Origin of the sequence: Rhodococcus sp. NPDC059968, from assembly GCF_042738615.1 — a bacterium.
Taxonomy (GTDB): Bacteria; Actinomycetota; Actinomycetes; order Mycobacteriales; family Mycobacteriaceae; genus Rhodococcus_F.
The window spans coordinates 1-224508 of sequence record NZ_JBHWUE010000003.1 but is presented as its reverse complement, the minus strand read 5'-3'; the positions used below and the strand labels follow the sequence as shown (position 1 = coordinate 224508).

General features: G+C 67.6%; 213 protein-coding genes and 1 pseudogene. 107 read left to right on the top strand and 107 right to left on the bottom strand.

Annotated elements, in window-relative coordinates; translation table 11 throughout:
• The first annotated feature begins 241 nt into the window (after window positions 1–241).
• The 3 genes from ACFWAY_RS05180 to ACFWAY_RS05170 all read left to right on the top strand — a co-directional run bounded on the left by ACFWAY_RS05180 (window position 242) and on the right by ACFWAY_RS05170 (window position 5233).
• On the top strand, window positions 242–2566 hold the full coding sequence (locus tag ACFWAY_RS05180) for an ATP-binding protein (protein WP_378510001.1): 2325 nt from the start codon (window positions 242–244) through the stop codon (window positions 2564–2566).
• A 146-nt stretch (window positions 2567–2712) separates the two neighbouring features.
• Entirely contained in the window at window positions 2713–3411 is a 699-nt protein-coding gene (locus ACFWAY_RS05175) for a GntR family transcriptional regulator (RefSeq protein WP_378510000.1), read from the top strand.
• A gap of 1060 nt (window positions 3412–4471) precedes the next feature.
• Window positions 4472–5233, top strand: a complete 762-nt coding sequence (locus tag ACFWAY_RS05170; RefSeq protein ID WP_378452992.1) for an alpha/beta hydrolase — start codon at window positions 4472–4474, stop codon at window positions 5231–5233.
• 401 nt (window positions 5234–5634) lie between these two features.
• On the opposite strand, the gene ACFWAY_RS05165 is transcribed toward ACFWAY_RS05170, so the two are convergent.
• On the bottom strand, window positions 5635–6654 hold the full coding sequence (locus tag ACFWAY_RS05165; RefSeq protein ID WP_378509999.1) for a glutamate ABC transporter substrate-binding protein: 1020 nt from the start codon (window positions 6652–6654) through the stop codon (window positions 5635–5637).
• Window positions 6654–8102 (bottom strand): hypothetical protein, encoded by a 1449-nt coding sequence (locus tag ACFWAY_RS05160; protein ID WP_378509998.1) that lies wholly within the window; start codon window positions 8100–8102, stop codon window positions 6654–6656. Before ACFWAY_RS05160 ends, ACFWAY_RS05165 begins: the two co-directional genes overlap by 1 nt.
• A gap of 84 nt (window positions 8103–8186) precedes the next feature.
• Between ACFWAY_RS05160 and ACFWAY_RS05155 the strand changes: the two genes are divergently transcribed.
• The 3 genes from ACFWAY_RS05155 (at window position 8187) to ACFWAY_RS05145 (ending at window position 11385) form a co-directional block, all read left to right on the top strand.
• Complete coding sequence (locus ACFWAY_RS05155; protein WP_378452995.1) at window positions 8187–9038, top strand: hypothetical protein; 852 nt, start codon at window positions 8187–8189, stop codon at window positions 9036–9038.
• Window positions 9039–9667: 629 nt separating this feature from the next.
• The gene (locus tag ACFWAY_RS05150; RefSeq protein WP_378509997.1) at window positions 9668–10831 is read left to right on the top strand and encodes a Gfo/Idh/MocA family protein; all 1164 of its coding nucleotides are present in this window, start codon (window positions 9668–9670) and stop codon (window positions 10829–10831) included.
• Window positions 10832–10917: 86 nt separating this feature from the next.
• Window positions 10918–11385, top strand: coding sequence for a DUF4440 domain-containing protein (locus ACFWAY_RS05145; RefSeq protein ID WP_378452997.1), 468 nt, complete (start codon window positions 10918–10920; stop codon window positions 11383–11385).
• A gap of 122 nt (window positions 11386–11507) precedes the next feature.
• Here the strand turns inward: ACFWAY_RS05145 and ACFWAY_RS05140 are convergent, their stop codons facing one another.
• Both ACFWAY_RS05140 and ACFWAY_RS05135 read right to left on the bottom strand, forming a co-directional pair.
• A complete protein-coding gene (locus ACFWAY_RS05140) occupies window positions 11508–12914 on the bottom strand; it encodes a guanine deaminase (RefSeq protein WP_378509996.1) in 1407 nt (468 codons plus the stop codon).
• Window positions 12915–13115: 201 nt separating this feature from the next.
• The gene (locus ACFWAY_RS05135; protein ID WP_378509995.1) at window positions 13116–13895 is read right to left on the bottom strand and encodes a hypothetical protein; all 780 of its coding nucleotides are present in this window, start codon (window positions 13893–13895) and stop codon (window positions 13116–13118) included.
• A 144-nt stretch (window positions 13896–14039) separates the two neighbouring features.
• Between ACFWAY_RS05135 and ACFWAY_RS05130 the strand changes: the two genes are divergently transcribed.
• Window positions 14040–15269: a cytochrome P450 gene (locus tag ACFWAY_RS05130; RefSeq protein WP_378453000.1), complete on the top strand. Its 1230-nt coding sequence runs from the start codon at window positions 14040–14042 to the stop codon at window positions 15267–15269.
• A 3-nt stretch (window positions 15270–15272) separates the two neighbouring features.
• Here the strand turns inward: ACFWAY_RS05130 and ACFWAY_RS05125 are convergent, their stop codons facing one another.
• Window positions 15273–15953: a class I SAM-dependent methyltransferase gene (locus ACFWAY_RS05125; protein WP_378453001.1), complete on the bottom strand. Its 681-nt coding sequence runs from the start codon at window positions 15951–15953 to the stop codon at window positions 15273–15275.
• A 331-nt stretch (window positions 15954–16284) separates the two neighbouring features.
• Between ACFWAY_RS05125 and ACFWAY_RS05120 the strand changes: the two genes are divergently transcribed.
• Window positions 16285–17631, top strand: a complete 1347-nt coding sequence (locus tag ACFWAY_RS05120; RefSeq protein ID WP_378453002.1) for an MFS transporter — start codon at window positions 16285–16287, stop codon at window positions 17629–17631.
• Here the strand turns inward: ACFWAY_RS05120 and ACFWAY_RS05115 are convergent.
• Complete coding sequence (locus tag ACFWAY_RS05115; RefSeq protein WP_378453003.1) at window positions 17595–18197, bottom strand: TetR/AcrR family transcriptional regulator; 603 nt, start codon at window positions 18195–18197, stop codon at window positions 17595–17597. The genes ACFWAY_RS05120 and ACFWAY_RS05115 overlap by 37 nt on opposite strands.
• 119 nt (window positions 18198–18316) lie before the next feature.
• Between ACFWAY_RS05115 and ACFWAY_RS05110 the strand changes: the two genes are divergently transcribed.
• The 5 genes from ACFWAY_RS05110 to ACFWAY_RS05090 all read left to right on the top strand — a co-directional run bounded on the left by ACFWAY_RS05110 (window position 18317) and on the right by ACFWAY_RS05090 (window position 23033).
• Complete coding sequence (locus tag ACFWAY_RS05110; protein ID WP_378453004.1) at window positions 18317–19867, top strand: long-chain fatty acid--CoA ligase; 1551 nt, start codon at window positions 18317–18319, stop codon at window positions 19865–19867.
• A gap of 14 nt (window positions 19868–19881) precedes the next feature.
• On the top strand, window positions 19882–21066 hold the full coding sequence (locus tag ACFWAY_RS05105; protein ID WP_378509994.1) for an acyl-CoA dehydrogenase family protein: 1185 nt from the start codon (window positions 19882–19884) through the stop codon (window positions 21064–21066).
• Window positions 21063–21401, top strand: a complete 339-nt coding sequence (locus ACFWAY_RS05100) for a YidH family protein (protein ID WP_378453006.1) — start codon at window positions 21063–21065, stop codon at window positions 21399–21401. Before ACFWAY_RS05105 ends, ACFWAY_RS05100 begins: the two co-directional genes overlap by 4 nt.
• A complete protein-coding gene (locus ACFWAY_RS05095; protein WP_378509993.1) occupies window positions 21398–21706 on the top strand; it encodes a DUF202 domain-containing protein in 309 nt (102 codons plus the stop codon). Before ACFWAY_RS05100 ends, ACFWAY_RS05095 begins: the two co-directional genes overlap by 4 nt.
• A 61-nt stretch (window positions 21707–21767) precedes the next feature.
• Window positions 21768–23033: a serine hydrolase domain-containing protein gene (locus tag ACFWAY_RS05090; RefSeq protein WP_378509992.1), complete on the top strand. Its 1266-nt coding sequence runs from the start codon at window positions 21768–21770 to the stop codon at window positions 23031–23033.
• Here ACFWAY_RS05090 and ACFWAY_RS05085 read toward each other — a convergent pair.
• The 6 genes from ACFWAY_RS05085 to ACFWAY_RS05060 all read right to left on the bottom strand — a co-directional run bounded on the left by ACFWAY_RS05085 (window position 22944) and on the right by ACFWAY_RS05060 (window position 31393).
• Window positions 22944–24284 (bottom strand): amidase family protein, encoded by a 1341-nt coding sequence (locus ACFWAY_RS05085; RefSeq protein WP_378509991.1) that lies wholly within the window; start codon window positions 24282–24284, stop codon window positions 22944–22946. The genes ACFWAY_RS05090 and ACFWAY_RS05085 overlap by 90 nt on opposite strands.
• Before the next feature lie 39 nt (window positions 24285–24323).
• On the bottom strand, window positions 24324–25685 hold the full coding sequence (locus tag ACFWAY_RS05080; protein WP_378509990.1) for an FAD-binding oxidoreductase: 1362 nt from the start codon (window positions 25683–25685) through the stop codon (window positions 24324–24326).
• A gap of 20 nt (window positions 25686–25705) precedes the next feature.
• Window positions 25706–27292, bottom strand: a complete 1587-nt coding sequence (gene mdlC / locus ACFWAY_RS05075) for a benzoylformate decarboxylase (RefSeq protein ID WP_378509989.1) — start codon at window positions 27290–27292, stop codon at window positions 25706–25708.
• A 188-nt stretch (window positions 27293–27480) separates the two neighbouring features.
• Complete coding sequence (locus ACFWAY_RS05070) at window positions 27481–28944, bottom strand: benzaldehyde dehydrogenase (RefSeq protein ID WP_378509988.1); 1464 nt, start codon at window positions 28942–28944, stop codon at window positions 27481–27483.
• Window positions 28945–29064: 120 nt separating this feature from the next.
• Window positions 29065–29952: an AraC family transcriptional regulator gene (locus ACFWAY_RS05065; protein ID WP_378509987.1), complete on the bottom strand. Its 888-nt coding sequence runs from the start codon at window positions 29950–29952 to the stop codon at window positions 29065–29067.
• Between the two features lie 103 nt (window positions 29953–30055).
• Window positions 30056–31393 (bottom strand): MFS transporter, encoded by a 1338-nt coding sequence (locus tag ACFWAY_RS05060; protein ID WP_378509986.1) that lies wholly within the window; start codon window positions 31391–31393, stop codon window positions 30056–30058.
• A gap of 222 nt (window positions 31394–31615) precedes the next feature.
• Here ACFWAY_RS05060 and ACFWAY_RS05055 point away from each other — a divergent pair, with 222 nt between their 5' ends.
• Window positions 31616–32545, top strand: coding sequence for a LysR family transcriptional regulator (locus tag ACFWAY_RS05055; RefSeq protein ID WP_378509985.1), 930 nt, complete (start codon window positions 31616–31618; stop codon window positions 32543–32545).
• On the opposite strand, the gene ACFWAY_RS05050 is transcribed toward ACFWAY_RS05055, so the two are convergent.
• From ACFWAY_RS05050 to ACFWAY_RS05035, 4 genes are all read right to left on the bottom strand, one after another.
• Entirely contained in the window at window positions 32532–32996 is a 465-nt protein-coding gene (locus ACFWAY_RS05050) for a nitroreductase family deazaflavin-dependent oxidoreductase (protein WP_378453020.1), read from the bottom strand. The genes ACFWAY_RS05055 and ACFWAY_RS05050 overlap by 14 nt on opposite strands.
• Window positions 32997–33255: 259 nt before the next feature.
• The gene (locus tag ACFWAY_RS05045; protein WP_378453021.1) at window positions 33256–34662 is read right to left on the bottom strand and encodes a M20 family metallopeptidase; all 1407 of its coding nucleotides are present in this window, start codon (window positions 34660–34662) and stop codon (window positions 33256–33258) included.
• Window positions 34663–34700: 38 nt separating this feature from the next.
• Window positions 34701–36101, bottom strand: a complete 1401-nt coding sequence (locus ACFWAY_RS05040; RefSeq protein ID WP_378509984.1) for an amidase — start codon at window positions 36099–36101, stop codon at window positions 34701–34703.
• Window positions 36102–36130: 29 nt separating this feature from the next.
• A complete protein-coding gene (locus tag ACFWAY_RS05035) occupies window positions 36131–37609 on the bottom strand; it encodes an MFS transporter (protein ID WP_378509983.1) in 1479 nt (492 codons plus the stop codon).
• A gap of 85 nt (window positions 37610–37694) precedes the next feature.
• Here ACFWAY_RS05035 and ACFWAY_RS05030 point away from each other — a divergent pair, with 85 nt between their 5' ends.
• Window positions 37695–38780 (top strand): Lrp/AsnC family transcriptional regulator, encoded by a 1086-nt coding sequence (locus ACFWAY_RS05030; RefSeq protein WP_378453024.1) that lies wholly within the window; start codon window positions 37695–37697, stop codon window positions 38778–38780.
• Window positions 38781–38795: 15 nt separating this feature from the next.
• On the opposite strand, the gene ACFWAY_RS05025 is transcribed toward ACFWAY_RS05030, so the two are convergent.
• The 10 genes from ACFWAY_RS05025 to ACFWAY_RS04980 all read right to left on the bottom strand — a co-directional run bounded on the left by ACFWAY_RS05025 (window position 38796) and on the right by ACFWAY_RS04980 (window position 48049).
• Window positions 38796–39638 carry a metallophosphoesterase family protein gene (locus ACFWAY_RS05025; protein ID WP_378509982.1) on the bottom strand — a complete coding sequence of 281 codons (843 nt, stop codon included), beginning with the start codon at window positions 39636–39638 and terminating at the stop codon, window positions 38796–38798.
• Window positions 39639–39670: 32 nt separating this feature from the next.
• The gene (locus tag ACFWAY_RS05020) at window positions 39671–40564 is read right to left on the bottom strand and encodes a carbohydrate ABC transporter permease (RefSeq protein ID WP_378509981.1); all 894 of its coding nucleotides are present in this window, start codon (window positions 40562–40564) and stop codon (window positions 39671–39673) included.
• Window positions 40565–40572: 8 nt separating this feature from the next.
• Window positions 40573–41526 carry a carbohydrate ABC transporter permease gene (locus ACFWAY_RS05015; RefSeq protein ID WP_378453027.1) on the bottom strand — a complete coding sequence of 318 codons (954 nt, stop codon included), beginning with the start codon at window positions 41524–41526 and terminating at the stop codon, window positions 40573–40575.
• Window positions 41526–42389, bottom strand: a complete 864-nt coding sequence (locus ACFWAY_RS05010; RefSeq protein ID WP_378509980.1) for a phosphodiesterase — start codon at window positions 42387–42389, stop codon at window positions 41526–41528. The genes ACFWAY_RS05015 and ACFWAY_RS05010 overlap by 1 nt, the downstream gene beginning before the upstream one ends.
• A gap of 26 nt (window positions 42390–42415) precedes the next feature.
• The gene (locus tag ACFWAY_RS05005; RefSeq protein WP_378453029.1) at window positions 42416–43165 is read right to left on the bottom strand and encodes a tyrosine-protein phosphatase; all 750 of its coding nucleotides are present in this window, start codon (window positions 43163–43165) and stop codon (window positions 42416–42418) included.
• A 31-nt stretch (window positions 43166–43196) separates the two neighbouring features.
• Window positions 43197–44555 (bottom strand): extracellular solute-binding protein, encoded by a 1359-nt coding sequence (locus ACFWAY_RS05000; RefSeq protein ID WP_378453030.1) that lies wholly within the window; start codon window positions 44553–44555, stop codon window positions 43197–43199.
• Window positions 44555–45724: an ABC transporter ATP-binding protein gene (locus tag ACFWAY_RS04995; protein ID WP_378509979.1), complete on the bottom strand. Its 1170-nt coding sequence runs from the start codon at window positions 45722–45724 to the stop codon at window positions 44555–44557. The genes ACFWAY_RS05000 and ACFWAY_RS04995 overlap by 1 nt, the downstream gene beginning before the upstream one ends.
• A 148-nt stretch (window positions 45725–45872) precedes the next feature.
• Entirely contained in the window at window positions 45873–46742 is an 870-nt protein-coding gene (locus ACFWAY_RS04990) for a MurR/RpiR family transcriptional regulator (protein ID WP_378453032.1), read from the bottom strand.
• A 368-nt stretch (window positions 46743–47110) separates the two neighbouring features.
• Window positions 47111–47335 carry an anti-sigma factor family protein gene (locus ACFWAY_RS04985; protein ID WP_378453092.1) on the bottom strand — a complete coding sequence of 75 codons (225 nt, stop codon included), beginning with the start codon at window positions 47333–47335 and terminating at the stop codon, window positions 47111–47113.
• 12 nt (window positions 47336–47347) lie between these two features.
• Window positions 47348–48049 carry an RNA polymerase sigma factor gene (locus ACFWAY_RS04980; RefSeq protein WP_378509978.1) on the bottom strand — a complete coding sequence of 234 codons (702 nt, stop codon included), beginning with the start codon at window positions 48047–48049 and terminating at the stop codon, window positions 47348–47350.
• A gap of 203 nt (window positions 48050–48252) precedes the next feature.
• On the opposite strand from ACFWAY_RS04980, the gene ACFWAY_RS04975 reads away from it, so the two are divergent.
• From ACFWAY_RS04975 to ACFWAY_RS04960, 4 genes are all read left to right on the top strand, one after another.
• Complete coding sequence (locus ACFWAY_RS04975) at window positions 48253–48420, top strand: hypothetical protein (protein WP_378453034.1); 168 nt, start codon at window positions 48253–48255, stop codon at window positions 48418–48420.
• Between the two features lie 62 nt (window positions 48421–48482).
• Window positions 48483–48923, top strand: a complete 441-nt coding sequence (locus ACFWAY_RS04970; RefSeq protein ID WP_378453035.1) for a helix-turn-helix transcriptional regulator — start codon at window positions 48483–48485, stop codon at window positions 48921–48923.
• A 14-nt stretch (window positions 48924–48937) separates the two neighbouring features.
• The gene (locus ACFWAY_RS04965; RefSeq protein ID WP_378509977.1) at window positions 48938–49351 is read left to right on the top strand and encodes a VOC family protein; all 414 of its coding nucleotides are present in this window, start codon (window positions 48938–48940) and stop codon (window positions 49349–49351) included.
• A 52-nt stretch (window positions 49352–49403) separates the two neighbouring features.
• The gene (locus tag ACFWAY_RS04960) at window positions 49404–51851 is read left to right on the top strand and encodes an ATP-binding cassette domain-containing protein (protein ID WP_378509976.1); all 2448 of its coding nucleotides are present in this window, start codon (window positions 49404–49406) and stop codon (window positions 51849–51851) included.
• Here ACFWAY_RS04960 and ACFWAY_RS04955 read toward each other — a convergent pair.
• From ACFWAY_RS04955 to ACFWAY_RS04935, 5 genes are read right to left on the bottom strand one after another with little or no spacing between them, the layout of a single operon-like run.
• Window positions 51836–52156 (bottom strand): DUF2218 domain-containing protein, encoded by a 321-nt coding sequence (locus tag ACFWAY_RS04955; RefSeq protein ID WP_378453038.1) that lies wholly within the window; start codon window positions 52154–52156, stop codon window positions 51836–51838. The two genes, ACFWAY_RS04960 and ACFWAY_RS04955, sit on opposite strands and share 16 nt — an antisense overlap.
• Before the next feature lie 31 nt (window positions 52157–52187).
• On the bottom strand, window positions 52188–53153 hold the full coding sequence (locus tag ACFWAY_RS04950; protein ID WP_378453039.1) for a VOC family protein: 966 nt from the start codon (window positions 53151–53153) through the stop codon (window positions 52188–52190).
• A complete protein-coding gene (locus tag ACFWAY_RS04945) occupies window positions 53150–54241 on the bottom strand; it encodes a 4-oxalomesaconate tautomerase (protein ID WP_378509975.1) in 1092 nt (363 codons plus the stop codon). The genes ACFWAY_RS04950 and ACFWAY_RS04945 overlap by 4 nt, the downstream gene beginning before the upstream one ends.
• Complete coding sequence (locus ACFWAY_RS04940) at window positions 54241–54957, bottom strand: 4-carboxy-4-hydroxy-2-oxoadipate aldolase/oxaloacetate decarboxylase (RefSeq protein ID WP_378509974.1); 717 nt, start codon at window positions 54955–54957, stop codon at window positions 54241–54243. The genes ACFWAY_RS04945 and ACFWAY_RS04940 overlap by 1 nt, the downstream gene beginning before the upstream one ends.
• Window positions 54954–55691, bottom strand: a complete 738-nt coding sequence (locus ACFWAY_RS04935; protein WP_378453042.1) for a PIG-L deacetylase family protein — start codon at window positions 55689–55691, stop codon at window positions 54954–54956. Before ACFWAY_RS04935 ends, ACFWAY_RS04940 begins: the two co-directional genes overlap by 4 nt.
• 357 nt (window positions 55692–56048) lie before the next feature.
• On the opposite strand from ACFWAY_RS04935, the gene ACFWAY_RS04930 reads away from it, so the two are divergent.
• The 4 genes from ACFWAY_RS04930 (at window position 56049) to ACFWAY_RS04915 (ending at window position 61257) form a co-directional block, all read left to right on the top strand.
• Window positions 56049–57023, top strand: coding sequence for an amidohydrolase family protein (locus ACFWAY_RS04930; RefSeq protein ID WP_378509973.1), 975 nt, complete (start codon window positions 56049–56051; stop codon window positions 57021–57023).
• 40 nt (window positions 57024–57063) lie between these two features.
• A complete protein-coding gene (locus ACFWAY_RS04925) occupies window positions 57064–58431 on the top strand; it encodes an MFS transporter (protein ID WP_378509972.1) in 1368 nt (455 codons plus the stop codon).
• A gap of 67 nt (window positions 58432–58498) precedes the next feature.
• Complete coding sequence (locus ACFWAY_RS04920) at window positions 58499–59875, top strand: MFS transporter (RefSeq protein ID WP_378509971.1); 1377 nt, start codon at window positions 58499–58501, stop codon at window positions 59873–59875.
• A gap of 35 nt (window positions 59876–59910) precedes the next feature.
• Entirely contained in the window at window positions 59911–61257 is a 1347-nt protein-coding gene (locus ACFWAY_RS04915) for an MFS transporter (protein WP_378509970.1), read from the top strand.
• Window positions 61258–61271: 14 nt separating this feature from the next.
• Here the strand turns inward: ACFWAY_RS04915 and ACFWAY_RS04910 are convergent, their stop codons facing one another.
• The gene (locus tag ACFWAY_RS04910; protein ID WP_378509969.1) at window positions 61272–61940 is read right to left on the bottom strand and encodes a GntR family transcriptional regulator; all 669 of its coding nucleotides are present in this window, start codon (window positions 61938–61940) and stop codon (window positions 61272–61274) included.
• A 107-nt stretch (window positions 61941–62047) separates the two neighbouring features.
• Between ACFWAY_RS04910 and ACFWAY_RS04905 the strand changes: the two genes are divergently transcribed.
• Both ACFWAY_RS04905 and ACFWAY_RS04900 read left to right on the top strand, forming a co-directional pair.
• Window positions 62048–62857, top strand: a complete 810-nt coding sequence (locus ACFWAY_RS04905; protein WP_378509968.1) for a DUF1932 domain-containing protein — start codon at window positions 62048–62050, stop codon at window positions 62855–62857.
• A 71-nt stretch (window positions 62858–62928) separates the two neighbouring features.
• Window positions 62929–64122, top strand: coding sequence for a serine hydrolase domain-containing protein (locus tag ACFWAY_RS04900; RefSeq protein WP_378509967.1), 1194 nt, complete (start codon window positions 62929–62931; stop codon window positions 64120–64122).
• Here ACFWAY_RS04900 and ACFWAY_RS04895 read toward each other — a convergent pair.
• The 4 genes from ACFWAY_RS04895 to ACFWAY_RS04880 form a co-directional block, all read right to left on the bottom strand.
• A complete protein-coding gene (locus ACFWAY_RS04895; RefSeq protein WP_378509966.1) occupies window positions 64111–65439 on the bottom strand; it encodes an RNA polymerase sigma factor in 1329 nt (442 codons plus the stop codon). The two genes, ACFWAY_RS04900 and ACFWAY_RS04895, sit on opposite strands and share 12 nt — an antisense overlap.
• Window positions 65412–65834 carry a YciI family protein gene (locus ACFWAY_RS04890; protein ID WP_378509965.1) on the bottom strand — a complete coding sequence of 141 codons (423 nt, stop codon included), beginning with the start codon at window positions 65832–65834 and terminating at the stop codon, window positions 65412–65414. The genes ACFWAY_RS04895 and ACFWAY_RS04890 overlap by 28 nt, the downstream gene beginning before the upstream one ends.
• A 107-nt stretch (window positions 65835–65941) precedes the next feature.
• Window positions 65942–67042, bottom strand: coding sequence for a C45 family autoproteolytic acyltransferase/hydolase (locus ACFWAY_RS04885; RefSeq protein WP_378509964.1), 1101 nt, complete (start codon window positions 67040–67042; stop codon window positions 65942–65944).
• 59 nt (window positions 67043–67101) lie between these two features.
• On the bottom strand, window positions 67102–68529 hold the full coding sequence (locus ACFWAY_RS04880) for a purine-cytosine permease family protein (RefSeq protein ID WP_378509963.1): 1428 nt from the start codon (window positions 68527–68529) through the stop codon (window positions 67102–67104).
• A 166-nt stretch (window positions 68530–68695) separates the two neighbouring features.
• Between ACFWAY_RS04880 and ACFWAY_RS04875 the strand changes: the two genes are divergently transcribed.
• Window positions 68696–69727, top strand: coding sequence for a LacI family DNA-binding transcriptional regulator (locus tag ACFWAY_RS04875; protein WP_378453054.1), 1032 nt, complete (start codon window positions 68696–68698; stop codon window positions 69725–69727).
• Window positions 69728–69918: 191 nt separating this feature from the next.
• Window positions 69919–73182, top strand: coding sequence for a protein kinase (locus ACFWAY_RS04870; protein WP_378509962.1), 3264 nt, complete (start codon window positions 69919–69921; stop codon window positions 73180–73182).
• 18 nt (window positions 73183–73200) lie between these two features.
• Here ACFWAY_RS04870 and ACFWAY_RS04865 read toward each other — a convergent pair whose 3' ends face one another.
• The 8 genes from ACFWAY_RS04865 to ACFWAY_RS04830 all read right to left on the bottom strand — a co-directional run bounded on the left by ACFWAY_RS04865 (window position 73201) and on the right by ACFWAY_RS04830 (window position 81552).
• Window positions 73201–74415: an MFS transporter gene (locus ACFWAY_RS04865; RefSeq protein WP_378509961.1), complete on the bottom strand. Its 1215-nt coding sequence runs from the start codon at window positions 74413–74415 to the stop codon at window positions 73201–73203.
• 163 nt (window positions 74416–74578) lie between these two features.
• On the bottom strand, window positions 74579–75430 hold the full coding sequence (locus ACFWAY_RS04860; protein ID WP_378453057.1) for an amidohydrolase family protein: 852 nt from the start codon (window positions 75428–75430) through the stop codon (window positions 74579–74581).
• Window positions 75431–75461: 31 nt separating this feature from the next.
• A complete protein-coding gene (locus ACFWAY_RS04855) occupies window positions 75462–76442 on the bottom strand; it encodes a 4,5-dihydroxyphthalate decarboxylase (RefSeq protein ID WP_378453058.1) in 981 nt (326 codons plus the stop codon).
• A 34-nt stretch (window positions 76443–76476) separates the two neighbouring features.
• Window positions 76477–77358 carry a hypothetical protein gene (locus ACFWAY_RS04850; protein WP_378509960.1) on the bottom strand — a complete coding sequence of 294 codons (882 nt, stop codon included), beginning with the start codon at window positions 77356–77358 and terminating at the stop codon, window positions 76477–76479.
• 41 nt (window positions 77359–77399) lie between these two features.
• A complete protein-coding gene (locus tag ACFWAY_RS04845) occupies window positions 77400–79052 on the bottom strand; it encodes a thiamine pyrophosphate-binding protein (protein WP_378453060.1) in 1653 nt (550 codons plus the stop codon).
• Window positions 79049–80107, bottom strand: a complete 1059-nt coding sequence (locus ACFWAY_RS04840) for an amidohydrolase family protein (RefSeq protein ID WP_378509959.1) — start codon at window positions 80105–80107, stop codon at window positions 79049–79051. The genes ACFWAY_RS04845 and ACFWAY_RS04840 overlap by 4 nt, the downstream gene beginning before the upstream one ends.
• 31 nt (window positions 80108–80138) lie before the next feature.
• Window positions 80139–80993, bottom strand: coding sequence for an HpcH/HpaI aldolase/citrate lyase family protein (locus ACFWAY_RS04835; RefSeq protein WP_378509958.1), 855 nt, complete (start codon window positions 80991–80993; stop codon window positions 80139–80141).
• Window positions 80977–81552, bottom strand: a complete 576-nt coding sequence (locus tag ACFWAY_RS04830) for an SRPBCC family protein (RefSeq protein WP_378453063.1) — start codon at window positions 81550–81552, stop codon at window positions 80977–80979. Before ACFWAY_RS04830 ends, ACFWAY_RS04835 begins: the two co-directional genes overlap by 17 nt.
• 572 nt (window positions 81553–82124) lie before the next feature.
• Here ACFWAY_RS04830 and ACFWAY_RS04825 point away from each other — a divergent pair.
• From ACFWAY_RS04825 to ACFWAY_RS04805, 5 genes are all read left to right on the top strand, one after another.
• A complete protein-coding gene (locus tag ACFWAY_RS04825; protein ID WP_378453064.1) occupies window positions 82125–83030 on the top strand; it encodes a hypothetical protein in 906 nt (301 codons plus the stop codon).
• Between the two features lie 51 nt (window positions 83031–83081).
• Window positions 83082–83969, top strand: coding sequence for an amidohydrolase family protein (locus ACFWAY_RS04820; RefSeq protein ID WP_378509957.1), 888 nt, complete (start codon window positions 83082–83084; stop codon window positions 83967–83969).
• A gap of 5 nt (window positions 83970–83974) precedes the next feature.
• Window positions 83975–85039 carry an extracellular solute-binding protein gene (locus tag ACFWAY_RS04815; protein ID WP_378453066.1) on the top strand — a complete coding sequence of 355 codons (1065 nt, stop codon included), beginning with the start codon at window positions 83975–83977 and terminating at the stop codon, window positions 85037–85039.
• Between the two features lie 73 nt (window positions 85040–85112).
• Entirely contained in the window at window positions 85113–86918 is a 1806-nt protein-coding gene (locus ACFWAY_RS04810; RefSeq protein ID WP_378453067.1) for an ABC transporter permease, read from the top strand.
• 12 nt (window positions 86919–86930) lie between these two features.
• Window positions 86931–88079, top strand: coding sequence for an ABC transporter ATP-binding protein (locus tag ACFWAY_RS04805; protein ID WP_378509956.1), 1149 nt, complete (start codon window positions 86931–86933; stop codon window positions 88077–88079).
• A 115-nt stretch (window positions 88080–88194) separates the two neighbouring features.
• Here ACFWAY_RS04805 and ACFWAY_RS04800 read toward each other — a convergent pair whose 3' ends face one another.
• The 8 genes from ACFWAY_RS04800 to ACFWAY_RS04765 all read right to left on the bottom strand — a co-directional run bounded on the left by ACFWAY_RS04800 (window position 88195) and on the right by ACFWAY_RS04765 (window position 95047).
• Window positions 88195–88887 (bottom strand): GntR family transcriptional regulator, encoded by a 693-nt coding sequence (locus ACFWAY_RS04800; protein ID WP_378453069.1) that lies wholly within the window; start codon window positions 88885–88887, stop codon window positions 88195–88197.
• Between the two features lie 277 nt (window positions 88888–89164).
• The gene (locus tag ACFWAY_RS04795) at window positions 89165–89689 is read right to left on the bottom strand and encodes a flavin reductase family protein (protein WP_378453070.1); all 525 of its coding nucleotides are present in this window, start codon (window positions 89687–89689) and stop codon (window positions 89165–89167) included.
• Window positions 89690–89696: 7 nt separating this feature from the next.
• The gene (locus tag ACFWAY_RS04790; RefSeq protein WP_378453071.1) at window positions 89697–90044 is read right to left on the bottom strand and encodes a cupin domain-containing protein; all 348 of its coding nucleotides are present in this window, start codon (window positions 90042–90044) and stop codon (window positions 89697–89699) included.
• Window positions 90045–90050: 6 nt separating this feature from the next.
• Window positions 90051–91508, bottom strand: coding sequence for a pyrrole-2-carboxylate monooxygenase subunit (locus ACFWAY_RS04785; protein WP_378509955.1), 1458 nt, complete (start codon window positions 91506–91508; stop codon window positions 90051–90053).
• A gap of 1 nt (window position 91509) precedes the next feature.
• Window positions 91510–92187, bottom strand: coding sequence for a DUF2848 domain-containing protein (locus ACFWAY_RS04780; protein ID WP_378509954.1), 678 nt, complete (start codon window positions 92185–92187; stop codon window positions 91510–91512).
• A complete protein-coding gene (locus tag ACFWAY_RS04775) occupies window positions 92184–92996 on the bottom strand; it encodes a carbon-nitrogen family hydrolase (protein WP_378453074.1) in 813 nt (270 codons plus the stop codon). Before ACFWAY_RS04775 ends, ACFWAY_RS04780 begins: the two co-directional genes overlap by 4 nt.
• A 17-nt stretch (window positions 92997–93013) precedes the next feature.
• Window positions 93014–93658 carry a GntR family transcriptional regulator gene (locus tag ACFWAY_RS04770; protein ID WP_378453075.1) on the bottom strand — a complete coding sequence of 215 codons (645 nt, stop codon included), beginning with the start codon at window positions 93656–93658 and terminating at the stop codon, window positions 93014–93016.
• A 21-nt stretch (window positions 93659–93679) separates the two neighbouring features.
• Window positions 93680–95047 carry an MFS transporter gene (locus tag ACFWAY_RS04765; protein ID WP_378453076.1) on the bottom strand — a complete coding sequence of 456 codons (1368 nt, stop codon included), beginning with the start codon at window positions 95045–95047 and terminating at the stop codon, window positions 93680–93682.
• A 327-nt stretch (window positions 95048–95374) separates the two neighbouring features.
• Here ACFWAY_RS04765 and ACFWAY_RS04760 point away from each other — a divergent pair, with 327 nt between their 5' ends.
• Window positions 95375–96988 (top strand): amidohydrolase, encoded by a 1614-nt coding sequence (locus tag ACFWAY_RS04760; RefSeq protein WP_378509953.1) that lies wholly within the window; start codon window positions 95375–95377, stop codon window positions 96986–96988.
• 9 nt (window positions 96989–96997) lie between these two features.
• Here ACFWAY_RS04760 and ACFWAY_RS04755 read toward each other — a convergent pair whose 3' ends face one another.
• Window positions 96998–97627 (bottom strand): TetR/AcrR family transcriptional regulator, encoded by a 630-nt coding sequence (locus ACFWAY_RS04755; protein WP_378453078.1) that lies wholly within the window; start codon window positions 97625–97627, stop codon window positions 96998–97000.
• Between the two features lie 162 nt (window positions 97628–97789).
• Here ACFWAY_RS04755 and ACFWAY_RS04750 point away from each other — a divergent pair, with 162 nt between their 5' ends.
• From ACFWAY_RS04750 to ACFWAY_RS04740, 3 genes are all read left to right on the top strand, one after another.
• Window positions 97790–99295 (top strand): APC family permease, encoded by a 1506-nt coding sequence (locus tag ACFWAY_RS04750; protein WP_378509952.1) that lies wholly within the window; start codon window positions 97790–97792, stop codon window positions 99293–99295.
• A 249-nt stretch (window positions 99296–99544) separates the two neighbouring features.
• On the top strand, window positions 99545–100171 hold the full coding sequence (locus tag ACFWAY_RS04745; RefSeq protein ID WP_378509951.1) for a hypothetical protein: 627 nt from the start codon (window positions 99545–99547) through the stop codon (window positions 100169–100171).
• A gap of 62 nt (window positions 100172–100233) precedes the next feature.
• Entirely contained in the window at window positions 100234–100863 is a 630-nt protein-coding gene (locus ACFWAY_RS04740; RefSeq protein WP_378509950.1) for a nucleoside/nucleotide kinase family protein, read from the top strand.
• A 6-nt stretch (window positions 100864–100869) separates the two neighbouring features.
• Here the strand turns inward: ACFWAY_RS04740 and ACFWAY_RS04735 are convergent, their stop codons facing one another.
• From ACFWAY_RS04735 to ACFWAY_RS04720, 4 genes are read right to left on the bottom strand one after another with little or no spacing between them, the layout of a single operon-like run.
• Window positions 100870–101871 (bottom strand): Gfo/Idh/MocA family oxidoreductase, encoded by a 1002-nt coding sequence (locus tag ACFWAY_RS04735; RefSeq protein ID WP_378509949.1) that lies wholly within the window; start codon window positions 101869–101871, stop codon window positions 100870–100872.
• A gap of 1 nt (window position 101872) precedes the next feature.
• On the bottom strand, window positions 101873–103057 hold the full coding sequence (locus tag ACFWAY_RS04730) for a Gfo/Idh/MocA family protein (RefSeq protein ID WP_378509948.1): 1185 nt from the start codon (window positions 103055–103057) through the stop codon (window positions 101873–101875).
• Between the two features lie 8 nt (window positions 103058–103065).
• Window positions 103066–103425, bottom strand: a complete 360-nt coding sequence (locus ACFWAY_RS04725; protein ID WP_378509947.1) for a universal stress protein — start codon at window positions 103423–103425, stop codon at window positions 103066–103068.
• Between the two features lie 36 nt (window positions 103426–103461).
• Window positions 103462–104904 carry a sugar porter family MFS transporter gene (locus ACFWAY_RS04720; RefSeq protein WP_378509946.1) on the bottom strand — a complete coding sequence of 481 codons (1443 nt, stop codon included), beginning with the start codon at window positions 104902–104904 and terminating at the stop codon, window positions 103462–103464.
• Between the two features lie 153 nt (window positions 104905–105057).
• Here ACFWAY_RS04720 and ACFWAY_RS04715 point away from each other — a divergent pair, with 153 nt between their 5' ends.
• Together ACFWAY_RS04715 and ACFWAY_RS04710 are read left to right on the top strand one after the other, a co-directional pair.
• On the top strand, window positions 105058–105693 hold the full coding sequence (locus ACFWAY_RS04715) for a TetR family transcriptional regulator (RefSeq protein ID WP_378509945.1): 636 nt from the start codon (window positions 105058–105060) through the stop codon (window positions 105691–105693).
• Window positions 105693–106355 (top strand): enoyl-CoA hydratase-related protein, encoded by a 663-nt coding sequence (locus ACFWAY_RS04710; protein ID WP_378453087.1) that lies wholly within the window; start codon window positions 105693–105695, stop codon window positions 106353–106355. Before ACFWAY_RS04715 ends, ACFWAY_RS04710 begins: the two co-directional genes overlap by 1 nt.
• Window positions 106356–106391: 36 nt before the next feature.
• Here ACFWAY_RS04710 and ACFWAY_RS04705 read toward each other — a convergent pair whose 3' ends face one another.
• Genes ACFWAY_RS04705 through ACFWAY_RS04695 form a run of 3 tightly spaced genes read right to left on the bottom strand, consistent with a single transcriptional unit; the run spans window position 106392 to window position 109050 of the window.
• On the bottom strand, window positions 106392–107591 hold the full coding sequence (locus ACFWAY_RS04705; RefSeq protein WP_378453088.1) for an acetyl-CoA C-acetyltransferase: 1200 nt from the start codon (window positions 107589–107591) through the stop codon (window positions 106392–106394).
• A gap of 32 nt (window positions 107592–107623) precedes the next feature.
• Complete coding sequence (locus ACFWAY_RS04700; protein WP_378453089.1) at window positions 107624–108286, bottom strand: 3-oxoacid CoA-transferase subunit B; 663 nt, start codon at window positions 108284–108286, stop codon at window positions 107624–107626.
• Window positions 108283–109050, bottom strand: a complete 768-nt coding sequence (locus ACFWAY_RS04695) for a CoA transferase subunit A (RefSeq protein ID WP_378453090.1) — start codon at window positions 109048–109050, stop codon at window positions 108283–108285. The genes ACFWAY_RS04700 and ACFWAY_RS04695 overlap by 4 nt, the downstream gene beginning before the upstream one ends.
• A 197-nt stretch (window positions 109051–109247) precedes the next feature.
• On the opposite strand from ACFWAY_RS04695, the gene ACFWAY_RS04690 reads away from it, so the two are divergent.
• Window positions 109248–110030, top strand: coding sequence for an IclR family transcriptional regulator (locus ACFWAY_RS04690; RefSeq protein ID WP_378453091.1), 783 nt, complete (start codon window positions 109248–109250; stop codon window positions 110028–110030).
• A gap of 242 nt (window positions 110031–110272) precedes the next feature.
• Here ACFWAY_RS04690 and ACFWAY_RS04685 read toward each other — a convergent pair whose 3' ends face one another.
• The 4 genes from ACFWAY_RS04685 to ACFWAY_RS04670 form a co-directional block, all read right to left on the bottom strand.
• On the bottom strand, window positions 110273–110512 hold the full coding sequence (locus ACFWAY_RS04685) for a DUF6400 family protein (RefSeq protein ID WP_005237803.1): 240 nt from the start codon (window positions 110510–110512) through the stop codon (window positions 110273–110275).
• A gap of 161 nt (window positions 110513–110673) precedes the next feature.
• Window positions 110674–111228 (bottom strand): YceI family protein, encoded by a 555-nt coding sequence (locus ACFWAY_RS04680; protein ID WP_037232919.1) that lies wholly within the window; start codon window positions 111226–111228, stop codon window positions 110674–110676.
• A 122-nt stretch (window positions 111229–111350) separates the two neighbouring features.
• Window positions 111351–111827: a carboxymuconolactone decarboxylase family protein gene (locus tag ACFWAY_RS04675; RefSeq protein WP_378457178.1), complete on the bottom strand. Its 477-nt coding sequence runs from the start codon at window positions 111825–111827 to the stop codon at window positions 111351–111353.
• A 17-nt stretch (window positions 111828–111844) separates the two neighbouring features.
• Window positions 111845–112306 carry a MarR family winged helix-turn-helix transcriptional regulator gene (locus tag ACFWAY_RS04670; RefSeq protein ID WP_378509944.1) on the bottom strand — a complete coding sequence of 154 codons (462 nt, stop codon included), beginning with the start codon at window positions 112304–112306 and terminating at the stop codon, window positions 111845–111847.
• 100 nt (window positions 112307–112406) lie between these two features.
• Between ACFWAY_RS04670 and ACFWAY_RS04665 the strand changes: the two genes are divergently transcribed.
• Window positions 112407–112916, top strand: coding sequence for a VOC family protein (locus ACFWAY_RS04665; RefSeq protein WP_378457180.1), 510 nt, complete (start codon window positions 112407–112409; stop codon window positions 112914–112916).
• A 52-nt stretch (window positions 112917–112968) separates the two neighbouring features.
• Window positions 112969–113757 (top strand): pirin family protein, encoded by a 789-nt coding sequence (locus tag ACFWAY_RS04660; protein ID WP_378457181.1) that lies wholly within the window; start codon window positions 112969–112971, stop codon window positions 113755–113757.
• Here the strand turns inward: ACFWAY_RS04660 and ACFWAY_RS04655 are convergent.
• Both ACFWAY_RS04655 and ACFWAY_RS04650 read right to left on the bottom strand, forming a co-directional pair.
• Window positions 113720–116422, bottom strand: coding sequence for a family 78 glycoside hydrolase catalytic domain (locus tag ACFWAY_RS04655; protein WP_378509943.1), 2703 nt, complete (start codon window positions 116420–116422; stop codon window positions 113720–113722). The genes ACFWAY_RS04660 and ACFWAY_RS04655 overlap by 38 nt on opposite strands.
• The gene (locus ACFWAY_RS04650) at window positions 116419–117702 is read right to left on the bottom strand and encodes an MFS transporter (protein WP_378509942.1); all 1284 of its coding nucleotides are present in this window, start codon (window positions 117700–117702) and stop codon (window positions 116419–116421) included. Before ACFWAY_RS04650 ends, ACFWAY_RS04655 begins: the two co-directional genes overlap by 4 nt.
• 143 nt (window positions 117703–117845) lie before the next feature.
• On the opposite strand from ACFWAY_RS04650, the gene ACFWAY_RS04645 reads away from it, so the two are divergent.
• The 11 genes from ACFWAY_RS04645 to ACFWAY_RS04595 all read left to right on the top strand — a co-directional run bounded on the left by ACFWAY_RS04645 (window position 117846) and on the right by ACFWAY_RS04595 (window position 128584).
• A complete protein-coding gene (locus ACFWAY_RS04645) occupies window positions 117846–118520 on the top strand; it encodes a TetR/AcrR family transcriptional regulator (RefSeq protein WP_378509941.1) in 675 nt (224 codons plus the stop codon).
• 73 nt (window positions 118521–118593) lie between these two features.
• Window positions 118594–119538, top strand: coding sequence for an alpha/beta hydrolase fold domain-containing protein (locus tag ACFWAY_RS04640; RefSeq protein WP_378509940.1), 945 nt, complete (start codon window positions 118594–118596; stop codon window positions 119536–119538).
• Window positions 119535–120605 carry a quercetin 2,3-dioxygenase gene (locus tag ACFWAY_RS04635; protein ID WP_378509939.1) on the top strand — a complete coding sequence of 357 codons (1071 nt, stop codon included), beginning with the start codon at window positions 119535–119537 and terminating at the stop codon, window positions 120603–120605. Before ACFWAY_RS04640 ends, ACFWAY_RS04635 begins: the two co-directional genes overlap by 4 nt.
• Window positions 120606–120656: 51 nt before the next feature.
• Window positions 120657–121334: a FadR/GntR family transcriptional regulator gene (locus ACFWAY_RS04630; RefSeq protein ID WP_378509938.1), complete on the top strand. Its 678-nt coding sequence runs from the start codon at window positions 120657–120659 to the stop codon at window positions 121332–121334.
• A gap of 136 nt (window positions 121335–121470) precedes the next feature.
• Window positions 121471–122745, top strand: coding sequence for an MFS transporter (locus tag ACFWAY_RS04625; RefSeq protein WP_378509937.1), 1275 nt, complete (start codon window positions 121471–121473; stop codon window positions 122743–122745).
• Window positions 122746–122786: 41 nt separating this feature from the next.
• Window positions 122787–123632: a fumarylacetoacetate hydrolase family protein gene (locus tag ACFWAY_RS04620; RefSeq protein WP_378509936.1), complete on the top strand. Its 846-nt coding sequence runs from the start codon at window positions 122787–122789 to the stop codon at window positions 123630–123632.
• On the top strand, window positions 123629–125263 hold the full coding sequence (locus ACFWAY_RS04615; protein WP_378509935.1) for an FAD-dependent oxidoreductase: 1635 nt from the start codon (window positions 123629–123631) through the stop codon (window positions 125261–125263). Before ACFWAY_RS04620 ends, ACFWAY_RS04615 begins: the two co-directional genes overlap by 4 nt.
• A gap of 54 nt (window positions 125264–125317) precedes the next feature.
• Entirely contained in the window at window positions 125318–126451 is a 1134-nt protein-coding gene (locus ACFWAY_RS04610; RefSeq protein WP_378457190.1) for a DUF3500 domain-containing protein, read from the top strand.
• Between the two features lie 158 nt (window positions 126452–126609).
• The gene (locus ACFWAY_RS04605) at window positions 126610–127194 is read left to right on the top strand and encodes a hypothetical protein (protein ID WP_378510046.1); all 585 of its coding nucleotides are present in this window, start codon (window positions 126610–126612) and stop codon (window positions 127192–127194) included.
• A 155-nt stretch (window positions 127195–127349) separates the two neighbouring features.
• Window positions 127350–127550: a hypothetical protein gene (locus ACFWAY_RS04600; protein WP_378457191.1), complete on the top strand. Its 201-nt coding sequence runs from the start codon at window positions 127350–127352 to the stop codon at window positions 127548–127550.
• 95 nt (window positions 127551–127645) lie between these two features.
• Window positions 127646–128584, top strand: a complete 939-nt coding sequence (locus ACFWAY_RS04595; protein ID WP_378509934.1) for a dioxygenase — start codon at window positions 127646–127648, stop codon at window positions 128582–128584.
• Between the two features lie 26 nt (window positions 128585–128610).
• Here ACFWAY_RS04595 and ACFWAY_RS04590 read toward each other — a convergent pair whose 3' ends face one another.
• Both ACFWAY_RS04590 and ACFWAY_RS04585 read right to left on the bottom strand, forming a co-directional pair.
• The gene (locus ACFWAY_RS04590; protein ID WP_378457229.1) at window positions 128611–129120 is read right to left on the bottom strand and encodes a hypothetical protein; all 510 of its coding nucleotides are present in this window, start codon (window positions 129118–129120) and stop codon (window positions 128611–128613) included.
• 229 nt (window positions 129121–129349) lie between these two features.
• Complete coding sequence (locus ACFWAY_RS04585) at window positions 129350–130252, bottom strand: LysR family transcriptional regulator (protein WP_378509933.1); 903 nt, start codon at window positions 130250–130252, stop codon at window positions 129350–129352.
• 74 nt (window positions 130253–130326) lie between these two features.
• On the opposite strand from ACFWAY_RS04585, the gene ACFWAY_RS04580 reads away from it, so the two are divergent.
• Window positions 130327–131295 (top strand): DMT family transporter, encoded by a 969-nt coding sequence (locus tag ACFWAY_RS04580; protein WP_378509932.1) that lies wholly within the window; start codon window positions 130327–130329, stop codon window positions 131293–131295.
• On the opposite strand, the gene ACFWAY_RS04575 is transcribed toward ACFWAY_RS04580, so the two are convergent.
• Together ACFWAY_RS04575 and ACFWAY_RS04570 are read right to left on the bottom strand one after the other, a co-directional pair.
• Window positions 131228–132445 carry a M20 family metallopeptidase gene (locus tag ACFWAY_RS04575; RefSeq protein WP_378509931.1) on the bottom strand — a complete coding sequence of 406 codons (1218 nt, stop codon included), beginning with the start codon at window positions 132443–132445 and terminating at the stop codon, window positions 131228–131230. The genes ACFWAY_RS04580 and ACFWAY_RS04575 overlap by 68 nt on opposite strands.
• Window positions 132446–132480: 35 nt before the next feature.
• Complete coding sequence (locus ACFWAY_RS04570; RefSeq protein ID WP_378509930.1) at window positions 132481–133917, bottom strand: MFS transporter; 1437 nt, start codon at window positions 133915–133917, stop codon at window positions 132481–132483.
• 153 nt (window positions 133918–134070) lie between these two features.
• Between ACFWAY_RS04570 and ACFWAY_RS04565 the strand changes: the two genes are divergently transcribed.
• A complete protein-coding gene (locus tag ACFWAY_RS04565) occupies window positions 134071–135045 on the top strand; it encodes an Lrp/AsnC family transcriptional regulator (RefSeq protein ID WP_378509929.1) in 975 nt (324 codons plus the stop codon).
• A 33-nt stretch (window positions 135046–135078) separates the two neighbouring features.
• On the opposite strand, the gene ACFWAY_RS04560 is transcribed toward ACFWAY_RS04565, so the two are convergent.
• The 3 genes from ACFWAY_RS04560 to ACFWAY_RS04550 form a co-directional block, all read right to left on the bottom strand.
• Window positions 135079–136125: a diguanylate cyclase domain-containing protein gene (locus ACFWAY_RS04560; RefSeq protein WP_378509928.1), complete on the bottom strand. Its 1047-nt coding sequence runs from the start codon at window positions 136123–136125 to the stop codon at window positions 135079–135081.
• Between the two features lie 71 nt (window positions 136126–136196).
• Complete coding sequence (locus ACFWAY_RS04555; protein WP_378509927.1) at window positions 136197–137096, bottom strand: carbon-nitrogen hydrolase family protein; 900 nt, start codon at window positions 137094–137096, stop codon at window positions 136197–136199.
• A 4-nt stretch (window positions 137097–137100) separates the two neighbouring features.
• Entirely contained in the window at window positions 137101–138606 is a 1506-nt protein-coding gene (locus ACFWAY_RS04550) for an APC family permease (protein WP_378509926.1), read from the bottom strand.
• A gap of 127 nt (window positions 138607–138733) precedes the next feature.
• Here ACFWAY_RS04550 and ACFWAY_RS04545 point away from each other — a divergent pair, with 127 nt between their 5' ends.
• Together ACFWAY_RS04545 and ACFWAY_RS04540 are read left to right on the top strand one after the other, a co-directional pair.
• A complete protein-coding gene (locus ACFWAY_RS04545) occupies window positions 138734–139330 on the top strand; it encodes a TetR/AcrR family transcriptional regulator (protein WP_378509925.1) in 597 nt (198 codons plus the stop codon).
• A gap of 152 nt (window positions 139331–139482) precedes the next feature.
• Window positions 139483–139746, top strand: a complete 264-nt coding sequence (locus ACFWAY_RS04540; protein ID WP_378457202.1) for a hypothetical protein — start codon at window positions 139483–139485, stop codon at window positions 139744–139746.
• A 28-nt stretch (window positions 139747–139774) separates the two neighbouring features.
• Here ACFWAY_RS04540 and ACFWAY_RS04535 read toward each other — a convergent pair whose 3' ends face one another.
• From ACFWAY_RS04535 to ACFWAY_RS04510, 6 genes are all read right to left on the bottom strand, one after another.
• Window positions 139775–140164, bottom strand: a complete 390-nt coding sequence (locus ACFWAY_RS04535; protein WP_378457203.1) for a hypothetical protein — start codon at window positions 140162–140164, stop codon at window positions 139775–139777.
• A 366-nt stretch (window positions 140165–140530) separates the two neighbouring features.
• Complete coding sequence (locus tag ACFWAY_RS04530) at window positions 140531–141604, bottom strand: alkene reductase (RefSeq protein WP_378509924.1); 1074 nt, start codon at window positions 141602–141604, stop codon at window positions 140531–140533.
• A 168-nt stretch (window positions 141605–141772) separates the two neighbouring features.
• On the bottom strand, window positions 141773–142228 hold the full coding sequence (locus ACFWAY_RS04525) for a hypothetical protein (protein WP_378457205.1): 456 nt from the start codon (window positions 142226–142228) through the stop codon (window positions 141773–141775).
• 50 nt (window positions 142229–142278) lie between these two features.
• Window positions 142279–143175: a hypothetical protein gene (locus tag ACFWAY_RS04520; RefSeq protein ID WP_378509923.1), complete on the bottom strand. Its 897-nt coding sequence runs from the start codon at window positions 143173–143175 to the stop codon at window positions 142279–142281.
• A gap of 85 nt (window positions 143176–143260) precedes the next feature.
• Window positions 143261–143656 (bottom strand): universal stress protein, encoded by a 396-nt coding sequence (locus ACFWAY_RS04515; protein WP_378509922.1) that lies wholly within the window; start codon window positions 143654–143656, stop codon window positions 143261–143263.
• Window positions 143653–144657, bottom strand: coding sequence for a 2-hydroxyacid dehydrogenase (locus ACFWAY_RS04510; protein ID WP_378509921.1), 1005 nt, complete (start codon window positions 144655–144657; stop codon window positions 143653–143655). Before ACFWAY_RS04510 ends, ACFWAY_RS04515 begins: the two co-directional genes overlap by 4 nt.
• A 353-nt stretch (window positions 144658–145010) precedes the next feature.
• Here ACFWAY_RS04510 and ACFWAY_RS04505 point away from each other — a divergent pair, with 353 nt between their 5' ends.
• The 8 genes from ACFWAY_RS04505 to ACFWAY_RS04470 all read left to right on the top strand — a co-directional run bounded on the left by ACFWAY_RS04505 (window position 145011) and on the right by ACFWAY_RS04470 (window position 153814).
• Window positions 145011–146594, top strand: coding sequence for an ABC transporter substrate-binding protein (locus ACFWAY_RS04505; protein ID WP_378457209.1), 1584 nt, complete (start codon window positions 145011–145013; stop codon window positions 146592–146594).
• Between the two features lie 67 nt (window positions 146595–146661).
• Window positions 146662–147588, top strand: a complete 927-nt coding sequence (locus ACFWAY_RS04500) for an ABC transporter permease (RefSeq protein ID WP_378509920.1) — start codon at window positions 146662–146664, stop codon at window positions 147586–147588.
• A gap of 12 nt (window positions 147589–147600) precedes the next feature.
• A complete protein-coding gene (locus ACFWAY_RS04495) occupies window positions 147601–148629 on the top strand; it encodes an ABC transporter permease (RefSeq protein WP_378509919.1) in 1029 nt (342 codons plus the stop codon).
• Window positions 148626–149654: an ABC transporter ATP-binding protein gene (locus ACFWAY_RS04490; protein ID WP_378509918.1), complete on the top strand. Its 1029-nt coding sequence runs from the start codon at window positions 148626–148628 to the stop codon at window positions 149652–149654. Before ACFWAY_RS04495 ends, ACFWAY_RS04490 begins: the two co-directional genes overlap by 4 nt.
• Entirely contained in the window at window positions 149647–150663 is a 1017-nt protein-coding gene (locus ACFWAY_RS04485) for an ABC transporter ATP-binding protein (protein ID WP_378509917.1), read from the top strand. Before ACFWAY_RS04490 ends, ACFWAY_RS04485 begins: the two co-directional genes overlap by 8 nt.
• Window positions 150660–151376: a sulfite exporter TauE/SafE family protein gene (locus tag ACFWAY_RS04480; RefSeq protein ID WP_378509916.1), complete on the top strand. Its 717-nt coding sequence runs from the start codon at window positions 150660–150662 to the stop codon at window positions 151374–151376. Before ACFWAY_RS04485 ends, ACFWAY_RS04480 begins: the two co-directional genes overlap by 4 nt.
• Before the next feature lie 120 nt (window positions 151377–151496).
• A complete protein-coding gene (gudD, locus tag ACFWAY_RS04475) occupies window positions 151497–152834 on the top strand; it encodes a glucarate dehydratase (protein ID WP_378509915.1) in 1338 nt (445 codons plus the stop codon).
• The gene (locus ACFWAY_RS04470) at window positions 152834–153814 is read left to right on the top strand and encodes a 2-hydroxyacid dehydrogenase (RefSeq protein WP_378509914.1); all 981 of its coding nucleotides are present in this window, start codon (window positions 152834–152836) and stop codon (window positions 153812–153814) included. Before gudD ends, ACFWAY_RS04470 begins: the two co-directional genes overlap by 1 nt.
• Window positions 153815–153820: 6 nt before the next feature.
• Here the strand turns inward: ACFWAY_RS04470 and ACFWAY_RS04465 are convergent, their stop codons facing one another.
• Both ACFWAY_RS04465 and ACFWAY_RS04460 read right to left on the bottom strand, forming a co-directional pair.
• Window positions 153821–154201, bottom strand: coding sequence for a hemophore-related protein (locus tag ACFWAY_RS04465; RefSeq protein WP_378457215.1), 381 nt, complete (start codon window positions 154199–154201; stop codon window positions 153821–153823).
• A gap of 92 nt (window positions 154202–154293) precedes the next feature.
• On the bottom strand, window positions 154294–155307 hold the full coding sequence (locus ACFWAY_RS04460) for an Lrp/AsnC family transcriptional regulator (protein WP_378457216.1): 1014 nt from the start codon (window positions 155305–155307) through the stop codon (window positions 154294–154296).
• Window positions 155308–155409: 102 nt separating this feature from the next.
• On the opposite strand from ACFWAY_RS04460, the gene ACFWAY_RS04455 reads away from it, so the two are divergent.
• The 8 genes from ACFWAY_RS04455 to ACFWAY_RS04420 all read left to right on the top strand — a co-directional run bounded on the left by ACFWAY_RS04455 (window position 155410) and on the right by ACFWAY_RS04420 (window position 164536).
• Window positions 155410–156876 carry an MFS transporter gene (locus tag ACFWAY_RS04455; protein WP_378509913.1) on the top strand — a complete coding sequence of 489 codons (1467 nt, stop codon included), beginning with the start codon at window positions 155410–155412 and terminating at the stop codon, window positions 156874–156876.
• 34 nt (window positions 156877–156910) lie between these two features.
• Window positions 156911–158338: an amidohydrolase gene (locus tag ACFWAY_RS04450; protein WP_378509912.1), complete on the top strand. Its 1428-nt coding sequence runs from the start codon at window positions 156911–156913 to the stop codon at window positions 158336–158338.
• Window positions 158339–158373: 35 nt separating this feature from the next.
• Window positions 158374–159615: an amidohydrolase gene (locus ACFWAY_RS04445; RefSeq protein WP_378509911.1), complete on the top strand. Its 1242-nt coding sequence runs from the start codon at window positions 158374–158376 to the stop codon at window positions 159613–159615.
• Complete coding sequence (locus tag ACFWAY_RS04440) at window positions 159612–160973, top strand: L-serine ammonia-lyase (RefSeq protein ID WP_378509910.1); 1362 nt, start codon at window positions 159612–159614, stop codon at window positions 160971–160973. The genes ACFWAY_RS04445 and ACFWAY_RS04440 overlap by 4 nt, the downstream gene beginning before the upstream one ends.
• Window positions 160974–161015: 42 nt before the next feature.
• A complete protein-coding gene (locus tag ACFWAY_RS04435) occupies window positions 161016–161411 on the top strand; it encodes a low affinity iron permease family protein (RefSeq protein WP_378457221.1) in 396 nt (131 codons plus the stop codon).
• A 79-nt stretch (window positions 161412–161490) separates the two neighbouring features.
• On the top strand, window positions 161491–163044 hold the full coding sequence (locus tag ACFWAY_RS04430) for a succinic semialdehyde dehydrogenase (RefSeq protein WP_378457222.1): 1554 nt from the start codon (window positions 161491–161493) through the stop codon (window positions 163042–163044).
• A 2-nt stretch (window positions 163045–163046) separates the two neighbouring features.
• On the top strand, window positions 163047–163490 hold the full coding sequence (locus ACFWAY_RS04425; RefSeq protein ID WP_378457230.1) for an SRPBCC family protein: 444 nt from the start codon (window positions 163047–163049) through the stop codon (window positions 163488–163490).
• A gap of 104 nt (window positions 163491–163594) precedes the next feature.
• Window positions 163595–164536: an alpha/beta hydrolase gene (locus tag ACFWAY_RS04420; RefSeq protein WP_378509909.1), complete on the top strand. Its 942-nt coding sequence runs from the start codon at window positions 163595–163597 to the stop codon at window positions 164534–164536.
• Here the strand turns inward: ACFWAY_RS04420 and ACFWAY_RS04415 are convergent.
• Genes ACFWAY_RS04415 through ACFWAY_RS04405 form a run of 3 tightly spaced genes read right to left on the bottom strand, consistent with a single transcriptional unit; the run spans window position 164533 to window position 167868 of the window.
• Entirely contained in the window at window positions 164533–166092 is a 1560-nt protein-coding gene (locus ACFWAY_RS04415) for a long-chain-fatty-acid--CoA ligase (protein WP_378509908.1), read from the bottom strand. The two genes, ACFWAY_RS04420 and ACFWAY_RS04415, sit on opposite strands and share 4 nt — an antisense overlap.
• A 9-nt stretch (window positions 166093–166101) precedes the next feature.
• Complete coding sequence (locus ACFWAY_RS04410; protein WP_378509907.1) at window positions 166102–166884, bottom strand: enoyl-CoA hydratase; 783 nt, start codon at window positions 166882–166884, stop codon at window positions 166102–166104.
• A 12-nt stretch (window positions 166885–166896) separates the two neighbouring features.
• Window positions 166897–167868, bottom strand: a complete 972-nt coding sequence (locus tag ACFWAY_RS04405) for an NADPH:quinone oxidoreductase family protein (RefSeq protein WP_378457226.1) — start codon at window positions 167866–167868, stop codon at window positions 166897–166899.
• 148 nt (window positions 167869–168016) lie between these two features.
• Between ACFWAY_RS04405 and ACFWAY_RS04400 the strand changes: the two genes are divergently transcribed.
• The 5 genes from ACFWAY_RS04400 to ACFWAY_RS04380 all read left to right on the top strand — a co-directional run bounded on the left by ACFWAY_RS04400 (window position 168017) and on the right by ACFWAY_RS04380 (window position 172796).
• Window positions 168017–168817 (top strand): crotonase/enoyl-CoA hydratase family protein, encoded by an 801-nt coding sequence (locus ACFWAY_RS04400; RefSeq protein ID WP_378457227.1) that lies wholly within the window; start codon window positions 168017–168019, stop codon window positions 168815–168817.
• A gap of 124 nt (window positions 168818–168941) precedes the next feature.
• Entirely contained in the window at window positions 168942–170135 is a 1194-nt protein-coding gene (locus ACFWAY_RS04395; protein ID WP_378509906.1) for a thiolase family protein, read from the top strand.
• Window positions 170136–170175: 40 nt separating this feature from the next.
• The gene (locus ACFWAY_RS04390; protein ID WP_378454518.1) at window positions 170176–170937 is read left to right on the top strand and encodes a 3-hydroxyacyl-CoA dehydrogenase; all 762 of its coding nucleotides are present in this window, start codon (window positions 170176–170178) and stop codon (window positions 170935–170937) included.
• A gap of 37 nt (window positions 170938–170974) precedes the next feature.
• Complete coding sequence (locus ACFWAY_RS04385; protein ID WP_378454517.1) at window positions 170975–171589, top strand: TetR/AcrR family transcriptional regulator; 615 nt, start codon at window positions 170975–170977, stop codon at window positions 171587–171589.
• A 55-nt stretch (window positions 171590–171644) separates the two neighbouring features.
• Window positions 171645–172796: an acyl-CoA dehydrogenase family protein gene (locus tag ACFWAY_RS04380; RefSeq protein ID WP_378509905.1), complete on the top strand. Its 1152-nt coding sequence runs from the start codon at window positions 171645–171647 to the stop codon at window positions 172794–172796.
• A gap of 68 nt (window positions 172797–172864) precedes the next feature.
• Here ACFWAY_RS04380 and ACFWAY_RS04375 read toward each other — a convergent pair whose 3' ends face one another.
• From ACFWAY_RS04375 to ACFWAY_RS04365, 3 genes are read right to left on the bottom strand one after another with little or no spacing between them, the layout of a single operon-like run.
• Window positions 172865–173842, bottom strand: coding sequence for an NAD(P)H-dependent flavin oxidoreductase (locus tag ACFWAY_RS04375; RefSeq protein ID WP_378509904.1), 978 nt, complete (start codon window positions 173840–173842; stop codon window positions 172865–172867).
• 23 nt (window positions 173843–173865) lie between these two features.
• A complete protein-coding gene (locus ACFWAY_RS04370; RefSeq protein ID WP_378509903.1) occupies window positions 173866–174270 on the bottom strand; it encodes a nuclear transport factor 2 family protein in 405 nt (134 codons plus the stop codon).
• Complete coding sequence (locus ACFWAY_RS04365; RefSeq protein WP_378509902.1) at window positions 174267–175124, bottom strand: crotonase/enoyl-CoA hydratase family protein; 858 nt, start codon at window positions 175122–175124, stop codon at window positions 174267–174269. Before ACFWAY_RS04365 ends, ACFWAY_RS04370 begins: the two co-directional genes overlap by 4 nt.
• Before the next feature lie 109 nt (window positions 175125–175233).
• Here ACFWAY_RS04365 and ACFWAY_RS04360 point away from each other — a divergent pair, with 109 nt between their 5' ends.
• The 4 genes from ACFWAY_RS04360 to ACFWAY_RS04345 all read left to right on the top strand — a co-directional run bounded on the left by ACFWAY_RS04360 (window position 175234) and on the right by ACFWAY_RS04345 (window position 178735).
• Window positions 175234–175839 (top strand): TetR/AcrR family transcriptional regulator, encoded by a 606-nt coding sequence (locus ACFWAY_RS04360; protein WP_378454512.1) that lies wholly within the window; start codon window positions 175234–175236, stop codon window positions 175837–175839.
• A 61-nt stretch (window positions 175840–175900) separates the two neighbouring features.
• Window positions 175901–176902 carry a YihY/virulence factor BrkB family protein gene (locus ACFWAY_RS04355; RefSeq protein WP_378509901.1) on the top strand — a complete coding sequence of 334 codons (1002 nt, stop codon included), beginning with the start codon at window positions 175901–175903 and terminating at the stop codon, window positions 176900–176902.
• A complete protein-coding gene (locus ACFWAY_RS04350; protein WP_378454510.1) occupies window positions 176899–177261 on the top strand; it encodes a PH domain-containing protein in 363 nt (120 codons plus the stop codon). Before ACFWAY_RS04355 ends, ACFWAY_RS04350 begins: the two co-directional genes overlap by 4 nt.
• A 223-nt stretch (window positions 177262–177484) precedes the next feature.
• Window positions 177485–178735, top strand: coding sequence for an MFS transporter (locus ACFWAY_RS04345; protein WP_378454509.1), 1251 nt, complete (start codon window positions 177485–177487; stop codon window positions 178733–178735).
• A 4-nt stretch (window positions 178736–178739) separates the two neighbouring features.
• Here the strand turns inward: ACFWAY_RS04345 and ACFWAY_RS04340 are convergent, their stop codons facing one another.
• Both ACFWAY_RS04340 and ACFWAY_RS04335 read right to left on the bottom strand, forming a co-directional pair.
• The gene (locus ACFWAY_RS04340; protein ID WP_378454508.1) at window positions 178740–180284 is read right to left on the bottom strand and encodes an acyl-CoA synthetase; all 1545 of its coding nucleotides are present in this window, start codon (window positions 180282–180284) and stop codon (window positions 178740–178742) included.
• 47 nt (window positions 180285–180331) lie between these two features.
• Window positions 180332–181645: an MFS transporter gene (locus ACFWAY_RS04335; RefSeq protein ID WP_378509900.1), complete on the bottom strand. Its 1314-nt coding sequence runs from the start codon at window positions 181643–181645 to the stop codon at window positions 180332–180334.
• Window positions 181646–181873: 228 nt separating this feature from the next.
• Between ACFWAY_RS04335 and ACFWAY_RS04330 the strand changes: the two genes are divergently transcribed.
• Genes ACFWAY_RS04330 through ACFWAY_RS04315 form a run of 4 tightly spaced genes read left to right on the top strand, consistent with a single transcriptional unit; the run spans window position 181874 to window position 187160 of the window.
• Window positions 181874–182959 carry a phosphotransferase family protein gene (locus ACFWAY_RS04330; RefSeq protein ID WP_378454506.1) on the top strand — a complete coding sequence of 362 codons (1086 nt, stop codon included), beginning with the start codon at window positions 181874–181876 and terminating at the stop codon, window positions 182957–182959.
• A gap of 34 nt (window positions 182960–182993) precedes the next feature.
• Complete coding sequence (locus ACFWAY_RS04325; RefSeq protein ID WP_378509899.1) at window positions 182994–184223, top strand: acyl-CoA dehydrogenase family protein; 1230 nt, start codon at window positions 182994–182996, stop codon at window positions 184221–184223.
• Window positions 184220–185794 (top strand): acyl-CoA synthetase, encoded by a 1575-nt coding sequence (locus tag ACFWAY_RS04320; RefSeq protein ID WP_378509898.1) that lies wholly within the window; start codon window positions 184220–184222, stop codon window positions 185792–185794. Before ACFWAY_RS04325 ends, ACFWAY_RS04320 begins: the two co-directional genes overlap by 4 nt.
• Before the next feature lie 13 nt (window positions 185795–185807).
• The gene (locus ACFWAY_RS04315) at window positions 185808–187160 is read left to right on the top strand and encodes an MFS transporter (protein WP_378509897.1); all 1353 of its coding nucleotides are present in this window, start codon (window positions 185808–185810) and stop codon (window positions 187158–187160) included.
• Window positions 187161–187212: 52 nt separating this feature from the next.
• Here ACFWAY_RS04315 and ACFWAY_RS04310 read toward each other — a convergent pair whose 3' ends face one another.
• Complete coding sequence (locus ACFWAY_RS04310; RefSeq protein ID WP_378509896.1) at window positions 187213–188694, bottom strand: adenylate/guanylate cyclase domain-containing protein; 1482 nt, start codon at window positions 188692–188694, stop codon at window positions 187213–187215.
• Window positions 188695–188909: 215 nt separating this feature from the next.
• Between ACFWAY_RS04310 and ACFWAY_RS04305 the strand changes: the two genes are divergently transcribed.
• The 14 genes from ACFWAY_RS04305 (at window position 188910) to ACFWAY_RS04240 (ending at window position 202476) form a co-directional block, all read left to right on the top strand.
• Entirely contained in the window at window positions 188910–190292 is a 1383-nt protein-coding gene (locus ACFWAY_RS04305; RefSeq protein WP_378454501.1) for an MFS transporter, read from the top strand.
• Window positions 190289–191797: an aldehyde dehydrogenase gene (locus ACFWAY_RS04300; protein WP_378509895.1), complete on the top strand. Its 1509-nt coding sequence runs from the start codon at window positions 190289–190291 to the stop codon at window positions 191795–191797. The genes ACFWAY_RS04305 and ACFWAY_RS04300 overlap by 4 nt, the downstream gene beginning before the upstream one ends.
• A 166-nt stretch (window positions 191798–191963) precedes the next feature.
• Window positions 191964–192893, top strand: coding sequence for a VOC family protein (locus ACFWAY_RS04295; RefSeq protein WP_378454499.1), 930 nt, complete (start codon window positions 191964–191966; stop codon window positions 192891–192893).
• Window positions 192890–193672 (top strand): alpha/beta fold hydrolase, encoded by a 783-nt coding sequence (locus ACFWAY_RS04290; protein ID WP_378509894.1) that lies wholly within the window; start codon window positions 192890–192892, stop codon window positions 193670–193672. The genes ACFWAY_RS04295 and ACFWAY_RS04290 overlap by 4 nt, the downstream gene beginning before the upstream one ends.
• Before the next feature lie 14 nt (window positions 193673–193686).
• Window positions 193687–194193: a cupin domain-containing protein gene (locus ACFWAY_RS04285; RefSeq protein WP_378454497.1), complete on the top strand. Its 507-nt coding sequence runs from the start codon at window positions 193687–193689 to the stop codon at window positions 194191–194193.
• A gap of 2 nt (window positions 194194–194195) precedes the next feature.
• On the top strand, window positions 194196–194945 hold the full coding sequence (locus ACFWAY_RS04280; RefSeq protein ID WP_378509893.1) for a 3-oxoacyl-ACP reductase family protein: 750 nt from the start codon (window positions 194196–194198) through the stop codon (window positions 194943–194945).
• A gap of 16 nt (window positions 194946–194961) precedes the next feature.
• Window positions 194962–195744: an SDR family oxidoreductase gene (locus tag ACFWAY_RS04275; RefSeq protein ID WP_378509892.1), complete on the top strand. Its 783-nt coding sequence runs from the start codon at window positions 194962–194964 to the stop codon at window positions 195742–195744.
• Window positions 195737–197404, top strand: coding sequence for a thiamine pyrophosphate-binding protein (locus tag ACFWAY_RS04270; protein ID WP_378509891.1), 1668 nt, complete (start codon window positions 195737–195739; stop codon window positions 197402–197404). Before ACFWAY_RS04275 ends, ACFWAY_RS04270 begins: the two co-directional genes overlap by 8 nt.
• Window positions 197401–198519 carry an FAD-dependent monooxygenase gene (locus ACFWAY_RS04265; RefSeq protein WP_378509890.1) on the top strand — a complete coding sequence of 373 codons (1119 nt, stop codon included), beginning with the start codon at window positions 197401–197403 and terminating at the stop codon, window positions 198517–198519. Before ACFWAY_RS04270 ends, ACFWAY_RS04265 begins: the two co-directional genes overlap by 4 nt.
• Window positions 198520–198702: 183 nt before the next feature.
• Window positions 198703–199437 carry an MBL fold metallo-hydrolase gene (locus tag ACFWAY_RS04260; RefSeq protein WP_378454492.1) on the top strand — a complete coding sequence of 245 codons (735 nt, stop codon included), beginning with the start codon at window positions 198703–198705 and terminating at the stop codon, window positions 199435–199437.
• A 111-nt stretch (window positions 199438–199548) separates the two neighbouring features.
• The gene (locus tag ACFWAY_RS04255; RefSeq protein ID WP_378509889.1) at window positions 199549–200508 is read left to right on the top strand and encodes a PDR/VanB family oxidoreductase; all 960 of its coding nucleotides are present in this window, start codon (window positions 199549–199551) and stop codon (window positions 200506–200508) included.
• An 11-nt stretch (window positions 200509–200519) separates the two neighbouring features.
• On the top strand, window positions 200520–200732 hold the full coding sequence (locus ACFWAY_RS04250; protein WP_005248918.1) for a recombinase-like helix-turn-helix domain-containing protein: 213 nt from the start codon (window positions 200520–200522) through the stop codon (window positions 200730–200732).
• Between the two features lie 2 nt (window positions 200733–200734).
• Complete coding sequence (locus ACFWAY_RS04245) at window positions 200735–201766, top strand: Rieske 2Fe-2S domain-containing protein (protein ID WP_378454490.1); 1032 nt, start codon at window positions 200735–200737, stop codon at window positions 201764–201766.
• 20 nt (window positions 201767–201786) lie between these two features.
• On the top strand, window positions 201787–202476 hold the full coding sequence (locus ACFWAY_RS04240) for a TetR/AcrR family transcriptional regulator (RefSeq protein ID WP_378509888.1): 690 nt from the start codon (window positions 201787–201789) through the stop codon (window positions 202474–202476).
• A gap of 9 nt (window positions 202477–202485) precedes the next feature.
• Here the strand turns inward: ACFWAY_RS04240 and ACFWAY_RS04235 are convergent, their stop codons facing one another.
• Together ACFWAY_RS04235 and ACFWAY_RS04230 are read right to left on the bottom strand one after the other, a co-directional pair.
• Window positions 202486–203046 carry a MarR family winged helix-turn-helix transcriptional regulator gene (locus ACFWAY_RS04235; RefSeq protein WP_378454488.1) on the bottom strand — a complete coding sequence of 187 codons (561 nt, stop codon included), beginning with the start codon at window positions 203044–203046 and terminating at the stop codon, window positions 202486–202488.
• Window positions 203047–203152: 106 nt separating this feature from the next.
• Window positions 203153–203518, bottom strand: coding sequence for a RidA family protein (locus tag ACFWAY_RS04230; protein ID WP_009477076.1), 366 nt, complete (start codon window positions 203516–203518; stop codon window positions 203153–203155).
• A gap of 105 nt (window positions 203519–203623) precedes the next feature.
• Here ACFWAY_RS04230 and ACFWAY_RS04225 point away from each other — a divergent pair, with 105 nt between their 5' ends.
• Both ACFWAY_RS04225 and ACFWAY_RS04220 read left to right on the top strand, forming a co-directional pair.
• Window positions 203624–204274 (top strand): UdgX family uracil-DNA binding protein, encoded by a 651-nt coding sequence (locus ACFWAY_RS04225; protein ID WP_378509887.1) that lies wholly within the window; start codon window positions 203624–203626, stop codon window positions 204272–204274.
• A gap of 52 nt (window positions 204275–204326) precedes the next feature.
• Window positions 204327–205256 carry an NADP-dependent oxidoreductase gene (locus ACFWAY_RS04220; protein WP_378454486.1) on the top strand — a complete coding sequence of 310 codons (930 nt, stop codon included), beginning with the start codon at window positions 204327–204329 and terminating at the stop codon, window positions 205254–205256.
• Window positions 205257–205306: 50 nt separating this feature from the next.
• Here the strand turns inward: ACFWAY_RS04220 and ACFWAY_RS04215 are convergent, their stop codons facing one another.
• The 5 genes from ACFWAY_RS04215 to ACFWAY_RS04195 are packed head-to-tail and all read right to left on the bottom strand — an operon-like array spanning window position 205307 to window position 208680.
• Window positions 205307–206245 carry a CopD family protein gene (locus ACFWAY_RS04215; RefSeq protein ID WP_378454485.1) on the bottom strand — a complete coding sequence of 313 codons (939 nt, stop codon included), beginning with the start codon at window positions 206243–206245 and terminating at the stop codon, window positions 205307–205309.
• A gap of 5 nt (window positions 206246–206250) precedes the next feature.
• On the bottom strand, window positions 206251–206784 hold the full coding sequence (locus ACFWAY_RS04210) for a copper resistance protein CopC (RefSeq protein ID WP_378509886.1): 534 nt from the start codon (window positions 206782–206784) through the stop codon (window positions 206251–206253).
• Window positions 206781–207449: a YcnI family protein gene (locus ACFWAY_RS04205; protein ID WP_378454483.1), complete on the bottom strand. Its 669-nt coding sequence runs from the start codon at window positions 207447–207449 to the stop codon at window positions 206781–206783. The genes ACFWAY_RS04210 and ACFWAY_RS04205 overlap by 4 nt, the downstream gene beginning before the upstream one ends.
• Before the next feature lie 40 nt (window positions 207450–207489).
• The gene (locus ACFWAY_RS04200) at window positions 207490–208008 is read right to left on the bottom strand and encodes a hypothetical protein (protein ID WP_378454482.1); all 519 of its coding nucleotides are present in this window, start codon (window positions 208006–208008) and stop codon (window positions 207490–207492) included.
• 18 nt (window positions 208009–208026) lie between these two features.
• Window positions 208027–208680, bottom strand: coding sequence for a DUF6474 family protein (locus ACFWAY_RS04195; RefSeq protein ID WP_378454481.1), 654 nt, complete (start codon window positions 208678–208680; stop codon window positions 208027–208029).
• Between the two features lie 162 nt (window positions 208681–208842).
• On the opposite strand from ACFWAY_RS04195, the gene ACFWAY_RS04190 reads away from it, so the two are divergent.
• Both ACFWAY_RS04190 and ACFWAY_RS04185 read left to right on the top strand, forming a co-directional pair.
• Window positions 208843–210399, top strand: coding sequence for a TM0106 family RecB-like putative nuclease (locus ACFWAY_RS04190; protein WP_378454480.1), 1557 nt, complete (start codon window positions 208843–208845; stop codon window positions 210397–210399).
• A gap of 36 nt (window positions 210400–210435) precedes the next feature.
• Window positions 210436–211110 carry a YoaK family protein gene (locus ACFWAY_RS04185; RefSeq protein ID WP_378509885.1) on the top strand — a complete coding sequence of 225 codons (675 nt, stop codon included), beginning with the start codon at window positions 210436–210438 and terminating at the stop codon, window positions 211108–211110.
• Window positions 211111–211161: 51 nt separating this feature from the next.
• On the opposite strand, the gene ACFWAY_RS04180 is transcribed toward ACFWAY_RS04185, so the two are convergent.
• From ACFWAY_RS04180 to ACFWAY_RS04160, 5 genes are all read right to left on the bottom strand, one after another.
• Window positions 211162–211794, bottom strand: a complete 633-nt coding sequence (locus ACFWAY_RS04180) for a hypothetical protein (protein ID WP_378509884.1) — start codon at window positions 211792–211794, stop codon at window positions 211162–211164.
• A gap of 154 nt (window positions 211795–211948) precedes the next feature.
• Window positions 211949–214234 (bottom strand): hypothetical protein, encoded by a 2286-nt coding sequence (locus tag ACFWAY_RS04175; RefSeq protein WP_378509883.1) that lies wholly within the window; start codon window positions 214232–214234, stop codon window positions 211949–211951.
• Window positions 214231–214437 (bottom strand): hypothetical protein, encoded by a 207-nt coding sequence (locus tag ACFWAY_RS04170; RefSeq protein WP_378509882.1) that lies wholly within the window; start codon window positions 214435–214437, stop codon window positions 214231–214233. Before ACFWAY_RS04170 ends, ACFWAY_RS04175 begins: the two co-directional genes overlap by 4 nt.
• Before the next feature lie 203 nt (window positions 214438–214640).
• On the bottom strand, window positions 214641–215270 hold the full coding sequence (locus tag ACFWAY_RS04165) for a class I SAM-dependent methyltransferase (RefSeq protein WP_378509881.1): 630 nt from the start codon (window positions 215268–215270) through the stop codon (window positions 214641–214643).
• Window positions 215271–215354: 84 nt separating this feature from the next.
• Window positions 215355–216122, bottom strand: coding sequence for an SDR family NAD(P)-dependent oxidoreductase (locus ACFWAY_RS04160; protein WP_005562584.1), 768 nt, complete (start codon window positions 216120–216122; stop codon window positions 215355–215357).
• A gap of 167 nt (window positions 216123–216289) precedes the next feature.
• Here ACFWAY_RS04160 and ACFWAY_RS04155 point away from each other — a divergent pair, with 167 nt between their 5' ends.
• A complete protein-coding gene (locus ACFWAY_RS04155; protein ID WP_378454473.1) occupies window positions 216290–216637 on the top strand; it encodes a hypothetical protein in 348 nt (115 codons plus the stop codon).
• Between the two features lie 65 nt (window positions 216638–216702).
• On the opposite strand, the gene ACFWAY_RS04150 is transcribed toward ACFWAY_RS04155, so the two are convergent.
• The 5 genes from ACFWAY_RS04150 to ACFWAY_RS04130 all read right to left on the bottom strand — a co-directional run bounded on the left by ACFWAY_RS04150 (window position 216703) and on the right by ACFWAY_RS04130 (window position 221775).
• Complete coding sequence (locus tag ACFWAY_RS04150) at window positions 216703–217050, bottom strand: UBP-type zinc finger domain-containing protein (RefSeq protein WP_378454472.1); 348 nt, start codon at window positions 217048–217050, stop codon at window positions 216703–216705.
• Window positions 217043–218488 carry an ATP-binding protein gene (locus ACFWAY_RS04145; RefSeq protein WP_378454471.1) on the bottom strand — a complete coding sequence of 482 codons (1446 nt, stop codon included), beginning with the start codon at window positions 218486–218488 and terminating at the stop codon, window positions 217043–217045. The genes ACFWAY_RS04150 and ACFWAY_RS04145 overlap by 8 nt, the downstream gene beginning before the upstream one ends.
• Window positions 218489–218501: 13 nt before the next feature.
• On the bottom strand, window positions 218502–220178 hold the full coding sequence (locus tag ACFWAY_RS04140) for an FAD-dependent oxidoreductase (RefSeq protein WP_378509880.1): 1677 nt from the start codon (window positions 220176–220178) through the stop codon (window positions 218502–218504).
• 82 nt (window positions 220179–220260) lie between these two features.
• On the bottom strand, window positions 220261–220971 hold the full coding sequence (locus ACFWAY_RS04135) for a TMEM165/GDT1 family protein (RefSeq protein ID WP_005248898.1): 711 nt from the start codon (window positions 220969–220971) through the stop codon (window positions 220261–220263).
• A 276-nt stretch (window positions 220972–221247) separates the two neighbouring features.
• Entirely contained in the window at window positions 221248–221775 is a 528-nt protein-coding gene (locus ACFWAY_RS04130) for a peptidase (protein WP_378454468.1), read from the bottom strand.
• A 255-nt stretch (window positions 221776–222030) separates the two neighbouring features.
• Here ACFWAY_RS04130 and ACFWAY_RS04125 point away from each other — a divergent pair, with 255 nt between their 5' ends.
• The 3 genes and pseudogenes from ACFWAY_RS04125 to ACFWAY_RS04115 form a co-directional block, all read left to right on the top strand.
• A complete protein-coding gene (locus ACFWAY_RS04125; protein ID WP_378509879.1) occupies window positions 222031–222885 on the top strand; it encodes a polyphosphate polymerase domain-containing protein in 855 nt (284 codons plus the stop codon).
• Window positions 222882–223559, top strand: coding sequence for a DUF4956 domain-containing protein (locus ACFWAY_RS04120; protein ID WP_378509878.1), 678 nt, complete (start codon window positions 222882–222884; stop codon window positions 223557–223559). Before ACFWAY_RS04125 ends, ACFWAY_RS04120 begins: the two co-directional genes overlap by 4 nt.
• Window positions 223559–224413 (top strand): annotated as a pseudogene (locus ACFWAY_RS04115) (CotH kinase family protein); the annotation flags it as partial. The gene ACFWAY_RS04120 and the pseudogene ACFWAY_RS04115, both read left to right, overlap by 1 nt.
• Window positions 224414–224508: the final 95 nt, after the last annotated feature.

The window sequence follows — 224508 nt, the reverse complement described above, 5'->3', positions numbered from 1 at the left end:
GTGCCCGAGGAAGCGCGTGAACCCTATCACGAAGTAAACCTAACCTAAGTTGTCTCGGGTGCGCCGGGAGAGCTGACCGCCGCGAGCGGCAAGAGACCGCATGGTGAGGTCGAGGGGTGAAGCTAGCATCCGCGATGCCTCGTGACGCTGGAGATACTGCTTGCCTGTCGCGCGACGACGGGAAGTGTTGACGGAAGGTACCGTGGTCGCAGGGGAATTGTGAGATGAAGGTGGCGGTTTCATGCCTTCAGGTATCAAGGCGACCGTGGGAAACCTTCCCCACGAACTGACGAGCTTCGTCGGCCGCCGCCGTGAGATCGCCGTGGTTCGCCGGCTGCTCTCCGTGTCGCGGCTCGTGACATTGACTGGTGTCGGGGGTGTGGGAAAGACCAGGCTCGCACTGCGGGTCGCCGCCGAGTCCAGTCGCGCGTTCGATGACGGTGTGTGGTCGGTCGGGTTGGGCGAACTGAACGACCCGGGCGCGGTCGTCGACGCAGTGCTGTCGGCGTTGAGACTGAGCGAGGGCCGCAGCGCCGCACCCGAGTCACTGCTCGTCGAATACCTCGCGGCGCGGAAGCTTTTACTCGTACTGGACAACTGCGAGCACCTCGTGGAACCAGTCGCCGACCTCGCCGTAGCCCTTCTCCGCGCCTGCCCGGAACTCCGGATTCTGGCGACCAGCCGGGAACCGCTCGGCATCGGAGGAGAAGCCGTGCACCGGGTCCCGCCCCTCACGATGCCGGACCCGGACCAGGTGTCGCTGGTCGGCGGGGGGCTGGGCCACTACGAGGCGGTGAACCTCTTCGCCGAACGCGCGACGATGGCGGTCCCGGACTTCGAGATCACCGAGAACAATAATGACGTCATCGCGGCGATCTGCCGCCGCCTGGACGGTCTGCCGCTTGCAATCGAACTGGCGGCCGTGCGGCTGCGGGTGATGTCGGTGGAGCAGATCCTGCAACGGCTGACCGACCGGTACGCCCTTCTGACGACGGGCAGCAGGGGGGCGCCGGCACGGCAGCAAACTCTGCAGTGGTGTATCGACTGGAGCCACGAGTTGTGCTCCCCGACCGAGCGGGAATTGTGGGCGCGGCTGACAGTGTTCTCGGGCGGCTTCGAGCTCGACGCGGTGGAAGGCATCTGCGCTGACACCATGACGTCATCCCAGGTTGTCGACGTGGTGGCGTCGCTGATCGACAAGTCGATCCTGATTCGGGAAGAGGTCGCGGGAGCGGTGCGGTACCGGCTGTTGGAGACACTGCGCGACTACGGTATGGAACGGTTACAGGAGACCTCTGAGTTCGCATCGCTGTTGCGTCGGCACCGGGACTGGTACGAACACTTGGTGCTGCGGGCGGAGTCCGACTGGATCAGTTCACGGCAGGTGTCCTGGGTTGCGCGCCTCGACGCCGAGCAACCCAACATCCGTGCGGCGCTGCAGTTCTGCCTGACCGGTCCGGGTGAGGCGAACGCGGGGAGTCGCATGGCGGCGGCGCTCTACCCGTATTGGCGGGCGCGTGGGAGGCTGCGCGAGGGCATGCGGTGGCTCGCGCAACTTCTGGCGGTGGGCGGTGAGCCCGGCCCGGCGCAGGTCAAGGCGCTATACGTGCTGAGTGTGCTCTCTGGGCTGTACGGCGACCCAGAGGCGTCGGCACTTTACGTCGAACGCGGAGGCGACCTTGCGGCGCAGCTCGGCGATCGCACTGCCAAAGCGCTCATGGCCGATGCCGCCGGCCATCACGCGCTGCTCACCCCGGACGCCGCCACCGCGTGTGAACACTTCGAATCCTCGCTCACGGTCTTTCGCGAGGACGGCAACCTCTTGTACATGATCTGGTCGCTGAACGGGCTCGCGCTGGCCAGCGACGCGTCCGGCGACTGGTCACGGAGCGACGAGTGCCGGCAGGAGATTCTCGAGCTGACCGGGGCACGAGGTGAGTCCGTCTACCGGGGATGGGTGTCGTGGAGTGCGGGGATGAGGGCCCGGCAGCGTGGCGAGTACTCCCGTGCGAAAGCCCTCGCCACGCGGGGGCTTCAACTCGCTCGATCGGTAGACGACCGCATCAGCGCTGCAGGGTGCATCGAGGTCCTCTCGTGGATCGCTGTGGATGAGGGAGTTCCCCGGCGCGCCGCCAAGCTGATGGGTGCTGCCGAGGCGCTCGCCCAGAGGGTCGGGAATCCGAGCATCATCTACCCGAACCTGCACCTCCAGCATGCGCGGATCGAGCAATCGGTTCGCTGGGCGATCGGTGACCGTGCGTTCGAGACGGAGTTCCGGCACGGTTTCGAGGCGCGGTTCGAAGATGCGGCAGCGTACGCCGTCGACGAGACGAGCGGATCCGATATCTCGGTCGAGCCGGGAGCGACGAGTCTCACGCGCCGGGAACAGCAGGTAGCCGAACTTGTCGCCGGGGGTCTCACGAACCGGGCGATCGCGGGCAAGCTCGTCATTTCCCAACGCACCGCCCAGGGGCATGTCGAGCACATCCTCTCCAAACTGGGCTTCTCTTCCCGTGCCCAGATCGCAGCATGGATCATCGAGCAGAGACACAGCGAGCAGGGCTGAGGGCCGGTCTCGGAAGTCCCCGATCGGTGCGTGGCGAGGCCACTGAAGCGCCATGGGTGCGAAGGTGTAGGCTTGCCAACTGTCAACAGGTCGACAAACACGGCAACAACTATCAGTTGACGGTGCATCGGAAAGGCAGCAGCAAGATGACCGGCATCGACAACATGGTCCCCATGTCTCTTCGGGTCACCTCTGCGGTGATCGCGGAGCAGCTGCGGGAACGGATCCTGGACGGCAGCTTCGCACCGGGTGAACAGATCAGCGAGTTACAACTGGCCGCACGGCTGAAGATGAGCCGCGGTCCCGTGCGAGAGGCCGTGCAACGCCTCGCCCAGGAAGGGCTCCTGGTCAGCCACCGCAACCGAGGCGTGTTCGTCGTCGAGCTCGACATCGGCGACATCGAGGACGTCTACCGCGGCCGGCGCGCCATCGAGAAGGAAGCGGCGAGCACCGTGTACGAACGCGGGATTCCACCCGGACTCGTGGCTCGTCTCGAAGAAATCCTGCGAAACATCGCGCAATACATGGACGCCGGCGACTGGCCGAAACTGGCCCGCGAGGACCTCCAATTCCACGAAACAATGGTCGAGGCCGCCCAAAGCCCACGGCTGAGCCGCATGTTCTCCACCCTGGCCGCCGAGACCATGCTGTGCATGTCGGCATTCGACGACCGGTACATCCGGCCGCCTACAGCCGTCGAGGAACACCAGCGGTTGCTCGACCGGCTACTCGGGGACGATCTCGCCGAGATGCTGGCGGAGATCGACCGGCACATGACCCACGCGGTCGACTCGCTGACTACTGCACGCCGGGAACGGGACGGCGACGGGTCGTCGTACGCGTAGCCGCCGCCGATCCGCCAGTGGATCTCCTCATCGGCTGTGATGAACGGCGGGCTGATCTGAACGGCGTTGCCGCAAACGTGGTCAAGAAAGTGCGGTGCTGACTCGTGGTGCGCCCAGGGCCCCAGCAGCGGTTGCGCACGATCGCCCACGCTACGGATGAAAGCACGACGAGGCGCCGGGTACATGAAGGCCGCGCAAGCCGCGGCGAGTCAGCAGCGGAGCGACCGTGTCGAGGCCCGCGATTACACGCTGATCGGCGCGGTTATGGAGGCGGTACGACAACGGTTTCGATGAACCTCTCGGCAGCTCTGGCCGTGTTACTCATGGTTTGCGCGCACTCAGCGACGATAATTTCAGTTATCGCAGTTATCCTCCCAAAAACCGACGTCAGCACGGTTTTGCTCCGCGGGATGTCGGGGCATCCGGATATCCTGCGCCGGTGACGATCGAACCGGTGAACGAGGCCCTGCGCGGCCCGGTAACAGTGACAGGCACAATCACGCCCGACACGGCCTCATCTGCCCAGACCACGCCTTGGTGATGTGATCACGCCAACCCGGCGTCATGCCGGGATCGGCTCGAACGTGTCTCACGCCCGGAAAGTGGAATAGCGCAGGGAAATTCGAGACAAACTACGGTGAGACATGTCTCATGTCGGGCTAACGCGCGTAGCCGATTCGCATCGTGTCTCGCGGCGCCGTAGGTACCACCGGCGCCCGGAACTGACACGGCAACCGTTTCAGACTCGGTGGATACCGACCCGCGGGAATCCGCAGCACCCCACAGTGTCTCACCAACCAACGTTTCCGGCCCTCCTTGATCCGAGTGGTCGGTGGCAGATGAGCGTGTCGACAGCCGGTCGGGTCGGTGGGCAGGAAATAGGTTGGACGGGATTCGGTTGAGGTTGATAGCGTGTGCGAAACAGTGACATAACGCGAGGAGGTGAGACCCATGAACGCAATAACCATGTGGGTGCTCCCACTCGTGTTCACGGTTGCGCGATTGACGTAGGTGTCGCGGGGAGCGCCTGTACAACAAGGCAATCCCGAAAGGCAACACCATGCATTTCACCTCTGAGACATCGTCTAACGGTGTCATCGAACGTAATTTCACTCTCGATGAGATCACCGGCGTGCTCTGGTCGCCCACATCAGGAACCGTTGGCGCACCGCTGCTGCTGTCGGGGCACTCCGGCGGCATGCACAAGAAGGCGCCGGGGCTGGTAGCCGGTGCACTCCACATCGTGACCACCTATGGGTTCGCCGTCGCCGCCATCGACGCGCCCGGACATGGTGACCGGCCGCGAAACCTTCAGGATCAGCGGTGGGCCGAGGCGATCCATCAGGCCAGGGCGGCGGGCGAGCCGATCGCCCCGATCGTCATCGACTACAACATGTCGCTGGCGGAGCGTGCGGTGCCGGAATGGCAGGCGACCCTGGACGCCTTGCAGGCGCTGCCCGAGTTTGGCGCCGAAGCGCCGATCGGCTACGGCGGCATGACGTTGGGTGTCGTGACCGGGCTGATGTTGACGGCTGTCGAATCCCGGATCGCTGCCGTGAGCTTCGGTGGGGTTTTCGTGTGCGACGCTCTGATCGAGGCGGCAAGGAAGATCACCGTCCCGGTCGAGTACCGGATTCCGTGGGACGACGAGGAATTCGACCGCACCTCTGGGGTCGCGTTGTTCGACGCCTTCGCCTCGAAGGAAAAGACACTGCACGCCCACCCGGGCAGGCACAACCAGGTGCCCGAATACGAGCGCGACAGCTCGGCCCGGTTCTTCGCCCGCCACCTCGGCCGGGGCGCCGACACGGCTTCGGACTGACGGGACCGGTATCGGCGTCCGGCCCCGCGCCGGACGCCGATACCGCCATTGCCACGAACCCAGCCCTCCGGCACCCCGACCAACCTCATCGGTAGCCAAGCCAAGCACCAACGACCCCACCCGCAAGCCCAGCACTTCGATGCGCCGCGATCTCCGGGTCAGTGAATTCGCGGTCGAGCTGCCACCCGAATTCGAGTTCGAGGGGCTTTGGGCCGCGTTCGAGACTTCCGATGGTCGGGTCCGGTATTGGGAGGCGGTTGACGATCCTGCTGGGCTGCGGTGGCCTCTCTGCGCAGTACTGCCACGACGTATACACAGCGTCCCGGTCTCCACCGTGGCCTCACACAGACGGGCCGGAAGCGGCAGCACCACCATCGGCGGTTGGCGCGATAGTTTCCCCCTCAATCGCGATAGGTTGCCGGGGGTGGGCCCGCGCTCGGCCCGAGCGGAGTGGCCAGCCACCGGTCGTACAGGCGCATCCAGGTTCCGTCGGCGCGTATGCGGTCGAGGGTGCCGTTGATGAACCGCACCAGGTCCTCCTTGCCTTTGTTGACACCGATTCCCCAGTGCTCCGCCTCGAGCTGTGGCCCCACGATCTGAAAATTCCGGTCCTGGGAGGCGAGCCCGGCGAGGAGCGAGTCGGAGGTGCTGACCGCGTCGGCCTGCTTCTTCTGCATGGTGACGAGGCAGTCGTCCCAGTCGGGGACTGCGATGATCGTGGCGTCCGGCGCGACCCGTTGGACGGTGGAAAGCGAGGTGGTATCGACGAAGGTGCAGACCCGTTTTCCCGCCAGGTCCGCCGGTCCGATGATGTCGGAACCCAGCGGGACCAGAATGCGTTGAAAGGCGCGGAAGTACTCGGTGGAGAAGCTGACGCGTCGTGCGCGTTCACACGTGATCGAGGTGGCGTGGACGACGACGTCGACGTCATTGTTCTCGAGTGCGGAGAACCGGCCGGCGGAGGTGAGCAGCCGGAACTCGACTTTCGTCGGATCGCCGAAGATGTCCCGGGCGACCTCCTTCGCCAAGTCGATGTCGAACCCCTGCAGGGTGCCCGTGGTCGGGTCTCGGAAGCTGAACAGATTGGTGTTCTGGTCGACGCCGACGATCAATCGGCCCCGCCCCGCGATCTCGGCGAGTGATCCACCGGGCGGCATCTTCCCGGGCGGGGGCTGCGGGCCGGGACGCAGGCTCGCGAGCGCCCCACACGACTCGGGGAGCGGTGGTTCCGGCGGAGGACTGTTCGTGGGCGGGATGATCTGTGCGCCGTCCGTCATCGGACGTGCGGTGTACGTGGCCGCGATGGTCGGGGTGAGAGGGTCGGGTGCCGCGCAGCCGGCGAGGACGGCGACGGCGAGTACGCCGACGAGGTGCCGGGCGCACCGTCTTGCCCCCGGTCTCGAAAGCCTCACCTGTGTCATCAGTGGTACTCGTTCAGTCGCGGCCAGATACCCCCGCCGACGGCGAATCCGCAGGACACGCCGATAACCATGCTACCCACGGCCAGTGACGACATTGATCGGTAGGCGTCCGTCACAGCGTTGGCCTCGTCGTCGCGGAGTCGGTCGATCGCGTTCCGGAGGGACTCGTCCAGGGCGGCGAACTGCGCCGACGACGTGCGGGAGCCGGATCCGGCGGCGATCGCCGCGGCGGTCGGGTAGTCACCGCGCTCGAGGGCGATCTCGATATCCCGGTGCGCGGCCAGCCAGCCGTCGCGGGCAGTCACGGCGTCGCGGAGGTTCTGCTCGGCGGCGCGACCATGCGAGCTGTCCAGCTGTCGGGTGAGTTCGTCGGACAACGCCTGGGCGTGCCGCGCGTAGTCGATTTCCGACTGGGTGTCGGACCCGCGTTTCAGGATGGCGAGGGTTTCGTCGGCGCGGGCCTGCTGCGCCAGGATGCGAGCGCGGGCAACAGCGTTGATCGGTTGCGTTCCTTCGGTTCTCGCGTGTTCGCTTGCGGACGTCGACACCAGGCTTCCGCCGATCAGCCAGAACAGGAGTCCGGCCATGAGCAGGGTGGCGACAGCGAGGCCGGGGTTGAACCGGCGCTTGCTCTTCCGGATGAGGTACAGCTGGGCGAGGACGAGGGCGACGAGGGCGGCCGCGGTCACCGTGAAGGCGGCCGCGGGCAGTTGGGCGGTGTGCGTCTGGGTCTCGGCGACCGCCTCGGCCTGGTGGACGTAGAGTCGCTCCGCCAACGGGAGGATGGTGTCCTGCATGAGCGCGGACGCGTCGGACAGATACGCCACCCCGACCGGGTTGCCGGCCCGGTCGTTCGCCTGAGCCGTGGCGACGAGGTTGAAGTACTCGGCGAGGTTGCGCACGACGTCCGACAGCAGCGCCAGCGATTCGGCGTCCTGCGACGACACCCCATTGGTCGCCGTGACCAGCGCGTTCGATGCGTCTCCGATCGCCTGGGTGAACTGCTCCGCGCCGGCAGTCGACTCGACACCACCGCCACCGGAGACGAAGGACGTGGTAGCCGCGGCATCGGCGATCGACAGCGAGCTGTGAAGGGCCTGGGCGGCGTTTGCCAGGGGCTCGGTGTGGGTGCGCAGCGTCTCGACGCGCTGTTGCCGCGCGCCGACCGCCGCCGAGGTGATCGCGCCCGCGGCGATGACCGCGGCGATGAGCGCGATCCCCAGCACGGTCAGCCGTCCGGGCGTGGACGCGAAGAATTCGACCCACGGACGGCGGCGGGCTTCGGGCTCGACGAGCAGGTCCTCGTCGAGCGTGGGGGCTTCGGTGACGGCGTGATCGCCGCGGTGGAACATCCGGTCCTCCTGCACCGCCTCCGCGGTTCCGGTAAGAGCACCGATCCGGGCCGCGGGGCTGAGTTCAGTGTGCACCGACGGTGCCGACCGGCGCACCGACTCGGGAAACAGACACCGTAGGAACCAGATTTCCGGTGATCGGGACGGCTGAGCCCGGGTGGAACCGGGTACTCGCACGGTATGGAGAGCTGGGTGTGCCGCTCCGCGCTGTCGCTGTTGGTGGCGGGGCTCGTCGCGTCCGCGTCCGGATGGACGGCCCACTCGGCACCGACGCCCGACAGGATCGACGAGGTGCCCGGGCGGACGGCACTGTCGTTCATGCACACCCCGAGCGGAACCCGCGTCGGGACGGCGAATCAGGGGGAAGCCAGGCCGGGGTTGTCGATCGTGAAACTGTATGTAGCGGACTACATGCTCCGGCACGGCGACGGCTCGCCCGAGGACCTCGCGCTCGGACAGCGGATGATCCGCGACAGCGACGACAACGCCGCCTCGCAGGCGTACGCCAAGTACCCGCAGTCGATCGATGTGATCGCCGCCGAGTATCGGCTCACCAGTACCCGTGGCTCCGGCGTCTGGGGCGATGCGGTTACCAGCACCGCGGACACCGTGACTTTCCTCGAGGCGAAGAAGACCACCGATCCGGACAGCCGCATTCTGGAGTGGATGGCCACCGCCGCCCCCGTCGCCGCCGATGGAACCCATCAGAACTGGGGCACCGGGCGGTTGCCGTCGGTGACCGGAACCAAATGGGGCTGGTCGGACTACGGGCCCGGCATTGTCGCTTCCGCGTCCTTCGGGCCCGATTTCTCGGTATCGGCCAACACGTACGGCACCACCGAGCAGCACACCAGTGACGTTCTCGGTGCCTTCGCGGAGGACCCGGCGTCACCCCCACCGCAGGTGGCGCAGGATCCCATCCAGGAGTTGATCGACCGCTACAACACCATGAACGATCCCCGCATCGACCAGCTTGCCGGACTCATCCCGTCCGACTGGTCTCTGCCTGCAGGTGTCGCACCTCCACCGTGAGCATCGATGCGTCGACCGGTCAGGCCCTCGAGCAAGGGATTCGAGTAGCCGACTACTCGGTTCAACTGTCGGATCCCTCGTACGGTCGGTCCTGTGTCGCATCCGTGATTCGACGAGGGGACACCGAAATAGCTTGGTCGACAACCCCTCAGGGCTTTTTCTCGCCACTGGGCAGGCGAATCAATTCTCCTTCTCGTTTGGAGACATCTGGAAGGGGCCGCAGTTCGCGACGCGAGACTCGATGCCAGCCAGGGCGGTGGTGGCACGAAGATCCTGATGACGCAGTGGCAGGGCACCGCCAACGAACCGGTGTTCGGCGGCCCCAGCAAGCAGTCCGCCTCAGGTTTCGCTGGTTCCTTCGGACGGTCAAGCGTTGCATGAACTCTCCGTTCCCGGTGGAGCCTCTGGGGACGAGATGTTCGAGTCGCTGGATCAGTGGGCGGTTCAGGTCGACGCCGGCGTACCGGCATTGGTTCGACGCGCGGGCGCGTAGTCGCTGATGGAATGGGTCGGAAAGCCATCAAAATCACCTCGAGGGCCAGTTTGTCAGCACAAACGATTGACTTCGCTCTCGGCGCGCAGCACTGTCGTAGAGACACACGCCGCACCGACCAGTTCCGGAGTCGATCTTGACCAACATCAACCCCACCGAAATCGCAGTAGCAGTCGCCGGATTCGGCTGGATGGGCCGAGTGCACACGAACGCGTATCTGCGTCAGCGCCACCACTTCCCGGAAGCGCCGTCGATCCGTCTGGGCGCCGTCGCCGACGAGGTACCCGGCCGCGCCGAGGAGGCTGCCGCCCAGTTCGGGTTCGGCGCAGCGCTGACCGACTGGCGTGACATCGCCGCCGACGAGAACATCGACGCGGTCAGCATCACCGCACCCAACTTCCTGCACCGCGAGATCGGCGTCGCGATGGCCGAGGCGGGCAAGCACATCTGGATCGAGAAGCCGGTCGGCCTGTCGTCCGAGGATGCGAAGGCGGTCGCCGCCGCTGTCGAGAAGGCAGGCGTCCAGTCGACCGTCGGATTCAACTACCGAAACGCACCGGCCGTTGCGATGGCGCACGACCTCATCGCGTCGGGCGAACTGGGCACCATCACGCACTCGCGGTTCCGCTTCCTCAGCGACTACGCCGCGCATCCGGACGGCGCGCTGAGCTGGCGTTGCGAGAACGCGCGCGGTGGGTCGGGCGTTCTGGGCGACCTTGCCTCGCACGGTGTCGACCTGGTCCGGTACCTGCTCGGCGACATCGACGCAGTCGTGGCCGACACTGCGATCTTCATCCCCCAGCGCGCCATCCCGACGGGTGCCACCAGCGGGCATGCGCGCGCGACGGGCGGCAAGTTGGGGCCGGTGGAGAACGACGACTTCGTCAGCGCGCTGGTTCGCCTGTCATCGGGCGGACGAGTAACGCTGGACGCCAGCCGCGTGGCCGTCGGCGAGCAGAACAACTACGGGTTCGAGATCCACGGCACCAGGGGTGCGGTCTACTGGGACTTCCGCCGGATGAACGAACTCGGAACGAGCCTCGGGAGCAAGTACCAGGACCAGTCGATCACCACGGTATGGGTGGGTCCCGACGCCGGAGCGTACGCCCGCTTCCAGCCGGGTTCCGCGTCCTCGATGAGCTACGACGACCTCAAGGTCATCGAGGGAAACAACTTCATCACCTCGATCGTCGACGGAAAGCCCCAGGGCGCAACGATCGCCGACGCCGTGGCCGCGGCCGAAACCCTCGACGCCATCACGGCATCGATCGGATCTCGTGCATGGGTCGACGTGCGCTGATCCGATCCGCACAGCCTGGCCCCGGGGTTACGCTTTATCGGTTATCGGGTCAATTCCCGTAGGCGCCTTTCTCCGCGGAGGTTGGTATGAATGCCAAACCGTTCGGCTTGGGCTTTGCAATTCTCGCGTTGGCAATTTCGGCGGTCGCCTGTTCGTCGGACAGTTCCTCTGACTCCGAAGACAATTGCGTCCGCGCTACAGACAGTGAACTGGATGCGCTCTTCACCAGTTGGAATGATGCACTGGTAAGCGGCGACGCGAGCAGGGTAGCCGCGTTGTACCGGCCGGACGCGGTGCTGCTGCCGACTCTGTCGGTGCCAATCGCCGACACTCCGGAGGAGATAACGGAGTATTTCGTCAACCTGATCAAGGCCGATCCGACAGCCCGAATGGAAGAAAGTTTCAAATATTCGGACTGCAACCTCGCATACAACGTGGGCCGCTGGGTCATCAATGCCAACGGTCAAGATGTGGCGGCCAGGGTGACATGGGTCTATCGGTACGAAGACGGAAAGTGGTTGATCGCCAACCACCATTCCTCGGTCAACCCGTAGAGCCGAGTCACGGGTCGACGGCCGCTGACAAATTTCGGTGTGTTCGCCGGGACCGCCTGAGCTTTCATCACTTTTCACCTCTCGGTGTTCAGTGCAGGCGGTCACGGCGCGCACCGTCGTCTCTAGGACGCCTTGGCTCGTCGGCCCGCGACGTAGACCTCGGAGATGGACGTATCGCGAATCCCCATCAGCAGCGCGAACAGGGTCTGATCGCGGGCCAGGTCGGGGTCGGCGGCGCGAACGGCGTTGCGCAGCAGCCCGTCGAGCGTCGGTGTGCCGGACGGGTCGACGACGACGAAGTCGGCTTCCTTCCCGACGTCGAAGTTGCCGAACCGGTTCTCCATGTCCAGGGCCCGGGCACCGCCGAGGGTGCCGACGAACAGCATCTCGGCCGGATGCATCGACACCCCGTCGTCGCCCGCCTCGGTGATGTGCACCTTGAACGCGTCGCCGAGCACCCGGGGAATCAGCCATTCGTCGCCGCCGCCGAAATCGGTTCCCACCGAGATGTTCACGCCAGAGGCGACGGTGCGCTTCCACGGCATCGTTCCGGATCCCAGGAACAGCTGCGAGATCGGGCAGTGCGAGACGGACGTACCGGTCTCGGCCATCCGTTCGAGCTCGACATCCTGACAGTGCACACAGTGCGCGAGGATGGTGCGTCGGCCCAGCAGGCTCTTGCCGCCCACTTCCGAGCCGGGCAGGAACTTCCCGTCATAGGTGTCCAGGTATGAATCCACCTGATAGGTCTCTTTGGTCGAGTCGACCTCGCCAGTGCCCGGGCGATTGTTCTCGTTGAGGTGCGAGTGCACGTACACGCCGCGGTCCCGCACCTCTTCGTAGAGCTCCCCGAGGTTCTTCAGGGTTTCGGGCGTCACCGACAACGAGAACCGCGGGATGATCGCGACGTGCAGCAACGCGGTGGCGACATCGCCGGTGTCGGCGCCGTGCCATTTCTCGATCTCCTCACGGGTGAGCCGGATTGCGTCCTCTTCGGAGGTCATCAGCGGCTGAGCGGTTTCGCCGCCGACGGTCTGAATTCCGCGGCCGCTGACGATGCGCAGACCGGCCTTCTGCGTCTCGGTGAACAACGCGTCCTGCGCATGCGGGAACGCCGACCCGAACACCATGGCGGCCGTGGTGCCCGCCGAGATGCGCCGGTTGGTGAATTCGACTGCCGCCTGCTGCGCGAACTCCGGGTCCGAGAACTTCGTCTCCGACGGGAACATGCACAGGGTCAGCCATTCCAGCAGCTGGCCGCCGCCGTAGGAGTCGCCGGCGTAGGTCTGCGGAAAGTGGATGTGGGTGTCGACGAACCCCGGCAGCAGAAAACCGGGCCTGTGGTCGTGCACGGTGCCGGACTCGTACTCCGACGGGATCTCGGCTCTGTCACCGCAGAACGCGATTCGCCCGCCGTCGTCCAGCACCAGGGCGCCGTCGGGAATCGATACCAGGGCAGCCGCGGCTTCGGTCACTTTCGGCGCGCCGGCGATGTGGAAGATGTGCCCGAGATGAGTATGCGTGGCCATGCGATGAACTCCCGTCGAGTGGTAACGGATCATGCCTTCTGCAATGAACTTCGGCGGCTGGACGAAACCCAGCCGAGTAGCACCAGTGCGGCCATGCCGCACCCACGATGAGATAACAGCCCGTACTTACAATGCCACCGATCAGACCCTGGTCGCGGCCGAACAGTCCAAGCGCCCGCGGCAATCACTGCCGGCCGGGTGCTACTGCAAGGGTGTGCGGTTGTCGACGAATCGGCGGATGACCTTGTCCCAGCCCAATGACTCGAGGAGTTCCGCGGCGGCGGCCCGCGACGTGAGTGGCCGAAGCATGTCGATGTCGAGGTCGCCGGTGGTGCCCAGGACGTCGTCGAGGCGCAGGCAATCGACGTATCCGTAATCTGTCCAGGGTTCGACGTGACTGTCCCAGTCTGCGGTGTCGGCGTACGGCCCACCGAGACGCAGCTTTCCGCTGCGGTGGATCATCACGTACCGGGGCACCACCTGCATCGTTTCATTGGCAGTGGCCAGGATCATCGCGGGGCCGGCGGCGGGATCTGCTGCGGCGATCCGGCGGTCGAAGGAAGCCGTCTTGACCGTTGCGACCTCGACCAGCGCCCGCACGTAGACCCATCGAGCCCGCTCGACCGAGCCCGCCCACGCCGATTCCTCGTCCGCGCAGGAGAACACGTTCTCGGCCTGGGTCCTGATGAGCAGCCTCGTCCCCACCCGCTCGTGATCGACGACCAGGTCTCCATCGACGATGAGTCCGTCGTCGTACTCGCGGACTCCGGTGATCGTCGCCACCGCGAGCACCTCGTCGTCCGGCGCGGTGACGAACAGTTCACGCTCGGAGCGGACGCTGTCGGCATCACCGGGAAAGGGGCCGCGACCTCGGATGAAGGCTTCGTGCTGAGTCGATTCGGCCCGAAATCCTGCCTCGGTCATCCCCAACGGATGATCGCGCACCTCTCGCAGGTTGCCGAGCCGAATCCTCGACGCCACAGGTCGATCCTCCCCGTTTCATCTCCGGCGCACCGCCGGGCGACCCTATGATCATAGCCGTTGACCTGCGGTGATGCCTCATCAGCGTAACCACTGCTTCCCCAGTAGGGTCGCAGTATCTGTACGACCGACCGAGGGGGACCGGTGACGGGTTCTGCGTCCGAAAAAATCATCTCGCCCGCATCACGCGCGTTCTGGGACCGCAGTTTCGCGGGTCGTCGCGCCCTGTTCGAGGAGCTTCGTCAGCGGTCGCCGATCGAGTTCCACACGGAAACAGCCGGTCCGGGCTTCTGGTCGGTCGTCGGATACGACGACGTGGTGGCGGTGAGCCGGAACCCGGAGGTCTTCTCCTCGGCCAAGGGCTTCACCATCGACGATGTCCCGGTCGAGATCCTCGAGTTCGCCATGTCGATGATCGCCATGGACAACCCCCGTCACCAGCGTCTGCGGGGCATCGTGCAATCGGCATTCACCGCCACCTCGGTGCGGGGCATCACCGAGCGGATGCGCGGCGACGCTGCGCAGATCGCCGCGGACCTTCCCCGCGATGCCGAGTTCGACTTCCTCCCCGACGTCGCGACCCGGTTGCCGGTGCAGGTGATCTGCGAGCTGCTCGGGATCCCGGAGAGCGATCGGCCGATGATCCTGGCCGCGGCGGCCGACGTCATTGCCGGAGGTGGTGATCAGGAGTTCGTCACCGCACCCGGCGGCGCGGCCGGCCTGGGCCAGATCTACGGATACGCCCTGGAACTGGGCGAGAGACGCAAGGCAGACCCCGGCGAGGATCTGACGTCCCGGCTCGTGTCGACGATGGTGGACGGCGAGACCCTCACGCCGACCGAGTTCGGTTCGTTCGTCATCCTGCTGATCACGGCTGGTTTCGAGACCACCCGGCAAGCGTTGGCCTGGGCGCTGCATCTGCTCAGCGAGCACCCCGACCAGAAAGAATTGCTGCTCGCCGATTTCACCGGCCACATCGACAACACGATCGACGAGGTGATCCGCTTCGCCTCCCCGGTGCCCTCCATGCGGCGCACCGCGACCGTCGACACCGAGCTCGGCGGCGCCCACATCGCGGCGGGCGACAAGGTGGTCATGTGGTACCTGTCCGCGAACCACGACGAGCGCGTCTTCGACGGTCCGGACCGGTTCGACATCACCCGGGCGAACGCCGGCAAGCATCTCGGTTTCGGCGCGAAAGACATCCATCACTGCCTGGGCATCAACCTCGCACGGCTGGAGCTGCGTGTCATGCTCGAAGAACTTTTCACCGCCCACCCCGCACTCCACGCTGTGGGCGAACCGGAACTGCTGCTCTCCGCGTTCATCAATGGCGTCGCCGCACTGCCGGCCCGGACACGTGACGGACGATGAGGTTCACGCAGGCCGCTGCCCGGCAATCATGACGAGCGGCATATCGGTGATGCGGGATACGTGCTCGTCGACGAGATCGTGTCGGCTCGCGAGGTCACGCGCCTCGTCGAGACTGATGGAGCGGCCGGCGATCCAGGTGTGGAAGATCGCGAGATTGATGCTGCCGAGAACGCGCGGCGCCTTGTAGTTCTCGACGAACTTTTCGGCGTCCTCGAAACTCGTGCTGCGGTCCGCGTCGGTGATCAGCAGCGGGCCACCCGGTTTGAGGACGCGCACGCACTCGGCGAGCCCGGCCTCACGCGACGACCAGTGCTTGATGGAGCCGTAGCTGATCACGCCGTCGAAGGTCTGGTCGGCGAAGTCGAGCTGCGTGGCGTCGCCCACGTCGAACCGGACCCGGTTGCCGTAGTGACGCATGCGTTTGGTGGCGCGCTTGATCTGGGCCTCCGACAGATCGAGACCGAGAATGTGCACGTCGGGGCGCTGGTCGGCGAGGTAGTTCGTGAACAGCGCCCCGCCCGATCCGACGTCCAGAATGCGGGCGTTGGGTGGGAGATGCGGCAGGAAGTACTCGTCGATGACGTGGCGTGAGCGGTAGACGGCCGGTGCCACGATCGTCTCGTACATCCAGGCGTGAGCCGGCGTGTAGATCGCGGTGATGGGGTCGAACGGTGCCATGGGCATGGGCGCGCTCCTCGTCGATATCCGGGTTCCCACGGCGCTCGAACCCGTGCGGGTCGACTGGCTGCGCCGTTGTCGCTTGAAGATTAACGGGTGCGGGGTCGGTTTTGCAGGACTGCCGGTTGCATGGCAGGGCTGTGAACAGGGGTGATGAGGTGTCGGTCCCGGTGCAGTCGATCTCCTGCGAGCACGAGTCCGGAAAACGCGTCAAGAATCCGGAACTTTCTCAAGGGACGATTATGGACACGACGTCTATTTGTGGATACTGTCGCCAGCATTGGCTCCTGTGATGCGGACCATGCGAATCGCAGGGTGACTCGTCGAGAGGACGCAGATGGCACTGGACGTCTCCACCACGCCCACGCTGAGGGCAGGTCGGCGGAACCGGGGTAAGAACCTGGGTCTGCTCACGGCCTCCACCGCGATGGACAACGCCGAGAACAGCATCACCACGGTGCTGTTCCCCCTGATGCGGGAGGCGCTGGGGCTCTCGTCGTCGGCGCTCGGCGTCATCGTGGCGGTGTCCAAGGCGGTGGGAATCTTCGCCGCGGTTCCGTGGGTGTTCCTGGCCAAACGATTCTCGCGGCGTGCGGTGCTTGCGACGTGCTCGGGCTTCTGGGGTGTGTGGGTCGTCCTGGCGGGCCTGTCGAGCAGTTTCACCCAGTTCGTGATCCTGTACGGCATCGCGGCTGCGGGCTTCGCAGGCGCCGGGCCCATCGCTCTCGAGATCATGGGCGACCTCTACGACGACAGACGGCGGGGCCGGGCCACCGGGATGCTGTACGGCGGCGTCGCCATCATCACCGGGGTGAGCGCCCCGCTATTCGGCCAGCTGTCGGGATTCGACGACGGCTGGCGGTACGGCTACGTCCTCTCCGGATGTATGTGCATTCTGATCGGTGTTCTCGTCGTCGTGTTTCTCGACGACACGCGGCCGGGCCGGGGCGAGCGCGGAGCCGGCGAAGCGGCGATGAAAGCGGAGGAGAAGGCGCAGAACGTCGTCGCCGGTGTGCGGGAGCTGCTGCGCATCAAGTCGTTCCGCTACATCCTGGTGCAGCGGCTGTTCTCGGGGCAGAACGTGATGATGAGTTTCGGCGTCGTGTTCCTGGTGGAGGAGCGCGGATTCTCGACGGCCACTGCAGCGATCGCGGCGACGCCGTTCGCGATCGGGTATCTGCTCGGAACCGTCGTCGGCGGGCGCCTCAACGACGCCGTGCACCGCCGGTGGCCCGCGAGTGGGCGCGTGATGATGCTGCAGGCCAGTCAGTTGGCCTTCGCGGCAGCGGCATTCGCCGAACTGCAGATGCCGACGTCGTCGATCGGATACTTCGTCGCGATCTTCGCGGTGGTCGGGTTCCTGCAAGGGCAGGTGCCGGTGGTCAATCGTCCACTGATCATGGCGGTGGTGCGCCCGGAACAGCGGGCGCTGGCGTTCGCGGTGTCATTGTCGACGGTGGAGGCGCTCGCATACGCGGGATATGCGCTGCTGGTCGGCTATCTGGGCGATGCGATCGGGTTGCAGGGAGCGCTCCTGCTCGTGACCGTGGTGCTCACCGTTGTCAACGGATTGTGCTCGGGTCTGCTGTACCGGCCGTACGCACGAGACAGCGCCGCCGTGCGCGACTGCCAGGTGGCGTCTTCGTCCTACGCGGGTGAGCCGTCGAAGCCGGATGCCCAGTAGCGCCCGCGCAGCGACAGCTCCAACAACATTTCGGTGACGGCTTCCGGTGTGAGCGGTGGCGGATCGGACTCGAGCCACCACTGCAGCACGGCCACCTGTTCGCCCACCCACGCCCGCGCCAGCACTTCCATGTCGATGCGGGGTGTGACCCCGTTCGCGGCGGATCGGGCCGAGAAGATCTGGGCGGCAAGGGCGGTGCGTTCGTCGACGAATCTCCGCAGTGCGCGCCCGTCGCCCTCGCCGCGCAGTACGACACGGTAGGCGTCGCGTTCCTCGGCGGCGTGCCGGAACATTTCGAGTACCGGTTTGCCGGTGAACCCCACCGAGGAGTCGGACACGAGGGGCCGCAACCGCTCCTTCAGGTCCTCGCCGAGGTCGGCGACGATCTGGCCGAGCAGTTCGTCCTTGTCCGTGTAGTGCGTGTAGAACGTCGCGCGGCCGACGTCGGCGCGTTCGGTGACGTCTTCCACGGTGACCGCGGAATAGCCCCGTTCGAGCACGAGCGCGACGAGTGCGTCGCGCAGCAGCCGCTTGGTGCGGCGCACACGCCGGTCTTCGGTGGCCACGGTGACTTCCGCCCTTCGTCTCACGCCAGCAGTCCCGTCAGCATAGTGCACCCTTGACATCGCGCCCGATGCTGGACACTATGTCCAATAACGATCAACACGTCGATCTTGGAGCCTGCATGAATCTCGGTACCTACCTCACCCGGAGTGCGAAGTTCCGGCCGGACAGCGAGGCCGTGGTGTGCGGCGAGAGTCGCCTGACCTACCGGGAACTCGACGACTCGACCAACCGTCTCGCCTCCGCGCTGATGCGCACCGGCCTCGGGATCGGCGACGCAGTGGCCACGTTCGCCGGCAACTGCGGAGAACTCGTCGTGACGGAGATGGCCGTGTGCAAGGCGGGATTCGTGCGCGTGCCCGTCAACGCGCGCCTGGGAGCCGACGAACTCGGCCACGTCCTGCGCGACGCGAACGTCACGACGCTGTTCGTCGACCCCGCGCACGCGGACGTCGCGTTGAAGGTCGTCGCGGACCTGGGCCTCGACATCGCCGTCTACGACTACGGGAACAGCGCACCCGGCGCGGACCGGTACGCGGATCTCCTCGCCGACGGACTCGGCGATCCCGTCGCCGTCGACCTCACCGAAGACGCGCCTGCCGTCCTCAACTACACCTCCGGGTCCACCGGAAAGCTCAAGGCCGCCGTGCAGACGTACGGAAACCGACTCGCCAACATGCGCAAACGCCTGATGAGCCCGACGGGTGCGCCCACCGAGACGGACCGGTACCTGGCCCCGGGGCCGATCACCCACGCCTCCGGGATGATGATGCTCGGCGTGCTCGCCCGCGGCGGCGCGGTCGTCGTCCTGCCGGCCTTCGACACCGAGTTGTTCCTGCGCACCATCGAGAAGGAACGCATCACCACCACCTTCGTCGTTCCGACGATGCTCAACATGCTGATGGACCATCCCGCCGCGAACGACGTCGACCTGTCGAGCCTGCGGTGCGTCGGTGTCGGCGGCGCCCCGGTCTCACCGCAACGGCTGCGCGACGCCGTCGCGATGTTCGGCCCCGTCATCATGCAGGGATACGGTCTCGGGGAAACGACGAGTGGCATCACCGTGCTCACCTATGACGACGTCGTGCGAGGCGTCGAATCCGATCCGGAACTGCTGATGTCGTGCGGGCGGCCGATATTCGACACCGAGGTTCGCGTGGTGGACGACGCAGGCAACGAACTGCCGGCCGGCGGGATCGGCGAGATCGTCGCGCGCGGCCCCGACTGTGTGCGCGAGTACTGGCACGAGCCGGATCTGAGTGCCGAGACCTTCGTCGACGGCTGGGTCCACACCGGGGACGTCGGATACTTCCGCCACGACGGATACCTGTTCATCGTCGACCGCAAGAAGGACATGATCATCTCGGGCGGGTTCAACATCTACTGCAGCGAGGTGGAAGCCGCGCTGTACGAGCACCCGGCCGTGTCCGGCGCGTGCGTCGTCGGTGTCCCCGACGAGAAGTGGGGCGAGGCAGTCAAAGCCGTCGTGGTCACGCGCACCCCGGTCACCGAGGACGAGCTGATCGAGCACTGCGCCGAACGCCTTGCGCGCATGAAGAAGCCCCGCTCGATCGACTTCGTCGACAGGCTCCCCGTCAACCGCAACGGCAAGATCGACCGCAAGTCGGTGCGCGAATCCTACTGGGCGCAGGCCGCCCGCCACGTCAACTGAAAGCGGAGCCTTCGATGACCTTCACCCTGAATCCCACCTACGATCACAACCCTCGCCTGCACGACCTCGTCGCACGGCTGCGGAACTACCTGGACGGCGAACTCGCCGACTACGAACGCGAACTCGGCGTCACCCCCGAGAGCGTGTACACCCGCGAGACGCTCGAGCCGGTGTGGCGACGCAGCCGGGAACTCGGCTTCTACGGTGTCAGCCTGCCCGCGGACCTCGGCGGCGCGGGACTGTCGTTCACCGAACTCGCCGCGCTCAAGGAAGAAGTGGGCGCGTCACCGCGGGTGCTGTCGACCTCGGTACTCGGCGACATGGGCGGACCGCTGCGGGTGGGCAGCATCTTCCAGTACGCCACCGAGTACCAGATCGAGAAATACCTGCTCCCCGTCACGCGTGGCGAACGCGCGTGCTGCTTCTCACTCACGGAGAACGATGCCGGCTCCGACGTGCGCGGCATGCTCACCACCGCCACCCCGGACGGCGACGGTTGGCGCCTGACCGGACACAAGGTGTTCTCCACCGCCGGGCCGTTCGCGGACTTCTCCATCCTCATCGCGAAGATGGCGGACGACGGCGACGCCGACCCGCGCTACTCCGCGTTCCTCGTCGACCTGGACACCCCGGGATGCACGGTGCGCCAAGGCGAGACCCCGATGTCGGGCCAGCACATCGAGGCCGACATCGTTCTCGACGACTGCTACGTCGGACCGGAACAGTTGCTCGGTGACGTGGGGCAGGGGCTGAAGATCGGGCTCGGACGCGTCACGGTCAACCGACTGCTGCATTGCCCGACCGCTCTGGGCGGAGCACGCCGAGCCCTGGAGTTGGCCGTCGACTACGCCCGCACCAGGCAGGTGCAGGGCGCGCCGCTCGGCATGCTGCAGAGCATCCAGCACCGGCTCGCGGACATGGCAACCGACTACTACGCGGCTCGGTCGATGACCTACGACGCACTCGCCGCGCTCGACCGGGGCGAGCGGCCGCGGATCGAAGCCTTCATGTGCAAACTGTTCGTGGCGGAGAAGGCGTTCGCGATCGCCGACGCCGCCGTGCAGATCCACGGCAAGTCGGGAGTCGTCCGCGGCAGCGAGGTGGAATCGCTGTTCCAGCGTCTGCGGATGTTCCGGATCCTCACCGGATCCTCCGAGATCCAGAAGAACGGCATCGCACGATTCCTCCTGCTCCCGTGAGCGCCGACACGGAGACGGAGCCCGACTACCGGTTCACGCTCGCCAACGAGCGGACCTTCCTGGCCTGGATCCGCACCGCGCTCGCACTTCTGGCCGGCGGGGTCGCGGTCAGCCAGTTCTACCTGCCGCGCGGTGGGTCCGCGTTCCACGACGCGCTGGGCGCGGTCTGCATCCTGCTGGCCGCACTCGTCGCGGTCGGTGCGCTGCTGCGGTGGCGGTCGGTGCAGTCCGCGATGCGCCGCGCCGTGCCGCTACCGGCATCGCGTCTGGCTCCGGCCGTGGTCGCGGGTGTGTGTCTCGCCGCCGCGCTCGGCGTCGTCTGGGCGGCGACGTGACCGCGCTGCCGCCGGGGCTGCAGGCCGAACGCACGGTGCTGGCGTGGCGCCGCACACTGCCGGCGGTCTGCCTGTGCCTCGCCGCACTCGTGCGCGCCGCGCTCGTGCACCCGCACATCGCCCACGTCGTTGCGGTAGCCGGAGCCTGCGTCGCTGCCGCGTCGGTGGTCGCAGGCGCCGTGACGCGGCACCGCCGATACCGCCGGCGCATCGACGACCCCCGCCCACTCGCCCTTCTGATACCCGCCGCTGTCAGCCTCGCCGTTGTCGCGACGGCCGGCGCCGCCCTTGCCGCACTGGCCTGACAAACCGATGTCCCGCGGGACATCTCCAACCCGTATCCCGATCCGACAGAGGAGATCAGCTGTGTCGCAATTGCCACTCGCAGAACTGAAATGGACGCTCGGATTCACCGATCCGGCGCAAGTCCGCCGGCAGGCGACCACCGTCGGCGAGACCGGCCCCACCCGTCGAGTCTGGCGCGGCGACGGTTCGCGCTGGGAACTGCCGGAGCAATTGCAGGACCTCTCACGGCTCGCCGTCGAGACCGGCGGCGGCGGAGCGAGCACCCTGTACCAGTTCCTCGTCGACTCGCATTCGGACGGGATGATCGTGCTACACCGCGGCGCGGTCGTCTACGAGCAGTACCTGCACGGCCTTCGCCGTCAGGACCTGCACCTGACCGCGTCGATGGCGAAGGCGTTCATCGGCCTGCTCGCCGGGATTCTGGAGGACCAGGGGTTGTTCACGCGGGACGATCAGGTCTCCACGTACGTTCCCGAATTGGCGGGAACGGCGTTCGGCGACGCCACCATTCGTCATCTACTCGACATGACGACACAGGTGGCCTATGGGGGACGAAAATTTCATCGTGAGGTCGAGGCGCACCGGTGGTGGGCAGTCGTGGCCCCCGCGATGCGGCCCGACGGATACGACGGCCCGACGACCCTGCTCGACCGATTGACGACGGCCCGCGCGACCGGCCCGTACGGTGAGGTCTTCCACTACGAGAACGGAAGCTGTGAGGCGATGGGCGCGCTGATCAGCCGCGTCACCGGCGCGACCGTCTCGGAACTGATGAGCGAATTGATCTGGTCGAAGATCGGCGCCGACGAGGACGCCCGGTACATCCTCGACGCCGCCGGCGCCGAAACCGCATGCGGGGGGTACGCGGCGACACTCCGGGACATCGCCAAGGTGGGGGAGATGCTCCGCTGCGGCGGCGCTCTCGGCGAACGCCAGATCGTCCCGGAGTCGGTGGTGCGCGCGATCAGCACCGTCTCCGAGGGAGCCACCGCTCAGGTGCGGTTGCCGCGTGCGGCGGCGAATTCGCCTGCCACGATGAGCTACCGGGACTACTGGTGGATTCTCAACGACCCGTTCGACTCCTTCATGGCCAGCGGAATCCACGGCCAGCGGTTGTTCGTCTCCCGCGAACTCGACCTCGTCGTCGCACATTTCGGATCGCAGATCATCTCGCCGTGCGTCGCGACGCCACCGTTCCCGGCGGTGTTCACCCGGCTCGGGACACACCTGTCGACGTCATCGGTGAAGAATGTTGCCGACCAGGTCACCGACGGTGAGAAGCTGCTGGTCCTCGAAGAAGCGGCCCTCGAGGCAGAGGCCCACTGACAATCCCTCAGCGGTAGCCCGGCCGGGGACGGACAGCATCGGTACCCCGGCAACCGAGCCCGGGGCCGAGTTGCGCGTCACCGTGGGGAACACCGGCTGGGGTCGCCCGTTGACGTCGATGGTGTCGTCCTGTCCGATGTGAGGCGGAAGAACGTGAACGGTGGGGGCGATCAGCGCGTGCACCCCGGCGGCGGCAAATGTCTCCTCGTACAGACGCCGAAGTTGCCACCGTCTGCGGCGCGCCTGCTCATACGCCGATGCGGTGACCCGGGTGGCGGCGATGGACTCGAAGATCGCCCGCACATCCGGCGATCCGATCGCATCGGTCAGATCCGCGATGTCGACGGGGCCGGTCTGTCCGCGACCATTGTTCACCCGCGCCGCGAGCAAGCGTTCAGCCTCGTAGAACACCAACTCGATTCCAGGCTCCGCGGCGAGCGTCAGATCGTCGGGCATGCACAACTCCACGATCTTCACACCGCTCGCGCGCAGGTCGTCGAGCGCGAGGTGCGTCGCCTCCGCGACCGCGGGTTCCATGTCGTCGTACCGGCTCGCGACGGTGCCCAGTACCAGGTCGGCTGGATCCGGCATCCCGATCATCGGGCTCGTTCTGGTGATGACGCGGTCGACGAGGCGCACGTCCTCGACCGTCCGGGCGTGAATACCGATCGTGTCTCGCGAGAACGACAGGTTGACGACGCCGTCGCTCGGATACCGGCCGGTGGTGGGACGGAATCCGACGATCCCGCAGAATGCCGACGGTATGGTGACCGATCCTCCGGTGTCGGTGCCGAGACTGAACGGCACCGTTCCCAGCGCCACCGCCGCAGCGCTGCCTCCGCTCGATCCGCCGGCCACACGAGAGACGTCCAGCGGGTTCCGGACCGGACCGTACGTGGCGTTGTTGCTCGTGATCCCGAAGGCGAGTTCGTGCAGATTGGTCTTGCCGACGACCACCGCTCCGGCCTCACGCAACGTGCTGACCACACCGGCGTCGATATCGGGGACGTCGAGTGCGAACAGCGGGCTCCCACCTGTGGTCGGCATACCGGCCACGTCGATGTTGTCCTTCACCGCGAACGGCACACCCGCGAGCTCACCGTCGGCAATGGGTGGATCTACGTGGTCCACCACCGAGATGTAGGCGTTGTGCGAGATTCTCGCGGCCACCGCCGCACCCTCGCAGTCACCCAGAAGCACTCGGCGCCTGTGTGACTCGAAGCCGAGCCATTCGCTGAACGTGAAAGTCATCGTGATTCCTTCGGGTGATGAGATCGACAAGGCGTTCGGCTAGAACCCGCGGCCGGGATTGAGCAGCATCTTCGGATCGAGTGCCCGTTTGATGCTTGCCTGCACATCGAGCGAGACGTCGTCGAGTTGGTGGGTGAGCCACTCCCGCTTGAGTTCTCCCACGCCGTGCTCACCGGTGATGGTTCCGTCGAGGGCGAGCGCTGCAGCGCAGATGCGGTCGGCGGTGACCATCGCCCGATTGCGGGCGTCCTCACCGAGGTCGGGAAGCAGGAGCATCGGGTGGACGTTGCCGTCACCGGCGTGACCGACGGTAGCGATGCGGACCCCGGTGTCCTCCGAGATGTCGGCGATGGTGGACAGGAGTTCGGCCAGCCGTGTTCGCGGAACGCCGACGTCTTCGATGATGGTCGGAAATTGCTCCATCGTGGCCCACCCCGCGAGCCGCCGGGCCTGGAGCAGCATCTCCGACTCCGCAGGATCCGACGTCGACACGGACAGGTCGGCCCCGGCATCGTCGCAACACGCGACCATCCGATCGACCTGCGCGAGAGCGTCGGCTCCGTCTGCCTGGCCGATCACGAGAAGTGCTGCGCCCCGGTCCAAGTCCATTCGCTGGTAGTCCTCGACCGCGTTGATCGTCGCGTTGTCCATGATCTCGAGCATGCTCGGGGTAACCCCGTCGGCGAAGATGGAGTTCAAAGCCCGACCGCCGGCGTCGAGTGTCGGGAAGCTCGCCACGAACGTCGCGGTGGCCGCGGGCTTGGGCCGAAGCCGGAGAGTCGCCGCGGTGATGATGCCGAGGGCGCCTTCGGAGCCGACGAAGAGCTGAGTCAGGTCGAGACCCGCGACGTTCTTGACGGTCTTTCCGCCCGTGCGGAGCACGCGTCCGTCGGCGAGAACGACCTCGAGTCCGAGAACGGAGTTGCGGGTGACCCCGTACTTCACGCACCGCATGCCGCCGGCGTTGGTCGCGAGATTGCCACCGATCGTCGACACTTCGAAGCTTCCCGGGTCGGGTGGGTAGAACAACCCGGCGTCCGCGACCGCCCGGCCCACGTCTGCGTTGACCACTCCGGCTTCGACCACCACGGTGTGGTTCGTCGAGTCGAACTCGCGGATCGAGTCCATGCGCTCCATGCTCACCACGACGCAGTTGTCGAGAGCGGTTGCTCCGCCGGACAACCCGGTTCCTGCGCCGCGCGGCACGACGACAGTGTCGGTCTGCGTTGCCCACTTCATGATGCTCGACACCTGTGCGGTGGTGCGGGGACGCAGGACGGCGATCGGCTTGCCTGCCGTCACCAGATCGGCGCTGTCGCGGCGGTAGCCTTCCATCGTGTCGGGGTCGGTGACGACGATGTCGGCGGGAACGAGTTCCTTCAGGGTATCGATGAGAGTCATGCGTAATCCTCGGTCGGCATTCACGATTCGTCGAAGTTCGTACGCACTTCGATCAGGGTCGGTTCGTCGGAGGCCAGGGCGGACTTGAACGCGGTGGTGAAGTCTTCGGCGGTCGCGACCGCGGTGCCGCGCACGCCGTAGCCTTCGGCGAGGTGGACGAAGTCGATTCCCGGGACGTCGAGACCCGGAGTCTCGCCGGTGTTCAGGATCTTCGAGAACCCGCGCAGCGCACCGTAAGTGCCGTTGTTCAAGATGATGACGACCACCGGGATCTTGTACTGCGCGGCGCTCCACAGAGCGGTGATGCCGTAATTGGCGGAACCGTCTCCGATCAGGCCGATGACCTGACGGTCCGGGGAGGCGAGTTGCGCCCCGACAGCGGCGGGAAGCCCGAAACCCAGACCTCCGGACGCGGGGAAGTAGTAGCTGCCCTGGTGCGTGAGATCCATCTGCGACCAGAACGCGTCGGACGTCGACGTCGATTCGTTCACGTAGATCGCGTCGTCCGGAGCGCCCGCTCGGACCAGGGCGAACAGTTGGGCGGGATCGAGTCCGGCACCGACCGAGACGGGCTCCTCGATGTTCCCGAGCGGGGGAAGTGGGGAGCGGTCGCTGGGTTTCACCATGTTCGCGAGGATTTCGAGCGTGCTCCCGACGGGGGCGACGTACGCCTCACCGATCGGGGCGCGCGCCGCTTCTCCGCCGTCGTCGGTGACGTGGATCAGCCGGGCGCCGTCGGGGAGGTAGTTGCCCGGAACGTACTGGTGGTAGCGGAACACGGGCGCTCCGACGACGAGGATGAGATCGTGCCCCTCCAGGGTCTTCGACAAGTCACCGACGCCGGCGGGCAGAATGCCGCGGAAGGTCGGGTGCCGTGTCGGGAACGGGCAACGTGAGGGGGACGGGGCGATCCACACGGGTGCGCGGAGTTTCTCGGCCAGGAGCACCGCATGGGCGTTGGCGTGATCGGCGTCGACCGCCGGGCCGAGCACGAGAACCGGGTTCGTGGCCGACTCCACCGTCTCGATCAGATCGCTGATCTGATCACCGGACAGGGAAGCGGCACTGTGCACGTCGCGCCCGACGAGACCGGCGGATTCCGCGGGAGCTTCCGCCGCCCAGTCGTCGTAGGGAACGGACACGTAGACCGGCCCCTTCGCGGGCAGGAGCGCGGTGTGGATGGCCTGATTGATGGTGCGCGGCACGTCTTCCGCGCACGAGGGCTCGCTGCTCCACTTGACCAGCGGCTTCATCAACGTGCCTGCGTCGACGTTGGACAGCATGACCTCCTGCCCGATCGTCGATCGAACTTGCTGGCCTGCGGTGACGACGAGCGGGCTGTGCGAGTAGACCGAATTGGTCAGCGCGCCCATGGCATTGCCGGAGCCGGACGCGGCGTGCAGATTCACCAGAGTCGCCTCCCCGGTGACCAGCGAGTACCCGTCCGCCATCGACAGGACGGCGCCTTCGTGCAGACCGAGCACGTAGCGGAAGTCGTCCGGCATTCCGGAGAGGAAGGGGAGTTCGTTCGATCCGGGGTTGCCGAACACGGTGGTGAGCCCCCGGGCCCGCAACAGTTTGTACGTCACTTCACTCACCGTTGCCATCGGTTCTCCCTCGTGTGATCGGCGACACCGCCTGTGTCTCCGCGTCCACGCTAACGCTCCTGGGACAATAGCTCCAATGAATGTTTCCAATAGGGGCATAGAAGGTATTCATGTACTTGGTGAACGCAGTCTGCCGGCCGACCGCGGTGTGACGCGATCGGCCGGCAGACCCGAGGGGTGTGCGATTGTCAGAACGGGAACTGTTGCGCCACAGAGCGGCTGGTGCGCCACTGCCACTGGGTGAACTCGTCCCAGCTGCTCTGCGTTCCGAATCGCGTGCCGTTTCCGGACGCTCCGGTACCGCCGAACGGCGCATACGCGTCGTTGTTCAGGGTCTGGTCGTTGATGTGGACCATGCCCGTGCGGAGCTGATCGGCCAGGCGTTCTCCGCGTTCGACCGAACCCGTCTGAATTGCGGCGACCAGACCGTACTCGGTGTCGTTGGCGACGGCGATCGCTGCCGCCTCGTCCTTGACGACCACGACGGGAGCGACCGGACCGAAGATCTCTTCCTGGAAGGCCGGCATGGACGGGGTGACGCCCGCGAGAACGGTCGGCCGGTAGAACAATCCCTCGAATGTTCCGCCGGTGCGAATCTCGGCTCCGGCGTCGCGGGTTGCCTGGACGATGCGATCGACGTTGGCGACCTGGTGCTCGTTGATGAGGGGGCCGAGCGCGACCTGACCGGTGTTCGGGTCCCCGACCGGGAGGTTGGCGGCGCGCGCCGTCAGCTTCTCGAGGTACCGATCGGCCACCGATTCGAGGACGATGTGCCGTCCGGCCGTCATGCAGACCTGGCCCTGGTGGAGGAAGGAGCCCCAGGCGCCGGCCGAACTCGCGGCATCGAGGTCGGCGTCGTCCAGGACGATCAGGGCGTTGTTCCCACCGAGCTCGAGCGAGACGCGCTTGAGTGTCCGTCCCGCGGTTGCACCGACCTGGCGTCCGACGGAGGTCGAGCCGGTGAACGAGATCAGGGAGACGGCAGGGTGCTCGGACAGCGCCTGCCCGGGCTCGGCGTCCCCGGCGAGTACGTGCAGTACTCCTTCCGGCAGTCCGGCTGCCGCGAACAGCTGAGCGATCACGACGCCGCCGCTGATCGCGGTCTGCACGTCGGGCTTGAGGACGACCGCGTTACCGAGAGCGAGGGCGGGTGCGACCGCCCGCATCGCCAGGACCAGCGGGAAGTTCCACGGGCTGATGACGCCGACGACACCCAACGGAACACGCCGTCCGATGCTGACGCGGCCTTCCTGGCTGGTGGGCAGGAGGTGACCCCACGGCTGGGTGGGCAGGGCCGACGCTTCCCACAGCTCGGAGAGCACCAGGTCGACCTCGAAAGCGGCCTTGCCCGGGACGGCGCCGCCCTCGCGGATCAGCCAGCGCTCGACCTCGGCGCGGTTCGCGTCGAGTGTCATTGCGGCCTTGCGCAATACGTCCGCGCGGGCGTGACCGGTGCGGGCGGCCCATGCCGGCTGAGCGGCCGCGGCGCGGCGGGCGGCGCGGTCGATGTCGGACGCGTCCGCTGCGCCGATTTCGCCGAGTACGGCGCCGGTGGCGGGCTCGGTCACCTTGATGCTGCCGCCCGAAGCGGTGACCCAGTTGCCGTCGAAGATCTTGCCGGACCAGGTCTCGCCGCCGAGAAGGTCAGTCATGTCAGCTCCCATTCATAGAGTCGATAACGTCGATCACTTCACGGGAACGAAGCGATGTGGAACACACTGTGCCCCGGATGCGGGGGCCCGTGTTGTCCCGGAGCGACAGGATTGTTGCCGTCAGGCGACAGTGTGGGGATGGGCCTGGTGCCGGGCATCCGACGGTGTCATCCCGTACTCGGCACGGAACGCGCGCGTGAACGCGGGCGCGTCGTAGAAGCCGTATCGCGACGCCAGCGAAGAGATGGTGCGGTCGAGCAGATTCGGGTTGGTGAGGTCCCGGTGAACGCTCGCCAGCCGTTCACGGCGGATGACCGCGCTGAGGGTGTGGCCGTAGTCGGCGAAGATGCGCTGCAATGTGCGCGGCGACATGTGCAGTGCCGACGCGATCGACCCGACGCTGAGGCCCGGGTCGGCGAGATTGCGGCGAACATGGCGGAGGATCTGGTCCCGAACCGCGGACGAGGGCGGGGTCGAGCGAGTCTCCGGCGCGGTGAGCACTGCCGACACGAGGCTCATGCCCGCGTCACCGAGCAGGGTGGCAGCCGAGGGGTCCACGTCGGCGCCCTCTGCGACCGCGGTCGTGACGAAGTGCTCGAGCAGCGCGCCGGACCCGGCCCGCACGTCGTAGGTGCGTTCCAAACACTCCCGGACCTCGTTCGGCGTGAGAACGAACGAGTGGCGTGGAAACGTGACGACGGAGCACGACCAGGTGTCCGTGAAGGACAGTTCGTACGGCAGGGCCACGTCGTACATCACCGCACGACCTCGGTCGACGACGAGTTCCCGCTCCCCTTGATGCAGAACTGCGCGACCCTTGTTCACCGCGCACAGCTTCAACGACTCGGACGGATTCCGCCGAGCGGCTCGGGGGCTGCGGCTCAGCACCTGCGGTGTCCCCGAGATGGTGAAGGCCTCCACGTTGCCGAGCAGGACCGACTGCATCGTCCCCGTGACCGGGGCGTCCGAGGCAAGCCGAGGTGCGAGTCCACCGAATTCGGTGGACATGATCTCGCTCCAGTAGTCCGTCACTCGATTCACGTCGGCATCACCACACCACATCTTCGCCTGCACGACAGTTCTGCTCGAACAGTATGACGCTACTCGAGCTTCACGTCGTTGCGTCCTGCCGCGCGATTCCGGGCACCGTCGCGGCCGGTTCGACGGCCGGATTCTTCCTCTGCCGAGGGACCAGCAGTGCGGCGATCGCACCGATGACGGCGATCAGCGCGAACAGGTAGAAGGCGGGTGCGACATTCGACCCGTTGGCGATCACCAGACCGGTCAGCGTCGGACCCGTCACGCCGCCGAGCCTGCCGACCGAGGCCACCCACGCTGTTCCGGCCGCGCGGCTCGACGCCGGGAAGTATGAGGCGGCGAATCCGTAGATCAGGACCTGAGCGCCGATCGTTCCGGCACCGGCGACGAAGGCGAGGGCGAACAACAACCACGAGGACACATCCGTGCTGAGGACCAGGATCGCCACCGCGGCACTCGCCAGCGATGCGGCGGTGACAGCTTGCGGGCCGATCCGGTCCGACAGCCGGGAAGCAAACAGCGGAACGATGATGGCGCCGGCATTGAGTACCAGCAGGAAGGTCAGTGCGGAGCTGCTGCCGAATCCGGACGACTGCATCAACTTGGGAAGCCACGTGTTCAGCGCGTAGGTCAGCAGCAGCCCGCATGCGCTGAGCAGCCCGAACAGCAGGGTTGCGCGCCGCAACTCCCGGGTGAACAGGGCCCGCGGCCCCACTTTCTCACCGGGGCGCGGAGGCTCCGGACGATCGATTCCGGCGCGGTCGGCGATGCGGTTCGCTTCGTCGACATTGCCGCGGGCGAGCAGGAAGCTCGGCGACTCGGGCAGCAACTTCAGCATGATCGGCACGAACACCAGGAGTGGTACGAGGCCGATCCAGTACATGGCCCGGACACCGAACGCATCCACCACCACGAGTCCGAGGAGGGACGCCAGAACGCCGCCGCCGGGGAAGCCGGCCCACACGATGGCACTGTAGGTGTGGTTCTTACCCTTGGGCGAGAACTCGACCGCCATGGCGGCGGCCAGTGGAATGAGTGCGCCGACGCCCACGCCGACGAAGAAGCGCGCCACTCCGAACAGTGTGGCGTCGGGGGCTATGGCGCACACGCCCATCCAGGCCGAGAACCACCCGGTGGCGCTGATCATCAATGTTCGGCGCCCGAGTCGGTCGGCGATCCCGCCGACGAAGATCGAGCCGACCAACATGCCGACGAGCGCGTAGCTTCCGATTACTCCGGCCCGCGCCGGGGTCAGGTTCCACGCCGGGTCGGCGAGCATCGACGGGAGGGTGGTCCCGTAGGCCACCATGTCGTAGCCCTCGAACACGACGGCCAGCAGGCACAGCAGAAGCACGACGCGCGCCGATGTCCCGGACCCTTCTCGTTGTCCCGTGGCTGATTGATCGCTCATGTCGGCTTCTCTCTCGCAATGGTGTGAGGGTTCATCGGGCGACTGGCGAGTGGCCGTCGGGTCTGGCTGCGCCACACCGAACCGGGGACCTGCGCCGACAATTCGTCGGTGGGTGTCCCGGGTGGGCGGCCCTCGCTGTGCTGCACGTCACGGTATCCGGCGGGGCGGAATAGCTCCAATGAATGTTTGACATACCCCCATCGATGGTGTCTATTTCATTTCATGACCGACTTCGATCTGAATCTGGTGCGGACGTTCCTGCTCCTGTACGAGACACGGAGCGTCACACGAACTGCCGAGCGCCTCTCGCTCACCCAGCCGTCGGTCAGCCACGCCCTGAGCCGGATGCGGAAACAGTTCAACGACAGCCTCTTCAGCCGATCGCCGTCAGGTCTGCAGCCGACGGAACTGGCGAGTGCGATGTATCCGAGGCTTCGTCAGGCGTTCGAGGTCATCGACACCACGGTGAGTGGTGTGGGCCAGTTCGATCCCGCGACGTCGCGCCGCACCTTCCGACTCCACGCCACCGACCTCGGTGAAGTGAGTCTGCTACCGCCGGTGCTCGGTCTCATCGCGGAGACTGCTCCGGGGGTCGACGTCCACATCATTCCGCTCAACTTCGCCGTGGTCGAGACCGAACTCCGGCAAGGGCAGGCCGACGCCGTCATCTGCACCCCGAGGATCACCGCGCCCGACTTCGAACGCGACATCCTGCTCCGTGACAGCTATTGCGGAATCTGCAGCGCATCGCATCCGCGTGTCGGCACCGATCCGACACTCGACGAATTTCTGGCCGAGCGTCATGTCGCCGTCGATGTGAGCGCCGGCCACACGGACGTCGACAGGTCGTTGTCCCTGCTCGGCCACTCACGCGACGTCGCGTTGCGCATCGCGCATTTCGCGGCCCTTCCGCAGCTGATCGAGAAGACGCCCCATCTCTCGATCATCCCCCGGTCGGTGTCGGACAAGTTCTGCCGGATGGCCGACGTGAAAACGTTCGAACTACCGTTTTCCGTTCCAGCCGTAGAGATTTCGCTCTACACCTACAAGAGGGTGCTTCCGGACCCCGGCACCGAATGGTTCCGTGCCACGGTGAGAAGGGCCTTGGGCGCCGAGACGAACCGGAATCGGGATGTAGTTACCGCGCGGTGAGTCGGATCACGGGGTATTCCCGGTCGGACTTGCTCTGGTACTTCGCGATGCGTGGCTGGGCGGTGGCGATGCGCTGCCATGCCTGCTCACGCTCGGCGCCGTCGAGCTGGTGCGGGGTCACCGGCGTGGCGCCGTGGCCGGGCAGTTCGATGGTCGCCTTGTCGGGGTGCGCCATCAGATTGGCATGCCAGTCCGGGTTCTGGCTACCGCCGCCCGACGCGACGACCAGCCGGGCGTCACCACCGTCGTCGAACCACGCCACCGGCGATTGCCGCGGCTCCCCACTTCGGCGGCCGACGGTGTTCAGGATCAGTACGTCCATGCCCATGAACTGGCCGTGGCCACGTCGGATCTTGCGGTTCATGCGGGCGTTCATCTTTCGCTGCATCCACCGCGAAAACGCGCCGGGGGTTCCGGGCTTCCGCTTGCCTGCTTGGTTGTTCGTCGTCATGTGCTCTCTCCAATCGGTCCATTCGCCTCGCGACATTTACGACAGAGCCAGATCCACAGCTCCTGACAGTATCTCCCGGCTCGACCCGCCGAGGAAGCTCGACTGAATAGTGATGTTCATGGCAATGACGCTAGGTGCGGCCCGGTGGTCAGCGCTTCTCGATTCCTGACCGCTTTGGTCGCCGGTGAGGACGACCATGTCGGGATTCGATCCAGCGCACGCCTGAGACGGGCACTCGTATGAGTGCCCGTCTCACTGCCTACCGCAGCGGTGGTGCGATCACTCCGTCGTCGATCGGCGAGTCGTACGGCTGTTTGGTGGTTCGTTCCAGGAACTCCTCCGTCGCGAGCTTCAGCAGGGCTGAATCTGTGAGGAGGTTCATCGCCGATCCGGCCATGACCTTGGCCGCGTGGATCATGCCCTTGTGTGCGGCGGGGAGCTTCCCTTGGGCGACCAGCTGCCATGAATGCGCGGGGGTGCCGCGAGTGACACAGGCGGTGGTGCATTGCACGGTGGGAGTGACCCAGCTCACGTCGCCGACATCGGTCGACCCCGTGAGCACGCGCCGGGGCGCGCCGGCGACGAAGGTGATCACGCCGTCGTGGAGGGGGCTGTCGCCCTCTTCGATTGTGGTGCCGAACATGTCGATCGGCTTGTCCGTGCGGAACTTTCGTGCGATTGCCAGGTCTTCCTCGTCGAACGGCACCGGACCGAGCTCGAGGAGCGTGTCCTGCATCGATTCTTCCAGCACCGTGTTTCCCAAGAGGTTCGAGGAGCCCCCGTCGATCTCGATCTCCACCGCGGTTTCGGTCATCAACGCGGCGCCCTCGGCGATCTTGCGAACGCGCTCGAACAGTGCGCGCATGTCCCGGACGTTGGGTGCCCGGACGACATAGTAGGCCTCGGCGTACGGCTGGACGACGTTCGCCGAGCGCCCGCCTCCGTCGAGGATGGCGTAGTGGATGCGGCAGTCGGAGTGCATGTGCTCGCGGAGGAAATTGACGCCGACGTTCATCAGTTCGAGGGCGTCCAATGCGCTGCGGCCGAGTTCCGGCGACGCTCCGGCGTGGGAGGCGACGCCCGTGAAGCGAACATAGGACTGCATGTACGCGAGGCTGTGGTCACGTTGCACCAGGGTGCTGTCGCCCGGATGCCAGCAGATCGACGCGTCGACGTCGTCGAACGCCCCGGCTTTGACCATGAAGGTCTTGCCCGCTGCGGCTTCCTCCGCGGGGCATCCGTAGTAGCGGACGGTGCCCGGTAGCCCGTTCTCGTCGAGATGGCGTTTGACGGCGGTGGCGGCGAGCAGCGAGCCGGCGCCGAGGAGGTGGTGGCCGCAGCCCTGGCCGTTACCCGAGGTGTTGGACGGGTCGGGGGTGCGTTCGGGGTTGCCGGATTCCTGGCTCAGGCCGGCGAGCGCGTCGTATTCACCCAGAATGGCGATGACGGGTTCACCCGAACCGGCCTCCGCGCTGAATGCGGTCGGCACACCACCGATCGCCCGGGTGATGCGGAACCCTTCCGTGCGTGCCAGCTCGATGTGACTTTCTGCTGATGCTGTTTCTTCCCAACGTAATTCGGGATTGTCCCAGATCGCGTCACTGAGCGCGCTGAACCGGGGTGCAAGCTCGTCGATCAGGCGGGCAAGGTCGTGCGTGGTGCTCATGTCTTTCCTATCCGTCGAATGAGATGGTGATGGGATGGTCAGTCGAGGGAGCTCCACCGCGGAGTTGCCGCGGGACCCCGATGTGCCTCGTACCAGGCGGCGACCTGGAGGACGGTCAGGTCCTGCCGGCGATCTGCGGCGATCTGCAGGCCGATCGGCCTTCCGTCCTTGGAGAATCCGCAGTTGATCGAGGCCGCGGGGGTGCCCGCGGCGTTGAATGCGGACGTGAAGTTGGCCGAGCCCGCGAACTCGTGGATCATGGGGCTTTCGGCCGGCCCGGCGAGGATGCCGGAGGTGGGGGACAGGACCGCGTCGTAGCGGCGCAGCATATCCACGGTTTCTTGAACGAACGGCCCGATCGAGTCGTAGGCCTGCATGAGCTCGAGGGAGGAAAGCGAGCCGATGCTCGACACCGCCGCCACCATCTCCTGATTCGCCTTGGAGAGGTCGTCGACGATGTTCTTGTCGTTCATCTGCGCCCACAGATGCGCGGTGAAAAAGGGAATGAATCCAGTGGTCAGGTAGTCCCGGGACAGGTAGGGCTCGACGATCTCCACCCGGGCACCGGCGGCTTCGAACACCGCGACCGCCCGACGGATCGCCGCGACGATCTCGGGATCGGCGGTCTTACCGTCCACCGGAGCGAAATTGACGCCGATGCGCAGCCCGCGGATGTCGATGTCGAGGTCGGTCCACTCGATCGATTCGTCGGGGAGCGCGCTGTGGTCGCGTGCATCAGGGCGAGCGAGGAGAGCCATCGTGAGGGCGGCGTCGCGCACCGTGCGGGTGATCGGACCCGCGCAGCGGCCGAGGTAGGTGTCGTTGATCGGCACCCGCCCGTAGGACGGCTTGAACCCGAACGCCGCGTTCATCGCCGCGGGTATGCGGATCGACCCACCGATGTCGGTTCCGATGTTGACCGGCGCGTACCCGAGGGAGGCAGCGACGGCCGCGCCGGATGACGAGCCGCCCGTGTTCCAGGCGAGATTCCAGGCGTTGCGTGCGATGCCGTGACGGGACGACACCCCGGAGCCCAGCCCGCTGAAATCGGGCATGCTGGTGCTGGCGACCACCAGGGCGCCCGCCTCCTGCAGACGGTCGACGACGGGTGAGTTCTCCGTTGCGATCACGGGTTCGCGTGCGGCGGTTCCGTACGACTGCGGCAGACCGATCTTCGCGGTGTTTTCCTTGATGGTGACCGGCACGCCGTCCAGGGGGCCGAGTGCGGTGCCGCTGCGCCACCTCTCGCCGCTGCGCCGCGCGGACTCACGAGCTTCGTTGGCGTCGATCACGTAGATCGCGCGGTGCGTATCATCCTTCGCTGCGATCCGCTCAATGGTCGATTCCAGTGCGTCGAGCGGCGTGAGCGATCCGTTGCCGAATGCCTCGTTAAGTTCGGCGATGCTCGTCGGGTGTCCGGCAATTGCGGTGTCGTGCACAGGTAATTCCTTTCGATTGAATGACGTGATCAGGCGCGAGCCGGTTCGTTTTCGCCGACAGTCGGCGCGGGGACCTCGGAAGCGATCCGCGGGTGACGAGAACCGAGGAACGGGGCCAGGACAGCGATGGCGATGCAGAGGGCCGCACAGATCGCCCAGACTGTCGCGTAGGAGGTGAACGACGAAATCGAGCTCGTCTTCTCGCCCACGGTCACCGAGGTGACCAGAGATGACATGAGGAGGGCGAACATTGCCCCGGCGACCGATCCCGCTCCGGTTCGGGAGCTGTTGTAGAGGCCGGAGGCGATACCGACCGAATCCTCGGGAGCGCGATTGACGATGATCGCCGGCACCACACCCGCGAGTATTCCGACGCCGAAGCCCAACAAGAACAGCCAGATCGAGAAGGTGACCACACTTCCGTGCGCGACAAGCATCGCCACGTATCCGGCGGCGCTGACGAGTGCCCCGAACACGACGGCGAAGCGTGGTGTCAGCGTGCGCGCGATCCGGTCGCTGATCGTCGAGGCGATGAATGCTCCGGTGGCAGTGATCGACAGGAGGAGACCCGCGACCGTGGCTGTCACACCGAGGCCGTACCCGTACGCATTCGGATCGGCTCGCGAGAACAACGAGATGGGCGCCTGGGAACCGAACGACTGAGCTCCGAGCAGTGCAGCGATGAGCATCGGGAGCACGAGACGGCCCCGCTTCAGGACGCGGAAGTCGATGAGGGGGTTGGTCACTCGATTCTCGACCACCACGAACGCCGCCAACGCGACCGCACCTGCGGCGACGAGAGCGACGATCAGCGGGCTTGCCCACCCGATCGCGTTGCCGTTGGATACGCCCCCCATCACCATGAGCAGGCCGGACGACAGGAGAGCCGCCCCTGCCCAATCGATGCGCCCCTCCTTGCGTACGGTCGTCTCACGAACGAGGAAGTGGGCGACGGGAACGCAGATCGCCAACATGATCCCGGGAACCAACAGCACGACGGTCAGGTTCTCGATGCGGGTCATGAACCAGCCCGCGAGGAATCCGCCGACGATGACGCCGCCGGTGAGTGCCCCGATCAGACGACCGATATTGCGCCCCGCCCGGTCGGGATCCCGGTGCCGGACGATGGCGAATTCCAACGGCAGGAAAGCGATCAACGGGGCCTGCAGGGCACGGCCCACGAGAAGGACGGCGAACGACGGGGCGAACGCGACGACGAAGGATCCCACGGCCACTGCCGCCGCGGACGCCACGAGCATCCTGCGATGGCCGTACATGTCACCGAGCTTGGCGATGATCGGCACGCAGGCCACCGATGCGAGTAGGAATATCGCATTCACCCAGTTCAGCGCTGCTGCCGAGGTCCCGTGGTGTTGTCCGATGCTTGTGAGAAGCGGTGGATACCACCCCTGCAACAGACCGCTTCCGAACTCCATGACGATCAGGAAGCCGACGGCCGCGGAGGTTCCGGTGGCCCGCCTCGCGCCGGTGTGCGGCGTAGTGCTCATATGTTCCTCCAGCGAAATCTGTGTGGTGGTCGTATCCTCAGTCCGGTTGAAATCCGATAAGTTAAATGTCAGGAAACGATGCAAAGTGGCCTCCTCGAAACCGGATTCTCTGCGCAGAGACTCCGATCTACGGCTGATTCACGCTCTGCAACTCGAGCCGCGAGCATCGTGGACCGAACTGGGCCGGGCTCTCGCCACCGATCCCGTCGGGCTCGCCCGGCGATGGGCCAGGATCACCGATGAGGGGCTTGCGTGGATTACTGGGCAACGTCGCTACTTCCCCGCAGTGGCCATCGTCGAGATCGAATGTGCGCAGGGGAAAGCCGCCGAGACTGCGAGTCTGCTCGCCGACGAAGAGATTGTGCGCACCATCGATCACACGTCCGGTGGGCGCGATCTCGTCGCCGTGGTCGCGGCAGCCGACCTCGAGTCGCTGTCGGCGTTCGTGATCGATCGTCTGGGTGATCAGCGTCTGATCACCCACGCTCGCACGCACCTGGTGACCGAGGTTCTCGTGGAGGGCAGCGACTGGAGGTTGAACGCCCTCTCCGAGTCGGAGGCTCGGCGGGTTCCCCGGGCCAAGGCGCCCCGGCCACGTGCAGCACGGCAGGTTCCCGCCGACCTCGAGGCGGTGATCGTCCGCGAGTTGTACCGCGACGGACGAACACCTACCGGTGACATCGCCGCGCAGGCGGGCGTCAGCAATCAGCGAGTTGCCGATGCCATTGCGACACTCCGTCACTCGGGTGACCTCGTACTACGGACGGATGTCGCCCGCAGCTACACCGGGTGGCCGATCAACGCCTGGTACTTCGTGCAAGTGCCTGCGTCGTCGATCGATCGGCTTCGATCGACGCTGTCGCGGCTCGCGGAAGTCCGGCTCGCGGTCACCACCGCGAGCCGCTACAACCTCGTCATGACCCTATGGATTCGTGACCTTGCCGACGTCAACCGATTCGAAGCCTTGCTCGAGAAGGTCCTCGCGGGAGCCCGCATCGCCGATCGCGCCGTCGTCATACGACCGGCAGTACACCTCGGGCGCCTGTTGGATGCCCGGGGATTCGTCACCGGACTGTCCAGCCTTCACGACGACCCTGCCCCGCCCCGGACGCGGGACAGGGCAGTGAACGCCGAGGAAGCGGGGCAAGTTGTTACCGACGTCGGCTCGTAACAGCTCGAATCGACGTCACCCGACCGGGCTGGGCCCCAGCGCATCGATGGCCTCGGTCACCTCGGGCACGGCGGTCGCCGTCACGTCTTCGAGGCCCGGCACGGATCGGTAGCCCGCGCGCACGACCCCGCCGGTGCAGTCGTACTCGACGATGCCGAGTTGATGGAGCGGCCCGGGAACGGCGTCACCCTCGCCGGCCACGAATCCGGTGGACGGCGCCCAGACCTCGAGCACCCCGTCGCGGACGGTCTGCCGGTAGCAGTGCAGGTGCCCACTGCCGACGGCGGCAAGTGACATCTTCCCGAGAGCCGTGAGCAGCCGGGTACGGGATTCCCCGATGTCGACGGCATGCCCGACCGGTTCGTCCAGTGCTTTCCAGACCGGCTTGTGCAGGAACACGATCACCCGCTGCGAGTCGGGAACGTTCTCGGCGACGTCCTCGACCCAGGCCCACTGGCTGGTCTCCCGGTCGAGACCGGAACCGAAGAGCTCGCTGTTCAGCCCGAGCACCGTCCAGTCGTCGACGTCGTGGCGCCAGTGATCGGGACCCCACGCCGTCTCGAAGGCGGCGACCCGCCTATCGGTTACGCCGATACCCTTCCACGGCGCGGAGCCCGGCTCCCCGACGTCGTGATTGCCGGGCACGACGAGCACCGGAGCGGTGAACCGCTGCATCAACGTGTGGGCGTGCGCACGGTCGTCGGCATCGTCGGGGTGGATGATCACGATGTCGCCGGAGTGCACGATGAGATCGGGACGGACCTGATTGTTCACGTAGTCGACGACGCGTTCGAAGTTCTGCTGTGTGCGTCCTCCGCGGGCGGACAGGTGCGTGTCACTGATCTGGACGATCTTCATCGGAGCTCCTTCGGGTTGTGGCCGGCCGAACGTCATTTGAGGCCGGACCGGACGAATGCGTCGCGCACGTAGCGCTGCAGGAACAGGTAGATCAGAAAGATGGGCAGGCACGCGAGGCCCGACGCCGCCATCACAGCACCCCAGTTGTTGCCTTCTGCGCCGAGGAAGCCGCGAATTCCGATCTGGACGACCGCATTCGACTGGCGCATGATCAGCGACGGCCACAGGTACTCGTTCCATGCCGAGATGAACAGCATGATGCCCAGCGCCGCGAGCGCCGGTCTCATGTTGGGCAGCACCACCTTCCACAGGGTTGCCCACGAGTTCTGGCCGTCGATGTGGGAGGCATCCAGCAATTCTCGCGGAAACGCCTCCATGTGCTGGCGCATCAGCAGAACACCGAACGCCGAGCACAGATTCGGGATCACGATCCCGGCAACGGTATTCAGCAGGCCCATCTGAGAGATGAGGAGGTAGTTCGGAATCATGGTGACCTGGAACGGCACCAGCCACGATCCGACGAACAGCAGAAACAGCACCTGCTTCCCGAAGAACGTCCACCGCGCGAACGCGTAGGCGGCCGGGATCGCGACCAGAAGCTGGCTGACGGACATCGCCAGTGCCATGACGAACGTGTTGACGAGCATCGACGCCATCGGAATGGTCTCCCACACGTAGCGGAAGTTGTCCAGACTGAAGGGAGACGGCACCGGGCTGACGGACAAGGAGTCCTCGGGACGACGGAATGCGGTGGCGAACATCCAGTACACCGGGAAGATACTGAACACGGTGACGGCGGCGAGAACCACGTGCCCGGTCGCCACCCGGCTGCGGGAACGGGTGGCCACCGGGGCGTCGCCGGGATCGCGGGCCGGGGCAGCGACGGTGGTCGATCGGGCCGGTGCATCGACAAGTGCAAATGCCATGGGGTGTCCTAGTTATCGTAGAAGCTCAGTCGGTCCGACACACGAACGAACACGACGGCGATCAGTCCGAAGCCCAGAAAGAACAGGGTTCCCGCGGCAGCCGACAATCCTGCGTCGAAATTCTGGAATCCGAACTGGTACAGCAGGTAGTAGATGTTGGTGGAGGCGCCGCTCGGGCCGCCCTGCGTGACGATGTCGATGATCGGGTACGCCCACTGCGCGCCCAGCAGGATCGTCATGAGGCCGAGGAACACGAGCGTCGGGGACAGCAGCGGCAGGGTGATCTTGCGGGTGATGGTCGCCTGTGACGCGCCGTCGAGGGCCGCCGCCGACGCGTAGTCGGGATTGATTCCGGCCAGTCCGGCGGAGATGACGAGCACACCGAAGCCGAGCATCTGCCACCCGACGATCAGCACGACACCGAGCATCGCGAGGCCGGGTTCTCGAAAGACGTTGCCCAACTCGAAACCCAGGGTTGCGGCCGCCCGGGGGATCGTGCCGCCCTCGGGATTGAACAGCCACCGCCAGATCGCACTGCCTGCCACCGGGGTGATGAGGAACGGGACGAAGATCAGGGCCTGGTAGAGCGTCTTCCAGCGTCCGGCCACCCGGTTCGACAGCAGCGCGACGACCATCGGCAGCAGCAACGAGAACACCATGAACGCGAGGACGTACACAATCGTGTTCCGCAGTGCCTGATGGAGTTCGGGCAGCGACAGTACGCGAACGTAGTTGTCCATTCCCACCGGAACCTTCGGGCTGGTGGGCACCATGTTCCACTTGTAGAACGACAGGCCGATGGTCTCTCCGAGCGGCTTGTAGATCCACACGATCAGCAGGACTACGGCGGGCAGGAGGTACAGGTACGGCGCGAGACCGCGTCGCACCCGGCCGGCCGGCGACGGAACTGCCGGTGTGCCGGCGCGGACGGCCGAGGCTGCGGCCGGAACTTCGACGAACATCAGACGCCGGGCGCCGTGAGCTGCTCGATCGACTGCCGGATATCCTCCGCAGTCATCTCGTACACCGCTGGGGAAACCTCGAGCGGGACCACCGTGTGCAGGACCCGGTCGCGGTAGACGTGCACCATGTTGAAACCCTGCGCGCCGTCCTGGCCGCGGATGCTGCCCTCGTCGACGAGCAGATCCTGTGTGTAACAGGTCGCCGATGCCACCGACACCGGGATGCCCGCGAACGTGCACGTCGTGGAGTAGTGCAGGTGTCCGGCGAGAATTCCGCGGACGTCGGTGCCCGCGAGCACCGTCTCGAGCCGGTGCTGTTCCTTCAGCTCTACCGACTCGATGGCGTCGAGCAGGCCCGGCACCGGCGGATGGTGCAGGGCGAGCAGTGTGCCGTGCGGTGCCGGCACGGCCAGGACGTCCGTCAGCCAGGCGAGCTGTTCGTCGCTGATCAGACCGTGGTGGAACCCCGGAACCGTGCTGTCCAGCACGATGATCCGCAATCCGTCGACATCGACGACCGCATCGACAGAGTCCTGGGTGGGTTCGGCGTCGAGCAGGCCGCTCCGGAAGGCGGGCCGGGCGTCGTGATTGCCCATCACCCAGATCACCTTCGCGCCGAGGCGCTCCGCGGCGGGCTCGACGATCCGGCGCAGGCGTACGTACGCCTCGGGCTCGCCCATGTCGGCGAGGTCGCCGGTGAACACGATGGCCTCGGGCGGCCGGCCGGCCTTCTCGAGCCGCTCGAACAGCCGGGAGAGGTTGGCGTCGCTGTCGACCGAATCGTGGAGCAGGGCGCCGTCGGTGACGAAGTGGGTGTCGCTCACATGCAGGATGTAGTGGTCGGGTTCCCCGTACTGGGACATGAGGTTTCTCCTGTAGAAAGTGGGGGTCAGGCGACGAGTGCGCCGCGCAGGTCGTCGAGTTCACGCTCGGTCGTGCCGTGGCCGAGGAGGTAGTCGCGGACGCCGCCGTGTGTGGCGGTGATCGAGTCGAGGGTCGTGCGCATCAGCGCGGCAGGGCTGGCGCCGACCAGGTGATCGACGTCAACGCCGTCGGGCAGACCGCGGGCGCGCATCTTCACGGCCATGCCGAGCGCCCAGTCGCCGGCCAGCAGGACCTCGGACATCGCGTAGTCCGCGACGATGTCCCGTTGATCGACACCCACCGCCGCGAGTGTCAGAGCGACGACCAGACCGGTGCGATCCTTTCCCGCGGTGCAGTGAACGACGGTCGGGTCGTCACCCGAGGCGGCGATGGCGCGGACGGCGCGGGTCAACCGATGTCCGTAGTTCTCGACCATGTCGCGGTAGACGACCGCGAGGTCGAAGTTCGCGCCGTCGAGATCGATTTCGCCCTCGTACACCGGCAGGTGTTCCACCCGGTGTCCGACGCCGTCGAGTGCGGTCGGGCTGTCGTCCAGCTCCTGCTGTTCGCGGAGGTCGATGACGAGAGCGAGTCTCCGCTTCCGGAGCAGGTCGCGGGCCGGCTGGTCGAGCTGGTGAAGCGCGTCCGAACGGAACAGCTTGTTCCACTTGGTGGTCCCCGAGTCCGTGGGGAACCCGCCGAGATCGCGGAAGTTGTAGGTGCCGGTCAGATTCAGGCGTCGATGATTCGTCGGCGCAGGCAGAGTGCTGGTCATGGTGTCGGTTTCTCGTCCTGTTCGGAATTGGTTACTGAATGAGTTCCTGCACGCGCTGCTGCGCCGCCTGCATGGCGTCGGCGGGGTCCTTGCCGTAGTAGACCGCGTCCTCCACCGCCTGGCCGAGGATGTCGTCGGCCTGCACATAGCTGTTGCCGGGGTAGGACTTCCAGGCCTCGAGTTTGTCGAGCTGGCCGAGATTGGGTGCCAGGAGGGGGTTGTTGTCGGCCCATTCCTTCAACGAGGACGGATCCTCGGTGAGCGACGGGCGCAGCGGAAGGTAGCCGATCTTGCTGGAGATCTCGGTGTACGCATGGTCGCTCGTCATGAACTTGATGAACTCCCACGACGCGCGCTGCTTCGCCGGATCCTGTGAGAACGTGAACAGAGCCGATCCCGAGTTGGTCGGCACGGCCGCGTGCCCCTCGAATGCGGGCATCGGTGCGGCACGCAGGTCCCAGCCACCGGTCGCCGCCGACTTCATGAACATCCCCTGCAGAGCCGACGTCTGCAGCTGAATCGCCACGTCGCCCTTCGCGAAACTCTCGTACTGGGTGGTCGAGTCGAGATTGGCGAGAACACCGTCGTCATACATCTGCCGCAACGCGGTCACCGCCGACACCGCGCCGGGCTCACCGAATTCGATGGTCTTGCGGTCCTGCGACAGCACATCGCCGCCCGCCGAGCGGAACAGCGCCTGCATGCACCAGTTGCCGCCCTTGACCGAGCACGACACGGACAGCGCCGGCTTGCCGGTCGCCGCGGTCACGGCCTTGGCGGCAGCCGCCACCTTCGGCCACGTCGACAGGTCGGCGTCGGCGGGCAACCCGGCCTTCGTGAGCGCGGTCGCGTTGTAGAAGAGGGTGGGGGTGGAGAACACGTACGGGATGCCGTACGTCTCGCCGTCCCAGTCGCCGAGCGTCGCGGCCCGTGGGTGGAACGGGTGCTCGCCACCGAACGTCGCGTCCACGGCCTCGGTGCCGAACAGTCCGTCGAGCGACTGGGCGCCGAGTTCGTTGACGGCGAAATCGAGGGTGTCGAAGGTCAATTGGGCTACGTCGGGGGGCGATCCGGCGAGCATCTGCGTCTGCACACTACTCGCGGTTCCGGCGCCGGCCGTGCCGCTGCCCTGCGGCGGCTGGGCCTTCACGCGGATGTTCGGATGCTGCGCCTCGAAGTCGGTAACGAGGCCGTTGATCGTGTCCGACCAGAGTCCGGCCTGTTGGAGGTTGTAGGACTCGAAGACGATGTCGACCTGCTGGTCGGGGCCCAGTTCCGGGACCGGTGCGCCGGTGCCCGAGGTGCCTGGCGCGGCCCCGCCGGTGGCACAGCCAGTCAGAGCGGCGGCCACGGCCGCCACTACGACGGCAGAGAATGTCGATCTACGCATCACGCTGCTCCTGTTGCGGAAAGTGTTTCGGGAGAGTGGTCCACAGCCGTGGGGGCCGCGGAGTCGAAGTCGGTGAGTTCGGGGACGTCCACCCATTCCAGGCGACGTCCGGTCGCGCGGTCGAAGAGGTGCACGTGGGCGGGATCCGCGGTGAGGACGGCGGATCGATGGGCGCGCAGTGCAATCGGTCGCGGTGCTCGCACGCAGACCGTGGCACCCCCGACCTCGCAGTATGCGACCTGCTCGCTGCCGAGATTCTCGACGGACGTGACGTCGACCGACAGCCGCACCCCTTGATGATCCACAGGGTCGGCGACGCGGAGATGCTCCGGCCGGATGCCCAGGACGACGTCGCGGCCGTCGGTGTGTCCCGGCCACAGCGGTGCGGTCGCGCCCTCGGCGGACGCGACAACAGTGCCGTTCACGGTGCGGACGCGTGCGTCGAGCAGGTTCATTGCGGGACTGCCGAGAAAACCGGCGACGAACACGGACGCCGGCCGGTCGTAGACGTCCTCGGGTGTTCCGACCTGTTCGAGTGCGCCGTTGTTCAGCAGGGCGATCCGCGTCGCCATCGTCATCGCCTCGACCTGATCGTGGGTGACGTACACGAACGTGGCCCGGAGCCGGCGATGGAGGTCGGTGAGCTCGCGCCGCGTCGCGGTCCTGAGCTTGGCGTCGAGGTTGGACAGCGGCTCGTCCATCAGGAACGCCTTCGGATTACGCACGATCGCGCGCCCGACCGCGACGCGTTGCCGCTGGCCACCGGACAGTTCCTTCGGCTTTCGGCCGAGCAGGTGCGCGATGTCGAGTTGCTGCGCGACGGCCTCGACGCGCTCGGCGGCCTCCGACTTGCGCATCTTCTTCACGCGCAACGGAAAGGCGAGGTTCTTCGCGACGCTGAGGTGCGGGTAGAGCGCGTAGCTCTGGAAGACCATCGCGACGTCCCGGCGCCGGGAGGGCGCCGCGGTGATGTCGTCGTCGTCGAGCAGGATCCGTCCGCTGGTCGGCTCGAGCAGGCCCGCGAGCATCCTCAGCAGCGTGGTCTTTCCGCACCCGCTGGGCCCGAGGAGGACCAGGAAATCGCCGTCCCGGATGTCGAGGTCGATGTTGTCGACCGCGGTGAAATCTGCGAACTTTCGACTCAGATTCTCGATCCGAATCCTGCCCATTGGCCTCTCCCGATGAAATGACGTTACCCAATCTCGGCGAGACGGGGAATTTCGTTACATCGGTAGTTAGCCAGGGTCAGGTTAATGGTGGGCGAATGGCGGTCCAATCATCGGTGATGCTTCGCGCAACGGCTGTAGCTCGATGCCGTCACGGATGGATCAGCGGCACAATCTGTTTGAACGTCTCGGCCGCAGCCTCGGCCGAGCCGCCCCGCGCACGGCAGACGGCGATCTGCAGGCTGATGAGGAACGCGAGCTGCACCACCGTGGCCGACGCGCCCAGTCCGCCCCACGGTCCCGTACCGCCACCGATGACCAGTCCGATGTCGGATTTCTCCACGAGGGTCGAACGGGCGTAGCTGGTGACGCCGATGACCGTGGCCCCCGCTGCCCGCGCGGCCTCGAGCGGCCGCAGGGTGACCGAGTTCAACCCGCTGTCGCTCACCGCGAGGCACACGTCACGGGACGTCAGGCGCCCGGCAGTCAACTGCTGGATCACGGCGTCGGTCGGTGCTTCGGCGTGGCGGCCGTTGAGAATGAACCGCACGGCCACGGCCGCCGCCGACGGTCCCGAGCCGCCGTTGCCGACAACGAGCACCCGCTCCGCCTCCGCGAGCGCCGTCACCGCCCGCTCGAACGAGTCTTCGTCGAGGGGTGCCAGGGCGCCGGCGAGATCCGTCGCCAGTTCGGCGAACACAGCCCGCACCAGTCCGGTGCCGTTCTCTTCGGCGGCGGGTGTTCCCCCCAACTCGGTATCGGCGGACCCCAGATCCCTCAGCAGCAACATCCGTAAGTGCTGGAACCCCTTGAAACCCAGATTCTGGCACGCACGGATGACGGTGGCAGTCGACGTCTCAGCGTGTTCCGCGACGTCGGCGGCCGACCACCAAGCAACATCCTGCGGGCGCTCCACGCAGACGTCCGCCACGCGACGCTCGCTCGGAGCCAGCTTGGGTGCGACGGCTCGGATGGCTGAGAGGGTGGTCCCCACGGGCGGATCGATCGACGACGCAGTCATGAGCCTTGAATAACACACAGCGGTGAACGAAGGACACGCCGATGACCCACCGCGCAGGTGGCGAACCGAGGCGTGTGGCGAAAGTTGCTGTCTCTCAATCGGTACGCAACCTCAGTTGAGTGGGACGTTCCAGATGATCGGGACCTGATCGGTGGGTATGTTCCCGGCCCTGCGTTCCTGCCGCTGGTCGCGCTGCCGATCGCGGGTCCGATCGTCGTTGCCACCGGGGATGTCGCGGCCGGGGCAACCGCGCCCGCGACGCCGACGGGAAGGACGCCGAGTGCGGTTGCAGCCACCACCACGGTCACGATCCGCTTCCGCAGCGAGCCGCGGTGGGTGCGCCGGTCGTCTTGGTGAGTTTCCCGCCGCTACCGCCAGTCGCGGAACGCGGCGAGCAGGCGGTCCCGCAACGCCGGATCGAGCTCGTCCGGGGGGAGCGCACCGAGGGTGTGTACCGTCTGCTCGATCTGCTCGAGATAGGTGGCGCATCCAGGGCATTCGCCCAGATGGGTGTCGAATCGGGCCCGGGCATCGGGATCCATGTCATCCTCGAGGTAGGCCGTGACGAGTTCGACGAGGTCCTGGCAGTCCATGTCTTCCATGTCTCACGCTCCCGTTCCAAGATAATCCTCGAGGGCCTGGCGCACGTGTGCGCGGCCCCGATGCAGCAGCACCCGCTGGTTCGCCGGGGTGATCGAGAGCATCGCCGACACTTCCTCGGCGTCGTAGCCGAGGACGTCGCGCAGAGCCACCACGATCCGCTGGCGGTCGGGGAGGTGCTCGAGTTCGCGGCCTGCGACGTCGAGCACCTCCGCACCGAGGACCGACCCCTCGGGGGTCTCCGGCCAGCTGGTAGGCGGAGTCGCCCAGTGGTGTGGATCCTCCGGGGAGGATGCCGGCAGGAACCGGGCCGGATCCACGGAGGCGCTGCCCGTGTATGCGGCCAGTGCGGCGTCGAAATCGTGCCGGTCCCGCACTCCCCGTTTCTTGGCGATGTTGACGAGTATCCGGAACAGCCAGGTACGGAGCGTGGAGCGGCCTTCGAATCGGTCGATGCCCTGGAGCACGGCGATCCAGGTTTCCTGGACGACGTCCTCGGCGACTTCGGTGCTGGCCACGTACCCTCGCGCCACGCGCAGCATCATCGGCGTGTGCAGGTCGACCAATTCGGCGAATGCCGACTCGTCCCGTGCACGCAAAGAGTCGACGAGGCACTGCTCGTGCGAGGTATCGATCTCCGTCATCCGCTCCTCCTCGGTGATCGAGGTGCTCCGGAAGCGTGGCCGCGTGAGACGGCCGGATGACATCCAACATTACTGATCCGGGCGGCAGCCGTCGATCAGCCGCGTCCGGTCGCGTGGCGGTAGGGCCGAACGGCCCTGTCTTGGCTCCGAGGTGCGGGGAAGACTCGATGCGGAGGGGTGGCGGGTCGTGGCGACACGGTGACGGTCGATGCGGCCCGGGTGCCCCAGGACAACGACTGGACCTGGCAACCCAGGGAGGGCGACGCATGGACGTTCGGCGAACTCCGCAGGCGCGTTCGGAGAATTACTGGGAGCAGCTGGCTTCAGTGGAAGCTCGCCACCTGGACGGTGCGGAGCGGGACCGGCTCCCGGCCCCGGACGAACAGGTCTCGCTCGTCGACCACTGTCGAGGTGCAACGCCCGATCCGGCGTGAGGATCGTGAGTGCGGGCGAGTGGCGCTAGGCAACGTCGGTGCGACGTGGCACGATTTCGTTTGTGACGAGCAGTACCGCTGCGAACCAGCGCCTACGCGACCTCGCGCTGCTGCGCCGCGTCCGTGACCGGATCGATCGGGAGCACGCGCAGCCGCTGGACGTCGAGTCGCTCGCCCGTGGCGTGAACATGTCGGCCGGGCACCTCAGCCGCCAGTTCCGGCTCGCGTACGGCGAGTCGCCGTATTCGTACCTGATGACGCGCCGCATCGAGCGGGCGATGGCGCTGCTGCGTCGTGGCGACCTCAGCGTCACCGAGGTCTGTTTCGCGGTCGGCTGCTCGTCGCTGGGCACCTTCAGCACGCGTTTCACCGAGCTCACCGGGGTCCCACCCAGCACGTACCGACGCCAGGAAGCGGACGCGACGGCGGGCATACCGTCATGCGTGTCGAAACAAGTCACCAGACCGATCAGGAATCGAGAAGCGCAGGTCGCTGATTCGTAATTATCGTGATCTCCATGGACATCACAATTCACCAGACCTACCTCCCCCAGGACGACCCGGACGCCGCGTTGGCCTTCTATCGCGACACTCTCGGCTTCGAGGTCCGCAACGACGTCGGATACAACGGGATGCGCTGGATCACGGTCGGCCCGGCCGACCAGCCCGGCACGTCCATCGTCCTGCATCCGCCGGCCGCCGACCCCGGTATCACCGACGACGAGCGCCGCACCATCGCCGAGATGATGGCCAAGGGCACCTATGCAGCCATCAACCTGGCCACCAGGAACCTCGACGGTGTCTTCGAGAAGCTGCAGGCCAGCGATGCCGCGGAGGTCGTCCAGGAGCCGACCGAGCAGCCGTACGGGGTCCGTGACTGCGCCTTCCGCGATCCCGCGGGCAACATGGTTCGTATCCAGGAACTGCGCTGATCGACGCCGACGGAGACCGCGAAGGCGGCTCCGCCCAACAGATGGAGACAGGATGAGCATGGCCACGAAGGCGGACACGACGGGGCGAGCGAAGCGACGGGATGTGTCGGGGCGAGCGGAGCGACGGGAAATGTCGGAGTCGCCGGATCTGCACCTTGCCGACAGTCACGATCTCATCCGCGTGCACGGCGCGCGCGAGAACAACCTCAAGGACGTCAGTGTCGAGCTCCCGAAGCGCCGGCTGACGGTGTTCACCGGTGTCTCCGGCTCGGGCAAGAGTTCGCTGGTGTTCGCCACGATCGCCGCGGAGTCGCAGCGGATGATCAACGAGACCTACAGCGCTTTCGTGCAGGGCTTCATGCCGTCACTGGCGCGACCCGACGTCGACGTACTCGACGGGCTGACGACGGCGATCATCGTCGACCAGGAGCGGATGGGCTCGAACCCCCGCTCCACCGTCGGCACCGCCACCGACGCGAACGCGATGCTGCGCATCCTGTTCAGCCGGCTCGGGAAGCCGCACATCGGCTCACCCCAGGCGTTTTCCTTCAACGTCGCGTCGATCTCCGGCGCGGGCGCGGTCACCATCGAGCGCGGTGGCCAAGAGACGAAGGAGCGGCGGAGCTTCAGCATCACCGGCGGCATGTGTCCGCGATGCGAGGGCCGGGGCGCGGTCACCGACTTCGACCTGACGGCGCTGTACGACGACAGCAAGTCGCTCAACGAGGGCGCGCTCACGATTCCCGGCTACAGCATGGAGGGCTGGTACGGCCGCATCTTCCGGGGCTGCGGCTACTTCGACCCGGACAAGCCGATCGCGAAGTTCACCAAGAAGCAGCTGCAGGACCTGCTCTACAAGCCGCCGACCAAGATCAAGGTCGAGGGCGTCAACGTGACGTACGAGGGGCTGATCCCGAAGATCCAGAAGTCGTTCCTGGCCAAGGACGTCGACGCCATGCAGCCGCACATCCGCGCGTTCGTGGAGCGGGCGATCACGTTTGCCACCTGCCCCGACTGCGACGGCACCCGACTCAGCGAGGGGGCTCGATCGTCGAAGATCAAGGGGAAGAACATCGCCGACGTCTGCACGATGCAGATCAGCGACCTCGCCGACTGGGTCCGCGGTCTGAAGGAACCGTCGGTGGCCCCGCTGCTCACCGGGCTGCAGCATCTCCTCGACTCGTTCACGGAGATCGGGTTGGGGTACCTCTCACTCGACCGGCCGTCGGGCACCCTGTCCGGAGGTGAGGCGCAGCGCACGAAGATGATCCGCCACCTCGGTTCGTCGCTCACCGACGTCACCTACGTCTTCGACGAGCCGACCATCGGCCTGCACCCGCACGACATCCAGAGGATGAACGGCCTGCTGCTGCAGTTGCGCGACAAGGGCAACACGGTGCTGGTCGTGGAGCACAAGCCGGAGGCGATCGCGATCGCCGACCACGTCGTCGACCTCGGCCCGCGCGCCGGCACCGAGGGCGGCCAGGTGGTGTTCGAGGGCACCGTCGAGGGTCTGCGGGCCAGTGACACGCTCACCGGGCGTCATCTGGACGACCGCGCGTCGCTGAAGCAGTCGGTGCGCACACCGTCGGGGGCACTCGAGGTGCGTGGCGCAGACAGTCACAACCTGCGCCGCGTCGACGTCGACATCCCACTCGGCATGCTGGTGGTCGTGACCGGCGTGGCGGGCTCGGGCAAGAGTTCGCTGATCCACGGTTCGGTGTCCGGGCGGGACGGGGTGGTGTCGATCGACCAGGGCGCGATCAAGGGCTCCCGGCGAAGCAATCCGGCGACCTACACCGGACTGCTCGAGCCGATCCGCAAGGCGTTCGCGAAGGCCAACGGAGTGAAGCCCGCGCTCTTCAGCTCCAACTCCGAGGGCGCGTGCCCCACGTGCAACGGCGCCGGTGTCATCTACACCGACCTGGGCGTGATGGCCACCGTCGAGTCCCCCTGCGAGGAGTGCGAGGGGAAGCGGTTCCAGGCCGAGGTGCTCGAGTATCACCTCGCCGGGCGCGACATCAGCGAGGTCCTCGCGATGTCGGTGGCCGAGGCCGAGGAGTTCTTCGGTTCCGGCGAGGCCCGGATCCCGGCGGCTCACAAGATTCTGCAGCGGCTCGCCGACGTCGGGCTCGGCTACCTCAGCCTCGGACAGCCGCTGACCACGCTGTCCGGCGGCGAACGGCAGCGGCTGAAGCTGGCCACCGCCATGGCCGACAAGGGCGACACCTACGTCCTCGACGAGCCGACCACCGGCCTTCACCTCGCCGACGTCGAACAGCTGCTCGGACTGCTCGACCGGCTCGTCGACTCCGGTAAGTCGGTCATCGTCATCGAGCATCACCAGGCGGTCATGGCCCACGCCGACTGGATCATCGACCTCGGCCCGGGCGCCGGCCACGACGGCGGCCGGATCGTGTTCGAGGGCAGGCCGGACGATCTGGTGTCCGCCCGCTCCACGCTCACCGGCGAGCACCTCGCGGCCTACGTCGGCACCTGACCGCCCCTTTCCCATGTGACTGTCAGACCGTCACGTTCGCCGAATCTGACGAGATGCCTTCCGACGACGTCTTCCAGTCGGGGCAACTCGTCGGATTCGGCGACGAGGTGCAGGTGTAGTTCGCCGTCTCCGGCGGTCACCGTCGCCCGGCCGCCGGCCAGGTCGATCCAGCCGGATCGTGTGTCCGGTGTCCACTCGCCGCCGTTGCGGCGTCCGAGGTGAGATACGAGTTGTTTGCCGTACCGCTCGGGCCGGTCGGTGCGGACGATCGCGTGGGATTCGCCGCCCGCGATGGCGTCGGTCATGTCGGTCCCTTTCGACGGTGCGTCCCGGTTCTCAGTGAGTGCTCGGAACCGGTGGGGTGCCGTGGGTGTGGAACGTCTCGATGGTCTTCATTCCCCACGCCTGACCCTTCGACCGTTCGGCCTCGGTCCATTCGACGACGTCCCAGTCGGGATCGAGGATCAGCCGCGCTCCGGGGTTGCAGAACTCGATGCGGTTGCCGCCCGGCTCGTAGACGTAGAGGAAGAACGTCTGCTGGATGGCGTGCTTGTGCGGTCCGGTCTCGATGTGGACACCGTTCTCGAGGAAGACGTCGGCGGCACGGAGGATGTCCTCGCGGGTGTCGGTGGCGAAGGCGATGTGGTGCAGACGCCCGTTGCTGCCGGTCCAGTCCTCGGTGTAGACGACGTCGTAACTCTTGTTCGTGAAGGTCAGCCACTGCCCGGCGATTTTACCGGTGTTCAGCCGGATCTGTTCGGTGGGACGGCCGCCGAGCACGTCCCGGACGAAGGCTCCGTTGGTCTCGACGTCGGCGGCGAGGAAGTTCACGTGATCGAGGCGGCGGACCGTGGCGGGTGCCCCCGGGTAGCGCTCGGCCTGGTTCTTCAGCGCCGGCGCGAACTCCGCCGGCGGAGCGGTCTTCTCGACCTCCCAGTACAGGTCCATCGGGTGCCCGTCGGGGTCGGCGAACGTGTAGGTCTTGCCGATCCCGGGATCACCGTCGCGCCACCCGATGCCGCGGCCGGCGGCCTCGATCGCCGCGACACGGCGTTCCAGTGCCGCGGCACTCGACGTCCGGTAGCCCAGCCGCCCGATGCCCGACGTGTCGTGGGCGGTGAGCTTGAGGGAGTGGTGCTGGTAGTCGTCCCACGAACGCAGGTACACGCTGTCGCCGTCGGCGGCGACTTCGCGCAGGCCGAGCAGTTCGGTGAAGAACCACCTGCTCTCGTCGAAGGTCGGGGTGAACAGTTCGACGTAGCCGAGGTGGGCGATGTCGAAGCGGGCGTCGTCGGTGCTCATGAGATGTCCTCGGTGTGGGGGACGGCGGGCCGGGGGTAGACGGTGCCGTCGAACAGTGTGCGCGCGGTGCGGATCACGGCGGCGCGGCGGATGTCGACGCCGGCGTCACCGGTGTACGTCAGGTCGATGTCGACGTCGAAGTACCCGGTGGGGTGTTCGATGCGGACGACGGCGTCGTCGCGGTGACGGCAGAGCCGATCGGCAACCGATCCGGGGATCCGGACCGCGGTGCCGACGGTGAGTGCTCCCAGCACGCCGATGGCGGTGTGGCACCGCACGGGGATGAACGTGCGGGTGTCGAGGGTGCCGTCGCCGAGCGGGGCGGCGACCAGTGTCATCTTGGGGACGGTCGTGGTGGACACATCGCCGAGACCCATCAATTTGCCTGCCTGCGAACGGATGTGGGCGAGCCGCGCGGTCAGGTCGGTGTCGGCCTCGAGCTCCCCGGGGCTCTCGTGACCGCTCACACCGAGATCGGCGGCGGCGATCACGACCGTCGGCATGCCGTTGTCGATGCAGGTGACGTCCACTCCGTCGACGGTGTCGACGATGCGGCCGGTCGGGAGCAGCGTCCCGCAGGTCGAGCCGGCGGTGCCGGAGAACGCGATGCTGATCGGGGCGGCTGAGCCGGGCACTCCGGCGATCTCGCAGGTGCCGGCGTAATCGACCTGCCCGCCCGGTGTCGGGAACGTTGCCGTGGCGAAGCCGTCCGAATTGACCATCCGGATCCGGACACTCGTGTGCTCGGGATCGGCAGGCACCAGGCCGTGTTCGACGGCGAACGGGCCGACGCCGGCGAGGATGTTGCCGCAGTTCTGCGCCGACGACACGAGGGCCTGATCCACAGCAACCTGCAGGAACAGGTAGTCGACGTCCGCGCGCGGATCATCCGACGGGCTGATCACCGCGACCTTGCTGGTGAGCGGGTGGGCGCCGCCGATCCCGTCGATCTGACGGGGATCGGGGGTGCCCATGACGCGCAGCAGGAGATCGTCCCGCTCGCGGAGATCGGAGGGGAGATCTGCGGCGAGGAAGAACGCCCCCTTGGACGTACCGCCCCGCATCCAGGTGCAGGCGATGCCGCCCATTACAGCGTCTCCTGCTGTTCCAGCCGGTACTGCTTCTGCGACAGGTACCGCACGCCGAGGGAGTCGAGGACCGGACGCAGACCGTACCGGTCCAATCCCAGCTCGCCGGCGCGGAAGGACTGTCGCGCAGCCTCTTCCTTCTCCAACCGGGCGCGGGAGGCTGCGACGGTGTCGGCCGCGGTGACACGGGGGACGATCACCACACCGTCGTCGTCGGCCACCACGACGTCACCGGCGTCGACGGACACCCGGCCCAGGGTCACGGGAATGTTCACCGCGCCGGCGGTGGCCTTGACCGTGCCCTGCGCGGACACCGCGGTGGACCACACCGGGAAGCCCATTTCGTTCAGTTCGGCGACGTCGCGGACGCCGGCGTCGATGACGAGTCCGCGGACACCGCGCGTCTGCAGGGCGGTGGCGAACAGTTCGCCGAACATGCCGTCCGTGGAGGGGGAGTTGGTGGTGACCACGAGGATGTCGCCGGCGCCGCACTGCTCGATGGCGGCGTGGATCATCAGGTTGTCGCCTGGCCAGGACAGCACGGTGACGGCGGTGCCGGCGATCCGGGTGCCGGACTGGATGGGCCGGAATTGTGGGCCGGCGAGGCCGGTGCGCCCCTGCGCCTCGTGCACCGTCGCGGTGCCGAACTCGGCGAGGGCGTCGACGGTGTCGAGGGGTGTCTTGATCGGGTCGGTGAGTACGACGGGATCTCTCACGACAGCACCTCCGCCACCTGCGGGTAGTACCGCACGTACGCCTCACCCATCGTGTCGGTGCTGAAGCCGAGGTTCGGTCCGGCGTTGCGCTTGACCTGCACGCCGCGGCGCCGTGCGAGGTCGGTGTAATAGGTCCACATGTGTTCCTGCGCCACAAGGGATTCCATCGCCTTGCGCTTCTGTGGGAAGACGTCGGTGATGTCGATGAGCACGTTCGGCTTGAAGTCGCACTGCTCGGGTTGGTGCGGCTCGAAGAAGAACACCGGCGGCGCGCCCAGGGGCTCACCCTCGGCGGGGTAGCCGATCGCCTGGGCCAGGATCCGGGCGTCGAGCGCCATTCGGGCGGCCGCGGGATGGTCGGCGTTGTACGGGTCTATCAGCGGATGGGTCAGCACCACAGTCGGATTGACGTCGCGGTAGACGTGCACCAACCGGTCGACCAACTCCGGAGAGGGCAGCAGCGGGTAGTCGCCGGCGTCGAAGAACTCGATCTCCGCTCCCAGTGCCGACGCGGCCGCTTCCGCTTCTCCCCGCCGGATGTCCTTGATTTCCTCGAGCGACTTGCCTTCCCGCCACGCCCGAGCGGACTCGCCGCGCTCGCCGTAGCTCAGGCACACGACCTTCGCGCGTTCGCCGCGAGCAGTGGCGGCGGCAATGGCGCCGCCGGCACGCCAGACGAAGTCGCCGGCATGGGCGCTGACGACCAGCAGAGCCGGTTCAACCTGATTTGCCATGGTTCTTCCCTTCTTCGCTATCCGAGATGTGGGCGGGGTCACCGCGTCCGGTAGCTAGTAGCTCACATTTCCGACTAAATTGTCAACAATTACGTACTCATTTTTCACGACGAGAAGGTTGTGGAGATCGTGGCGGATCGTATAGGTTGTGTGCCGAGTGACCTGAGTCACGCGATCGAATCATCGCTGTGAGGAGTGCCATGCCGGCTGTTTCGTTCGGCGCCGCGACGCCGCGCCGATGCGGGCGCCGGCGAGGTGGTGCCGTCGGTATTCGTTGGCCCGCAGGGATTTCCAACCATTCTCAACAGAACGACGCACTGCTGACGCACCGTGCAGGATGCCAAGGAGAAAGAAACTATGTCGGATCTGAGTCGACACGCGTTCCTGGGAAGTACCTCCGCATTACCGGCGGTGACCGGACCGTTCACCAAGACGCCGGGCTGGCTGGATTGGTACCAGAACCCGTCGACACCGCGCTTCGCGGTGCCGGCGGGAGCGGTCGACGCCCACTGCCACGTATTCGGGCCCGGTGCCCAGTTCCCCTTCGCGCCGGAACGCAAGTACACACCGTGCGACGCGAGCGAGGATCAACTCTTCGCGTTGCGTGATCACCTTGGGATGAGTCGCAACGTCATCGTTCAGGCGACCTGTCACGGAGCGGACAACAGTGCGATGGTCGACGCCGTTCAGGCGGCCGGCGGCCGGGCGCGCGGCATCGCCACGGTCCGCCCCGACATCGCCGGCACCGAGTTGCGCCGACTCGACGAAGCCGGCGTGCGAGGGGTGCGGTTCAACTTTCTTCCGCGACTGGTCGAGGGCACCTCGAAGGACGATCTGATCTCCATCGCGCAGAAGATCGCCCCGCTCGGGTGGCACATCGTCATCTACTTCGAGGGCCCCGACCTCGAGGGCTTGGAGGGCTTCTTCGACACACTGCCCACGCCGCTGGTGGTGGACCACATGGGTCGTCCGGACGTCACTCGACCCGTCGACGGGCCGGAGTTCGGTCGATTCCTCCGCTTCGTCGAGCGCAACGAGGCGTGGGTGAAGGTCAGCTGCCCGGAGCGGCTCACCGTCACCGGCCCGCCGGCGCTGAACGGCGAACAGAATTCCTACGCGGATGTCGTGCCCTTCAGCCGGCAAGTAGTCGAGGAGTTCCCCGACTCGGTGCTCTGGGGCAGCGACTGGCCTCACCCCAACCTCACCGACCACATGCCCGACGACGGGCTCCTGGTCGACCACATTCCCCACGTGGCCACCACCCCGGAACTGCAGCACAAGCTCCTCGTGGCCAACCCGATGCGCCTGTACTGGCCGGGCGAGGACTACTGAGCCGCCCTCCACCGCAACACTTCCCGAGAAGGGCCTTCCCGTGCAGCACTCCAACGCAGCGAACCGGCTGGACCGCCTGCCGATTTCGCGATTCCACAAGATCACCCTGGTGGCCGTCTCGTTCGCCTACTTCTTCGAGTTCGCGGACATCAACACGTTCGCCACCACCGTCCCCAAGCTCGTCAAGCTGTGGGGGGTCACCGTCAACCAGGTCGCCTACGTCACCTCCCTGTCCTTCGTCGGCATGTTCTTCGGCTCCCTCATCGGTAGCTGGATCGCCGACCGCTGGGGCCGTAAGAACGCGTTGGCCATCACCACCCTGTGGTTTGCCGTCTTCTCGTTCGCCTCGGTGTTCTCCTGGGACATCCCGTCTCTCGGCGTCCTGCGGGTCCTCACCTCGGCGGGGCTGTCTGCCATGACCGTGGTGGCGGTCATCTACGTCAACGAAATCTTCCCCGCCGCCGTTCGCGGCAAGTACCAGGCCTACGCCATCGTCATCGGCATCTGTGGCACACCCGTCACCAACCTCGTTGCCGCCGCGGTCGTTCCGCTCACCGATTGGTCGTGGCGGCTGGTCTACCTGTGGGGCAGCCTCGGCATCCTCTTCCTCCTCTTCACCCGGCACCTGAAGGAATCGCCCCGCTGGTACGAGAGCAAGGGCCGGTACGACGAGGCGGACGCCGTTCTGAGTCAGATCGAATCCCGTGTCACCGCGGAGACGGGCCCGCTGCCCGAGCCTGCCGCCCCGATCGCAGTCGCCACCAAGCAGACCAAGGCGCCGCTGCGACTGCTCCTGCAGAAGAGGTACCTCGTTCCCACGGTTCTGCTCTCGGTTATGTGGGTGACCCAGACGATCGGCTTCTTCGGGTACTCCAGTTGGGCGCCCACCCTGTTGGCGCAGGAAGGCCTCAGCGTGGAGAAGTCGATCTTCTACGTCGCGCTGACCACGGTCGGTGCGCCGCTGGGCTGCTTCCTCGCCGCACAGGTCACCGACCGCGTCGAACGTAAGTGGTGCCTCGTCGCATTCGGTGTGGTGATCGCGATCTGTGGCCTGTTCTACGGGCTGACGTTCAACCCGATCATGATCGTGGTGTTCGGCTTCCTCGTGAACTTCTTCGAGCGCGGGTACACCGCAGTGGCCTACGCATACTCCCCGGAACTGTTCGACACCCGAACCCGATCATTGGGCACCGGCGTCTCCTACGGACTCGGACGCCTGTCGAACGCCGTCGGTCCGCTCGTCATCGCCGCGCTGTACACCGGCTCGGGCTACCAGAGCGTCTTCTACTTCATCGCCGGCACCTGGCTCGTCGGCGCTCTCGTCCTGGCACTCTTCGGACCCCGAACCCGGCAGAACCGGCGCGCCCAGTCAGCCGAGGTGGCACCGACGGTCTCCACCGGAGCATGACGGCATCGGCCGCCGCCGATAGCCCATGCCGATTCACGCCCCTGTCACCAGACTTCCGGAGAAGCCCATGTCCGTTTCAGATATTCGATCCAGCTCGACAACTCGTAGTCAGCTCGCGGACGCCACGCCTCGCCGCACCCGGATCCGCTTCCTGATCGTCGCACTGCTCTTCATCATCTCCACGCTCAACAACGCCGACCGCGCGATCCTGTCGATCACCGGCACCGAGATCAAGGCCGACCTGGGTATCAGCGCCATCACTCTCGGCTACCTGTTCTCCGCGTTCGCCTGGGCGTACATGCTGGGCCAGATCCCCGGCGGACGGCTCGTCGACCGGTTCGGTGCCAAGCGCGTGTATGCGGTCAGCATCTTCGTGTGGTCGCTGTTCACTCTCCTGCAGGGCTTCGTGCCGCTGATGAGCATCGGCGCCGCGGTGGTCGCCCTGTTCGCCTTGCGGATCGGTGTCGGCATCGCGGAATGCCCGGCGTATCCGTCGAACGGCCGCGTGGTGGCAACCTGGTTTCCCACCTCCGAACGGGCCACGGCCTCCGCCATCTTCAACTCCGCACAGTATGCGGCGGCCGTCGTGTTCACCCCGATGATGGCGTGGCTGACGCATTCGCACGGCTGGCACTCCGCCTATCTCGTCATGGGCGGAATCGGCATGGCGCTGAGCGCGCTGTGGCTGACATTCTACGATCAGCCACGCAAGCACCGCATGGCCAACGACGCCGAGATCGAGTACATCGCCGACGGCGGTGCGCTGATCGACATCGAAGAGGCGAGTTCCGCTCCCGATGCCGCGAAGGTGGATACTGGCAACGCCATCCGCCAACTGCTCAGCAGTCGAATGATGCTCGGTCTCTACACGGGCCAGTTCTTCATCGCCACCATCGTCTACTTCTTCCTGACGTGGTTCCCGATCTACCTCATCGAGGAGTTGGGAATGCCGCTGCTCGACGCCGGTCTCGCCGCGTCCATTCCCGCAATCTTCGGCTTCCTCGGCGGCATCCTCGGCGGCATCGTCTCCGACCGCCTCCTGAAACGGGGAATATCGCTCACCAGGGCCCGCAAGTTCCCGATCATCACCGGGTTGACCCTGTCGACCTCGATCATCCTCTGCAACTTCACCACCTCCCAGACCGTCGTCATCCTGATCATGGTGCTGGCATTCTTCGGCAAGGGCCTCGGCAGCCAGGGCTGGACTCTCGTCTCGGACACCTCCCCCAAGGAGGCAACCGGATTGTCCGGCGGCCTGTACAACACGTTCGCGAGCGCCGCCGGCATCACCACGCCGCTGGTGATCGGCTACATCGTCGACGCCACCGGATCGTTCGACGGAGCGTTGATCTTCGTCGGTGTCAGCGCAGCGCTCGCGGTGTGCAGCTTCCTGTTCATCATGGGCCCCATCACGCGAGTCGCGTTGAAGCCCGCCGAGAACTGACCGCAGTCACCCTCTTCCACGAAACCTGGAGTGCCATGACCATCGACCACACCGGGTCCGATCGCGCCCGGACCCGCCTCGCTCTCTCGGTGCTGGCCCTGTGTTGGTTCGCCATCCTGTGCGACGGGCTCGACACGTTCGTCTACGGTGCGGTGTTGCCGCGCATGCTCGCCGACCCGGCCCTCGGTATGGACCCCGGTGCCGCCGGCACCGTGGGCAGCGTCGCGACCCTCGGCATGCTGATCGGCGCGCTGGCGGCAGGCCCGATCGCCGACCGGCTCGGCCGGCGCACCGCGATCGTCGCAGGCGTCGCGTTGTTCTCGATCGCGTCATTGGCCTGCGCAGTCGCCCCCTCGCTGGAGGTCTTCGCGGCGGCGCGGGGCGTGGCCGGGCTCGGCCTCGGCGGGCTCATCCCCACCGCCATCTCGATGGTCATGGAGTACGCCCCGCGCGGGAGGGCGAACCTGATGGTCGCATCGCTGATGACCGCCCATCAGGCCGGCGGCATCCTCGCCCCGGGATTGAGCATGCTTTTCCTGGACAGTCGCGGATGGCGCTTCCTGTTCCTGCTCGGTGGCCTACCGCTGATGCTTGCCGTGCCGCTCATGCTGAAGTTCCTCCCCGAATCGATGGGGTATCTGCTCGCTCGCGGCCGCGTCGCCGATGCCGAAGCGCTCGCTCGTAGTCGCGGGGTGGCGGTCACCGACTTCGTGACTACCCCGACCGGCACGGGCGGGACGGCGTCGCCGACTGCGCACCGCATCCGCCGGCTGTTCACCGGATCCCGTGCGATCACCACCCCGGCGTTGTGGACGGCGTCGTTCGCCGGGCTGCTGCTGGTGTACGGGGTGGCCACCTGGTTGCCGGTCATGATGAGGTCGACCGGGTACGAACTGGGCTCGGCGCTGAGTTTCCTGCTGGTGATCAATCTCGGTGGCATCGTGGGCATGCTGATCGCCGGGCAGGTGGCCGACCGGGTCGGGCCGATTCCGACCGCGCTGGTGTGGTTCGCGTTGACCGCCATCGGCATCGCGGCGTTGTCGGTGCAGCTGCCGCTCGCCGCGACCTACGCCGTGGTCTTCGCGACCGGTGTGTGGTTGTTCAGCGCCCAGACCATGGTCTACGCCGGCACGGCCGCCCACAGCGAGGCCGACTTCCGGGCCACCGCCGTCGGGCTCACGTCGGGGATCGGCCGGTTCGGCGCTGTGTTCGGCCCCTGGCTGGGCGGCGTTCTCATCGCTTCCGGGACTCCGCGGTGGGGGTTCGGGGCCTTCGCAATTGCCGCTCTGCTTGCCGTGGCCGCGCTGCTGGTGGTTTTCGTGACAGACCGCGTCGGTTCGCGCGCGACGACGAGTTCAGTGCTCGAACGGGTCTCCCTGTGAGTGCCCGTGTGCGGTCATCCCTGCCGGGCCTCGGCGACGTCCTCGAGCGCGGCGGTCACGCTCGCCAGGTGGTGCCGCATGGCTGCCTCCGCCCGCTCCGGGTCGCGCGCGCACACCGCGTCGATGATGGCGACGTGCTCGGGCAGCGACACCGACATCCGGCCGGGGTGCATCGCCAGCTTGAACTGGTGCCGCACCAGCTGACCACGCAGCCGCTCGAGGATCTCGTCCGCCGACCGCTGCGCACTGATCTCCCGAACGCGCTTGTGCAACAACTGGTTCGCCCGCGAATACCCGAACACGTCTCCGGCCGAGACCGACGTCGTCAATTCCTCGCGCAAGGCGGTGAGTTCCTCGATCTCCGCGTCGGTGATCTTCTGAGCCGCCTTCGCCGCGCACAGTCCTTCGACGACCATGCGCACCTCGGTGATCTCGACCGCCTCGTCCAGCGACACCGACCGCACGCGGGCGCCGCGGTTCTGGATCCGCTCGACGAGGCCCTGGGCGGTGAGTTCGTGCAGGGCCGCCCGGACCGCGCTGCGACTGGCGTCGTACTGCGCACACAGGTCTGCCTCGACCATGCGTTGGTTGGGTGCGAAATCTCCGTCGAGGATCGCCTTGCGAATCAGGTCGGTGACCGCAGCCTGATCCGTGCTGTGCTCGCGAGCTTCCTTCACCGGCATCGGGCTATCTCCGCTCAGATCATCACCAAAATTGTTACCGATATTGTACCGACCCATCGTCACCTGGATCGCACATGGCACCAGATCCACCCAGGAAAGAGGAACCGATGACCCAGCAGACGACGATCGCCGTCCTCGGACTCGGCGAGGCCGGCGGCGCATTCGCGCGCGATCTGATCGCCGCCGACGCCACCGTTCGCGCCTTCGACCCCGAAGTCGCCGCACCGGACGGAGCCATCGCGTGCCGCTCCGAGGCCGAGGCCGTCGGCACCGCCGACCTCGTCCTCAGTGTGAACAACGCGCGCGCCGCGAAGGGCGCACTCGAACGGGGCGGCCCCGCAACGAGTGCCGATCAGGTCTGGGTGGACATGAACACCGCCGCGCCCGATCTCAAACGCACCCTCGCCGCCCACGCCGCCAGACACGGACTCGGTTTCGTCGACGTGGCGATCATGGCTCCGGTCCCCGGCCGCGGACTCCGCATCCCCCTGATGGCGAGCGGCCGCGACGCTCACCGGGCCGCGGAAATCCTCACCCGCTACGGCGCATCCGTCGACATCCTCGATGCACCGGCGGGTGCGGCCGCGGAACGAAAACTGCTGCGCAGCATCTTCTACAAGGGAATGTCCGCGGCCATCGTCGAAGCCCTCACCGCGGGTCGCGCACTCGGCCTCGAACAATGGCTCACCACGAACATTGCCGACGAACTGACCCGGGCCGACGCCGGCACGATTGCCCGCGTCGTCGACGGAACGCGTCGCCACGCCAGGCGCCGCGCCGACGAAATGGACGCCGCCGCAGCCATGCTCCGTGCCCTCGGAATCGAACCCGACATCGCCCAGGCCACCCACGAACTGCTGACCAAGATCCCGGCGCCATCAGCATGTGCCGAACCGAGACGTGCCGTGCCGAACTGAGACGTCGCCACCTTCCACCCGGTCATAGCGTCACGTTCCGTCAGTGACCACAGACACGACAGGAGAGTGGGATGTCCGATCTCAACGCCGCGCTCGGCAAGGTTCTCGACAGCGTGACCGAGGAAGACGCGCCGAGGGTGCCCGGAGTGGTGGCGATGGTGACCGATCGCGACCGCACGGTGTTCGAGGGTGCCGCCGGGGTGCGGTCCTTGGCCGACCGCGAGCCGATGACCGCCGACACCGTGTTCGCGATCTTCTCCACCACCAAGGCGATCACCGGGACCACGGTGCTGCAATGCGTCGAAGAGGGTCTGCTCGACCTCGACGCGCCCGCCCGGGAATACGTTCCGGAGCTCGGCGACATCCAGGTCATCGAGGGATTCGACGCCCACGGCGATCCGGTGCTGAGGGCGCCGAAGCGGGACATCACCACGCGGATGCTGTTGTTGCACACCGCCGGGTTCGGATACGACTTCTTCGACGAGACCTACAACCGGTTGGGTGTCGAGCACGATCAGCCCGGCGTGATCACCGCGACCCGGGCGTCGCTGAGGACACCGTTGCTCTTCGATCCGGGCGCGAAGTGGCAGTACGGGACGAACATCGACTGGGCCGGTCAGGTAGTCGAGGCGATCCGTGGCAAGCGCCTCGGCGAGGTGATGGCCGAGCGGGTGTTCGCGCCCCTGGACATGCACGACACGTCCTTCACCCTGACCGGATCGATGGCGGCCCGGCGCGCGAGCATCCACCAGCGGGAGGAGGACGGCCGGCTCACTCCGTTGGATCTGGTGCTGCCGCAGGATCCCGAGATTCACATGGGCGGGCACGGCCTCTACTCGACGGTGGGGGACTACCTGAAGTTCCTGCGGATGTGGCTGAACGACGGAGACGCGGCCGGTGGGCGAGTCCTGCGGGCCGACACCGTGCAGGCGGCCGTGTGCAACGGCCTCGAGGGGCAAGAGGTCGGGATGCTGCCGGGTGTGATTCCCTCCCTTACGAACGACGCCGAATTCTTTCCCGGACAGCGCAAGTCGTGGGCCTACACGTTCATGGTGAACGAAGAGGACGCACCCACCGGCAGGCCCCGCGGGTCGCTCGGGTGGGCCGGGCTCGCCAACTCGTACTACTGGATCGATCGTCGCAACGGAATCGCCGGGTACTGGGCCACCCAGGTCCTGCCGTTCGCCGACCCCGTGTCGTTCGGCGGCTACCTGGACTTCGAGACGGCGGCGTACCGGCACGCCCCGCTCGCGTCACCCGTCTAGGTCGGCGAGCTTCCGTTCGAGCACCGTCCGCTCGCGCTCGTTGCCGCACAGCTTCACGGCCGCCTCGAGTTCGGTGCGCGCCTCGTCGGTGCGTCCCAGTCGGGTGAGCAGTTCGCCGCGAACGCTCGGCAGCAGGTGCGAGTTCGACAGCGCCTGGGCGGCCACCAGCTCGTCCACGATCGGCAGCGCCGCGGCCGGTCCCTGGGCCATGGAGACCGCCACCGCCCGGTTGAGGTCGACCACCGGTGACGGTGCGAGCCGGCCGAGTGCCTCGTAGATGAGGACGATCCGCTCCCAGTTCGTCGCGTCGACCGACGGCGCGACGGCATGGCATTCGGCGATCGCCGCCTGCAGGCCGTAGGCGCCCAGCCCCCGGCCGGCCTGTTCCGCGCGGGCGAGGGCGGCTCGGCCCCGGCGGATGGCGGTGCGGTCCCAGCGGCGGCGGTCCTGGTGCTCGAGCAGCACCGGATCGCCGTCCGCACCGGTGCGAGCCGGGAACCGTGCCGCGGTCAGTTCGAGCAGCGCCAGCAGGCCGTGGGCCTCGGGCTCTTCGGGCACGAGCCGGGTCAGCACCCGGGCGAGGCGCTGTGCCTCGCTCGCGAGGTCGAGGCGGATCAGGTCGTCACCCGAGCTGGCCGAGGACCCTTCGGTGAAGATCAGATAGATCACGCTGAGCACCGAGCCGAGTCGCCCGGCCCGCTCTCCGGCAGGCGGCACGTCGAACGGCACCCGGGCCGCCCCGAGCGTCTTCTTGGCGCGGGTGATCCGGGCCTGCACGGTCGCGGTCGGGACGAGGAACACCTTCGCGATCTCGTCGCTCGTCAGACCGCCGACCACCCGCAGGGTGAGCGCGACTCTCGCCTCCCGCGACAGCACGGGGTGGCAGGAGATGAACATCAACGCAAGCATGTCGTCGTCGATCTGGTCCGGATCCCACAGCACATCCCCGGTGCCTTTGGCCGGATCTGCGGGCCCGCTCCCCGAGACGGCACCGCCCTCGCCCAGGTCGTGAGCGAGGACGGCGTACCTCTCGTCGAGGGCGGAGCGCCTGCGGAACGCGTCGATCGCCCGGCGCCGGCCGACGGTGAGCAACCATCCCGCGGGGTTGTGGGGGATGCCGTCGCGTGGCCAGCTCACGAGTGCCTCGGCCAGCGCCTCCTGGGCGAGGTCCTCGGCCAGCGCGAAATCGCCGGTGTACCGCGCGAGCGCACCGACGATCCGCGCCGACTCGATCCGCCAGACGGCGGCGACGGCCTCACGCCCGGTGTGGCCGTCACCCGTCGACCCGCTCAGAGCTGGCCGGTCTCTTCGCGCCACGCCCGCTCCTTCTGGACCCATTCGTTGTCCTGCGGGAACTCGTCGATCGTGGCGACCCGGCGGATCTCCGCCTTGGCACCGGGACCGGCCATCGGGGCACGCTTGGCCCACTCGATGGCCTCCTCCTTCGACGCCACGTTGAGCATCCAGAAGCCGCCGAACAACTCCTTCGTCTCGCCGTAGGGGCCGTCGGTCACCACAGGCGTCTCGGAGGAGTAGTCGACCACCACACCCGATTCGGGGTCGGGGTCCAGGCCCTCGGCGGCGAGCAGCACGCCGGCGCGGATCATCTCGTCGTTGAACTTGCCCATCGAGTCCATGATCTCGGTGAAGTCGATGTCCTGGAACGCCGCGAAGGTTTCGTCGGTGGCGCGCATGATCAGCATGTACTTCATGGTTCCGTCTCCTTGGATGTCGGGGTCCCTCTTGGACCTTCTCATCCTCAGGTCGAACGGGGAGTGACATGGATCGACACACTCGCGAAATTCTTTTTCGACCGACGTCACCCGTTTACGACGCAGGCGGCGTCGAGCGTGGTCCACGACCTTCGGCGGGCATCGAGCGGGGTGCCGGCGAGGATGCGGGCTCGGCGGTGCTCGGGTTCGAGCAGCACTGTCGCGAGGGTGGCCCAGCGCTGACCGAACACGGCGTCCGGCGCGGGGACGCAGCACAGCTGCGGCTGTCCGGGATCGGAGTACAGGTACTCGACGAGGTGATCGGCGACGGTCGGCTCGGCGTACCGCTGCTGCCGGGAGGCGATCAGGCCGTAGCGGTCCTGCGAATCAGGCTCGTACAGACCGGTCTTCTCGCGGGCGGCGTTGGCCGGGTCGAGGAAGTGGTTGGTGTGCGTCAAGAATCCGTCGCTCGGGCGGAGCGTCGCGTCGCCGACGGGGCTGACCTCGGCACACGCGACGGTGTCGGGGTCGATCAGGGTCAATGCGCCCGAGGTCGCGATCGGTGCCGAACGCAGCAGCTCGAGGGCTTCGTCGACAGTTCCGGCTTCACCGAGGACCGCCGCCGACAGAACGTGCACGGGCATCCCGGCCGGTGCGTCGTCGCGGTGGCCGAGGATGTTGAAGAAGACGCCGAGACCTGCGCTGTTCATCCCGATCTTGCCGAGGATGCCGTGCTCGGTCAGCCCGACGTAGCTGTGGCGGGTTCCGCGCACCTGATGGGTGTGCCAGTACGGGTCCAGTTCCTCGTGCCAGTCCCAGGTCTGGACACCGAACGGCGCCGACGGACGATCCGCGGGTGCGTACGCGATCGTGGAGCACTCGCCGGGACGGGCCCCGGTCGCCTGGGACAGGATCTCCGTCCGGCCGTTCAGAGCCATCACGTGCCAGGGCTCGAGGCCGGCACCGGCAGCGATGCCCTCGATCTCCTCGAGGTACCGGGGTCCCCACGCCGCCAGCACATCCGCGAGGCGGTGCGCGCTGTCGCGGGTCCGGGACTCGCTCACGCCGACCGTGTCGAACAGGCGTAGATACAGTTCCACGGACGCGGGGAGGTCGGTGCGCAGCTGCGTGCCGCGGGCGATGCCGCGTTCGCGCGGCCGGGTGTCGTCCACGCAGACGTGGGTGTGGACAGTGCTGGTCTCGGTCATCGGAGTCCTCGTTGTGGTGCTGGTGTGAATAGTGCTGTGTGCCGGCCGATCACAGTCGATCAGCGGGTTCGGTACGAGCGCATCAGCGCGACGTACAGTGCTGCGGAGACGATCAACCCGACCGGCAGCGACAGGTCCACGCCGCCGACGGCGTTCGCGACCGGACCGGTGTAGATCGGGGCGGCGACGCAGAGCGCGGCCGCGGTGATGCCGGTGAAGACGGCCACCGTTCCCGCCCAGTTGATTCCACCGCTGTACCAGTAGGGGCTGCTGCTGGTTTCGTTGCCGAGCTCGACGCCGTCGTAGCGGTTGCGGCGTAACAGGACGTCGGCGACGTACACGGCCATGACGGGCCCCATCACGGTCACGACGAGCTGCATCATGTTGCTGACGGTGTCGAGGAAGTTGGAGACGAGCAGGGCGTACAGCGTCATGGCCACACCCATCGAGCCGTCGAGGAGGACGCTGCGCGAACGGCGCAGGCGCAGGCCGACCGATTGCAGGGCGAGTCCGGAGCTGTACGCGGTCATCGCGTTGTTGGCAATGGTGCCGAAGATGACGGCGAGCAGGAAGATCGGCGTGAACCACGCCGGGAGAATGGTCTCGAGTGCGATCTGCGGGTCGGCCATGTCGAGTCCGGTGCCAGCCAGTGCGCCGAGCGCGGTGAACAGCACGCTGGGGACGAACGCGCCGAGCGCCGTCCACGCGGTGACCGAGAACGGTGACGTGGTGGTCGGCAGGTAGCGGGCGAAGTCCGCGCTGTTGGTGTAGGACAGCGGAGCCGACGCCACGATCGACACACCCGCGGCGACCGTCGCCCACAGGCCGATTCCGTGGAGTGCCTCCGCAGGCTGGTAGCCCCAGTCGGCGTTGCCGAGGACGTATCCGGCCATCACCACGAAGATCAACGTCAGCACCAGGGCCAGCGGCTGGTAGAGCCGCACGATCGTGGCGTGCCCGTACACGCCGATGGCCAGCGTGACGGCGGCGATCGCCAGGATGATGACGACCTTGACGGGGGTGGTCGCGTCGATCCCGAACCGTTCGACGAGCCGGAAGGCCGTGTAGGACGCGGCCGCCCAGTTCAGCGCCAGGTAGCAGACGCTGATGAACCAGCTGGTCACGAGAATGTTCACGCGGTTGCCGCGGATGCCGAAGATCGCCCGCGTGATCACCTCGCTGGGCGTGCCCGACGCGGGTCCGCTGGCGGCCACGATCCCGGTGAGGATCGAGAACAGGTTGCCGACCACTATCACCGCCAGCGCCTGCCAGAAGGACAGGCCCATCAGGATCAGTGCGCCGCCGACGACCAGGGCCAGGTAGCTCACGTTGGGCGCCGCCCACACCGCGAACAGGTCCCGGGCGCGGCCGTGCCGTTCGCTGTCGGGGATGAAGTCGATGCCGTGTGTCTCCACCCGCCCGGCGCGGTCGGCCGGCGTCGTTGCGCCGGGCGTCGCCGCACGCGGATCTGCTTTTGTCGATGCCATGGGGTCCTCCGGATAGATGAGCACGGATGTGCGGCTGGTGGGCGCAATCGCCGATCTGTGGCGTGACCCCGGTCACCGTACGGAACCAAATCGATTTGGACAAGAGTTGCGCGAGGCAATTTGCAAATCGATTTGGTGCAGGTTGCGGTGTTGGTAGCCTGGGTGAATGACGGAGAAGCGGTCGAGGCCCACCATCGCCGACGTGGCACGGCATGCGGGGGTGTCGACCACGACGGTGTCGCACACGTTCAGCGGCAAAGGCGTCGTCGCCACTGCGACGCGTGAGCGTGTCCGCTCGGCCGCCAAGTCGCTGGGCTACCGGCCGGACGTGGTGGCGAGGGGCCTGCGGAGCAACCGTCTCGGCGTGCTCGCCCTCGTGCTCCGGCCACTCGAGACACTGGATTCGTCTCTCCCAGAGGGTGTCGACTACTTCCTGCGGTTCGCGGGTTCGGCGGCTCTGGCCGCGATGGATTTCGGATACGGGCTCATGCTGGTGTCCGATCCGACGCGCGACGAGTCACCCGCCGCCGCCCTCGCCTGTGACGGGTTCCTGATCACGGAACCTGTCACGAATGACCCCCTCATCGAGATGCTCCTCGGGGAAGGCGTGCCGTTCCTGTCCGTCGGCAGGGATCCGGCGAGGGCCGACTACGACGCCTGGCTCGACACCGACACCGAACTCATGACCGGCCGAGTGCTGCGGCACCTCGAGGATGCGGGGGCGACACGAGTGGCTCTCGTTGCCGGCACCGATTCCAATTCGTGGAACCTGGGCGCCGAGGCCGCCTACCGCGAGTGGGCAGCGACGCGCGGTCAGGACGCCCTGGTCGCCATCCGGCCCGAGACCACCGGCGAGGCCGGCGGACGCGAAGCCGCGGACGAACTGTTCGACCGGAACGACCCACCCGACGCGGTGTATTGCCTCACCGGCCGGCACGCGGCCGGGGTGCTCGCGCGGGTCCGGGAACGAGGGCTCGACGTCCCCGGCGACGTGCAGATCGTCGGCGGCTCCGACTCGGAGCACACAAGATCCGCCGTGCCCCCCATCACCTCGGTGGACCTACAGCCCGAACACCTTGCCCGCGTAGCCGTCACGCTGCTGGTCAACCGCCTCGACAACCTGGACCGGCCGGTCCCACCAGGGCACCTCCACGGACGCCTCGTCGTCCGGGGCTCCACCCGGGCGTCACGCCGGTGACGGCGTGTCCTCGCTGTGCTGCTCGGCGGTCGCCGTGCCGCGACCGATGCTCAACTCCGGATGTGGGACGGCGTTAGCGATATCCTCGACAGGACGCTATCGAGAGGTGAGTCCACGGTTGTATCTGCGCTGGTTGTGTCGTCGGGACCAGTGTGCGGAACCACGAGCCGGCGGAGTGAGTAGACCGTTCGATGGGTGAAGGTGATCCGCTCGACACTCAGAGGTACCCGCCGACCCCGGCCGCCGAACTGGGTGGAGCTGGTTTCGCTGACGTTCAGGAGATCGGCCGCGGCGGTTTCGGCGTGGTCTACCGATGCACGCAGGCGGACCTGGATCGCACGGTGGCGGTGAAGGTGCTCACCGTGGAACTCGACGAGGAGAACCGGGCCCGCTTCTTCCGGGAGCAGCGGGCGATGGGGCGGCTGACCGGGCACCCGAACATCGTCAACATTCTGCAGGTCGGCGCCACCGACAGCGGCCGTCCCTACATCGTGATGCCGTACCACTCGCAGGATTCCCTCGACGTGCGGATCCGCCGCCACGGTCCGCTGTCGGTGGAGGAGGCGTTGAGGCTCGGGGTGAAGATCGCGGGCGCGGTGGAGTCGGCGCACCGACTGGGTGTCCTGCATCGGGACGTCAAACCCGCGAACATCCTGCTCACCGATTACGGCGAGCCGGAGTTGGCCGACTTCGGCATCGCGCACATCAGCGGCGGCTTCGAGACCGCCACCGGTGCCGTCACCGGGTCGCCCGCCTACACCGCGCCGGAGGTGCTCGCAGGGGACCCACCGGCTCCGGCGGCCGACGTCTACGGCCTCGGCGCCGCCCTGTTCAGTGCCCTCACCGGGCATGCCGCGTTCGAGCGTCGCAGCGGTGAGCAGGTGGTCGCGCAGTTTCTGCGGATCACCACAACGGAGGCGCCCGATCTGCGTGAGCACGAAATCCCCGACGACGTGTCCGCTGTTGTCGCCCGTGCGATGTCTCGTGAGCCCGGTCAGCGCCCGGCCACTGCCGCCGACTTCGGGCAGGAACTGCGAACCCTGCAACGCGCCCACGGCTTCCTGGTCGACGAGATGCCCCTACGAGCCGAACCCGGCACACAGGGCAACAACCGGAGAAGCCAAGACGTACGACCGGGTCGCGCAGGTACCTCCACTCCGGGCGCGACGGGGAATCTTCCCCTGGAACTGACCAGTTTCGTCGGCCGCCGGCACGAGCTCACCGAGGCGAAGAACCTGCTGGCCGGGTCCCGGCTGGTGACGTTGACCGGGATCGGGGGTGTCGGCAAGACGCGGCTGGCGATGCGGATCGCGTCGGCTGTGCAGCGCGAGTACGACGACGGTGTGCGCCTGGTCGAGTTGGGCGAACTGCGCGACGAGTCGTCGCTGGTCGACGCCATCGCGGGCGCGCTGGGATTGCGGGACCACTCGGTGAGGCCGCTGCGGGAGGTGCTGATCGAGTTCCTTGCACCGCGACAGGTGCTGTTGATCTTCGACAATTGCGAGCACATGGTGGACGCGGTCGCCGAACTCGCCGGCCCCCTGTTGTACACCTGTCCGCGGCTGCGGATTCTCGCCACCAGTCGCGAACCCCTGGGCCTCGGTGGGGAGGCGGTGCTGCGGGTCCCCCCGCTGGCCGTCCCGGATCCCGAGCGGAAGCCCTCCCTGCGCGGGTTGCCCAAATACGATGCGGTGTCGTTGTTCGTCGAACGCGGCGCTGCCGCGGTTCCGGGGTTCGCGCTCACCGAGGAGAACGCGGCGGCGGTGGCGGGAATTTGTCACCGGCTCGACGGGTTGCCGCTGCCGATCGAGTTGGCGGCGGCGCGGTTGCGAGCGATGTCGCCCGAGCAGATCCTTGGGCGGCTGACCGACCGCTACGCCCTGCTGACCCGCGGCAGCCGGGGTGCGCCGACGCGGCAACAGACCCTGCGGTTGTGCATCGACTGGAGCTTCGAGTTGTGCACCGCCGGTGAACAACTGGTGTGGGGGCGGGTGGCGGTGTTCGCGGGAAGCTTCGAACTCGATGCCGCGGAGCGGGTGTGCGGCGCCGACCTCGACCCGGGCGAGTTGCTCGACACGCTGACGTCTTTGGTGGAGAAGTCGATCCTGATCCGGGAGGAGTACGGGTCGGTAGTGCGGTTCCGGATGCTCGAGACCCTCCGCGAGTACGGCTTCGAGAAGCTCACGCAGACCGGTGAGGCTTTGGCTTTGCGTCGCCGACACCGGGACTGGTACGAGGCGTTGGCGCTCGATGCGGAGGCCGAGTGGATCAGCGCCCGTCAGCTCGACTGGATCGCCCGGCTGAAGCGGGAACAGCCGAATCTGCGGGAGGCCCTCGAATTCGGCATCGACGACGACCCCGCCGCCGGCCTGCGCACCGCCGCCGCACTCCGCTGGTTCTGGACATCCCAAGGCCTCTACAACGAGGGCCGGCGCTGGCTGGACCACCTGTTGGCTCGTTACCCCGTCGAACCGACCGTCGACCGGATCAAGGCGCTCTACTGCGCCAGCGTGATGGCCGACGTACAAGGGGATCTCGAGTCCGGGGCCGCGCTCGTGGCGGAGGCGCGGACTCTCACCGCCCGCACGAGTGATCCGATGATGCGCGCTCTCGTCGCCGACGCCGACGGCACGCTGGCGCTCTACAACGGTGATCTCGAACGGGCCCGCTCTCGCCTCGACACCGCGCTCGCAGAGTTCCGCGAACGTGGGGAACGCACACTCGAAACCAGCGCCCTCTACCTGTTGGGGACGACCTATGGACTGTCCGGCTCGACGGAGCGGGCTGTCGAAAGCCTCGAGCGTGTTCTCGCAATCACGGAAATGCACGGCGAGAAGGTGTATCGATCGCATTCGCTGTGGGCCCTGGGAATTGCGGTCTGGCAGCAGGGTGACGCCGATCGCGCGATCCGGCTTCTCGACCAATCGCTGGAGCTGACCCGGCAAGTGCGCAGCCCCCGCTTCGCCGCAGCCTGCCTCGAGGCGCTTGCCTGGATCGCGTGCGAGCGGCGCGATGCAGCTCGGGCCGCACTGCTGATGGGAGCCGCGGAAGGGCTGGCGCGGTCGGTGGGCAGTGCCGTGGTCATACATTCCAATCTTTTTGTATATCAACAGAACTGCGACCAGGCAGCTCGGAAACGGCTCGGAGGCAAAGTATTCGAGGAGGCCTACCGCAAGGGCCGAAGCCTGAACTTCGATGCGGCAATCGCCTACGCCCTCCACGAGCAACAGCCCGCCGCCTCCACGCCGGCCACCGGCGCGTCGCCGCGACTGACCAAGAGGGAACGCCAAGTGGCCGACCTGATCGCCGAAGGCCTGACGAACCACGCCATCGCCGACCGCCTGGTGATCTCACCCCGTACCGCGCAAGGGCACGTGGAGCACATCCTGGCCAAACTGGGTTTCACCTCCCGGACACAGGTCGCAGCCTGGGTCGTGGAGCAGGCGCACGACTAGGTACCAGGTAGGGCTCGACTACCGCGATTCTCTGAGACGCGGTGCTGCGATGGCTGCGGCGACGAGACAGGCAATGGCCCCGAGGAGTAGTCCTGCGCGGCCGCCCCATTGCTGACACACCCATCCGACGATGGGTCCGCCTACTGCTGTGGATCCGATGAACGCCATGCCGAACAAGGCCATCACCCGCCCGCGTGTGGTCGCTGCGGCGGCGAGTTGCAGCGTGCTGTTGGTCGTGGAGGTGAAGGCGACGCTGCATGCTCCCACACAGGCCATGACTACAAGCATGACCCACAGATTGGGGGCGAGGGCGGCGACGAGGAGGAGGGCGCCGAAAGCGATTGCCGTGAACACGAGCGGCCGGGTCCCGGTGCGGCCCCAGGCTGCGACGGCGAGTCCGCTCACCACCGATCCTGCACCCATCGCGGCCGTGATGAAGCCGTATGCGCCCGGCCCGGCGTCGAAGATCTGGTCGGCGATCACGGGCAGAACCACCGGGAACTCGAGGGCGAAACAGCCGATCAGGGCCATCATGGTCAACGGCACGGCCAGCTGCGGGGAGCGTCGGACGTACGCGAGTCCTTCGCGGAGCTGACCGCGGGCCCGGGCCGTCGGTGGGGACGGGTTCAGCTGTGCGACGTCGAGGGCGAGGAGGGAGGCGACGACCGCCACGAAACTTGCAGCGTTGAGAAGGAAACACAGACCGACACCGCCGGCGGCGATGACGAGTCCGGCGGCGGCGGGCCCGATCATCCGGGCCGTCGAGTTGAGCACCGATTGCAGGCTGACGGCGTTGCGGAGGTGATCGGCCTCGACCATCTCGAGCAGGAACGATTGGCGTGTCGGGTTTTCGAAGCACTGGTTCAGGCCGAGGACGAGCGCGAGAACGTAGACGTGCCAGAGCTGGACTGTTCCGGTGACGGTGAGAATTCCCAGGATCAGTGCTTGCACGCCCATCAGTGTCTGCAGGGCAACCATCAGGCGCCGCTTGTCGAGTCGATCGGCAACTACCCCGCCATACGGGGCGACGAGGAGCATGGGCACGGTCTGCAACGCCATCACCACGCCGATCGCGGTGGCGGAGTCGGAGAGCTCGAGGACAAGCCACGATTGGGCGATGGTTTGCATCCACTTGCCGGCTTGGGAAATTGCCTGACCAGTGATGTAACGGCGGAAGTTGGTGCTGCGGAGGGACGCGAAGGTCTGCCCGCGGAGGCCGGAGAGAATGGTCATCGGCCCATCCCGGGGCCGGGCTCTGGTTCATGGTTGCTCGTGGTGATCACCTCTGTCAGGGGTGGAGCTGTGGAAATGCGTGCCGTCCGCCGGATTTCGGCGGACATCGGCAGCGGACGGCACGCACGTGGGGGGCTCGACCTATATCAGCTCTGCCAGCGTCCTATCCGGCCAGGCTGGGATACAGCCGTCGCGCGGTGCCCGCGAAGATTTCGCGGCGTTCGGGCTCGGGTACGTCGGCCAGTACCTTGTGGGCGAGGGCGACGAGTTCAGGCAGCGACTGTTCGGCGGCGGGCAGGTTGGAACCCCACGCGATCCGGTGCGCTCCGAACGCCGCGAGCACCGGATCAAGGAAACCAGAGGCCTTTTCGCCGGCGTCGTGGAGAGGTTCGAGGTTGCGGTGGGTCAGCTTGAGGTGCAGGCCGGGATGGACGGCCAGCTCCGCCACCGCTTCGCCGGCGTCGGTGGGCGAGGCCGCGATGTCGGGGTAACCCATGTGGTCGAGCAGCACGCGGACCGAGGGGAACCGGTGCAGCAGCTGGTGCACTTGCTCGGTCGCCGGTCCGAGCCGCATCTGCAGGCACACCGTGACGCCGAGCTCGGTGGCCTTGTCCCAGAAGGGATAAGTCTCCGGCGCGGCGAACCACTCGCCCTGGGTGGGCACCGTGCTTCCGCTGGTGAACAGCCGCACCCCGGCGAGGCCACCGTCGCCGGCCACCGCCTCGAGGTTGTCGGCGGCGTCGGGCCGCAACGGGTCCACTGTGCCGACCGCGATGAACCGGTCCGGCCGCTGCGCCCGGCTGTCGAGCACATAGGAGTTGTCGTAGCCGTAGGCGGTGGTGGCCTGCACCAGCACGGCCTGACCGATCCCGGCTTCGTCCATGCGCTCGGCCATGCCGTCCGCGGTGACCGGCCGGGTGGTGGCCCAGCCGGACTGCTTCCCGCCGATCGGGGCCCGCGGGTAGCGGGTCACGTCGTCGGTGATGATGTGGCAGTGGGTGTCGACGATGTCCATGGTCTGGACCTTTCTCGGTTGGTGGGCCGGCTCAGGCGTCCGGGTAGTCGCCCTTGGCGAACAGCAGGGCGGGATCGGCGGAGAAGTCCGGATCGAGCAGGCCCTGGTCCCGCGAGAACTTCACGAGCGCTCGCACGCTCGCGTCGTTCGCGTGCAGACCGTAGGGGATCGGGTCGCTTCGGATCTGCCTGGCCTGCTTGCCCAGCCGCGGCAGCGCCGACCACTGTGGATCGGCCTCGATCTGCCGGCGTTTGCTCTCGGCGAATGCGGCGTAGAGCGCGGTGGGCAACCCGGGATCACGCTCGACGAGGTCACGTCGGATAGCGATCACCGAGTGCAGCGGATAGATCCCGGTGCGCAGGTACCAGTCGGTGGCGAGCACCTCGTGGTCGGGGAACAAGGGGTACGGCCCGTCGTCGGCCGCGGGTTGCTCGGCCGCCGCCGACCACCCCGCCCGCGGAGCCCCCGCCCGTCCGGTGCCGGCGTTGCCGCTGAACGCGGCGTCGATCTCGTCGGCACGCAGCAACTCGCCGAGCGAGCGGCCGTCGGTGACGCGCTCGACGTTCGCCGGGGCACGGCCTTCGATGTGGTCGTCGTCGTCCACGACCCACTTGACCGTGTCGATGTCGAGGTCGTACTCGTCGCGCAGGATGCCGCGCATCCACACCCCGGTGGTCACCGTGTAAGCCCGGACACCGATTCGTGTGCCCTTCAGGTCGGCGGGGAATCGAATTCCCGATGCCGAACCGCACTGCACGTCGGCGTGGTGGAAGCGGCGGTTGAGGAAGACGGGGATCCCGGTGAGCGGAACCCCGGCCTGCAGTGCCATCAGGTAGGAGGTCGGCGCGAGTTCGCACACGTCGAATTCGAGGTCGCGGATCATCCGCCGGTAGGCGCCGATGATCGGGCTGACCTCGACGGGTTCCACTGTGTAGCCGTCCACCGCGACGTCGCCACCCAGCAACGCCTGCACGTGCGGGTAGTCCCCGAGTGCGACCGAAAGCGTATTCATGTTCAGCCTTTCGTGTTCAGAAGGAACGAGTAGTTCAGCCGCCGAGCCGCGACGCGGCGACCCCGAGCGCGGCGCAGGTGCGGTCGACGAGTTCGTCGAACTCGACCCGGCGCGGCAGCAGCCCCTGCTCGTAGGCGTAACGAGAAGCGTCGGTGACGGGCCCGCGCAGACCGTCGAACCCGACGGGGCTCAGATCCACCGGACCCGCCGTCGGGCCGTCGGCCGCAGTGGCCGCGGCCAATGCGTCGTAGACCGCGAGCACGGCCTTCGGGTCCTCGTTCGCCGCCGCCGCGCTGAACCCGACCACGTGGTTGATGGGAGCGAATCCCTTGCGCGCGGCCCATTCGGCCGCGACCGCGAGCGCGTGGGGAATGGCGGTGCGGATCCGGTCGTCGGAGGGCAGTTCGTTACCCATGATCCCGTAGTCGAGCCGGCCTTCGAGGAAGTCGGCCTGCAGTTTGGCGCCTTCGGGTGCGCGCGTGACCCATGCCGGATCGGTGGCCCCGTCGACGTGTCCGCCTTCGTATGTCTGCCAGTTGATTTCGGTCAGATCGATGCCGTACTGCTCGCTGAGGAATCCGCGCAGCCATACCCCGGTGGTCTGGCTCCACGAGCGCACGCCGATGCTCTTGCCGTGCACATCGTCGACGCTCAGATCGCCCATGGTCACCAGGGTTTGGTGCTGGTAGCGGCCGAGCATGGTGACCGGCAGCAGCGCCACCGGCTTGTCGTGGGCGGCGGCCTGCAGCAGTGTCACCACGGCCAGCTCGCAGACGTCCGCCGCTGCGTCGTTCACGAAACCGCGTGATGCCTTGTGCACGGGCCGCACGTCGACACGTTCGGGTGTGGCACCGGCGGCTGCGGCCCCCTCGACGGCCGCGGAGGCGAGGTCGTCCCGGCCCAGTACGATCTTCATTTCCGACTCCTCTTGTCGTTGGTGGTCAGCACTGTCCGCGGTCACACGTCGTCGCCGTACTGGATGCGGCGGTAGGGCACGCTGAGCACGTCGCGGGTGATGCGAACGTCGATGATGGTGGGCCGCGGGTTGCGGACGTATTCGGCCAGCGCGGCGCGCAATTCGTCGGTTGTGCGGACTGTCGCGCCGCCGCCGCCGAGGGCCTGGCCCACCGTGCCCAATTCGGGGGTGGGGATTACGGCGAGCTCGGGATCGAGGCCCTTGGCCTTCGCCTTGTGGTACTCGGCGCCGAGGGCTTGGTCGTTCATGACGACGACGAGCACCGGTAGCCCGTAGCGGCAGGCGGTCTCGAACTCCGACAGGTGCATCAGGAAACTCGCGTCGCCTTCGACCACGAACGTCGGCTTGCCGCCGTTGGCGACGACGGTGCCGATGGTCAGCAGCGGTGCCTGACCGATGGCGCCGAACATGCCGTAGTTCGAGGTGATCTCGCGGGAGCGCTGGAAGAGCATCGTGCCGAAGTCCGTCTGGTGTCCGCTGCCGAGCACCAGCCCGATCTCGCCGGGAAGTTCGGCGTCGAGCACCGAGATCGCCTCGCGCGGGTCGAGCAGGCCAGCCTCACTGCGGAACTCGGCCGGGTCGATCAGCGGGGCCGTGAGCCGGCTGTGCACCTCGGGGGTGTGGAAGCCTTCCACCTCGATACCGCGAACCCCCAGCGCGCCTGTCAGGGCGTCGAGGGCGGTGACCGCGTCGGCCTGCATGTAGCAGTCGGCGACCTGACCGTTGCCCATCACCAGGTGCGGTGCGGTGTCGATCTGGATGAACTTCGCTTCCGGGAACAGGTACCCGCTCTCGATGGTGTAGTGGTTGAGGCTCGCGCCCACCGACACCACGCAGTCGGCCTCCTGCAGCAGCTCCATCGCGAGCCTGCTGCCGAACAGGCCCGCGATCCCCACGTGGTACTCGGTTTCGGCGCTCAGCCAGTTCTTGGCCTGCAGCGTGGTGGCGAGTAGGGCGCCGGTGCGACGCTGGAGTGCGAGGACCTGCTCGCCCGCGTCCGCGTTGCGGGCGCCTCGTCCGGCGACGATCACGACTCGTTTGCTCGCCCCGATGATTTCGCACGCCTGCTGGATCTGGGTCGGGTGCGGCAGCAGCTTGGGGGTGCGGAGCAGCTCGGTGGACGGGACGTACGGCATGTCGTCCTCGAACTCCTGCAGCTGCACGTCGAAGGGTGCGCTGATCATCACCGGCCGGGATTGGGTGCGAGCCAGGTAGAAGGCGCGCTGCACCACTTCTGCGGCCGACTCGGCCTTGGTCACCTGGAGGAATTCGCACTCGATCGCGGCGGCGAACCGTTGCTGGTCGAGGTACTGGACGGCGCCGGTGTCACCCAACGGCGTCTCCCCGCAGAACGCGACCAGCGGGATGCGTGCCCGGCTCGCCACGATCATCGACGTTGCCAGCTGCGCGGTACCGGGGCCGCTGGTCGTCGTCACGACGCCGGGCCGGCCGGATGCGCGGGCGTACCCGTGCGCCATGCTCAGTCCCGCACCCTCGTGGCGCACCTCGTACAGGCGCGTTCCGCGACTGGCCAACGCGTTCATCCAGTGCATGTTGGCGTCGCCCATCATGCCGAACACATCCGTGGTGCCCTCGGCGGCGAACGCTGCTGCGAGCGCTTCGTAGACCTTCACCGCGCGATCTCCTTTTGCTTGTCGTGGTTGGCAACGCGGCTCGCCAGGCGCGGGAACACCTTCAGCGCATTGCCGCCGTAGATCGCCTGCCGGTCGTCGTCGCTGATGGAGTCGATGGAGTCCAGCAGCGCCTTGGTGTCGTCGAAGCGGTGCCCGGTTTCCGGGTCGACACCGCGGACGGCGCCGATCATCTCGGAGGCGAACAGCACGTTCTCGGCGGGGATGATGTCGGTGAGCAGTTCGAGGCCCCGTTTGTGGTAGACGCAGGTGTCGAAGAAAACGTTGTGCAGCAACGATTCCTGCAGGGGTGGCCGGCCTTGGTCCTGCATCATCCCGCGGTAGCGGCCCCAGTGATAGGGGACCGCGCCGCCGCCGTGCGGCAGGATCAGCCGCAGTGTCGGGAAGTCGGTGAACAGGTCCGACTGGCACAGCTGCATGAAGGCCGCGGTGTCGCCGTTGAGGTAGTGCGCGCAGGTGCCCTGGATGGCGGGGTTGCGTGACATCGCGACGTGGACCATCGCGGGCACATCCAGCTCCACCATCTTCTCGTAGAGCGGGTAGTAGATCCGGTCGGTCAGCGGCGGTGCCTGCCAGTACCCGTCGAACGGGTCCGGGTTGAGCAGGCAGCCGACGAATCCGAGTTCCTCGACGCAGCGCTCGAGTTCTTCGGACGACAGGCGGATGGAGGAGGCCAGCGCGTCACCGGGAGACTGCGGAAGCTGGCACACCGCGGCGAAACGGTCCGGGAACAGGCCGCACACCCGGGCGATGAGGTCGTTGCTGACCTGCGACCAGACCAGGCTGGTCTGCTCGTCGCCGTAGTGGTGGGCCATCTTTCCCGCGCCGGGCGAAAAGAGTGTGAGATCGGTGCCGCGTTCGAGCTGGAGCTTGAGCTGGCCCTGTTCGATCGCGGCCTTGATCTCGTCGTCGCCGATGTGCAACTCGTCGGGGGAAACTCGCGCGCCCGAATCCTCGAACGCCTTGATCTGGCGCTCGCGCCACTGTCCGAGCGCGGGCGGCGCGGTTGTGAAGTGGCCGTGACAGTCGATGATCATGAAGGTTCTTCTCCAGGTGTGGTGTTCGGGGTCAGGAGCGACCGGTGAGTTTGCGGCCCAGTTCCAGGCCGGGATAGCTGCGTACCGGCGCGGACATGAGGAAGCGGTAGCCCTCGTCGAGCACCTGCTCGACGTTGCTCGTAGTCACGTGCGGGTGGCCGACCACGACTCCGTGTTCGTGACAGATCTTCACGATCCGGCTCCTGGCCTCGACCATCAATGGGTGGTCCAGCTGGCGGGGCACGCCCAGTTCCTGGCTGAGATCGCCCTCACCGATGAGGATGAGACCGATGCCGGGCACCTCGTCGAGGATCGCCGGGAGGGTCTCGATCCCGAGCTGATCCTCGATCTGGATCACGACGAGGATCTCGCCGTCCGGGGCGAGCGGCCACACGTCGGCCTTGGCGTAATACTCGTCGTTCGACAGACCCCAGTACCGCGCGGCGGCCGCGGGTGCATCGCCGCGCAGACCCGCCGGCTCGAACCGGTCCGCGCCGGGCAATCGTGGGTAGCGGCACGCCGCGACCGCGTTGCGCGCCTCCTCGACCCGGCTGATGTGCGGCCACACGATTCCGTACGCTCCGAGGTCGAGGGCCTGCTTCGCGTGCCACTGCCCGTGTTCGGCTCCGTTGACGGGCACGCGGACGAGGGGCGTGGGCGACGGGGCGAGCGTGCCGGCTTCGAATATCCGTCGCCGGTTGAGCAGGTACTGCAGGCTGTCCCGCAACGTCGTTGCGTCCCAAGGCTTGTGCTCGGACTCGAACACCAGACCGTCGTAGTCGGACGTCGCGAAGTCGAGCGCCGCGGCCGGTTCGGGCGAAGCAAACGCCGCGAAGGCGTGCTGCCCCGATTCCAGGGCACCGATCACGCTATTGAGTCTTGCCACTTGCCACTCCGATCTGCTCGCTCTGTCGCTTGTGAATGGTCCTGTGCCACCAGGCGCGTACGCGTGCCCACAGGGTGGGACGGCCGGGCGCCGGCGTGACCACTGTGTCGCCGGCGCACCGGCGCACCAGCTCGTCCGTGAACTCCTGGGTCATCCGGGAAACCACAGCCCCGGCGCCCGCCTCGATCAGCGACGCGAGCTTGCCCGCGAGGCTCACCTCACCGGCCACATGCACTCGGGCACCGCCGGCCGCGTTGTCCTCGGTGATCCGGAAGGTGGCGTGCGCGGTGAACCGGGTCGCGCCCTGCCCGTCCCGTCCGCGGGCGGACAGCCGTCCCTCCCGCTCGGGTTCATCGAGGTCGAGCGACATCCGGGCACCGAACCGCACCCGGATCGCGCTGAACTTCACGACCAGCGTGCCGTCGAAGGAGCCGTCGTCGTGGAACTGGCCGAGTTCGGCTCCATTGATGCACGACACCACTTCAGTGGGGTCGGAAATGACCTCCCACACCCGCTCCGGTGGTGCGGGTACGGCGATCTCTTCGTCGATCTTTATCACAACTGTGTCCTCGCTTGGCGATCTGGAACACCTCCACAAATCGTTGTGGAGCTTGGGAACTCGCGAGACTCGATCAGCCAGCTGATGTCACGGGCGCCCCGCTGGTGGCGGAGTGCAGGCCGGCCGCCCAGTTGCGTTGGCGTCATCCGAGTCTCCTGGCGACGCGGCCTCAGATTGTTTAACAACTCTCTGTGGCACACAGTAGCAGCGCCCCATGGCACTCAGCAAGAGTCGTGTACAGCTCGACAGTTTGGGTCTCGCGCTCGGTGCGGCCCGACAATCTTGTACAACAATTCTTGTGAGCGGTGACTCGGCGGACCGTGGGAGCGGCGCGCCCGGTGGAAACCGCGGTCGCAGAGTAAGTCGTCGTAGCTCCTCGGACGCAGTTCGGGGAAAATTGTTAGACGATCCACGTCCATGGGCCTTGTGTTGGGCCAGTCACACGCGTAAATTGGGCGAAACCGTAAGACAATATTGGTGGTCCGCCCTCCGGTTGAGGATCAGCATCAGTGCACCGGCACCGTGCACGCACTCCCTCCCCCCGGGCTCGGACGCAACAGAGGAGTCGTTTCATGCCCCAAACCTTGTCCATCGCAGCGAAGTCCTACCCGCACACCGCGTTCCTCACCGACCCAGGCTTCACCGTCGCAGGGCGCGCCGTCGAGCTCGCGGCGTCGGATCCGATCTACAAGGCATTCGCCCCCATGGTGCGTGAACTCCGCTACGACGCCAGCGAATTGGCCATCGCCACCTTCCTGCAGGCCCGCGAAGCCGGTGCCCCGATCGCACTCCTGCCGGTGGTACTGAGTGGCGACTTCCACCACCACTCGCTCACCCGCTGGCCCGGTTCGGCCGAAATCAACCCGGCAGATCTGGCAGGGCGGCGGGTCGGCGTCCGGGCCTACAGTCAGACCACCGGGCTGTGGGTCCGCGGCATCCTGCACGAGGAGTTCGGCGTGGACGCCAAGGAAGTCACCTGGGTCACCACCGAAGAGCCGCACGTCGCCAGCTACGTCGAGCCGCCGAACGTCGAACGCACGACCGGCAAGGTGCTCGACGTGCTCGAGCGCGGCGACGTGGTGGCCGCCGTTCTCGGTCCGCCGGCGCTCGACGGCGCGCAGGGACCGCTGGTCCCGATCATCCCGAATTGGCGGGAGGCCGAGGAGGCGTGGGGCGCCCGGCACCAGACCGTGCCGATCAATCACATGCTCACCGTCCGGAGGGACCTCCTCGAAGCCGAGCCGCAGACGGTTTCAGCGCTCTACCAGGCTTTCGGCGCCGAGATCGAGGCGCGCAAGGCAGCCGATACCGCGCCCGGACCCCGCGTACGCGCCCTCCGGTTCGGGGTAACCGACGAGCTCGTCGCCGGTCTGCAGATCGCGATCGACTACGCCCTGCAGCAGAACGTCATCCGCACGCCGGTGACAGTGGCCGAACTCCTCGACGATTTCACCCGGCACCTCGGCGATCTTGCATGAACGCACCCCGCCCGCACGCCCGCCCCGCCACCTACCAGCCGTGAGGTATTGATGTTCACCGTCGACACACACACCCACATCATCTCGCCCGACACCGATTCCTATCCCGCAGACCCTCTCGGCGGCCACCGCTCCACCTGGTCCCAGGAACGGCCCACCGACATCGACGGTCTCCTGCGCGCGGCTGACGCCGCCGCCGTCGACCACCTCGTCGTCGTCCAGGCCTCCACGGTCTACGGATTCGACAACAGCTACGTCGCCGACCAGCTCACCCGGCACGCCGACCGCATCAGCGGGGTCTGCTCGGTGGACTTCCTCTCCCCGAAGGTGGTCGACGACCTCCACCACTGGATCGACGAGCGGGGCTTCTCGGGAGTCCGCATCCGCGCCGCCGACGGGACGACGGCCGTCCCGACGCCCGGCCGCGGCCTGGACGACGAGCGCATGGCGCCCGTCTGGCAGTTCCTGTCCGATCGCCGGGTGCCGGTCTGCATCCAGATGCATGCCAAGCACGCTCCCATCCTCGCCGGACTCCTCCAGCAGTACCCGGGACTGACCGCGATCCTCGACCACGCGGGCCGGCCCCAGCTGGACGACGCCGCGCCGTACCCGAGCACCGCCGGAGTTCCCCAGCTCGACGAGACCGGCCGGGTCTTCATCAAGCTCACGCCGCCCGCCGTCCTGCGTGCGCAGCGCGAGAGCGGATCCGCGGCACCGGTGGTCCGCACGCTGATCCAGAAGTTCGGCGCAGCCAACGTCATGTGGGGTTCGAATTTCCCCGCCTCGGCCGGATCGTTGTCCGAACTTCACGACCTCATCAAGACGCAACTGCCCTCGCTCGACGACACGCAGCTGGAACTGATCGCCGGCGGCACCGCCGGCCGGCTGTACGGGCTCGCCCCGGCCGGCGCCGTTATCCCCGGCGCGAAGGAATGTTGATTGCCATGACTCGAATCCGGCGCAAGTTCTGTCTGACCGCCTCGGTCATGGCGGTTGCCGTCGCCTTGTCCGCCTGCGGCGGTCCTCCCGCCGTTCCGGACACCAAGAACCTCGATGAGCTGTACCAGGCGGCCAAGGCCGAAGGGGAGGTCGTCTGGTACGCGCCGAAACCAGAGGCGCAGATGAAGCCGGCCATCGAGGCCTTCGAGAAGAAGTACCCCGGGATCGAAGTCAGCTACACGAACAAGAAGGCTCCGGACCTCGTCACCCAGCTCAATGTGGAGCAGGCCGCCGAGCGCGTGACCTTCGATGTCTCCAACGCAGGTGGGCTCACCGTGCTGCCGTCGCAGTCCTTGGCAGCGAAGGTCGACTGGGCGTCCTACGAGGTGCCCGGCGATCAGATCTTCGCCGATGACTTCGTCTACGTCTGGGCCGTCCCGAAGGTCTGGGCATACAACACCGACGCCCTGGCCGCCGGCGATGCGCCCGCGAGCTGGGACGACCTGCTCGATCCCCGTTGGGATGGAGGAAAGCTCAGCGTCGAGGCGCGCGGGTCCTTCATGACCGTGTGGGCTCAGGACCCGGCCCTCGGCACCGCCGCCGGTCTCGACTACAGCTCCCGACTGGCCCAGCAGCAGCCCCACTACACCGAGAACACCACGCAGGCCCACACACTCGTCGTCTCCGGCCAGACACCGGTCGGCACCGATCTGATCAACCTCGTGCTGGACGACCAGGCCAAGGGCGCGCCGGTCGCCGTCGCACCGGTGGGCCCCACAAACGCCAACAAGTCCTACCTGTTCGTGGCCGAGGGCGCCCCGCATCCGGCCGCAGGTCGCCTGCTGACCGCCTTCCTCGCCTCGGAAGAGGGCCAGTCCGCCCTGGTCGACACGTACAACTCGGCCATCCCCACCAACACGGACTGCACGGACGCCGCAACCAACCGTGTCATCGGCGCCCTGTGTGCAGTCGGCGTCGAGTGGTTCGGCGAAACCAACCTCGAGCAGTACGAGCAGTTCTCGGATTACTTCCCCGAGGTCGAAGAGGCCTTGGGCACCGACGTCAACTGACGGCCCCCACCGTCGCACCGCTGCCCGACGGGCAGCAGAAGACTTTATCCCCTCACCTTTGGAGACTTCAGCGATGCAGTCCGGCACCCCGCTCTCCACCGGCGGACGCCCGCCCACCGGCACGCGCCCGCCCACCGGCACACGCCCTCAGCGAACCGGCGTCCGCCCTGAGCCCACCGACGTACACCCGCACCGGCGGGACCGTGTCCTGATCGGCGTCAACATCGTCATCGGCGCGATCATCGCCTATCTCATGCTCTTTCCCCTGGGCATGCTGTTGTTCAGCAGTCTCAAGGACAGCGAGACGAAGCTGCCCTTCCAGGTCCCCGGGTTCACGCTTGCCAACTTCACCGCGATCTTCTCGTCGAAACGCCTGGTCGAAGTCGCGCTCAACTCGTTGATCTTCGTGGTCGGCACCGTGGGCCTGGCTCTCGTGATCAGTGTCAGCCTGGCCTACCTGTTCGAACGCACCGACATCCCCGGTCGCCGATTCCTCGCGCCGAGCACACTGGCCCCCATGGCCGTGCCGGCCACGGTCATGGCAGTGGCCTGGGTGCTGGCGGCCAACCCCACCAACGGCCCGATCGCCGTCGTCATCGAGCGGATCTTCGGGTTCACCATCGACATCTACTCGCTGCCAGGCATGATCCTGGTAGCCGGAATCTTCGGCGTGCCAGGCATGTACATCATGCTCGCGCCGACGTTCGCCCGGCTCAACCTCGAGTTCGAGGAGGCCGCGGCCACGTCGGGCGCCGGATGGTGGACACGAACCCGCAAGGTGGTTCTGCCCCTCACGATGCCGGGAATCACCGCGGCCAGCATGCTGCTGGTCGTCATCGCGCTCGAGGAATTCGCGATCCCGGCCATCCTCGGAATGCCGGACCAGATCTACGTGTTCAGCAGCCTCATCCAGGCCTCGCTGCAGCCGCCGTCGGGTCTCGCCAACTACGGCCAGGCCAGCGCCTACGGCATCATGCTGGTCCTGCTGTCCCTGGTGATGATCGCCGTCTACCGGCGCCAGACCCGCGAGTCGCACCGGTTCCAGGTGGTGGGGGGCAAGGGGTACCGGTCCACGCCGGTGCGGCTGGGACGCTGGCGCATCCCGATCTTCGCCGTCGTCTTTCTCTACGTACTCGTCGCGATCATCGTGCCCATCCTGACCCTGGTCTGGACGAGCCTGACCCCGTACCTCCAGCCGATCAGCTTGGACAATCTGGGTGCGCTCAGCCTCGCCAACTACACCGCGATCTTCACCAACCCGAGCTTGAGCCAAGCGGTCATCAACACCCTGGTGATCAGCCTGGTCACGGCGACGCTGACCGCCGGATTCGCCCTGTGGCTGGCGCTGGCCGCTAGCCGCGGCGGACGCATCGGCCGGGCTCTGTTCGATATTTCGTTCCTGGTCTTCGCCATCCCCGCCGTGGTACTGGGAATGGCGGTGCTGTTCCTGTACCTGTACCTGCCGTTCCCGATCTACGGGACGATCTGGATCATCATCATCGCGTTCACCACCCGGTACGTCCCGCGCGGGTCACGCATGATTCAGACGGCACTGCTCCAGCTCGACAAAGGACTCGAAGAGGTGGGACGCGTCTCCGGTGCGTCGAAAGGTGTCGTGCTGCGCCGGGTGATCTTCCCCCTCGTCGCCCCCGCGGTGTCGAGCACGTGGCTGTGGGTGTTCGCCCACTCCCTGGGCGAACTCCCCATCGCGCTGCTGCTGTCCAGCTCCGACAACCGCACCGTCGTGGTGCTCCTGTGGGACATGATCGGCGAGAGCGCGAACTATCCCGAGGCCAGTGCCCTCGCAGTTCTCCTGCTCGCCGTCTCCGCCGTCTCCGTCTGGTGGGTCAACCGCCGTGGCGTCCAAAAACACATCTGAGGTGTCGTGAACATGCAGAAACTCGTTGCTACCGACCATTCCGTACAGATCTCCGGTCTGCAGAAACAATTCACCCGTCACGACAGCGGCGAGGTGAACCGCGTCATCGACGATGTCAGCTTCGCCGTGCCGAAAAACAGCTTCTTCACCTTGCTGGGACCCAGCGGCTGCGGAAAAACGACCACGCTGCGCTGCCTCGCCGGACTCGAGACCGCTGATGGCGGCGAGATCTGGATGAACGGGAAGGCCGTCTTCTCCGCCGCCGCGGGTCGCGACGTCCCTCCCGACTCCCGGCCGATCGCCATGGTGCCGCAGTCCTATGGGATCTGGCCCCACATGAAGGTGTTCGACAACGCCGCATTCCCGCTCCGATACGGCCGAAAGACCTACCCCCGCCCCGAGACGCAGCGCCGTGTCCTCGCAATGCTCGAACAGGTGGGGCTGTCGGAGTACGCCGACCGATGGTCCACCCAACTCAGCGGCGGCCAGCAGCAGCGGCTCGCGCTGGCCCGCGCTCTGCTGTGCGAGCCGGAGGTCCTGCTGCTCGACGAACCGCTGTCCAACCTGGACGCCAAGCTACGCTCACAACTGCGCGCCGAGCTGCGGTCGTTCCAGCAGAAGTTCGGCGTCACCACCATCTACGTCACGCACGACCAGGGCGAAGCCCTCGCCATGTCTGACACGATCGTCGTCATGAACCGTGGCCGAATCGAGCAGATAGGCTCGCCGAGCGAGATCTACGACTCCCCGGCGACACGGTTCGTGGCCGACTTCGTCGGCAGTGCCAACCTCATCCCCGGAGTGCTCGACCGGCCGGCCGGCCCCCGTGACCGTGTGGTCGACGCCAAAACGACCCTCGGGGTAGTGCGGTGCGAGCGATTCACCACCCCACCCGCACCGCCCACCGCCGGCCAGGAGATGTCCGTGTGCATCCGGCCCGAGAACATCCGCGTCGTCACTGCGTCACGGGAGGCCGAGGGCCCCAATCGGTTCCCGGCGCGCATCATGACCACCGAGTACCTCGGAGATCGCCAGGAGATGGTCGTCGCCGTCGGGGACGTCGTGCTCCGCGCCCACGCCGGTGCGCACTTCGATGCTCGCCCGGGCGACGATGTGACCGTTGTCCTGGACCCAGCGTGGACGGTCGCGCTGTGGTCGTAACTGCCGTAACTCGTGAGAGTGCTGTCGGCGTGTTGCGCTGAGTGGACGAAGACCTCCGGGCGGAGCGGGTGTCGTGGCGCACCCACGAGCCGCCTGGAGGTCCTCGCGGCGACGACTAGTCGGCCGGCGGGGGGAACTTCAGCTGAAGCGCCCGCCGGGCCGACGACAGATGATGCCGCATCGCCGCCGCGGCGGCCTCCGGGTTGTGGGTGACGATCGCGGCGAGGATGGCCTCGTGCTCCCTGACGGAGTCGGTCCGCGGCTGCTCGCGGTCCGCGTCGCGGTACTGCTGCATGACGAGCGGGTACAGCAGGCTGTCGACGAACCTGGTGAGCGTGGCCTGCCGCGCCGCCCGCTTGACCTGTTCGTGGAACTTGCGGTTGAGATTCGCGTACTCCTCGCGCCCACCCGGTACCTGCCAGTCCCACATGCGCTTACAGGTTTCGGTCATCGCGGCGATGTCCGTATCGGTGGCGCGTTCGGCGGCCTTCGCCGCCAGCGCTGCCTCCATCACCGCGCGGGTCTCCAGTATCTCGACCGCCTCGTCCACCGAGAACGAGCGGGTGCGAGCGCTGCGGTTCGCCTCGGCGGTGACGTAGCCCTCCTGCGCGAGGCGCGCGAGCACGGAACGGATCGTCCCGCGCGAGACCTGGAGCTGCGTGGTGAGCTCCGATTCGGTGAGGCGTGAGTCCGGTTCATAGTGACCGGCGAGGATCAAAGCGCGCAGATCGTGGTAAGCCTGCGATGTCCGGTTGGCACCCGAATCCGGGCTGTCGTTGCCCGGGCCCGTGCCCGTCGCTAGCACCATGGTGTGTCACCTCGAGTAGTCGTGGATCTGAGGGGCGACGCGTCACGCACAGCCTCCCACGTGATGTTGTACAACAACATTACCGGTTGCGTATCGAGCGCTCGATGTGAACGCGGTCAGAGGGCAGCAAAACTTTCCCTTCCTGCCTCAACTAGTCCGTACTGACGTCCACATTGTTGCACAATTCGCACCCTCCGGCCCACGAGAAACCCGACCCCGAAATGCACGTGCTCGCCGGCGCACCGTCAGTGATGCGCCGGCGAGCACGTTCGCCGAATCAGAACAACCAGGGGACCTCGTCGTGACCGAAGTCGTGGAAGTCGCCGAACCGCCCCGAGTAGAACACCAGGCCGGTGCCCTCCCGGCAGCGCATGTCGGTGACTTCGCCGTAGAAGACGCGGTGGTCGCCGACGTCGTGGGCGCTGTGGACCCTGCATTCGAGCTGGGCCAGAGCATCTTTGATCAGCGGCAGACCCGAGCGGCTGCGATCGCAGGGCAGGTCGTCGAATCGGGCGCCGCCCCGCGTCGCGAAGCGGCGGGCGACAGCTTCCTGACGGGAGCCGAGGACGGACACGGCGAACGAGCCCGCGGCCTCCACGGCCTCGGTGGTGCGGGAGCCGTGGGTGAGCGAGACGAGCAGGATCGCCGGGTCCAGACTGATCGAGGTCAGAGAGCTGATCGTCATGGCACTGGGGCTGCCGTCGCCGTCGTCGGCGCTGACGACGGCGACCCCGGTGGTGAACCGGCCCATGCTGCGTCGCATGTCCGTCGGGGTGGGGGCGTGGAATGCCGGAAGGGTCATCGTGGGCCTACTTACTGTGGTACCGGACTTCGAAGGTGACAACGCCCTCGTCCGTGTTCCAGGGGCCGTGCGGCATGCCGGGCGGCCGGCAGGCGTACATTCCCGCGGTGAACGTCTCGCCGAGGGTCAGGTCGGTGAACGACCCCTCGACGATGTAGACCTCCTCCCAGAAGTCGTGTTTCTGCACGCCCATCGGCGTCGAGTCGGCGCCGGGTTCGTACCGCAGGATCCGGGTGGCGACGTTGCCGTCCGGGTCCTTGGCGAGGATGCGTTCGGTGATCTTCGGATCGTCACCCGGACATACCGTCCACTCGACGCCGGTGACGGGGAAGAATTCGAATTCGGGCTTGGCCATGATGGTTTACTCGCTTTCCGCTTTGTAGCTGTCGGTGAACTGCTGCACTGCCGCGACGGCGCTGTCGTAGTCGTAGTTGCGGTACGTGTACGCGCCCTTCACCACGAAAGGGGCTCCGGCGTAGAACATCTCGTACTGCTGGTGTCGTCCGGCGAATTCGGAGCCGATGATGTCCCAGGCCAGCTTGAAGAGTTTGACGCGCTCCTCGGACGGCACACCGGGGGACTGGACGTAGTGTTCGATGTCCCGGGACGTCAGCGGGCTGGTGAGGTCCTTGACGCTCGACGGGAGTTGCAGCACACCGCCGCCGACGAGGTCGCGCAGGATCGCGATCACTCGCGGGTAGATCTCCGACTGCAGGCCCATCGACCCGTACAGTGCCTGCCTGCCCGGCAACCACATCCCGGCCGAATCCGGCTCGGCGGTGTACTCGGCGGCCAGCACCGCGGAACGGACCCCGCTGACGAGCGCGGCGAGCTCGCCGAGCTTCTCCTGAACGCTGGGGATCTTGTCCACCCCGTTGACCTGGGTGACCCGACGCGCAACGCCGGCGATGAATTCCAGCTTCGTCGCGAAGCGGATCTGCGCCTGCCAGTTGCCGAGAACGTGGGCGCCCGTCTCGAAGAACTGACGGCGGACACCTGTGGTGTCGCGGTCGACGAACACGCGATCCCACGGTACGAGGACGTCGTCGAAGACGAGGAGCGAGTCGGGCTCGTCGTAGCGGCAGGTCAGTGGGTAGTCGAACGAGCTCGTCGCGGCCGGGATGTACGGGCGGCGGACGTACTGCTTGAGACCGGGGGCGTTGGCCGGGACCACGAACCCGACGGCGAAGTCCTTGTCGTCCGGGCCGAGCGGCTTGATGCACGAGACGAAGATTTCGTCGGCGATCGCTCCGCCGGTGGCGAGCATCTGCGAACCACGGATGACCAGACCCTCGGGGGTCTCCTCGACCACGCCGGCCTGCAGGTACTCGCCCTCCCAGCCCGACGCCGTCGTCGCGCGCGAGACCTGTGGCGGGATGATCGCGTACGAGACGTAGAGGTTCTCGTCGAGCAGGCGCCGGTACAGCTCGGAGACGTTCGCCCCGAAGTCGTGCCCACCCTCGGCCGCGAACACCTCGGGATGCGCGGCGAACGCGGCGAGGAACGTCCCCACATGATCGGGGCTACGACCGATCCAGCCGTGCGTGTGCTTCGCCCACCGCTCGATCGCCTCCCGCCGCTGCGCGAGCTCCTCCCGCGACCGTGGAATCGAGAACACCCGATTGGCCGCGTTCCCGGTTTCGGGTGCGACGTACTGCATGCCGTTGGCCTCGTCCGCGGCCAGATCGAACATCTCGGCAATCGTCCGGGTCACGGGCGCAAAGGCCGGATGGGTGGTGACGTCGTCGATCTTCTCCCCGTCGACGAGCACTACGCGCCCGTCGTTCAGGGAGGCCAGGTAGTCGGCTCCGGTGCGCATGTCAGTGTCCTTCGGTGGTGTAGGAGTGGGTCAGGGTTCGGCCGTCGGGCAGGGTGAGTTCGAGGTCCCACCGGTGACCGGGGGTGAACTTGCCGTCGAGCAGTGGCAGGGTGCCTGCGAAGCAGAGCAGGTCCTCGCCGGTGTCGCCGAGTCGGTCGGCGAAGATCTGCAGAAGGTTGTGCGGTGTACGGAGATTGGCCAGGGTGCCGTCCTGATACAGGACCCCGTCGACCCACGATCGGGCCCGGCATGCGTCCCAGTCGAACGACGCCCAGTCGGCGATCTCGACGACGGCCGGGCCTACCGGCTTCGGGCACGCCCGCTTCGAGTCACCGATGTCGACGGTCTCGAGTTGGCGGTCGGTGTGGTCGGAGCCGACACCGAGGTAGTACCGCCCGCCGTGCCTCAGGATCACCGGCTCGACCTCGCCCGAGGTGTGGGCGCCGGTGACGGGGGCCTGCGTCGCGGTCGTGATCGTCGCGATTTCGACGGGGTAGAACATCGGCACCTGTGCCGGCGGTGCGACTCCGATGGCAGCGAGTTCGTCGATGTGATGTTGCACCGCCGCTTCGTCGCGGCCGGTGTATCCGGCAACCAGGGTTCGGCCGGCGCCGAAACGCAGGATCTCGGAGGAATCGAGGGTTTCGAAGGTGAGCACCTCCGTGGTGGCGCCGGTCATGAAAGGACCTTTCTGCGGTTGAGGAAGCTGTAGTCGTCGAGCCGGTCCCTCAGGACCGGGAACTCGGCGCGGGTGCGGTCGACAACGCCGGGGTCGATCTCGGCGATGGTGATGCCCTCGGACGAATCCGCCTCGGCGATCACCGTTCCCCACGGGTCGACGATCCGGCTGTGGCCGCCGAGTTCGACGGAATTGTGTGTGCCGGTGGCGTTGCAGGCGATCACGAAGACCTGGTTGTCGACGGCGCGGGCCGAGGTCAGCAGCCGCCAGTGCTCCCTGCGGGCTTTCGGCCAGGCCGCGGGCACGATGACGAGTTGCGCTCCGGCGGCGACCAATTCGGTCCACAATCCGGGGAACCGCAGGTCGTAACAGGTGGTGGCGGCGATCGGGCCGAACGGGGTGTCGGTGGTGTGGATCTGCGTCCCCGGCTGCAGAAGCTGCGCTTCGAGGGAGTCGTATCCGAACACGTGAACTTTGCTGTAGTGGTGGTGGATCTGTCCGTCCGGGCCGATCAGGACCGCCGTGTTGCGCAGTCTGCCCTCCTCGCCCTGTTCGACGATGCTGCCGGCGTGGATGTAGCACTGCCGTTCGACGGCGACGGATGCCAGAACCTGGACGGTACCGCCGCCGAGGGTTTCCGCGGCCGAGGAGTAGTCGTCGAAGTGGTTGTATCCGACGCGCCACAGCTCGGGCAGAACGATCAGGTCGACTCGCTCGGTGAGTCCGGTCAGGAGGTTGCGTACGCGCTCGAGTCGATGCGCGGGGGTCTCGGAATCGGGGCTGGCCAGTTGAGCCAGGGCTATCTTCATGGGTTTCCTTCGTGCCGTTAGATGTTCGGCCGTTTCATTGACCGCAGGGTGGTGTCGAGGTGTTCCCGCACCGCCCGTACCGCGGCCTGGGGATCGCCTGCCGCGATCGCGTCGGCGATGGCGTGGTGCTCGACGAGAACCTGCTTCTTGCGGGTTTCGTCGGCCATGACGATGCGGATACCCATCCGCATCTGACGGTCCCGCAGTGAGCTGTAGAAGTTGTTCATCAGGGGGTTGCCGGCCGCACGGATGATGGCCGTGTGGAATTCGAGGTCGTGCGCGATGAAGTCGACCGGGTCGGTGTCGTTCTCCTGAAGGTCCAGGAGAATGCGGAGCCGGTCCGGTACCAGGCCCGGCTGGGGCGCCACTTCGGTGACCGACCATTCCTCGACCACCCGGCGGGCCTGCATGATGGCTTCGACGTCGCTGTCGGACAACGCCGGGATGAAGGCGCCCTTGTGAGGCACTCGCCGGATGAAGCCTTCGGCCTCGAGACGTAACAGCGCCTCGCGCACGGGGGTTCGGGAGATTCCGGACGACGCGGCGACCTGCGCTTCGGACAGAAACATCTCCTCGTCGCGGGGCAGGGTGATGATGGTGTTCTTCAGCCACTCGTAGGCCAACTCCGGCGCCGTTGCTCCGGTGGTCTTCGATGTCGTCATGGCTTGCCCCTTCGAGGAGAGTCAGTAGTGGACGGGCGCCGGCGTTTCCGGTGTCCGGGAGATCGCCTCGTCGCCCACAGCCGCGAGATCCACGGACTGCGTTTCCCGCGTGAGAAGTGAGGCGATCAGGGAGATGACTCCCATGGCGGCGAGGTAGGCACCGATGGCGTATCCGGTGCCGAACCGGGTGTAGAGCGCGATCGCGATGATCGGGGCCAGCGAGCCGGCCAGGACGGACGCGAGGTTGTAGGCCAGCGACACTCCGGAGTACCGGACCTCGGTGGGAAACAGTTCGGAGAAGAACGCGCCGATCACGGCGCTGTAGGCCGCGAAGATCAGCAGTCCCACCGCCACCGCCAGGGTGATCGCCGCCGGATTCTTCGTGTCCAGCAGAGCGAAGAACACGAACGCCCACACGATGGTGGCGGCGGACGCGCCGATGTAGATCGGTCGTCGGCCGATCCGGTCGGCGAGCACGGCGAACATCGGGATCGTCACCAGGGCGACGACCATACCGATCATGACGGCGTTCAATCCGGTGCTGCGCTCGAGTTCGAGGATCTGGGTGATGTAGGTGATGACGAACAACGAGAAGATGTAGAAGCCGGCGTTCTCGCCGAAGCGGGTGAACGCCGCGAGGAGGATCTGGCGCCAGTGTCCCCGGACGGCCGCGGCGAGCGGCATGCCCTTCTTCTCGGCGGGCGCGGTTTCCCGGGACTGCTCGAACAGCGGGGTCTCCGCGACGTACAGCCGCAGCACCAGACCGATGATCACCAGCAGGGCCGACAGCCCGAAGGCGATCCGCCATCCCCAGGACAGGAACGCGTCCTCCGACAGCACGGAACCGAGGACGGCGAGTACCCCGGCCGCCAGCAGGTTGCCCAGCGGCGGACCGAGATTGGGCCAGGCGGACCAGAACGCCCGCCTCTTCGAATCGCCGTGTTCGGAGACCAGCAGGACTGCGCCACCCCATTCGCCACCGAGGGCGAAACCCTGCACCAGCCGCAGAAGCACCAGGAGCAACGGTGCGGCGACGCCGATGGAGGCGTAGGTGGGCAGGAAGGCGATGAGGAACGTCGACACTCCCATGAGCATCAGGCTGGCGATCAACGTGGCCCGCCTGCCTTTGACGTCCCCGTAGTGCCCGAGTACCGCGGCACCGAGGGGTCGCGCCACGAAGCCGACCGCGTAGGTGGCGAACGCGAGCATGGTGCCCACCAGGGGATCTTCGGTGGGGAAGAACAGCTTGTTGAACACCAGCGCCGCCGCTGTTCCGTACAGGAAGAAGTCGTACCACTCGACTGCGGTACCGGCGAGGCTCGAACCTGCAATGACGGGCAGGCTGGTGTGGGGTCTGCGATTGATAGATTTGTCGTTGGCGGTTGCCATAGTCGACTCCTAGGTCGAATCGTCGCTACGTGACGAGCTGCACGTCCTTGCGCCTACCTCCAAGTAGGCGACTCGAACGGTCGCGCAGATGGTGCTGCCCGGGCTCGGTGGCTGCTCCAACAGCTGCCGAGCCCGCTTTTTTCTGGCCTTCATCCGACTGTGAAGCCGATCACGAAAAGGCTGTACACCAGTTGTATACGACCGGTCTACGATCCGCAAGAGGGGCTCGAACTCTCGTTTTCCGCCTCGCGACCGGGCAACTCTTGACGCCGGCCCGCCCACGACCTAGCTTAATCGAATCAAATTCGATTAATTGAAGGAGGTCCCGTGGACGCCGAACTGCTCGTCGTTGGAGGCACGGTGCGCACTGGTGATCCCGACCGTCCCGTCACCGACGCGCTCGCCGTGGCCGGTGGCCGCGTGGTCGCGCTGGGGGAGCGGGCTCGTGCCCTGCAGTCGAGCCGCACCGAACTGATCGACCTGGGTGGGGGCGCATTGTTGCCGTCGTTCGGCGACGGGCACGTCCACCCGCTGATGGGCGGGCTCGGTTTGCGCGGCGCTTCGATTCGCGACTGCGGCAGCGTCGACGAGGTCCTGCTCGAAGTGCGCCGGTGGGCGGACGAGAACCCTGGAGCCGGTTGCGTATTCGGGGACGGAGTTTCTCCGACGCTCGCCGAGGGCGGCCGTTTCGAGGCCCGATGGCTCGACAGTGTGGTCCCGGACCGGCCAGTGGTCCTGCGCACGATGGACCATCACACCGCGTGGGTCAACAGTGCGGCGCTGCGGTGCGCCGGACTGACCCGGGACACCCCGGATCCGGCCGGCGGAGAGATCGTGCGGACGGCCGACGGTGAGTTGCTCGGCACTCTGCGTGAATGGGGTGCGATCAATCCGGTTCTCGCGCTGGTGCCGGAGGTGACCCTCGACGATCGGGTCGAGGCGCTGGCGACGGTGTCGAAGATGCTTGCCGCCGCAGGCATCACGTGGGTGCAGGATGCGTGGACCGAACTCGACGACGTCGAGGTCTGGCTGACCGCCGCGGACCGCGGGCGACTGTCGACCCGCGCCAACCTCGCGTTTCGTGCCACCCCGGAGAGCTGGGAGGCCGACCGGGAGGCGTTCGCCCTGGCGCGGCGGAAGGTCGAGGAACGGGGCGGCGACGCGGTCAGGGCCGGAACGGTCAAATTCTTCGCCGACGGGGTGATCGAGGCCGGTACGGCAGCGCTTCTGGCGCCCTACACGGACTGTCCGCACTCCCATGGCATCAGCAACTGGACGACGGACGAACTGTCTCGGGCCGCGGCCGAAGTGGACCGGCTGGGGTTCCAGATCCACATCCATGCCATCGGCGACGCGGGGGTGCGCATGGCGCTCGATGCCATCGAGTACGTCGACCGATGCAACGGTCCGCGTGATCGGCGTGCCACGATCGCGCATCTGCAGTTGGTCGACGGCGACGACCTCGACCGATTCACGTCCCTCGGGGCGGTCGCCAACTTCCAGCCGCTGTGGGCTCAACTCGACGCCCTGATGACGGAATTGACGATTCCACGGATCGGGGACGAACGGGGCGCACAGCAATATCGCATCGGAACCCTCACCGAGCGAGGTGCTCGGGTGGCATTCGGCAGTGACTGGCCCATCACCGCCTACGAGCCGATCAAGGGAATCGCCACCGCGATCCACCGCCAGACCTCGTCCGGCATACCGACGGAAGGTTGGCTGCCGAGGGAACGCGTCGGCCTCGAACGGGCCCTCACCGCCTATTCCGCCGGCGTCGCCTATCAGGGATTCGAGGAGAACCTGTGGGGCTGCCTCCGGCCGGGAATGCGGGCCGACATGATCCAGTTGCCGGTCGACCCCTACGACCTGTCGTCCGCGCAGGCGCTCAGCGAGCTCGCCGTGACCCGAACCTGGCTGGGCGGCATGCAGGTTCACTGAGGTCCGGCGCTACCGCTGCACCGCGCCGCATTCCTGGAGGAGGTTGCGAAAGCCCGCCAGCAGAGCCGCCAGGCCGAGTTCGAACGCCTGCTCGGCCCTCTCCGGGCCGCGGGGTGCGGCGGCAAGCGCCCGGGTCAGCGCATCGTCGGTCGTCGACGAATCCGCTTCGATCATGACCTCCGGCGCTGCCGCGTCCAGCGCGGCCCCGAGGAGGAAATTCTCCGCGGCCGTGATGACAGCCATGATGTGGTCGTCGGGGAAGCCGGCGTCGCGCAGGCCGGCCGCCGCCGAGTGGTACACCGAGAGCGAACCGGGATCGCGCACCGTCTCGGTGGCCAGGAGGCGGATGGCGGTGGGGTGCCGGCTGAACGCTGCCCGATACGACCGGGCCCACTCGGAGAAGGCCTCGTCCCAGGGCAGGCGCTCGAACGCCGATCCGTCGATTTCCCGGACGACGCGGTGGCGAACAAGTTCGACGACGGCCGCGCGGCCTTTGGCATGGTGATAGATCGACGACACCTGCACGTTCAGGTGCCGGGCCAGATCCGGCATCCTGAAGTCACCGTCACGATCGACCAGTTCGAGAGCCGCCTCCGCGATGCGTTCGCGGTCCAGGCGTGCGACGCGAGGTCTGCCCATCGGTGCACCCACCTTCCAATCGAAATTCATTCGATTATGCCCTTGTGGCGCCGGTCACAACGCTCTAGTCTAATCGAAACACATTCGATTAGAACCTCGTCGCGTATCCGCGCCCCCGGTTTCCCCGCCGTCGCGCCCTTGCCCTGACTGGAGAAGTTCCTCATGAATAAATCCGCACCCGGACCCGCCTCCGGCACCCAGCTGGAAGGTGGCGCCCTCGGCACCTCCGGCATCGTGTTCTTCGTCGTGGCCGCTGCCGCACCGTTGCTGGTGATGGCGGGGGTGGCTCCCCTGGCCCTGAACGTCGCGGGCATCGGGGCGCCCGGCGGGTACATCCTGGCCGGGCTCGCGCTGGGCGTGTTCGCGATCGGATTCACCGCGATGAGCAAGTACATCCACAATGCGGGTGCCTTCTACTCGTACATCTCGATCGGACTCGGCCCCCGATGGGGTCTCGCCGCCGCGGTACTCGCCCTCGTCTCCTACAACGCTCTCGAGATCGGGATCTTCGGTGCGCTGGGGTATTTCACCCAATCCACCATGGCGGATCTGGTCGGGTTGGACCTTCCGTGGGGACTGTGGTCGCTGATCGGCGTCGGGCTCATCTGGTTCCTGGGGTCGCGATCGGTCCATGTCGGCGCACGGTTCCTGATCCTGCTCCTCACCGCCGAGACGGGGATCCTGGTCTTGCTCGCAGCCGCCGTGCTTCTCCGGGGCGGCGCCGAGGGGCTCAGTGTCGATTCGTTCGCTCCCGCCCACGTGTTCAGCCCCGGCCTGGGTGGGGTGCTGACTCTGGCGTTCGCCGCGTTCATCGGGTTCGAAGCGACCGCCCTGTATCGGGAGGAAGCGAAAGATCCCGCCCGGACGATCCCCCGGGCGACCTACCTGGCGGTTGCATTCCTCGGCCTGTTCTACGCCTTCATGGTGTGGATCGTCATCCAGGCCTACGGCCCGGATCAGGCGCTCGCGCTCGCAGCCTCCGATCCCGCCGCAATGTACTTCGACGCCATCGAGAACTACGTCGGTGGCTGGGCGAGCACGCTCATGGAACTGCTGATCATCACGAGCATCCTCGCCAGCCTGCTCGCATTCCACAACGCGATCACCCGCTACACCTTCGCGTTGTCGCGCGAGCACGTACTGCCCCGGGTCCTCGGCACACTGCACCCCGTCTACAAGTCGCCGTACGTGGCGAGCGCCGTACAGAGCCTCCTTGCGATGGTCGTGATCGTCGTGTTCGCGCTCGCCGGCGCCGACCCCTACCTCCAGCTCCTGCTCTGGGTGAATTCGCCCGGCGTCGTCGGCATCGTCGTACTCCAGGCCATGGCAGCCGCAGCCGTTCTCGCATTCTTCTGGCGGGATCGCCGCGGGCATTCGGTCTGGAGGGTTCGGGTCGCCCCCGCAGCAGCGCTCGCCATGTTGAGCTACGCGACGTGGTTGATCGTGGCCAAGATGGACTTGCTCACTGCCGCTGGACCCGCCGTGAACACCGTCCTCGTCGCCGTCACCCCGGCAAGCCTGGCGATCGGGCTGCTGCTCGGTACGCGACTCGCGCGACGCAACCCCGACCTCTACGCACAGCTGGGAACCACCGACGTGGACGTCGAACCCGTGGTCCTGCCCGAAGAAGTGAGCAACAGCCCGATCCCGCCCAGCAAAGCTACCTAACCTCACCAAATCGATCGCCCAATGTCGCAGCGGTTCAGTCTGATTGACCGACTGTGACATTGGGCGTTCGTGCGTCGGTGGCCTGGGCGTTTTCGTCGCCACCACTCGGTGGACGCTATGAAATGTTTCTTGACAACGTGTCGTGCGAGTGAATATGTTGTTGCCTACATCACTGACACCCTGTCGTGTGAACTGACGCACTGTTGTCTGACCCATTTCATCCCTGACCATCGACAGAAGCGGACCACCATGTCTTCACAGACCAAGGGAATCCTGATCCAGGCGGTGCTCGGTGCCGTCCTCATCTCGATTCTGATGATCCCGTTCCAGGGCCTCACCCCCTTCGCCCCGTACAGCGCGATGCTGATCCTTCCGGTGATGCTGTTCTTCACCCTCCAGGCGCCGCCGAAAGCTCTGCTGGGGATGTTCGCGAGTTTCGCGTGCGGCGTCGGCTGGGCCGGGTTGTTCATGCTCGTCAAGGCCGCCCTGCCCGGGGTGCCGTTCGAGCTGATGATGGGGGTCGGCGTGGCCCTCGTGATCTTCCTGATCCTGTCGGTCCACCCGATCCTGCTGGGACGCACCCCCTTCGGAGTGGTCCCGGCGGTGCTGCTGGGGCTGATCGAGTCGCTGCTCGTCATGCTGCTGACCCCGATGCTCTCCGCCGGTGAACCGGGACTGACCCTGCTGTGGCTCCTCGTGATCTTCGGTTACGGCTGCCTCATGACCTTGATCCTGGTCGTGGTGCAGGACCGGCTGATCAGTGCGGTGCTCGGGACGACGTGGCGGTCCGCCCCGACGGAGGACGCACCCAGCTCGCAAGTCCCGCCCACGCAGTCAGCGGGCAACCCCAATGTCACAGCGGTCCAATCCGACTGACCCTCTGTGACATCGGGCGCCGGGTGCGTGCGCCGCGAAGTGTCTGGGGATACGGTCTGCCTATGGACGACGGTCGACTCGAGGGACTCGTTGCGCGCGCCCGGGCGCTCGCCGAGCCGGGCACGCGCCGCATTCTCGGGATCGCGGGACCGCCGGGCTCGGGCAAGAGCACCGTGGCCGCGGCAGTGCTGGCGGCGTTGGGATCGTCCGCGGTGGTGGTGCCGATGGACGGATTCCATCTGGCGGGTACGGAACTGGCCCGCCTCGGCCGGGCCGGGCGCAAGGGCGCACCCGACACGTTCGACGCCGCCGGCTACGTGGCGCTGCTGCACCGGCTGCGTGAACCCGGCGGCGAGACGGTGTACGCCCCGGAGTTCCACCGTGACGTCGAGGAGTCCTACGCCGGGTCGATCGCCGTCCCGCCGGATGTTCCGCTGGTGATCACCGAGGGCAATTACTTGCTTCTCGACCAGCAGCCGTGGACGAGGGTGCGTGACCTGCTCGACGAGGCGTGGTTCCTCGCCCCGGACGACGACGAGCGGGTCTCCCGGCTTGTCGAGCGGCACGTCCTGTTCGGCAAGTCGCCCGAAGACGCACGAAAGTGGGTGCAGTGCAGCGACGAGCGCAACACCGCGTTGGTCGCGCCCGGCCGTGCCCGCGCCGACGTCGTCGTCCTCGGCGACCCGGTGTGACCGGATTCAGGCCGGGTACTCGATCGGCTCCATCCGGCCGCTGGAGAGTGAGCGCGTCGCGGCTTCGGCGATCGCCTGCGCCTTCAGCGCCTCCGACAGGGTTGGGCCGATGGCGGCACCGTTTTCCAGAGCATCGACGAAGTGGTCGAGCGCGGTGCGATAGCTGCCCCTGATCCGTTCGAACCATCCCGCGTGCAGGCCGTCGTCGACCACGCGGCCGGCGCTGTAACGGGAGACGGATCCGGCGCGCTGACGTCGTGCTTCGACCATGCCCGTCGAACCGAGCACCTCGATGCGTTCGTCGTAGCCGTAGCCGATCCGCCGGGTGCAGTCGATCTGGACGAGTGCGCCGCCGGGCAGACGCAGGGTGACTGCCGACGTGTCGACGTCGCCGTACTCGGCGAGGCGGGGTTCGGCGAGCGTGGATCCGGTCGCGAAGACGGACTCGGGGTCGAGCCCGGAGATCCACCGGGCCAGGTCGAAGAAGTGGACGGTCTGGTCGCGCATCTGTCCGCCCGAGACCGCGATGTACTCGAGTGGCGGCATCGCCGGACCGCGGCTGGTCATCTGGATCAGCTCGACCGAACCGATCTCGCCGGACGCCACCACCCGCTGGAGTTCGGCGTAGTCGCGGTCGAAGCGGCGGTTGAAATCGACCATCGCCAGCAGCGATCGGGTGTCGGCGAAGCGAACGATGTCGACGGCGTGCGCGAGATCGAGATCGATCGGTTTCTCGCACAGGGCCGGGATCCCCGCCGTCGCGGCGGCGCGAAGGTGCTCGGCGTGGGTGTCGGTGGACGACGCGATGAAGACGGCGTCGATTGCCGCGGGGTCGAAGACTTCCGCGAGATCGGTGGTCGCACGGCTGCCGTGCCGCTTGGCGAGGTCCGTCGCGCGAGAAAGATCGATGTCGAAGACGAGGGCCAGGTCGACGTCGGGGTGCGCGGCGAGGTTGACGCCGTGCACTCCGCCGATGAATCCGGCTCCGATGAGGGCGAATCGCTGCATGTCAGATACCGACCTTGTCGTGTGCGAAAGCGGGAACGACCCAGGCGGAGTCGGCGGCGTGGGAGGCGGCCGTCGCCTCGACGAACTGGACGCCGATCAGCCCGTCGCGTCCGGTGGGGAAGGACAGATCGCGGATGGTGGTGGGTGTGTCGTCGCGGCGGGCGCGGAGTTCGTCCGCGAGATCGCGGTAGAAGTTCGCGAACGCCTTGAGGAAGCCTTCGGGATGTCCCAGGCCGAGGCGGGTGAGCCGGTCGGCGTCCTCGGACAGCGTGCGCATCCCCTGCGCGAGGATCGTCGTGCCGCCGTCGAGATCGCGCACCGTCAGGTGGTGTGGGTCCTCGTGCCGCCATTCGATGCTCGCGGTGTCGCCGAACACCCGGATGCGTAGGCCGTGCTCATTGCCGGTGGCGGCCATGCTCGCCCACAGTGTCGCGGGTGCCCCGTTGGAGAGGGCGAGCCGAACGGTGGCGTTGTCGAACACCCGCCGTCCGGGGACGAGGGTGTCCAGTACGGCCGACACCCTGGTGGCTTCGAGTCCGGTGACGTACCGCAGGAGGTGGAAGGCGTGGGTGCCGAGATCGCCGACGACGCTGGGGAATCCCGCGACGACGGGGTCGGTGCGCCATCGTGCCTGCCGGTGTTCGCCGAGTTCGACGGCTGTCGCGGCCCAACCGGACGCGTGCTCGACGGCGACGAATCGGATCCGCCCGAGGTCGCCGTCGCGCACCATCCGGGCCGCGTGCCGGACCATCGCGTACGCCGAATAGCAGTGCGGGACGGCGAGAATAGCGCCGGAGGATTCGGCGATCGCGACCAGTTCCGCCGCCGACGCCGAGTCAGGGGTGAGGGGCTTCTCGCACACCACCGAGATGCCCGCCTCGAGGAACGTGCGCGCGATGTCGAAGTGGCTGTCGTTCGGGGTGGTCACGGCCACCACGTCGACGCCGTCGTCGCGGGCGGATTCCCGTTCGGCCATCTCCCGGTAGTCGCGATAGGTACGGTCAGCCGGTACGCCGAGGCTCTCGGCGATCCGCGCCGACGACGCGCGGTCTCGCCCGAAGACCCCCGCGTGCAGGTCGTATCGATCGTCGAGGCGCATCGCGTAGCGGTGGGTCTTGCCGATGTCGGCGCCCTGCCCGCCGCCGACCATGCCCGCGACCAGGCGCAGGCTTCCTTGCTTGCTCAACTGGGCTCCTACTGAGGGGTTTTGACCGCGAGAACCGGGATCGGGGACTGCTGGATGAGGCGTTGACTCACGCTGCCGAGCAGGGCCTTGCCGACCGCACTGCGGCGTTTGACGCCGATCACGAGGCGTTCGATGTCGGGTCGTTCGTCGAGCAGGTCGAGCACGGCGGTCGCGGGATCGCGGTCTCCACGGCCGATGCGGTCGAGGACGGTCACGCCGTCGTCCGCGAGCGTGTGCACGTCTTCGGGTTCGGTCAGGGAGAGGTTCACGACCAGGAGGTCGGTGCCCAGCATCGCGGCTTCCTTCTTGCCGGCCAGGAGGGCGTGTGATCCTTCGGAGGAGTCGGTCACGGCTACGAGCACTGTCATGGGATCAACCTTTCAGGGGGCACGGTGCGGCGACTGTCACGAGTACTCGCGCCGGAACTGGTCTTCGAGTTCCTCGAGGGAGCGGCCACGGGTTTCCGGAACCTGGGTGGTGATGAAGATTAGAGCCAGTACGCCGAGGCCCGCGAAGATGAAGAAGGTCGCACCGATTCCGAGTGCGGCCACGACGGGTGGGAAGAGCAGCGCGACAAGCGCGTTGGCGATCCACAGCGCGAATATGCAGACGCCGATGGCGAAGCTGCGGATCTTCAGCGGGAAGATCTCCGACAGCATCAGCCACACCAGGGGGCCGATCGTGGCCTGCATCGAGAAGACGAACAGCACCACGAACGTCAGGATCAGGTAGGCCTTGAGGGCGCCGTCGGGCAGCAGGAACGCGGACAGGCCGACGAGCACGTGGAACGTGGTGGTGAGGGTGAAGCCGCCGATGAGCATCTTCCGACGGTCGATCCGGTTGATCAGGGCGACGCCGGTGAGGACGCCGAGCACGCTGAACAGACCGTTGAGGGTGTTCGCGACGATGGCGGCGTTGGAGGAGAATCCGGCGTCGCCGAGCAGCTGGGTGCCGTAGTACATCACCGAGTTGATGCCGGTGGCCTGCTGGAACACGCCGAGGCCGACCCCGATGAAGATGAGGCGGCGGATCCACTTCACCGACAGGTCCGCGGCCCCGCCGGTCTGCGAGAGCTTCTCCTCCTCCGCGAGCGCCCGGACTTCCTCCAACTCGGCACGTGCCCGCTCCGGGGACCGAACCTGGAGAAGCACGGCGAGCGCTTCGTCGTGCCGATCCTGCGACATCAACCAGCGCGGGCTCTCCGGCATCCGCAGCATTCCGACGAACAGGAAGATGGCCGGAGTGACGGCGACCAGAAGCATGAAGCGCCAGACGTTCTCGTGCTCACCCCAGAGGTTGAAGATGAGGGCGTTGATCACGAATGCGGCGAACTGGCCGACGACGATCATGACCTCGTTGCGGGAGACCACGCTGCCGCGCCGTTCGGTGGGAGAGATCTCGGAGAGGTAGACGGGCACCGTCGCGGAGGCGCCGCCGACGGCGAGGCCGAGGATGAAGCGGAACAGTGCGAGCACCTCCCACGTCGGGGACAGCACGCAGCCGATCGTCCCGATCATGAAGATGATCGCGAGCACCAGGATGTTGTGCCGGCGTCCGAACCGGTCGGACATCCGTCCGCCGACCAGAGCGCCGATCGCGGCACCGAAGATCAGGATGCTCACCACCAGGCCTTCGGTGAACGAGGTGAGGTGGAGGTCTTCCTTGAGCGGTTCGAGTGCGCCGTTGATGACTCCGGTGTCGTATCCGAAGAGCAGGCCGCCGAAGGTGGCGACCACGGCGATGATGCCGAGTCTGTGCGAGTGCCGCCCGGGGGCGTCGGCAGGCAGGGACGGGGCGGTAGTTCGGGTGAGATCGCTGGCCATGAACATCTCCTCGACGTATTCCATGTACAGAACACGTAATGTGTTTATGTCCGAACAAAGCTAACCCATTGTGACTCGGGGCACAACGGCAAGCCAACCATCGGGCGATTCCCACAGCGCGATCTATCGCTTCCTACCCACGAGTAATAGAACGCACGATCTGTTATCGTTCCCGATATGCCCAGGCCACGAGTCCACGACCTCGACGACGCGCTCGATGCCGCCGAACAGCTGGCAGTCGAGGGTGGACCGAGCGCGGTGACCCTGCGTGCGGTCGCCGCGGCCACGGAGATGTCGAACGGGGCCATCTACCACGCATTCGGCTCGCGGGGAGGGCTCGTCGGGCGCGCATGGTTGCGGGCAGCACACCGGTTTCTCGACCTGCAACAGGAATCGGTCGAGGAGGCGCTGGGGCGTGGTCCCGTGGACGCCGTCGTCGCGGCAGCCGACACCCCGGCCGTCTTCGCCGAGCGGTTCCCGCAGTCGTCGCGACTTCTTCTCACCGTGCGCCGCGACGAACTACTCGGCTCCGAAGTCCCCGAGGACGTCGCCGCCGAGTTGTCGCGCCTCGACTCCGTCCTCGTCGAACTGTTCGTCCGGTTGGCGCTGGCGTTATGGGGGCGCAAGGACGGTCGCGCGGTCGAAGTGATCGAAGCGTGCGTCGTCGGGCTCCCCACCGGACTGCTGCTGCACGCCCGGCGAAAACCAGACGGCGCCATGCGCAGACGCCTGGAGACGGCGGTCCGCGCCGTCCTCACTCTCGACCCCCCGTCCCCGGGGAAACGTCACGACAGCAACACGAAAGGTTCCTGATGACCGCCACCCTGACCTACCGGGACACGATCGCCGTCCTCGACCTCGGCGACGACGAGAATCGTTTCTCCCCCGAGTGGCTCGACACCGTCGACCGACTCCTCGACGACGCCCACGAACACGGCGCGCAGGCCCTGGTCACCACAGCCACGGGGAAGTTCTACTCCAATGGCCTCGACCTGGACTGGCTGATGGCCAACGGCGACCGCGCGGACTGGTACATCGGACGCGTGCAGGCCCTGTTCAGCCGGATTCTGACGCTCCCCCTGCCGACGGTGGCGGCGGTCAACGGGCACGCGTTCGGTGCCGGCGCCATGCTGGGAATCGCCCACGACTACCGGGTGATGCGGTCCGACCGCGGGTACTACTGCTTCCCCGAGGTCGACATCCACATTCCGTTCACGCCGGGGATGGCTGCGCTGATCCAGGCCAAGCTGACACCGCAGACCGCGATCACCGCCATGACCACCGGCCGCCGCTACGGCGGCCCCGACGCGCACACGAGTGGGCTGGTCGACGGGACCGCGCCAGAAGGCGCGGTCCTGGGTGCCGCCGTCGACCTGATCGCGCCGCTCGCGGGGAAGGACGCCGGCACGCTCGGCGCGATCAAGTCCACCATGTTCGCGCCGGCCGTCGCCGCGCTCGCGTCGGGCCGATCATGACCCGTTGACGCAAAACCTATTGTGCAAGAGTGATGGTCACTCGCCCGGGACGTGGAGAATCAGGGCGTCGCCCTGTCCGCCGCCGCCGCAGAGAGCCGCGGCGCCGGTTCCACCACCGCGTCGTTTCAGCTCGAGCGCGAGGTGCAGCACGACCCGTGCCCCCGACATGCCGAGCGGGTGCCCGATGGAGATGGCGCCGCCGTTCACGTTGACCCTCGACGGGTCCAGTCCGAGCTGCCGGGTCGACTCGATGCCGACGGCGGCGAAGGCCTCGTTGATCTCGACGAGATCGAGCGCCGAGGGCTCGAGTCCCTCACGGGTGCACGCCTTGTCGATGGCATTGGCGGGCTGCTGCTGGAGCGTCGAGTCCGGTCCGGCGACGACGCCGTGGGCGCCGATCTCGGCGAGCCATTCGAGTCCCAGCTCCTCGGCCTTGGCCTTGCTCATCACCACGACGGCGGCCGCGCCGTCGGAGATCTGCGACGCGGAACCCGCGGTGACAGTGCCGTTCTTGCTGAAGGCGGGCCGCAGCTTCGACAGCGATTCGGCCGTGGTGTCGGCGCGAATGCCCTCGTCCTCGGAGACGACGAGCGGCTCGCCCCGGCGCTGCGGGATGGTGACGGGAACGACCTCATCGTCGAAGAGCCCGTTCTTCCACGCGGCCGCGGCACGCTGATGTGAGGCGGCGGCGAAGGCGTCCTGCTCCTCGCGACCGATTTTGTCGGTGTTCGCGTTCCGGTCCTCGGTGAGCGCACCCATCGCCTGCTCGGTGAAGATGTCGTACAGGCCGTCGTAGGCGAGGTGGTCCACGAGGGTGGTGTCGCCGTACTTGAAACCGCTCCGCGAGTTCGGGAGAAGGTGCGGGGCCTGCGACATCGACTCCTGCCCACCGGCGACGACGACATCGAATTCGCCGGCGCGGATCAACTGGTCGGCGAGCGCGATGGCGTCGAGACCTGACAGGCACACCTTGTTGACGGTCAAGGCGGGCACCGACATCGGGATGCCCGCGTTGACCGCGGCCTGCCGGGCCGGGATCTGACCGGCGCCGGCAGTGAGGACCTGCCCCATGATCACGTACTCCACCAGTTCGGGTGCCACCCCGGCCTTGTCGAGGGCGCCCTTGATGGCGATGCCACCGAGATCGGATCCGGAGAGTGACGCGAGCGAACCCGTCAGCCGGCCGACGGGGGTCCGGGCTCCGGCGACGATGACGGACCTGGTGCGAGAAGTCATGGGAGTGTCCTTGGTGTCGTGACGAATGTCGCTCAGACGAGCGCGGATTCGCGGATCTCGAGGGGGGTTCCGGTGGCGGCGACGACCTCGTCGACGGTGACGCCGGGGGCAATCTCACGGAGAGCGAGGGTGCCGTCGCCGACCACGTCGATGACGGCGAGGTTGGTGATGATGCGGTTGACCACGCCCTGGCCTGTCAGAGGCAGGGTGCAGGCGTCGATGATCTTGGGGTTGCCGTCCCGGTCGGTGTGTTCCATGAGGACGATGACGCGGCTCGCGCCGTGCACGAGGTCCATCGCGCCGCCCATGCCCTTGACCATCTTGCCGGGGACCATCCAGTTGGCGAGGTCGCCGGTGCGGGAGACCTGCATGCCACCGAGGACGGCGGTGTCGATGTGGCCGCCGCGGATCATGCCGAATGACAGCGCGGAATCGAAGAATGCGGCACCGGCGTTGACGGTGACCGTCTCCTTGCCGGCGTTGATCAGGTCGGGGTCGACGTTCTCGTCGGTGGGGTAGGGCCCGGTGCCGAGGATTCCGTTCTCCGAATGCAGGGTCACCGTGACGTCGGTGCCGAGGTATCCGGGAATGAGCGTCGGCAGTCCGATGCCGAGGTTGACGTATTCGCCGTCGACCATCTCCGCGGCCGCGCGGGCGGCCATCTGCTCACGTGTCCATCCGTTGGTGCCGGTCATCGAGTGGCTCCTTCCGTGCTGCTGACTGTCCGCTTCTCGATCCGCTTGTTCTGGGGTCCGGTCTCGACGATGCGTTGAACGAAGACCCCGGGCAGGTGCACCTGGGCGGGATCGATGGTGCCGGCGGGGACGAGTTCCTCGACCTGCGCGATAGTCACCTTCCCGGCCATCGCCGCGAGGGGGTTGAAGTTCAGGGCCGACTTGTCGAACACCAGGTTCCCGGCGGTGTCGCCGCGCAGTGCGTGGACCAGTGCGAAGTCGGCGGTGATGCCGAGTTCGAGGACATAACGCTTGTCGCCGAACACGCGGGTTTCCTTCGGGGGCGACGCGAGCGCGACGGAACCGTCGGCGGCGTACCGCCAGGGCAGTCCGCCGTCGGCGACCGGGCTTCCCACACCGGCGGGGGTGAAGAACGCGGGGATGCCCGCGCCGCCCGCCCGGAGACGTTCGGCCAGCGTGCCCTGCGGGGTCAGCTCCACCTCGAGCTCACCGGAGAGGTACTGACGGGCGAATTCCTTGTTCTCGCCGACGTACGACGCGGTGACACGACGGATCCGGCGGGCGCCCAGCAGAATTCCGAGCCCGTGGTCGTCCACACCGCAGTTGTTGGAGAAGACCTCGAGGTTGCCGACACCCGAGTCGGCGAGCGCACGGATCAGCGAGTCGGGGATTCCGCACAGGCCGAACCCGCCCACGGCGATCGACGCGCCGTCGGACACGTCCGCGACTGCTTCTTCCGGGGTGTCGAACACTCTCGATCCCATGTGCATCCTTTCTCCTGGCCGCCGTACCGGCGATACCGTCTTCCGCATCGAATCGTCCACCTGGTGAACGCCTCCGTGCGACGAGCTTTGTTCCACTAAAAGGGGTCGCTTTGTGCATTTCAAGAGATCCGGACACAGTGCTCGCGGTCTGGACGTCACGCCGCATAGCGTTCACTGAGTGAACGTATACTGCGGTCATGGACGACGCGCAGCGGCCGCAGGTCATTCGACGGGTGGGATCCCTCTTCCGGGCCATCGCGGCCCTCGAGTCGTCGGGATCCTCGACGTCCGCCCTGGCGCGAGAGACGGGTCTCGCCCGCCCCACCGTGCATCGCCTGCTCGTCTCGCTGGCCGAGGAGGGACTGGTGGACCGCGATCAGAAGTCGGGGAAATGGTCGCTGGGGCCCGAGCTGTACCTGCTGGGCTCGCTCGCCGCCAGCCGGTACGACATCACGGACCGCTCCCGCGACATCCTCCGCGATCTCGCCCGCGAGACCGGCGAGAGCGCCTTCCTGTCCGCCCGCCGCGGCGACGAAACCGTCTGCATCGCGAGCGAGGAGGGCAGCTTCCCGCTGCGTTCCCACGTGCTGTACGTCGGCATCCGCCTACCGCTCGGGGTGGCGTCGGCGGGACTGGTGATCCTGTCCCACATGCCGGACCGCGACGTCGCGGACTACCTGACGCGCGCCGACGTCACCGGCGAGTGGGGAACGCAGCACAGGCGGGACGAGATCGCCGAGCGGATCGCGGAGACACGCCTGAACGGATACGCCGTGAATCCCGGACTGCTCGTGGAGGGCAGTTGGGGGATGGGCGCCGCCGTCTTCGACGCCCAGGGATCACCGGCCTGGGCATTGAGCATCACGGGTGTGGAAAGCCGGTTCCGCGAGGAGCGCCGCCGCGAACTGGGAGAACTCCTCCTCCGCGAGGCGCACCGGCTCACCCAACTGCTCGCCGACCGGCCGCGAGGTCGGGGGTGAGTATGAGGTGGAACCGCGCCTACGCAGCCTTCCGCCGTCGCTGCGGTCGCCCGTGGCGGGTGTCGATACTCCACAGGTGGGTGCAGTCGGGGCACTGAAGGTGGACGTGGGTGCCCTGATTGCTCAGCAGGTACTGCCAATGCCGGTCGCAGTTGCGGCCGGACCCGCAGTCGCGGCAGTCCGAGCCGTGGTCGCAGCCCGGGCAGGGCAACCAGGCGCGACGGGAGAAGTCCGCGGTCGGATCAATCGGTAACACGGCCCACCGTCCGATCCGGGAGCACACCCGCCTGCACCAGCTCGTCGTAGATTCGCTGCTGCTCGGGGTCGAGACCGGAGTACAGCATGTCGTACGCCCGCTCTTCCTCCGCGAGCACGGCGACGGGGTCCCAGTCCTCGCCGATCGCTTCGAGAACGGCGGTGCGCCGCCGCGCCTCGTCCAGCGTGAGGTCGAGCGCGAACGAGAGTTCGGAGTCGCTACCCATGTGGTCACCTTCGTTTCGCAGTCGCCGATGCCGAAGAGAGTCACTCGAGCCCGCCCAAGATCACAATGACCTGGATCACGTCGATTGAAAGTGTTGCGTCGTGTTAACGACGAAATGCCCCGCCATCCGGGTGGATGACGGGGCGCGTGGTGCGGGTGGGGTCAGGCCTGGAGGCCGGCCTCGATCTCGAGGGTGATGGTGATCTTGTCGCCGACGACGGCTCCGCCGCCTTCGAGGGGCATGTCGATGGTGATGCCGAAGTCCTTGCGGTTGAGGACGGTGGTGGCCTCGAAGCCGGCGACCGGTCCGTTGCCCATGCCGGGGTTGACGCCGTTGAACTCGAGGGCGAGCTCGACGGGGCGGGTGACGCCGTGCAGGGTGAATTCGCCCTCGACCACGTAGTCGTCGCCCTTGGCGCGGACGGCGGTGGAGGTGAAGGTGGCGGTGGGGTACTGCTCGGCGTCGAAGAAGTCGGCGGACTTGATGTGGGCGTCGCGGTCGGTGTTCTTGGTGTCGATGGACGCGACCTGGATTTCGGCGGTGACGGCGGCGGTGCCGTCTTCGGCGACGGTGATCGCGCCGGTGAAGTCGTTGAAGGTGCCGCGGACCTTGCTGACCATCAGGTGGCGGACGGAGAAGCCGACGGTGGAGTGGACGGTGTCGATGGCCCAGGTTCCGGCGGTGAGGTTGGGCAGGGTGGCGATGGCGGTGGTCATGAAAACTCCTTGGGGTGGCGAACGGGCACTCGAATCGAGGTAATTGAATCTGCAACTATTACCTTAGAGCGAAGTGGTTGCGAAGTCAACTAAATTCTGCGAAACGCAGGTGAACTGCGGTGTTACTGCTTCGGCCGGACCGGATGGCGGCTGACGATGGAGATCCGGTTGAAGGCATTCATGGTGACGGCGATCCAGCTCACCGTGGAGATCTCCTGCTCGGACAGGAACCGCCGTGCGAAGGCGTAGTCGGCCTCCTGGGTATGCGCGTCCGGGAGGGTGGTGATCGATTCGGCCAGGGTGAGCGCCGCGACCTCACGGTCGGAGAACAGCGTCGTCTCCCGCCAGGCGGGCAGAACCGCGAGGCGCTGCTGGGTCTCGCCGGCCGCGAGCGCCGCGGCGACATGGACGTCCAGGCAGTACGCGCAGCGGTTGATCTGGGAGACGCGCACGTTGATCAACTCGACGAATCGCCGGTCCATCCCGGCCTCGATGGTCGCGTGACGGATGGCCTTGGCGACGCCGATCTGCGCCTGATAGACGGCCGGACTCTGCTTGTCGATGTGGACGTAATCGTTCTCGGGTGACGTGCTGCTCATGGCCGACCTTTCCGGGCTCAGGGGTTTTCCAGCAGGTGGGAGCGCATTTCGCTGAAGTCGTGACCGAGGATGCCGACGTCGCGGGGGCTGAGCAGGTCGAACATGTTGCGGCGCACCTCCGTCACATGTCCGGGGCTGGCGGCGGCGAGCTTCTCGACGCCGGCATCGGTCAGCTCGGCCAGTGTTCCGCGCTTGTCGTCTTCGCATTCGACGCGGCGCACCCAGCCGGTGTCGACCAGCCGGCTGATCGCCCTGGTCACGCCGCTGCGGGTGGTGGTGACCGCGTCGGCGAGTTCACGCATCCGCAGTTGCCGCTGCGGCGCCTCCGACAACACGACGAGAAGTTCGAAGTCCGTGAACGAGATGCCGGCGTCGTGGGTGAGCTGCCGATCGAGCGCCTGCAGGAGGAGGCGGGTGGCGTCCAGATAGGCGCGCCAGGTGTTCTGTTCGTCGGCACTGAGCCATCGGGTCGGTTCCACGGCACCAGCATAGCTCAAGTAGTTGACAGCGCAACGACTTGCTGTAGTCTGAAGTTAGTTGAAAGCGCAATCACTGCGCTCCGCGGAGAGGGGCAGGGCAATGAGCACCACAGACGAGCAGGAGCGGTCGCAGAGGTTCGCGGAACACCGCGACCGGATCCGCGCCGAGCATCTGAAGCCGGTGTCGTCGCGGCCCGCGTCCTCGGCCCGCGGACTCCATCACACCGCACTGATCAGCAGTGACGTCGAGCGCACCGTCCGGTTCTATCAGGACCTGCTCGAGTTTCCGCTGACCGAGCTGATCGAGAACCGGGACTACGCCGGGTCGTCGCACTTCTTCTTCGACATCGGCAACGGCAATCTGCTGGCGTTCTTCGACTTCCCGGGCCTCGACATCGGCCCGTACCAGGAAGTCCTCGGCGGACTCCACCACATCGCGATCAGCGTCGAACCCGACCGGTGGGACCACCTGCGCACGAAACTGATCGACGCCGGCGTCGAACTCGTCGAACACAGTGCGGTGTCGATGTACTTCCGCGACCCCGACGGAGCCCGCCTCGAACTCATCGCCGACCCGCTCGGCGAAATGTACGGCTCACACGTTCTGTGAGAACCCTGACTCTGGGAACCCTGGCTCTGAGAAACCTGGAAAGGATTCGCTCATGACTGCCGCCATCACCCCGCCCCGCTTCGATGTCCGCCGAGCCGACGACCGGTTCAAGACCGACATCGGCTGGCTGGATTCCAAGCATTCCTTCTCGTTCAGCAGCCACTACGACCCGGCCAACACCCATCACGGGGTGCTCATGGTCAACAACGACGACATCGTCATCCCGGGTCAGGGCTTCGACACCCACCCCCACCAGGACATGGAGATCGTCACCTGGGTGCTCCAGGGTTCACTGGTGCACCAGGATTCGATGGGCCACTCCGGCGTCATCTACCCCGGACTGGCCCAGCGCATGAGCGCGGGAACCGGAATCCTGCACTCGGAGAAGAACGACTCGTGGCGACTGGACGGCGTCACCGGTGAGCACGCCGACGAGCACACCGATCCGGTCCATTTCATCCAGATGTGGGTCGTGCCCGACGAAGCCGGCATCACACCCGGTTACGAGCAACTCGAAATCGACCACGAGTTGCTCGCCGGGGGATTGGTGCCCGTCGCGTCGGGCATGCCGCACTACGCGGACCACTCGGCGATCCGGATCAAGAACAAGTACGCCGCAATGCATGTCGCACGCCTGCAGCCGGGGCAGGCGCCGATCACCCTGCCCGACGCCCCGTTCCTTCATGTGTTCGTCGCGCGCGGCGAGGCGTCGATGGAAGGCGTCGGCATCCTCGCCGAGGGTGATGCCGTCCGGCTCAGCGGTGGCGGTGGCCAGCAGGTGACCACCGACACCGGCGCCGAGATCATCGTATGGGAAATGCACGCGACGATCGCCGGATGACGCGAGCCGCGGGGCAGGTGCGGGTGTAGGTCCCGGACCGAAGGAGTTCCGTGGTATCTCCCAGTCGGAGTTCGCATTCGCTGCCTGCCGGCACGGTCAGGTTCAGGGTGAACAGGTCGTTGGTGATCGTCCAGCGCACCGCGATGTTGCCGTAGGGACTGCAGTGCTCGGCGTGGGCAGCATTGATGTCCCCGCCGGGGCGCGGATCGACGACGAATCGGCGATAGCCGACGGTGTCGGCGCCGGTGGTCTCGGCCGGGCGCAGGCCTGCGACGAATTGGTGGAGAAACGAGATGACCGCGCCCTTGGCGTAGTGATTCAGTGAGGCGGTGGCGCGGCCGTTCTCGTCGACCCCGTCCCACCGCTCCCAGATGGTGGTGGCCCCGCGGTCGATCATCTCCATCCAGGACGGGTTACCCGTGGACAAAAGGACCCGGTAGGCGGTGTCGAGGTGCCCGTTGCGCGCGAGTGCGGGCAGCAGCATTCCGGTGGCCAGGAAACCGGTGCCGAGGTGATAGTCGTTGTCGGCGAGCAACTGTGCGAGTTCGTCGGCGAACCGCCCGCGCCCCTCGGCCGGAACGAGGTCGAACTCCAGGGCGCGGACATAGTTCGCCTGGGTCGGGTGGGTCAGAGTGCCGTCCGGCGCGATGAATTCACGCTGCCAGGCGTGGACGGCTCCCGCGGCGATCGCGGCGAAACGGCACGCATCCCGGTCGCGACCGAGTACGCCGGCGATCTGCGCGAGCAGTCCGGCCGACCGCGCAAGGTACGCCGTGGCGACCACACTGTGATCGCGGGTGGGGTCGGGGGCGGGAATCTCGTCGGGTTCGAGCCATTCTCCCCAGTGAAAACCGGTATCCCACAAATACTTTTCGTGATCATCCGGTGTGGGGCGCACCAGTGCGCGGTCGGGATGGCGGTGGTCCCGGGCCGAGCCGGCGGCCAGCTCGACCCACCGCGTCATGGAATCATACTGGCGTTGCAGGACTTCGACATCGCCGTACAGTCGCCACAGCTGCCACGGGACGATGACGGCGGCGTCGCCCCAACCGGCCGAGCCGTTGGCGATGTCGGCGAAATGGTTACCCGACGGCCGGTTGCCTGCCGGGTTGGGCACGATGTTGGGTACCGTGCCGTCCGGCCACTGGTCGGCGGCGAGATCACGCAGCCATTTGTCGCTGAAACCCGCGACATCGTGTGTGAAGGAGGCTGTTTCGACGTAGATCTGCCAGTCGCCGGTGAAGCCCGACCGCTCGCGCTGGGGGCAGTCGGTCGGGACGTCGCAGGCGTTGCCGCGGAAACTCCACACCGCAGCAGTGTGGAGTTTCTCGAGGCGATCGTTGTCGCACCCGAAACTCCCCACCTCTTCCAGGTCGGTGTGCACGACGGCGGCGGTGATCGAGTCGGCCCGCGGTTTCGTCGTGGGCCCGTCGATTTGGACGTAGCGGAACCCATGAGTGGTGTGGCGCGGCTCGAATGTCTCGCAGGGGCGCCCGGACGACACGACGTGGTCGACCTGACCGGCAGGCAAACTGGTGCCGGTCGCGAACTCGAAGGCACGCAGATGATCCGTGTCGACGCTCCCGTCGGCGGCCAGAGACTCGCCATGGGTGAGGGTCACGTGCGTGGCGCCGAGGTCGGCCGCGGTCACCCATCCGTTGACGTTCTGTCCGAAATCGACGACGTACGTCCCGGGTCTAGGCTCGGTGACGGCCACCGCCGCCAGGGTTTCGATCCGGCGCACCGGGGGCGCCACGCCGGTCGTCAACCGGGCTCGATCGTCGTAGAGTCCACCGCGAACGACCACGGCGGGGTGGTGTATCTCGCCGGCGGGCACCCGGCGCAGATCCACCCGCTGGCCGTCCATCAGGTCGGCGGCGTCGATCTCACTCGGTGCGCTGGTCCAGCCGTCGCCGGTACCGAAGCGCTCCGACGTGCCGTCCGAATATCGGACGTGCAGTTCCGCGAGCGCGGCAACCCGATCACCGAAACCGTCGCCGTGGCGCTCGAACCCGTGACGGCCACGGAACCACCCGTCGCTCAGCAGGATTCCGAGTTCGTTCTGCCCCGGGCGCAGCAGGTCGGTGACGTCGAAATGCTGCACCTGCAGGTGCGTTCGGTAGGAGGTGAAGCCGGGGGTCAGCTCGTGATCACCGACCCGGACATCGTTGACGAAGAACTCGTAGATGCCGTGAGCGGTCGCGAAGAGCGAGGCCTGGGTGATCTCCGCCCGCGGTCGCCAGGAGGCGCGCAACCGGTATGCGGGACGGTGACCGAGCGGGGGAACGTCCGGCTCGTACGGTTCGATCCAGTCGGCCGTGAGGTCGCCGCCGTGCAGGAGACCGGTGACCCACGGAACGGGCTCGGACCAGTCGCTCGGTCCGAGATCCGTCCAGCACCGCACCTGCCAGGTGCGTTCCTCGCCTGCGGTCGGCACCGGATGCGTTGCAGTCCAGGGTCGCACGAGGACGTGGTCGCGTCCCTCGATGACGTCGGTGGTGAACAGGGTGCGCGACGTGCGGCCGGAGATGCCCGCGACCCGGATCTGGTACGCCAGCTGACCGGTGCTTCCGGTGGGCAGCCGCCAGGACAGTCGCGGGTGGGTCGTGCCGCAGGGTTCCCCGGGGCGGAGGTGGTCGAGACGCAGGTGTGTCGGTGTCGTCATCGGATCGACCGCACGAAGAGAACGGCTGCGCCGGCGACAGCGGCGCAGGCCGCCAGGACGCAGAACAGAAGCGCATAGTTGTTGCCGGTGAGCGGAAGGAGCACGGCGCCGATGATCGGGACGACGGCGTACGGGAGTGTGGCCGCCACCTGGTACACACTCATCGCCTTGGCCGTCTGCCGGACGTCGGGAATGACCGCGGCGGCGATCGCGATGTCGACTGTGAGGTAGCACGCCTGACCGATCGTGAAGGCGACGAAGGCCAGCAGGAACCCGCTGACGTGCGGGTTCACGGCCACGTAGACGAGCGCACCGCCGGTGAGGAACGACGCGACCGCGACGAAGGCCTTGCGCCGGCCCAGCTTGTCGGAGAGGAATCCTGCGAGCAGGAACGACACGATCGAGATGGGGGTGGTGACGGCGGTGGCGTGGGCGTATTCGGCGGCCGCGTCCTTGATGCTCAGTCCGGCCGCGTCGACCAGGAAGTAGGTCGCGTAGGTGGTGAGCCCGACCATCGCGAGCCCGAACAGAAACCGGCTGATCCAGTTGAGTGCGAAGTCCGCATGCCGGATCGGGTTGATCCAATAGCTCGACGCGAACTCGCGAAAGCTATAGGGCTGCAGCGTTTCCGGATCTACACCCGAGTCGGCGCCTCGGATGACCACGGCGACGACGGACAGGCACACGACGGCGGTAATGCCGGGGATTACCATCATCGGCACCGGGTGGTCGGCGAGGCGGCTCCCGAGCGTGACGCCGGCGAGAACGGCGAACGCCGTGACGAAGCCGATCATGCCCGACAGCCGGGCGCGCAGATGGTCGGGGACGAAGTCGGGGATGAGCGCGACGAACCCGGCCAGCGCCGCGGAGTAACCCAGTTGTGCGAGTGCCCAGCCCGCGGCGATCGCCGCGACGTTCGTCGCCAGCGCGATCACGGTGAGACCGGCCAACGCGACGAGAGCACCGCCGATCAGCCACGGGGTGCGCCGGCCGAGCCGGCTGGTCGTGCGATCGGACAGGGATCCGAACAGCGGTATCGAGGCGAGTGCGACGAGGGCGCCGATCAGCACGACCGTAGACAGCCCGAGTGTCTTGCCCTCGGCGTCCACGCCGAAGATGCGGATCGACAGCGTGATGATCGTCGGGGTCAGACTGCCGAAGTACACCCCGAATGCGCCGACGACCAGGGCGGGGACGACGTAGCGGGGTCGCGGCGCGGTGACCGCGGACGGGTGGCGGAGCTGTGCGGGGGACGGGTGTGTGGAGCGAACGGTAGCCATCGGCGTTCCGCCTTCCGTGAAGTGAAGATCCGCGCGGCGAGGTGGGGCGCAGCGGACATCGCAATGTGATGCACAGCACCGTACACGAAAACCGGGTGTATCCGGTTTTCAATTCGAGAATCGTGCTGTCGTATCGTGGCGACATGGGAAAACGGGCGCGTGGCAGCTACTCGGTGGGCATCGAGCGGCGCACGCGAATCGTGGAGGCGGCCGCCGGGCGATTCTCGGCGGAGGGGTACCACGCGACCACCATGGCCAGCATTGCCGCCGATGCGGGGATCAGCGACAGCGGTCTGCTGCACCACTTTCCGACGAAGAAGCACCTGCTTCTGGCCGTTGCGCAGTACCGCCTCGACGCGTCGGCCGAGTGGTGGGACACCCTCCCCGCCGAGGCGTCGGGTCTCGCGACCCTCGATGCGATGGTCGACGCGGCGCGGCGACTCGTCGGACAGCCCGGTCTCATCGAACTGTTCGTGCTGGTGAGCGCGGAGGCGGCCGATCCGAGCAGTCCCGCCCACGCCGTCTTCGCGCAGCGCTATGACGGCGCCGTCGAGGCCCTCGCGGCTCGGCTGCGTCAGGGGGTGCGCCGAGACGGGCTGCCGGCATCGCTGGACTTCCCGGCGCTCGCGCGTGAATGCATTGCGGTGAGCGACGGCCTGCAGTTGCAGTGGGTGCTCAGCGACGGGGCCGTCGACATCGTCGAGGGTGTCCGCGGACATGCCGCGCGGCTGACTGCCGCGCTGACCGGCGCGGCGGAGGAAGAATCCGGGTCTTCCGTTCGGGTTGCCGAAGCTGCTACTGTGCCCGACAGGCAGTGACCTAAGGAAGGGCCTTACAACCGCGCGAGCGGCGACCCAGGCCCGGGTCCTGCATCCGAAGGAGTTCAATCCCTTGGACACGGCTTCGACCGTCGTCCGCCGATCCACCGTCGAGTACGCCCCCGATCTGCTACTCGATCTCGTCCGCCCCGCCGAAGCAGAGCATCCCTTGCCTGCGATCGTGTGGGTACACGGAGGTGGTTGGCGGCTTCAAGACCGCACTGCATGCCCAGATCTGGTGCAACACTTCGCAGAACACGGCTACGTCATGGTCAGCATCGACTACCGCCTGGCGCCCGAGACCGGCCACCCCGGCCAGCTCTTCGATGTCCGGCGGGCGGTGCGCTGGCTGCGCGCCAACGCCGCGGACCACGGCATCGACCCCGACCGGATCGGTGTGTGGGGATCGTCGGCCGGCGGGCACCTCGCCGCGCTGACCGGAGTGCACTCGGCCACAACACGATTGCCCGGGGAAGAACCCACGACCGTCGCCAGCTCGGTGCAGGCCGTCGTCGACGGTTACGGGCCCGCCGACCTGCCCGGCCTCGTCGACCTCTGCGCGAAACGGACACCGGGGGAGGACGCTTCCCCGGAAGCGTCGTTGCTCGGCGGCGCGATCCGGGACCGACTGGACGCGGCGCGATCCGCGAGCCCCGCGCTGCAGGTGGCGCCCGGAGCACCGCCGTTTCTGGTCATGCACGGTCTCGGCGACAATCTGGTGCCGTTCACGCAGAGCGTGGCGTTGTTCGACGCGCTCGTCGCTCACGGCAACGACGCCATTCTCTACCTGATCGAGGGCTTCGGACACGGGTTCTTCAACCCGGGCCACGTCCTCGAACTCGGCCCCGACCAGACCCTCGACCAAGGGCATCTCGAACGAGATCCGCAGGCGCAGGCCTCGACCCGCGCGGTGAGTGACTTCGGCCGCGCACTGACCGAGAGGTACCCCTCCGCCTCGTTCGCTGCGGTCGAAGCCTTCTTCTCGCACACACTGAAACCAGGAACATCCACACCATGACTACTTTCGACATTCCCGTCCTCGACGAGGTCCACGCTGCCGCTCCGCAACTCGACACCCTCCCCGGCCGCTGCGTGCCCTACGCCATGGCCGCCGGTGAAGGCGAGCGCCATGAACTCGGCGGGCAACTGATCACCGTCATCGCCCGGCCGGAGGACACCGGCGGGCAGTTCGGTGCCGCATACGTATACGGCGGCAAGGGAACCGAAACGCCGTTCCTCGCCCACGATCGCGAGCACCGCTTCCTGTACGTCACCGACGGACGGCTGCAGATCTGGTTGCCCGGGGAATCGCACCTGCTCGTGCCCGGCGACTCGGTCACCGTCCCGGCCGGCACGCCGTACGCCTACCGCATGCTCGCGCACCGGACACGGTTCCTGAGCTGGCTCACCGTCGGCGACGGGCACCGGTGGTCGCAAGCCATCGGTCAGGCCACCCAATCGCACGTCTTCGACGCCGAGGCGGCGCCGCTGTCGGACGCGCGGCAATCCGAACTCGCGGACCAGTTCGGTGTCCGGTTCCACGATCTCGAGAAGTCGGACCTGCCTGCGGTGACCGGCACGGCGTTGCCCGCCGCGGAGTCCCCCTACGTGCTGATGGCGGGCGAAGGCGACCGCTGGGCGAGTCTCGACCAGTTGAACACCTACCTTGCACGGCCCCGGAACACCGGCGGCACGTATTTCGCGATGCACACCATGGGTGGCAAGAGTTCGTACATTCCCCGTCACTTCCACCGCGAGCACACCGAGAACTTCTTTTGCATCGAGGGACGAATTCTCCTGCACGCCAACGGCCGGGAGATCATACTGACCAAAGGCGACTTCCTCCATGCGCCTGCCGGAACGATCCACAGTTTCGCGTTCGACAGCCACGACACACAGATGCTCGGCCTGCTGACCACCGGCGTGTTCGAGAAGTTCTTCGAGTACATGAACGTCCCGACGGACGCGCACGTGCACACCGAGGGCGGCGACATGCAGTTCCCGGCCGACGGGTTCGCGCGGGCGCGTGCCGAGCTGGACCTCGAGGTCGTCGGTCCGCCGCCGGCACGAGGCGACGGACGGTGAGACCCGCCCGGCGCGCACGCCGCCGGAGCGGCTGAGCTCTACACTCGAGCCATGGCGATCCAGAGCACCGTCACCCGGGCAGAGTCCCTGGTCGCCCATATCCAGGACCGTATCGCCGCGGGTGAACTCGCGCCCGGTGATCGGGTGGGCACCCGCAAGGAACTCCAGGCGGAGTCGGGGATGGCCCGCGGAACGGTCATCGAGGCCGTCCGGCTCCTGCAGGATCGGGGAGTCATCACCGTCCGGCCCGGGCCCGGCGGTGGCCTGTTCGTCGCCGAACCGTCCTCGGTGGTCCGGCTCGGCCGCACCCTGCTGACCGTCGAGGGAGACGCAGCGGGAGTCGCCGACGCCATCGCCGTCCGGGAAGAGTTGGAACCCCTCGTGACGGAGCTGGCCGCCCGTCACCGGACCGAGGCCGACGTCGCCGACCTGCGGCACGTGATGACCGTCCTCGAGGACTCGGCCGGCGACCCCGAGGCGTTCATCCGCACCGTGTGGGATCTGCACCGCCGGATCGTGGCGATCAGCCCCAACCAGGTATTGCGCGAAACCTATCTGAGCCTCGAAACCTACGTGGAGCAGCACGCGACGCGCGCGAGCCGCGAACGAAGCGCCACCAACAGCGAGTACTTCGCGCGACGGATCGACGTGCACCGCGGGCTGGTCGATGCCATCGAGTCCGGCGACCCGGCCCGTGCCCGCGCGGCCGCGCAGGCGCACGCTCACTGAGCGAGCACTTCTCGAAGCCCTTTCTCGAATCTCGTGCTTGACAGGGGCCAGTGGTCTGTGGCTACCATCACACATAACGGTTATAACTGTTTATCGGAGGAGTCGATCCTTCCCCCACTGACCAGGAGTGTTCCGCATGAATTTCTCCACGTCCTCGCCCGGCGGCAGCGGCAGAGTGCTCGTGCCCGTCCTCTGCTGGGCTGCCCTCCTCAGCGACGGATACGACCTGTTCGTCTACGGCGCCACCCTGCCCGCCCTGATCGGGCACGCCCCGTGGTTCATCACCGCCGGGGCGGCAGGCACCGTGGGCAGCGCCGCCCTGGTCGGTGTCCTCATCGGCTCGCTGACTGCCGGGACACTCACCGACATCCTGGGCCGTCGCCGCCTGTTCCTCGCGTGCCTGACGCTCTTCTCGACGGCAACCCTGGTCACCGCGGTCGCCCCGACCTTCGAGATCTTCGCCGCGACCCGGCTGGTGGCCGGCCTGGGGATCGGCGGGTTGATGCCCACCGCCATCGCGATGGCGGCGGAGTTCGCGTCCCCGGCCTACCGTTCCCGGATCCTCGGCATGGTGCTCACCGGACCGGCGTTCGGCGGCGTCCTCGCGTCGACGGCGTCCCTGCTGCTGCTCGAGGAGTTCGGTTTCCGCCCGGTCTACGCGCTCGGTGCGGTTCCGCTGATCACGTTGCTGCCGTTGGCGTTCGCGTTTCTGCCGGAGTCGCGGGCGTTCGCCGTCGAATCCTCCGGGGACCGGGCGTCGAAGTCGCCGGTCGCCAAGCTGTTCGGCGACGGGATGGGGCGGGCGACGGTCGGCATCTGGTTCGTCGCGATCTGCAGCATGCTCACCATGTTCGGGGTGACCACCTGGTTGCCGCAGATCATGCGCAATGCCGGCTACCCGATCGGTTCGGCGGTGACGTTCCTGCTCGTCTACAGCGCCGGCGCCATCGTCGGGACGCTGCTCGCCTCCGTGCTGGCCGAACGGTTCGGGCCCAAACCGCTGGTCCTGACCGGGTTCACCACGGCCGCAGTCTCTCTCGCGCTGCTGGGCACGCACCCGCCGACCGCCGTCCTGATGCTGCTGGTGGCGCTGGCCGGATTCGGCGGCCTCGGCACCCAGAACATGCTCAACGATCACATCGCGACGTTCTACCCGGCCCGGTTCCGGGCAACCGGACTCGGATGGGCACTCGGGATCGGACGGGCGGGCGCGATCGCGGGCCCCACGTACGGCGCGTTCTTCGTCGCCGGTGGCGGAGCCGTCATCGTCAGCTCACTGGCGTTCGCCGTGCCCGCGCTGATCGGCGGTGTTGTGATGGCCACCCTCCCGCGGCGCCCCCGCACCACACCCGCCGACGCGGACAACCGCCTCGAAGCAGCCACCCCGCGCAGCACCGAAATTTCCCGCTAGAACTCGCCACCGAAGGGTGGCGGACGAAAAGGATGAAATAGATGAAGATTGTCGGTTACCGCAAGAAGGATCAGGACGCCGTGACCGTGGGTGTCCTCCGGGACGGCTTCGTGCGACCGCTCGCCCCACTCGAGGAATTCTGGAGCGACGCCGCCGGCTGGGTGGCACGGGCGGAACACCTCGAGGCGCCCGAGGTCGACGTCACGCTCGTGAGCGTGGTGCCGCCGGTTCCCGACTCCGCCCGCGTCATCTGCGTCGGCCTCAACTACAAGGCCCACGCCGCCGAGGGCGGCTTCACCCCGCCGCCCTACCCGACGCTGTTCGGGCGGTGGACGCCGTCGCTGAGCGTCGACGGAGCCCCGACGCCGGTGCCGGCGAACGAGGCGGGCCTGGACTGGGAGGGTGAGGTGGCCGCGTTCATCGGCACCCGGCTCGAAAGCGTCGACGCGGCCACCGGCCAGGCCGGAGTGCTCGGCTACGCCTGCTTCAACGATCTCACCGCCCGCAAGGCACAGAAGCTGACGGCGCAATGGACGCTCGGCAAGAACGGCGACCGGTCCGGACCCCTGGGCCCGCTGGTTCCCGCCGGCGAGGTCGGGGATCTGTCCGACGGGCTGCGGGTGCAGACCCGCGTCAACGGAACGGTCGTGCAGGACGGCAACACCCGGGACCTGATCTTCTCGGTCGGCGAGATCATCGCCCTCATCAGTGAGACGTTCACCCTGCACCCCGGCGACATCATCGCCACCGGCACCCCGGAGGGCGTCGGCTACGTGCGGAACCCGCCGTGGCTGCTCGGGCCCGGCGATATCGTCGAGGTGGAGATCGACAAGCTCGGCGTCCTGCGGACCCCGATCGTCGATGCCAGCGGAAGGAAGGGCGCATGACCGACGTCGCGTCCGGTGTCGACCGGACACCGGTACTGATCGCCGGCGGCGGCCCGTCCGGACTCGCGGCCGCGCTCGAACTCGCCCACCACGGGGTGGCGAGCCTGGTCGTCGAAGCGAGGGTCGACGTCGATGCCGAACGCCCCCGCGCCAAGACCACCAACGCCCGCACCATGACGCACCTGCGGCGGTGGGGACTGGCCGACGAGGTGCGTGCCGCGTCGCCTCTTCCCGTCGAGTGGGCGCAGGACATCGTGTTCTGCTCGACCCTGCTGGGCCACGAAATCACCCGGTTCGAGAACGGCTTCCAGCTCGATGTCGCCACCCCGACACTGGCGCCCGAACGCGGCCAGCAGGCACCACAACCCGTCGTGGAAACCGTGCTGCGGGCGGCGGTGCAGCGCAGCGAACTCGCCACCCTGCAGCTCGGCGCCCGAGTCGCGTCGCTCGAGGAACTCCCCGACGGCACCGTCCGTGCCACGGTGGAGGGGCCGGGGCAGACCCGAACGGTCGTGGCCGACTACGTCCTCGGGTGTGACGGCGGCTCGAGCATCGTGCGCGAGTCCATCGGCGCCCGGTTCGAGGGCACCTCCGGCGAGCGCCCCAACCTCAGCATCCTGTTCCGTGCGCCGGGCCTGGCCGAGCGGGTGCCGTTCGACGGTGCCGTCCACCACTGGGTGATGGCGCCCGGGGCGGCGGGCATCGTGGGCCGGCTCGACCTGGCGGACACCTGGTGGGCGATCGTGCAGGGCGTCGACGTCCGGGACGGGGAGGTCGACGCCACCGCGCTCGTGCACAGCCTGATCGGCGAGGCGGTCCCGGTCGAGATCATCGCCACCGACCCGTGGGTGGCACGAATGTTGCTGTCCGACAGCTACCGCAAGGGTCGGGTGTTCCTCGTCGGCGACGCCGCTCATCTCAATCCGCCGTGGGGCGGGCACGGGTACAACACGTGCATCGGTGACGCCGTCAACATCGCGTGGAAGATCGCGGCGACGCTGCGCGGCTGGGCCGGGCCGCAGCTGCTCGACAGCTACGAAGCCGAACGCCGGCCCGTCGCCGCCCGCACCATCGCCCAAGCCGGAGCACAGGAAAGGGCTCTGGCGCACCACTTCTCCACCGTCGAGATCGGTCAGGACGGTCCGGCAGCGGAGAAGGCGCGCCGCCGTACCGCAGAGGCGCTCGCCGTGAAGAAGAGCGAATTCCACTCGCTCGGACTCGTTCTCGGCTACGCGTACACCGACTCACCCGTCGTCGTTCCCGACGGATCGCCGCCGCCGGCGGAAGATCCCGTCGAGTACGTGGCCACCGCGTGCCCCGGAGCGCTACTGCCGCACGCGTGGTTGGGCGACGATCGTTCGCTCTACGACGCGCTCGGCCCGGAATACACCCTCGTCGTGCTGGACGCCGTGGGATCCGCGCGGCACACCGCCGAACTCGACGCGCTGACGGCGAAGGCAGCGGAACTCGCCGTCCCTCTGACGGTTCTGCGGCTGTCCGACACCGGGGGAACTCTCGGCAGTCTCCTCGGCGCCCCCTTCGTCCTCGTCCGACCCGACCAGCACGTGGCGTGGCGGGGCGGCGACCTCGCGAGCGCCGAGAAGGCGATCGTCATCGCGGCGGGATGGTGACGAAACCTCCCCTCGCCGAACGCTCCACCTCCACACTCGAGAAGGAAGATTCACGTGTCTGCTCTCCATGAGGCGCCCCAGACGGCGACCAAGCTGCTCGTGACCGCCATGGGTTTGATCGATACGTTCGACCCCCAGCAGCGGGCGACCGCGATCATCGACGACTTCGACGATCCGCGGCGGCTGAACTGGGACATCATCCCCAAGCCGGACCGCACCGGCATCCCGCTCCACCAGCTGGACCGTCACCAGAAGGTGCTGGTGTGGGATCTGATCCGGTCGGCCGTGCCGCTGCGCACCTTCACGAAGGTGCTGTCGATTCCGCAACTCGAGCACGTGCTCCGGGACTACGAGCAAGATTTCCTCGGACCGGCACTGCAGACCTGGCGCACGTCGGATTCGTACTTCCTGACGTTCTTCGGCCGGCCGGGATTCGAGGACACCTGGACGATGCGTTTCCTCGGTCACCACGTCTGCCTCAACCTGACGATCGTCGACGAGCGGTGGATCTCCGCCACTCCAGTCGCGCTGGGCGCGCAGCCCACCGAGTACGACGGGGTACTCAAACCGCTCGCCGACGACGAGGGCCTGGCCTTCGATCTGCTGGCCTCCCTGGACGACGAGCAGCGCGGCCACGCCGTCATCCACGACGTCGCACCGGCTGACTTCGTGACCCGTCAGGTGCCGCGGATCGGGGCCTACGAGTACCCGGACCACTACGACCTCGGCATGCCCGGCTACACCATCACCGACGCCGACCGGGTCGCCCTGAAGTTCGTCCGCGACCGGCCCTCGGGCATCAGCGGCGCGAAATTGTCCGGTGACCAGCAGCAAGTGCTGCTGGGACTCGTGGATTGCTACCTCGAACGACTGCCCGAGGAAGCCGGCGAACGCCACCGGCGGGCGCTGCGAGACGGGGGCATCGACCGGGTGTTCTTCGCGTGGGCCGGTGCGCAGAAGCGCGGCGCTCCGCACTACTTCCGCGTCCACACCGACCGATACCTGATCGAAGCGGTCAACGCCGTCGGCGGTGGAAATCACCTGCACACCGTGCTGCGGGACTTCGACAACGACTTCGGACACGACCTGCTCGCACTCCACGCCGGGACCGACTCGAAGTGGGGCGGCGGGCACCTGAGCAGCCGGACGGTGTCGAGCGAACAGTCCGATCCGCAACTCGAACCCTGAGTGCCACCCGGCCCCGCACATCGCTGTGCGGGGCCGACTCCGGCTTGCCCTGGAGTGTGAGACTCGTCAAGTTTGTCCATTTCGGTTTCCCTGTTGCCTGATCAGTGGCGACACTGGTGAAGCAGACATTTAACGTGGACGAAACAATGAGGTGGATTGTGTTGGGGCGCTCGAAGGCAACCGTGGTGTACTCGGTGTCGGGTCGACCGTCCAACCCGTTCGCTCGACCGGTCGATCGCTTCGCGGCCACCCTGAAATCCGTCATCGTCACACTCGCGGGTCTCGCGATCGTGCTCGCCGCCGTGATCGGCACCTGGGAATACCACCAGGCGAGTGCGCGGGCCGCGCAACAACGCGCCACCACGACCCTCGTCGAGGCCGTCACCAGCACCGACGCCCCCGTCACCCTGTCGCCCCGCGGCTCGGTCCGGACCACTCCGATGGTGAAGGCGACGTGGGCGTGGGGCTCGGAATCCCACACCGACAGCATCGAGGTTCCCTCGGGGACCCCGGCGGGCACCGCGAAGACCATCGCCGTCGGCGACGACGGAAGCTGGGCCGGCCCGCGGATCACGACCTCCGACGTCGTCAGCGCCGCGGTCGCGGCAGTGCTCATCACCCTCGCCGCGAGCGCGCTGCTGCTGGGTGCGGTGTGGGCGATGTGTGCCCGCTCCGTCGAACGCCGCCGCCAGCAGTACTGGGACGAGAGCATCCGCAGGCTGTTCGCGACCTACAGTCGCTGATCCTTCCTCCCTGTAGGCCCGGTTCGGCACGGCCTCGTACCTCACCTCAGGCGGATGTGAATCCGCTTCGGACGACACCCGATCGCGCTGTCCGGTGTCGGTTTCGGTGGCCGCACTCCGGGCTATTCAGGTGATGCCGAGGAAAGGTGGGAGCCATGTCCGACAGGGATGCTTCTATATTCGAGAGCGAACGCGAGCTCGACGAACAGTCCGTCCGTAACGCTCAACGGACCGTCGCCCACCACTCGATCGATGCCGAAGACTGCCGGATGCTGCTCGCTGCACTCGGCATCCCCCTCGTGCGCGACCACGACAACGAGTCACTCTCCGGCACAGCCGGTGCCGAATCCGTGTGAGCCGTTCACAGCCACTCCACAGCGAAGCTCGAGGGTGCCCGCACCGGTGACCGCTTGTATGGGATGTAACCCGAACAGCCCACGGAGAGGTCCTCATGACGAACAGCCCCCGTCACCACGCCGACGAAGTGCACGAGCACGATCGCGGCCTCAGTCACGACCTGAAATCGATGTTGTCGCGTCGCCGCGCATTGTTCGTGTTCGGCGCGGCGGGTGCGACCGCGCTGGCCGCGTGCTCGACGGCGGGATCCACGGCGTCGTCGTCCTCGTCGTCGACGGAGGCGGCAGGGACCACGGCGGAGACGGTGAGCGACGGCACGTGCGTGGCGGCGGCGCCGCAGGAAACGGCCGGACCATATCCCGGCGACGGATCCAACGGGCCGAACGTGCTGGTCGAGTCGGGGATCGTGCGTCAAGACATCCGCAGCAGCTTCGGTGCGTACTCCGGGACGGCGGAGGGTGTCGCGACGACCATCGAACTGAACCTGCAGGACCTGACGAAGGACTGCGCGGCCGGCGCAGGAATGGCCGTCTACCTGTGGCACTGCGACCGGGACGGCGAGTACTCGCTCTACGGCCAGGGCATCACCGAGCAGAACTACCTGCGCGGCGTTCAGGTGGCGGACTCCGCGGGCAAGGTGTCGTTCACGTCGATCTTCCCGGCCTGCTACTCGGGACGCTGGCCGCACATTCACTTCGAGGTGTTCGACTCGCTGGAATCTGCGGTGGCGGGCGAGGACGCCCGGTTGACGTCTCAGATCGCAGTGCCGCAGGACGCGTGCACCACGGTCTTCGCCTACGACAGCGGCTACGCGAACAGTGTCGGTAATCTATCGAAGGTTTCCCTGGACTCGGACAACGTGTTCGGGGACGGCTGGGATGCCGAGTTGGCGACCGTGTCGGGCGAACCTGCCACCGGTATGACGATCTCGATCACGATCGGTGTCGCGGAGGAGTCGGCGAACACGCAGTCCGCGCCGAGCGGTCCCGGTGGGGGTGGCGGACAGCCGCCCAACGGGGCGCCCGGCCGGTAGCCGTCGCGGGTCGGTTCCGTCGTCCGTCAGCTGACGTGCCACCCGGGTGGTCTGTCGAGTTCGTTCCATTCACGGGTCAGCTGAGCCTGCTGGCGGCGGGACGCAATCCAGTGGACGACGAGGAACAGGACGCAGTAGCCGCCGGTCGCGGTCACCCAGATCCCGCACGCGACACTCACCGCCGTGGCGGCGTTCTGCGATCCGGTCTCCGGTGCGGAGACGAGACCGCCGTTCGGGTCGAGCCAGACGGTGACGGTCTGGCCGGCCTTCGCGCCCGATTCGGTGGGAACGTCGGCGGTGCGTGTCTGCCCGTTCGCCGACCACTGCACCCGTGCGTGGGCTTGATACTGAGGTGAGGCGGGAAGGGGTTCTCCTGCGCTCCCGGTGCGGGAATCCTCGACGAGTGTGGCGGGTGTCGGGTGCTGGGTGGCGAGTTCGGCCTGGGTCTGCCGGTCCAGTCGCGAGTACGTCTCGGTTCCGACGGCCGCGGCCAGCGGAACCATCAAGAGCACGAAGGCCACCCCGATGAGAACCATCACCGATCGGAGCCGGTCGCATCCCCGCATGAGTGGGTTGCGGCTCCATGGACCCAGACGCCACAGGCGTATCGGCGCTGCACACGTTTGGCTCATCGCGCACCTCCGGTGGTTGCCCACCACCATTGTGCAACCGAAACGCCTGCACGTGTAGGGCCTTCTGGCAGGTGTTCGTGCGCGGCCGGTGTGGCCGGGTCAGACGCTTCGCGACAGATCTCGATCCGGGCCGTCACGCACCGATGCCGGCGAAGGCTTCGGTCAGTGCCTCGATCCCCGCCCGGACCGTGGGGCGGTCGTTGTCGGCGCGGTGGAGCGCGTAGATCTCGCGCTCGAGTGTGGGACGCACCGGGACGATCGCCACGTTGTCCGGCACCCAGACGCGGGCCAGGCGTGGCACGAGAGCGGCGGCGAGTCCGTGCGCGACGAATTCGAGTTGAGCCGCGAATTCGGGCACTTCGTACCTGATATCCGGTTCGACGCCGCGGTTGCGCAACGTCTGCACCAGCCAGGTGTGGTACACCGCGCCCTTCTTCCACGTCGTCCACGGCATGTCCGCGATCTCGTCGAGATCGACGTGGTCGCGCGATGCCAGCGGATGGTCCCGGGACAGTGCGACGTCGGCCGAGTCCCGGTGCACCAGGGTGTGCACTGCGTCCTCGGGCAGGTGCAGCGGCATCGTGACCCAGCTGTCGACGACGGCGAGGTCGAGTTCCCGGCGCACGATCGCCGGTATGAGGTCCTCGGTCTCGCCGGCGAAGAAGCTGACCCCGAGCTGCGGGTGGCGCGTGCGCAGCGTCGCCACGGCGGTCGGCACGACCACCCTGCCCGCGGACGAGAAGGACCCGATTCGCAGTTCTCCCACCACGTCGCGGTCGAGGGAGACGACCTCGGATTCGGCCTGCGCCAGAATCGATATCACTTCCTGCCCGCGACGGGCCAGGAGCCGGCCCGCATCGGTGAGCTGAACGCCGCGGCCCGCGGGCACCAGGAGTTCGACGCCGACCTCCCGTTCGAACTTGCCGAGTTGCTGCGAGACCCCGGACGGCGTCACGTGCAGGGCGCGGGCTGCGGCGCCGATCGATCCGTGTTCGGCGACAGCACATAGCGCGCGAAGGCGATCGACACTCAACACAGTAGTGATACTACTGCTTTCATGACACGACTATTCACTTGTTGTAATGGTTGGGGCCTCGGAGAATTCTCGGTGTGACTACCGCCCTCCGTTTACGCCCCCGTGCCCTCGTCAGCCCCTCGTTCAGCGTCGCGTCCGTGGATCCGCGACTGCTGGTTCTGGCGGGTGCGGTGGCGACGTCGCTGACCGGCAGTCTCATCAAATTGTCCGGGGTGGAGCCGGCCACGTCGACGTTCTTCCGGTGTGTGCTGGCGCTGCCCATCCTCGGACTCCTTGCCCTGCAGGAGTTTCGGCGATACGGCGGGATCCCGCGGCGGGTGATCGCGGCCCAGGTGCTCGGCGGGATGATGCTCGGCGTCGACTTCGCACTGTGGGCGCGATCCATCCACCTGATCGGCGCCGGCATCTCCACCGTCGTCGTCAACGTGCAAGTCGTCGTCGTGCCCCTGCTCGCGTGGGTCTTCTTCCGCGCGCGGGTGCCGGTCCGGTTCGTCGTGGCCGTTCCCTTCCTGTTCGCCGGTGTCGCTCTCGCCGGCGGAATCCTCGGCGGCAGCGGCGAGGGCGACCAGCTGTTCCTCGGAACTCTGCTGTCGCTGGCGGCGGGCGTGGCCTACGGGATCTACATCTTCGTCATCGGCCGCGCCGGGTCCGCACACCGGGCGTCGTCGCAGGTGTTCGTGTCGACGATCGCCGCGGGCGTCGTCGGGACCGCAGTGGGATCACTGTGGGGGACGGTGGACCTCACGCCGGGATGGCCCGCGCTGGGGTGGTTGGCGGCACTGTCGCTGAGCAGCCAGGTACTCGGCTGGGTCCTCATCGGATTCGCCCTGCCGAGGCTCGCCGCCGAGGTGGGCGCCACGTTGCTGCTGCTCCAGCCGGTCCTGGCGATGCTGTTCTCCATCGTGATCGTGCACGAGCGTCCCAGCATCGGTCAGTTCGCCGGCTGCGCGCTGGTCGTCGCCGCGGTGTGGATGGTCACCCACGTGAGACCGGCGGACCGCCGTCCGGTGCCGACCTGCGAGGCCGTGCGGCCAGGCGTGTGAGCAGGTCCGCGCGGTGCGCCTCGTCGGTGGCCAGCCCGATCGCCGTCCAGGCCATCGCCAAGCCGCCGTCGAGGACCGCGCGGTCCGCGTGGGCGGTGACGCCGTAGCGGGTGAACTCGGGGTTGTGCATGATCGTGTCGCCGCAGTCGTACCCGATGGTGGGGTGGATCGTGGGTACGAGGTGGGAGACGTTGCCCATGTCGGTGGAACCCTGCCGGGTGGGGGTGCCGTCGTCGACGGTGCGTCCGAGCGCTGTGACGGCGTCGCGGTAGATCCCGCACAGCGCGAGGTCCTGGCGCAGATCGGCGTAGTCGTTGCCGACGGCCTCGAGGGCGAGTTCGGCGCCGGTGGCGAGGGCGCCGGCCTGGAAGCAGGCGCGGATCCGGGCCTGGAGTTCGGTGAGATCCTCGGCGGACTCCGCCCGGCAATCGTAGGCGGCCGTGGTGCGCCCGGGGATGACGTTGGGCGCTTCACCGCCCGAGGTCACGATGCCGTGGACGACACCGCCGGGCAGCATCTGCTGCCGGTAGGCGCTGATCGCGACCTGGGCGATCATCATCGCGTCGGCGGCGTTGACGCCGCGGTGCGCCATCGCCGCGGCGTGGGACGGCCGCCCGGTGTAGGTGACGTTCCAGCTGCCGATGGCCAGCGAACCCATGCCGACGCCGTCGGTCGGTGCGGCGTGCACCATCATGGCGGCGGCGACATCGTCGAAGGCGCCCGCGTCGAGCATGTCGACCTTGCCGCCGCCGTACTCCTCGGCCGGCGTGCCGAGGAGTTTGACCTGAATCCCGAGGTCGTCGGCGAACGGCGCGAGGGCGAGCGCTGCAGTCACCGCCGAGGCGCCGTTGACGTTGTGTCCGCAGGCATGCCCGATCCCGGGCAGTGCGTCGTACTCGGCGGTGATCGCGACGACGAGTTCGCCGCGTCCGGCGGTGGCGCAGAACGCCGTCGGCAGGTCGTACGCTCCGCGGGTCACCTCGAATCCGGCGCGCTCGACGAGGTCGGCGATCTTGCGTGCCGAGCGGAATTCCTCGTAGGCGAGTTCGGGTTCGGCGTGCAGGCTGTGGCTCAAACCGATGACATCGTCTCGGCGGTCGGTGACGACGGCGCGGGCGTGCTCGCGGATGTTCTGGATTCCGGTGGTCATGGGTTCCTTCGAGAGTGGTGGGAAGACAACAGATGTCAGGCGGAAATGGCGGTGCGGCGCAGGAACAGCGCGGCACCGGCACCGGCCATCGACACCAAAGTGGTGGTCGTCCAGATCGCCGCGTACGCCGAGAACGTCGGGAGCGGCGACCCGGCGGGCGTCGCCGCCGCAGTGAAGGACAGCACGCAGGCGGCGCCGAGCGAACCACCGATGTTGATCTGCAACTCGTTGATGCCCGAGCCGACCGCCGCCTGGTCGTGCGGTACCGATTCGACGGCCAGCGAGCGTGTGGACTGCTGAAGCAGGCCGGCACCGACGGACGAGACGACACCGACGAGCAGGTACGGCGCGAGGGAACTGTGGAATGCCAGGTTGCCGAGGTAGCCGGCTGCCATGATCAGCGAGCCGAGGACGAGTGTCGCGCGGTCACCGATCCGCTCGGCGAGCGTGGGCGCGCACACCGCGGCGATCGCGACTGCGGCCATGCTCGGGAGCATCGCGAACGCGATGTGCAGTGGGGCCAGACCGAGGCCGTACCCGAACTGCTCGCGCGGGGTTGCGAGGAAGATGGCGTTGGCGACCTGCAGGCCGATCAGGCAGAACGAGAACGTGACCGCGACGAGTGAGACGACGGTGACGTTGCGGTGGCGGAACAGTCGCACGTCGATCATCGGCGCGTCGGACCGCAACTCGACCCATGTCCACTGCGCGACGACGAGCACGCCACCGGCCAGGCACCCCACGGTCCGCGCGGAGGTCCATTCCCAGCCGGGCATGCCGCCCTGACCGAGGCCGAGCAGGACCGCGACGAGCCCGACGCAGAGCAGCAGTCCGCCACGGAGGTCGAGGTGACCGCCGGGCCGGTGCTCGGATTCGGGCAGCAGCGGCCACGTGGCGAGCAGCACGAGGCTGACGGCGACCGCCGGCACCCACAGCGCCGCCGTGGGGGCGTCCACGTGCTGGGCGACGAAGCCGCTGGCCACCATGCCGACCCCGATCCCGCTGAGCAGTGCCGCGACCATGAAGCCGATGCCCCGACGGCTCTCGGCGTCACCGCTGCGGTTGCGCAGGATGCCGACCAGGAGTGGGAAGAAGCCGGCGAACGCACCCTGCAGGACCTGCCCGAGGAGAAGGACACCGAACGACTGTGCCGTCCCGACGAGCAGTGACCCGAGCAGGACGATCGCGAGATTCCACCGGAGGATCCGCCGGTGCCCGTACAGGTCGCCCATCCGGGAGAGCACCGGGGTGAAGGCCACACTGGCCAGCAGGTTGGCGATGCTGATCCAGTTGAGATCCGCCGCGGTCACGTGCAATACCTCGGTGAGACTGCGCAGGACCGGGGAGAGGAAGCCCTGGGTGATTCCGCTGGTGAGTTCCACCAGGACGACGGAGACGATGATGGCCGCCCCCGGTGTCGTCCGAACGTGGGAGCCGACCGCGGAAGCGGTCGACGTGTCTGCTCGAGTCATACTTGTGCACCTTTGCTCGGACGGAATCCGCGGCGGATTCTGCACATGAATTTCCGCCAGAGGCCGATAATCAGGCAACAGTCCGGCGAGAAATAGGCTGGATCTGGCACAGTGGCGGGCCCTCTGGTGGATTCCGGCTCGAGGAGGATCGGAATGGCGGAAACAGACGGGTCGTCGACGGTGTTCGACACACTCGATCGCGCGATCGTGCAGGTTCTCGCACGTGATCTACGGGCGTCGTTCGCCGACGTGGGTGCCCGTCTCGGGTGTCACGAGCGCACGGTCGCGCGGCGTCTCGAACGGATGACCGAGACCGGTGCCGTTCGCTTCACTGCGGGCCTCATCCCGGAATACCTGGGCGAGGGGTTGTCGGTCGACCTCGCTGTCCGGTGCGCCCCCGGCCGACTCGACGACGTGGCGGTGGCCCTCGCGGGACTGCCCGAGACCCGCGCGGTCGAGGTGACGACCGGTGGCCTGCAGATCCACGTCGAAGCCACGGTCGCCGACAACGATGCGCTCCTGGCCCTCATCGACGGCTCCATCGGCAGGCTCGGCGGCGTCCTCGACGTGCATTCCGCCGTGATCCTGCAGTTGCTGCTCACCGCCGCGGACTGGGCGCCGTTCGACAGCGAGCCCACGGCGATTCGCCGGTTCGCCGCAGAGGGGGTGCCGCTTCCCGAGCCGATCGACGTGGACGACCTGGACCGCCTTCTGGCCGACCTTCTACGGCGCGATCCCCGGATGCCGATGAGCAGGCTCGCCAAGGAACTCAACGTCGGTGAGTCGACCGCCCGCCGGAGGCTGGCGCGTCTGAAAAGCTCGCACGTCCTGCATCTGCGCCTGTTCGTCGATCCGGCACAATTCGGATTCACCGTGGAGGCGCGCCTCGAACTCGAAGTCGAGCATCGTCACCTCGACGCAGCAGTGCGGCGGCTCGCGTCGGAACCGTGCGTCCGGCACCTGGTGACGACGACCGGCCGGAGCAATGTTCTCGGTTACTCGCGGCATCTCGACGCGCAGGACCTGTACGCCTTCACGGGCCGGGTGCTCGGCGGCATGGACGGCGTCCGGCAGGTGCAGACCGCGTTCGTCGTGCGCACCTACAAGTCGGCAGGTGTGCTGATGTGAATGCCGGGATTCCGGCCCGTCTGCTCAGGCGTTTCATCCCGTCCTCAGCGACTGTTCGTCGGCGGGTGGCTCGGGTGGGTGCTGTCTCTGCTTCGCCGTGTACAGCTCGCGGTCGGCCTGCCGATAGAGCCCGGTGAGGGGGTCGACGTCGCCGATGCACGACGCCGCGCCGAAGCTGAACGGGGTAGGGCTCTGCCGGGCGAGTTGCGCCATCACGCCGGGGAGCTCGGCGTGGTGATCGCCGACCATGCAGCTGACGAATTCGTCGCCGCCGACCCTGGCGAGGAGGGCACCGCGTGGCATGTGCTCGGCGAGATAGTTCGCGAGGTCGACGAGAACCGCATCGCCCACGGCGTGGCCGTAGTGATCGTTGGTCGACTTGAACTGGTCGACGTCGATGAGCACCAACGTCACGGCGACCTGCCCCGAGCCGGCGGTTTCGCGCGCATGCCGGAACGCGAGCTCGAAACCGGCGCGATTGAGCAGGGCTGTCAGTCCGTCGGTGCTGGCCGATTCGATCAGGGTCCGGGTGAGGGATCCGAACATTTCGGCCGCGCCGAGTACGCAGGTGATGGCCACGACGAGAACGGCGGCCTTCACGGTCACCGTGTCCACCTCGACCGGCACCAGCGTGAAGGCGGTGGGTGCGACGACGACTCCGACCACCATCAACCCGGTGAGGCATCCGACGAGGAGCCTCGACTGCCGTTTCGGATAGAACACGACGAAATACATCGCCAGGAACATCGCCGCGATCGCACAGAGCAGTTGGGCGACGGCGAGAACGAGGCCGGACATCACGATCGGTGTGGCGAGCAGTGTCGCCGCCGTACTGACCTGGTAGACCCGTCGACTCGGCCTGCGCCCGCCCCGGTACAGCACGACGAGTGCGAACACTCCGAGGAGGACGCCCGCCGAGCGAGCGGCGACGGTCTCCGGCCGGATCGACAACCCGACCATGGGAGGCAGGACGAACCCCGACAGGTGCAGCGCAGTCGTGATCCACAGGTAGCGGCGCAGGATGCGCGGCTGATAGTCCTGTAGGACCGTGTCGACGGACGAAGCAGCGAGGGGCCTCACTCTCGCAATTATCCAGGACCGCTCCCGGAAAGGGGCGGGTCTCTCGCGACCGCCCCTCCCGGGAGGGCGAGTCAGGTGGGCGTGGACGCGGGAATCGGCGCGGCGTTGTCGTGCCACGGCGGGGTGTGGATGCCCGCGCCGTCGTACATCGGGAGTCGAATCCCTGCGCCGTATCGGGCGATCTGGTCCCAGGGGCGGTTGAGGCCGAACGTGCCGTAGGCGCGGACCCGGGTCACGGCGTCGAGGTCGAGGGTGTCGACGAGGACTTCTTCTCCCGACCCTGCTTGCTGCCGGATGATGCCCTCGGGGTCGACGACGACGCTGGCACCGACTCCGGCCGGGTCGGCGCCGTTGACGTTGACGACGTAGACCTGGTTGGTCCATGCGTTGGCGCGGGAGCAGACGAGTTCCATCTCGCGGTCGCGGGTGGTGGTGAGGGTGGGTTGGATGATCACTTCCGCGCCGAGCCAGGCCAGTTGGCGGGCGGTCTCGGGGAACGAGCCGTCGTAGCAGATGGCCAAGCCGATCCGGCCGGTGCCGGGAATGTCGAAGACGACGAACTCGCTGCCGGGTGCGGTCTGCTCATACGGCTGCCAGGGGAAGACCTTGCGGTAGCGGGCCACGACCTCGCCGAGGGGCGACACGGCGACGGCGGTGTTGTAGACCTTGTCGTCGTCGCCGCGCTCGTAGAGACTTCCCGGCACCAGCCACAGGCCGGTCTCCTCGGCGAGTGCGCACATCCGGTCGATGTGGGGGCCGGCGAGTGGCAGTGCCACCCGGTCCATCCAGTCGGCGCGGGCCTGCAGGAGGGGCGCCTCCGCGGCCAGCATGAGTTCGGGGACCACGACGAGCTCGACATGGGGGAACGTGTCGCGCACCGCGCGGACCTGATCGGCGAACCGCAGCCAGGTGGCCTCCACGTCGAACGGGATCGGGGCGGTCTGGATGGCGGCGATGGTCAATGTGCGCATGGGTTCAGTCCTCTGTGACGGTCAGTTCGGTGACGGCGGTGCGGCCGTCTCGGAAGAAGCGGCGGAAGCGGGTGCGGACGAGCACCATCGCCACGGCGCCGACGGCGATCGAACCGACACCGAGCAGGAACACCCCGCCGATGCCGTGGAACGAGGTTGCCCCGTAGTCCGGGTCGAGCATGTCGTGGGCGCTGCGTGCGAAAGCGGCGAGCATGATCGTCCCGCCCAGTGCGGGCAGGATGCCGCGGAGGAACAGGTCGCGCGGGGAGTCGTTCAGGCGGTGGCGGAAGTACCAGACGCAGGCGAGACCGGTGACGCCGTAGTAGAACGCGATGAGCAGGCCGATCGAGAGGATGGCGTCGCCGAGGAAGTTGCCGGAGACGAGCGTGAGGGCGGTGAGCAGGACCGCGGCGGTCGCCCCGAAGAACACGGTGCCGAACGCGGGGGTGCGGTAGGCGGGATGAATTCGGGTGAAGGCGCGGGGCAGTGCGCCGTGAGCGCCCATGGAGAGAGTGGCGCGTGAGCTCCCGATAACGCAGGTGAGCAGCGCCGAGATCGCCGACACGCAGATGGCGAGTTCGACCACCTTCGACAGGCCCGCGCCGAGTACCGGCGGCCCGAGCGTGGCGAGTACGTCTCCCGCGTTGTCCGGGTTGCCCAGACCCAGCCCGTCGGTGCCGATGCCGGCGAAGCTGATCGCGGCGAATCCGGTGAAGAGATACGTGCCCAGCAGGACGAGGGTGGAGATCACCGCGGCCTGACCCGGGATGCGGTCGCTGTCGCGGGTTTCCTCGTTGACGGTGATCAACGCGTCCCATCCCCAGTAGATGAACAGGCACAGCAGCACCGCCTCCGCGAAGGGGCCGAAGCCGCCGAACGCGAACGGGTTCAGCCAGGACAGGCTCGGCGCGGAGGCGCCGGTGCGGGCGAACGCGGCCGCTCCGAACCCGAACAGGGCGACCAGTTGCAGGCCCAGCAGCACGTATTGGACGGATGCGGCGAGTTGCAGCCCGCGGTAGGCGATGGTGGTGACCGCGGCGACGAGCAGGACGGCCGTGACGATGACAGCGACACTGTTGGACGCCAACGAGTCCAGGCCCAGCAAGGCCAGGAGGTACCCGGCTCCGACCCGGGCGAGTGCCGTCATCGCGATGAGGGTCGCGATCTGCACCACCCAGCCGCCGGACAGCCATCCCGTGTGCGGGCCGAACGCGCGGGTGGTCCAGACGAAGGTGGTGCCGCAGTCCGGCATCTCCCGGTTCAACTCACGAAAGGCGAACGCCGTCAAAAGGATCGGCACGAACCCGAGAAGGAGGGCGGCGGGCGCGAGGTTACCGACGACCATCGTCACGAAACCGAGCGTGACCGCGATGCTGTAGGCCGGCGCGACCGAGGACAGGCCGAGTGCGACCGCGGCGAGCAGGCCGACGGAGCCGCCCCGGAGTCCCTTCCCGGTGGGCGTTGGTGGTGGGTCGAGGCTGGTCTCGGCGTCGGTGGGGTTGGTCGACACGGTGGCTCCTGAGTTCGAAACGGATTCGTTAAACAAAAATTTAAGAGAAGTGTGATCTACCTGTCAATAGCTGGGCAGGTATTGTCTAAATCTCCGTATAAGAACTAGGCGAACAGGGGCGACGGCAGTGGCGCGGAAGAAGGATCAGGGGGCCCGTCGGGCCGAACTCGGTGCGGCCGTCCAGCGTGCGGTGCTCGCGCGCGGCCTGGAGGGAGTGCGTCTTCGTGACATCGCGGAGCAGGCCGGCGTCACCCCTGCGGCGGTGCTCTACTACGGCGACCTGGATGCCCTGATCTACGACACGTATCAGCGGGCGATCGAGCGCTTCAGCCAGGAGCGTGAACGCGTCGCCGAACAGTTCCCCGACGCGCGCGACCGCCTCCGAGCCTGCATCGACCACGGTGTCGCCAGCGGGCCGGACGACGAACTGGTTCGACTGCTGTTCGAGTGCTGGCCGAGATCGCTCCGCGACGCCAAGGTGGCAGCCCTCGACAGTTCCCTGACCGAGCGTCAAATCGCCGTCTACTCCGGCATTCTCGTCATCGGTCAGACGCAGGGGCACTTCACGCTCACCGACCCGCCGCGCCTGCTCGCCGCGAATTTCGTGGCCATGGAGGACGGCTACCAGATGGAGGTGCTGGCCGGCCGTCGCAGCCGCACCGAGGTGATCGCCAGCCTGCACTCCTACGCGCGCGCGGCCACCGGTCACGATCTGAGCGGCTAGGCCGAATACGGGAAACTGGGAATAACAGATAGGTTGGATGCGCATCGCCAGGCCCGGCCGCCGAGCACCGACACCGACTAGGAGTCCCCATCAAGATCCTGCAGAGCGCCTCGAGCGAGATCCGCGAGTGGGAACGCGCCGCCGCGACGGTGATGCTCCGAGTACGACAGATCGGGGTGTTGATCGACCGTCTGGGGCCCGCCCTCGACGACCTGTCCGAACTGCTCGACGCCGCAAAACAGATCGCGGAGACCGCAGAGGGGCTCGCCGTCAGCGCGAAGGGCATCGACCAGAGCGCCGAGATCATTGCCCGTGACGCGGAGAAGATCGCACAGGCTCTGCCCGCGGTCGAGCGGCTGGGGAGACTCGCAGACCGCCTACCCGGTGGAGGTAGACGGTCTGCGGCGGGCCGGTGACGAGCCGAGGTGGGCCCGTCGGACCGTGTTACTGGGCCAGTCCGAGCGTCCCCGGTTCGGTGGGGTGCTGCTCGCCGGATTCTGCAGTCGGGTCGTCACCGACCCCGGCAATCGGCATCACGGTGAGGGCCTGGTCGAACGCGTCGACGAGCCATTCACCGGTCACCTCCACGAGCTGAGTGTCCTCGGCGTCGGGCTGTCGCTGAAAGAAACGCACGACCCAGGGGTTCTGCGCGTCCGGATCGGAACTGAGATCCCCCGGTGCGTTGGTGGCGAGCAGATGAATGCTGTGCTCGAAATCGACCCGGACGGCGTATCCGGTGCCGGTGTTGACGACGGTGGCCGGGCGGCGCGCGGCCAGGGCCAGCGTCATGAGGGCGTCGGCGTAGCGGGTGGTGTGCTCCACGGTGAGTGGCATGAACGATCACCTTTCAACTTCTGTGACCGTCGGGGTGGCAGGGCAGCCTCGGAGATCGATGGTCCGAAGATGCAATTCCTCCGACAGGTCACGAGAAGATAGAAGTAAAGCTGTTCGTCGGGAGCTTCGGCTGCGTCTCGCTGTCGGCCACCTTCGAGGTGGGCGTCCTGGCACCGCGTGACAGTTGGGTACGCCCGATTGGAGCACGGATACGCCGGGCGGCCCGTGAACTCGGTAGCTGTGTACTCAACTACGACTTACCGTACGGTGCCGGACCCGGATACGCGACACGGGGTGGTCCGTCGGATAGCACTGTGGCCCATGACCTGGCGTCATGGGCCACAGTGTGTCGGCCTGCGGGGCAGCTCAGTGCTGCAACACCGGGTAGTCGGTGTAGCCCTTCGCGCCCTCCGAATAGAAGGTCTGGGGGTCCGGGGTGTTGAGCGGCAGGTCTTCCTGCCAGCGCCGCACGAGGTCCGGGTTGGCGATCGCGGGACGCCCGACGACGACGGCATCGGCGTGGCCGTCGTCGAGGATTGCCAGCGCTTCGTCGCGGGTGGTGACTTCCCTGAAACCACTGTTGACCAGCACCGGGCCGCCGAATCGCGTCCGCAGGTCCTGCGCCAGGGGTCCGGACGGGTCCTTGTGCAGAATGCTCAGGTAGGCGGGCCTCAGTGGAGCGATGGCGTCGACCAGCACGCCGTAGGTGGCCCGAACGTCGTCGGCGTCCAGTTCCAGGGCGTCCTGGATGTTGTGTTCGGGCGAGATGCGGATACCCACCCGGCCGGCGCCGATGGCGTCTGCCACGGCCTCGAACACCTCGACGACGAAGCGCGCCCGGTTCGCGGGTGAGCCGCCGTACGCGTCCACGCGCAGGTTCGATGCCGGGGAGAGGAATTCGTGCAACAGGTAGCCGTTGGCGGCGTGGATTTCGACGCCGTCCATCCCGGCTGCCACCGCCTTCCGCGACGCCTGGACGAACTCCTCGATGACGGCGGGGAGTTCCTCGGTGCCCAGCGCGCGGGGTACCGGGTACGGCTCCTTCGCGTCGTAGGTGCGGGTCTCGCCGTCGATGGCGACGGCACTCGGACCGACGACCTCGCGACCGCCGGTCGTTCCCTCGTGGGTGACACGGCCGGCGTGCATGACCTGGGCGACGATCCGTCCACCGGCCGCATGCACGGCGTCGGCGACGTTCTTCCAGCCCGCAACCTGCTCCGGTGTCACCAGCCCGGGCTGGCCGGGGAAGCCCTGGCCGGCGTGGCTGGGGTAGGTGCCTTCACTGACGATCAGACCGAGAGTGGCACGCTGCCGGTAGTGCTCGACCACCAGCGGTCCCGGCACGCCGTCACGCCCGGAGCGGACGCGGGTCAGGGGTGCCATCACGACCCGGTTGGGCAGTTCGAGTTCGCCGAGTGTCAAGGGGGAGAAGAGATTCACAGATATCGGTCTTTCCGTAGGTCGTGTTCGGCAGCGCCGTTCTCGGTGTCGCCGCGTAGGATCGGGATCCACTGGGGCAACGGGCACACGGGCGGCGCTATTCCGACTCGAGACGGCCGTCACTGCGGCACGCCACTCTTGGACCTGAAATGTCGAGTTTGCGCTCGCCTACAGGCTGTGGTCGCACTCGAGGAGGGCATCGAGCCAGAGCACCGCTTCGACGAGGGCCTGCATGCGCGTGAGTGCGGTGTCGGCAGGCACGGGCGGCGGGGGATCGGATCCTGCCCGGTGCCTGCTCTGCAGGTGCCGCACGACGGCGGTGAACAGCCACTCGGCGGGCGCGGGCAACTCCTCGTTCAGCTCGGCTGTGTCGTGCACGACGGGGACGACGCTGATGAAGCTGTCGACGGCGTCGTTGACGCTCGAGGCCGGATCCGCGATGAGGTCGGCGATGGTGGTGACCATCCACGTCACGACCGCGGTGAACGCCGACCGGTCGCTGCCGTGGTCGCACGCGATCTGGGAGATCTCGGGTGCGAGCGCCTGGAAGTCGCGGTCGCCGACCAAGGTCAGGAGGCGACCGCCCAGTTGCGCGCCGTCGGCGTGCTGAGGCCCGTCGATCATGGCAGGTATTCGGCGCCGCCAGGGTTGCGGATGGGGCCGGGCTCGCGACCCTAACTGCCGAACGGAATGCACAGAGAACCCGTGCACGTCGCCGCGGCCGCGACAGAGAACGGCTGGTCGAGTCCGGCGGCCAGGACGGTGGGGGTGCCACCGGTGACGGGCAGCGAGACCACCGTGCCGTTGCTCGAACCGACGTCGCCTGCGGCGGCCACGTAGACAGTGCCCGCCGAGACCGTGAGACCGAACGGGCGGACGAGACCGGTCGTCAGGACGGTGGGGATGCCACCGGTCGCCGGTAGGGCGACGACGGATCCGTCACCGGCGACGGCCACGTACAGGGTGCCGCCGGAGACGTCGATTCCCGCCGGGAGATTCAGGCCGGCGGCGAGGACGGTGGGGGTGCCGCCGGCGACGGGCACGGAGATCACGGACCCTGTGCCGGGGGTCCCCGCGCCGGCCACGGTGACATAGAGGGTGCTGCCGGAGACGGCAACCCCGACCGGTTGCTGGAGACCGGTGACGACCGGGGTGGGGGTTCCGCCGCCGGCGGGCAGGGAGACCACGTTGCCGGAATCGAACTCGGTGACGTAGAGCGTCCCGCCCGACACCGCCACATCGAACGCGTTGCCCAAGCCGGTGGCGAGGGTGGTGGGGGTACCGCCCGCGGCGGGCACCGACACGACCGAGGTGCCTGCGGTGACGAAGAGCGTGTCGCCCGACACCGCGATCCCGCCCGGTCCGGCGATGCCGGTGGCCACGGCGCTGGGGGTGCCGCCCGCGGCGGGAAGGGACAGAACGGAACCGGTACCGTTCTCGGTCACGTACAGAGTGTCCGTGGCAGGCAGTGCCGCAACGGCGGGCGCGGCGGCCACCGCGGTGGCGAGGATGAGCGCGCCGGTCGTGACGACCGCCCGACGGACGAGTCGGGTGAACGGTGATCGGCGCATCGGCAGTCCTCTCGTGGCCCGTGCCCGGAAGAATACAACCGTTACAGCGCGATCCGCCGGGGTTCGGGCACGACGTCCGTGCGGCTCAGACCTCAGCGGCGACGGGAGGCTTGACCCCGACCACCGGGCACTGCGCCTCGAGGAGCACGCGCTGGGCGACGCTGCCCATGAGGAGTTTGCCGACGGGGGAGCGTCGCCGCATGCCGAGGACGAGGAGTTCGGCGGTGGCGTCGTAGGACGCGTCGATGAGGTTGTCGGCGTGGGAGCGGTCGGGTTCGTTCCGCGCGATGCGGTAGTCGACGCCGGATGCGTCCGCTTCCTCCCTGGCGGAGTGCAGTTCTGAGTCGAAGCCGGGAGCCGAGGCGCTGTCGCCGTCGGCGATCACCACGAGATCGGTTGCGCGCATGCGGGCTTCGGCGAATCCGAATGCCAGTGCGCCACGACCTTCGACTGTCGGGACGTAGCTGAGAATGACGCTCATCGTGACCTCGGCTCGAGTACGGGGGTGGTCAGGGTTCCCTGGGCGAGGTACTCGTCGAGGTTCTGCAGGGTGAGAGCCTCCATGGCGGCCCGGGTCTCGGTCGTGCCGCTCGCCACGTGGGGGAGGAGAACGACGGTGTCGAGCGCGAGGAGCGCTTCGGGAACGTGTGGTTCCCGGGCGAACACGTCCAGTCCGGCACCGGCGAGCTTGCGTTCGGTGAGCAGCTCGACGAGCGTCTCCTCGTCGACGACGCTTCCGCGCGCCACGTTGATCAGATAGCCGTCGGGTCCCAGTGCTTCGAGAACTTCTCGGTCCACGAGCTTTTCGGTGCCCTTGCCGCCTGCTGCGGCGACGATCAGCACGTCGACCCCGGCGGCGAGTGCGGCAGCCGAGCCGACGTACGAGAACGGGGAGCCGGGAACCTCGCGCCGATTGTGGTACGAGATCGTGCAGCCGAAGCCGGTGAGGCGGGCGGCGATGGCAGACCCGATGCGCCCGAGCCCGATGATGCCGACCCGTGTGCCGCTCACCTTCCGGGTGAGGGGGAAGTTGCCCTCGGCGGGCCAGCGGCCGTCGCGCAAAAAGCGGTCGGCGGCGGAGAAGCCGCGGAGCGTGTCGATCAGCAATCCGACGGCGGTATCGGCGACGCAGTCGGTGAGGACGTCGGGAGTGTTGCTCACACCGATTCCGAGTTCCTCGGCGAGCACGACATCGGTTGTGTCGTAACCGACTCCGAAGTGAACGATGGCGCCGAGGTTCGGCAGTTCCTTCATCAGCGCGGCGTCGACTCCGGTGCGACCGGACGTCACGACTGCGGTGACGGACTCGCCGTGCTCGGCGAGGAAGCTGGTGCGGTCGTCGCCGAACGGGAGGTCGAGTGCGTCGTACTTCCCGGAGAGTGTCGCAGTGAGGGACGGCTTCAGTGGCCCGACCTTCAGGACGCGTCCTCCCGAAACAGTCTGTACAGCAGCTTCTTTCACGGACGACTCTGCGGTCACCATCGTGCCTCCTGACGAGTGGTGCCGCGACTCTCCGCGTCACCGGTTACCCGTACGTTAAGCGGCGCTCGGAATACCTGTCCAACACGTAAATAACATGGATCGATACTGAAACGGCATCGGTTGGCGGCGCGTTGACGTGCGCAGATGCCGAAACTCCCGGTATGCGCCGGTCAGGGGCCTGCTGGAGTGATTGCAGTCTCATCCAAACGGGCTCGTGACGGCCCTCACGAGCTGTTTTCTGCCGTTACCCCCTGTTGACGCGTCGTCCGGGCCGCTCATAGCGTGTGTCTACCGTCACAGGCGGGCCCTCTTCACTCGCGTCGAGTACGCGACACATCCTTACGGAGGACACCATGAGCCCTGCACGTTCGCTGCAGCAGGGAACCCGTTACCGCGCCGTCGTCGTGGCCACCGCCGCACTGACGGTGCCGGCTCTGGTCACAGGTTGCTCGGTGGCCAATTCGAGCCACAGTGACGCCGCCAGCCCCGACACGTTGCGGATCGTGCTCCCCCAGGAGCCGCCCACGCTCGAACCCTGCGACGCGTCACTCACCTCTACCGGAGTCGTCGTCCGCTCCAACATCACCGAGCCCCTGGTGGAACGCAACGCCGATACCGGCGATCTCGAACCGAAGCTCGCCGACTCGTGGGAGCAGACGTCGGACACGGTCTGGACGTTCCGGATCCGTCCGGGCGTCACGTTCAGCGACGGCAGCGCGTTCGATGCCGAGGACGCCGCCTTCTCGATCGATCGCACCGTCAACTCGACCATCGGCTGCGACGTCGACGGGTACGTGTTCGGCGACGACGAACTCGTGGTGAACGCGATCGACCCGTCGACCGTGACGGTGCAGACCCCCGCCGCCGACCCGATCCTTCCGCTACGGATCTCGTTCGTGGAGATGGTGCCCTCCACCACCGACGCCCAGGACAAGGTGCGCGATCCCATCGGCACCGGCCCCTACAAGATCGACTACTGGGATCACGGGCAGCGACTCTCGCTGGTCCGCAACGACACGTACTGGGGCACGGCGCCCGAGTACACGCGGGCGATCTACCAGTGGCGGACCGAGGGCAGCGTCCGCGCCGCGATGGTCACCAACGACGAGGCCGAACTGGCCACGTACCTCGGTCCGGAGGACGGCGCAGGCGACCTCGGCGTCGCCTACCCCAACAACGAGACGACGGCGCTGCGCATGATGGCCACCGAACCGCCGCTCGACGACTACCGCGTCCGTGAGGCCATCGACCTCTCCGTCAACCGGGCGGGGATCGTCAAGGCGCTGTTCCAGGGTCTCGGCGAGCCGGCCGGGCAACTCGTCGGCAGCAGCATCGTCGGGTTCGACCCCGACCTTCAGCCGACCCCCTACGACTCCGATCGCGCCGCGCAACTGGTGGCGGAGGCCAAGGCCGACGGCGTTCCCGTCGACAACCAGATCCGCCTGATCGGGCGCACGGGCCAGTTCCCCAAGATCAACGAGACCATCGAGGTCATCCAGAACTCGCTGAGTAAGGCCGGCCTGAACGTGAAGATCGAGATGATGGACACGGCCGGGCAGATGCAGTACCAGATCCGGCCGTTCCCGCAGGGCACCGGACCGATTCTGCTGATGATCCAGCACGGCAACCAGGCGGGTGACGCGCAGTTCACCGTCGACCAGTACATGCGCAGCGACGGATATCAGAGCTACTTCGGCTCGGCCGGATACGACGCGCAGATCGACGCCGCCGAGAAACTCGTCGGCGACGCCCGCCAGGACGCGTTCGCCTCGGTGCTCGCCAACGAACCGAAGGAGATCCGGCAGTTCGCGTACATCGCCCACATGAACGCGGTGCTCGCCAAGTCCCCGACCGTGCAGTACGCGCCCAACTCCGCGACCGGCGACGAGATGCGCCTGAGCGAGATGACCCACGCGGACACATCCGCGAACGGCTAAACCCTCTTCCCAGCCCCCCGGAGGAACTGAGATGTCCCAACCGAACCCGATTCGAAGGCGGTAAGTCATGTTCGCCTTCCTGCGCCGACGCGTCTACACCAGCCTCATTCCACTCCTCGTCGTCCTCTTCGGTGTGTTCCTGCTCGCCCGCCTCACCGGCGACCCGACCAACCTCTATCTCCCGGTCTCCGCGACACCGGATCAGCGCGCCGAATTCGCGGCCGAGAACGGCCTCGACAAGCCGGTCCTGAGCCAGATGGTCGACTACCTGTCCGGGGTCGCCCACCTCGACTTCGGGAAGTCGCTGCGCACCGGTGAATCCGCCGCGACCATGGCATTGCGGGCGTTCCCGGCAACGTTGCAGCTCGCGTTCTTCACGATGCTGCTCGCGATCATCGGCGCCATCGTGATCGGCTGCTGGGCGGCGTATCGGCCGAATTCGCTGGCCGACCGGATCTCGAGCCTGTTGTCGATGACCGCGGCCAGCATCCCCGACTTCTGGTTCGCCATCACCGGCGTGTGGATCTTCGCGGTGGTGCTGGGGGTGCTGCCCACCTCGGGGACCGGAAGCGCGCTGTCGTGGATCCTGCCGATCGCCACCCTGCTCATCCGCCCGCTCGGCGTTCTCACCCAGGTGGTCCGCGGCGCGATGGTGTCGGCGCTGTCCGCACCATACGTACGACTGGCCCGGAGCAAGGGCGCCGGCGACCTGCGCGTCGTCACCCATCACGCGCTCCGCAACGCCGCGGCTCCGGCGCTGACGGTGGCCGGCGACCTCACCGTCGGACTGGTCAACGGCGCCGTCGTCGTCGAGGCGATCTTCGGGTGGCCCGGCATCGGCAAACTGATGATCGACGCGATTCTGCAGCGCGATTTCGCGGTCCTGCAGGCGGCGGTGCTCCTGACCGCGGTCAGCATCTTCGTCCTCAACATCCTGATCGACGCGGGCTACGCACTTCTCGACGCGCGTGTCCGTGAGAAGTCCAAGGTCTAGGAGGCCGCCGACATGTCCATAGACAACGCACCCCGCCTGGACGGAGCCGGCGACGTCTACCCGGGCCCCGACGAGACGCCGGCCGTCGCGGCCCCCGTCGAAGAAACCGTTCCGGCACCGAAGGCCTCCCGGAGCAAGGCGCCGTTGTGGCGACTGCTCCTACGGGACCGGATGGCGACGGTCGCGGCGGCGATCCTGGTGTTCGTGTTCCTCGTCGCCGTGTTCGGCCCGTGGCTCGTCGGCGACGCTGCGACGGATCAGAACCTCGACCAGTCCAACCTCGCACCGTTCCACGTCGCGAACGGGTGGATGAACCTCCTCGGCACCGACCCGCTCGGACGCAGCATGCTGGCCCGGTTGATCGTCGCGTGCCGCACCACCCTCCTGGTGGCGCTGCCCGCGGTCGCGCTGTCCTGCATCATCGGGTCTCTCGTCGGCATGTGGGCCGGCTACCACCGCGGCTGGCGGGAAACGACGGCGATGCGCGTTGCCGACGTCATCATGAGCTTCCCGTCGCTGCTGATGGCCGTCGTCGTCCTGTACGTGTTCTCGCCCAGCGCCGCGAACATCGTCCTGGTCCTGGCGATCACCCGCATCCCGATCTACCTCCGCACCGCCCGCGCGGAGTCGGCGGAACTGCAGAGCCGGTTGTTCGTGGACGCCGCCCGCACTTTCGGCGCCCGCAGCGGGGCCGTCATCCGCCGGCACGTGTTCCCCATCCTGCTGCCGACGCTGCTCACCGTCGCCACCCTGGACTTCTGCTACGTGATGCTCGCCGAGTCGTCGCTGAGCTTCCTCGGCATCGGCATCCAGCCGCCGGACATCAGCTGGGGCCTGATGGTGTCCCAGGGCCGGACGTACCTGCAGACGGCGTGGTGGCTGTCGTTCTTCCCTGGCCTCGCCATCGTCATCACCACCGTGTCGGCGACCGTGCTCGCGGCGTGGGCCCGGATCGCCACCGATCCCGCCCAGCGCTGGCGTCTGACCGTCCCGCGGTCGCGTCGCTCCCGGCTGTTCCCCACCCGAAAGGTCGTCTCATGAGTGCACCTGCACCGGCTGTCGAATCGCTCGACGTCGCTGACAACGACCGCGTCGCCCTCGAGGTCGCGGATCTGACCGTCGACCTGCGCACCCCCTCGGGCACCGTCCGGGCCGTCGACCACGTGTCGTTCACCGCGCGACGCGGGGAGACCCTCGCGCTGCTCGGTGAGTCGGGGTGCGGCAAGTCGATGACCGCGCAGGCCCTCGTCGGCCTGCTCGAACCGATCGCCGACATCACCGACGGCTCGGTCCGTCTCGGCGACGTCGACCTGGTGACGGCGAAAGCCAGGACCCGCCGCACCCTCGCCGCCACCGAACTCGCCATCGTGTTCCAGGACGCGCTGACCGCGCTCAATCCCGTCTACACGGTCGGCAAGCAGTTGGCCGAACCGTTCCGGATCCATCGCAATCTGTCCGCGAAAGAGGCAAGGCGGGAGGCGATCTCGCTGATGCAGAGGGTCGGGATTCCCGAGCCCGAATCGCGCGTCGACTCCTACCCACACCAGTTCTCCGGCGGCATGCGGCAGCGCCTGCTGATCGCGATGGCCGTCGCACTGAGCCCGACGGTCCTGCTCGCCGACGAGCCGACGACGGCACTCGACGTCACGGTGCAGGCACAGATCATGTCGCTGCTGCGGGATCTGCGCACCGAGCACGACATGGCCGTCATCCTCATCACCCACGACCTCGCCCTCGTCGCGGAGGAGGCCGACCGCGTCGCGATCATGTACGCGGGCAACGTCGTCGAGACGGGCCCGGTCGCCGAGGTCTTCGCGTCGCCGCAGCACCCGTACACGAAGGGCCTGCTCGATTCGGTCCCCGTGCACGCGGTCCGCGGCGAGGACCTGAAATCCATCGGCGGCACCCCGCCCGACCTGCACTCCATTCCGTCCGGCTGCGTCTACCAGGCGCGCTGCCCGCTGGCCCGCGACCTGTGCCGGACCACCCGCCCGCCGCTCGCCGACGTCGCCACACCCGGTCGCCGCTCGGCGTGCCATTTCCCCGAGGAGATCTCACATGTCTGAGTCGATTCTGAAGGTGCGGGGCCTCACCAAGACGTTCAAGGTGCCAGCCAACGCGGCAGGCAAGAATCAGTTGCGCGCGCTCGACGGCATCGACCTCGACCTCGCCCGCGGCGAAACGCTCGGGCTCGTCGGCGAATCGGGCTGTGGCAAGTCCACTCTCGCCCGCACGCTGATGATGCTCGAGCGCCCCGACTCCGGTTCGGTGACGTGGGACGGCGTCGACCCGTTCTCGCTGAAGGGCAAGGACCTGCTCGCCCTGCGCCGCCGGGTGCAGATGGTGTTCCAGGACCCGTACGCGTCGCTGAACTCCCGGATGTCGGCGGCCGACATCATCGCCGAGCCGTGGCGCACCCACAAGACGATGTACAAGACGAGCCGCGACCGGGCGGCGCGGGTGCGGGAACTGCTGCATCTGGTGGGGCTGCGGCCGAGCGACGAGCACCGGTACCCGCAGGAGTTCTCCGGTGGTCAGCGGCAACGACTCGGGATCGCCCGCGCCCTGGCGTTGAACCCGAGCGTCGTCATCTGCGACGAACCCGTGTCGGCACTCGACCTGTCGGTGCAGGCCCAGGTGCTCAACCTGCTGAACGACCTGCAGAAGCAGCTCGGCATCTCGTACGTGTTCATCTCGCACGACCTGTCGGTGGTCCGGCACGTCGCCGACCGCGTCGCCGTGATGTACCTCGGGCGGATCGTGGAGACAGGTGCGACGGACGCCGTCTTCGACCGTCCCGCCCACCCGTACACCGAGGCCCTGATGTCGGCGGCACCGAAACTGGACGCCGCATCCCGCGGCAAGCGGATCATCCTCGACGGTGAAGTGCCGTCGCCGCTGAACCCGCCGTCGGGCTGCCGGTTCCGCACCCGCTGCGCCCACGCGACCGACATCTGCGCGAGCACCGTGCCACCTGCAGCGGTCGACGAGCGCGAGAGCGGCCACGTCGCCGAATGCCACCATCCCCGGCGTCCGGTCGAACTCGGCGTCCCGGTCCCCGTCGCGGTCGGGTGAGCGGGGCAGAGTTCGCGATCATCGCGTTCGCCGTCTTCCTCGCCTCGTGCATGCAGGCGTCGATCGGGTTCGGGATGGGCATGTTCGCGGCGCCCGTCGTCGCGCTCGTCGACCCGGGTCTGCTGCCCGGGACGCTGATCATGACGGCGACGGTCGTCACGGTGATGGTGGTGTGGCGGGAACGCGACGCCCTCGATCTGTCGGGCACCGGGTGGGCGCTGGCCGGCCGGGTGCCGGGCACGCTCGCGGGCGCGTTGCTGCTGGTGGTGCTGCCGGAACGGGGGTTGTCGCTGCTGCTCGCGGCCGTGGTGCTGTCCGGGGTCGTCTTCGCGGCACTGGGCTGGGCACCGCCGCCGCGGCGCCGGAACCTCGCCGTCGCCGGGGCCGCGTCGGGTCTGCTCGGCACGGCCACGTCGATCGGCGGACCGCCGATGGCCCTGGTGATGCAGGGGTCGAAGGGGGCGCAGCTGCGCGGCAACATGAGCGCGTTCTTTCTGGTCGGCTCCACACTGTCGGTTGCCGTTCTCGCCGCGACGGGGTCGGTGCACCGCGAGTCGGCGGTGATGTTCCTGCTGCTGATCCCGGCGACGGTGCTCGGCTATGTGGCGTCGCGGTTGGTGAATCGTCACCTGGACGCGGCGCGCCTGCGCCGGGCGTCCATCACGGTGTCCTGTGTGGGTGCGTTGATGCTGATCGGTCAGCAGCTTCTCTGATGCAGTGTCTGCATCGATCGATGCTCAACAAGTCTTGGACATGTATCGATCGGGCCACTTAGAGTTTTGGTTGTGAGGCGCCTCACGGGCGGCGCTCCGCTGTGAAGGAAGGTTTCGGAGATGAGTACAACGAGCACCCCGGTCGTCACCGACATGCGAGTGGTCCCGATCGCGGGACACGACAGCATGCTCCTGAACCTGTCCGGTGCGCATGCCCCGTACTTCACCCGGAACCTGGTGATCCTCACCGATTCCGACGGCAACACCGGTGTCGGCGAGGTGCCCGGTGGTGAACCGATCCGCCGTACCCTCGAGGACGCCCGCGCGATCGTGACGGGGCGCAGCATCGGCGAGTACAACGGCGTTCTCGCCGATCTGCGGCGCACGTTCGCCGACCGGGACGCCGCAGGCCGCGGCAACCAGACGTTCGACCTCCGCGTCGCGATCCACGCCGTGACCGCCGTCGAGTCGGCACTCCTCGACGTTCTCGGGCAGCACCTCGGGGTTCCCGTCGCGGCCCTGCTCGGCGAGGGCCAGCAGCGCGAGAAGGTGCAGGCGCTCGGTTATCTCTTCTTCGTCGGCGACCGCAACAAGACCGACCTCGACTACCAGTCGGGTGCGGCGGAGTCCGACGACTGGCTGCGACTGCGGCACGAGGAGGCGCTGACACCGGACGCGGTCGTGCTACTCGCCGAGGCGGCCCACGCGCGGTACGGCTTCGCGGACTTCAAGCTCAAGGGCGGCGTCCTCGCACCGCACGAGGAGGCGGCCGCGGTCACGGCACTGGCCGAGCGGTTCCCCGACGCCCGGATCACCCTCGACCCCAACGGCGGTTGGCTGCTGTCGGACGCGATCGAGACCTGCCGCGGACTGAAAGACGTTCTCGCGTACGCCGAAGACCCCGTCGGCCCCGAGGGCAGCTTCTCCGGTCGTGAGGTGATGAGCGAATTCAAGCGCGCCACCGGACTGCCGACCGCCACCAACATGATCGCCACCGACTGGCGCGAGATGGGGCACACCATCCGCTCCGGCGCCGTCGACATCTCGCTCGCCGATCCGCACTTCTGGACGATGAACGGATCGGTCCGGGTCGCCCAGCTCTGTGATGCGTGGGGCCTCACGTGGGGTTCGCATTCCAACAACCACTTCGACGTGTCGCTCGCGATGTTCACCCACGTCGCGGCCGCGGCTCCTGGCGACATCACCGCCATCGACACCCACTGGATCTGGCAGGACGGTCAGCGGATCACCAAGGACCCGTACGAGATCGAAGGCGGCTACCTCACGGTGCCGTCGACCCCCGGCCTCGGGGTGGAACTCGACATGGACCGCGTCGAGGCCGCCCACGAGCTGTATCTGCAGAAGGGGCTCGGCGCCCGCGACGATTCGATCGGCATGCAGTTCCTGGTGCCGAACTGGACGTTCGACAGCAAGCGGCCCGCGCTGGTGCGCGCCTGATGAAGATCGTCGTCGGCGACCGGAACCTGCTGCCGCATCGCGAATTGTTCGAGTCGGGGCTGCCGTCCGGTGCGACGGTGTCGTGGCATCGGACGTTCGACGAACCGTCGATCGTCGCCGATCTGGCCGACGCCGACGTGTACGTGGGCGGCCGGTTCACCGCCGCGATGGCGGCCGCAGCACCGAAGCTGCGCCTGCTGCACGTGGCCGGCGCGGGCACCGACAAGGTCGAATTCGACGCCCTCCCTGCCGACACTCTGGTGGCCAACACCTTTCACCACGAGGATTCCATCGCCGAGTACATCGTGTCGGCGGCGCTGATGCTGCGACGCGGATTCCTCCGACACGATCGCGCCCTCCGCGGCGACGTGTGGGCCACGTCGGTCTACGACGACGCGATCGCGCAGTCCCGGTCGATGCGGGGCGCGCGGGTCGGATTCGTCGGCTTCGGTCACATCGGCCGGCGGTCGTGGAACCTGCTGCGCGCGTTCGGTGCCGAGGGCTGCGCCGTGACCGGGCGGGGAAGTCTCGACGCCGCCGCGGAAGGCCTAGCTTGGGCGGGAGACAACACGTCGTTGCTCCGGCTCCTGACGGAGTCCGACGTGGTGGTGGTGTCCGCGCCCCTGAACGATCACACCCGCAGCATGATCGGCGGCGCGGAACTCGACGCGCTCGGCGCCGACGGCATCCTGATCAACGTCGGGCGCGGCCCGCTCGTCCAGGAACAACCGCTGTACGACGCGCTGGCGTCGCACCGGATCGCGGCCGCGGCGATCGACGTGTGGTACTCCTACCCCGATGCCGGCGGTCGCGGCGCCCCGAGCGCGCTGCCGTTCCGCGACCTGCCGAACGTCCTGATGACCCCGCACTCGTCCGGCGTCACCGACCACACGTTCGTCGGCCGTGTTCGCGACATCACCGACAACATCCGCCGGCTGGACACAGGGCAGACGGTCCTGCGCACCGTCCGCCCCGCCTAGCGTGCGTCAGTAGTTACCGCAGGTCTCGGCGATCGTCAGGGCTTTTGCGCGCCACTCGACGGCCGGTCCCTCGGTCGGGACGGTGTCCAGTCGGCTCTTCAGCTGCGGGTGCGCGTCGAGAACGGCCTGGCGGTCGGCCGGGGTCTTCGAGAAGAAGTCCGCCAGCTGAGCCTTGCGCTCGGGTGCCTGGTCCAGGCGTGCGGCGAGCTGCGGAGTCACGTCGTGCATCGCCGCATCGATCTGCGCGAAGCTGCAGGTGGAGTTCACGAGGCGGGCGGAGTCGGAGTCGGCCGGATCAGCGGAAGCGATGCCCGGGATCACGAGGGCGGCGGAGATCGCGCCGACGGCGGCGATACCGAATTGCAGACGTGCTCGTGAAACGTTCATGACGAGTCCTCCCATGTCGGTTGGTTTGCCGGGGCAACGATAGGGGCCCGAGTTGTGACTTTTCTGAGGACCGTCTGAGAATCGCGGCCCGGTCACGTCCCGGCGGGGGAGATCATGGAAACCACGGGACCCGTGGCCCGTCCGCGGTCGTCCAGGATGTGCCCCAGGTGTTTCCCGATCTGCATGACCACCGACCGGTCCGCCACCCGCGACCCGGGCAGGAGCTTCTCGAGAAGCAGTTCGAACCGGTGCACGTCGTTGAGGGTGCGCAACCAGACGGCCATGATCAGGTTGTATTCGCTGGCCACGAGTACCGCCAGCCGCACTTCCTCGATCCGGCCCAGCGACGTCCTCAGCCGTTCGATCAGCGGCGCGGGAACCTGCATGAAGTACCAGGCGTAGATCGGCCATTCGGAGTAGGTCCGGGCAATGTCGGTGCGCAGCAGGAGGGATCCGTCTCGCCGCATCGTCGCGATCGCGTCGGTGATGCGCTGATTGCTGACGCCGGCGCGTTCGGCGATCGCCGTGGTGGGCGCGCGGCCGTCGATGCCGAGTTCGTAATGGATCACGCGTTTCAGGTCGGGTGAGACCGTCCGCGCGGCCCGGGGGCGGGGCGGCCGGGCGCCGGGAACCCGGCCGGCCTGCGCCGCGGACAGCGTGCGCAGCCGCCAGTTCCCGGCCTCGAAGAGCACCTCGGTGATGAGGTGGGTCCGGGCTCGCCGGATCGCCGGATACTCCCCGAGCCGATGGAGCAGGAACCGCGACGTGTCCGCCGAATCCTGCGCCATCAGCGTGAGCAGGAGGTCGCGGCCGCCCGCCGTGAAGTCGACGCCGGCGACCATCGGATCTTCCGACATCGCCTGCGCAGTTGCGACGGATTGTCCCGGTGCGCATTCGATTTCGATCAGCGCGCCGCGTCCCGGCGTCCCGGCGTCGTAGCCGGTGATCCAGATCAGACCGGTGTCGCGGAGCCGCTGGTACCGCCGCGACAACGTCACGGGGTCGACGGCCAGGATCGGTGCGAGCGCCTTCCAGGATGCCCGCGGCTCGATCTGCAGTGCATGCATGAGACCGAAGTCGACATCATCTGGCTCGTAATCCTGCATGATTCGTCCTCTTGTGCCGAGAAAGCTGCAAATTTACACGACGGAATTCACATCGGGTCACTCTTCCATCAGTCACTGTCCGCTGATCCTCTTGGAGTCCACATGAGTTCTTCGCGCCACCTCCAGGGAAGCGACGCTGCCACGGCAGCGGTCGGATTCCTCGTGGTCATGGAGTTCGCCAGCGGCCTGTTGCAGGGGTGGTTCTCCCCGCTGCTGCCCGCCATCGGCGAACGTTTCGACGCGTCGTCCGCCGCCTTGAACTGGGTGAGCGCAATGTATCTGCTGGGAACGGCCGCCTGCGTCCCGCTGATCGCCAAACTCGGTGACCTCTTCGGGCACAAACGGCTTCTCGTCGTCGCGACCGCGTCCGTTGCGCTCGGTTCGTTCCTCGTCGCGTTCGCACCGTCGTTCGAATTGCTGCTCGTGGGCCGGGCGTTGCAGGCGCCGCTCGCGGCGTTCCTTCCGCTCGAGTTCGCGATCGTGCGGGACCGCAACCCGGCCACTGCGGGCCGGAGCATCGGGCGACTCGTCGGGTCGCTGACACTGGGTGCCGCCGTCGGCGGCCTGCTCTCGGGATTCCTCCTCGACTCGGTGATCGGCGACGTGAGCGTCGTGCTGCTCGTGCCCGCCGTCCTCATGACGATCTGCCTTGCGGTGGTGTACTTCCTCGTCCCGGAGACGACGGTGCGCAAGACGGGCACCGTCGACTGGACCGGCGCGGTCCTGCTGACGGTGGGTCTGCTCGGGGTGCTCGGCGGTGTCTCCAACGCCGGCACCTGGGGCTGGACGAGCGCCCTGACGTGGGCGGCCATCGGGGTCGGGGCCGTCGTTCTCGTCGTGTGGGTGTTCGTGGAACGACGGGTCCGGCATCCTCTCGTGGACCTCGACGTGGTCGGACGAGGAATGCGCGTGCCCATGTTGATGGCAATGCTGTTCGGCGCCCAACTGTTCGGTGTCCAGACCCCCAGCGCCCTCTTCCTCCGGGCCACGCCGGAAACCAACGGCTACGGGCTGGGCGTCACCGCCTCGATGACCGGGCTGATCCTGGCGCTGTTCGCGCTCGCGATGTTCGTCGGTGCGTCCATGAGCGACCGGCTCGCCCGTTCCGCCCTCACCGTGGCCGGATCGCTCGCACTGGGTGCGGTCCTCTCGGCGGCGTCCTACATCCTGATGATCGTCGTCCCGGGTGACGCCGCGCTGTTTGCGCTGTGGCTCGTCGTCGCGGGACTGGGTGGCGGCGTGGTGGTCGGGGTACTGCCCACAGTCATCGTGCAGCAGGCCCCGCCGGATTCGGTCGGCATCGCATCCGGCCTCTACAACACGTCCCGAACCGCGTCGGGAGCCGTGGCCGGCGCCGTGTTCGCCCTCGTGATGTCGTCGATGATCACTCCCGCGCTCACCGGCAGCGCCAAACAGATCCCCTCCGTGGGCGCCTATCACGTGGTGTGGGCCGTCTGTGCGGCACTGTGCGCCCTCACAGCTCTTCTGGCACTGAAACTCCGCTCGCCGGCGACCGTCACCGAAAACGACAAGACCCCACTTGCCGACGACGAGCAAGTGCACGCCTGACATCCCTGGAAACACCGAACGAAAGGACATCGAAGTGTCTGTCGATCCATACCTCCTCGGCACCATCGACGAACTCGGCGCACAGTACGCCGCATTGAGCGATGCGATCTGGGACGACCCCGAACTGCGTTGGGAAGAACACGCTTCCGTCGATGCGCAGATCGCCGTCGCGGAGGCCGAGGGTTTCACGGTCACCCGGGCGGTGGCCGATATCCCGACCGCGTTCAGCGCCGAAGCCGGAAGCGGCGCGCCGGTGATCGCGATCGTCGGCGAGTACGACGCACTCGCCGGGCTGAGTCAGAAATCGGGAAGTGCCACGCCGGAACCGGAGCCCGGCAACGAGACCGGGAACGGGCAGGGATGCGGACATCACCTTCTCGGTGGTGGTTCGCTCCTGGCCGCGACCGCGGTCAAGCGGTACCTCGACGCGAACGGCCTCCCCGGAACCGTCCGTTACTACGGCTGCCCCGCAGAGGAGGCCGCCGCCGGAAAGACGTTCATGGTGAAGGAGGGCGCGTTCGCCGACGTCGACGCCGCCGTGTCGTGGCACCCCGGTGACACGACCACCGTGCAACGGATCCGGACGCTCGCCTACGTCCAGGCCTACGTCCGCTTCACCGGTATCGCGTCGCACGCAGGCGTGTCCCCCGAGCGCGGTCGCAGCGCTCTCGACGCGCTCGAGCTGATGAACGTCGGCACGAACTTCCTGCGTGAACACATGCCGTCGGACTGCCGGATCCATTACGCGATCCTCGACACCGGCGGTCGCTCACCCAACGTGGTCCAGGCGAGCGCCGAGGCGTACTACCTGGTGCGGTCGCCGGACGTGGCCGGCATGCGCGAACTGTTCGCCCGCGTGACGAAAATCGCCGAGGGCGCCGCGCTGATGACCGAGACCACGGTCGAGATCGAGATCGACGGCGGATGCTCGGACATCCTGCCCAACGTCGTCCTCGAGGATTCGATGCAGGAGCGGCTCCGCGAGCTCGGACCGGTTCCCTTCGACGCCACCGACCTCGAGTCCGCGTCGGCGTTCGTCACCGTGCCGGCATCGGGACGCACGGCGAGCACTCTCGGCGGTGAGTTCGAGGGCGACGGAAGCGCTCTGCACACCGACATCGTCACGTTCGACGCGCGGACATCACGGCCGACGATGACCGGCTCCAGCGACCTCGGCGACGTCAGCTGGGTGACACCCCTCGTACAGTGCGCCACGGCGTGCGTCGCCGTCGGCACTGCCGCCCACTCGTGGCAGATGGTCGCCCAGGGCAAGCTTCCCGCCGCACACAAGGGGATGGTCCACGCCGCAAAGATCATGGCCGCGACCGCGGCGGACCTCCTGACGGACGCCGAGCTGCTGGCGTCGGCGCGCAAGGAGTTCACCTCCCGCACCTCCGAGACCCCGTACGACTCACCGCTTCCCGACGGGGTCGTCGCCCCGCCGCTGCGCGGCACCGTCTGACCGCCCATTCGAAACCACCTGGAAGGAACCCGCACATGACGCTCGCCACCCCCGTCGGCGACACCACCGCGACGCGCGCAGCAGCACTGAAGGACACTGCAGCACAGGCAGTCCGGAATCGCGAGAAGGAACTGCTCGAACTCAGCCACCGCATTCACGACACCCCCGAGATCGCGTTCGAGGAGCACCGCGCCGCCGCTCTCGTCGGGGACGCACTCCGGAATGCGGGCTTCGACACCACCGTCGGCGTCTACGGACTCGACACGGCCGTCGAAGCGGTCTATGGGACCGGCGACCTCACCGTCGTGATCTGCGCCGAATACGACGCGCTGCCCGAAGTCGGGCACGCATGCGGCCACAATATGATCGCGGCCGCCGGGGTCGGCGCGGCCCTCGCGCTCGCGGCGGTCGCCGACGACGCCGGTCTCCGGATCGCACTGCTGGGCACACCGGCCGAGGAGCACGGCGGCGGCAAGATCCCGATGCTCGAAGCCGGTGCGTGGGAGGATGCGGCACTGTCCCTGATGGTCCACGGTGCGTCGGGGACCGACATGCCCTGTGCCTCGCTGTGGATGCAGGCGGTCGACCGGTTCGAGGTCACGTTCACCGGCCGCGCCGCGCATGCCGCGGGCGCGCCCGAGCACGGGATCAACGCCGGTGCCGCGGCGACGATCGCGCTGAACGCCATCGGACTGGTCCGCCAGCAGTTCCGGGCAAAGACACGCGTCAACGCATTCGTCTCGCACGGGGGCGACGTCACCAACATCATTCCGGCCAGGACAGTCGTGCAGGTCGAGGTGCGGGCGCCGGAGATCGGTGAGTGGCGCGAGGTGAAAGAGCGTGTGCTCGCCTGCTTCGAGGCGGGAGCACTCGCCACCGGATGCGAGTGGACGTACGCGGCCACGGAGCCGCCGTATGCGCCGATGGTCCAGAACCCGGCGCTCGCGGCGATCTGGGACGAGAACCTGCGGGCCACCGGTCGCGAACTGACGTCCGCCTCACTCGGCGGAGGCTCCAGCGACATGGGCAACGTGTCGCAGGTCGTGCCGTCCATCCATCCCGCGATCGCGGTACTGGGCAGCACCGCGATCCCCCACAACGCCGACTTCGCCGACGCCGCAGCCAGTCCCGCGGCCGATGCCGCGATCCTCGACGGTGCGACGGCGCTGGCGTGGACGGTCCTCGACGTCGCTCTGGACGCCGAGGTCCGTGGCGAGTTGCTGCGCCTGCAGGCGGAACGGCCGGAGGGGTCCACCCGGACGGCGAACTGGGCGTGAGTGCCTACATATCCCTGACCGAGCTCTTCTCCCTCGGGATCGGGCCCAGCAGCTCACACACCGTCGGTCCGATGCGCGCGGCGGCGGACTTCGTGGACGGGCTGCACGCGGCCGGTCGGCTCGACCGGGTCGACCGGGTCGAGTGCGTTCTCTACGGCGCCCTGGCGGCGACCGGCATCGGTCACGGAACCCCCGATGCCGTCGTCGCCGGGCTGACCGGCGCCCGGCCGGAGACATGCGACCCCGACGACGTTCGGGGCGCATGGCGGAAGCTCGGCGACGGCGCCACCGTCGCCCTCGGCGGGACGCACCCGGTTGTGATGTGCACCGAGGACGTGGTGCTGGCGCCGCTTACCCGAATGCCGTTGCACACTAACGCTCTGCGCCTGCGAGCTCTCGACGGCGACCGTTCCACCGTCGCCGACCGGGTGTACTACTCGGTCGGCGGTGGGTTCGTCGTCCCCGAGGACGCGGCACCGTCGTATATCGACGACCGGCCGGTGCCGTTCCCCTTCACGACCGCCGGAGAGTTGCTGGGGATCTGCGAGTCGACCGGGATGAGCATCGCCGATGTCGCCGAAGCGAACGAGGCCGCGCTGATCGGTGCCGATCGTGTGCCGGAGGCGGTCGACCGCATCTGGTCGGCCATGGTGGCGTGCATCGACGCCGGCGTCTCCACCGAGGGCCGGCTTCCCGGTGGACTGGACGTCGTGCGGCGGGCCCCCGGTCTGTACCGGAGACTCGGCGCAGCCGTCTCGTCCGATAGCCACGAGGCGATCGACTGGCTGCAGACGTACGCGATGGCCGTCAACGAGGAGAACGCCGCGGGCGGGCGGGTCGTCACGGCGCCGACGAACGGGGCCGCGGGAATCGTCCCGGCCGTCGGGCGGTACTACGAGCAGTTCCTCGCCGGCGGCAACGCCGACATGCGGGCGTTCCTGCTCACCGCCACCGCGATCGGATCACTGGTCAAGGCGAACGCCTCCATCTCGGGAGCGGAGGCCGGCTGTCAGGGTGAGGTCGGTTCGGCGTGCGCCATGGCGGCCGGGGCGCTGTGCGCGGTGCTCGGCGGCAGGCCGGCGCAGGTCGAGTACGCCGCCGAGATCGCGATGGAACACCACCTCGGCCTGACCTGCGACCCGGTCGGCGGGCTGGTGCAGATTCCCTGCATCGAGCGGAATGGGATCGCGGCGGTCACCGCACTGAGCGCGGCCCGGATGGCGTCGAACAGCGACGGCGGCCACGTCGTCTCCCTCGACACCGTCATCGAGACGATGCGGCAGACGGGCCGCGACATGTCCGACAAGTACAAGGAGACGTCGACGGGAGGTCTCGCGCTCAACGTCGTGATCTGCTGAAAGGGGCGCCTCGGAGGTGTGACCTGCGCCTAGACTCCGTACATGGAGCGCAGCGCGAAGGCTGCACGTCGTCGCCAGGGTGATCACCGTTCGCTGTTCGACAGGTTTGTCGCACAGATCGAGGTGAAGGTCAGCCAGGCGCCCTTCTTCGGGGTGTGCGCGGGAGTTGTCGCGTTGTGGGTGGTCAGCATTCCCTTGTGGAAGGACCTCCACGAATGGCAGATCGCCATCCATACCGTGGGTGCGGTGTTCACCCTGCTGCTCGTCGTGTTGCTCGAGAACGCCAACCGTCGTGCCACCGAGGCGCTCCAGGAGAAGCTGAACGTGATCGCCGAGGCGCTCGCGGCGCTGCTCGAATCCTCCGCCCGCGAGGACCCCGACCTGAATGAGGCGGAGAAGAAGTTGCGCGAGGCCATCGGGCTCGAGGAACGGCACTGACACCGGCCCCTGTGACACAGCCCACCGAACAGGTAAGTTATGTGTAACCGCAAAAACTACTAACCAGTAGGGGTACGAAATGCCTGTTCCGTCCGCCGCCACGTTCGCGCGGCTCGCCGACCTCATCGCCATCCCGGATGCGGCGGATCGCCCGACGCGGTCCGTCGTCGAGGCGTTCACGGGTAAGGAATTGGCCACCGTCCCGGTCGGTACCGCTCAGGACGCCCAGGACGCGATCGCACGTGCCCGGGTGGCGCAGAAGGAATGGGCCAAGCGTCCCGTCACGGAACGCGCCGCGATCTTCCACCGCTACCGCGACCTGGTACTCGAGAACCGCGACGCCCTGATGGACATGGCTCAGGCCGAGACGGGCAAGTCCCGCGCAGCGGCGCAGGAGGAGGTCCTCGACATCTCGATGACCGCCCGCCACTACGCGCGTGTCGCCCCCAAGCTGCTGCGTCCCCGCCGCATCTCCGGCATGCTGCCCGGCCTCACCAAGACGGTGGTGCGGTACCAGCCGAAGGGCGTCGTCGGCGTCATCTCGCCGTGGAACTACCCCATGACCCTCGCGGTGTCCGACGCCGTCGCCGCGCTGCTCGCCGGCAACGCCGTCGTCCTCAAGCCCGACAGCCAGACCCCGTACTGCGCCCTGGCCTGCGTCGACCTGCTGTATCAGGCGGGCCTGCCGCGTGACCTGTTCGCCGTTGTCCCCGGGCCGGGCTCGGTGGTCGGCACCGCCCTCGTGGAGAACACCGAGTACCTGATGTTCACCGGGTCCTCGGCCACGGGTCAGCTCCTCGCCGAGCAGGCCGGTCGCCGTCTCATCGGCTTCTCCGCCGAACTCGGTGGCAAGAACCCGATGATCGTCACCGCCGGCGCGAACCTCCGTGAGGTCACCGACGCCGCCGTCCGCGCCTGCTACTCCAACTCCGGGCAGCTGTGCATCTCGATCGAGCGGATCTACGTGGAGGAGTCCATCGCACCCGAGTTCACCCGGATGTTCGGGGAGCGCGTCCGCAACATGAAGCTCGGCGCCGGCTACGACTTCGGCATCGAAATGGGCAGCCTCGTGTCCGAGGCGCAGGTCAAGGCCGTGTCCAGCCACGTCGACGACGCCGTCGTCAAGGGCGCCACCATAGTCGCCGGCGGCAAGGCGCGCCCCGACCTCGGACCCCTGTTCTACGAGCCGACCGTCCTGACCGGTGTTCCCGAGGACGCCGAGTGCTACCGCGACGAGACGTTCGGACCGCTGGTCTCGATCTACCCCGTCGCCGACGTGGACGAGGCGATCGAACGCGCCAACGACACGGAGTACGGCCTGAACGCCAGCGTGTGGGCGGGAACCAAGGCGGAGGGCGAGGCCATAGCCGCACGGATCCACGCCGGAACCGTCAACGTCGACGAGGGTTACGCCCCGGCATGGGGGAGCACCGGTGCGCCGATGGGCGGCATGGGAGTCTCCGGCGTCGGGCGCCGCCACGGCGACGACGGGATCGTCAAGTACACCGAACCGCAGACCATCGCCACCACCCGCATCCTCAACCTCGGCGGTCCGCGTGGACTGTCGCCGAAGGTGTGGGCCAAGATCATGCCGCCCTTCGTGAAGGCGCTGCAGTGGATTCCGGGCCGCTAGACGTGGACAGCGCGAGCATCCAGATCGACGTCCCGCCCGGCATGGTGTGGGACGTGGTGACCGACGTGGCGGGCATGGGCCGGTTCAGCCCCGAGAACACCGGGGCGCGCTGGACGTCCGGTTCCCCGGCGACGGTCGGGTCGCGGTTCGTCGGCGCCAACCGGCACGGGGCGGCGCGGTGGAAGACGCACTGCACCGTCGTGGATATCGTTCCGGGCCAGAAATTCTCGTTCGAGGCGGACGAGCCGAAGGCGCGCTGGACGTATCACCTCGAGCCGTCCGGCGCCGGCACACTCGTCACCGAGACCCGGGAGATCTACGCGACACCCGTATGGTGGGTGCGGCTGGTGCAGAAATCGAAGGTGCTGGGCAGCAACCGCGACCAGCTGATGCAGGACGGGATGCGGCAGACCCTCGAGCGCATGAAAGCCGCCCTCGAGCGCTGATCTCTTCCACCCTGGGGTGCCGATTCGTCACCCTAGGGTGGCTTCCGCCGCCGCGCGCAGGGCCCGAGACTGGACGCTGTCCACACCTCTCGGAGGCGCGTCCCATGAATCCTCGGCCGACACCCGTCGAAGCTGGTCGGTCGTGCCCTGACGTCCGCCGCGAGGACGTGTGGTTCTCCTCGCGGGGACAGCGTTGCGCCGCCTGGCTGTACCGGCGCCGATCCGAAACTCCCACGGCAGCACCCTGTGTGGTGCTCGCCCACGGCTGGAGCGGGGTGCGCGAGCAGAGACTCGACGCGTTCGCGGAGCGGTTCGCGGCCGCGGGAGTCACGGCGCTGGTATTCGACTACCGCTACTTCGGTGCCAGCGAGGGCGAACCCCGCCAGCTGCTCGACATCGACAGTCAACTCGACGACTGGGACAGCGCCGTCGCGTTCGTGCGCAGCCGCCCGGACATAGACCCCAGCCGGGTCGCGCTCTGGGGGACGTCACTGTCCGGCGGACTCGTCCTGACGGCGGCCGCACGGGACCGGCGCGTGGCCGCGGTCGTGTCACAGGTTCCGTACGTCGACGGTCTGACGAACCTTCCGCGGCTCGGCATGGCCGGCCTCGGCCGCATGGCGATCGCCTACCTGCGGGACCGGTATGCGCAGGTGCGACACCGGCCGCCGTACATGTTTCCCGTCGTCGGGCCACCGGGCTCGTTCGCGGCGATGACCACACCCGACGCGGAGGCGGGATATCACGGGATGGATCCGCCCGGTTCGACGTGGCGCAACGAAACACCGGGGCGGGTGGCGTTGCAGGCGGCGCTGTACCGGCCGACGACGACGGTCGCGAAGATCGCCTGCCCCGTCTTCTTCGCCATCGCCGACCACGACGTCGTCACCTTCACCCGCAGTGCGCAGAAGGCCGCGGCCAAGACCCCCGGCGCCGAGGTGCACGTGTATCCGGGCGGTCATTTCGACCCCTACTTCGGCGAACTCTTCGAGCGGGTGGTCGCGGACGAGACCGAATTCCTCGCCCACCACCTCCGCACACCCTAACTGCCCACGGTGCCGAACTGTTCGCGCAGAACACCTTTGACGACCTTGCCGCTGGCGGTGCGGGGCAATTGGGGGAGGACCTCGACGAACCTGGGCCGCTTGTACCGGGCGACCCGGCCGTCGAGCCAGTCCGCGAGGGCGTCGACTTCGAGCGCCGCCCCGGCCCGCGGGACCACGACCGCGACGGGAACCTCGCCCCACCGCTCGTCGGCCCGCCCGATCACGGCGACGTCGACGATGTCCGGGTGAGCGGCGAGGGCATTCTCGACCTCGGCGCAGTAGATGTTCTCCCCGCCCGAGATGATCATGTCCTTCTTGCGGTCCACCACGTACACGAATCCCTCGGAATCCACGCGCACCAGATCGCCGGAGTGGAACCAGCCGCCGTCGAACGCGTCCGCGGTAGCCTCGGGGTTGCGCCAGTATCCCTCCATGAGTCCCGGTCCGCGGTAGACGATCTCACCGATCTCGCCCTGCGGCACGTCGTTCATCGCCTCGTCGACCACGCGCATCGCGACCGTGTCGATCGGCTTCCCGACCGAGCCGATCTTGCGCACGGCATCCTTGCCGTCGAGCATGCACGTCACCGGCGACATCTCGGTCTGCCCGAAGAAGGCCACGATCGCGGCGTCGGGGAATGCGGCGTTCAGCCGGTCGAGGAGTGTCGGGGTGGCAGGCGCGGCGCCCCATCCCAACACCCGCAAGGCCAGATCCCGGCCCTCGGGGCCGGCGTCGTCGAGGATGGCCTGCCACTGGGTGGGCACCATGAACACACTGGTCACCCGCTCGCGCTCGAGCGCGTCGAGTAGTTCGGTCGCATCGAACGCACCGGTCGGGTGGATCACGATGGTGGCGCCGATCAGCAGGAACGGCCCGACGCTGCCGAGGGCTGCGATGTGGAACAGCGGGGACGAGACCAGGTTGACCTCGGACTCGGTGTCGAACAGTCGCCATCCCCGGATGAGGGTCAGCGCCTGCGCCTGCAGATTGAGGTGCGACAGCACCGCGCCCTTCGGACGCCCGGTGGTGCCGGACGTGTACATGATGGCGGCGGGGGAGTCCTCCGCCACGTCCGCGATCGGGACGTCGGGGTCGGCTGCGCGCAACTGGGTCTCGAGTGAGACGTCGTCGGGGGCGTCGCCGACAACGAGGACCGGCACGCTGTCGTCGACCTCCGCGGCGAGACCGGTGAGTGAATCCTCGACGACCACGACGGTGGCGTCGCTGTCGGCGACGATGAACCGCACTTCGCCGGGACTGAGCCGGAAGTTCACCGGGACCGCGATCGCACCCAGGCGAGTGGCGGCCAGCATCACCTCGAGGAACTCGGGACGGTTGGTCAGCAGTAGCACGATACGGTCGCCGCGGCCGACACCGCGGGCAGCGAGGACTGCGGCGGTCCTCGCGCTGCGGTCCTCGAGCTCACGCCAGGTGGTCGAGGCCCCTCGGTACCGGAGCGCCACGGCATCGGGCTTCGCGAAGGCATGCCGGGCAACATGATTGGCCCAGTGCGTGCGCCGGGAGGCGAAGGGCTGAGCGTGCGACGTCGGTGTCAAGGTAGGTCCTCAGCCTCGGCCGAACACGGCGGGACGCTTCTCCAGGAACGCCGCGACGCCTTCCTTGTAATCGGGGGCGGCGAGGAGGTCGAGCTGGCCTGCGCGCTCGCGGGCGAACGCGTTGTCCAGTTCGGTGAGGGTGGCGTCGTTGACGGCGTCCTTGGTGAAGTGGAAGGCCTCCGACGGTCCGTCGGCGAGACGTCGGGCGAGGGCCTCGATCGATGCGGCGAACTCGTCGTCGGGGTACACGTCGGCGATCAACCCGGCAGCGAGAGCCTCGGCAGCGGGCAGTCTTTCGGCCAGAAGCGCCATCTTCAGTGCGCGGGCGCGACCGATCGACGCGGCGACGAGCGCGGTGGCACCACCGTCCGGCATCAGGCCGACCTTCGTGAACGCGAGCAGGAAGTAGCTCGACGCGGTGGCGATCGTGAGGTCGCAGGCCAGGGCGAGGGAGACCCCGACGCCGGCGGCGGGACCGTTGACCGCGCCGATCACGGGCCGGGGGAACGCACGGATCGTGGCCGCCGTGCGGTTCGCGGCGTCGATCGTCGCGGCCGACGGCGGACCGGACGTCTTCTCGCCACCCAGGTCCGCACCCGTGCAGAACGCGCGACCGGTGCCGGTGAGGATGGCGGTCCGGACCTGCGCGTCGCCCGCGTGCTTGTCGAAAGCGTCGGCGACGGCGTCGAGGGTCTCGGTGGTGACGGCGTTCATGCGGGAGGGGCGGTTGAGAGTGACGCGGAGGACGCCGTTGTCGACGGTCGTGTCCACGCCGGGAATGTCGGAGCTCATGAGGATCCTTTGTCAGGAAGGACGGACGGAGAGGGCGATCTTGCCGGTGGCGGAACGGGTTTCGAGCGTCCGCAGTGCGTCGCCGGCGTGTTCGAACGAGTAGACGGTGGGTTCGGTGATCTGCAGCGCACCCGATTCGAGGAGCGGGCCCAATGTCGCCCACTGCCTGCTCGTGTATCCGGGATTGGTGCGCACGTATTCGCCCCAACCGGCCCCGAGGACGGAGATGTTACGCAGGAGAAGGCGATTGACCTTGACGGTGGGGATCTCGCCGCCGGTGAAGCCGAGGACCACCAGTCGCCCGTTGGGCGCGAGGCTGCGCAGGCTGTCGGTGAAACGGTCGCCGCCGACCGGGTCGAGGATGATGTCGACTCCGCGGCCTCCGGTGAGGTCGCGGACCCGGTCCTTCCAGCCGTCCAGCAGGACGACGTGATCGGCGCGGTTGGCCTTCGCGATGCCGGCCTTCTCCTCGGTGCTGACCACGGCGATGGTCTCGAGCCCCAGCGCGGCCGCGACCTGCAGTGCGGCGACCCCGACACCACCTGCGGCGCCGTGCACCAGCACGGTCTCGCCGGTCCGGTAGCGGGCGCGCTCGTCGAGGGCGAAGTGCACGGTGAGGTAGTTCATCAGGAAGCCCGCGCCGGCCTCCAGCGACACCGAATCGGGTAGCGGGAACACCGAGTCCGGCTCCACCGCGACTGTCCGCTGCCACGCTCCGTCCGACGCGAGGACGGCCACCCGCTGCCCGGCCCGGATGCCGCTGTCCGCGGGTGCGCTACGGACCACGCCCGCGCCCTCGACGCCGAGTACGAACGGCAGTTCGCGGACGAGCTGGTAGCTGCCGGTGGTCTGCAGCAGGTCGGGAAACGACACTCCGGCGGCGTGCAGATCCACGACGACGAGGCCGGTTCCGTCGGGTTCGTCGATCTCGACGAGATGCACTCCGGCAGGGCCGGAAGCGGTGGTCAATTGCTGGGCATACACGTGGTGGTCTCCTCCGTCGGTCCCTGACTATCCATACCAGACGCTACTGAACGGGCGCTAGATAAATTCGACCATTGACCGTGCCGGTGACGCCGTGGTACTAACTTTAACGAGCGATCAGTAATCAGGCCGAGTCGGAGGATGAGACGTGCCAGAACAGACGGAGACGACGGAGGCAGCCGCACTGTGGGAGCGGCGCGGAGGCATCGGCATCATCACGCTGAACCGCCCAAAGGCGCTCAACGCGGTGAACGGTGCGTTGTCGACCGCGGTGGGCAGTCTGCTCGAGCAGGCCGAGAACGACCCCGAGGTGCGGGTGGTCGTCGTGACCGGGTCGGGCCGGGCATTCTGCGCGGGCGCCGACCTCAAGGCCCTGGCGTCGGGCCAGAACACGGCCGCGGACGGACATCCCGAGTGGGGATTCGCCGGATACGCGCAGCACTGGATCAGCAAGCCGACCATCGCCGCGGTCAACGGCTTCGCCTTGGGCGGCGGCACCGAACTGGTGCTCGCCAGTGACCTCGCGGTCGTGGACGAGGAGGCGAAGCTCGGGCTTCCCGAGGTCAAGCGCGGACTGTTCGCCGCCGCCGGCGGCGTGATCCGCCTGCAGCAGCAGATCCCGAAGAAGGTCGCGCTGGAGATCGCGCTCACCGGCGAACCGATCAGCGCGGCGCAGGGCAAGGAGCTGGGCCTGGTCAACCGGGTCGCCCCGGCAGGCACCGCCCTCGACGTCGCGCTCGAACTCGCCGAGCAGATAGCCGCGAACGCGCCGCTGTCGGTGCGCGAATCGAAGGCCATGATCCACCGCACCGCGACCGAACCCGACTGGGGCGACGGGGCGTGGGAGGCGAACAACGCCGCCATCGCGACCATCTTCACCAGCGCGGATGCCAAGGAAGGCCCGACGGCGTTCGCCGAGAAGCGCCAGCCGGTCTGGCAGGGCCGCTGACCCGTGAGTACTTGTTAACCGCGGGCGGTTAATAAGTACTCACAGCTCCAGGAACTCGGCCCGGTGTCCTGTCGAACCCGGACACCGGGCCGCAACCACTTTCTTCTCCTCGAAAGGGAACAACATGACCAACGCTGTCATCGTGGACGTCGTCCGCCTCGCCTCCGGTAAGGGCAAGCCCGGCGGCGCGCTGTCGGGCACGCACCCGGTGGAACTGCTGGCGCACGTGCTGCGCAGCATCGTCGAACGCAACGGCATCGACCCCGCACAGGTCGACGACGTCATCGGCGGCTGTGTCGGTCAGGCCGGCGAGCAGGCCCTCAACATCTCCCGCACGGCGGTGCTGTCGGCCGGATTCCCGGATTCGGTTCCGGCCACCACCGTCGACCGCCAGTGCGGCTCGAGCCAGCAGGCGGCGCACTTCGCGGCGCAGGGCGTCATCGCCGGCGCCTACGACATGGTGATCGCCTGCGGTGTGGAGTCGATGTCCCGCGTCCCGATGGGCACGACGACCATCGGGCAGGACGCGTCCGGCCCGGGCATCGCCGCCCGCTACCCCGAGGGACTCGTCAACCAGGGCATCTCCGCCGAACTGATCGCCGCCAAGTGGAAGTTCGACCGCGACACCCTCGACACGTTCTCCGCGCAGTCACATCAGCGTGCCGCCGACGCCCTGTCGAAGGGCTTGTTCGACAAGGAGATCGTCCCGATCTCGGTCACCAACGCCGCCGGTGAGACGGTGACGCACACCGTCGACGAGACCGTGCGCGCCTCCACCACCGCCGAGGGACTGTCCGGGCTGAGGTCGTCGTTCTACTCCGAGAAGTACGCGGCCCGGTTCCCCGAGGCGCAGTGGCACATCACGCCGGGCAACTCGTCGCCGCTGACCGACGGCGCGTCCGCGGCGCTGATCATGAGCGAGGAGATGGCGTCCAAGCTGGGGCTGACCCCGCGGGCCCGGTTCCACTCGTTCGCCGTCGCCGGCGACGATCCGGTCTTCATGCTCACCGCGCCGATCCCGGCGACCAAGAAGATCCTCGCGAAGTCGGGACTGAGCATCGACGACATCGACGCCTACGAGGTCAACGAGGCGTTCGCGCCGGTGCCGCTGGCGTGGGCGCACGAGTTCGGCGCAGACCCGGCCAAGCTCAACCCCTGGGGCGGCGCCATCGCGCTCGGGCACGCCCTCGGTTCCTCGGGCACCCGCCTGCTGAGCACCCTGGTCAACAACCTCGAGGCCACCGGCGGACGCTACGGCCTGCAGACCATGTGCGAGGGCGCGGGCATGGCCAACGCCACCATCATCGAACGCATCTGACCCACCCTCTCGAATAACCCTGCCTCCGAAAGGTATAGACATGATCGTCAACGACAGCGTCGCACTCGTCACCGGCGGTGCCTCGGGCCTCGGCCTGGCCACCACCAAGGCACTGCTCGCCGACGGCGCCAGCGTCGTCATCATCGACCTGCCCTCGTCCAACGGTGAGACCGTCGCCAAGGAACTCGGCGACCGCGTGCGCTTCGCCGCCGGCGACGTCACCAGCGAGGCCGACGTGTCCGCCGCACTCGATGTCGCGGAGTCGCTCGGACCGCTGCGTGTCGCCGTGAACTGCGCCGGCATCGGCAACGCCATCAAGACCGTGAGCAAGAACGGTGCTTTCCCGCTGGCCGACTTCACCAAGATCGTCACCGTCAACCTGATCGGCACGTTCAACGTGATCCGTCTTGCCGCCGAGCGCATCTCGAAGAACGAGCCGATCGACGGCGAGCGCGGCGTCATCATCAACACCGCCTCCGTCGCCGCATACGACGGCCAGATCGGGCAGGCCGCGTACTCCGCGTCGAAGGGCGGCGTGGTCGGCATGACCCTGCCGATCGCCCGCGACCTCGCGTCGCTCCTGATCCGCGTCAACACCATCGCACCCGGCCTGTTCAAGACGCCGCTGCTCGCCACCCTGCCGGAGGCGGCGCAGCAGTCGCTCGGCGCTCAGGTCCCGCACCCCTCGCGTCTCGGCGACCCGTCCGAGTACGGCGCGCTCGCCGCGCACATCGTCAGCAACCCGATGCTCAACGGCGAGACCATCCGTCTCGACGGCGCCATCCGCATGGCACCGCGCTGATCGGCGACCTGTGACTCTGCGCGAGGACGGGCCGACCATGACGGACTCGGTGTACGCCGACTGGCGGAGGTTCGAGGCCCTGCCGCTGACGCCCATCCTCGAGCAGGCACTGGATCTGTTCAACGAGAACGGTTACCACGGCACGACGGTGCGGCAGATCGCCCGTCGTGTCGGGGTGACCGTCCCCGCCCTGTACTACCACCACGAGAGCAAGGAAGCCGTTCTCGTGGCCCTGTTCGAACTGCAGATGCGCGAACTGAACGACCGCGCCGAGGCAGCCGCCCGAGACGCCGGCGACGACGTGGTGGCGCAATTCTCCAACGTCGTCGAGGCGATCGTCCTGTACATGACGTACCGGGTTCGGCACGTCTCCCTCGACACCGAGTTGCGGCACGTCTCGGCCGACAGCCGCAGCCGCTACGCCGCGACCCGTAAGCGGCTCGAACTGATGATGATCGACCTCGTCGCCGACGGCGTCACTGCCGACGTGTTCCACAGTAGGGACGTCCCCGAGACCGTGCGCGCCCTCCTCGGGATGTGCCAGTCCATTCCACGCTGGTTCCAGCTCGGCGGAGCGCTGACCCCCGAGCAGGTCGCCGACCGCTACGTCGACATCGCCCTACACACCGTCGGGTATCTACCCGCCCACTGATATCGCGCCGGGTCCACCGAGCCGGACGAGCTCGTCCCGGTGACAAGGAGAGGCCATGCAGCGCACACTTTTCGACAAGGACCACGAAGCGTACCGGGAAACGGTGCGCGAGTTCCTCGCCCGCGAGATCGAGCCGAACTACGAACGGTGGGAGTCCGACAGGCTCATCGACCGCTCGGCGTGGTTGGCGGCCGGCAAGTCCGGGATCGTCGGACTCGGTGTGCCCGAGGAGTTCGGCGGCTCGGGCGTCACCGACTACCGGTTCCGGTACGTCGTCGCCGAGGAGATCGCCCGCACCGCGACGACGTCGTTCGGTTCGGGACTGTCGCTCCAGGACGACATCGCCATCCCGTACATCGTGAATCTCGGCACGGACGAGCAGAAGCAGCGGTGGCTGCCCGGCATGGCCGCGGGCGAGCTGATCGGTGCCATCGCGATGACGGAGCCCGGGGCCGGCAGCGACCTGCAGGGCGTGAAGACCACCGCGGTGCGCGACGGCGACGAGTGGGTGATCAACGGCCAGAAGACGTTCATCACCAACGGCATTCACTCCGACCTCGTCATCGTCGTCGCCCGCACCGACCCGAGCGCCGGTTCCAAGGGCTTCTCCCTGCTCGTCGTGGAGCGGGGCATGCCCGGTTTCAGTCGTGGCCGCAAGCTGCACAAGGTGGGCCTGGCCGGTCAGGACACGGCCGAGCTCGTGTTCGAGGACGTGCGGGTGCCCGCGAGCAATCTGCTCGGCACCGAGGGTTGCGGTTTCGTCCACCTCATGGAAAACCTGCCCCTCGAACGTATTTCGATCGCCGTAAACGCAATCGCAGCCGCGAAGGCCGCGTATCAGTGGACCCGGGACTACGTGTTCGAGCGCAAGGCATTCGGCAAGCCGATCGGCGATCTGCAGAACACCCGGTTCGCGCTGGCGGAGATGCTCACCGAGATCGAGGTCACCGAATCGCACATCGACCGGTGCGTACTCGCCTTGAACGCAGACGAACTCACCGCCGTCGACGCGTCGAAGGGCAAGTGGTGGGCCAGTGAGCTGCAGAAGCGTGTCGTCGACCGCTGCGTCCAGTTGCACGGCGGCTACGGCTTCATGATGGAGTACCCCATCGGCCGCGCGTACGTCGACAGTCGGATCCAGACGATCTACGGCGGAACCACCGAGATCATGAAGGAAATCATCGGCCGCGATATCGCGGCAGGATAGGCGGCTCCGCCGCCCGTGCGCCTTTTTGGTAGTCGGAACAACCAGAAAGGCGCACGGGCGCGAAGCGCCTAGAGCAGGCGAGCCCGCGCGTCGGCGTACTCACGGGTGAGGCGTTCGACGATCTCCGCTGCCGGGACGACGGCGCCGACGGCGCCGATGCCCTGTCCGGCGCCCCAGATGTCGCGCCAGGGCTTGGCTTCCGACTTCACGGCGGTGTCGGCGTCCTCGCCGACACCGAAGTCCATGGCGGACGGGTCCGACACGGCGAGGTTGTTCGGGTCGAGTCCGGCGGCCTCGATGCTGCCGCGCAGGTAGTTGCCGTGCACCCCGGTGAAGAGGTTGGAGTAGACGATGTCGGACGCGGTGGAGTCGACGATCATCTGCTTGTAGCCCTGGTCCGCGTTGGCCTCTTCGGTGGCGATGAACGCGGAGCCGATGTAGGCGAGGTCGGCGCCTGCGGCCTGCGCGGCGAGGACCGAGCGGCCGTGGGCGATGGAGCCCGACAGCAGGACCGGCCCGTCGAACCACTCGCGGATCTCCTGGATCAACGCGAACGGTGACAGGGTGCCCGCGTGTCCGCCCGCACCGGCCGCGACGGCGATGAGACCGTCGGCACCCTTCTCCACGGCCTTCTTCGCGAACTTGTTGTTGATGACGTCGTGCAGGACGATGCCGCCGTAGCTGTGGATCGCCTCGTTGACGTCGGCGCGGGCGCCGAGGGACGTGATGACGATCGGGACCTGGAACTCGACGATGGTGGCGAGGTCCTCGTCGAGACGGTCGTTGCTCTTGTGGACGATCAGGTTGACCGCGTACGGGGCGGACGGTGTCTCGGGGTTGTTGGCGTCGTGCTTGGCGAGGGCTTCGGTGATGCGGGTGAGCCATTCGCGCAACACCGGCTGCGGGCGGGCGTTGAGGGAGGGGAAGGATCCGACGATGCCCGACGTCGACTGGGCGATCACCAGGTCGGGACCGGAGACGATGAACATCGGCGACGCGACCACGGGCAGGCGAAGCCGGTCTTGCAGGATGGGGGGCAGGCTCATGAATTTCTCCTTGATGCAGTGGTTTACGACTGGGAGAGCTGGGCGGCCATCAGCGGGATGAGCGCCTGCAGGCCTTTCACGGGGCGGACCATCACCTTGAACGAGGTGATCTGGTCGCGGTCGTTCCAGTGGAAGAGGTCGATGCCGTTGACGTGGATGCCGTCGAGTTCGGTGGCGAATTCCAGAACCGCGGAACGGTCGCCGTACCACTCCTCGACGTAGTGGAAACCGGTGCCGTCGAAGACGGTCAGGGCGGCGCCGAGGTACGCCAGGACCTTCGGTTTCCCTTCCTGCGGAGTGAACACCGCGGGGGAGGAGAACACGGCGTCGTCGGCGATCAGGGCGTCGAGGGCGGCGAGGTCGCGATGTTCGACGACGTGGTGCCAGCGGGCGACGACGCCGGGGCGGGCCGGCAGTCCGGCGGTCATCCGCGGAACGCCGGGGTCGGAAGGTCTTCGCCGAACACGTCCGGCAGGTCGTCACGGACGCTGTCGGGGAACACGGCGGGCCGTTTCTCGAGGAACGCGGAGATGCCTTCACGCGCGTCCGGCCCGATGCCGCGGATGTTGATCCCGCGTGTCTCGACGCGGTGCGCGATCATCGGGTGCTCGGCGCCGAGTGCCCGCCACATCATCTGGCGGGACAGCGCCACCGACACCGGGGCGGAGTGCTCGGTCAGGCTCCGGGCCAGCGCGTATGCCTCGTCGAGCAGGGTTTCACGCGGGTACAGCTTGTACACGAGGCCGGCGTCGAATGCTTCCGTGGCGGGGAACACCCGGCCGGAATACACCCAGTCGAGGGCGGTCTGCAGGGGGACGAGGCGCGGCAGGAACCAGGTGGAGCAGGATTCGGGGACGATGCCGCGGCGGTTGAAGACGAATCCGATGCGGGCGTCGTCGGCGGCGAGACGGAAGTCGGCGGCGAGGGTCATCGTGATGCCCACTCCCACGGCCGGTCCGTTGATCGCGGCGATGATCGGCTTGCGGGATTCGAACATCCGGAGCACCACGCGGCCGCCACCGTCGCGGCGGGCGTCGGCGCCCTCGTCCTCGTCCTGCCAGCGATCGAACGTGGCGGCACCGGCAGACAGGTCTGCGCCCGCGCAGAACGCTCGTCCGGCTCCGGTGAGCACGATCGCCCGGACGGAATCGTCCGCGTCGAGCTGGTCGTACGCGGCGATCAGCTCGTTCTCCATGGTGCTGGTGAACGCGTTGAGCTGGTCGGGCCGGTTCAGGGTGATCGTCGCGATGCCGTCCGCGACGGCGAGTCCGATGTGATCCACCGCCCCAGCATGACATTGTTACCGAACGATCGCTAGAGCGGGTTCTGTGACGGGACCCACTACCCTGGAGTGGTCGTGTGACGATCGGATCGGGGACGGAGACCGAGGGATGTGCGCTGCAAAGGTGGCCGCCGTGAGCACGGGTACCGGGCGGCAGGTGATCCTCGACTCCGCGGTAGCCAACATGAACGAACGCGGCTATCACGGCACGTCCATGCGCGACATCGCCCGCGGCGCCGATATCACCGTCGCCTCGATCTACCACCACTTCGCGTCGAAGCAGGAGATCCTGCAGGACATCATGGTGCGCGCACTCCACGACGCCATCGCGATGACCCGCGGTGCGCTGCTGCGCTCGGGTGGCGCCCCCGCCGACCAGTTGCAGGCCCTGATGCGGGCGTGGGTCATGTTCCACACCACCCGACAGCTGGACGCAATGGTCGGCGCCACCGAGATACGCAGCCTCGACGACGCCGGCCGCCGGCTCGTCGTCGCCCTCCGCGACGAACAGGAGCACCTCTTCCGGGACGTCATCGAGCGTGGCGTCGAGGAGGGCGACTTCGCGACCGAATACCCGCGGGACGCCGTCCGCGGCATCATCAACATGGGCCAGTCGGTGTGCACCTGGTGGCACGCCGACGGTCCCCTGAAGCCCGAGGAACTCGCCGAGCGCTACGCCGACCTCGCCCTCGCGATGGTGAAACCGACCGTCTGATCGCCGTGGCCGCGCCCCGGGCAGAATCGGGGTAGCGGGTGGCGCGGAAACGGAGCGTGAGATGAAGTTCGCCAGACGGCTCGACGCTCTCCAGCAGAGATACCCGGCGATGGGCTTCCCGATCGCCGTCACATACAAGTTCCTCGACGATCAGGGTGTGTACCTCGCGGCGTTGATCGCCTACTACGGGTTCATCTCGCTGTTTCCCCTGCTGCTTCTGCTGTCGACGGTGCTCGGTTTCGTGCTGTCGGGGCATTCCGAACTGCAGCAGGACATCATCGACTCGGCGCTGAGCCAGTTCCCGGTCATCGGCGCCGACCTGGCCGACCCGCACCGGATCGGCGGCGGAGTGACGGGCCTGGTGATCGGACTCGTCGGCGCCCTCTACGGCGGCCTCGGTGTGGCGCTGGCCAGCCAGAACGCGATGAACACGGCGTGGTCGGTGCCCCGCAACATGCGGCCCGACCCGATCCGCGGCCGATTGCGGGGACTGCTGTTGCTCGGCACGATCGGTCTCGCAGTCCTCGGCACGGCCGCGGTCGCCGCGGTCGGCGCCGCGACGCATCTCTCGGGATCGTCCACCGTGCTTCTCATGCTCGCCGCGATCGCGATCAACTCCGCGATCTTCGTCCTCGCGTTCCGGCTCGCCACTGCCCGGCCGCTGTCCGTCGCCGACGTGGCGCCCGGCGCCGTCGCGGCGGCCGTGTTGTGGCAGGTGCTCCAATCGTTCGGGGCGTACTACGTGAGCAAGGTGGTGAGCACGGCGTCCGTGACGAATGGGGTGTTCGCCGTCGTGCTGGGGTTGCTGGCCTTCCTCTTCCTCGCCGCCGCGGCGATCGTGGTGTGTGTGGAGATCAACGTCGTGCGCGTCGACAGACTGCACCCGCGGGCGCTGCTCGGACCGTTCACGGACAAGGCCGACCTCGTGGAGGGCGACAAAAGGACGTTCACCGACCAGGCGAAGGCGCAACGCGCGGTACCGCACGAGGGCATCCACGTCACGTTCGACGAAGTTTCTGCGAAGATGGACAGGCCTGGACCGCCGTCGAAGGAGGAGCGATGACCGATCCGATCTTCGACAAGTCGGAGCAACTGAAGCAGGTCCAGCAGGGCATCCTGCCCGGCGAGACGATCATCGCCGTGTACGACTGCATCGGCGCGGGCACCGGCTTCCTCGGGATCACGAACCTCCGCGTCGTGATCCAGGACAAGAGCTTCGTCGGCAAGCGCACCGCGATCACGTCCATCCCGTACAAGAACATCCGCTCGGTCTCGTTCCTCAGCAACAAGTCGTGGGCCGGCCAGTTCTTCTCCTCCAGCAGCATCGCCGTCGATGTCGCCGACACCACGTACGAGGCCGACTTCCGCGGCATGGACAAGGCCCACCACGTGCACACGGTGATTCTCGAACACATCACGTGACGTAGGTCGCTCTGCTCCGGTGCGCCGCCCCAGGTCACGGCGACGCACCCACTCACCGCGCCGGTGAGTGGAATCACGTCCCTGCGGATTGTTAATTCGCTTGCGGCCTCGCCCATACTGGGACGAGCCGGTTTGCCACGATCCAGGCCCGGCGCTTTCCTCAGGCGAGCCCATTGCACGTGTTCGCCGATCCTACGATCAGCCCGACGGGAGTCTTGCTGCCATGACGCCGCCTGCAGTCCACCTCACCGAACCTGCGGTCAACGCTCGTCCGTCTCTGCGTCCGCGGATTCCGTCACCGAGCCGGCGGGGCGCGATGCTGGCGCTTGCCCTCGGCGGGTTCGGCATCGGCACAACGGAATTCGCTTCCATGGGCCTGTTGCCCGCGATGGCTGCGGGGACCGGGGTGTCGGAGCCGGTGGCCGGGCACTTCGTGTCCGCGTACGCGCTCGGCGTCGTCGTCGGGGCGCCCACGATCGCGGCGCTGGCCGCGCGCGTCGAGCGGCGCACGCTGCTCATCGCGTTGATGGCCACGTTCGTCGTCGGCAATCTCGCGACCGCCCTCGCACCGGGATACGAGTCGCTGCTGGCCGCCCGGTTCCTCGCCGGGCTGCCCCACGGCGCGTACTTCGGCGTCGCGGCGTTGGTCGCCGCGCACCTCGCGGAGCCGGGAAAGCGAGCCAAGGCGGTCGCGACCGTGATGATGGGCCTGTCGGTCGCGAACGTGGTCGGGGTGCCTGCGACGGCGTTCTTCGGCCAGATCCTGGGCTGGCGGTCCGCGTTCGTGCTGGTGGTGATCATCGGAATCGTGACGCTGGTGGCGTTGGCACGCCTCGTCCCGCCGCTGGCCGGGGTGCATGTGAGCAACCCGGTGGCCGAACTCGGGGCGCTGAGCCGGGTGCAGGTGTGGATGACGCTGATCTTCGCGACGGTCGGCTTCGGCGGCTCGTTCGCGGTGTACACGTACATCAGTTCGACGCTCACCGACGTGTCCGGACTGCCGCACGCGATGGTTCCGGTGGCGTTGATGCTGTTCGGTTCGGGGATGATCCTCGGCAACGTCGTGGGTGGCCGCATCGCCGACAACGCGGTGGTGCCCGGGCTGTTCGGGTGCATGATCGCCCTGATCTGCGTCCTGGCGCTGTTCATCGTCGCCGCACACAACCCGGTGACGGCGCTGATCGTGCTGTTCTTCATCGGCATGGCGGTGACGGCGATCTTCCCGGCCGTCCAGTCGCGGCTGATGGACGCGGCGGGCGACGCGAAGACGCTCGCGTCGACGCTGATCCACGGCGCGTTCAACCTCGCCAACGCGGGTGGTGCGTGGATCGGTGGTGTCGTGATCGCGGCCGGATACGGCTACACGGCCCCGGCCGCCGTCGGCGCCCTCCTCGGCGTCGCCGGGCTGATCGTCCTCACGATCGCGGTCCTCCTCGACCGCCGGCGCCGGGACGAGCCGGTCGCCGACGGCTGACGGTTCAGGCGTGAACCCCGGCAGCGTAGCGATCTCGTAGCGTGCCTTTGACGAGTTTCCCGGTGGGGGTGCGGGGGAGGTCGTCGCTGAAGACGACGTTCCGGGGCACCTTGAACCGGGCGAGCCGTCCCCGCACGTGGTCGAGGAGTTCGCTCGCCAGCGCGTCGTCCCCTGTCACGCCCGGAACGGTCTGGACCACGGCCAGCGCCGATTCACCCATCTCCTCGTCCGGGATCCCGATCACCGCGACGTCGAGGACGGCGGGGTGTTCGGTGAGGGTGTTCTCGATTTCCTGCGGATAGATGTTGACGCCGCCGGAGATGATCATGAACGATTTCCGGTCGGTGAGGAAGAGATACCCGTCCTCGTCGAGGTAGCCGACGTCGCCGGTGGTGGTCCACGTCGGGTGTTGCGGGTGCTGGGCGTCGCGGGTCTTCGCGGGGGCGTTGTGATATTCGAACGGCAGGGTGTCCCGCTCGAAGTAGAGGGTGCCGATCTCGCCCGGCGCGAGGTCGGCACCGTCGTCGCAGCAGATGTGGGCGACGCCGAGCGCGGCGCGGCCGACCGTGCCGGGCTTGCGGAGCCATTCGTCCGAATTCACGAGCGTCATGCCGTTGAGTTCGGTGGACGAGTAGTACTCCGACAGGATCGGACCCCACCACTCGATCATCTGCCGCTTGACCTCCACGGGGCACGGGGCCGCGGCGTGCACGGCGACGCGCAGGCTGGTGACGTCGTACTTCTCGCGGGTCTCCGCGGGCAGCTTCAGCATGCGGACGAACATCGTGGGTACCCACTGGCTGTAGGTGACGCGGTACTGCTCGATGTACGCGAGCGCCTTCTCGGCGTCGAAGCGGTCCATCACGACGACGGTGCCGCCCAGGGCCTGCACCGACGCGCAGGTGCGCAGCGGTGCCGCGTGATACAGCGGGGCCGGTGACAGGTAGACGGTCTCCGACGTGACTCCCCACACCGTCGCGTTCATGCCGGTCATGGTGTCGCCGGGTTCCTGGATCTGCCGTGCGGGCAGTTCCGGTTTGATGCCCTTCGGGCGACCGGTGGTGCCGGAGGAATACAGCATGTCCGCCCCGCGGGGCTGGTCGGGGAGCGGGACGTCCGACTCCGCGGCCGCGGCGGCGTCGAGCGAGTCGTAGCCGGGAATCGTTCCGCCGAACGCGAGCCTGTGCTCGGTGGCCGGGGTAAGGGCGGGGAGTTCCCGCGCGACCGCGTCGAGTGCGGCGTCGACGACCAACGCCCTGGCGCCGCAATCCTCGACGATGTAGGCGATCTCGGGTGGCGTGAGGTGCCAGTTCGCCATCGTGAGATAGAGCCCGGAACGCATCGCCGCCCAATAGATGTCGAAGATCGCGGGGGTGTTCGTGGCCAGCACCGCGACGTGATCTCCGCGGCGCAGTCCGAGGGCGTGCAGGTGGCGGGCGATGCGGATCGAGCGGGACTCGAGTTCGGCGAAGGTGACCGTCTGCCCGGTGCCCGCCATGATCACGGCCGGCTTGTCGGGTGTGGTGGCAGCATGAGCGCCGGGATACATGGTTACTCCAATTCGTGATGGATCTCGAGGGGTGAATCTGTGCGGCCTCAGCCGAGTTGTTCCTGCGCGACCTTGGAGCGGCGGGCCACGCCGGCCACCGAGATCAGTCCGATGATCGCCGCCACGATCACGAAAGCGGCGGGGGAGAGGACGTTTCCGGTCTTCTCCACCAGCCAGACGGCGACGAAGGGGGCGGTGCCGCCGGCGATGACGACGCCGAGGTTCCAGCCCATGGCGACACCGGTGAACCGGACGTCCTTGTCGAACAACAGCGGCATGAGCGTGTACGAGCCGACCTGGGTTCCGACGGTGTTGACCATGATCAGCAGGTAGGCGATCGCGGCGATCCACAGGCTGTGGTGCATGACCGCCATGGCGGGGTAGGTGATGATCGCGAATCCGGCGAGGCTGATCACGGTGAACCGCAACCGTCCGATGCGGTCGGCGAGCATGCCCCCGAGCGGCATCGCGAGCGCGACGACACCGATGACGGCGGTCGCGATCCAGTAGACCGGGGTGCGTTCGTAGCCGAGGCTCTTCATCAGATGGATGCTCATGTAGGTGAGGCCGATGTACGCGGTTCCGTTGCACGCCACACTGATTCCGACCGACTGCAGGAGGGCGAGCGGCTGACGCCTGAAGACGGCGACGACGGGCGCCTGGACCGGTCCGGAATCGGCGTCCTCGCCGTGGGTCTCCTCGACCCGGGTGCGGGCCCACAGGCAGAGCAGCGTCAGCGGCAACGCGAGCAGGAACGGGACCCGCCATCCCCAGCTCTCGAGTTGCGCGTCGGTGGTCAACGCCGACACCGTGCCCGCGACCGCGGCGGCCATCGCGAACCCCATCGTGGATCCGAGCGGGGTGAACGCACCGTAGGTGGCCTTGAGATGCCGCGGCGCGGATTCGGAGATGAACGTGGCCGAGCCGCCGACCTCGCCGCCGGCCGAGAATCCCTGGACCATCCGCACGACGACGAGCAGCACGGTGGCCCAGATCCCCGCCTGCGTGTGGGTGGGCAGGAATCCCATCGCCATGCTGCCGAGGCCCATGCAGACGAGCGTCGCGAGGAGGGCCTTCTTCCGCCCGAACCGGTCGCCGATGTGTCCGAACGCGATGCCCCCGAGTGGACGCATGAGGTAGGCGGTGCCGAACACGGCGAGTGCGGACAGCAGCGCGGTGGCCGGGTCGCTGCTGGGGAAGAACAGCGGGGCCATCACGATCGCGAGGTAGCCGTACAGGCTGAAGTCGTAGTACTCGATCAGGGTGCCCACGCCGCCCGCGATCGCGGCGCGACGCGCTCGGACGCGGTCTTCGGTCCCCCATTCGGTGGTGGCAGCAGACCCGGTCAACTGGTCCGTCATAGGTGTCCTGACCTTTCGGAGGCGGATGAGACGTGCATCACTTCTCGTGGATCATGCCAAGCGAACGATCGATTGGCAAGAGGTCCGGTTCGCCGCTTGTTATCGGAATACATCCGCATTATCCGCTGGATAACGGGATATTGACTTCCGGCGCTCGCTCAGTTGATGATGGTAACTGGCCGAACGAGCGTTTGGCTGAGGATCGAAGTACCCGAAAGGACGCAGCGGATGACGACGTCCCACGCCGAAGCGGACACCCACGAGGACCGGGAGGATTCGGCAGGCGTCGATCTCACCGGTCTCACCAACTACCTCGACGGCGCACTCGAGGGCGGGGTGCGCGGCGACCTCGCCGTCTCGCTCATCAGCGGTGGCCGATCGAATCCCACCTACCGCGTCGCCGACGCCGACCGGACGTGGGTCCTGCGGCGGCCCCCGTACGGGCATGTCCTGCCCAGCGCGCACGACATGAAGCGCGAGTTCACGGTGATCAGGGGACTGGCGGGAACAGCCGTTCCGGTGCCCGAAGCGGTGCTGCTGTGTGAGGACAAGGACGTGCTCGGCGCGTCGTTCTACCTCATGGAACTGGTGGACGGAAGGCCCGTCGGGACAGTCGAGCAGGCTTCGGCACTCACCCCGGACGACCGTCGCCGGCTCGGGCTCGATCTCGCCGACACCCTGGCCGCGCTGCACGGCGTCGACCCCGACGCGGTCGGGCTCGGCTCGTTCGGCCGCCCCAGCGGATACCTCGAACGCCAACTCGACCGCTGGGCCCGGCAGTGGGAGGCCTCGCGCACCACCGATCGCCCCGAGGTGTCCGTGCTGCTCGACAAGCTGCGCCGGGCGCTGCCCACCTCGCACTTCCCGGGCATCGTCCACGGCGACGTCAAACTCGACAACGTGCTCGCGTCCCGCGACGACGCCGGGAAGATCGTCGCCGTTCTGGACTGGGAAATGGCCACGCTCGGTGACACCCTCGCCGACGTCGGGATCATGCTGAGCTTCTGGGACCAGCCCGGCGCCGTCGACAACCCGGTGACCAAGGGCCTCGCCCGCCTCGACGGATTCCCCACCCGCGCCGAACTTCTCGACCGCTACGCCACGCAGCGCGGCATCGAGATCCCCGACATCGACTGGTACACGGTGTTCGCCGACTTCAAGATCGCCGTCATCCTCGAGGGCATCAACGCCCGGCACGCGCAGGGCGACACCGTCGGTGGAGGTTTCGACGACGTCGGCGACATGGTCGGCCCGCTGCTGCAGCGCGCGCTCGACCTCGCCGCCGCGTCGCCCGTGTCCGAACTCCGCCGCTGACCGCGGCGCAACCGAACAGATTGGAGCCACGGAAGTGGATTTCGAATACAGCCCGAAAGTCCTGGAACTGCAAGCGAAGCTGACGAAGTTCATGCAGGAGCGGGTGCTGCCTGCCGAGGCGATCGCCGAAGAGCAACTGGCCTCGAAGCCGGACCACTGGGGTGCGCCGCCGATCGTGGCCGATCTGAAGGCGGCCGCGAAGCGCGAAGGCCTGTGGAATCTCTTCCTGCCCGCGCGCGAAGGTGCCGGCCTGACGAACCTCGAATACGCGCCCCTCGCGGAGCTCACCGGCTGGAGCCCGCTGATCGCGCCCGAGGCGGTCAACTGCAACCCGCCGGACACCGGCAACATGGAACTACTGCATCTGTACGGCACCGACGAGCAGAAGAAGGAATGGCTCGAACCCCTTCTCGCGGGCGAGTTTCGCTCGTGCTTCTCGATGACCGAACCCGACGTCGCGAGCTCGGACGCCAACAACGTCCGGCTCGAGATCGCCGAGGACGGCGACGACTGGGTGCTGACCGGCCGCAAGTGGTGGTCCACCGCGGCCCTGCGCGACGACTGCCGGGTGGCGATGGTCATGGGCGTCACCGACCCCGACGCCCCGGTCGGCAACCGCCACAGCATCGTCCTCGTCCCCATGGACACGCCCGGTCTGACCATCGTCCGGTCCACCACGGTGCTCGGCTTCACCGACCGCCACGAGGGCGGGCACGGGGAGATCGTCTTCGACAGGGTCCGCGTCCCCAAGGCGAGCCTCCTCGGACCGCGCGGCAAGGGCTTCGCGGTCGCGCAGGCCCGCCTCGGTCCGGGGCGCATCCACCACTGCATGCGGTTGATCGGCATGGCCGAGCGGGCGATTGCGCTGATGACCGAACGCGCCCGCACACGTGTGGCGTTCGGCAGACCCCTCGCCGACGAGGGTGTCGTGCAGGCGACCGTCGCGGACGCGCGGATCCACCTCGATGCCGCCCGCCTGCTGGTGCTGAGGGCCGCCTGGCGGATGGACGTCGAGGGCACCAAGGCGGCCCGTCACGACATCGCGGCCGCCAAGGTGATGGTCCCGCTGACGGTCAAGCAGATCGTCGACGACGCGATGCAGATCTTCGGCGGCGCCGGCCTGTCGCAGGACACGATCCTGCCGGTGCTGTACGCGCAGGCCCGGTTCCTGCAGATCGCCGACGGTCCCGACCAGGTGCACCGCCGCTCCCTCGCCCGCGCCGAGTTCGCTGTCGCCCCGGTACTAATGGAAGTCCGCGGGTGAACGAGGACGGGACGCGCGCCCGGCAGCAGAGCATCGGCGACATTCCGCGGCGGTCCGCGGCGCGCTTCCCCGACAAGCTCGCCGTCGTGCACCGCGACGTCCGGCTCACGTTCGCCGAATTCGACACGCTGATCGACAGGGTCGCGGCGGCCCTGCATTCCGAGGGGCTGAAACGGGGCGACCGGCTTGCACTGTTGTCGCACAACTGCTGGCAGTACCCGGTGCTGAACTTCGCGACCGCCCGGCTCGGTGTGGTCCTCGTGCCGGTCAACTTCATGCTGACCGGCGGGGAGATCGGATACATCCTCGACGACTGCGCAGCCGACGCGTTCGTCGTCGAGGACGCCCTGGTGCCCGTGGCCGAGAAGGCGCTCGCGGAATCGAAGGGAAGTGTCCGGTTGCGGGCGACGATCCCGCTGGGCGATACGGCCACGCCGGATGGCTGGCGTTCGGTGACGGACTGGGCGGAGGGCGAATTCGGTTCGCCGCCCGAGGTGTTCGTGGCGGACGACGACGTGGTCCGCATCATGTACACGTCGGGCACCGAATCACGGCCCAAGGGAGCGATGCTCACCAGTCGGTCGCTGATGTGGCAGTACATCAGCTGCATCGTCACCGGCGGCATGAGCAGCGACGACGTGGAGGTGCACGCGCTGCCGCTGTACCACTGCGCCCAGCTCGACAACTTCCTCAGCACCGACATCTATCTCGGCGCGACGAGCATCATCGTCGACGGACCCGACCCGCAGGTGCTGCTCCGCACCATCGCGGCGGAGCAGGTGACCAACCTGTTCTGCCCGCCGACGGTGTGGATCTCGCTGCTGCAGTCGCCCGAGTTCGAAGGCACCGACCTGCGTTCGCTGCGCAAGGGCTACTACGGGGCGTCGCCGCTGCCGGTGGAGATCCTGCGCGAAATGAACCGCCGGTTGCCGGGCATCCGGCTGTGGAACTTCTACGGGCAGACGGAAATGGCGTCACTCGCCACGGCGCTCGGGCCGGAAGATCAAGAGACACACGGTGGTTCAGCGGGCAAACCCGCCCTCAACGTGGAGACACGCATCGTGGACGACCGGGACCTGCCACTTCCGGCGGGCGAGGTCGGTGAGATCGTGCACCGCAGCCCGCACGCCACCGTCGGCTATCTCGGACAACCCGAGAAGACAGCGGAAGCGTTCGCGGGCGGGTGGTTCCACTCCGGCGACCTCGGCTACCTCGACGAGGACGGCTATCTGTGGGTGGTCGACCGCAAGAAGGACATGATCAAAACCGGCGGGGAGAACGTCGCGACCCGGGAGGTCGAGGAAGCGCTCTACGAACTCGACGGTGTCGGTGAGGCCGCCGTGTTCGCGGTGCCGCACCCACGGTGGATCGAGGCGGTCGCGGCAGTGGTGGTCCCGTCCGCCGGCGTCGAACTCGACGAGAAGGACGTGGTGGAGCACTGCCGCGGACGACTCGCCGGCTACAAGGTGCCCAAGTACGTGATCGTCGCCGACTCCCTACCGAAGAACCCGAGCGGCAAGATCCTCAAACGAGTCCTCCGAGACACATTCGGTTCCATTGCCCAAGACTGAGCAGGAGACCACCATGCCCACCGATTCCGACACACGCCGCGCGGGTAAGCCCCGGGCCGCGCGCGCCTCGTTCGCGGCCGCCATCTCGACCTCACTCGAGTGGTACGACTTCTTCATCTACGCGACCGCAGCCGCACTCGTGTTCAACACCACGTTCTTCGCGACCGACAGCCAGGTCGTCGCCGCCCTCAACTCGTTCGCCACGGTGGCGGTCGGCTTCATCGCCCGGCCCATCGGCGGCGTCCTCGCCGGCCACTTCGGCGACAAGGTGGGGCGCAAACCGGTACTCGTCGCGGCCATCGTCATGATGGCCGTCGCGACCTCGCTGATCGGCCTCGTGCCCAACACCCAGCTCGTCTGGCTCGCACCCACGATCCTCGTGACCCTGCGAATCTGCCAGGGCCTCGCGGTCGGTGCGCAATGGGGCGGTGCCGTCCTCCTCGCCACCGAGAACGCACCCGCCGGACGGCGCGGGTTCTACGGCAGCTTCGCGCAGCTCGGCGTGCCCATCGGCGTCGTGCTCGGAAACGTCGTCTTCCTCGTCATCACCGCGGTATTCGACTCCGAGTCGTTCCTCGCCTGGGCATGGCGCATCCCGTTCTGGATCAGCCTCGTGATGCTCCCGGTCGCCTTCGTCATCCACCGCTACCTGGAGGAGACACCGGAGTTCCGGGAACTGTCGAAGAAGCTGGCCGAGGCGCCGGTGGCGCGGAAGTCGCCGATCCTGCAGGTGCTGCGCAACAATCCCGGCACCGTGCTCACTGCTGCCGGCGCGAACGCCATCGGCGTCATCTTCTTCTACACGATGATCACGGGGTCCGTGCAATTCGCCACCACGTATCTCGGGATCGAACGCTCGACCGTGCTCGGCTTCATCCTCGCCGCCTGCGTTCTGATGATTCCGCTCGTCCCACTGGCCGGATACCTCTCCGACATCTACGGCCGGAAGCTGATCTTCGGAATCGGCACCGCCGGGATGCTGCTGTGGGGAATTCCCATGTGGCTCATGATCGGACACTCGAGTCAGGGCACCTTGTGGCCGTTCGCGCTCGCCGTCTTCGGTGCCGTGATCGTCATGTCGTTCCAGACCGGAACGCAGGGAACGCTGTTCGCGGAACTGTTCCCGCCCGAGATCCGATTCTCCGGGGCCTCCCTCGGCTACCAGATCTCGGCCATCATCGGTGGCTTCTCGCCCATGGTCATGGTGCTGCTCATCAACGGCGACGCGTCCAACGCCTGGCGCGTCGGCGCCTTCCTCGCCGGCGCCGGTGCGATCGGGCTGCTCTGCCTCGTCACGATCGTCCGGAAGTACTCCTCGCCCGACACCCAGCAGGCGACTGCCCGCCAGTCCACCGTGGCGGCCTGATGTGACGTGAGTGGCAAAGTGTGCTGGCGCACGCTTTGCCACTCACCTGGGATCAGCGGGACAGTCTGCGCTGCCTCGCGTTGGCGGCGCCGACGAGCGCGCGCAGTGCCTGCGGTGCCCGCTTCGCGGTGCGCAAGATGGCCTGGTCGATGACGCTGAGCCGTGGTGCGCGCCGCGGCACGACCCGGGGTGTGTCCGCGTCGGTGAGCGCGTACAGGACCCATCGGCTGGGGACACCCTTGAGTGCGTGTTCGCCGACTTCGGTGAACCGGAGACCCGACCCCACCACGAGGTCGCGCACGGTCCGCGACACCAGGACCTCCCCGGCGCCGGCCACGGAGCCGATGCGCGCGCCGACGTGGACGGTCATCCCGCTGACGTCGGGTCCGTTCCGCTCCACCTGTCCGGTGTGCACGCCCGCTCGCACCTCGAGGCCGAGGGCGCACGCGTCGTCGACGACGCTCCGCGCACACCGGACCGCCGAGGTCGGGCCGTCGAAGATGCTGAACGTCCCGTCGCCCGCGACGTTGAGGAGGCGTCCGCCGGCCTTCTCCACCCCGTCGCGCACCTGCCGTTCGTGGGCGGCGCGGAGGTCCCGGTAGGCACCGTCGCCGATCCTGGCGAGCATCTCCGTCGACCCGACGACGTCGGTGAACAACACTGACGCGACGAACTGCCCGGCGTCCGGTGTCGGGTGTCCACCGGTGGCGAGTTGCTCGACGTCGTCGATGATCGGCACCCACGCCTCACCGAGCGACGCGCCGGTCGGCGCAGGCGGCAGCAGATGGAAGGTGCCGCCCGGAATGTGATCGGCGACGTACTGCGCGGCGGCCGCGGGAACGGGACTGCCCGAGACGATCACAATCCGGGCCGGGCACTGGATCGACTGCAGTATGTCGGAGTAGTCGAGGCGGAAGATCCACTCCATGTGGGCACGCGCGACGGCCGGTGTCGCCGAACTTCGCTCGAGCATCGACATCAGCCGCCGGTTGAACGGGGAATCCTCGCGGGGATCCCACAACGGCACGGTCGCGCCCGACCCCCACACCTCCGTGGCCGCGCGCCATCCCTCGACGAAGTGGTCCCGCTCGGCGCTCGACCATCCCTCCGGATCGTGGTCACCGCCGATCAGGCGTTCGGCGAACGGCTGGATCAGCACCACTCCGGTGACCCGTTCCGGTGACCGCGCCGCCACGAGCGCCACGGCGCCGCTCGCGCTGGCCACGCCCACCAGCAGTGCTTCGCGCATCCCGATCTCGTCCATGACCGCGACGATGTCGTCGGCCTGCTCCTCGAGCGTCGGCAGGTGGTCGACCGGATCGGACAGGCCCAGCCCCCGCTGCTGAAAGTAGGCGGTGCGGGCGAACGTGCTGCCCCGTTCCATCAGGTAGTGGATCTGCGGGTCGGTCCACATCAGGTCGAGGTGCATGTTGATCTCGAACAGCCACACCACGTCCAGCGAACCGCCGCCCACCACCTGATACGCCAGCGCGTGTCCGCCCCGCTGGATGTACCGGACGACCGGTGGGTCCATTTCCCCAGCGTAAACGGATGGGCCCGGCAAAGTGCCAGACTGAGCCGTGAGTACTTCTCAACCGCCGGGCGTTAACAAGTGCGCACGGGTGCACGATGGGTGTGAACAACATGTTTCTTTCAAAGTCAAGGGTTGACGTTTCTCATGTGCGTGAGATTACATCTTAGCGGTAAGCCTTTGAGGGCTTAAGTAAATGCCTCGACCCGACCCTGAGGATGCTCATGACGACGGTATCGCCCGCCATGGCTGCCACAGCTGAGATGATCAGCGCCCGACTCGAACGCCTGCCGATGAGCAGGTGGCACATCAAGGCCCGCGTCATCGTCGGCGCCGTCACGTTCTTCGACGGCTTCGACCAGTTGATGATCGCGTACTCGCTCCCCGTCCTCACCCCCAAGTGGGGTCTGACCCCCGGCGACATCGCCTGGGTGATCGCCATCGGCGGCATCGGCATGCTCGTCGGCGCGCTCGCCGGCGGCTGGTTCGCCGACCGCGTCGGTCGGCTCAACGTCATCATCTTCTCGCTCGCCCTGTACGCGGTGATGAGCCTGGGCATGGCGTTCACCGACAGCCTGATGCTCTTCCTCGTCTTCCGATTCGTGCAGGGCATCGGCCTCGGCGCCGAGGTCCCGGTCGCGGCCAGCTACATCGGCGAGATCACCAAAGCCCACAAGCGCGGGCGATTCGTGCTGCTCTACGAGGTGATCTTCCCCATCGGGCTCGTGATGTCCGCCATCGTGTCGGCGTGGGTCGTCCCGAACTACGGCTACAAGATCCTGTTCGCGCTCGGTGCGCTGCCCGTCCTGTTGCTGCCGATGCTGTGGAAGCTTCCCGAGTCGCCGCGCTGGCTCGCGTCCCGGGGCCGCTACGAAGACGCCCACAACGCCATGACCCGCATCGAGAACGAGATCACCGAAAAGTACGGCAAGACGCTCCCGGCTCCGCAGCCGCTGCCCGCCGTCGTCGTCGACGCCCGCCGCGGAACCTTCGCGGAGGCATTCCGGGGTATCTACCTGCGTCGCACGCTGATGCTCGCCGCGATCTGGGGCAGCGCCTACTTCGTCAACTACGGCATCGCGTCCTGGCTGCCGACGCTGTACCGATCCGCATTCGACGTCAGCGTCGACACCGCCCTGCATTACAGCATCGTCACCAGCGTGGCCGGTCTGCTCGGCTGCATCCTCGTCGCGTTCCTCATCGACAACCTCGGTCGCCGCATCTGCATCACCGCGTCGATGGTCCTGTGCTCGTCGCTGCTCTTCCTGCTCGCCGCCTCCGGCGCCGACACCGCGACGAAGGTCCTGTTCTGGTCGGCCGGATCCGCCCTGTTCGTCTTCGCCGTCAACATGGCGCTCTACGTCTACACCGCGGAGCTGTACCCGACCCGGATGCGAGCCATCGGCTGCGCGATCGGCGGAGCGAGCGGACGCCTCGGCATCATCGTCGGCCCCCTCGCCGTCGGCGCGATCCTCGGCGGGGGCGGCACGCTCACCGTCGTCTTCGGAATGTTCTCCGCGGTCGCCCTGATCGGTGCCCTTGTGGTCGGCTTCTTCGCCGTCGAAACCCGCGAAAAGACCCTCGAGGAGATCTCCCAGTGACCATTCTCGACATCGCACCACAGACACTGCCGTTCGTCCCGGTCGCCGACCGGATCCTCGTCGCCGGGGAGTGGCGGCAGGCGAGCGGCCCCGCCTTCGCGGTCACGGATCCGTCGAACGGCGAAACCCTGCAGGTGATCCATCAGGCAACCGCCGACGACGCCGACGAGGCGGTCCGGAAGGGCCGCGCCGCCGCCGACGACCCGGCGTGGCGCGCACTTCTCCCGCACCAGCGGGCGAAGTACCTGCACCGCATCGCCGACTCCATCGATGCGAACACGTCCCGGTTGGCACTGCTGCAGAGCTACAACACCGGCAAGACGGTCGCCGAGACCACGGCACTCGTCGGCAGCGCGGCGGCCACGTTCCGCTACTTCGCCGCCGTCCTCGAAACCGCGGACGACGACCTCACCAGCCCGCGCGGCAACTTCCTCACGATGAGCGTTCTCGAGCCCATCGGCGTGGTCGGCGCCATCGCACCGTGGAACTCGCCGGTGGCAAGCGACGCGCAGAAGATCGCCCCCGCCCTGGCGGCAGGCAACGCCGTCGTCCTCAAGCCCGCCGAGTGGACGCCGCTGGTGTCGCTGGAACTGGCGCGACTGATTGACGAATCGGGACTGCCGAAGGGACTGCTGTCGGTGCTGCCGGGCAAGGGCTCGGTGGTCGGCGACGCCATCGTCACCCACCCCTGCGTCGGGAAGGTGACGTTCACCGGCGGAACGAACACCGGACGCTCCATCGCCCACGCGGCAGCCGACAAGCTGATGCCCGTGTCGCTGGAACTCGGCGGCAAGTCGCCGACGATCGTCTTGGACGACGCCGACCTCGACGCCGCCGTCAACGGCGTGATGTACGGGATCTTCTCGTCCACCGGGCAGAGCTGCATCGCCGGATCCCGGCTGTTCGTCGACCGCCGCATCTACGACGAATTCCTCGAGAAGCTGGTGGCCAAGACGACCCGGCTGCGACTCGGGCCCGGCCGCGACCCCGACACCCAGGTGGGGCCGATGGTCCACCGCAAGCACCGCGACAGCGTCGCCGCGTACGTCGACCTCGCTCGCGAAGAGGGCGGACGGGTGCTGTGCGGCGGGGCGATCCCCGACGACGAACGGCTCCGCGACGGCGCGTACTACCTGCCGACGATCATCGACGGGCTCCCCAACAGTTCACGCACCTGCCAGGAGGAGATCTTCGGACCCGTCCTGGTGGCCCTGCCGTTCGGCGGCGACGCGGATCTGGTTGCGCAGGCCAATGATTCGGTGTTCGGGCTGGCGTCGGGCATCTGGACGGGCGACTACCGCCGCGCCTGGAAACTCGCCCGCCGACTCCAGGCCGGCACCGTGTGGATCAACACCTACAAGCAGTTCAGCATCTCGACGCCGTTCGGTGGCGTCAAGGAGAGCGGGCTCGGGGTGGAGAAGGGGCGCAGCGGTATCGCCGCCTACTCGCGGCAGAAGAGCATCTACTGGGGCCTCGACGAGGAACCCAACCCCTGGGTGAACTAATCGGCGTCGCCGAATGTCACACGGGTTCCGTCTGGCTGAACCACTGTCACATCGGCCCACGGGGAAGCTGAAGTAGTAGGTCGTCCGGAAAGAAATTCCCGTCAGCTCTGTACGACCTATTACTTTAGCGCTAAGATATTGAGACCTAAGCAACTGGAGGCATGCGATGAACCAACCCATAGCCCGGCTGCGGTGCCTGCGCTCCGTCGAACTGCGCACGCAGGCCAGCATCGAATCCACCGAGTTCTACTCGGACGTGTGGGGACTGCGCGTGATCGAGCAGGGCACGGACGGTGCCTGGCTGCGGGGGACCGGTGAGCACCACCACGCGCTGCAACTCACCCAGGCCGAGCGGAACGGCCTCGGCCGCATCACGTTCGCCGTCGCCACGCCGGCCGAGGTCGACGAGGCCGCCCGCCGGCTCGAACTCCGCGGCGTCCCGATCGTCAGCGGCCCGGGGCCGGTCGACGATCTCGGCGGTGGCTACGGTGTGAGCCTGGTCGACCCCGAGGGTCGCGTCGTCGAACTGCTCGCCGACGCGCTCGCGGTCCCGAAGCTGGGCCGCGAGGACGCCGTCCCGGTGGGCGTCACGCACGTCGTCCTCAACACCGTCGACATCGACGCCGCGGTGACGTTCTACTGCGACATCCTGGGCATGCGGGTCTCCGACTGGTCCGAGCACCAGATGGCGTTCCTGCGCTGCAACACGGATCATCACAGCATCGCGTTCAACCAGGCCGAGTGGACGTCGGTGAATCACGTCGCCTACGAGATGCCCACCGTCGACCACTTCATGCGCGGCATCGGCCGGTTGCGCCACCACGGCACCGTGCCGCTGTGGGGTCCGGGCAAGCACGGCCCCGGCGACAACACCTTCTCCTACTTCGCCGACCCCGCAGGGCTGGTGTGCGAGTACACGTCCGGAATCGCGCAGGTCGACGAGGACCGGTGGCTGTGCAAGGTGTGGCGCCGGGTTCCGGAACTCTCCGACCTGTGGGGCACCGCGGGCCCGCCGTCCAAGCAGGTCCGCGACCACATGGCCGGCATCCCCGACCCCGGAGCGTTCGAGCGGTTCGACCTCGGGCGGGCGTCGTGACGCACGTCGTCGAATCCGGTTCCGGCCCCGCGCTGTTCATGCTGCACGGGATCGGTGGCAGCGCAGGCAGTTTCGCGCCGCAGGTCGACGAATTGTCGTCGTCGCTGCGACTGCTGGCCTGGGACGCTCCCGGTTACGGCCGCAGCGAGGACCCCGGCCGGCCGTTCGACCTCGACGACTACGCCGACGCCGCTGCCGACGTGATCCGCGACCGTTGCGGTGACGCGGGGGCGCACGTCCTCGGGATGTCGTGGGGCGGCGTGATCGCCACCCGGCTCGCGCTGCGCCATCCCGGGCTCGTGCGGAGTCTGCTGCTCGGCAGTTCCACCGTCGGCTCGGGGGTGGACGACGAAGCCGCCGACCGGATGCGCGCCCGGGCCGCGACGCTCGAGCAGCAGGGTGCGGAAGCCTTTGCCGCCGAACGGGCCCCGCGGCTACTGTCCGGGACTGCCGACGACGAAGTGACCGCGACGGCCACCGCGATCATGGCGTCGTCGATCCGGCTGCCCGGCTACGGGTACGCCGCCGAGTCGATGGCGGCCACCGATCACACGGCCGATCTGCCGAAGATCGACATCCCCACGCTCGTCCTCGGCGGAGACGAGGACGGGGTGACCGGGATTCCCGCGAGTCAGGTTCTCGCGGGAGGAATTCCGGGCGCCGTGTTCGTCACCATCCGAGGTGCCGGACACCTCGCGAACCAGGAGCGGCCGGAGGCCTTCAACGCCTGGGTCGAATCCTTCATCCACATCACCGAACGCCTACGCAACCACCTCTAGAGAAGGAGCACGACATGACACTCGAATACGGCACCGCCGATCTGAAGGAATTCACCGACTCGCTGATCCTCACCCGTGGCTCCCGCCACGAGGACTGGGACACCCTGGGCTTCCAGGCCAAGGCCGGCGACCAGTTCAAGCGCGCGCAGATCCGCTACGTCGGCTCCGGCGCGACGGGTAACCACGAGAACGACAACCGCACCATCTCCTCGCGCGGATTCACGTTCTCCAACATGCTGCTTCCCTCCGGCGCCGAGGGACCGGAGCACACCCACCACGACGCCGAGGAAGCCTTCTTCGTCCTCGAGGGCGAGGTGGAGGTCGGCGTCCACCGCGACGGCCAGGTGGAAAAGCGCACCCTCGGTTACCGCGACATGATCGTCGTGCCGGCCGGTGTGCCGCGCAGCCTGAAGAACAACGGCGACAAGGACGCTCTGTTCTGCGTCATCATCGGCGCCCAGAAGCCGCAGATCCCGACGTACCCCGAGACGTCGGCCATGCACGGCGTGACGCGGGACTGACCATGAGTCTCGACGGCCGCAGCATTCTCGTCACCGGGGCGGGGCGGGGTCTCGGCCTCGCCCTGGCCCGCAGGCTAGGCGAGGACGGCGCCACCCTGTGGCTCGCCGACATCCGCGAGGACTGGGGCGAGGACGCGGCGGAAAGCCTGCGCGCCGACGGCGTCAAGGCACAGTTCGTCCGGGTCGATCTCCGCGACGCGGAGTCCGTCGACGCGATGGCGGCCACCGTCACCTCCGGTGGCCCGCTGTACGGCCTCGTCAACAACGCGGCACTCGCGGACGGCGTGGGCGGCAAACCGATTCACGAACTCGACATCGACGAGTGGGACCGTGTGCTGGGCGTCAACCTGCGCGGCACGTTCCTCGTGAGCAGGGCGATCGTTCCCTCCATCATCGGGAACGGAGGCGGACGAGTCGTCACCATCGGCTCCGACGCCGCCCTGTACGGTTCGCCGCGTCTCGCCCACTACATCGCGTCCAAGGGCGGGGTGGCCGCGCTGACCCGCGCCATGTCCCGCGACCTCGGCCCGCACGGCATCACCGTCAACACCGTCTCGCCCGGACTGACCGAAAGCGAATCGGCACAGAAGGTTCCGGAGCACCGGCACGAGCTGTACCGCCTCAACCGCGCGCTGGAGCGTCCGCAGCAACCGTCGGATCTCGTCGGCGCCGTCGCGTTCCTGATGGGACCCGAGGCCTCGTACATCACCGGCCAGCAACTCGTCGTCAACGGCGGATTCGTCCTGCACTAGAGAAGGGGACCACGTCGTGGACCTGCAACTGAAAGACCGCACCCACCTGGTGACCGGCGGAAGCTCGGGAGTCGGGCTCGCCACCGTCGCGATGCTGCTCGAGGAGGGTGCCAACGTCGTCACCTGCGCGCGCGACCGCGACCGGCTCGACTCCGTGATCGCGCCGCTGCCCGGCAGCGACCGCGTCCTCACCGCGTCCTGCGACGTCCGAGACCCGGCCGCGGTCGCCGCGCTGGTCGACGCCGGTGTCGCCCGATTCGGCGGCCTCGACGGTCTGGTCAACAACGCAGGCAAGTCCCGCATGGTCCCGCGCGGTGAGGCGACCCTCGACGACTGGCGCGACGAGCTCGACCTCAAGTTCTCCAGCGTCCTCAACACGGTCGAGGCCGCTCTGCCGATGCTGCGCAAGTCCGACGCCGCGTCCATCGTCAACATCTCGGCGGTGCTCGCACGTCAGCCCGAGCCGCGGCTGGTCACCACCAGCGCCGCCCGGGCCGGGCTGCTGAACCTCAGCAAGTCGCTGTCGCTCGAACTCGCCGCCGACGGCATCCGCGTCAACTCGGTGTCGCTCGGACTGGTCGACACCGGCCAGTGGCGGCGCCGCTACGAGGAATCCGGCACCGACGCCACATTTGCCGAATGGGAGGCGGAGATCGCCCAGGACCGCGGCATCGGCCTCGGCCGGTTCGGCCGCGCCGACGAGGTGGCCGCCATGATCGTGACCCTGCTGTCCCCCCGCTCGTCCTACGTGACGGGCACCAGCCTCGACGTCTGCGGAGGCGTCGCGCGCTATGTCTGAGAGGAACACCATGTCTGTAGGAAATGACAAGCAGGTGGGTAATGGCGGCGACCTGCTCGTCCAGGTGCTGCGCGAGGCCGGTGTCGACACTGTCTTCGGCATCGTGAGCGTCCACAACCAGCCCCTGGTTCAGGCGGTCAGCAAGCACCTGCGGTTCGTGCCGGTCCGGCACGAGGCCACCGCGGTCAGCGCCGCGGACGGGTACGCCCGGGCCACCGGGGGCATCGGCTGCGCGCTCACGAGCACCGGCACCGGTGCCGGCAACGCGGCCGGCTCGCTGATCGAATCGCTCAGTGCCGGAACGTCGGTGCTGCACGTGACGGGCAACGTCGAGAGCCGCTACCTCGGCTCGGGTCGCGGGTTCATCCACGAGACCAAGGATCAGCTGGGGATGCTGACGGCGACGTCGAAGCACGCCGCCACCATCCTCGACACCGACAGCGCCGGAAAGGTGTTGCGGGAAGGCATCGCTGCCGCGCTCGCTGCGCCCGGCGGGCCGTCGAGCATCGAATGGCCGATCGACCTCCAGTACGCGGAGCACGTCATCGACGTGGCCGAGCCGGTCGTCGAACCGCTGCGCACGCCGGACGCCGACGACTTGGCCGTCGCCTTCGCCCTGCTGCGGTCGGCGGAACGCCCGGTGATCTGGGCGGGCGGCGGTGTCGCCACGGCCGGTGCCGAGCTGACCGAACTGGTGGAGCAGTGGGGAGTCCCGTTGCTCACCAGCAACTCCGGGCGCGGCGCCGTGCCCGAGGACCACGAACTGTGCATCGGCAATTACGGCAACACCCCGGTGGGACGGGAACTCCTCCAGGACGCCGACCTGCTGCTGTCGCTGGGCACCCACTTCCGGTCCAACGAGACCGGCGACTACTCCATGCCGGTCCCCGCCGTGCACGTGCAGGTGGACATCGACGCGGCCGCGGTCGGACGCGTCTACCCTGCGCAGGCCGGGGTCACCGCCGACATCGGCACGTTCCTCCGGCAGCTGTCGGGGCTGGCGCCCGTCGACGCCGCCTGGACCGAACGTGCCCGCACCACCCGCGAACTCGTCCGCAGCAAGCAGCGCGCCGGACTCGGCGACCACGCCGTGCTGTGCGACGCCGTGCGTGCCGCGTTCCCGAAGGATTCCGTGATCGCCCGCGACGTCACCATCGCGTCGAGTTCCTGGGGTAACCGGCTGCTGCCGATGTTCGACCCCAAGTCCAACGTGTTTCCCCGCGGCGGCGGCATCGGGCAGGGCCTGGGCATGGCCATCGGTTCCGCACTGGCCGACGAGACCCGGCCCACCCTGGCCCTCGTCGGCGACGGCGGCCTGGCCGTCCACTTCGGCGAAATCCTCACCATGGCGCAGGAAAAGCCGTGGCTGGTGCTGCTCGTGTTCAACGACGGCGGCTACGGCGTGCTGCGCAACATGCAGAAGGGCGGCGGCGACGACACCTATGCCGTCGACCTCGTCACCCCCGACTTCCCGTTGCTGGCACAGTCCATCGGCGTGCCGTACCTGCGGATCGGTGGCGCAGCCGAGGCCCACGAGGTTCTCGCCGACGCCGTGTCCCGACAGGCGCCGGTGATCGTCGAGGTCGATCTCGCCGCCTACGGCGACATGCCGGCACCGTTCACGCCGCCCGTCACGGTGCCCGGAAAGGGTGCACAGTGACCACGGTCGGCGTCTGCGGCGGCGGCATCGGCGGACTGGCGACGGCGATCGCCCTCCGCAAGTTCGGTCTCGACGTCACGGTCTACGAGCAGACGAGGCAGTTCGCCCGCGTCGGCGCCGACATCAACCTGACCCCCAACGCGGTCCGCGCTCTCGACGGACTCGGCATCGGGCCGGCGATCCGCGAATCGGCCGCCCGCCCGCGGTTCCGGATCAGCCGCACGTGGGACACGGGCGCCGAAACGTCCCGGCTGCCGATGGGCGACAGTGCGGAACAGCAGTACGGCGCACCGCAGTTGACCATGCACCGGGGCGATCTGATGACCGCGCTCGAGAACCGGCTGCCGTCGGGTGTCGTCGAAATGGGTCGCCGGGTCAGCGGTGTCGCGGACGGCCGCATCGAGTTCACCGACGGCAGTGTGGTTTCCGCAGACGTGATCGTCGGTGCCGACGGCATCCACTCCGCGGTCCGGTCCGCTCTCCTCGGGCGGGAAAAGCCGACGTTCACAGGAGTCGTGGCGTTCCGCGCCGTCGTTCCCACCGAACGCGTCGGCAACCTGCCGAACCTCGACTGCTTCACCAAGTGGTGGGGGCCGAATCCGTCGACGCAGATCGTGACGTTCCCCCTCAACCAGGGCAAGGACATCTTCGTCTTCGCCACCTGCGCGCAGCAGGAGTGGACCGAGGAATCGTGGACCACACCCGGTTCCGTCACCGAACTGCGTGAGCTGTACCGGGACTTCCACCCCGAGGCGCGAGCGCTGCTCGACGCCTGCGATGACGTCCTGAAATCGGCTCTCTACGTTCGCGACCCGCTGACGTCGTGGACCGACGGACGGTCCGTGCTCCTCGGCGACGCGGCACATCCGATGATGCCGTTCATGGCGCAGGGCGCCGGCATGGCCATCGAAGACGCCGTCGTCCTGTCCCGGTGCCTGAGCCTGTTCGACGACCCCGTAGTCGCGCTGCAGACCTACCAGGACACGCGACTGCAGCGCACCTCACGCATCCAGCGTGGCTCACGGTCCAACGAGTGGCTTAAGGTCGCGGGCAACGGCGACTGGGTTTACGAATACGACGCCTGGCACGTGCCGCTGGAGTTGGCCGCGGCCTGAACGGACGCATGATCGGCGCGACGCCGCCGGACGCCTACGGGTTGTCCGGTGGCGTCGACGTCTATGTCGAGGCATCAGGTCGCGCAGGCCCGGCACCGTCGCCGTGCGCCGCGGGATCTTGCGCGCCGCCGCCGTCCCGAGAAGGCTGGATCCGACGACACCGCGACGTGATCGGAGCCAGGGATGGACACCACGATTACCGAGATCGCCCCCGACATCTACCGGCTGTCCACGTATCTGGACGAGCCCAACCTGATCATGAACCAGTTCCTCGTCGACGGCGAGGAACCGTTGCTGTTCCACACCGGTCAGCGTGCGCTGTTCCCGTCCGTGTCCGCGGCGGTAGGCCGGCTGATTCCCCTCGACAGGCTGCGGTGGATCACGTTCGGGCACGTCGAGGCGGACGAGTGCGGCGCGATGAACTCGTGGCTGGCGGCCGCGCCGAACGCCGAGGTCGCGCACGGGGCGATGGGTTGCTTCGTGCAGGTCAACGACCTGGCCGATCGCATGCCGCGTCCTCTGCAGAACGGCGATGTCATGGAGACGGGCACCAGGCGGGTCCGTCACCTCGACACCCCGCACGTTCCGCACGGATGGGACGCCGGGCTGGTTTTCGAGGAGACGACGCAGACGCTGTTCTGCGGCGACCTGTTCACCGCGTTCGGCCATCACCCGCCGGCCACGGAGGAGGAGATCGTCGGCCCGGCCATCGCAGCGGAGGACATGGGGAGCGCGACGTGCCTGACTCCGGCGCTCGGGCCCACGATCCGGGGACTCGCCGATCTGGAACCCCTGCTGCTGGCGCCGATGCATGCGCCGGTGTTCACCGGTGACTGCGTGCAGAGTCTGCACGACCTCGCACAGGCGTACGAGGAGCGGCTCGCGGCCGAGACCGTGCGGTATCGCGAGGCGGAGTAGCTCGGCCTCTGGCTCGACGGATTTCCCCTCAACTGTGGCGCACGATACATCTTAGTGCTAAATTATTGAGCACTAAGGAACTACGCCTTCGGTTGAGCCTGGGAGTGAACGATGACAACAGACGCAGACACCGTCCCCATGATGGTGCGTCAGATGAGGGTCGAGTCCTCGGGCGTGGTCTCGCTTCGCCTCGAACGACAGGACGGCGACGCGGTCGACCAGTGGACGCCGGGCGCCCACCTGGACCTGCACCTGAACCGCGGGACCGTCCGCCAGTACTCCCTCTGCGGAGACCCCGACGACAAGACCGGGTACCGCGTCGCGATCCTCCACGAGGTGACCGGCCGAGGCGGCTCCCGGCACGTCCACGAGACACTGCGGCCCGGCGACAGCCTGTCGGTGAGCGCACCTCGCAACAACTTCGAACTCCTGCCGTCGCCGCGCTACGTGTTCATCGCCGGCGGCATCGGCATCACCCCGATCCTCACGATGATCGGTGAAGCCGAACGCATGGGCGCCGAATGGGAACTGCACTACGGCGGCCGTGCCCGCGCGTCGATGGCGTTCCTCGACGAACTGTCCGCGTACGGCGACCGCGTGCACGTCGTCACCGAGGAGGCCGACGGCATCCTCGACCTCGCCGACATCCTCGGCACCGCCCGCGAGGAGACGCTCGTCTACGCCTGCGGCCCCGAGGGTCTGCTCGGCGCGGTCGAAGGGTTCACCGGCTCCTGGCCGGACGGCGCCATCCGGCTCGAGCGGTTCAAGGCGAAGGAGATCCCCGCCGACACCCTCGCCGGCGACCGTCCCGTCCGCGTGATCTGCGAACGATCCGGCATCTCGGCCACCGTCGCCCCCGATCGGACCATCCTCGAAACCCTCGAGGAATCCGGCGTCGACGTCCCCAACTCCTGCCGCGAAGGCATCTGCGGGACGTGCGAAACCCGCGTCCTCGCCGGCACCCCCGACCACCGCGACTCCCTGCTCTCCAGCTCCGAGCAGGAGTCCGGCACCACCATCATGATCTGCGTTTCCCGCGCCCGCTCCGACGAGCTCGTGCTGGATCTCTGAAGGGAAGAACCATGAGCCTGTATCTGCAACCGCGCCAGTCCGGCACGGCACCCACCCCGTACGAACGGAAGCTGGCCGGTGCGATCGAAGAGGTCTTCGGCACCGGTGTGCACCACCTCGAAGGGCTGGTGAAGGGTTTGAACGCCCTCGGCATCCACAGTCCCGGCGGCGACGCCTGGACCACCGACACTTTCACGGACGAGATCCGACGGATGGGAGCCTGACCATGGTGAACCGACTGCACAAGGCGGCATTGACCGGCGACGAGATCTTCGCGACCGGGATGCGCGACCAGTGGCACGCGGTGTGCCCGTCCGACTTCGTCGCGCGCGGCGACATGAAGAAGGTGCGGCGCCTCGGCGAGGACTGGCTGCTGTTCCGTCAGTCCGACGGCACCCTCCGCATGCTTGCCGACCGCTGCCCGCACCGCGGCGCCCCGCTGTCGCAGGGGCAGCACCTCGGTGATCGCGTCGCCTGCCAGTACCACGGCGTGCAGGTGGACGGCGGCGGCACCGTCGTCTCCGTCCCCGGAATGCCCGGCTGCAACCTCGAGGGCAAGCGACTGGTGACCAGCCTCCCCGTGCGGGAAGTGGCCGGCGCCGTGCTCGCCTGGTTCGGCACCGACCCCGACGCCGAACCCGCGCCCCTCGAACTGCCCGAGCGCCTCACCGACGACGGCATCTCACACTTCCTCTGCTACGCGGAGTGGAAGTCGCCGTGGCGATTCACGCTGGAGAACCTGCTCGACCCGATGCACGGAGCGTTCCTGCACCGCGAATCGCATTCGATGTTCGGCGGCGAGACGTCCGCGAAGTTCCGGATCCGCGAAACCGATCGCGGGTTCTTCTTCGAGAAGACCGACCAGCGGGGTGTGAACTTCGACTGGGTCGAGTTCTGCCGGACCGGCATCGACTGGGTGGACCTCGAGATCCCGTACCCGCCGACCGCGGGACCGGGTGGCTCGTTCGGCATCGTCGGCATGGGAACGCCGATCGACGCCGAGACCACCGCGGTGTTCTTCTGGCGCTACCGCCGCGTCGAGGGCTGGGAACGCGACGTCTGGCGGTTCCTGTACCGGACCAAGCTCGAGGAGCGGCACTGGGTGGTGCTCGAGCAGGACCGCACCATGCTCGAGGCGATGGCATTCGACGCGGACCAGGCGGAGAACCTGTACCAGCACGACCTCGGCGTCATCCGGCTCCGCAGGCTCTACCGGGCGCAGGCCGAGGCCCAGGCGAAGGCTCTTCAGGAGGCGTAGGGTCGCGCGGGTTGACTTGAATGAAATGTCAACTGAGAATGTGTGACGGCCGACACGTCGGGCGCCGGCCGGGGTACGAGGAGGCGCGAGCGGTGCTTACGAACGGTGACGATCGAGGTCGGCTCGCGTTGGTCGAGGCGGCAGGGCGGTGCTTCGCGGAGCTGGGATACGAGCGCACCTCCGAAGCGGTCATCGCTGCCGCCGCCGGGGTGTCGCAGGCCGAATTCTCCGCCCGGTTCGCGTCCCGGGACGACGCCTTCCGTGCCGTCGCCGCAGCGGTGGTCGACACGTTCGTCGAGGCCCAGCGCATCCCGGTCCCGCCGGACGCGGACCCGCGCAGCGTCCTGCGGGCGGCCACCGCGGCGTTCATCGAGACCGTCTACAGCAGTGGCCGCCTGTTCACGATGATCGAGGACCGCGCCGCCGTCGACCCGGTGATCGGGGAACAGCTCGAGGCGGCACACAACCGGATCCTCGGCCGGTACATCCGGTTCATCGAACGGCTCAACCAAGCCGGGATAGCGACGCCGTGCGCCGAACCCGCCCAGCTCGCCCGCAAACTGTCCGAGGCGCAGTGGACGGGTGCGGCGCGGCTGATCGGTGCGTCGCAGGACGAGCAGAGGCGCTTCATCGTGGAGATGACGGCGGCATCCGAACGGTTCATCGGCTTCGGTGAGGTCGCCGATCTGACCGCCCGCGCGGCCAGCTGAAATTTCCGCTCAGGCGGTGGGGGCCTGGTTCTCGACGATCGAGTGCTCGAGCTTGCGGAGCAATTCGGCCAGCGCCGCCTGATCGTCCTTCGACATCCCGCTGAGGATCTGGGACTCGTTGGCGAAGTGGGCCTCCGCGACCTTCTCGATCACCCGCAGGCCCTCGTCGGTGAGCTGCGCGTGCACGATGCGTCGGTCCTCGGCGTCGCGCTCGCGCTGCACGAGTCCCGCCTTCTCGAGGCGGTCGACGCGCAGCGTGACTCCGCCCGTGGTGACGAGGGCCGATTCCGCCAGCTGTCCGGACGTCATCCGGTATGGCGGACCCGAGCGTCGGAGGGCGGCCAGAACGTCGAACGACGCCATGTTGATGCCGTGCTCCTCGAACACGGCGGCGAGGGACGTCTGGTAGCGCAGATACGAACGATGCAGGCGGCCCAGCACTTTCAGCGGACTTACATCCAGGTCGGGCCACTGGTGGGCCCACTGGTCGACGATGTCGTCGACGGCATCGCGATCTGGAACGGGGCGTTGCGTCACCGGGCGCACCTCCTGAATCCTCGAGGGTCTCATCTGTTTAGTACCAAGATATCGAACGAAGCATAAGTGACGGCGACGCGCCGCGGGTCCCCGTCGATTTCTCGGAACGGGGACCCGCGGCGCTGCCGGACGGGTGCTGTCAGCGCCCCTCGACCGCCGCGACGGCGTCGATCTCGGCGATGGCGCCGTAGGGGAGGCTGCTGACCTCGAGGAACGTGCGCGCGGGGCGAGGCTCGTCGAAGATGCGCTCGAACTGGCGGTTCGCCTCCTCGCGAAGCGACAGGTCGGTGACGTAGTAGGTGAGCTTGACGACGTCCTTCAGCTGTCCGCCGACGGTGGCGAGGCGATCGACCATGCGGTCGACGGCGGCGTCGAGCGCCTCGGTGCGGCCCGGGACAGCGGTGCCCTCGGCATCGACGGACAGTGCGCCTGAGACGAACGCGAGTCCGCCCGCGACCACGGCCGGGCTGTAGGGGTGGTGGGCGGTGACTTCGGTGAGGGACATGGAGGCTCGCTTTCTCGGTGGGCTTCTCCGGCGACTATATCTTAGCGCTAAACTAATTGACAGGGTTGCGCGAATGAAGCTCCGCCCGACGGGTACTCGACGCACATGTCACGAGCCACGAAGCCCTCGGCCGCACCGTTCGTGCCGGACACCGTCGACCTCGACGCGCTGTCCCACGCGGCGGACGGGTGCCACGGCTGCGATTTGTACCGCGACGCCGAGCAGACCGTCTTCGGCACGGGCAAGCGGTCCGCCCGGATGATGCTCGTCGGCGAACAGCCCGGCGATCAGGAAGACCGCGCCGGTGAACCGTTCGTCGGTCCGGCGGGGAAACTCCTGAACAAGGCACTCGACGCGGCGGGCATCGACCGGAACCTCACTTACGTCACCAACGCGGTCAAGCACTTCAAGTTCGTCCCCGCCGAACGCGGCAAGCGTCGAATCCACAAGAAGCCGAACCGCACCGAGATCGTCGCGTGCCGGCCGTGGCTGATCGCCGAACTGGCGGCGGTGCGGCCCGACGTCCTCGTGTGCCTCGGGGCCACCGCCGCGCAGGCATTACTCGGCCCGTCGTTCCGGCTCACCGAACACCGCGGAGAGTTGCTGCACCTCGACGGTGAGGTGGACATCGACGTGGATCCGGACGTCTTCGCGACGATCCACCCGTCCGCCGTGCTCCGCGGACCGTCGGAGGATCGGGACGGTGCGTTCGACGCCCTCGTCGCCGATCTGAAGAAGGCCGCCGCAGCGCTGTGATCAACCAGCCGAATGTCTGGCGCGACGGACCGCCGAGGACGAGATTGTTGACATGACGAATTCCAACGCGAAGCAGACCATGAAGGCAGTCTCCTACTCGTCCTACGGTGGTCCCGAGGTGCTCGAGACCCACGACGTGCCGGTGCCCGAACCCACCGGCAATCAGGTACGCCTCGTCATCCGGGCCGCCGGCGTGAACCCGATCGACTGGAAGCTGCGGTCGGGGTCGATGGCCGAGGTGATGTCGGTGCAGTTCCCGAAGATCCCGGGCAGCGAAGTGGCCGGCGTGGTCGATGCAGTCGGTCCGGACGCGACCGGTGTGGTGGTGGGCGACGAGGTGTTCGGCTGGTCCGACACCGGCGGCTACGCCGAATACGCGCTCGCCTCGATCGTCGTGCCGAAGCCGAGTGGGCTGAGCTGGACGGACGCCGCCACCATTCCCGTCGCCGGAGAGGCCGCCACTCGGGGACTGCGGCTCCTGAACCTGAAGTCCGGTGAGACGCTGCTGGTGAACGGCGCGTCGGGAGCGGTGGGAACCCTTGCGGCGCAGCTGGCGCTGGATTCCGGTGTCACCGTGATCGGCACCGCGAGCGAGAAGCACCACGACGCGCTGCGGGAGCTGGGCGTCACACCCACGACGTACGGCGACGGCCTGGCCGCCCGCGTGCGCGAACTCGCCCCGAACGGTGTCGACGCCGTCCTCGACGTCGGCTTCGGCGGACTCGAGGCGGCGATCGAACTGCGCGGCGGCACCGACCGGATCGTGACACTGTCGGACGGTGCCGCGTTCGGCCTGGGAATCACCTTCTCGTCCGGCAACGCCGACGACTGGAGCGCGGAGACACTGCGCCGGCTGGGAGCCCTCGCCGCGGACGGGAAGCTGGCCCTCCCGCCCGCCCGCACGTTCCCGCTGACCGAAGCGGGCGACGCTCAGCGCGCAAGCGAGAAGGGCGGTAGCCGCGGGAAGATCCTGCTGCGCTGACGCGCCCGTGAGTACTTATTAACCACGGGCGGTTAATAAGTACTCACGGGTCAGGCGGTGGTGGCGAGGGCGGCGGCGAGACCGAACGGAACGGCCATCACCACCACCTCGACAATCGCGCGTCGGAGGGACGCTTCGGCGCTGATCCGATGCGCGGCGGCCTGCCCGACCCACGTTCGCCGCCACCACCAGCCGAGCCCGAGGAGCGCCGCCAACGCCACCGCCTTGGCGAGCACGATGCGGCCGTAACCGGTATCGAACAGCGGCGTCACCCCACCCAGCCGGACCGCGGCGTCGACGATCCCCGTCGCGGTCAACAGCCACACACACCGCCACGCGACGACGGAATACCGCGGCAGCCACGACGACCAGTCCCCGCGCGACCGGAGCATCAGGCCGAGAGCGGCGAGGAGCCCGAACCACACGGCCGCGGCCAGTGCATGGACGACGTCGAGAACCGAGCCGAGAACCTGCTGCGACATGTGGCCGGTGATCGGCCGTGCCACCAGGGCCAGCGCCGCGAGCACCAGCACCGGGACGGGGAGCCGGGCATCGTTGCGGCGGAACGCGACCGCCGACCACGCGGTGGCCGCGGCCGTGCACACGAGAACGGCGAGGTCGACGCGTCCCGCGCTGATCTCGGTCACGTACGCGCCGAACCGTCCGACCGACAGCTCGGACAATCCCAGAGCGTCGGCCTCCGCCGCCGTCATCGACAGCAGCACGGCCTCGGCGAGCATCCACGCACCGGCGACCGCGGTCGCCAACCGCCACAGCCGTTCGTCCCGGATGAGGGGACGGCTGTCCGCGCGACTCCACCAGCCCAGCGCGGCGAGTCCGAGGACCGCCGAGCCGAGCACCAGGCACAGCGCCCGGACGGCGCTCGACGGTGAGGGGTCTTCCGGTTGCGCCAACGCCCAACCGCACGCGACCCCGACGAGCGATGTGGGTACGGCGAACAGCAGCCAGGACTGTCGCGCCGTACCCACCGTGCTCAGTTCTCGCCGCGAGGCTTGCGGAGCGCGAACCACAGCCCGCCGCCGAACACGAGCACACCGGCAACGATGAACGGCCACAGCGGAACTCCGCCGCTGCCGGATTCACCCGAGCTGTCGGCTGCGGCGCCGGGTGTGCCCGACCCCTCCTGGGTGAGGGTGAACGTGCGGGTTCCGCTCACCGGATGTCCGTCGGCGGACGTGACGCGGAACGCGACGGTGTACACACCGGCCGGTCCCAGCTCGCCGAGTTCGGCACTGACCGTGGGTCCCTCGACGACCGGGTCGCCCTTGGTCCACAGGTTGCCGTCGGGGCCCACCACGGTGAGGGACGCGAACGATTCCTGCAGCGCCTCGTTGAACGTGACGCTCACCCGTTCCGGGCCGGACGCGATCTCCGCGCCGTTCTCGGGGGTGGAGCTGATCACGACGGAATGGGCGACCGCGGTGCCGGCCCCGAGCATGCTCGCGAGCATGGTCAGCAGGCCGACCGCGATCACCTTCGCCGACGTGAAGGTGGTGCGTCTTCTCATGAGCGACGGCCCCGGACCATGGCACCGAGACCGAGGGCCGCACCGAGCGCGCCGAGGACCAGGCCGATGCCGCCCAGCCAGCGGGCGGTGTCGTCGGTGCCGGACGCCGTCGTCTCGGTCTCCTCGGACGTCGTGGCGCCGCCTGCGTCGTGGCTGTGGTCTTCACCGGTCGCCGCGGCCAGCGTGAGGGTGGGTGCCGGCTTGTCGGGCTCCGCGCCGTCGGCGCCGACCGCCTGATCCCAGTTGACGATCTCGCCGTCGCTGTACGTCTGGGCGGCCGGGAACGACACCTCGTCCTGCTCCGGCAGCGGTCCGGCGGACAGCTCGAACTGCTGGAACTGGCCGGGCGCCACACCGACACCGGGGTCGGCGGTCCACGTCACGGACTTCGCGAGCTTGGACGTCGGGTCCTTCTCGACGACCGACGTCCACCCCGGCAGCGGGGTGGTGCGGGCCGACTTCAGGTCGGGGAGCGTGACGGTCAGCTTGGTGGTGGACGCCGTCTCGGACTCGGTGGGAACGCGGAACGTCAGGACGGAGTAGCCGCCCTGCTCGGCGCCGGGGGCGACGACGGTCACGTGGGCGGCGGCGACACCGGCCGCCAGCAGCATGGCGCTGCCGGCCGCACCGGCGGTGAAAAGGGCACGGGAAACGAGGGAATTCATCGAAGGTCCTTTGAGGGTCTGAAGGGAGAAGAGGTGAGAGTCAGACCGGGACCGGGGGACCGCGACGCGAAATGCTCGCGCGCAGCAGGGCGTCCACGGGACTTGCGGGACGCGCGGGGACATGTGTCGTCGTCACCGCCGAGACGGGTTGCGGTTCGCCGCGGAGCACCACCCGCCAGACGTGGACGAGGGGGCCGTACAGACGCTCGGCATTCGTGATCAGCAGCGCGCAGATCACAGTGGCGGCCGCGTGTGCGGCGAGCATCGGCACGGCGGGGACCGCCGAGTGCACGTGCGAGGTGAGCGTGAGCGCGAAGTGTCCGGCCACCTGGCCGACACCGAGGGCACCGACCAATGCGAGCGGCCCGTGGAAGCGGGCGGGCAGTTGCGCGGTGACCGCACCGACACCGCTGCACGTGACGACCAGCAGGGTCAGGGCCGCGGATTCGGGAAGGCCGCCCCCACCGATGCCGTGCGCGGCGACCGCGAGAGCGGCCACGAGCGCGCCGACCGCCGAGCCCCGAAGGGTGGCGGTCGCGGCGGGGCGGGCGGGGGACATTGCGGTGGGTCGGGTCGGTCAGCGCACGCCGAGGCGGGCGAGGAGATCGGCTTCGACTCCGTCGAGTTCGGACGAGATGGCGTGATGAGCGGCCTTGCGGCGGGCCTGCGGCATCTGCTCGGCCGCGCGGACGGCGGTGCTGAGATCACCGAGACGGTCGCGGATGGCGGCGGCGAACTTCTGCGTCTCCGCATCGTCCGGCTTCTGCCCGAGGATCTCCGTGGTGGAGCTTTCGGCACCGGCGATGCGGGCGCTGAGCTTGGCGCCGTGCCCGGTGAAGTTGGCGAGCTGGTCGATGTCGACGCCCATGCGGTCGGCACGGCGGGCATCGATCTGCCCGCGCACGACCGTGGCGGCGCGGTAGGCGATCGGCAGCAGCACCGGCGTCAGCAGGCGTGCGACACCGAGGTACTTGCGGACGGCGGCGACCGTGAAACCCTTCTGGGCCGCGGCCTTCTCCTCGGCCTTCAACGCAGAGATCTGAGCCTTCTCGACCTTCTTCAGCGACTTCAGCTCGGCAGCCTCGAGCTTGTGGCCGGCCTTGGCGGCCTGCTTGTCGCGCTTCCGTTCGTTCTTCGCGCTCAGCTTCGCCTCCACTCCAGCCTTGTGCTTGAGTGCCTTGGCTTCCGCCTTGCGGGTGGTTCGGGACTTACGTTTCTTCAACAACCCCATCGAAAAGACCCCTTTTCCTGGTGTTTCAGCGCAGCCCACGCTACCAACTGCATCCGGTGCTTCGGGATCAGCCTAGGGGAGCACATAATCTTCGTCATCGTGTGTTCCCATATCGGTCAGCAATCAGAACCCGACACCTCTCCCGGAAAGGTGCCGGGGACGGTGATCGATGCCAGCGCCCTGACGCGGTGCCGCCACCGGGTGCACCTCGATGCGGCGTTCCCCGAACAACTCGCGGCCGCGCCCGAGGACCCAGGGGTCCGTCAGCGTCAGGATGCCGCCGCCGCCAAGCGTGAAGACGTCCGCCGAATCCTCACCGACCACGCGCCGGGACGGTGGGTGCAGATCGATACCGAGCAGAGCCTGCGCCGGCGGGCCGAGGACACCCTGGCTGCGTGCGAGGCAGGCGCGGACCGCATCTGGGGCGCCGTGTTCCCACTCGACCGGGACGCCGGCCGGAGGGCACGCTGCGAGATCCTCATCCGTGACGGGGACCACGGCGGGTACATCCCCGTGATCGTCGTCAACCACAAGGTCACCGATCCCGGTCGCGGCGCGGTGACGTCGGACCTGTTCGAGTGGCAACCGCGGGAGGACGCGGCGCGGAAGCCGCGCAGTCAGGTCCGTGACCAGATGCGCGTCGCGCAGGTGTACCGGATGCTCGAGCGGCACGGGCTCGCGAGTCCGGCCCTCGTCGCAGGCGCGATCGGCTACGGCTCCGACGTCATCTTCGTGCACGATCTCACCACCATCCTCGACGACTACGACGAACGCTTCGCCGACCGGCTCGCCGTCGCCCGCGGGGAATCGGCGACCGTGCCGTCGAGGATCGGCGAATGCCGTTCCTGCCCGTGGTGGCCCGGGTGCGAGGAGCAGCTGACGCAGACGCACGACGTGAGCCTGGTGGCCACCGGTTCACGCGCCGACATGCTGCGCGATGCGGGCTGCCACACCATCGACGACCTCGCGGCGTGGGACCGCGAACCCCTCGAGGACTGGCCGCACGGCGCGTTCGAGGACGCCGTCGTCACCGCCAAGGCGTGGCTCGCCGGAGCGCCGCTGGTGCGACGGTTCCCGGAGATCCGGGTGACCCGCGCGGACGTCGAGGTCGACGTCGACATGGAGAGCTACCAGGAACACGGTGCCTACCTGTGGGGCACGCTGCTCAACGTGGACGGGGTGTCGGCGTATCGGCCGTTCGTCAGCTGGGATCCGGTGCCCACGCAGGACGAGGCACGGTCGTTCGCCGAATTCTGGACGTGGCTGATGGCGGAGCGGGAAGCGGCGGCGCTGAGCGGCAGAACCTTCGCCGCGTACTGCTATTCGCGGTCCGCTGAGGACAAGTGGTTGCTGGATTCCGCCCGCCGGTTCGCCGGGGCGCCCGGCATCCCCACCGAGGCCGAGATCCGCGAATTCATCGACAGCCCCCAGTGGGTCGACATCTACCAGGCGATCAGCGATCAGTTCATCTGCCCGGGCGGCAAGGGTCTCAAGAAGATCGCCCCCGTCGCCGGGTTCCGGTGGCGCGACGCCGACGCCGGCGGTGAAGCGTCGATGAGCTGGTACCGCGAGGCGGTCGGCTACGACGGCGAACCCGACCTCACCCAGCGCGAACGGTTGCTGCAATACAACGAGGACGACGTCATCGCCACGAAAGTACTGCGCGAATGGATGTCGGATCGGGCCGAGAAGGAGATCCCGCTCGCGTCCGACCTCTAGGCTGCAAGGCAGGCCCGATTCGGTGGGGGTGGTCAGGTGGAGGTGCCGAAGACATCCACGACGCTGCGGTTCGCTCTGCTCCTCACCGCCGCAGGCGGCTTCCTCGACGCCTACACCTACATCAGCCGCGGCGGCGTCTTCGCGAACGCTCAGACCGGCAACGTCATCCTCATGGCCATCGACCTGTCGGAACGGCACTTCCACGCCGCCCGGGCACACCTGTGGCCGATCCTCGCGTTCATCGTGGGTGTCGCGTTCGCGCACCTGCTCAAGGGTGAACTCGCCCACAGCGTCTTCGACCACCCGATCCGGATCGCGTTGGTCGCGCAGATCGTCGTCCTCGTCGCGGTCGCGTTCGTTCCGGCAAACGTTCCCAACGCGCTGGTCACCGTTCCCATCGCGTTCGTCGCCGCCATGCAGTTCGGCCTGTTCCGCACCATCGGGTCGCTGTCGTACATCGCCGTCGCCACCACCGGCAACCTCATGCGCTTCACCGAATCGGCGTACGCCGCATACATCGAGAAGGTCCCCGAATCACGCCAGCACACCCGGGTGTACGCCGCCATCGTCGTCAGCTTCGCCGGTGGCGCCGTCCTCGGCGCGTTCGCCACCCGCTACTTCGGCGGATCCGCCGCGTGGATCCCCGCCGCCCTCCTGTGCGGAGCGCTCGTGCTGTTCTACGTCGACGACAGGCGGCGGCGCCGCCTGTGAGCGGTTGGCGAGTCCCTGGACTCCTCAGGCGCGCACGGGTGGCGAAGCCGCCTACTCGGAATTCGCGGGCCCGATCCACTCCGGATACTGCACCGCAACAGGCATGGTCGGCGGTTCGAACCCGGCAGGCGGTACGAGATGGCCGGACGCATTCGGGGCGAACGCCGGGAACTGCTGCTGCCACCAGTCCGTGCAGCCCTGCGGAATGACATCACCATTCAGCCGACGCAGGTAACGAAGTTTGGTGATCTTCCAGCCCTCGAACACATTCCACGTCGGTACTCGGTGGGCACGCGCATCCCGCTCAGCGGCGTCGGCGTCTGGAACGCTCGGCTGGCCCGGGTGGTCGGTAGTGCGCTCGAGTTCGACCTGGAATGCGACGTTGAGCCCTTCGACGCTGAGATTCGTTCCCGGAGCGGCATGCAGGTTGTAGCTACACAAGGTCGCACCGATACCTGTGCCCGTCTCTTCGTAAGCGGTGATGTGGACGAAGTTGGTGAGAGGAATTTGCTCGTCCTCGTCGGGCTCGAGCCAGGTGAAGAACTCTTCCTTGTCGGGGTCGCCGTGTCGAGCGGGGCCACCGACGGCAGCGGGATACCCGGGAAAGGAGTGGGCCTGTCCGACGAACCGCGTGTAGTCGGCAGCCTCGTAGGTAGCACGGACCAACTCAGGACCTCGCTGCATCAGATCGATGCCAGGATCGGCCGACCAGACGTTCGTGTAGAGAATGGTGGGTTCCTGTTCGACATCTCCGGGTTCATGTCCAACTCTGGGAGCGCAGCCTGCGGCAAGGATTGTCACAGCCGCGACCACCACGGACCGCAGGGAAGGCCTGCGCTCAACCGTCATTGCGGATCACATCGTCGTAGCCGTTGCGCATTCGCTCGCCATTGCCGTCTGCTGGATCGCCGAGACGACTGAACATGGTCTGATAGCCATCCTTGAGGAGCGAACGGGTCACGGAATCGGATTGGACATCCTCCCAACTTCGAAGCTCTCCGGAACTGTCGAATGCCCAGGGGAAGTCGACGCGCGACGATGGCGGGAGTTCCGGTGTCGCCCGCAGAATGTTGTAGTGGTCGCGGTAGAAGTCCGGAGCCTCCAGGGCGACGGATGGTGCCGGCCCCGGCGCCTTGCCGATGATGGCGTCCTTCAACGGGTCGCCGCCCGCATCGATCATGGTGTTGATGAACTCCCCGCCGGGAAGCCGGTCCAGGCCTACGGAGCCGACGCTGGTGAGCGCACCGTAGGCCGCCGCCTTACGGTCGTAGATGGCCTGCGCCTGCTCGGCCTTGTCGCTGTAGCTGTCCTCGGTCGAGAGGATCAGCCCCCTGTCCATGAGGCCGTGGATTCGGCCGGCGGTGGAGAGGGCGCCACCGGCTAGGGGTGCCGACGGGTCGTGCGCGTACCGGCCCTCGGCGGCGAGGATTTCCTGAATCGAGGACTGGGTGAAATGCGTTCCCGCCTCCGGGTCGGTGTTCATGACGGCGAAGACGTTCGACGAGCCGCCGAAGTGGTTGTTGTCGGCGGTGTCTGCCCAAGTGCCGATGTCGAATCCGGGGTTCTCCGGTCTGCCGGCGCCCGCGAGATCGCTGATGTACGGACTCATGCTGTGAGACACAGTCCGAAGGAGGTCCGGATTGATCTCCCCGACGGATTGCCCGTTGGTTCCGGGTATTCCCCTCAGTGTGTCCCAGTCGGTACTCATGTTCTCGGCGACGGCCGACATGATCTGTCCGCTGCGTGTGGCGGATTTGACGTCGGCCCGATTGTCGGGGTCCTCGACGGTTGCCTCTGCATCGGCGAACTGGAACATCGAGGCTGCCGCTTGCCCGTTGTCGGACCAGTTGTGAGTGAGCACGTCGCGAACGAGATTCTGGCCGGTGTCGGGATGCGTGACCGCGTGCTGGACGGCGACCCTGTCGTCGCCGACGGCGGTAAATATGTCTTCGGTGATTGCCGTGTTTTCGGTGCCCCGACCGTCGACTGTGAAGTATTCGAACGCGTGGTTAGGGTTCTGCTCGTGCGCGACCTGGGCGTCCAGGTACTGGCGACCGACGTCCAGTAGGTGCTGATCGAGGCTGCTGCCGCTCTTGTATTGCGGATCGGCGGCACGGACGATGTCGGCAATCGCCTGGTTGTCGGCGACTCCGTTCAAATCGACGCTGGATGCGCCGGCGGACCCGACCATCTTGAAATCCCGGACCACGAGGTCGTCGCGAGTCAGCGATTCACGCGTCTTGTCGGGAAGCAGGTTCAGGCCGCCGTTCGTCGGCACCTGCGAGTCACCCTTGACGGTGGCGGTGACCTTGTCGTACGACACGATCTGGAGTGAGTTCGCCAGGGCGCGCCCGGAGTCCGGAGGCAGTTTGTCGATGATCTGCTGGATCTCCTGCGGGCTCTTTCCGTCCAGTGACCGGCTGATCTGGTTCAGATACTCCATCTGAGACGCAGGGATTGTTGCGGTGTTGCCGGAGTTGACGGCGTCGAGTTGTTCGGGTGTCAGTTCCCCGCCTTCAACCAGCCGCCGGACCTGCTCGGGATTCATTCCGGCGGGGTCGGACACGAGTTGCGTCCCGTCGGACGCACCTTGATCGGAGCCCAGTGTCGCGGCCGAAGTGAATGTGGCCCGCAATCCGTCGCGAGCCGAAGTGAGAGCGTCCTTGACGGACGCGTCGGCGGTCTCCGTCGCCGAGGCCGCGTCGGTGATCTCGCGTTGCCATCCGGTCATCTCGATCACACGATCGTTGTCGGGATCGGGGTTCGTGGGATCGGTGACGATCAAGTCATCGGCTACACGGAAACCCGCAGACTCCGCGGCCGCGATCGCCATCCGTCCGCGCTGCAGAGGCGCGTCCACGTCGTGGAAACCCTGCTTCGCGCGGTTGGCGAGAGCTTCGAGCTGATCCACCACCACAAGGACTGTCTTCTTGTCGGCGTTCGCTCTGTTCTGGGCGGCCTCGGCGGTCTTACCCTCCCAGTAGGCGTCGTTGACCTTGGTCACGCCGTCGACGTATCGAGTGAAGAGATCTTCGACCTTGGTGCCGAGGGCGATCCAGGCGTCACCGATCTCGGTCAGCGTCGAGGGATTCCAGGATTCGATCTGGGTGCGAGTGATGCTCATGCGTCACCGCTCCAGTTGCCCGTTGCGTTCGTGTAGGCAGCGACGAATCGGTCGGCCGACGATTCGTCCTGGCTGCGGTACTCCTGCGCAACGTGGATCATCACGTCCCCGGTCTCGCCGAGTCTTTCCTTGATCGCTGGGACAAGCGCTGCATCAACGAGATCCGCCGAGATCCCGGCCGCCTCGATGACCGAGGACATCACGCCCCCCACGCTCGACGTAAACGGTCCCGCCGCGGGCCGGTTCTCAAACCGCCGGCCTCGTCGGCAAACCCGTGCAAGGTTCCCCCCAGCTTTTCGAGCTCGTCCAGATCAGCTTTTCAACGTTCCCACGAAGCCCCCCTCGTCTGTTCACGAATCGAGAGCAGCCTAGCGCCGCCTTCGTGCCCGACGAGTCCCTGGACTCCTCAACCGCGCACGGGCGGCGAAACCGCAACTCCGAGGGAGTAGGCCCCGACGATCTTCGGCGCGGATGCCTCGTAGAACCGGTCGAGGTCCTGCACGTCGAATCCCGCGTTCGTCACCAGGGTGGGAATGTCGCGGGTGAGATGGCATCCACCGGCGACGGTCTTCTGGATCGGTTCGAGCCGGCGCTGCCACCGCTGGACGTTGGCGTCCGGGGCAAGGCCGTGCTCGACGAAATGCAGTGTGCCGCCCGGTTTCAGGACGCGCCGGACCTCTCGGAGCGCGGCGGCGACGTCGGGGATGGTGCACATCGTCCACGTGGACAGTGCGGTGTCGAAACTGTTGTCCGGGAAGGGGAGTGACTGGCCGTCCACGCCGGACCGCTCGACGGGTGTCGCCGACGCCGCCAGGCGCTTGCCCGCCAGCTTCCAGCCGAGGTCGGCGGGTTCGACGGCGCTCACCGAAGCGACGGCGGCCGGGTAGTACGGGACGTTGAGACCCGACCCGAATCCGATCTCCACCACGCGCCCGTGCAGACCGGCGCAGACGCGTCGCCGCGTCGGCTCCGTGAACTTCATCCCGCAACTGATGTCGACGAGCCGCGGAACGATCCGGTCCGAGTAGAAACCCATTTCAGCCCTCCTAGGGCGCTTCGCGCCCCGTGCGCCTTTTTGGTAGCTGGAGCAACCAGAAAGGCGCACGGGCGGCGGAGCCGCCTACCGCGGCGCCATGCGCAGGGCGCCGTCCATACGAATGGTCTCACCGTTGAGGTAGTCGTGTTCGACGATCATCTGAGCGAGCTGTGCGTATTCGGCGGGCTGACCGAGGCGCGAGGGGAACGGCACGCCCGCCTCCAGGCCCTTGCGGTATTCGTCGGTGACGCCGGCGAGCATCGGGGTGTCGATGATGCCGGGGGCGATGGTGTTGACGCGGATGCCGAACTGCGCGAGGTCGCGGGCGGCGGGGACGGTCATGCCGTGCACTCCACCCTTGGATGCGGAGTAGGCGATCTGGCCGATCTGGCCCTCGAACGCGGCGACGGACGCGGTGTTGATGATGACGCCGCGCTGCCCGGACTCGTCGACGGTGTCGGTCTTGGCGATGGCGTCGGCGGCGAGGCGCATGACGTTGAACGTGCCGAGCAGGTTGACGGTGATGACGGTGCGGAACAGTTCGAGGTCGTGCGGGCCCTTCTTCGACAGGATGCGCCCGGCCCAGCCTACGCCGGCGCAGTTGACGACGATGCGCAGCGGCAGACCCGATTCGACGATCTTCTCGATCGCGGCCTGGACCTCGTCGCCGCTGGTGACGTCGGTGGCGAGGAGGGTCACGCCGTCGGGGACGTTGTCGCCGGCCCGCTCGATGGACTGTTGCAGGTCGAGTCCGAACACGGTGGCTCCGGCGTCGGCGAGACGCTTGGCGGTGGCGGCGCCGAGGCCCGAGGCTGCTCCGGTGACCAGTGCGGCGGTTCCCTGAATTTCCACAGTTCGCATCCTTACTTTCCCGGCGACCTCCGTTGGCCGACCCTGGTGACCTGCACCATAACGCCCGCTCGGTGTGACAGCAGAGGCGAGGGAAACGTCAGGTCGGGGGAACAGGTAGTTTGTCTTCTCGCGCGGATCAGGGGACGCGCAGGACCGTAGGGGGACGGATGACCGAGGACCAGCTCGAAGTGGACCGTGACGCGTTGGTGCGGTGCATCGCCGCGTGCGACACGTTGGCAGCCGACATGCAGGACCTGCGACAGCGAGCGCACCGCGAACTCGCGCCCGAGAGCTTCGGTCTCGGCGAAACCCATCTGCGGTCGGCGGCGGAACTGGCTGCGCGGTTCCGGGCGACGGCGATCGGCGGCCCGGACGTCGCGGACGAGAACTCGGCGGTCGGGACGTTCGCGGCGCACGAGCGTTACGCGCTGGATCTGAAGGCGACGTTCGAAGCGGCGCTGGCCCGGTACGACGAGCAGGACGCGGAGACGGCACACCGCCTCGAGCACCTCTGACGGCGCTCGGTGCGCAGTTCTGCAGGGAAATGTCGGGTGCGGGTCGGCAGTTCTGCGCACTCGTGTCAGTGAACGTGCGCCTGCCAGTCCGGTGGAACCCGGGAGCCGGGACCGGGGACGGTCTGGTCGATCGGATGATGTTGCGGCGGAGCAAGGTCGGGGCCCTCGAAGGCCGTCTCGGTGGCGTAGTTCCAGAACCAGTTCTCGCCCGGTTCGAAGCTCCGCACGACGGGGTGTCCGGAGTCGGCGGCGTGTTTGGTGGCGTGCTGTTCCGGGGAGGAGTCGCAGCAACCGATGTGGCCGCACTGCGCGCAGCGGCGCAGGTGCACCCACCACCCGCCGTCGCTGTCGCATTCGGCGCATCCGTCTCCGCTCGGCGGCACGCTCGGGTCGATTCCCTCCAGCTCACCCATCTGAGGCTCCTTCTGCTGCGACTTCGGGTTCGATCGGAATGCGGACCTGGAACCGGGTGTCGCCCGGTTCGGACTCCACGCGCAGGTCGCCGCGATGCTTCTTCACGACGATGCGCCACGAGATGTCGAGGCCGAGCCCGGTTCCCTCGCCCACGGGTTTCGTGGTGAAGAAGGGCTCGAAGATGCGCGACCGGATCTCTTCGGGCACACCCGGTCCGGTGTCGCCGATCTCGATGAGGGCCATGTCGCCGTCGCGCCGGGTGCGGACGGTGAGGGTGCCGTGGCCGTCCATGGCGGCGACGGCGTTGTCGATGAGGTTCGTCCACACCTGGTTGAGTTCCGCGGCATAGGCGGGGATCTGCGGCAGCGTCGGGTCGTATTCCTTCACGACCGTGACGGAGTCGCCGATCTTGCGACCGAGCATCACCAGCGAGCTGTCGAGCAGTTCCCGTAGATCGACGCGCTGGTAGGGGGCACGGTCCATCTGCGAGTACTGCTTCGCGGCGTTCACGAGCGTGGAGACCCGGGCGGTCGAGTCGGCGATCTCGTTCATCAGCAGTTCGGTCTCGATGGTGTAGTTGAGCCAGCGGATCGCGCTCTCGACCATCGATTCGTCGTCGACGCTGGCGACGATCCGCTCGAGCCACGGCACGTCGAGACCCGCCTGCACGAATGTGGGCGCCAGGTCCCAGCCACCGGAGACGCCGTGGTCGTCGAACCAGTCGCCGAGCTCGTCCTCGCGGTCGGACGCTTCGAGCGGGGTCAGCGTCGGCGCCTTCGCGACCAGTTCGGCGGTCTCCTCCTGCAACCGGATCAACGTGGCCAGCGCCTGTCGGTCGTACACGCCCGACGCGATCACGCTCAGTTTCTGCCGCATGTGCGACACCCGGTCACGCAGCGACGCCGTCGCCCGGACGGCGGCGGCCGCCGGGTTGTTGAGCTCGTGCGTGAGCCCCGCCGACAGCGACCCCAGCGCGAGGAGGCGCTCCCGCTGATCGACGACCTGCTTCGCGTTCTGGCTGCCGAAGAACAGCCCCTCCAGCAGGTGCACGGCCATCGGGAACCATTCGCGCATCAGCTGTCCGAAGCGGTCGGCGTCGAGGACGAAGAACTTCGACGGGGCGGTGACCCGCATCGACGCCGTGTACGTCTGGGGAGCGCGGTCGCCGAGATACGACTGCCAGGCCCCGGAGTACACGCCGCGCTGGGACGTCCGGCTGAACTCGATCTCCTCGCCACCCGACAGCTTGCTCAGCACGAGCTCGCCTTCGATCAGCACGTAGAAGCACGTCGCGATCTCACCTTCCGCGAACACCGGGCCGGGTTCGATCAGCTCGACGTGCCCTTTCTCGCACAGCTGCTCGAGCTGGTGGTCGGTGAGCTTCTCGAAGAGGAACAACGTCCTCAGCTCGGGGGGATTGCACGGGAGTTGGGTCATGGTCTGCCCCTGGTCACGGTTGGCCGATGTAGCGGTGGACGAGCATCACTGCCATGGCGCCTTCCCCGACCGCCGACGCCACCCGCTTCGCCGATTCGGAGCGCACGTCACCCGCCGCGAAGATGCCGGGAACGCTCGTTTCGAGGTGGTGGGGGAGACGGTCGAGGGGCCAGCCGCTCGGTGGTTTCCCGTCGACGACGAGGTCGGGTCCGGACACGACGAACCCGTTCTCGTCCCGCACGACGACGCCCTCGAGCCACTCGGTCCGCGGTGCGGCACCGATGAACAGGAACAGGAAACCGGCGTCGACGGTCTCCTCGTCTCCGGTCGCGTTGTTGCGCAGCCGGACCTTCTCGAGGTGCCCCTCGCCCTCGACGCCGATCACCTCGGTGCACGGCCGGACGCGGATGCGCGGGTTCCGTTCGATCTGCTGGACGAGGTAGTACGACATCGAATCCTCGAGCGACTGTGCCCGCACGACGATGGTGACCGACCGGGCGCCCCGCGACAGGTACACCGCCGCCTGTCCGGCGGAGTTGGCCCCGCCGACGATGTAGACGTCCTGGTCGGTGCAGCGGGCGGCCTCGGTGACGGCGGAGCCGTAGTAGACGCCGCGACCGGTGAGGTCGTCGACTCCGGGCGCGGGATGACGCCGGTAGGAGACTCCGGTCGCCAGGATCACCGTGTGTGCGTCGATGGTGTCGCCGTCCGCGAACCGGACGGTCCGTGCCGATCCGTTGATCTCGAGCGCCACGACGTCGCGGGTGGTGATCAGTTCGGCCCCGAACCGGGTGGCCTGCCTGCGGGCCCGTTCGGCGAGCTGCGCGCCGGACACACCGTCGGGGAACCCGAGGTAGTTCTCGATGCGCGAACTCTGACCGGCCTGCCCGCCGGTCGCGGTCCGTTCGATCAGGGCGGTGCGCAGACCCTCCGAGGCGCCGTACACCGCGGCGCCCAGACCGGCCGGCCCGCCGCCGACGACCACGAGGTCGTAGAAGTTCTCCGACGGGTCGGTCCGGAGTCCGAGATGCCGGCCCAGCTCGGTGTCCGACGGCTCGACCAGGCATTCGCCGTCGGAGCAGATCACCACGGGCAGGCGCCGGCCGTCCTCCCCGGCGGCGTTGAGCAGTCGCCCGCCCTCCGGCTCGTCCGACATGTACCAGCGGTACGACAGCTGGTTGCGGGCCAGGAATTCGCGCACTTCCGAAGACCGCGGCGCCCAGCGATGACCCACGACCTTCGTCTCTTCGGCGGGGTGGTGGTCCGCCGACGCCCATGCCTCGAGCAGGGCGTCGACCACCGGGTACAGCTTCTCCTCGGGCGGGTCCCACGGTTTGAGCAGGTAGTGGTCGAGGTCGATGACGTTGATCGCCTCGATGGCCGCGTCCGTGTCGGCGTAGGCCGTGAGCAGCACCCGCCTGGCGACCGGATACAGGTCCATTGCCTTCTCGAGGAACTCGATCCCGCTCATCGACGGCATCCGGTAGTCGGCCAGGATCGCCGCGACGGGATCGCCGCGCAGCTTCATCTGCTTCATCGCGTCGAGTGCGGACTCGCCGGATTCGGCGCGGATGATCCGGTACTTCTCGCCGTATCGGCGCCGCAGATCGCGGGCGACGGCGCGCGAGACCCCGGGATCGTCGTCGACGGTGAGAATCGCCGGCTTGCCGCTCGCTACGGGATGGTTCACACACGCCCTCTCGTCCGTGAGAACTGCGAGGTACTCCAAGGCTTCCGAGTATTGCCCCGGGGCGCGTCTTTGTCGACCGGGTTCAGTCCTGGTGCTGCATTTGTTCGGGCTCTGCCGCGGCACCGCGCCGTCGCCGTGACCACACAGCGCGACCGGCCGCACCGGCCAGCGCCAGAACGACGACGGCGGCGCCGGCGATCGGGCCGGCCACGTTGCCGGGGAGCAGACCCTCGAGCAGCAACCAGATGCCGAACGCGAAGAACAGAACGGCCGCGCCGATGCGGATGACACTCTCGGGCAGATGCTTACCCAGTACGGCGCCGACGACGATGGCCAGGGCGTCGGCCGCGACCATCCCGACGGTCGAGCCGATCCACACGCCGACCGTGTCGTGGTCGGTGGCGAGCGTGATGGTGGCGAGCATGGTCTTGTCGCCGAGTTCGGCGAGGAAGAACGCGGACGTGACGGCCAGGAACGCCGAGCGGGTGGCCCGCCCGGCCTTGAGCTGCTCGTCCTCGCTGAGGTCGTCGCCGCGCAGCGTCCACGCACCGAAGATCAGGAAGGCCGCACCGCCGACGATGCTGATCGCAGCGGTGGGGAGCGCGACACCGAGGTAGTGGCCGACGGCGACGGACACCAAGTGGACCACGGTGGTCGCGACGGTGATGCCGGCGATCACGACCCACCAGCGGTAGCGCAGGGCGAACGTCATCGCCATCAATTGGGATTTGTCCCCCAGTTCGGCGACGAAGATCACGCCGAAGCTCAGTAGTGCGGCGGTCAGCACGGGCATCCTCCTCCAGGGGTCGGTCGGAGGATGACGGGTGGATCCCTCCGGCCCGGCAGACGCGGGTACGTCTGTCCGGCCGAAGGTCTCGCCCACCGGCGCCGGGTGATCCGGCGGCGGTTCGCCAGGCCGGGTCCGGTGCGGTGAAGCAACGAGCCAGTATGTCGACACAGGCGATTGGGGGCTACTCCCCTTCGATGTCCGTAACGTTAGCGTGACTAATTCGAAAAGGCAAAGGCGGCAAGAAGTTTGGGATACCGACCGCAGAAACTTCGGGTACCCTCACGAGGCCAGCAGCATGGCCAAAACGGCAGTGTCGGGATTGCTGATCGGGTCGATGCCGACCCGGCTGACCATGGACGTCACCGTCCCGTCCGCCTCTGCCTCCACCCACGCCGCCCGGTGTTCCAGCCCCAGGTGGGGGAGACCGGGGAGCAGGACGCAGCCCGAGGCGGCGCCCGCGCACTCCGGGAGCGACGGGGTCGTCTCGGACGGCGGGTGCAGCAGCATCAGCGCCGGCGGCTGATGATCCGCGAAGCGGCCGGGAGCGAGCGCGAACTCCCCGAGAACGGTGCCCTCGGCCACCACGAGGCCGACGGTCTCGGGCTCGGGCTCCTCGGGCAGGTCCTCGTGCGCACCGAAGACCGTCGTGGTGTGGAGCAGCCCCGGAACGCACGCCACCCGCACGGCGAGCGCGAGCAGCTGGGCCCATTCCTTGGTCGTGTCGGGCCAGCGCCCGGAAATGACGAATCCCCGCAAGGTACCCGCGGCCTGGAAGGGCGAGATGCCGATGTAGCCGTCCCTGTTCATCTCTGCCTCCTCGGTGTGATGACGCGCTTCGAACATGATTCGTTCTGCACACCTCGTTGGGTACTTGAAGGATGCGCCCGACAGTGCCTGGCACACAAGAGCAGGGGAGTGCTAACTGCCACAGGTGAACACAGGCACAGGAGCGGATAAACGGCATCTGACGGTCCGCCGTACAGAAAACTGCCAGCTTTACTGCAGGTTTACTCGAGGCGTGGCGGTTGAGGTGGTAGAGCCCACCGACGAAAGGCCGAAAGTATGGGACTGTCCGCGCCCGAACCGGAAGCGTCCGGATACCTGAAGACCGCCAGTGCGCTGCACGCGTTCAACCGGTACGAGATCAAGTACCTCGCCCACGAGTCGGACGTTCCCCGCCTCCGTGAGGCACTCTCGGGGCACATGGCGTCCGACGAATTCTCGCCGGTGGGCGGCTACCCCGTGACCAGCCTGTACTACGACACCCAGAATCTGCGCTTCTACTGGGAGAAGATCGAGGGCCTGAAGTTTCGCCGCAAGCTGCGGGTGCGGCTGTACGGGCCGCCTGCGGAGGCCACCGCCGAGACTCCCGTCTACGTGGAGATCAAGCAGCGGGTCAATCGGGTCACCCAGAAACGCCGGATCCAGCTGCCGTACTCGGATGCGATGCGGCTGTGCAACGCAAGGCGGCCGATCGACCACGTTGCCTCGGCGCGGCCGTTCGTGAACGAGGTGTCGACGCTAGTCGGCAACCTCGACCTGTGCCCGACCGTCACCACCGGTTATCTGCGTGAAGCGTTCGTCGGTACGGACGCCGATCTGGGTCTGCGCGTCACGATCGACCACCGGGTGCACGGGCGCGACCGCGACTTCCACTTCGCGGCGCCGGCCGAGAACCGCTTCATCATTCCGCCGCACCTGTGCATCGTCGAGATCAAGGCCAACGAGCGGGTGCCCTACTGGGTCACCGATCTCACCGCGCGACTGGACATGTCGGTGGTCCGGGTCTCGAAGTACTGCCAGAGCGTGGAGGCCTTCGGGCTTGCGCCCCGATCCCGCATGCATGTCCCCGACGAGCTGTTCCCGTCCCCGGCCGACCGCGGCCGCACCCTCGCGAAAACAGGAACCCTGTCATGAATTTCGATCTCCAGGATCTCAGTGGAACGTTCTCGACGTTCGACATCGTCGTCTCGCTCGCGTTGTCGTTCGTGTTGTCGGCGATCATCGGGTACGTCTATCGGCTGACGCACAAGAACGTCTCCTACAGCCAGTCCTACGTCCAGACGCTCGTGATGGCCGGCATGGTGATCACCCTGATCATGCTGGTGGTGGGTTCCAACATCGCCCGCGCGTTCGCGCTCGTCGGTGCGCTGTCGGTGGTGCGATTCCGCAACGCGATCAAGGAAACCCGCGACGTCGGGTTCATCTTCCTGGTCATGGCCATCGGCATGACGACCGGCACCCGGTTCTACGTGCTCGCCATCGCCGCCACCGTCGCGATCTGCCTCGTGCTCGTCCTGATGAGCCGGTTCGACATGTTCAAGCTGGACGTGCAGCGGCAGGTGGTGAAGGTGCAGGTTCCGCCCGAGCCCGGCTACACCGCCCTCGTGGAGGACGTGCTGATCGACTACACCAAGGAGTTCGAGTTGGTGAGCACGGAGTCGGTGCGGTCAGGGGCACTCACCGAGCTGTACTACACGGCGCAGCTGAAGGCGGGCAGGAAACCGGCGGAACTCATCTCGGCGCTCAGCGGCGTCAACACCGGCCAGCGGGTCACCGTTCTCACCGGTTACGACCAAACCGACATCTGATGCGCCGCAGACTCGTCCACCGGCTACCGACCCGGGTCCGTCAGCACTGGAAGATCCTCGCCGCCTACCGGGACCAGGGCGAGAAGAAGTGGATCGCCGCCGACATCACGATCGACGGCACCCTCGTCACGGACGCCGGGATGCGGCTGAAGGGCAACTCCACCCTGATGGGGCTCCGCGGGACCGGTGGTCCCGGCGGAGGGCAGCGCGGGATGCCGGCGGGGATGGAACCTCCCGCGGGAAGGGCGATGCCGGAGGGTGAGGGCGCAGGCGGGCCGGGCGGCATGGTCACGCTGTCGGCCGAGGACCCGGCGTCGCTGCCGCTGCTGATCAGCTTCGACAGGTACGTGTCGGGGCGGGCGTACCAGGGGATGACGCAGCTGTCGGTCCGGCCGGGATCGCCGGTGCTGAACGAGGCGGTGTCACTGTCGCTGACCGCCGAATCCGGCCAGCCCACCCAGCGGTACGCCTACACCACGTACTCCGTGAACGGGTCGCCGACGCAGACCCGGCTCGTCCTCGAACACCCGGACGAGGGGTATGCGAACTCGCTGTTCGACAGCGACGGCGTCCTCTACAAGGCCGACGCCAACTCGAGTTTCACGTATCAGGGCGACGACCAGACCACCTACGCGGATCAGTTCGTCCAGATCAACGCCGAAGGCTCCCAGGACCTGCAGCCGATCATCACGCTCCTGAAATGGCTGGACGGTGCGTCCGACGAGCAGTTCGACGCCGAACTCGCCGACCGGGTGGACGTCGAATCCTTCGCCCGGTACGTCGCCACCCAGACTCTGCTGGTCAACAGCGACGACATGGCGGGTCCGGGCAAGAACTACTACCTCTGGTACGACGGTTGCGTCCACGATGATGGTGTACGAGCCGGATCTCGTACCAATGACCGGCGTGTCGTAACCGGACGAGAGACGGTCACCGCGTGATTCTTCGA

What these genes read in the sequence shown, in the direction of transcription:
- ACFWAY_RS04785 (WP_378509955.1), bottom strand. Translation starts at nt 91,508, where the DNA reads ATGCGCACCGGAGCCGACTACCTGGCCTCCCTGAACGACGGGCGCGTA.
- ACFWAY_RS04445 (WP_378509911.1), top strand. Translation starts at nt 158,374, where the DNA reads ATGACGCTCGCCACCCCCGTCGGCGACACCACCGCGACGCGCGCAGCA.
- ACFWAY_RS04745 (WP_378509951.1), top strand. Translation starts at nt 99,545, where the DNA reads ATGTCTTCACAGACCAAGGGAATCCTGATCCAGGCGGTGCTCGGTGCC.
- ACFWAY_RS05000 (WP_378453030.1), bottom strand. Translation starts at nt 44,555, where the DNA reads ATGCGTAGATCGACATTCTCTGCCGTCGTAGTGGCGGCCGTGGCCGCC.
- ACFWAY_RS04990 (WP_378453032.1), bottom strand. Translation starts at nt 46,742, where the DNA reads ATGACTGCGTCGTCGATCGATCCGCCCGTGGGGACCACCCTCTCAGCC.
- ACFWAY_RS05175 (WP_378510000.1), top strand. Translation starts at nt 2,713, where the DNA reads ATGACCGGCATCGACAACATGGTCCCCATGTCTCTTCGGGTCACCTCT.
- ACFWAY_RS04370 (WP_378509903.1), bottom strand. Translation starts at nt 174,270, where the DNA reads ATGACCGCCGGACTGCCGGCCCGCCCCGGCGTCGTCGCCCGCTGGCAC.
- ACFWAY_RS04210 (WP_378509886.1), bottom strand. Translation starts at nt 206,784, where the DNA reads ATGAGAAGACGCACCACCTTCACGTCGGCGAAGGTGATCGCGGTCGGC.
- ACFWAY_RS04285 (WP_378454497.1), top strand. Translation starts at nt 193,687, where the DNA reads ATGACACTCGAATACGGCACCGCCGATCTGAAGGAATTCACCGACTCG.
- ACFWAY_RS04435 (WP_378457221.1), top strand. Translation starts at nt 161,016, where the DNA reads ATGGAGCGCAGCGCGAAGGCTGCACGTCGTCGCCAGGGTGATCACCGT.
- ACFWAY_RS04145 (WP_378454471.1), bottom strand. Translation starts at nt 218,488, where the DNA reads ATGACCCAACTCCCGTGCAATCCCCCCGAGCTGAGGACGTTGTTCCTC.
- ACFWAY_RS04900 (WP_378509967.1), top strand. Translation starts at nt 62,929, where the DNA reads ATGTCCGATCTCAACGCCGCGCTCGGCAAGGTTCTCGACAGCGTGACC.
- ACFWAY_RS04790 (WP_378453071.1), bottom strand. Translation starts at nt 90,044, where the DNA reads ATGGCCAAGCCCGAATTCGAATTCTTCCCCGTCACCGGCGTCGAGTGG.
- ACFWAY_RS04590 (WP_378457229.1), bottom strand. Translation starts at nt 129,120, where the DNA reads ATGGTTCTCATCGGGGTGGCCTTCGTGCTCTTGATGGTTCCGCTGGCC.
- ACFWAY_RS04950 (WP_378453039.1), bottom strand. Translation starts at nt 53,153, where the DNA reads ATGAGCACCGACGACGCCCGCTTCGACATCGCCCACCTCGGCTACGTC.
- ACFWAY_RS04470 (WP_378509914.1), top strand. Translation starts at nt 152,834, where the DNA reads ATGAAGATCGTCGTCGGCGACCGGAACCTGCTGCCGCATCGCGAATTG.
- ACFWAY_RS04335 (WP_378509900.1), bottom strand. Translation starts at nt 181,645, where the DNA reads ATGACGGACCAGTTGACCGGGTCTGCTGCCACCACCGAATGGGGGACC.
- ACFWAY_RS04130 (WP_378454468.1), bottom strand. Translation starts at nt 221,775, where the DNA reads ATGAACAGGGACGGCTACATCGGCATCTCGCCCTTCCAGGCCGCGGGT.
- ACFWAY_RS04700 (WP_378453089.1), bottom strand. Translation starts at nt 108,286, where the DNA reads ATGACCGGCACCAACGGATGGACACGTGAGCAGATGGCCGCCCGCGCG.
- ACFWAY_RS04850 (WP_378509960.1), bottom strand. Translation starts at nt 77,358, where the DNA reads ATGAAGATCGTACTGGGCCGGGACGACCTCGCCTCCGCGGCCGTCGAG.
- ACFWAY_RS04965 (WP_378509977.1), top strand. Translation starts at nt 48,938, where the DNA reads ATGGACATCACAATTCACCAGACCTACCTCCCCCAGGACGACCCGGAC.
- ACFWAY_RS04770 (WP_378453075.1), bottom strand. Translation starts at nt 93,658, where the DNA reads ATGACGACATCGAAGACCACCGGAGCAACGGCGCCGGAGTTGGCCTAC.
- ACFWAY_RS05035 (WP_378509983.1), bottom strand. Translation starts at nt 37,609, where the DNA reads ATGAGCACTACGCCGCACACCGGCGCGAGGCGGGCCACCGGAACCTCC.
- ACFWAY_RS04630 (WP_378509938.1), top strand. Translation starts at nt 120,657, where the DNA reads ATGGCGATCCAGAGCACCGTCACCCGGGCAGAGTCCCTGGTCGCCCAT.
- ACFWAY_RS05125 (WP_378453001.1), bottom strand. Translation starts at nt 15,953, where the DNA reads ATGCCCATGGCACCGTTCGACCCCATCACCGCGATCTACACGCCGGCT.
- ACFWAY_RS04675 (WP_378457178.1), bottom strand. Translation starts at nt 111,827, where the DNA reads ATGAGCAGCACGTCACCCGAGAACGATTACGTCCACATCGACAAGCAG.
- ACFWAY_RS04250 (WP_005248918.1), top strand. Translation starts at nt 200,520, where the DNA reads ATGAGCCTGTATCTGCAACCGCGCCAGTCCGGCACGGCACCCACCCCG.
- ACFWAY_RS04245 (WP_378454490.1), top strand. Translation starts at nt 200,735, where the DNA reads ATGGTGAACCGACTGCACAAGGCGGCATTGACCGGCGACGAGATCTTC.
- ACFWAY_RS04565 (WP_378509929.1), top strand. Translation starts at nt 134,071, where the DNA reads ATGGCGGAAACAGACGGGTCGTCGACGGTGTTCGACACACTCGATCGC.
- ACFWAY_RS04510 (WP_378509921.1), bottom strand. Translation starts at nt 144,657, where the DNA reads ATGGTGACCGCAGAGTCGTCCGTGAAAGAAGCTGCTGTACAGACTGTT.
- ACFWAY_RS04960 (WP_378509976.1), top strand. Translation starts at nt 49,404, where the DNA reads ATGAGCATGGCCACGAAGGCGGACACGACGGGGCGAGCGAAGCGACGG.
- ACFWAY_RS04660 (WP_378457181.1), top strand. Translation starts at nt 112,969, where the DNA reads ATGACTGCCGCCATCACCCCGCCCCGCTTCGATGTCCGCCGAGCCGAC.
- ACFWAY_RS05110 (WP_378453004.1), top strand. Translation starts at nt 18,317, where the DNA reads ATGAATCTCGGTACCTACCTCACCCGGAGTGCGAAGTTCCGGCCGGAC.
- ACFWAY_RS04915 (WP_378509970.1), top strand. Translation starts at nt 59,911, where the DNA reads ATGACCATCGACCACACCGGGTCCGATCGCGCCCGGACCCGCCTCGCT.
- ACFWAY_RS04645 (WP_378509941.1), top strand. Translation starts at nt 117,846, where the DNA reads ATGGGAAAACGGGCGCGTGGCAGCTACTCGGTGGGCATCGAGCGGCGC.
- ACFWAY_RS04855 (WP_378453058.1), bottom strand. Translation starts at nt 76,442, where the DNA reads ATGAATACGCTTTCGGTCGCACTCGGGGACTACCCGCACGTGCAGGCG.
- ACFWAY_RS04200 (WP_378454482.1), bottom strand. Translation starts at nt 208,008, where the DNA reads ATGTCCCCCGCCCGCCCCGCCGCGACCGCCACCCTTCGGGGCTCGGCG.
- ACFWAY_RS04240 (WP_378509888.1), top strand. Translation starts at nt 201,787, where the DNA reads ATGAAATGTCAACTGAGAATGTGTGACGGCCGACACGTCGGGCGCCGG.
- ACFWAY_RS04155 (WP_378454473.1), top strand. Translation starts at nt 216,290, where the DNA reads ATGACCGAGGACCAGCTCGAAGTGGACCGTGACGCGTTGGTGCGGTGC.
- ACFWAY_RS04340 (WP_378454508.1), bottom strand. Translation starts at nt 180,284, where the DNA reads ATGTATCCCGGCGCTCATGCTGCCACCACACCCGACAAGCCGGCCGTG.
- ACFWAY_RS04570 (WP_378509930.1), bottom strand. Translation starts at nt 133,917, where the DNA reads ATGACTCGAGCAGACACGTCGACCGCTTCCGCGGTCGGCTCCCACGTT.
- ACFWAY_RS04665 (WP_378457180.1), top strand. Translation starts at nt 112,407, where the DNA reads ATGAGCACCACAGACGAGCAGGAGCGGTCGCAGAGGTTCGCGGAACAC.
- ACFWAY_RS04765 (WP_378453076.1), bottom strand. Translation starts at nt 95,047, where the DNA reads ATGGCAACCGCCAACGACAAATCTATCAATCGCAGACCCCACACCAGC.
- ACFWAY_RS05105 (WP_378509994.1), top strand. Translation starts at nt 19,882, where the DNA reads ATGACCTTCACCCTGAATCCCACCTACGATCACAACCCTCGCCTGCAC.
- ACFWAY_RS04430 (WP_378457222.1), top strand. Translation starts at nt 161,491, where the DNA reads ATGCCTGTTCCGTCCGCCGCCACGTTCGCGCGGCTCGCCGACCTCATC.
- ACFWAY_RS04500 (WP_378509920.1), top strand. Translation starts at nt 146,662, where the DNA reads ATGTTCGCCTTCCTGCGCCGACGCGTCTACACCAGCCTCATTCCACTC.
- ACFWAY_RS04270 (WP_378509891.1), top strand. Translation starts at nt 195,737, where the DNA reads ATGTCTGAGAGGAACACCATGTCTGTAGGAAATGACAAGCAGGTGGGT.
- ACFWAY_RS04305 (WP_378454501.1), top strand. Translation starts at nt 188,910, where the DNA reads ATGCTCATGACGACGGTATCGCCCGCCATGGCTGCCACAGCTGAGATG.
- ACFWAY_RS04495 (WP_378509919.1), top strand. Translation starts at nt 147,601, where the DNA reads ATGTCCATAGACAACGCACCCCGCCTGGACGGAGCCGGCGACGTCTAC.
- ACFWAY_RS04860 (WP_378453057.1), bottom strand. Translation starts at nt 75,430, where the DNA reads ATGGACATCGTCGACACCCACTGCCACATCATCACCGACGACGTGACC.
- ACFWAY_RS05015 (WP_378453027.1), bottom strand. Translation starts at nt 41,526, where the DNA reads ATGTTCGTCGAAGTTCCGGCCGCAGCCTCGGCCGTCCGCGCCGGCACA.
- ACFWAY_RS04195 (WP_378454481.1), bottom strand. Translation starts at nt 208,680, where the DNA reads ATGGGGTTGTTGAAGAAACGTAAGTCCCGAACCACCCGCAAGGCGGAA.
- ACFWAY_RS04120 (WP_378509878.1), top strand. Translation starts at nt 222,882, where the DNA reads ATGAATTTCGATCTCCAGGATCTCAGTGGAACGTTCTCGACGTTCGAC.
- ACFWAY_RS04420 (WP_378509909.1), top strand. Translation starts at nt 163,595, where the DNA reads ATGAATCCTCGGCCGACACCCGTCGAAGCTGGTCGGTCGTGCCCTGAC.
- ACFWAY_RS04230 (WP_009477076.1), bottom strand. Translation starts at nt 203,518, where the DNA reads ATGTCCCTCACCGAAGTCACCGCCCACCACCCCTACAGCCCGGCCGTG.
- ACFWAY_RS04515 (WP_378509922.1), bottom strand. Translation starts at nt 143,656, where the DNA reads ATGAGCGTCATTCTCAGCTACGTCCCGACAGTCGAAGGTCGTGGCGCA.
- ACFWAY_RS04615 (WP_378509935.1), top strand. Translation starts at nt 123,629, where the DNA reads ATGACCGACGTCGCGTCCGGTGTCGACCGGACACCGGTACTGATCGCC.
- ACFWAY_RS04955 (WP_378453038.1), bottom strand. Translation starts at nt 52,156, where the DNA reads ATGACCGACGCCATCGCGGGCGGCGAATCCCACGCGATCGTCCGCACC.
- ACFWAY_RS05050 (WP_378453020.1), bottom strand. Translation starts at nt 32,996, where the DNA reads ATGACGACGAACAACCAAGCAGGCAAGCGGAAGCCCGGAACCCCCGGC.
- ACFWAY_RS05065 (WP_378509987.1), bottom strand. Translation starts at nt 29,952, where the DNA reads ATGTCCACCGAATTCGGTGGACTCGCACCTCGGCTTGCCTCGGACGCC.
- ACFWAY_RS04280 (WP_378509893.1), top strand. Translation starts at nt 194,196, where the DNA reads ATGAGTCTCGACGGCCGCAGCATTCTCGTCACCGGGGCGGGGCGGGGT.
- ACFWAY_RS04375 (WP_378509904.1), bottom strand. Translation starts at nt 173,842, where the DNA reads ATGAGCCTGCCCCCCATCCTGCAAGACCGGCTTCGCCTGCCCGTGGTC.
- ACFWAY_RS04890 (WP_378509965.1), bottom strand. Translation starts at nt 65,834, where the DNA reads ATGAAGTACATGCTGATCATGCGCGCCACCGACGAAACCTTCGCGGCG.
- ACFWAY_RS05145 (WP_378452997.1), top strand. Translation starts at nt 10,918, where the DNA reads ATGAATGCCAAACCGTTCGGCTTGGGCTTTGCAATTCTCGCGTTGGCA.
- ACFWAY_RS04825 (WP_378453064.1), top strand. Translation starts at nt 82,125, where the DNA reads ATGCCCCAAACCTTGTCCATCGCAGCGAAGTCCTACCCGCACACCGCG.
- ACFWAY_RS04315 (WP_378509897.1), top strand. Translation starts at nt 185,808, where the DNA reads ATGCCCACCGATTCCGACACACGCCGCGCGGGTAAGCCCCGGGCCGCG.
- ACFWAY_RS04505 (WP_378457209.1), top strand. Translation starts at nt 145,011, where the DNA reads ATGAGCCCTGCACGTTCGCTGCAGCAGGGAACCCGTTACCGCGCCGTC.
- ACFWAY_RS04740 (WP_378509950.1), top strand. Translation starts at nt 100,234, where the DNA reads ATGGACGACGGTCGACTCGAGGGACTCGTTGCGCGCGCCCGGGCGCTC.
- ACFWAY_RS04260 (WP_378454492.1), top strand. Translation starts at nt 198,703, where the DNA reads ATGGACACCACGATTACCGAGATCGCCCCCGACATCTACCGGCTGTCC.
- ACFWAY_RS04705 (WP_378453088.1), bottom strand. Translation starts at nt 107,591, where the DNA reads ATGACTTCTCGCACCAGGTCCGTCATCGTCGCCGGAGCCCGGACCCCC.
- ACFWAY_RS04870 (WP_378509962.1), top strand. Translation starts at nt 69,919, where the DNA reads ATGGGTGAAGGTGATCCGCTCGACACTCAGAGGTACCCGCCGACCCCG.
- ACFWAY_RS05070 (WP_378509988.1), bottom strand. Translation starts at nt 28,944, where the DNA reads ATGACTGACCTTCTCGGCGGCGAGACCTGGTCCGGCAAGATCTTCGAC.
- ACFWAY_RS05025 (WP_378509982.1), bottom strand. Translation starts at nt 39,638, where the DNA reads ATGAAGATCGTCCAGATCAGTGACACGCACCTGTCCGCCCGCGGAGGA.
- ACFWAY_RS04220 (WP_378454486.1), top strand. Translation starts at nt 204,327, where the DNA reads ATGACGAATTCCAACGCGAAGCAGACCATGAAGGCAGTCTCCTACTCG.
- ACFWAY_RS04650 (WP_378509942.1), bottom strand. Translation starts at nt 117,702, where the DNA reads ATGGCTACCGTTCGCTCCACACACCCGTCCCCCGCACAGCTCCGCCAC.
- ACFWAY_RS04235 (WP_378454488.1), bottom strand. Translation starts at nt 203,046, where the DNA reads ATGAGACCCTCGAGGATTCAGGAGGTGCGCCCGGTGACGCAACGCCCC.
- ACFWAY_RS04385 (WP_378454517.1), top strand. Translation starts at nt 170,975, where the DNA reads ATGACGGACTCGGTGTACGCCGACTGGCGGAGGTTCGAGGCCCTGCCG.
- ACFWAY_RS04295 (WP_378454499.1), top strand. Translation starts at nt 191,964, where the DNA reads ATGAACCAACCCATAGCCCGGCTGCGGTGCCTGCGCTCCGTCGAACTG.
- ACFWAY_RS04725 (WP_378509947.1), bottom strand. Translation starts at nt 103,425, where the DNA reads ATGACAGTGCTCGTAGCCGTGACCGACTCCTCCGAAGGATCACACGCC.
- ACFWAY_RS04345 (WP_378454509.1), top strand. Translation starts at nt 177,485, where the DNA reads ATGACGCCGCCTGCAGTCCACCTCACCGAACCTGCGGTCAACGCTCGT.
- ACFWAY_RS04795 (WP_378453070.1), bottom strand. Translation starts at nt 89,689, where the DNA reads ATGACCCTTCCGGCATTCCACGCCCCCACCCCGACGGACATGCGACGC.
- ACFWAY_RS04490 (WP_378509918.1), top strand. Translation starts at nt 148,626, where the DNA reads ATGAGTGCACCTGCACCGGCTGTCGAATCGCTCGACGTCGCTGACAAC.
- ACFWAY_RS04710 (WP_378453087.1), top strand. Translation starts at nt 105,693, where the DNA reads ATGACCGCCACCCTGACCTACCGGGACACGATCGCCGTCCTCGACCTC.
- ACFWAY_RS04535 (WP_378457203.1), bottom strand. Translation starts at nt 140,164, where the DNA reads ATGCCACTCACCGTGGAGCACACCACCCGCTACGCCGACGCCCTCATG.
- ACFWAY_RS04780 (WP_378509954.1), bottom strand. Translation starts at nt 92,187, where the DNA reads ATGACCGGCGCCACCACGGAGGTGCTCACCTTCGAAACCCTCGATTCC.
- ACFWAY_RS04225 (WP_378509887.1), top strand. Translation starts at nt 203,624, where the DNA reads ATGTCACGAGCCACGAAGCCCTCGGCCGCACCGTTCGTGCCGGACACC.
- ACFWAY_RS04455 (WP_378509913.1), top strand. Translation starts at nt 155,410, where the DNA reads ATGAGTTCTTCGCGCCACCTCCAGGGAAGCGACGCTGCCACGGCAGCG.
- ACFWAY_RS04905 (WP_378509968.1), top strand. Translation starts at nt 62,048, where the DNA reads ATGACCCAGCAGACGACGATCGCCGTCCTCGGACTCGGCGAGGCCGGC.
- ACFWAY_RS04390 (WP_378454518.1), top strand. Translation starts at nt 170,176, where the DNA reads ATGATCGTCAACGACAGCGTCGCACTCGTCACCGGCGGTGCCTCGGGC.
- ACFWAY_RS05120 (WP_378453002.1), top strand. Translation starts at nt 16,285, where the DNA reads ATGGCACTGGACGTCTCCACCACGCCCACGCTGAGGGCAGGTCGGCGG.
- ACFWAY_RS04395 (WP_378509906.1), top strand. Translation starts at nt 168,942, where the DNA reads ATGACCAACGCTGTCATCGTGGACGTCGTCCGCCTCGCCTCCGGTAAG.
- ACFWAY_RS04975 (WP_378453034.1), top strand. Translation starts at nt 48,253, where the DNA reads ATGGACGTTCGGCGAACTCCGCAGGCGCGTTCGGAGAATTACTGGGAG.
- ACFWAY_RS04820 (WP_378509957.1), top strand. Translation starts at nt 83,082, where the DNA reads ATGTTCACCGTCGACACACACACCCACATCATCTCGCCCGACACCGAT.
- ACFWAY_RS05005 (WP_378453029.1), bottom strand. Translation starts at nt 43,165, where the DNA reads ATGACCAGCACTCTGCCTGCGCCGACGAATCATCGACGCCTGAATCTG.
- ACFWAY_RS05055 (WP_378509985.1), top strand. Translation starts at nt 31,616, where the DNA reads ATGACCGACTTCGATCTGAATCTGGTGCGGACGTTCCTGCTCCTGTAC.
- ACFWAY_RS04715 (WP_378509945.1), top strand. Translation starts at nt 105,058, where the DNA reads ATGCCCAGGCCACGAGTCCACGACCTCGACGACGCGCTCGATGCCGCC.
- ACFWAY_RS04865 (WP_378509961.1), bottom strand. Translation starts at nt 74,415, where the DNA reads ATGACCATTCTCTCCGGCCTCCGCGGGCAGACCTTCGCGTCCCTCCGC.
- ACFWAY_RS04910 (WP_378509969.1), bottom strand. Translation starts at nt 61,940, where the DNA reads ATGCCGGTGAAGGAAGCTCGCGAGCACAGCACGGATCAGGCTGCGGTC.
- ACFWAY_RS04985 (WP_378453092.1), bottom strand. Translation starts at nt 47,335, where the DNA reads ATGGACTGCCAGGACCTCGTCGAACTCGTCACGGCCTACCTCGAGGAT.
- ACFWAY_RS04410 (WP_378509907.1), bottom strand. Translation starts at nt 166,884, where the DNA reads ATGAGCTCCGACATTCCCGGCGTGGACACGACCGTCGACAACGGCGTC.
- ACFWAY_RS04880 (WP_378509963.1), bottom strand. Translation starts at nt 68,529, where the DNA reads ATGGCATCGACAAAAGCAGATCCGCGTGCGGCGACGCCCGGCGCAACG.
- ACFWAY_RS04920 (WP_378509971.1), top strand. Translation starts at nt 58,499, where the DNA reads ATGTCCGTTTCAGATATTCGATCCAGCTCGACAACTCGTAGTCAGCTC.
- mdlC (WP_378509989.1), bottom strand. Translation starts at nt 27,292, where the DNA reads ATGGCAACGGTGAGTGAAGTGACGTACAAACTGTTGCGGGCCCGGGGG.
- ACFWAY_RS04380 (WP_378509905.1), top strand. Translation starts at nt 171,645, where the DNA reads ATGCAGCGCACACTTTTCGACAAGGACCACGAAGCGTACCGGGAAACG.
- ACFWAY_RS04750 (WP_378509952.1), top strand. Translation starts at nt 97,790, where the DNA reads ATGAATAAATCCGCACCCGGACCCGCCTCCGGCACCCAGCTGGAAGGT.
- ACFWAY_RS04485 (WP_378509917.1), top strand. Translation starts at nt 149,647, where the DNA reads ATGTCTGAGTCGATTCTGAAGGTGCGGGGCCTCACCAAGACGTTCAAG.
- ACFWAY_RS04635 (WP_378509939.1), top strand. Translation starts at nt 119,535, where the DNA reads ATGACTACTTTCGACATTCCCGTCCTCGACGAGGTCCACGCTGCCGCT.
- ACFWAY_RS04540 (WP_378457202.1), top strand. Translation starts at nt 139,483, where the DNA reads ATGCTCCGAGTACGACAGATCGGGGTGTTGATCGACCGTCTGGGGCCC.
- ACFWAY_RS05010 (WP_378509980.1), bottom strand. Translation starts at nt 42,389, where the DNA reads ATGTCCCAGTACGGGGAACCCGACCACTACATCCTGCATGTGAGCGAC.
- ACFWAY_RS05170 (WP_378452992.1), top strand. Translation starts at nt 4,472, where the DNA reads ATGCATTTCACCTCTGAGACATCGTCTAACGGTGTCATCGAACGTAAT.
- ACFWAY_RS04520 (WP_378509923.1), bottom strand. Translation starts at nt 143,175, where the DNA reads ATGCGCCGATCACCGTTCACCCGACTCGTCCGTCGGGCGGTCGTCACG.
- ACFWAY_RS04735 (WP_378509949.1), bottom strand. Translation starts at nt 101,871, where the DNA reads ATGCAGCGATTCGCCCTCATCGGAGCCGGATTCATCGGCGGAGTGCAC.
- ACFWAY_RS05045 (WP_378453021.1), bottom strand. Translation starts at nt 34,662, where the DNA reads ATGAGCACCACGCACGACCTTGCCCGCCTGATCGACGAGCTTGCACCC.
- ACFWAY_RS04310 (WP_378509896.1), bottom strand. Translation starts at nt 188,694, where the DNA reads ATGGACCCACCGGTCGTCCGGTACATCCAGCGGGGCGGACACGCGCTG.
- ACFWAY_RS04800 (WP_378453069.1), bottom strand. Translation starts at nt 88,887, where the DNA reads ATGGTGCTAGCGACGGGCACGGGCCCGGGCAACGACAGCCCGGATTCG.
- ACFWAY_RS04935 (WP_378453042.1), bottom strand. Translation starts at nt 55,691, where the DNA reads ATGGCAAATCAGGTTGAACCGGCTCTGCTGGTCGTCAGCGCCCATGCC.
- ACFWAY_RS04680 (WP_037232919.1), bottom strand. Translation starts at nt 111,228, where the DNA reads ATGACCACCGCCATCGCCACCCTGCCCAACCTCACCGCCGGAACCTGG.
- ACFWAY_RS04465 (WP_378457215.1), bottom strand. Translation starts at nt 154,201, where the DNA reads ATGAACGTTTCACGAGCACGTCTGCAATTCGGTATCGCCGCCGTCGGC.
- ACFWAY_RS05060 (WP_378509986.1), bottom strand. Translation starts at nt 31,393, where the DNA reads ATGAGCGATCAATCAGCCACGGGACAACGAGAAGGGTCCGGGACATCG.
- gudD (WP_378509915.1), top strand. Translation starts at nt 151,497, where the DNA reads ATGAGTACAACGAGCACCCCGGTCGTCACCGACATGCGAGTGGTCCCG.
- ACFWAY_RS04355 (WP_378509901.1), top strand. Translation starts at nt 175,901, where the DNA reads ATGAAGTTCGCCAGACGGCTCGACGCTCTCCAGCAGAGATACCCGGCG.
- ACFWAY_RS04625 (WP_378509937.1), top strand. Translation starts at nt 121,471, where the DNA reads ATGAATTTCTCCACGTCCTCGCCCGGCGGCAGCGGCAGAGTGCTCGTG.
- ACFWAY_RS04815 (WP_378453066.1), top strand. Translation starts at nt 83,975, where the DNA reads ATGACTCGAATCCGGCGCAAGTTCTGTCTGACCGCCTCGGTCATGGCG.
- ACFWAY_RS04875 (WP_378453054.1), top strand. Translation starts at nt 68,696, where the DNA reads ATGACGGAGAAGCGGTCGAGGCCCACCATCGCCGACGTGGCACGGCAT.
- ACFWAY_RS04135 (WP_005248898.1), bottom strand. Translation starts at nt 220,971, where the DNA reads ATGCCCGTGCTGACCGCCGCACTACTGAGCTTCGGCGTGATCTTCGTC.
- ACFWAY_RS04945 (WP_378509975.1), bottom strand. Translation starts at nt 54,241, where the DNA reads ATGGGCGGCATCGCCTGCACCTGGATGCGGGGCGGTACGTCCAAGGGG.
- ACFWAY_RS04775 (WP_378453074.1), bottom strand. Translation starts at nt 92,996, where the DNA reads ATGAAGATAGCCCTGGCTCAACTGGCCAGCCCCGATTCCGAGACCCCC.
- ACFWAY_RS04525 (WP_378457205.1), bottom strand. Translation starts at nt 142,228, where the DNA reads ATGATCGACGGGCCTCAGCACGCCGACGGCGCGCAACTGGGCGGTCGC.
- ACFWAY_RS04805 (WP_378509956.1), top strand. Translation starts at nt 86,931, where the DNA reads ATGCAGAAACTCGTTGCTACCGACCATTCCGTACAGATCTCCGGTCTG.
- ACFWAY_RS05080 (WP_378509990.1), bottom strand. Translation starts at nt 25,685, where the DNA reads ATGACTCTCATCGATACCCTGAAGGAACTCGTTCCCGCCGACATCGTC.
- ACFWAY_RS04885 (WP_378509964.1), bottom strand. Translation starts at nt 67,042, where the DNA reads ATGACCGAGACCAGCACTGTCCACACCCACGTCTGCGTGGACGACACC.
- ACFWAY_RS04165 (WP_378509881.1), bottom strand. Translation starts at nt 215,270, where the DNA reads ATGGGTTTCTACTCGGACCGGATCGTTCCGCGGCTCGTCGACATCAGT.
- ACFWAY_RS04555 (WP_378509927.1), bottom strand. Translation starts at nt 137,096, where the DNA reads ATGCGCACATTGACCATCGCCGCCATCCAGACCGCCCCGATCCCGTTC.
- ACFWAY_RS04695 (WP_378453090.1), bottom strand. Translation starts at nt 109,050, where the DNA reads ATGGGATCGAGAGTGTTCGACACCCCGGAAGAAGCAGTCGCGGACGTG.
- ACFWAY_RS04150 (WP_378454472.1), bottom strand. Translation starts at nt 217,050, where the DNA reads ATGGGTGAGCTGGAGGGAATCGACCCGAGCGTGCCGCCGAGCGGAGAC.
- ACFWAY_RS05020 (WP_378509981.1), bottom strand. Translation starts at nt 40,564, where the DNA reads ATGGCATTTGCACTTGTCGATGCACCGGCCCGATCGACCACCGTCGCT.
- ACFWAY_RS04205 (WP_378454483.1), bottom strand. Translation starts at nt 207,449, where the DNA reads ATGAATTCCCTCGTTTCCCGTGCCCTTTTCACCGCCGGTGCGGCCGGC.
- ACFWAY_RS04125 (WP_378509879.1), top strand. Translation starts at nt 222,031, where the DNA reads ATGGGACTGTCCGCGCCCGAACCGGAAGCGTCCGGATACCTGAAGACC.
- ACFWAY_RS04685 (WP_005237803.1), bottom strand. Translation starts at nt 110,512, where the DNA reads ATGGGTAGCGACTCCGAACTCTCGTTCGCGCTCGACCTCACGCTGGAC.
- ACFWAY_RS04180 (WP_378509884.1), bottom strand. Translation starts at nt 211,794, where the DNA reads ATGCAGCGAGGTCCTGAGTTGGTCCGTGCTACCTACGAGGCTGCCGAC.
- ACFWAY_RS04755 (WP_378453078.1), bottom strand. Translation starts at nt 97,627, where the DNA reads ATGGGCAGACCTCGCGTCGCACGCCTGGACCGCGAACGCATCGCGGAG.
- ACFWAY_RS04930 (WP_378509973.1), top strand. Translation starts at nt 56,049, where the DNA reads ATGTCGGATCTGAGTCGACACGCGTTCCTGGGAAGTACCTCCGCATTA.
- ACFWAY_RS05155 (WP_378452995.1), top strand. Translation starts at nt 8,187, where the DNA reads ATGGAGAGCTGGGTGTGCCGCTCCGCGCTGTCGCTGTTGGTGGCGGGG.
- ACFWAY_RS05165 (WP_378509999.1), bottom strand. Translation starts at nt 6,654, where the DNA reads ATGACACAGGTGAGGCTTTCGAGACCGGGGGCAAGACGGTGCGCCCGG.
- ACFWAY_RS04175 (WP_378509883.1), bottom strand. Translation starts at nt 214,234, where the DNA reads ATGAGCATCACTCGCACCCAGATCGAATCCTGGAATCCCTCGACGCTG.
- ACFWAY_RS04595 (WP_378509934.1), top strand. Translation starts at nt 127,646, where the DNA reads ATGACGAACAGCCCCCGTCACCACGCCGACGAAGTGCACGAGCACGAT.
- ACFWAY_RS04600 (WP_378457191.1), top strand. Translation starts at nt 127,350, where the DNA reads ATGTCCGACAGGGATGCTTCTATATTCGAGAGCGAACGCGAGCTCGAC.
- ACFWAY_RS04575 (WP_378509931.1), bottom strand. Translation starts at nt 132,445, where the DNA reads ATGACCACCGGAATCCAGAACATCCGCGAGCACGCCCGCGCCGTCGTC.
- ACFWAY_RS04460 (WP_378457216.1), bottom strand. Translation starts at nt 155,307, where the DNA reads ATGCAGGATTACGAGCCAGATGATGTCGACTTCGGTCTCATGCATGCA.
- ACFWAY_RS04360 (WP_378454512.1), top strand. Translation starts at nt 175,234, where the DNA reads ATGTGCGCTGCAAAGGTGGCCGCCGTGAGCACGGGTACCGGGCGGCAG.
- ACFWAY_RS04350 (WP_378454510.1), top strand. Translation starts at nt 176,899, where the DNA reads ATGACCGATCCGATCTTCGACAAGTCGGAGCAACTGAAGCAGGTCCAG.
- ACFWAY_RS04330 (WP_378454506.1), top strand. Translation starts at nt 181,874, where the DNA reads ATGACGACGTCCCACGCCGAAGCGGACACCCACGAGGACCGGGAGGAT.
- ACFWAY_RS04620 (WP_378509936.1), top strand. Translation starts at nt 122,787, where the DNA reads ATGAAGATTGTCGGTTACCGCAAGAAGGATCAGGACGCCGTGACCGTG.
- ACFWAY_RS05085 (WP_378509991.1), bottom strand. Translation starts at nt 24,284, where the DNA reads ATGACTTTCACGTTCAGCGAATGGCTCGGCTTCGAGTCACACAGGCGC.
- ACFWAY_RS04720 (WP_378509946.1), bottom strand. Translation starts at nt 104,904, where the DNA reads ATGGAATACGTCGAGGAGATGTTCATGGCCAGCGATCTCACCCGAACT.
- ACFWAY_RS04980 (WP_378509978.1), bottom strand. Translation starts at nt 48,049, where the DNA reads ATGTCATCCGGCCGTCTCACGCGGCCACGCTTCCGGAGCACCTCGATC.
- ACFWAY_RS04690 (WP_378453091.1), top strand. Translation starts at nt 109,248, where the DNA reads ATGGACGACGCGCAGCGGCCGCAGGTCATTCGACGGGTGGGATCCCTC.
- ACFWAY_RS04255 (WP_378509889.1), top strand. Translation starts at nt 199,549, where the DNA reads ATGACAACAGACGCAGACACCGTCCCCATGATGGTGCGTCAGATGAGG.
- ACFWAY_RS05140 (WP_378509996.1), bottom strand. Translation starts at nt 12,914, where the DNA reads ATGGCCACGCATACTCATCTCGGGCACATCTTCCACATCGCCGGCGCG.
- ACFWAY_RS04655 (WP_378509943.1), bottom strand. Translation starts at nt 116,422, where the DNA reads ATGACGACACCGACACACCTGCGTCTCGACCACCTCCGCCCCGGGGAA.
- ACFWAY_RS04810 (WP_378453067.1), top strand. Translation starts at nt 85,113, where the DNA reads ATGCAGTCCGGCACCCCGCTCTCCACCGGCGGACGCCCGCCCACCGGC.
- ACFWAY_RS04840 (WP_378509959.1), bottom strand. Translation starts at nt 80,107, where the DNA reads ATGATCATCGACTGTCACGGCCACTTCACAACCGCGCCGCCCGCGCTC.
- ACFWAY_RS05180 (WP_378510001.1), top strand. Translation starts at nt 242, where the DNA reads ATGCCTTCAGGTATCAAGGCGACCGTGGGAAACCTTCCCCACGAACTG.
- ACFWAY_RS04995 (WP_378509979.1), bottom strand. Translation starts at nt 45,724, where the DNA reads ATGGGCAGGATTCGGATCGAGAATCTGAGTCGAAAGTTCGCAGATTTC.